This window comes from Citrobacter sp. CRE-46 (assembly GCF_059615875.1).
The window spans coordinates 4,248,908-4,479,593 of sequence record NZ_CM184341.1 but is presented as its reverse complement, the minus strand read 5'-3'; the positions used below and the strand labels follow the sequence as shown (position 1 = coordinate 4,479,593).

The window sequence follows — 230,686 nt, the reverse complement described above, 5'->3', positions numbered from 1 at the left end:
AGTTTGGTCCGCGCATTTACTTCACCCATCTGCGCTCCACGCTGCGTGAAGATAACCCGAAAACCTTCCATGAAGCGGCGCATCTTAACGGCGACGTTGACATGTACGAAGTGGTGAAAGCGATCGTCGAAGAAGAGCAACGTCGTAAAGCTGAGGGCAAAGAGGATCTGATCCCCATGCGACCGGATCACGGTCATCAGATGCTTGACGATCTGAAAAAGAAAACCAACCCCGGTTACTCCGCGATTGGTCGCCTGAAAGGGCTGGCGGAAGTGCGTGGTGTTGAAATGGCTATCCAGCGCGCTTTCTTCAGCCGTTAAAGCAGATTTGCCGGTCACCTGTCTGGCCGGCTTTTTCCTTTTCTCTTCCGTTGGTATTCCAACGGCTTCTGGAGTTCACGATGACAACGACAATTGCCAGTAGCAACCTGCCGGTTGCGCGTCCGGCGTGGGACAGTTCTCGCCTGCAATCCCGTATTGTTCACCTGGGATGCGGTGCTTTTCACCGCGCGCATCAGGCGCTGTACACCCACCATCTCTTAGAAACCACCGACAGCGACTGGGGTATCTGTGAAGTTAACCTGATGCCGGGTAACGACTGCGTACTGATTGAAAACCTGCGCAAGCAGCAACTGCTGTATACCGTGGCGGAAAAGGGCGCGGACAACACCGTGCTGAAAGTGATTGGCTCGATGAAAGAAGCGCTACACCCGGATCTTGACGGTTGCGACGGTATTTTACAGGCCATGGCGCGCCCGCAGACGGCGATTGTCTCGCTGACGGTCACGGAAAAAGGGTACTGCACCGACGCTGCCAGCGGCCAGTTAGATCTCAATAACCCACTGATTAAGCACGATCTGGCGAACCCGACCGCGCCGAAATCGGCGATTGGGTACATCGTACAGGCGTTGCATCTGCGTCGCGAGCAGGGGCTGGCGGCCTTTACCGTGATGTCCTGCGATAACGTGCGTGAAAATGGTCATGTGGCGAAAGTCGCGGTGCTGGGCCTGGCGCAGGCGCGCGACCCGCAGTTAGCGGAGTGGATTGCAGCTAACGCCACCTTCCCATGCACCATGGTAGACCGCATTGTTCCGGCAGCGACGCCAGAAACGTTGCAGGAAATTGCCGACCAGTTGGGCGTTTACGACCCGTGTGCTATCGCCTGTGAGCCGTTCCGTCAGTGGGTGATTGAAGACAACTTCGTCAATGGTCGCCCGGACTGGGATAAAGTCGGCGCGCAGTTCGTTGCCGATGTAGTGCCGTTTGAAATGATGAAATTGCGCATGCTTAACGGCAGCCACTCTTTCCTCGCGTATCTGGGCTATCTTGGCGGGTATGAAACTATCGCCGATACCATGACCAATCCCGCGTATCGCAAAGCGGCGTTTGCGCTGATGATGCAGGAACAGGCGCCGACGCTGGCTATGCCGGAAGGCACCGATCTCAACGCCTATGCGACGCTGCTGATCGAACGTTTTAGCAACCCGTCTCTGCGCCACCGCACCTGGCAGATTGCGATGGATGGCAGCCAGAAACTGCCGCAGCGCCTGCTGGATCCGGTGCGTCTGCACCTGCAAAACGGCAGCGACTGGCGTCACCTGGCGCTTGGCGTCGCGGGCTGGATGCGTTATACCCACGGCGTGGATGAGCAGGGGCAGGCCATTGATGTTGTTGACCCAATGCTGGCTGAATTCCAGCGTATTAACCAACAGTACCAGGGGGCTGAACGTGTGACGGCGCTGCTGGGGCTGAGCGGGATTTTTGGCCATGATTTAGCGGAAAACGCCGACTTTGTTGAGACGGTTATCGCCATGTATCAACAACTGTGCGAGCTGGGCGCGCGTGAGTGTGTTGCCGCGCTAAGCGCTGACGCTTAATTCCCCGAACTATGACGGGTCAATCAAAATACTGATTTGGTTGACCCGTTTTCTGTTTTTGACTTGCCGCAAATGCTATAGTTCGATACCTATTCACCGTATCTGATTACACGCTTCTGACGGACATAACACGATGAAATCGAACACTTCTCAACAAAGACCCTACCAGGAAGTGGGTGCCATGATCCGCGATCTGATTGTCCAGACGCCGTACCAGCCCGGTGAGCGTTTGCCGCCGGAGCGTGAAATTGCTGAGATGCTTAATGTCACTCGCACGGTGGTGCGCGAAGCATTAATCATGCTGGAAATTAAAGGACTGGTGGACGTGCGTCGTGGCGCCGGAATCTACGTGCTCGACAATGCGGATGCGCAGAGTATCGACAGTACGGATGTAAATCACTGCAACGATGCCGGTCCGTTTGAACTGCTGCAGGCGCGCCAGTTGCTGGAAAGCAACATCGCTGAATTTGCCGCGCTGCAGGCCACTCGCGAAGACATCGTCAAAATGCGTCAGGCGTTGCAACTGGAAGAGCGTGAGCTGGCCTCCAGCGAACCGAATGGATCAGAAAGCGGTGACATGCAGTTTCATCTGGCGATTGCGGAAGCCACGCATAACAGCATGCTGGTGGAGTTATTTCGCCAGTCATGGCAGTGGCGTGAGAACAACCCGATGTGGATCCAGCTTCATAGCCACCTCGATGATACTCATTACCGTAAGGAGTGGATGGTCGACCACAAGCAGATCCTGGCGGCGTTAATTAAAAAGGACGCCCGCGCGGCCAAGCTGGCAATGTGGCAGCATCTGGAAAACGTCAAACAACGGCTGTTGGAATTTTCAAATGTCGATGATATCGACTTTGATGGCTATCTGTTCGAGTCCTGGCCGCTGGATAAAGTTAACGCCTGATTTCGCTTCTTCAGCCACACGGACAGCTTCGGTCCGTGTGGTACTTTCCCTCGTGATTATTCCCCTTTTATCGTGCTGAATTGGACATAAAAAATTTTGTCTGGCGCCTCAGCCGGGATTTTTTCGCCGTCTTTACACGACGTAAATTGATTTATATCAATTAAAAACAACTTAATTTTGCATGCGAAAAAATGGGTTATTTACCTTATTTTTACCTTTTCGTGCTTATTTTTAGACAAAACAGGTCAGCATTAAGTGAGAATCAAAGTGATTCCGGCAGTGGTTTGGGTAGAACCGCTTTGCATAACAGTACATAAAAACAAGCAGTTCGCATAAAAGTAGACATTAATAACGGTATGTAACTTATTGGCTGTAATGATGTTTTGATTGAGTGTAATAATTCGTGTCAATGCTTCATGCGTTTTTAATCAAATGAATAAAAATGAATATATGTAAAGTTAAAATTACACATTATTCTATAAACAAGTTATCTTTCACTTGAAATATCGTTCCATTTTACCTCGCTTTATTAACAGTTTTATTACGATTGTGAATGCTTTTTACCGTTGACATGTTTTTACACTGACTGCATATTTCATCGCCATAAGCGTCTTATTGCGTTCAGGAGATGATGACGATGCCTTCTCGAGATTATCCCGATATCCGAAAAGCCAGGGGTACCCGATCTAAAGATATGGTTCTTTTAAGTGCCCGTGTTGATAATTCTCTGTGGGAATATGTCCGAACGCTGGCATTTGAAACGCGAAAAAGTAAACAAGATATTATCGCTGAGGCGTTAATGCTACATCGCTCTATTAACCAGGGCGAGAATCAAGAGTAAACCTGGCTGACCTTATTCCGGATTTTGAATGAAATCTGAGTAGTGAATTATTTATTGCCACTTCATTATTGCCTTTATTGGTGTGTTTTTGATTTCTCCCCTTGGTATTCAGGGGGCTTTTTTATGAGGACTTTCTGCCTTCATAACAAAGTTGATAGCAAAATTCACAATTAAAAGTGAGTAAAAATATGAAAAAGTCAGCAGTGGTATTAGCAGTGATGGCATTAGGCATCACTTCCGCTCATGCAGCGGAAATTTATAATAAAGATGGCAACAAACTTGATTTGTACGGCAAAGTAAAAGCGGTCCACTCCTGGACTGACGGCACCGATGCTGACGGCACCTACGCACGTCTGGGTTTTCGCGGTGAGACTCAAATCAACGATCAACTGACTGGCTATGGTCAGTTTGAAAGTCAGTTTGATGCCGCTAAAGCAGAAGGTTCACAGAATGGTGTTAATACACGTCTGGCGTTTGCTGGTCTGGATTATGGCCATGACGTTAGCTTTGACTACGGTCGTAACTACGGTATCGCTTACGACGTGGGAGCTTACACTGACACTCTTTCAGAGTTCGGCGGTGACTCCTATGAAAATACTGACCGCTTCCTTACTACACGCACTTCTGGCGTTGCAACACTCCGCACCAAAAATCTGTTTGGTGCCGTTGATGGCCTGAGCCTTGGCGCGCAATATCAGGGTCAGGATGATACCGATAAGGATCCAACGAAACAGCATGGCAATGGCTACGGCTTCTCCCTGGGCTACGATAATATCGCCGATTCCGGCGTGTCTGCGATTGCGGCCTACACCACCAGTTCAGTGACTGCTCAGCAGAAACAGAATGGTTGGGATGGCGAAAACGCAGAGTTCTGGGGTGCTGGCCTGAAGTATGATGCTAACGCCATCTACGTAGCGACGATGTATGGTGAGTCTCACAACCTGATTCAGGATGCGGACAAAGCTGAGCACTTTGAAGCGATGGCTGCGTATGTGTTTGATTTTGGTCTGCGTCCGAACGTGGCTTATGTCCATACGCGTGACAACAATAATAATGACCTGACCGAATATGTGGCGCTGGGTACGGACTACTACTTCAACAAAAATATGGTTGCTGATGTAGGTTATAAAATTAACCTGCTTGATGGCGCTGACGGCGACAACCAGGTTGTTGCGGGTCTGACCTATCAGTTCTAATTTGTTGTGATAATATGTAAAAGGCGTCTTTTGTAAGACGCCTTTTTTACATCTGCCTGTTTTTAAAGGAGCAAATTAAGTCGATCAGGATTATTAAAGCGGGCGATTTTTTTAAACCAGAATATATGCGTTTTTGAAGATGGTGTTGATGTTGAATTAACATGTCCATTTTTACGCATTTTAAAGTGAGTTTATAAATTAACGGTTGTGAATTTTAATTTTCCTGGTGGGTATTTTGTTCTTTATTTAGGGTTGCCGAATCGCTGTTTATATCATTGCGTGAGACTGATAATCGCAGCAAAAAACAACGCAACGGCACCACGCAGCGTGGCGTTAATGATGGCCTGAGCGCCGCTTCCCAGTAGATTAATATTGCGCGGCACGCTAAGTTGACGGGCGAGGGGCATCACCAGCGAGGTGGTCCCCTTAAAGATTCGCCAGCGTCAGCAGGGAAGGAATTTGCGACAGCAGATATAACAGCAGCCCAATAGAACCGCCGACCAGCGTGCCGTTGACGCGAATAAACTGCAAATCTTTGCCAATGTTTAGCTCAATTTGCTGTGACATATCGCGCGCATCCCAGCTTTTCACCGTGTCGCTAATGTGGCGCGTCAGGAAGGCGGCGAACTCCGGCGCAACCTTATGCGCGGCCTGCTCCAGATGCCCATTCAATGAAGCGCGCAGGGCGCTGTCGGCAACCAGCGTTTCGCCGAACCACTGCCCGGCATTGGCAATGCGCTGCTTCACGCGAGAATCATCGGCGTTGATATCGGTTTTCAGCCACTGACGCAGGTCTGCCCACAGCTCGCCGAGATAACGGTTGAAGGCTTCGTCTTCTTTCAGATAGCTTTTGAGGCTTTCCGCTCGCACGGCCATTTCCGGATCGTGTTTGAGCTTATCGATGAGCTTAAACGTCGCGCGATCGAAGGCGTGGCGGATCTGATGGGCGCGATCGTGGCTGATGTCATCCAGCAAAGAGTTTACGGCGTCAGAAACCAGTTCGGCGCTGTGCTCGCCCAGCCATTCTGTCGGCAGGATCTTCGCTTTCAGTGGATGTTCGGTCTCCAGCCAGTGCACGATCTGCCGGGCGATAAATGCCCGCGAGCTATCGCGTTGCAGCAGAGCGATCAGTTGGGCGATCAGCGTGTCGAGCAGCACCTGATGGCGATTGTTTTTGGTCATGCTTTCCAGCATCAATGCGCTGGTTTCAGAGAGATCAACCTTATCGATGGCCTTGTGCACTGCCCGCTTGATCAGCCGCTGAATGCGGGCGTCGTCGGTCAGTTCGAGAAAACCGCTCATAATTTGCAGCAGGTGCTGGCCGATACGCCGGGCGTTTTCCGGCTGGCTGAACCAGTTCCCGATCAATAGCGCTGGTTCATGGCGGCGGATCAGCGCGACCAGGGACTGAGTGTCGAGAAATTTTTCCTGCACAAACTGACCGAGATTTTCCCCGATCCGATCCTTATTGCGCGGGATAATCGCCGTATGTTGCGAGATAAAAGGGATCGGCACCCGGCGAAAAAGCGCCACCACGGCAAACCAGTCCGCCAGTGCGCCGACCATCGCCGCTTCGGCGATCGCTTTGATTCCGAGTACCCAGAAGTTAGGCGGCAGAAACAGCGTGATAACGAAAGTGGCGGCGGCAATCAGCAGCAATGAGAGCGCCAGTCGTTTGGCGCGTTTGAGTTCAGCAATTTTATTCATAGGCTTAAGAATAGAGCCAGACGACAGGATCGTGCAAAAAATGTGGTGCGGCCCTCGTTTTTAGGCGACCAGATCTTACTCCGGGATCCAGTTGTCCCAGACAGGTAAGGGACCGAGTTCCGCTACCAGAAAATCGATAAACGATCGTACCTTGGGGTTGCTGTACTTACTGGGAAAATAGAGCGCATACAGAGCATGAGTTTCACAGGTAATCGTGCCGTCGAGCATCAACGGTGTTATTTCTTCTTTTTGAATATGATCGCCAATCAGGTAAGTCGGCAAGTACGCCACGCCCTGATCTTCCAGTACCGACTTCAGTAATACCAGGCTGCTATTGGCCTGGATCGGCATATGCAGTTTGAGCTGATGCAGACGATCCTGTTCATCAGCCACTTTTAGCACTGGCGTGAGACCCGGATACACCAGGCAATCATGGTTGACCAGATCGCTGCGGCGCTGGGGCATGCCTTTTTTGGCAAGGTAGCCGGGTGAGGCGCAGTACGCCCAGCGGACAGGCACCAACTTGCGCATGGCATAGTTCTGCGGCGGCGCGGTAGAAATGCGCAGAGCGATGTCGAAATCCGTTTCGTTCAGATTCACGAAGTTATCGTTGAGATCGATATATAAATTCACATCCGGGAACTGAGTGCGATATTTATCCACCAGGTTCACCAGTCGGGAATAACCAAACGCAATTGAGCAGGTTATACGTAATTCACCCTGTGGACTGTGGTAATAACCGGAAGTGGTATTCAGCGTTTCATCGAATTCTTTCAAAAGCTTATTAGCGCGGTTGAAGAGATATTGCCCGGCGTCGGTCAGGGTAATACTGCGGGTGGTGCGTTTAATTAACGTCGTCCCCAGCGTGTCTTCCATCGCGGCCAGGCTTTTACTGACCGCAGACGGCGAGACATTGAGCTGCGCCGCGGCTTCTGACAGCCCCCCGCAATCGACGATTTTCGTAAAAAATTCCAGATGCTTGAGTGAAATCGGCGTACTCATAGTTTCCTTTAATTCACAAGTGATTTGCAAAAACGGTACGAATAGGCCGTTACATTCGGCTTTTAAACATGCAACTATTGAATCACAGGAAACAACTTACTGGCAAAATGAAAAAATAACAACTTAGGTGAGTTACGTCACAAAATAACAGGAGGCGCAACGGCAACTCATCACATTGTGAATTTAATCTCATTAATTATTATTCTAAAGGTACCGATTATGTGGTCACGACTCGAACCCTACAGATCGTCGATTATTTTATTAGTTGCTCTGGTGATTGGCGGCTTATTAGGTATTTATGCCCCATCGTTGGCAGGTAAACTCCAGCCAATAGGTCAGATATTCTTAAACCTGTTATTTATGATTATTGTGCCGCTGGTGGGGATCAGCGTTATGTCTTCGATCGCCAGTATGACCGACCTGAAAAGGCTGGGACGCATTATGGCGATTATCTTTATTGTTTCGATCGCGATGGCCTTTATTCCGGCGGCCGGGATCGTCGCGCTGGCGCTCTGGTATAACCCGGCGCAGGGCGTCACTATCGATCTCTCGCAGTCCGTGCAGGCGGGCAGCGGCAAGATGGATTTTGTGAGCATGATTACCACCAGCGACTTTATTGGACTGTTTTCTAAGTCCAATATCCTGGCGCTGATCGTGATGGCGATCATTGCGGGTGTGGCGATTGGCCAATCGGATCAGGCTGGGAAACGCATTGCCTCACTGCTGGAAGATGCCAACACGGTGATCATGAAGATCGTCTCAATCATCATGAAGGTTGCGCCGATTGGTCTGGGCTGCTACTTCGCGGCCACCATGGCCAGCCAGGACTCTGCTCTGCTGCTAACCTTTGCCCGCGCCATTGGCCTGTTTATGGTTGCTACGCTGGTCTACTTTGTTTTTGGCTCTATTCTCTATTCGTACATTGGCGGCGGTATTCCGGCGGTGAAAGCCTTTTGGCGTAACGCGATTGAACCCTCTGCAACCGCGCTGGGGACCTGTTCTTCGCTGGGTACGCTCCCGGTGACGCTGCGCGCCGGTAAAGCGATGGGGATCAACCCGGAAATCGTTGATGTCTCCATTCCGCTGCTGGTGAACCTGAATAAAGGCGGCGTGGCGATGATAGCCGCACTGAAAATTGTCTTTATCTATTCCGTGCTGGGTATGGAGTTCACCACCGAAACCTTCTTCCTGACGATGCTGATTGCGGTGCTCTCCGCCATTATCGTCGGCGGCGTACCCGGTGGGGCGTTCCTTGGCGAGATCTTTATCGTCACCACGTTGGGTCTGCCGATGGAAGCGATCCCGATGCTGGTGGTACTGGGCACCATTACCGATGCGCCAGCTACATTGATTAACGTCATCCATGATTTGAACGCGGCACAGATTGTCGAACGGTTCGCTGGAAAAAAGCAGACCAACACTGAAATAAACTCTACTGCTGCGGTGGTATAGGTTTTCACACGGATTAAGAACAGGAGAAGTTATGAAAGACGCTATGAAGCTTGAAACGCATCTGGTCGTTGCTGGTCGCGACAAACGCTATACCCAGGGAGCGGTGAATCCGGTGATCCAACGCGCCTCTTCGCTGGTGTTCGATACCGTGAAGGATAAGAAATTTGCCACCGCCAACCGTGCTAACGGCGAACTGTTTTACGGTCGTCGTGGAACCTATACGCATTTTGCCTTCCAGAAAGCCATGAGTGAGCTGGAAGGCGGTGTCGGCTGCGCGCTGTATCCGTGTGGAGCAGCAGCGGTGACCAATGCGATTCTGGCATTCGTCCAAAGCGGCGATCATATTTTGATGACGGGCGCGGCCTATGAGCCAACTCAGGATTTTTGCAATAAGATCCTGAGTAAATTTAACGTGGAAACAACGTATTACGATCCGTTGATTGGGGCTGGGATCGTTGATCTTCTGCGTCCGGAAACGAAGGTGGTGTTCCTCGAATCACCAAGTTCTATCACGATGGAAGTCCAGGATGTACCGGGAATGGTGAAGGCTATCCGCGCGGTGAATCCGGAGATTGTCATTATGATCGACAATACCTGGGCGGCGGGTGTCCTCTTCAAAGCACTGGATTTCGGGGTGGATATTTCCATTCAGGCAGGAACCAAGTACACCATAGGCCATTCGGATGGCATGCTGGGAACGGCGGTGTCTAACGCCCGCTGTTGGGACCGTTTGCGAGAGAACTCCTATCTGATGGGGCAAACGCTGGATGCCGACACAGCCTACAACGGTAGCCGCGGATTACGTACGCTGGCGGTACGTCTGAAGCAGCATCAGGAGAGCAGTATTCACATTGCTCGCTGGCTGTCGGCAAGGCCGGAAGTGGCGCGGGTGAATCATCCTGCATTAGCGGAATGTCCGGGACACGAGTATTTTCAACGTGACTTTGCCGGAAGTTCAGGCCTGTTTTCGTTTGTGCTTAAAAAGAGACTGACCGACGAGCAGATGGCGAATTTCCTCGATAACTTCTCGCTGTTCCATATGGCCTATTCGTGGGGCGGATTTGAGTCACTCATTCTGGCGAATCAACCGGAAGAGCTGAACAGCATTCGCCCGGCCGGAGAGGTTGATTTCAGCGGCACGCTGGTCAGGGTGCATATTGGTCTGGAAGATGTTGACGATCTGATTGCCGATCTGGAAGCGGGGTTTGCGCGCATCGCGTGAGGTGACAGACTCGCTGCCGGATGGCGTTGATCCTTATCCGGCCTACGTAAGCCAGTAGGCCGGATAAAACGCCTGCATGACATAGGCGGTGACGTTATATTTACAATCAAATTAACTCATAATTAGTCACTTCAGATCATTTTTTATCAATGATAATCTTAATCACGATTTTTATCTTCCCTCCTGGATAGCATAGTTACTGATTTTTAGGGTTACTGGCACAGAGGGGATGATGAGTTATGAAGCTGAAAGATTTATTCACGAGGACACCAACTGAACGCCGCCATTATGGCGTTGCCGTGTTAGTCGGCATCGTTTCTGGCGTACTTTCTGCATTTGTTAAGTGGGGAGCCGAAGTTCCGCTTCCACCCAGGACATTTTCTCTGGGAAGAAATGAGTTTAATCCTCCGTACCTTTTTCTCAGAGACTATTTAGGGATTGACCCCACGCAAACGGTCTATACCTTTTCTGAACATGTGATTAATCCGGTTATGGTCACGCACATCATATTTTCATTAGTGTTTGCAGTCGGATATTGCGTTGCCGCTGAAATTTTTCCAAAAGTTAAACTTTGGCAGGGGGTACTGGCAGGTTTAATCGTGACGGTGGCAGTTCATGGCATCTTCATTCCCGCCCTTCATCTTTCGCCGCCCTTGTCTCAGCTGCCATTTGATGAATATGTGTCGGAAATCATTGGGCATATTTTCTGGTTTTGGGTCATTGAAATGATTCGCCGCGACCTGCGTAATCGGATCACGCATGAACCCGATGCGGAAGTTCCGTTATCTCTCGTCAGATGATTAAAAGTAGATGCACTATGATGGATTGCCCCCAACCGCTAAACACAATATCAGTGTTCACGAATGGGGGCAGTTCGTAGAAGGTTAACTCTCTGCGGCTAATGCGGTGGCCTCATGCTGACGTACGCGCTTCAGTAAGCCTGCCAGCGTGAACACGACGGCAATACCTGCCACCACCGCCAGCAGATGAAACGAAATCCTGCCGCCGTTGAACCATAACCAACGCCCAATTTCGACAGAAACCGCCATCACCGTCAGGATCACCATATTCAACGATGCCGAAACCGTACCCTTCGGTAAGTTGTTGGAAAATAGTGTAAAGCGGAATAACGTTGGGAAGATCATTCCAATGCCAAACGCATACAGGCTGGTCCCCAGTACTGACCACAACCACACGTGCGGCCACAGTAAATTGCCAGCAATCAATACCGCCAGCCCGCTCAACTGAATGGGAACCGCTCGCCAGATAAAGCGTGGCCGGGTCGGATCCTTCACGAAGCGGACGACCACCATATTGGCGACGATCACCGCGCCAAACACCGGCGCCTGCGCCCAGGCAAACTGGGATGTGGTCATGCCGCCAGCATCAATGAGGATCACCGGTGAGACTGCCACCCAACTCATCATCGGGATATAGCTCAACGACAGCGTGGCTGCGCCAAACAGGAACACCCGGTTGCGGAAAACGTCGCGAAAATCACGTAAGACGCTGCGCGCACTGAACGGCACCGCGCCACGCTGGACGGTTTCGGGCATTGCTAACGTGAGTCCAATGAGTGCGATAAGCCCCATGACGGCGATAATGGCAAACAAGATCTTCCAGTGTACAAAATGCATCAGCGCTGCTCCGGAAAGCGGGCCGATAACCGGCGCCACCAGCACAATGGAGGTGATTACCGCCATCAGCTTAATAGCCTTTGTTTGCCCAAATGCCTCCTGCACCGTGACATAGCCGACGGTGGCGATAAAACAGATGCTGGTGCCTTGCACAAAACGGGCGACCAGAAATTGCGTCATCGAGGTGGTGAACAATGTGGCAGCGCAGGCGAGCGTAAAAATTAGCGCTCCCGCAATCAGTACCGGACGGCGGCCAATCCGATCGGAAAGCGGTCCTAACAACCATTGCAGCGCCATACCACCAGCCAGATAGAGACTGACCGCCGCGGGCGCCAGACTGACATCGGCGTTGAAATCGCGTACGACATTAATGATGCCGGGCTGGATCAAGTCCGTCGACAGATAGGCGGCGAAATCATACAAAATCAACGCAATAGGAAAAAATAGCGTCGTAGCGCGTTGGGAGAAAAACGCGAGAATCCGTTGCATAAAACAGCTCCTTGTCGGGAGAAAACCCTCAACGGGAATAACGAAATTCAATACCGTCTTTAAGACGTCAGGCCGATGACAGAATAAAAGCAGACTGCAAATGTACTGAATTTCATGTAATCAAAAACGCTGTCTGCGTGAAGCGCAAACAGGAGAAACGCTCACTAACGCAGGGTCAGAAAGCGTAACGATTACAGGTAACAATCAGCACATCGCACCTCAGGAAGAGTAAGTTGAACGGGTAGCAACCATTTGCAGTGTAATGTGGATTGGATATTAATTAAACGAGTTTATCCGGTTTATTTGCAGAAAATCGCCACGTTTATCAGAGTATGATGTTTTGCAAAAAACGCAGCGCGATGGCACAACCGAAGATGATCAGTACGCCGCCGGCGATACGTTCTACCCACAATATCCCTCTGGTTAAGCGTCGCTGGATCTGCGGTAAACCGATGAACATGACGATCAGCAGATCCCAGAACAGCACCACGCTGGTCATCCATATCCCGCTCATGCTTTGTTGCAGCAACGTCACCGACGGGCCGAGCAGGGCGGTCATTAGCGCCAGATAAAACAACGCATTTTTAGGGTTGAGTAGCGACGAAGCTAACCCCAGCAGCAGCTGTTTGCCAAACCCTGGACAGGTCGACTGGGCGTCTGCTCCGGTCAGAGTTTGTGGGCGGCTGCGTATCAGCAGACTGCCAATCCACAATAAATAGAGTGCGCCCAATAGCTCAATAACTGTAAACAGCAGAGGAAGCTGACGCAGGATCCCCCAACCGATAATCGCCAGCAGGATATACAGCCCATTGCCGATGGCGATCCCCACGCACAGCCCGGCGCTGCCGCGCATCCGGTAACGTACGGCATAGCCGACCAGTAAAAAGAAGTCCGGACCCGGGCTAAGGAGTGCGACAAAATGCGCCAGCGCCAACGCGGGAAACGCAGACGGAAAAAGTTCAGCAAGCAGTGACATAGTGACCTCAGAGAAGGAATCCGAGTTCACCCTACGCCTGATGCCGCGCTAATTATTGTCTGATATTGATCGTCCTAATGCATACTGACGCGGTGTAGCCGCGGTGTAGCGCACAAAGGTGCGATGGAAATGGCTCTGGTCGGCAAACCCGCTCTGGTAGCCGACATCCGCAATTTCGTCCCCGGCACGCAGCCGCTGACGGGCATAGTTAACTCTCAGGATATTCAGATAACTCCCCGGCGTTAGGCCGGTGTCCTGCTTAAAGTTACGGATCAGCGTCTCTTTACGCATGTGGCATTCATAAGCCAGATCGTCCAGCGAGGGGGGCGCAAACAAACAGGACTGCAACCGTTCACGCAGATACGCGCTGGCAGCGCTAAGGTTTTCCGCTTTTACCGATTGCAAGGGCAGCGAGCGCAGCAGTGCCTGCGCGGCATCGGTTATCTGTGTCGTTTGTTGCCGCTGCATGAGCGCCACGAGGCGCAAATAGCGCTGGAATAATTGCGGATCGCGGATAACGGGAGTGCATGGGTAAAGCTGCTGATTGCTGCTCAGCGCAGGCAGATGGGCCAGGCACCACCGGACATCAAGATAGAGCATATGGTAACTGCGAAACCGCCCATTAACGGGGTTACAGCTGTGAGGTGCCAGCGATGGGATCACAATGAGGTCGCCTGAGCTCAGGAGGTATTCTTTGCCATCACACTGGCAGCACGTCTCACCCTCAAGAATCGCTCCAACCGAGAGCTGAGAATGATGATGACGTTTATAGGCTTGATGACTACGCCAGGTGCTGCGCAGCTCCAGCCACGGCAACTGCGCATCACGCCAGAACGATTGTGGAATATCCCGGGTATGCGTCACATCGCGCCCTCCATGAAAGTGATGATTTGTTATAGCACAGGGCGTGCGATGAAAAAGCGGGAATGTGCATTGAGGTCGTGATTCTGCGTGATACGTTCCAGATAAATGCGGACGTTACAAAGGGACGTTTTTATCTCTGAAATCGCCTCGCAAAGAGAGAAAGTTGCAGGTGAGGGGGTGGTTTACCAGCGCTACATTCACGGCATCTTATTCCCAGGTGACGGATCGCCATGAGTAAAGCAACGACTTCTACCCCGCATGATGCGGTCTTTAAAACGTTTTTACGTCATCCAGAGACCGCACGGGATTTTCTGCAAATACATCTTCCTGTTTCACTATGCGAACTTTGTGACCTTCAGACGCTGAAACTCGAGTCCGATAGTTTCATTGAAAAGAATTTACGCGCGTCCTATTCCGACATGCTTTGGTCGGTGAAAACGACGGAAGGGGATGGATATATTTATGTAGTGATCGAACACCAGAGCACACCGGATGCACATATGGCATTCCGGTTGATGCGCTATGCGGTTGCGGCCATGCAGAAACACTTAGATGCCGGACACCAGCAATTGCCGCTGGTGGTGCCGATGCTGTTTTATCACGGCGCTAAAAGTCCATACCCCTGGTCGCTGTGCTGGCTGGACGAATTTGCGAACCCGAAGTTGGCGCGTCAGCTGTATACTGCGGCATTTCCACTGGTGGATATTACAGTCATACCGGATGATGAAATTGTACAGCATCGGCGTATGGCACTGCTGGAGTTAATTCAAAAACACATCCGTCAGCGCGATCTTATGGGGCTTGTTGAACAAATTGTTTCCCTGCTACTTACTGGACTGACTAATGACAGCCAGATAAAGACGCTGTTTAATTATATTTTGCAAACTGGCGATGCACCTCGATTCAGTGAGTTTATTCGTGGGGTCGCTGAACGTTCACCGCAGCATAAGGAGCATTTGATGACGATCGCGGACAGATTGCATGAGGCAGGTTTTCAAAAAGGATGGCTAAAAGGTCTGCAGGAAGGTAAACAAGAAGGTAAACAAGAAGGGCTGATAGAGGGGCAGCGAACTGAGGCGCTCCGTATTGCTTGCACCATGCTGGCAGATGGCATCGATATCAGCACTGTACAAAAAATTACCCGACTTTCCGCTGAGGATATCCAGGGGTTAAGCCACTAGACAGAGGCGAAGCCGGGTATACCGACTTACTCTATCGCCACCTTTACCGCCTCGCCGAGTTTTTGCATGACTTCCCGATGCTTCTCGTCTGGCGGCAACGCACAATTGATGCGTACGCAGTTGCGGTATTTACCGGATGCGGAGAATAGCGAGCCAGGCGCGACCTGGATTTTCAGGCGACAGAGCTGTTTGGCGACGCAGACCATATCGACCTGCTGTGGTAATTCAACCCACAGCATAAAGCCACCTTTCGGCCGGGTGACGCAGATCCCGCAGGGGAAATATTCCCGTACCCAGCAGGTATAGATCTCCATATTCCGCTGGTAGATCTGACGCATACGGCGAACATGACGATGATAATGCCCCTCGCGCACGAAGGTGGCGGCCGCCAGCTGTGTAGCAGGAACGTTAGTGCCGATGACGGCATATTTCATATGCAGAAATTTATCGTGATAACGACCGGGAATAACCCAACCGACGCGCAATCCCGGCGCCACGGATTTGGTAAATGAGCTGCACAGTAGCACCCGACCGTCGCTGTCCCAGGAATGGATTGTGCGCGGACGTGGATATTCTGTAGCCAGCTCTCCGTACACATCATCTTCAAAAATAACAATATCGTGCTGCTGGGCGAGGGCGAGCACAGCGCGTTTACGCGCATCCGGCATAATAAAGCCGAGCGGATTGTTGCAGTTAGGAACCAGGATCACCCCTTTAATCGGCCACTGATCCAGCGCCAGTTCCAGCGCTTCAATGCTGATCCCGGCATCCGGATCGGTCGGGATCTCAATAACTTTGATCCCTAATCCGCGTAGCAGCTGCATTGTGCCGTAGTAGGCGGGAGATTCAACGGCGACAATATCTCCAGGCTGGCAGACCGTTAGCAGCGCCAGCGACATTCCGCTCTGGCTGCCATTAGTGATCACAATATCATCCGCATTGACGATCGAACCGCCGTCCAGCATGAGCCGGGCAATCTGTTGACGCAATTCCCGACAGCCAGGTAATTCATCGTAGCCCAGAACTGCCTTGAGATTATGCTGCGCCACGCGGCTGAGTTCGCGCCACAGTGGCTTCAGGCTGGGTTGATTGATATCGGGCACGCCACTGCTAAAAGGGATTATCGATTTGTCCGCATGACCTGCCAGCATGTCCAGCACCTGATCCCACTGGGTTATCTCGACCGGACGCTGCACCGGACGCGACATCGGCGGCACCGGCGGTTGTGCTTTTTGTGGCGCGACAAAATAACCGGAACGCGGCTGCGGCGTGATCAGCTGTAGTTGTTCCAGCGTCTGATATGCCTGCTGGACGGTACTGATACTGACCCCATGCTCCTGACTCAGGCTACGCACCGAAGGCAATTTTTCGCCATGGCGATACAGCCCCTGCTCAATGCGTTCGGCCAGCAGATTGGCCAGATGTTGGTAACGCGTCATGCTGTATCCCTCATGGGTACCATACAGATAAAAAAACCAGTACAGATTGGCGTAAAAAAAGCGATGCAGAACTCTTTTTAACCAATCTGTATGTTAAATAAAAGTACTTTGTGAGTCTGTATTGTTCAGGCCCAAATCCGTGAAGATAAAGCCTCTGGCAAGGTGGGGAGGTAAAGTATGGAATTTCATGAGAATAAAGCAAAGCAGCCGTTCATTGGGTTTGTTCTGATCTGGCGGGCATATAAAGCATGGCGGCTACGGGCGCAAACGCGGCGCCTGTTGCAACAGATGAGCGATGAGCGGCTGCGTGACGTCGGGCTGCGACGCGATCAGGTGGAGTAATTATTTTCTATCGACAGAGGCTGGGTGTTAGCGCATTCGGCCTCTTTTATATTCACGGTGTTTATCAATTTATGCTTGTTGATAGTCTGTTTCTTGATACTTATCCTGATAAGTATTATTTTCTTCTCAGCGATGAGGAAAAAGAAACATGACTGAAGATGAACTGTTTGCCCGGCGTCCGATGGGGATGCGCATGGCGATGGTGGTACGCCAGTGGCGGGCCATTATTGATGCTGCCATCACCGATACAGGCCTGACGCAATCAAGCTGGACGGTATTGATGCAGCTGTATCAACTGGGAGACAACGTCTCGGTCAGTGAACTGGCCCAGGTGCAGGGCATTGAACTGCCGCCGCTGATGCGCACCCTCACACTACTGGAAAAGCAGGGCTACCTGCTGCGTTCCACATCGCCTTATGACAAACGCATCCGACTGCTGACGCTGACCGCGCAGGGCCGTACAAGGCTTGAAGAACTTAACCGGGTGATTGAGATGTATCAACATCGCGTCACCTGCACCATTCCTGAAGCGGAGCTTGCCGCCTTCAGCGCGACGTTAAATCAAATCGCCTGCAATTTGCGGACAATCCGCGAAGAAGACAATCAACACTAAAAAACTATGATGACCCCAGAACAAAAATTTGCCCGTTGGGTAAGGGTGAGTATTGCCGCTTTCCTGGTAATATTCGCCTGGTTTATCGTTGCTGATATCTGGATCCCGCTGACGCCAGACTCCACGGTGATGCGCGTGGTAACGCCTGTTTCCTCACGCGTTTCCGGCTATGTCTCGCAGGTGCATGTACATAACAATAGCCGGGTGAAAAAGGGCGATTTGCTGTACGAACTGGATCCGACGCCGTTTATCAATAAGGTCGAGGCGGCGCAGATTGCTCTTGAGCAGGCGAAGCTGAGCAACCAACAGCTGGATGCGCAGATCGCCTCTGCGCGTGCCAACCTGCGCATCGCGCAATTCAACGCCCGTAACGATAAGACCACCTTTGACCGCTATCAACGCCTGAGCGCCATGCAGAATGTGTCGCAATCCGATCTCGACAAGGTGCGCACTGCCTGGCAGACCAGCGAGCAGTCGGTGGCGGCGCTCAACGCCAGTATTCAGAACCTGCTTATCCAGCGTGGCGAGCGCGATGACAAGCGCAACGTGACGCTGCAAAAATACCGTAACGCGCTGGAAGAGGCGCAACTGAACCTTGGATGGAGCAAAGTGTATGCCCAGACCGACGGTATAGTGAGTAACCTGCAGCTTAGCCCCGGACTGTACGCCACCGCCGCCACGCCGCTGCTGGCGCTGGTCAGCCACCAGACCGATATCGTGGCCGACTTTCGCGAGAAAAGCCTGCGCCACACTCGCGTGGATACCGAGGCCGCCGTGGTGTTCGACGCCATGCCGGGCAAGGTTTTTTCTGCCCGCGTTACCAGCAGCGATGCCGGTATTCTGGCGGGCCAGGAGCAGGTTAACGGCCAACTGTCGCAACCGGAACAGTCCACCCGTTGGGTGCGTGATGCCCAGCGTATGCGTATTCATGTGGCGCTGAACGAACCGCTCGACACGCCGTTACCGACCGGGGCGCGCGCCACGGTACAGCTGTATAACAGCGAGGGGATGTTCGCCCGCACCTTTGCCGGGGCGCAGATCCACCTCGTTAGCTGGCTGCATTATGTCTATTAACACGCTGGCCCACGTCTTTACGCCGCACGGGAATATTGTCTACACCGCCAATGATTTTCGCCAGACCCTGCGTATCTCCGTTGCCGGGACAATCGCGCTGAGTATCTCAACCTTCTACAACGTGCAGTACGGCGTGTTCTTTGTGGTTTATCCGCTGATGCTGCTGTCGCTGGTGCCGGTATTCAACCGCCATGTGGCAAAACAGTTTGTGTTCAGCGCGGCGGTAAACTGCGTTGAAATGGTGCTGATCGTCGGCTATCTCTCACAGTGGCCGCTGATCATGACGCTGGTGGTGTTCGGCCTGTACGTGATGCGTTTTCGTTTTATGAGCAAAGGGTCACTGTTTCTGCTCGGTTCGATGGGCGTGGTATGCCAGAGCACGATGCTCAATTTTATGAGCTATCCCACCACCAACTGGCATACGCTGATGTTCTCCAATATGGAAGCCTGCGTCATGGCGGTGGCGCTGAGCGCGCTGCTGCATTATCTGATCCCGGACGTGGAACCCCGCCAGCCGCCGCCGCGCATTGAAAAAGATGCCGCCCGGGTGCGCCACGAGTCGCTGCTTTCCGGCACGGTGGCGACGATGATTTTTGTTGTCTTTCAGATCTGTGACTTGAGTGATTCGCTGTCGGCGCTGATGGCGGGCATTTTGATCCTGTTTCCGATGCACTATCGCGGGGCGGTGATTAGCTCGATCTGGCGTGTGGTCGGCGTGGTGCTGGCCTGTCTGTATATTCTGCTGGTGCAGCTGCTTATCTATGATTTCAGTAACCACATGGTGCTGATGATGCCGCTGATTGGCCTCGGGCTGGCGTTCAGCGCCCGCCTGCACGTAATGGAAAAAGTCGGCGCGGGCGTGGGGTTTGCCAGTATCACCACTATCGGCATTATGTTCGGCCAGAACCTGCACCCGGATCAGGACCTGGTATTCAGCGATTTGTACCGCATCACCTCCGTCACCGTCGCGCTGGTGGCAACGCTCACCATAGTATTTCTGGTGCACCGGGTGTTGAACTGCTTTGCTGCGACACGGTTTGTAATTACCGAGTGAGTGGGGAGTAAGTGCCGGATGGCGGCGTAAACGCCTTATCCGGCCTACAGAAGAAGGTTTGTAGGCCCGGTAAGCGCAGCGCCACCGGGCGTTTTTCAGATTACCTGCTGTTTCACCTTTATCTAATTATTCAGAATATGGTTTATTTGTTCGAGAAATAAAAGCATATAAATTATAAATATTCTGAATTTTAATAATTGTGAACTTATGAACAAATTTAATTCTACGATCATTATATTTTAAACGATGTGTCATTATGAATGGATAAGACAGTGAAATTTATTGTTACCTTCTTTCTATTTATGCTTTCTGGTGCTTCCTGCGCTGCAGAGCATACTGCACCTCAGCTTCTGCAGATGATAAATGAAAAAGGAGCAAATGCTGTTGTACACACACTTTATAATGACAATGAATCAGAATGGTGGAACCATATTATTCCTGAAATTAGCAAAGGTAATAATGACTGGTTAACGCTGGCCAGTGCTCTGGAATCCGGAGTAGATGCCAGTACGGCGGAAGATTTGCAGGGGGCGGTATCTGAAGCCATTCCACATAACCCCGCCGGTGTTCTGGCTATTCTCAACGATAAGAGACCATTGCTGACTATTGAGCAGATATGTGCATTTGCCTCTTTCCCTGAGTCAGAAGAAGAAATGAATAAGCTATTTGTTAATTCCATCAGGGAAATGTATAAGGTCAAAACGGCAGAAGGGAAGCGGTGTATTGCGGTTATGATCAATACTGTTGAAAATTCTGTTCCCTTTAATAAAACAATTTAAATGGTGAGATCTGAGTTATCGCTTAAGGTTTGAACAAGCGGCGCGCAGAAGCCGTGAGGCTGATGATAAATCAGTGCCTGATGGCGCTTCGCTTATCAGGCCCACATGAAATATGCGCAACATATTGATATCGCTATATATGTAGGCCGGGTAAGGCGTAGCCGCCACCCGGCACAAACGCGAATCTATACTTTAGCGCCGTCTGGCATCTTAGAAGTTATCCCTGCTTGCGCGGCTTCGCCGAAATCACGTCGATAAACTCCTGCACCTGCTGTTGCTTACGTGCGGACAGCTTGCACACCCGACGCAGCGACTGCAATAACGCGGGCTCTTCCGGCTCTGGCAGCTTTGTCGTCAGCACAATGCAGCCGGGCATCACTCTGACATCGAATTTGCAGCCGGTGGCGAAACCGGCAGCTTCCAGCCACTGGCCTTTCATAATAATTGCCGGAACATGCGTGTAATCCGGATAACGACTCGCATAAGTCACGGTACCCAGACGATTATTTGCCGGGGAGACTTCTGGATCGCACGGATCTGCAATAGAATGGACGGTAGTCATGATGGCTATTCTCCGAGAATAGTGATTGTGATTAGCGAGGCGCTCGTGTTGCAGCACGGGTGCCTTGCGTTAAATAACACCTGTAAATCTACCCAGTAAATAAAAATAAAGCCAGCTAAAAATGGACAATAATAAAGGCGTTACTGGAAATATAAATACGGGAATTAAATTGAAGGGAAATATAAAGTAGGCCGGATAAGCAAAGCGCCATCCGGCAATAACATTAATACAGCGTGTTAATATGATGCTGTTTAAAATTCTCCGCCTGCGCCAGCACGCCCATATATACATCATCATTCGCCACCGGCGGGAACTTGTGTTTGTGCAGCAGCAGGATCAACTCCACCTTCAGTTTCGCCTTGATATCATCACGCTTGCTCCAGTCCGGATACTTCGAGGTGTTATCGACCACCGCCTTCATCTCTTTCGCCAGCGCCAGCATTTTGTCTTCTTCATAGGTGAACTGATATTTATCGCGCATATGCGCCAGAATGTCGTAGAAAGCTTTCTCTTCGATATCAATCCCCATTTCAGCGTAAGTACCCATTTCGGTTTTAATATCGTAGATAATATCGGTCATTTCCTGACTGAAAGTATCGAACTCTTCGCCGTTGAGAACATCATCTTCCCGGCGTTCGTTATATTTATCCATAATCGACTGGAAACGGCGGGTAAAGTTGATCCCCTGAAGCTGGTTGATCTTTTTAAAGTCGCTGATGGCTTTTTCCAGCAGCTTTTGCAACAGCTGAATTTTGGTGGCCGGCAGTTTGATCTTATTAATGCGCGCCAGATAATCGTCGTCGAAAATATCGATCGACTCCGCTTTTTTGTCACCAAGGAAAAACAACTCTTCCACGCCGTCGGCCTTCAGCGCATCGGCAATCATCTCGCGTACGCGGGCGTTCATCTGCGTCACATCAGGCGCGTCGCCTTTAGTGAGCTTGAAGACGATCGAACGTACCGCGAGGTAAAAATGGATACGATCGCGCTCCGCCTGAGATAACGCTTCGCTGCCGCAGCAGACGTCATAGGCCGCTTTCAGCCGCTTCACCAGCCCCATAAAGTGGCGCTCTGTCTTCTGGGTGCGCATGACAAATTCTGCCGCGTAGTTCAGGCAGGCCAGCTGCGCCTGTGGCTCGCCGCTGAAATAAGCGCGGCTGTCGAATTCATGGCACAGCTTCGCCAGCAGATCGAGATGGTTTTTCACCTCAATCACCGACTGCTGAATATCTTCAAAGTTGGTAGCATCGATGCGCGAATACATCGCCAGCGCCTGGTTCATCTGACGCTTAATGCCGATATAGTCGACGACCAGCCCTTTGCTTTTGCCTTCCAGCTTGCGGTTGACGCGGGAGATGGTCTGGATCAGGTTGTGCTTTTGCAGCGGCTTATCGATATAAATGGTGTCCAGTTCCGGCACATCAAAACCGGTCAACCACATGTCCACCACGATGGCGATTTTGAAATTCGACTTCGCGTTTTTGAATTGTTTATCCAGCTCTTTGCGGTACTCTTTACCACCCAGCAGGTGGTACAGTTTCGCGTCATCATCTTTGCCGCGGGTCATCACCATTTTGACCATTTCGGACGGCGGCAGCTCTTTTTGTTCTTGCTCAGTAAGCTCAACCCCATCGGGGGCCTGTTTTACCTCAAACCATGCCGGACGGAAGTCTTTCAAATGACGATAGAAATCCCAGGCAATCTCCCGGCTGGCGCAGACAAACATCGCCTTGCCTTTTACTGTGGAGCCTTCAGCGACACGTTTTTCATAGTGTTTAGCAAAGTCTTCCGCCAGCGCTTTCAGGCGGTCTTCATCACCGAGAATGGCGTTCATGGTGGCGCTGGCTTTTTTGCTCTCGTCGATTTGCCACTCGTTGGTACCGGCGTCAGCGCACTCTGCGTAGTACTTTTCCACCTCTTCCAGCTTACCGGCATCAAGGATGACCTTCGCGGCGCGGCCTTCGTAGACAATGCGTACGGTGATCTCATCCTGCACGGATTCGGTCATGGTGTAGCTGTCGATGATGTTGCCAAAGACTTCCATCGTGGCGTCGATAGGGGTGCCGGTAAAACCAACATAGGTGGCCTGTGGCAGCGAGTCGTGCAGATATTTGGCGAAGCCGTAAGTTTTGCGCACCTTGCCGTTTTCTTTATCGACGATCACTTTCTGATCGAGGTTGACCTGGCTGCGGTGCGCTTCATCGGAAATACAGATGATATTGCTGCGCTCGGAGAGCAGCTCGGTGTCTTCGGTAAATTTATGGATAGTGGTCAGAAAGACGCCACCGCTGTTGCGACCGGCTAGTTTTTCCCGCAGATCGTCGCGGCTGGTGACGGGCACCACGGTGTCGTCGCCAATATAGTTTTTGGCATTGCACATCTGCGCCGAGAGCTGATCGTCCAGATCGGTGCGGTCGGTGATCAGCACGATCGTCGGGCTGGCGAACTCGACGCTTTTCATCAGCAGACGGGTTAAGAACTGCATAGTGTAGCTCTTGCCGCAGCCGGTTGCGCCAAAGTAGGTGCCGCCCTTGCCGTCGCCGAAAGGTTTACGCGCCCGTTCGATGCTGTAGTACAGCTTGCGCGCCGCATAGTACTGCGGGTAGCGGCAGCAAATTTTCACTTCATGTTTGGCTTTATCCGGGAAGCAGATAAAGTTTTTGATCACGTCCAGCAGGCGGACCGGATGAAACAGCCCTTGGATCATCGAGTGCAGGGAAGGGATGCCGTCCTGCTCGCGGTTCTCATTGCCGGTGACTTTGCGCCACGAGTAGAAATACTCATACGGCGCAAACAGGTTACCCATGCGGTTATTGACGCCGTCGCTGATAATGCACAGCGCGTTATAGACAAACAGCTGCGGAATATCGCGGCGATAGCGGGTGCAGAGCTGCTTATACGCATCGCCAATATTGGCTTCCTGCTCGCGCACTGCGCTTTTAAATTCAAGCACCACTAACGGCAGGCCGTTGATATACAGAATGGCATCCGGAATGCGTGGCTGGTTTTCTTTGCCAGTGATGGTCAGCTGATTAACGATTTTTACCCGGTTCAGCGGCTGGGTAAGATGATAACTTGCCGATGTTTCCGCGGCCTGTTGCAGCGGAACCTCTTCGGTATCGAACAGTTCGCGCAGCGCGGCGGGCAGATGCCGGGTGTCGAGCAGTTCGATATAGAGATCTTTCTGCTGGCGATCGTCGCGTTTAAACAGGAAACCGTTGGCCAGCCAGGCGCAGAAGGTTTTATTGCTTTCGTAAAGATCGGAGGCGGGCAGGGTGGTGAACTGCTTAATAAGCCGCTGGATCTCCTCTTCAGTGATGCCGTCGGCCTGATAGCGCGCGGCGAGGTAGTGGCGAAGATCGTCTTCGATAATAACCTGATCGAGGCTGGAACGCGGTACATTATCGCCGATCAGGTGCTGATAGCCCTGATCCTGTAACAGTTCAATTATCGCCTGTTCTAACTTCGCTTCACTGAATGAGAGATGCATATCTCGCTCCGGCCCTGGCTGGTTTTCTGGTAAGGGTTCCTGTAACAGAAGAAAACCTTACCAGAAAGCCCCTGATTTAACAGGGGCAAAATGCATTAAGCGGGTTCGGTTTGGGTTACTAAATCTGGCAGATCCTCCAGGGACAGCTCGCCGGAGATAAGTTTGGGGAGCAGGGTGTCACGGAGGGCGGTTAGATTCTCAGTCTCATTATGGTTTGAATCTATTTTAAACTGGATTGCCTGAATTATATTTGTAAATTTGGCAATGATGGGTTGGGTCGGTGTAACGACCTCAAGACGATAAGCATTGTTTCTGTTCAACCCAGGGACAGCAGCATCGGTATTCATATTTTCTAATCCCAGTGTCTTCAATAGTTGATAGCAGTAAACAAGGGGAAAATATTCTTTTGGTTTTACGAAAAACACCGTATCGATGGGGTAAAAATCTTTGTTTTCCCAATGTAGTGAACCAACAGTACCTTTCCTTCCAACAATAATTCCAGGCCCTTTAACAAGATACTCATTATGGGTTCCATCCACACCACCAGAACCATAAACAGGATAATCACCGTTGGTTCTTTCTGTCTTTTTAAGTGCTTTTCCGTAAGCCAACTCTAAAATATTTTCCAGCCGATTCGTCACCCAACCTTTTGGTGCGTAGGTCAACTCTGTTTCTTCAAATTCAGCCGGGAACAGAGCACGAATGTCTGCCGGAAGTGGTTTGAAATCTGCACTATTGCGTACTTTTTGACGCAGCTCAGCGCGAGATTGCAGCGCTTCCGGGATTGGGTTTCCCGCATCCAGCGCGTTATCAATCACCGGGTCAAAATCCACAAACCAGGATTTGAACAGGGTCTGGGCCATTTGTTCCAGGGTTTGGTTGATTTTTATATTAACGTCAATATGGTCATCAAGAGATTTCAATATTTCTACGATTGATCTTTGTATTTCTAACGGAGGGATATTAATCTCAAATTTAGAACAATCACCGACTCTAATATGGCTAACGACAGATCCAGAACCCTCATGCATTGAAAATTGTTGCTGAAGATCTGGTGATAAAAATGAATACAATAAAAAGTACGGATCAATTTTATTTTTATCCGCTCTATACTGCATGATTCTTTGGCCCAAAAAGATATTCTCGTCAGTTGTTATAATTCCAACCTCTCCAAGAGGAGCTTCACGAGTAAGTAACACATCTCCTTTTTGGGGCTTTGAGCGCCTTGTCCAGGTTTCATAAACTTCTTTTTCTACATAGCGGCATCCATCAAGTGTTACTTTTCCAGCGCGGATATTAGGCGTCCGAATCATCTTATAATCAGTTGGGTATTCCACAACTGGTGCGGTCTTATTCACACAATCTACTATTGAAGTGCAGACATCTGCTACTATTACCCGTTTCCACTTACTCCCCATAACCCAGCGCCTCCAGGTTCTGGCGAATTGCTTTATCCAGTTCTTCCGCCTGCTTCATCTGCGCAAACAACGTCTGCGACAACTCGCGCATTTTGATTTCAAACGCCACGCCGTCATCTTCCTGCTCGGCGGCGCCGACGTAGCGGCCCGGGGTCAGCACATAGTCGTTAGCCTTGATCTCTGCAATAGTCGCGACCTTGCAGAACCCGGCCTGGTCTTCGTACTGCGCCAGCTTGCTGTCGCCGCGTTTCACGCGCTCAGCCAGCTCTTCCGGCGTGCTGCGCCAGGCATGGTAGGTATCGGCGATGGTGGCGATATCGTCCGCCGTCAGCTCTTTGGTGGTGCGGTTGATCATGGTGCCGAGGTTACGCGCATCGATAAACAGCGTTTCGCCCTGACGGTTACGATAGCCTTTGGCCGGATCGGCTGCCTTCGATTTGGTCATAAACCACAGGCACACCGGGATCTGGGTGGTGAAGAACAGCTGGCCGGGCAGGGCAATCATGCAATCGATCAGATCGTTTTCGATCATCTGTGCGCGGATCTCGCCTTCGCCGCTGGTGTTGGAACTCATCGAGCCGTTCGCCAGCACAAAACCGGCGGTGCCATTGGCCGACAGCTTGGAAAGCATATGCAGAATCCAGCCGTAGTTGGCGTTACCGGTCGGCGGCGTACGGTAGCCAGCAAAGCGCGGATCTTTGGTCAGCTCGGCATCGTTGCGCCAGTCTTTCAGGTTAAACGGCGGATTGGCCAGAATATAGTCGGCTTTCAGGTCCGGGTGCTGGTCGCTGAAGAAGGTGTCCGCAGGGCGTTCGCCGAGGTTGGCGGAAAGGCCGCGAATCGCAAGGTTCATCTTCGCCAGCTTGTAGGTCGTCGCCGTCAGTTCCTGACCGTACAGGGCGATATCACGGCTTTTCCCCTGATGACTTTCAACGAACTTCACCGACTGGACAAACATCCCCGCCGAGCCGCAGCACGGGTCATAAATTTTGCCCTGGAACGGTTCGAGCATTTCGGTCAGCAGCGTCACCACGCATTTTGGCGTATAGAACTCGCCGCCGCCTTTGCCTTCGGTGGCGGCAAACTTGCCGAGGAAGTATTCGTACACGCGACCGACCAGGTCTTCTTTCGACAGCGCTTCGACGTCGGTTTCGTGGGCCAGCGTTTCGATGTTATCGATGGTGTCGATAAGCGACGCCAGCTTCTTGGTTTCCAGGTTCTGACGGCTGAAGTAGTTGTCCGGCAGCGCGCCTTTCAGCGACGGGTTGCGCTTCTCAATGGTGGAGAGTGCGGTATCAATACGCACGGCAATATCATCCTGCTTGGCGTGCTGTTTGATGAACGACCAGCGCGCCTCTTCCGGCAGATAAAAGATGTTGTCCTGCTGATAGAAGACTTCCATCTCAAGGAAATCGCCCTGGCCTTCGTCTTTCATTTTCTGACGGCGGGCTTCAAACTTATCGCTGATAAATTTGAGGAACACGAGGCTCAGCACCACGTGCTTGTATTCGGAGGATTCAACGCTGCCGCGAAGCTGGTTCGCGGTATCCCACAATGTGTCTTCAAAGCCTTTCTTTGCTTTGGCTTTTTTGGTTGGTGCTTTGGCCATGATGAACTCGTTCTGGAAAAATTTGGCCGCTATTGTAGCGATAAAAGCGGCCAAATTCGCCCTTTAGTCTATTTCCAGCTCGTCGAATAATTGTAAGTCCACGTCCAGCAACTCCACCGCATTGCTGCGTCGAATCCCAACGTTATTTTCTATCAACATTTCCAGCAGGCGATCGCCGTCAATCAGCGTGATAGGGGCGGCTCCCGGAAACAGCGCCGCTTCCGCGCATTTAGCAGCAAACTTGCCGGTGGTGATCAGCGTGCCGCGAATGGCTTTGTGATAAGGCAGTGCGCCGCGCAGTTGATCGATATACGGGCGGGTAATGGTGTTCTGCATCCGCTTCACCTGCACCACTTCGGTAATGGTGGTGATGCCCACCTGCACCTTACCAATCACATCCACGCCTTTATCGCCAGAGGCTTTGGTGACCTCGACCTCTTCATAGCCCATCGCTTCAAGAAGCTGCGCCACAAGATGCTCGAACTTGTAGGGGTTCATGGTAGAAAGCTGTTCGCGTAGTACCTCTTTTTGCTGCTCGTTGTAGCGTTTTACCGCATCGAGCAGCGCCTTACGCGGGTCCGTCTTTTTGGTTGGCAGCGCTTGTGTCAGCCACTGGCGACCTGTGTCAGTAATGCGGTAGCTCATCCCTTCTCTGGTCGCCAACTGGCGGTCAATCAGGTTATACAGGCGCGAGTAGAGCGTGCTTTTTGCCGAGCGGTCGGAGGCAAATTTAGAATGCTGATGCAAAAACGCCAGCCATTCTGGTAGCAGATCCCCACGGCGCGACATTTCACGACCGGCAAGCAGTTCCAGCAGTTGTATCAGCCCTTCCTGGTCGTCCAGCCAGCGCAGCGTTTCGTCGTCGTCTTGCAGAAAACGTTCGCCGCGAGCGGTCGGTGCCCAGATGTCATCGGCGGTGCTTGCCATCAGATCAAACAGCGGGTAGTTGAGGAACAGGTAGCAGCCGTAGCTGTGGCGTGGGTTCAGAATATGATTGTCGGTTTGCCAGATACGTAGCGCAATTTCGGCATCTTCGCCGCTTAAGCGCTCGTTGATCCATAAATCAGGTTCTGACCAGTCGACCGGGTTTTGCGGGGTACCGGTTTGTTCAAAGATGGCGGTAATCATGCTGCGTACCGATTTCAGGGAATAGCCTGAAATGGCTTTCATCATCGCTTTAACCTGGGCGTAGGTCGGAAAAAGCGGGGTAATCACTTTGTAATTTTTCACGTTGATCCCTTAACGAGTGCAATGACAATAGCTTGCCATACCAGGTGAAAAATTCCATGGGGTGAATCATTTATCGGAATGAAAACGGCCAGTGCCGGATGGCGGCTGCGCCTTATCCGGCCTACAAGGAGCGGGATTTCCAGGCCCGGTCACATCGCGTCACCGGGCAATTCAGCAGGGGATTACTTCTTCAGTCCCGCAAACGCGGCTCTGATCTCATCTTCTGGCAGATTAATACCAATAAACACCAGCAGGCTGTGCGGCGTTTCGTCGCCCCACGGGCGGTCCCAGTCGGCGCTGTACAGGCGCTGGACGCCCTGGAACAGCAGGCGGTTTGGCTCGCCTTCAATCCACAGCATGCCTTTATAGCGCAGCAGCTTCTCGGCGGATTCCAGCAGCAGATTTTTCATTACGCGCGACACGTCGCTGATGTTCACCGGGTAATCCAGTTCGACGACGATCGAGGAAATATCGTTTTGCTTGTCAGCGATAAAGTGGAAGCGCGGTTTGGCGCTGACCACGTTCTCTTCCAGCATAAAACCGTTGGTGTCGAACAGCAGCGAAAGATCGATGTCGCCATGCGTCACGGTGTAAATCGGCGCACGGGCGTTGATGCGCGCCAGGCGCTCACGCAGTTTCTCGCTTTCACCTGCGACGTCGGTTTTGGTCAGCAGGATGCGGTCAGCATAGCCGACCTGCGACTGGGCGATGGTGAACTGGTTCATCTGTTCATCAGCATGCACCGCGTCAACCAGCGCAATCACGCCGTCCAGCAGGTAGCGTTCGCAAATCACTTCATGGGAGAAAAAGGTCTGGATAATCGGGCCGGGGTCGGCCATGCCGGTGCACTCGATCACCAGACGGTCAAAATTGATAGTGCCTTTGTCGAGGTTGTCGAGCAGGTCTAACAAGGCATCTTCCAGCTCACTGGAGCGGGTACAGCAAATGCAGCCGTTGGTCAGGGTCTTAATCTGCGTGGCGCGGTCGCCGATCAGCTGATCGTCCACTGAGACTTCGCCGAATTCATTTTCGATAACGGCAATCTTGTAACCGTGCTGCTCGTTGAGAATATGGCGTAGCAGGGTGGTTTTACCCGCGCCAAGAAAACCGGTGAGTAGGGTAACTGCAATCGGGGTCATTCACTTCTCCTTCTAACAGCAACTGCTTCCGCCGCTACCGTAGCGGGCTTCCTGGCGCTCGCGGAAGAATTCTTCGTAGGTCATGTACGGCTTATCGGGATGGTTGGTCTTCATGTGCTCGACGTAGTTGTCGTAGTCCGGAATGCCAATCAGCATCTTCGCCGCCTGACCGAGATATTTTTTTGCCTGACCTAAAGTACCAAACATAAAACGCCCCGGATATATGTTGAGCTCGTAGATGCAGGCTATTTCACTTGCCTCTTTGACCGCGGGCAGTGCTCGCAATCCTCACGTACTGCGTGTACGCTCCGGTTGCTGCGCGCTGTCCGCAGTCAAACTGACTGCGCCAATTACGCCTGCGGCACTAAGTGATCCCGGCCGGGAGCGCAGTGCGCCACCCGGCTTCAGTTTAGTGGTGTGACGAGGTCTTCACGCCGCCTTCCGGCACCGGTACATACGGCGTCTCTTTATCGGAGCGACCGTTGATGGCGCGGGCTTTCTGCCAGGTACGGAACCCGTAGAAAATGATGCTGTACACCACCACCAGGAACAGAATACTCAGACCTGCGTTGGTGTAGTTGTTGACGACGATATGGTTCATATTGGCAATCTGCTGAGCGGTCAGTTCGCCGCCGTTAGCAATCTTCTCTTTGTACTGATTCGCCATAAAGAAGAAGCCTTCCATCTGCGGGTTGGTGCTGAACAGTTTCAGACCCAGCGCCCAGGTGGTGCAGATCAGCAGCCATACTGCCGGAACCACGGTAACCCAGATGTATTTGGTGCGTTGCATTTTAACCAGCACCACGGTACCGAGAACCAGCGCCACGGCAGCCAGCATCTGGTTAGAGATACCAAACAGCGGCCACAGGCTCTTAACGCCGCCCAGCGGGTCAACCACGCCTTGATACAGCAGGTAACCCCACAGGCCTACGCAGCCTGCAGTACCGATGACACCCGCCACCAGAGAGTCGGTTTTCTTCAGGAACGGGACGAAGTTACCCAGTAAATCCTGCAGCATAAAGCGGCCAGAACGGGTACCGGCATCCAGTGCGGTCAGGATGAACAGTGCTTCAAACAGAATACCGAAGTGGTACCAGAAGCCCATATCAGCCATCGGCAGTACTTTGTGGAACACGTGAGCGATACCCACAGCCAGCGTCGGCGCGCCACCTGCGCGGTTCAGAACGGACGGTTCACCGATGTCTTTCGCGGTCTGCAGGATCTGCTCAGGCGAAATCACGAAGCCCCAGGAGCTGACGGTCGCCGCCGCATGTGCGGTGACATCTTTCAACTGCGCCATAATCAGTGGCGCGTTCTCACCGCTCATTTCATGCAGGTTCGGCATGGTGATGCCAAGGCCCGCAGGCGGGGTGTTCATCGCGAAGTACAGACCCGGTTCGATGATGGAGGCGGCAACCAGCGCCATAATCGCCACGAAGGATTCCATCAGCATTGCGCCATAGCCAATGAAACGCGCGTCGGTTTCACAAGCCAGCAGCTTCGGCGTGGTACCGGAAGCAATCAGCGCGTGGAAGCCAGATACCGCACCACAGGCGATGGTGATGAACAGGAACGGGAACAGTGCGCCTTTCCACAGTGGGCCAGTACCATCAACGTACTGCGTCATCGCCGGCATTTTCAGTTCCGGGTTGAGGATAACAATCCCCACCGCCAGGCCGACGATAACGCCGATTTTCAGGAAGGTCGCCAGATAGTCGCGCGGGGCGAGGATCAGCCATACCGGCAGCAGCGCAGAGATAAACGCGTAACCGATCAGGGTAAAGGTGATGGTGGTGTCTTTAAAGGTCAGCGCCGGGCCCCAGAACGGATCGTGCGCAATCACGCCGCCGAAGTAGATTGAAGCTACCAGCAGCACAATACCAATTACCGACACTTCGCCCACACGGCCTGGGCGCAGGAATCGCATGTAGATCCCCATAAACAGCGCAATCGGTACGGTTGAGCAAACGGTGAAGACACCCCACGGGCTTTCCGCCAGCGCTTTCACCACGATCAGCGCCAGTACCGCCAGGATGATGATCATGATTAAGAAGCAGCCGAACAGAGCAATGGTTCCCGGGATTGGACCCATCTCTTCTTTGATCATCTCGCCCAGAGATGCGCCGTTACGGCGGGAAGAGATAAACAGCACCATGAAGTCCTGTACCGCACCGGCCAGCACGACGCCTGCCAGCAGCCATAGCGTACCGGGCAGGTAGCCCATCTGCGCGGCCAGTACCGGTCCGACCAGCGGACCTGCACCGGCGATAGCGGCAAAGTGGTGCCCAAACAATACGTTACGGTTAGTAGGAACGTAGTTCAGACCATCATTGTTGATGACCGCTGGCGTAGCGCGCGTCGGGTCAAGTTTCATCACTTTCTGGGCGATGTACAGACTGTAGTAACGATAGGCCACCAGATAAACAGAAACTGAGGCCACCACGATCCACAGGGCACTAATGTGCTCACCCCGACGTAATGCCACTACCGAGAGGCAGAATGCACCGATGATTCCGAGAATCACCCAGGGTATGTGCTTGAATATCTTTTTCGTATCCATAGTAAAACCTGGTATCTAATTAATAATTGGCCGAAGCCGCGTGGGTTTGATCTTATGTTTGAGGAGGTAAATTGACTGCTATGTTGGAGGGATCTTGCCAGAGAATTACGCGCGTAAAGTAAGGTAAATAAGTGAGCGGTTGTATGTCAGCTTAAGCGGTCTCAAATGTCAGTGAGCGGTTAGCAATGAGGGTGAATGGGGGAGTTTATGTGATTGAGATCACGGCATTATAGTGTTCGCTTGCCTAAATGCCGTGTTTCCCCACTGACACAGTATCTGACTGAGATACTTAGATGACGATATAACAGTAAGGCGTTTGTTCGATGTCTCTTAACAACACATGTTTCTTACGTGATTTAGTCAGGTAATATTTTTCATCCAGATAGTGGTCAATAAGTTCATCGAGGCGCTCTTTGTCTATGCGGGGTGTTACCCCGAGCGTCCAGAAGCTACGCAGCTCTAATTCTGAACGTTTGATTTTGGCGCTTTTAACCAAATCCGCAATCATATTTCTGACGCAACTTGTCGGATCCTGGTTCTGCTTGAGTTCAAGTGCAATGTAGCTGTCCTGAGTCCAGCCTTTTTTCCGCAACAAGAAATCTGCACGTACAGACAAACGCTGTGGATTTTTCCGCAGATCGCAGGCGAGAGTTTGTTCACGCCACCATTCATGACCCGTCGAAGCCAAAAGATTGGCAAATTCTATCTGCATCCAGACTTCCCAACCGGAGATGTTGTACTGATCGATGATATTAAGTTTTTGGCGAATATCTTCACGTTCAAAAAAGTGGTGCGCGAGGGTGGATAGGTGATCAAAATCGCGATTCAACATACAAGCATCCTTTCCTTAAAAACGGGAATCCTACACCTAAGACGCAATGGAACGAGTAATTTTTTGCGTAATTTGTCATAGGGAACGAAATTTAATGCGGAAACGATAATTATGTAGCAATTGCTGGCACCATAAAGTTTTCTCTTTCCAGGCCGAAAACCAGAGTATCTGTCTAGCGGAAAGAGAAAACATGTTAAAACGAATGAAGATTGTTACCAGCTTACTGCTGGTATTGGCGCTATTTGGCCTTTTACAGCTCGCCTCAGGCGGCTTGTTTTTTAACTCACTGAAGAATGACAAAGAGAACTTTACCGTTCTGCAAACCATTCGCCAGCAGCAGTCTGCGCTGAACGCTACCTGGGTTGAGCTACTGCAAACGCGTAATACCCTGAACCGGGCGGGGATTCGCTACATGATGGATCAGAGCAACATCGGCAGCGGCGCGACCGTTGCAGAACTGATGCAGGTGGCGAGCAATGCCCTGAAGCTGACCGAAAAAAACTGGGCGATTTACGAGTCGCTTCCGCGCGATCCGCGTCAAAGCGAAGCCGCGTTCCAGGAGATCAACCGCACCTATGACATCTATCACGGCGCGCTGGCGGAGCTGATCCAGTTACTGGGTGAAGGCAAGATCAACGCGTTTTTTGATCAGCCGACTCAGAGCTATCAGGACGGTTTTGAGAAGCAGTACATGAGTTACATGCAGCAGAACGATCGCCTGTATGACATCGCGGTTGAGGACAATAACGCTTCCTATAGCCAGGCGATGTGGGTGCTGGTGTGTGTACTGATTACCGTGCTGGCCGCTATCGTTGCGGTGTGGTTTGGTATCAAACTGACGCTGATCTCTCCGATGAACCGCCTGATTGAAAGCATTCGTCATATCGCCAGCGGCGATTTGGTGAAGCGTATTGAGGTGGAAGGTTCCAACGAGATTGGACAGCTGGCGGAAAGCCTGCGTCACATGCAGGGTGAACTGATGAACACCGTGGGTGACGTGCGTAACGGCGCTAACGCGATTTACAGCGGCGCCAGCGAGATTGCGATGGGCAACAACGATCTCTCCTCGCGTACCGAGCAGCAGGCGGCTTCTCTGGAAGAAACGGCGGCCAGCATGGAACAGCTGACGGCGACCGTGAAGCAGAACGCCGAAAACGCGCGTCAGGCCAGCCATCTGGCGCTGAGCGCTTCAGAAACCGCGCAGAAAGGCGGTAAAGTGGTTGATAACGTGGTGCAAACCATGCGCGACATCGCTTCCAGTTCGCAGAAAATCGCCGATATTATCAGCGTTATCGACGGCATTGCCTTCCAGACCAATATTCTGGCGCTCAACGCCGCGGTAGAAGCCGCACGTGCGGGCGAGCAGGGGCGTGGTTTTGCGGTGGTTGCGGGTGAAGTGCGTAACCTGGCACAGCGTAGTGCGCAGGCCGCGCGCGAGATCAAGAGCCTGATTGAAGACTCGGTCAGCCGTGTGGATGTGGGGTCAACGCTGGTGGAAAGCGCTGGTGAAACCATGGATGAGATCGTCAATGCGGTAACCCGCGTGACCGATATCATGGGTGAAATTGCCTCCGCCTCTGATGAGCAGAGCCGCGGTATCGACCAGGTGGGTCTGGCCGTTGCAGAGATGGATCGCGTGACGCAGCAGAACGCCTCGCTGGTGGAAGAATCCGCTGCTGCCGCTGCGGCGCTGGAAGAGCAGGCCAGCCGTCTGACCCAGGCCGTAGCCGTGTTCCGTATTCAGCATGACCAGCAGCGCGCGCGCGACGTTGCCGCCGCTAAACCGGTTTCAACGGTCCAGCCGCGTAAAGCAGCGGTAACTGATGCCGGTGATAACTGGGAAACGTTCTAAGCCTGTGATGCCCGATAAGGCGTAGCCGCCATCGGGCAATCAACGCAGCATCAGGCGCATGGCGCAGCGTCGTTCGTACGTCTGCCCGTGCGCCACCTCTTCAGCTCTTTTTTCGCGCAATTCCGGCGAAAGCGTCTCGTCAGCCAGCATTTCAAAACCCAGCCTCGCATATAGCGGCGCATTCCACGGCACATCGCGGAAAGTGGTCAGCGTCAGTGACGTATAACCTTTCTCGCGAGCCTGCTCGGCAACATAGCCAATCAATCTGCGGCCAATTCCTTTTCCCTGCCACTCCAGATGCAGCGACAGTTCAGCAATAAACAGCGATGACCCCAGCGTTTCGGCTACCAAAAAACCGACCGGATGCTCATCGACCTGCGCCAGCCAGCTCATGCCAGCGGCAGCAAATGCCCGATGCTGAGCAGCCGATATAATCTGGTCGTCAGCAATCCACGCCAGGTCGGGGATGAGTAAAAAACGTTGCCCCGCAGATCGTTCGATGGCGGGAAGAGCGGCAGTTTCTGCCAGAGTCGTGGCGCGCAAGATAATGTTCATACGTGGAGCATAACATGCCCGATAAGCGCGGTGTTATCGGGCATCTGGAGGATTAATCTTTACGCGGATCGCTAATGGGCTGGCGCACCAGGATGATGTAGGCGAGGGCGCCCACCATGGTGACGCAACCGCAGATAATCAGCGCCAGGCGGAAAGAGTTAGTGGTATCCACAATAAAGCCGGTAACGATCGGCGCGAAGGACGCGCAGATAAAACTGGCAAAGTTCTGGATACTGCCTACGGAGGCGGTCATACGTGAGGCGACGGCGACGTGGATCAAGCCCCAGCAGGAGGTTCCGGCGAAGTGGATACAGAACAGCGCCATACCGATCAGTAACACCGCGGCCATTGACGTTGTCGCCTGCGGTACCACGAAGGTGAAGGCTGCAGAGCAGAACATCCCGGCGATAATACAAATCTTCCGGCTCTTAATCGGTGCCATACCGCCTTTCACCAGCCAGTCGGTGACAAAACCGTTAATCAGCATGCCAGCTGCGCCAAACAGGAACGGAATGGCCGCCATTAAGCCGGTGCTTTTTAAATCCAGGTTGTAGGAGGTCTGCAGGTAGCCCGGCAGCCAGGCCAGGTATAACCATGCGGTGTAGTTGATGCCGCTAAAGCCCAGCATCATGCCCCACATGGTACGGTTGCGAAACAGGCTGCGCCATTCGGCAAAGCTCAGCGGATCGCGGCGGGCATTGACGCTGCCGGCGTTCAGGTAAGCCTGTTCTGTGGCGCTCAGATCAATCTGCTCGCGGTTGCGATACAACATGTACCAGCCGATGGCGAGGAAAATGCCCAGCACGCCGATGGTAATAAACATCCAGCGCCAGCCCATAACCAGCATCATTGCAGCCAAAATCGGTGGACTAATGGCGACGCCGATGGTGGAGGCGGCGTTAAATAAACCCATGGGGCGGCCGCGCTCTTTGATGTTAAACCAGTCGTTGATGACTTTTACGCCGCACGGGTTCATGGGCGCTTCGCCGATCCCCATGCCAATACGCACCAGCACAAACTGAGTGAAGCTGTGTACCATCCCGGACAGCGCCTGAAACAGCGACCAGAAGAACATCCCGAGTCCTAACATAATGCGCGGGCCCTTGCGATCCAGCAGCGGGCCGCAGGGCAGTTGTGCAATACCGTAAGCGAGAGAGAAGACCGACAGCAGGACGCCGATTTGCGTGGCGCTCAGCCCCAGTTCTTCCCGAATTGTTAAGTTGGCGACTGATAATGAACTACGGTCGAGGTAATTAATCACCGCAGCAAAAAATAATAAAATCATTGCTGTGGTCTGAATACGTTTAATTCGGCTACTGCGTTGTACCATGCCCTCAGGCGGAACATTAATATCCGCTGATGACGACGTGTCAAACGAAGAACTCGGGTCGAGGGTAATATTATTTTTTTCCACGCCGGACTCCTGAACCTCAATAATTTATTTTCACACAGCAGTGGGCTGTGCAGTATTGAAAAAATACCAGTGATGAATCAATTTACTCATCACCGCTCACAAAAGTTTTTAATGCAGTCGACTTAGCGTGAGCATAGGCAAGAGGTATTTTTCAGGGGTTTATATTTTTATAAAATCGTGCTCCCGGTAATGGTTTGCTGTTTTTTATCGGTACTTAATGCGCGGCAGCGCTACTTTGATTGATGGAGCGGATCATCGATTGTTTGGCTGTATTCAAATGGTTACATAGCGCCAGGGTGGCATCCAGGTCGCTGCGGCAGATCAGCGCGCTGAGGATAGTCATATGCTCATCGATGGCAATGATATTGCGCTGTTTAAGATCGCTTTCATCCCACTGATAGTGGAAGTGGAAAATCACGGAGATGATTTCAAGTGATTGATTAAAAAATATATTGTCGGCAGCAGAGAGCAGTAAAGCATGAAACTCACGGTCTAACTGCGAGAACATACGAAAGCTGCTGCCGATGCTGTCGCGCAGGATGCGATGGCGCTCCAACAGCGTTTTGGCCTGCAGCCAGCGCGGGTCATCATCGGGCAGATTGAGGAAATGCTGTAAAGAATGGGTCTCAAGCATTTCTCTGAGTTCAAACAGCTGTTCCGCATAGGCCTGATCGAACTGCTTCATGCTCCACTGACCGCGTTTTTCGTTTTTAATCAGGTTGTAACGTTCGAATTTTAAAAGATATTCCCGCACAACTACCGGACTGACGCCTGCGGCTCTGGCAAGCTGCAGTTCGGAGAAACTCTCGCCTGCGCGCAACTGGCGCTGGTTGATCATGGTGAAAAAAGCCTGCTCGAAGATCCGGTTTTGCTCGGTCATGGAGGCGGTGGTGCAGGCAAAACCGTCGTCATGGTCAGGTTTACGCACGATGACATAGTGGCTGCCGACCTGCGTCAGTACGCCGCATTCGCTTAAATGGTTCAGCATATGGCGCACGGTGGTGCGACTGATGTTGTACATCTCGGCCAGCGCGCTTTGCGACGGAAGTGGGGAAGGGATATGACCACGCGCCATATCATCGATTATTTGGTTAATCACATTGTGGCGTAAGTTCTGTGAACGGCTCATGGCGTCTCCTTTTTCGCTATTAAAACCCGATTTAAAACATTTTTATGCGCTGAGATTCACAGATTACGTTTCCGCTTTCTCCGGTTTTTTTATTTTCGTCGATATCTGAGGCAACAAAAAAACAGGAGAGCAGAATCATGTCTACGATGAATACGTTGATTTGCCAGGAACCTAAAAAATTAGTCTGGAAAGAGCGTGAAATACCTGTTCCGGGTGAGGGTGAGGCATTAATAAAAATTAAGTCGGTGGGGATTTGTGGCACCGATATTCATGCCTGGGGCGGCAATCAACCTTTTTTCAGCTATCCACGTGTATTAGGCCATGAAATATGTGGGGAAATTGTCGGGCTGGGTAAAAATATACAAAATCTGAAAAATGGCCAGCAGGTGGCGGTTATTCCTTACGTGGCCTGTCAGCAGTGTCCGGCATGCCAGAGCGGGCGCACCAACTGCTGCGAGAATATTTCAGTGATTGGCGTGCACCAGGATGGCGGCTTCAGCGAATACTTGTCCGTGCCGGTGACCAACCTGCTGGATGCGCAGGGCATTGACCCGCAGGCGGCGGCGTTGATTGAGCCTTATGCCATCAGCGCACATGCGGTACGTCGGGCGGCGGTAGCGCCGGGTGAGCAGGTGCTGGTGGTCGGTGCCGGTCCGATTGGTCTGGGCGCGGCGGCGATTGCCAAAGCCGATGGCGCGCAAGTGGTGGTGGCGGATACCAGCCCCGCGCGCCGGGAGCATGTGGTTTCCCGACTGGATCTTCCGGTTATCGATCCGTCTGCTGAAGATTTTGATGCGCAATTGCGCGCTCAGTTTGGCGGCTCGCTGGCGCAAAAGGTCATTGATGCCACGGGGAATCAGCATGCGATGAACAACACGGTGAATTTGATTCGCCATGGCGGCAGCATCGTTTTCGTTGGGCTGTTTAAAGGCGATTTACAGTTCTCCGATCCTGAGTTCCACAAGAAAGAGACCACCATGATGGGCAGTCGCAACGCGACCCCGGAAGATTTTGCCAAGGTGGGCCGCCTGATGTCGGCAGGCAAACTGACCGCCGACATGATGCTCACGCACCGTTACGCGTTTGCCCAACTTGCAGAGATCTACGAGCGGGACGTGATTAACAACCGGGAACTGATTAAAGGCGTGATCACGTTCTGAGAGGATAAGTGTGATGAAAACATTGAATCGACGTGATTTTCCGGGGGCCAGCTACCCAACGCGCGTAATCCAGTTTGGTGAAGGTAATTTTCTGCGGGCGTTTGTCGACTGGCAACTGGATATCCTTAATGAGAAAACGGATCTCAATGCTGGCGTGACCATCGTTCGCCCGATTAATACCGATTTTCCGCCGTCGCTGAATGCTCAGGATGGGTTATATACCACGCTTATTCGTGGGTTGAACGAGCAGGGCGAGGCGGTAAGCGAGGCGCGGCTGATTCGTTCGGTGAATAACGAAATCAACCCGTACAAGGATTTCGCGGCGTATCTGACGCTGGCGCACAATGCGGACATCCGCTTTGTGTTTTCGAACACCACTGAAGCCGGGATTAGCTATCACGCGGCGGACCGTGTGGATGATGCCCCGCCGGTGAGTTTTCCGGCCAAACTGACGCGACTGCTGCTGGAGCGCTTTAACCATTTTGCGGGGGCGGTGGATAAGGGCTGGGTGATTATTCCTTGCGAACTGATCGACTATAACGGCGATGCGCTTAAAACGCTGGTGCTGCAGTATGCGCAGGACTGGCAGCTTCCTGCGGCGTTTGCCGATTGGGTGGAAACGGCGAATACCTTCTGTTCCACGCTGGTTGACCGCATTGTTACCGGCTACCCGCGCGAAGAAGCCGCCGCGCTGGAAGCTACGCTTGGCTATCACGATGCATTTCTCGATACCGCGGAACACTTTTATCTGTTCGTGATTCAGGGACCTGTATGGCTGGCTGAAGAGTTAAAGCTGGCGCAATGCCCTCTGAATATCCGAGTAGTAAACGATATTAAGCCGTACAAGGAACGTAAGGTCGCGATTCTGAACGGCGCGCATACGGCGCTGGTGCCGGTTGCCTGGCTGTGCGGGCTGGATACCGTTGGCGAAGCGATGCAGGATGCCGATGTCCGCCGTTTTGTCGAGCGGGCGATTAGCGAGGAAATTATACCGGTATTGGATCTCGACGCCGATGAACTGCGCGAATTTGCCGGTGCGGTGAGCGGGCGTTTTCAGAACCCCTACATTCGCCATCAGTTACTTTCCATCGCGCTTAACGGCATGACCAAATTCCGCACCCGTATATTGCCGCAGCTGCTGGCGGGCCAGCAAAATGGATGTTGGCCTGTGCGCTTAACCTTCGCTCTGGCCGCGCTGTTGGCGTTTTATCGCGGTGAACGGGCCGGGGAAGGCTATCCATTGCAGGATGACGAGCAGTGGATAAATCTGTATGCCAGCCTGTGGCCGCAAGTTGGCAATGATTTAACGCTGCGGGAACTGGTGAATGCCGTGCTCGGCGAGGCCGCGCACTGGGGTGAAGATTTAACGTTATTGCCAGGTCTTGCTGAGCAGGTGACAGCCAATCTGGAAATGATTCTGGTACAAGGTATGCGTCAGGCGGTGAACTGTCTGGAATAAGGTTGCCATGCAGCGCCCGGAGTGGTGTTGGGCGCTGTTTTTTTATCAGGCAAGATCACAAAACAGGAATAAAGCGGCATCTGGCGCGTCAATGAGGGATTGTTTAGCGGCATCATTATTGCCACGGTAACAATCATGAGAGAGTACGATGCGCAAAGATGCCCTGCTGGCTTTTCTGACTAATCAGACCGATTTTTTCGATCCTGAGCATATCAGCGAAGTCTTTACCGCGCGCTATCTGGCGCAGCGTTTCAACATGCAGCGCAATACCGCCAGCCATTATCTGAACCAGCTGGTTGCACAGGGGATTCTGGTTAAAATCAACACCCGTCCCGTTTATTTCTTGCATAAACAAGCATTTGCTCAGCAATTTTTTGCCCTGTCGTGTAATGAATATGCCAGCGTGGCAGAGCTGTTGGCGCAAGGGGAGGAGGAGGACCAGTCGGGGGATCACTTTTCTCTGCTGATTGGCCACAACGAAAGCCTGAAAAAACCAATAGAGCAACTGAAGACCGCGTTGTTCTACCCTGAAGGCGGGCTGCCGCTGTTGATTACCGGGGAGAGCGGCACGGGGAAGAGCTATCTCGCGCAGTTGATGCATGAGTACGCCATCGCGCAGGAACTGATCGCCCCGGATGCCCCTTTTATCACTTTTAACTGTGCGCAATATGCCAGCAATCCGGAACTGCTCGCCGCGAACCTGTTCGGCTATGTGAAGGGAGCCTTCACCGGAGCGCTGACCGACAAAGCCGGCGCATTTGAGGCGGCGCACGGCGGGATGCTATTTCTCGATGAGGTGCACCGGCTGAACACCGACGGTCAGGAAAAACTGTTCACCTGGCTCGATCGCGGCGAGATCTACCGGGTGGGCGAGACGGCGCAAGGGCATCCGGTGTCCGTCCGGCTGGTGTTTGCCACCACCGAAGAGCTGCATAGTACGTTTCTGACCACTTTCTTACGCAGGATCCCGATCCAGGTCAGTCTGCCGGATCTTCAGCAGCGCAGCCGTCAGGAAAAAGAAGCGTTGATCCTGCTGTTCTTCTGGTCAGAGGCGAAGACTTTATCAGCCACGTTGACGCTTAAGCCTCGCCTGTTGCAAATCCTCAATCAGTATGTCTATCGCGGTAACGTCGGCGAACTGAAAAATGCGGTGAAGTATGCGGTGGCGACCGCATGGGCGAAAAATCCGGGGCGGGAGTCGGTCACCGTGTCGTTGCACGATCTGCCCGATGCCATGCTGACTGCGCTGCCGTCGCTGAATGAGCCGATTACAGAGGAAGAACCGGTCACCGTTACACCGCAGAGCAACCTGCTCTGGCTGCTGCGCGCACGTGATGAAACACAGGGCATGATCCACGACACTCAGTGTCTGGTGCTGGCGCTGTACGAGTCCGTTCGCTGTGCAAAGGAGAGCTGGGCGACGGTACAAAAGCGCATGGGGGATGAGATCGAAACGCTGTTTGATCGGCTAATCTTCAGCGGCGACGATCGTTCCCACTCCCAGCGGTTGTTGCTGATCACCAGTCAGGTAAGAGAGGAGTTCTGGCGGCTGGAAAAACGCTTCAATATGCAGCTCAATGGCAACTGCATTTACGCGCTCAGCCACTATTTGATCCACCGCGCCACGCTGGCTCCCTCGCGTCTGAACAGCGAACAGGTTCGCCAGTTGGATGGCTTTCTCGCCCAAAAATTTCCGCTACTGTATAGCTTCTGCCAGCAGATTCTGGACACGCTCACTCAGAAGCTGGATCTGGAGCCGCGGCGGATCGATGTTTTGCTACTGGTGCTCTGGCTGCATAAGCAAGGGGTAACCAGCCAAAAACAGGTCACTCATGCCGTGATCCTCGCACATGGTTACGCCACTGCCAGCAGTATTGCCAACGTGGCGAACCGGCTGTTAAAAAATAATATTTTTGAGTCGTTCGATATGCCGCTGGATGTCACGCCAGAAGCGATTGCTCAGCAGGTGATGCGTTATCTGGAAAGTCACCCGCTGGCATCAGGATTAATGATCCTCGTGGATATGGGCTCGCTGAAGGCCATACATCAACACTTCGACAAAGCAATCTCAACGCCGGTGACCATCGTCAATAACGTCTCAACCAGCATGGCGCTGTATGTGGGCGAGCGCATTTTACAGGGACATTTTATTGAGGACATTGCCCGCGATATTGCTCAGGATTTACCGGTGGAGCATCAGCTTTATTGGCCGAAAAGCAGCAAACCTAAAGCTATTCTGACTACCTGCGCCACCGGAATTGGCGTGGCGACCAACCTTTGTTCACTGCTGCAGGCCAGTATACCGGAGGCTCTGGGAATTGAAGTGGTGGCCTGCGACTATGCCATGCTGGCGCACAATAAACAGCTGGAACCGGTGTTTAGCCGTTATGACGTGTTGGCGATAGTCGGCACGTTAGATCCGCAAATCCGCAGCCTTCCCTGGATCTCGCTGGATTCCCTGATTTCAGGGGAGGGGAATCAGCAGTTGAGGACGCTGTTTGGCGCGTTAACCACGCCTGAGCAGGTGACGGAAATTAATAATCTCATCCTGAAAAACTTCTCGCTCAGAAGGGTGATCGAGTCAGTCACCATTCTGGATACCGGAAAAGTGATTAATCACGTTGAACAGTTTCTGCTGCGCTATGAGCAACTGGCGGGGCAGATTGTTTCTAACGAGCGCAAGGTTGCGCTGTACGTGCACATCAGTTGTCTGATTGAGCGTTTGATCCGCAATGCGGGGATTACCGCCCACAGCGGGCACCAGTGTCCGGAACACGAGCTGAATATGCTGCGCGAGGCGTTTAGTGTCATTGAGAGTAACTACAGTGTCAAAATCCCCGGCGCAGAGCTTTGCTATATCCATAATATTCTGACCTTCGACACAGAATATATCGAGCAAGATCAACAGTTTTAATCTCTTTATCCCACTCTCATTCTTTTCCCGGCGGCGGGCCACTGTTTCTGGCACGCCGCTTGCTCTGTTAACAGCAGTGGAATCTGTTTTCAGAGGTAAGGATGAAGAGACAGTATATTTTTGCCAGTCACGGCACGCTTGCCAGCGGCGTTTTAAATTCCGTTGAACTGATTTTAGGTAAACGCAATAACGTGCTAACGCTGTGCGCTTATGTTGAAGAAGGTGTGGATTTAAGCCAACAGGTTGATGCGCTGATGGCGCAGATTCCGCAGGACGCTGAGGTGATCGCTCTGACCGATATCTTCGCGGGAAGCGTCAACAATGAGTTCGTGCGCTATTTATCACGCGATCATTTTCACCTGCTGGCCGGAATAAATCTGCCATTGGTGATTGACCTGTTTATGTCGGAAGAGGAGGGCAATGCCGCACAGGTCATTTCCGCCGCGCTGATGAACTCAAAAGAAAATATTCAGTATTGCAATCAGACCATCACCAGCGCCATGCACGGCGATAAAGACTTTTAAGGGGAGGGAGAATCATGATTGTATTTCTTCGCGTGGATCATCGCTTATTACACGGTCAGGTGGCGTTTTCATGGACGCAATATGTTGACGCTGATTGCATCCTTATTGCTAATGACAGCGTACCCAACGATGAATTACGTAAAACGACCATAAAAATGGCTAAGCCACCGGCGGTTAAATTAGTCATTAAAAATATTAACGATGCGATTGAAGCTATTAAGAGCGGCGTTACTGATAAATATAAGCTGTTTATTGTCGTGGAGTCGGTCACCGACGCCTGGCGTCTGGCACGTGAGTTGCCCGAAATAAAAAGCATCAATCTCGGCGGCACCAAAGTCCGTGAGGGAAGCCAGAATATTTCCAAAGCGATCAATCTATTACCGGAAGAAGTGGCCCAACTTCAGGAGCTGGTGGCTGCCGGCGTTGAGGTTGAGATTCGGCTGGTGCCCAACGATCGCAAACAACGCTTTGCCTGAACGGATTACTTCCTGAGGATACATTATGGTAGAGGCACTTTTACTCGGTCTGGTGGCGTTTATCGCGCAGTCTGAATATGCGCTGGGAACCTCGTTGATCTCCAGACCTATCGTGACGGGACTACTGACGGGACTGGTATTGGGGGATATGGAAACTGGTATTGTGATGGGGGCGACGCTTGAACTGGCGTTTATTGGTTCGTTCTCGGTGGGAGCATCGCTGCCGCCGGACGTGGTAACCGGCGGTATTTTGGGCGTTGCTTTTGCGATTAACTCAGGAGCGGGCGCAGAGACCGCATTGTTGCTGGGTCTGCCCATCGCCACGTTGGCGCTTATCGTAAAAAATATCTATAACGGGATGTTCATCCCGCTGCTTTGTCATAAAGCCGATGCGTACGCTGAAGTGGGAAATACCCGCGGTATTGAACGGATGCACTTAATTTCCGGAATTGGGCTTTCGCTGACGTTGGGAATTATTGTCACCGTCTCTTATCTCGCCGGTGTGAATGTGGTGAAAGGTTTTCTCGATGCCATTCCGGAATTTATTAAGCATGGTTTAAGCGTTGCCACCGGGATTATTCCGGCGCTTGGTTTCGCCATGCTGGCACGTTTGTTAATTAACAAAAAAGTAGCCCCTTATTTTTTTCTCGGTTTTGTATTAATGGCGTATTTGAAAATACCGGTCACGGGTATCGCGATTCTCGGCGCGATTGTCGCCGTGGTGATGGTGAATATGCCGAAAATAAATCAATCTCAGACTGCACCCGCACAAGGAGCGCCTCATGACGATGAAGATGATTTCTGAAGACGATCGCCAGCAGGTGGACACCGCAGGAGAAGTGACCGCACGCGATCTCCGCCGTGTTTTCTGGCGCTCCTTCATGATGGAGTTTTCCTGGAACTATGAACGACAGATGAACCTGGCGTTTGCGTATACGCTTATTCCGGTACTGAAAAAGCTCTATACCCGCAAAGAGGATTTGGCGCAGGCGCTGAAACGCCACCTCGCTTTCTTTAATACCACGCCGCATATCGTCACTCTGATCCTTGGGATCACCGTGGCTATGGAGGAGAAAAACAGTCAGCAGAAAGGTATGGATGCGACATCCATTGATAACGTTAAGGCATCGCTGATGGGGCCGTTGGCAGGAATTGGCGACTCCTTTTTCTGGGGAACGCTGCGCCTGATTGCCACCGGTATCGGCACCAGCCTGGCGCTAAAAGGCAATATCCTGGGCCCTATTCTGTTCCTGCTGGTCTTCAATGTGCCGCATATTCTGGTGCGCTGGCTGTTTACACGCTGGGGATATGTGCTGGGCACCGGCGTGCTGCAGAGAATACAGCAAAGCGGCATGATGGAGAGCCTGACTTACGGTGCTTCGATTATTGGCCTGATGGTAGTGGGTGCCATGACGGCGTCGATGATTGATATCACGATCCCCATCACCTTTGGTACGGGTGAGGCGAAAACCCATGTGCAGGACATTATCAACGACATTATGCCCTGCCTGTTACCACTGGTGAGCTTTGCCATCGTTTACTGGCTACTTGGCAAGAAGGTTAAGCCATTAACTATTATTGGCGGTATCGCATTGGTCGGTATTTTGGGTTCCTGGATTGGTCTTTTTTAAGAGGGAAAAATGATGTCACCAACCATGCTGACGTATATCAATGAAGAGTCTGCAACGCTGGTCCGCATCCTGCGCGAATATCGTCAAACGCTGGCCGATATTTCCGACTTTGCGCACCACCGCAAAATAGAACGAATCACGATACTGGCTACCGGTTCGTCATTAAATGCGGCATATTGCGCCCGTTATTTTTTCGAAAAGTTCGCGATAAATATCGATATTAAAGAGCCGTACACCTTTACCCATTATGAGAATCTCGACCCGCAGGCTGACATGGTGATTGCGATTTCACAAAGCGGTAAAAGCGCCTCCACGCTGGATGCCATGCGGAAGGTGCAAGCGCAGGGGATTCCGGTTTTTGCACTGACCTCCGATCGGCAGAGCCCTGTTGGGCTGGCCTGTGACTATCCGCTGGATATTCTTACCGGCATTGAGAAGGTCGGATTTGTTACCCGCGGATTCAGCGCCACCGTGCTTAATTTGCTGCTGGTGGCACTACTGCTGGCCCGCCAGCAACAGCGCCTGGATGAGCGCGAAATGGTGGATTATCTGGCGCAGCTTGAGCGCATCGCGGTGGAGATTCCTGACGCGATCGCGCGCACTGAAGCATTTATTCATACGCATCAAACCATATTGCAACAGGGAAAACGGTTTGTCGCCATCGGCTATGGCGCGCTGGTGGGGGTGGCAAAAGAGTTTGAAACCAAGTTCACCGAGACGGTGCGTGTGCCGTCTGCCGGATTTGAGCTTGAGGCATACATGCATGGGCCTTATCTGGAGGCCAATGCGGAGCACGTGATGTTCTTCTTTGACGACGCTAGCGACGAGCGCTCCCGGGCGCTGCGTGGCTATATGTCGCCGGCGGTGGAGCGAGCCTTTAGGGTGACTCTGGCGGCACAGGCGCAGGATGACGAGACATTGGCTCTTGGTGTGGATGTGGATCATTTTTTATCGCCGCTGTTACTCATTGTGCCGGTACAACTGCTGGCTTTCTATATTGCATCGCTGAAAGGCATCGACCTTTCTGTGCGTATTTTTGACGATTTCGATCGCGTATTAAAAAGTAAAATCTAATTTATCAGGAGAGAAAATATGTTGGGTTTTAATCAGGACGAGTACCTGACGAGTGCTCGTGAGATAATTGCTGCGCGCAAAAAAACAGAACAGGTGGCGGATGATATTCATCAGTCGGGCTTCAGTTCTTTATTTTTTGCCTCCGTAGGGGGCTCATTAGCGCCCATGATGGCCATAAATGAATTCGCCAAAGAATTAACCGGTCTGCCGGTTTATATCGAACAGGCGGCAGAATTAATTCATAAAGGTAATAAACGGCTAAATAAAGATTCGGTGGTAGTGACGCTATCGAAATCAGGCGATACCAAAGAATCGGTCGCTATCGCTGAGTGGTGTAAAGCGCAGGGCATTCGCGTGGTGGCAATTACCAAAAACGCCGACTCACCGCTGGCGCAGGCGGCAACATGGCATATTCCGATGCGCCACAAAAATGGCGTGGAATATGAGTATATGCTGCTGTATTGGCTGTTCTTCAGCGTTCTCTCTCATCATGGTGACTTTGCGGATTACGAGCGGTTTGCCAGCCAGCTGGAGACATTGCCTGAGCACCTGCTGCAGGCGAAGCAGATCTTTGATCCGCAGGCGGACCAGATCGCCAGTCGTTACCATCGCAGTGACTATATGATGTGGGTCGGCGGAGCAGAGATGTGGGGTGAGGTCTATCTGTTCTCGATGTGTATTCTGGAAGAGATGCAGTGGAAACGCACCCGGCCAGTGACCTCAGCGGAGTTCTTTCACGGCGCGCTGGAACTGCTGGAGAAAGATGTACCGCTGCTGCTGGTGAAAGGGGAGGGGAAATGTCGGGCGCTTGATGAACGCGTGGAGCGTTTTGCCGCGCAGATCACCGATAATCTGGTGGTGATCGATCCGGCACATTACCCGATGCCGGGCATCGACGACGCTTTCCGCTGGATAATGGCGCCTTGCCTGGTCTCGACGCTGCTGGTTGATCGCCTCGCGGCGCACTTTGAGCACTATACGGGCCACAGCCTGGACATCCGCCGTTACTACCGCCAGTTTGAGTACTAACAGAAAAGGGAGCAATGCTCCCTTTTTTTACCCCTGAGCTGCCACCACTTTGATTTCCACCATCCCGATCCCCAGCTTGCGCGGCGAGTGGCCGAGAATATTGCCCTCGTTGGTGGCGACCGGATCGGGTGGGATAATCACCAGCGTATCGGCATCCGCCGGGTTTTCAAAATGTAAGGTAGTGGTGCTGATATCATGGCTTAACACCAGCGTCTGTTCCTCATTGCCAACGCGCACGGGTATCGGGCGATTGGCGTTATCGCCATAGGCTTTGGCGGTGATGACCAGATCGAATTTTTTCGGCAATGGCGCTTTGTATTCGATTTTTACCTCTTCACTGAGCTGCGCATTGGACCAGCGTCCCCAGGATTCGGGGCGTGAAATACCACTAAATTGTTTCACCTCTTCCGGCGCGCCCGCCACGTTAAAGACGAAGCTGTCGGCTTTGTAGCGAATATCGTTATCGACAATTTTCAGCGTATCGACGTTTCCTTTGTAGCGCTCCATGTCGATCACCGTGTCTTTAAAGACGGTTTTGCTTTTCCATTTGGCTTTGTCAACGTGCTGCACAATTTGTTGCCCGCCCAGTTGCCCCTGAGAGACGCACCAGTCGGTGGAAAGCGCCAACTCCGGCGCCCACAGCTGCGCCATTTTGTAGCAGCGATCGACCCAGACAAAGTTATCGCGCGGCGCGAAATCCGCCAACTGGAAGCGCAACGGCGCCGAGTATTCGCTTTCTGGTAGTGGTTCGACGCGTTTATCCGATACGCGTAGCAGCAGTGGCAGGCGGAAATGACTGCCGGAGAACGCGATCATGTTCTTGTCCTGGTCAATGGTGAACTCTTTCATCTCCTTCGGGAAATTCCACAGGCGGATGATATCGGGCTTCCACGCCAGCATTTTTTCTTTGATGTTGAGGAATACTTCCGACACGGATTCGCCCGACAAACTGCTGCGGCCAAGGCCGATAAAGTTATCGCCGCCCAGAATATCCAGCACCGTTGCGCCGTTATCCATCGTGTTACGTTTCACCGCCAGCGTATCCTGTTGCGGTTGGTCGCCGCGTAGCACGAAGAACAGGTTGTTGCGGTCCTGCTTGTTCAGATACTTCCAGGCGGTGTTGTTCATTGCCAGATGATCGGAAGAAACCACGATCACGGTATCTTTAAACCACGGGGATGCTTTGATTTTATTAATAAATTCAGCGATGTTTTCCTGACTGCAGCTCACCGCGCTGAAGGACTGATTGGCCTTACCGTCGATGTCATAACGTTTACGGTTACAGCTACGAGAGATAAATCCATCCGGATGATGGGTATCCACGGTCAGGGTAAACAGTGAAAAACGTTGTCCTGAACGCGATAGTTCTTCAAATTTTTTCCATGCTTCGTCCAGCACGGTGTCATCGTAAAAGCCCCAGTCGTTACGATATGCGGGATCCGCCACCACGCTTTTTAACTCTTCTGCGCCGTACAGATGATCAAACCCGTGAGATTTCAGGAACACATCCTTCCCGGCAAAGCGCAGGTTGGCCCCCTGCACAAAGTAGTTTTGGTAGCCGGAGTTTTTCAGGATATCGCCGAGACAGATATTGTTGGGGAAAAAGCTGGAAACCGATGCCGAGGCGTTGCCTTCAAATGGCGCAAATAACGGGATGCCACATTGCGAAGCGACCATGCCAGCGATGGTGTAATCCGTCCCTGGTAGCTGCATGGTGTTGCTGAAATCCATGCCTTCGTTTTTCAACGCGCTGAGCTCCGGGGTCAGATCCGGGAACGCCTCGTTATTAAAGTAGGTGCGTTCGAGACTTTCGCCGTAGATATAAACCAGGTTCAGCTTCGGATGAGGGATGGTTTTCGACGGCTCTTTATAATAGGTCAGGAAATCCGGATCGCCATCGCGCGACTGAGATTTCACCAGTTCAGTTATCTGGTGAAACGCCGGGCTGGCGTCAACGGAGGCCAGCGCCAGCAGCAGGGCCAACAGGCTGTAACCCACGTGATGCGGGTGATGGCGACGGCGGCGAAGGATCCAGCCGAGGGCGACGAAGACGGTCGTCAGCGCCAGCGCAATGCCGACGCCAGGCAGAATATATTTCCCGATACCTGCGCCGGTCAGGCTGTTGGTCAGAGTATAAAGCACCGCGTCGTTGATTCCGTCGCCGGTGAAATAGTCACTGGCATACAGTGTGATATTTAAGACAATAAAAATCCCCAGCACCGTTAACGTGGCGGCAAACCACCAGGTATTGCGACCCGCTTTCCAGGCATAAATCAGCACTGAAGCGAGAAACAGAGTGATGGAGATTAATTCTGACACGGTCGATCCTCAGTAAACCGGGCACATGCCTGGCAGGCTAATCATTTGGTAAGAGAACAATGTAATAGCGTTGTTATATTGCTGCAATTGTAGTGACATTAAATTACGTTGTTATTCAGAATTGGTTTAGATATGCGCGTTTTTGGCGGGTAATTACGGCTTTCGTGATGGCGGTCTGTATCGGCAGGAATAGGGGGATGCCGCGCAGGGGATACGCGGCATTTAATGCCTCAGGAAATGAAGTTCATACCCTGTTTTAACACCAGATCGCAGGCCTTGGTTTTTACCTGCTTCGCCAGCGAGCTATTACCAATCGTGTTCAGGTCCAGCTGTTGGCCATCTTTGGCGTTGAGCAGGCCCTGAATGCCGTCCATGTAATTGGTGTCTTGTTTCTGCTCTGGGGCACTGAGGCCGAGTTTATCCAGCACCTGGTTTTTGACATTTTGCGCGTCGGTGACCGAGGCCAGTTTCTGTTTGGCGCAATAGTCCAGGATCCCGGCGGCGTTATTCATGCTGCTTGAGGTCAGTGACTGATTGCTGCCATTCAGCAGACTGGTCAGGGAGGAGAGCGACGAGCTGCCCTGCGAGCCGGAGCTTTGTTTGCTCAGTTCGCTGGCCGCGCTGGAGAGCGAGTCCTGCCAGGAGGCGGCAAAAACGCTGGTGGAGATGAGCGTACTGGCGGCAAGCGCACAGCACAGCAGACGTTTGGTTGTTTTCATCATTATATGCAACTCGTGTTATGCCTTTTCAGCGCAGTATAGCGCTGGCAGCTTTAGGAGTGGTCCTAATACGTTAATACTCTTTTCCTGTTACCCGGCTACGGTAGCTGTCCCAGTTAAAAATCACCCACAGGCTGTTACCGAGACGCATGCGATCCATCACGCGCTCACCCAGCAGTTTGTTCATTTCATCCATATTGCTGTTGGTTAACATACCGGTCGGGCGTTTTGAGGACGATCGGCGATCGACGATCTGATTGATGATCACTTTTTCATAGCGGGATTCGGTCTGCATGCCGATCTCATCGATCACCAGCAGATCTACATTGCTAAGATCGTTGAGCAACTGTTCTTCGCTGGTTTCACGGTTACTAAAGGTTTCTTTCATCGCCGACATGATATCAGCCACGGTAATGATCAGTACCGACTTACCGCGGAGCAGCAGTTCGTTGCAGATAGCTGCCGCCAGATGGTTTTTGCCGGTGCCGGGTTTGCCCGAGAAAATAAAGCTGGCGATGTTGCCGTCAAACTCATCAACGTACTGGCGGGCTTTGCTCAGGGCGTTCATCTGACCTTCGCATTCCACCCGATAGTTATCGAATGAACAGTTTTGGTGCAGCGGACGGATACCGGAGCGGTTGAATGTGCGCTGCATTTTCATGGCCCGGTTTTCGCGGGCCAGCGCTGCGGCACGAATTTCACCTTGCTCTTTTTGCCATGCCAGTAGCTCTTCGCCCGTTTTAAAGGCAGGCTCGACATTGGGCGGCATCATTTTTTGCAGACGTTTCATCAGATCGCCAACGTTTTTCATCGTTATCCTCTAAAACCTGGTGGAATATGGCTGTCAGGTTCGCTGACACTGTTCACATCGCGCTTTGGCATTCCGCCATTGCTGGCCCGGCCAATCTGGATGCTACGCGCCAGTTTTTGCTGCCACTGAATATGGTGAAAGACTTTGCCTTCGGCCTGCCAGTAGGCGACGAATGAGGCCAGTTCCTCGGCGGTGACCGGTTCTCTTAACGCCAAGCCCCACAGAGCGGCCTGGCGCTGAAAGTCGGCATCGGGCTGCCAGTCAGCGTACATCGCAAATTTCCCCATTGGCACGGCCACGGGCGCAGCTTGCGGCTCTTCATAAAATTGCGCATCCAACGTCACATCGCTTCCTGGACGTGACAGCTTCTCTTCAAGCGCCAACAACTGAGCCAGTCGCGCAGGCGTCAGCGCGTAAAACGCTGGCGCATTGTTGGCGAATACCGCTACGGCGCCACCCGCAGACTTTGCCAGTACCGCGTGGTGATCGTGTAGTAAGGCGTCAATGCTGATGACGTCCGGCGTCAAAATTTTGCAGGGCATAATGTTTCTCAAAACTGAACAACAACCGAGAAGGGACTGCTTTTATAGTAACACAGAGAACCAGGAGAGCAGCAGATGAGGGGGAGATTCCCCCTCTGCGAGGCGCTAAGTAATTACCGCGCTAGACGCGTGGGCGTTTGCGATACAGCCATAAGCCTGGTACGGATAAGCCGATAGAGAGCGCACCAACAATTGATGAAGCTTTCAGGAAATTGGTTAACAGGGTAATCATCAGCGCTTCGCTATAGCCGAAATGGCCAATTTTTACCGCGGAGATCATGGCGGTGTAGGCGGAGATCCCGGGGAACATAGGGATCACAGCCGCAACGGTGAAAACTTTCGGATGCGCCAGATACCAGCGCGACCACTGGATCCCAATGCAGCCAATCAGCAGCGACGCCATAAAGGTTGACCATTCAATATTAAACCCTGCGCTCATCATCACCATTCGTGAACCATGGCCCAGCGCGCCGAGTAACGCACACCAGGGAAGCGCGCGGTGCGGGACGTTAAACACCATGGCAAAGCCCAGAGCCGGGATCGCCGACAGGATCATGTCCTGTATCAGCGCCAGAATGAAATCGATCACGCCCATCCGCGCAGCCCCCATAAGGTCATCGACATAACCACCCCAATGCAGGTTGCCAACGTCAGGAGACTGGCAATGGCCCAGCGAGCCAGCCCGGTATTAATGTGCCCCTTAAACATATCCGCGACAGAGTTGATCAACGGAAAACCCGGAACCAGCAGCAGCACGCTGGCAGCCATGGCGATGGTTGGGGTGTGATTAAAGGTCGGCAGCGTCAGCAACAGGCCGGATATTGTGGTCGCTACAAAGGCAGTGATACAAAAGTTGATTTGCGGATGCAAATGCCGTGACGCCAGAATCTGGCGGATATACATCGCCACCATGCTGGCGAAAAAGGTGATCACCGCGCCGTCCCATCCGCCGTTATTGAGTTTGCAAAAGCAGGCGCAGGACAAACCGACCATCAATGCGACCAGCCATCTTGGATAGCGTAGCGGCTTAATCTGGCTAAAGCGCTTCTCAACGCCTTTTAGATCCAGTAGTTTGTGTTCCGCTAAAATAACGATGTGCTGCACTTCCGTCACGACGTGCATGTTAATGCCGCGATCATGATTTTTTCGGGTCGACGTCAGGCATTGCCCATCTTTAATGGTAGTCAGGACAATCGCGTTGGAGGAGATGGCGCTTTCTACGCTATCCATGCCAAGCGCCAGGCCGAGGCGAGTGGATAACTCGTCAACCAGCGCGCTTTCTGCACCATGCTGGAGTAAAAAAAGCCCACATTGTATACATAACCGTGTAACCGTTCGCTGTGACGACTGCTCTGTTTGCATGGTTCGCTCTGACTGAAAAGGATCTCATTGAATAGTGAATGTCTTCTTTTTATCATGAAGCATGAGCCAGTTAGCTCTGGCAAGATCAATCTTTGTGTTGAAAAAAGACGCAGGTCGTACTCGCTTACATGCCTTACCTGCTAATCAATAAAAACAGTATCACATGATAAGATAGTTTTATTTATCAGGATGGCAAATACGTAAGCAATTCTAATGTTCTATTTTAGTTCTTTTAATTGTACATAGAATGTATTTATGCGTAATTTTGTAATAACGGTTCAATAGTTTGAACGCTATTGGGATTATAGCGCCATTATTTTAATGTTTGAATGAAATCCAAGGATAAACAATTCACCTCGTCTATTGTTTAGGGATTTTCTGTTAATTAATACGTTTAATTTATCAGGGATCTTCTAATAAATGCGAATACGGACTGGTGAATGTGGAGGGGATATGTTGCCAGGACGCTGCAAAAACGCAATTATTATTAGCAAATTACCGATCGTACAAACTGGGCTTAAAGGTGTAATGCAAGAACAGTTTGCTGATTACGAATTGACTTACTGTCGTTCTGTTGAAGAACTGACATTGTTGCAGTTGCGGTGCGCTGACTTGGTGATTGCTGATTTATCAGCAGACTGCAATCATCCTCGCTCAGTTTGCGAACAATTTTATTCTTTATTATCTCAATACCGTGATATTCATTGGGTGTTTCTTGTCTCTCGTGTTTTTTACCCTCTCGCCATCGAACTGCTGATGTGCCCGATCAGTTCACTGTTATCTGATGCTGAGCCGATTGAAAGTTTAGTGAATGTAATTCACGCGGGAAATACCCGAGCTGAGAGGATAAGTAAATCTCTGATTTCCCCTCCCGTAATGCCAGAGTTGGCTGACAATAGCGCCCGCTCAATTGCACTTACTCTCTCGGAGAGGAAAGTGCTGAGACTCCTGGGAAAAGGTTGGGGAATTAACCAGATTGCATCGTTACTTAAGAAAAGTAATAAAACAATCAGCGCCCAAAAGAACAGCGCCATGCGTCGCTTATCAATACATAGCAATGCAGAAATGTACGCATGGATAAATAGTTCTCAAGGATCGCGAGAACTGAATTTACCTTCAGTATATGGGGAGACCACGGAATGGAAAGCAGAAGCATTAAAAGAAACGTCGCACTTGTAGAAAAATGTGCGATGAGTCGCGTGGGTATTGAGAATTTATTTAATACCATGCCGGATGACCAATACGCACTTCATCTCTTTTCGAACCAGCCTGCTTTTAGTCAGGCGATGTTAAAAATGTCATTTTCGGCAGTAATTTTTTCTCTTTCTGCTATCAGAACCGATCGCAGAGCAGGACTCGCCTATCTGACGGAGATGGCGATAAATTTCCCTCGCATCAGGCGTGTGGTGATTGCCGATGACGATGCTGAGGCACGTTTAATTGGCTCTCTGTCACCATTGCCGCTGGATGGGGTCGTTAGCAAAGCCTCTTCGTTAACTGTGCTGCAGGAAGCTTTGTTTACGTCGTTGAATTGCCCTACCCGGACAACCGAAAGCGCGAAAAACCATTGGTTTATCAATCAAAGCCGTGTGCTTAGCCCCACAGAACGAGAAATACTGCGTTTTATGTCAAATGGCTATTCGATGCCGCAGATTGCCGTTCAGCTTGAACGGAATATTAAAACCATTCGGGCGCATAAATTTAACGTAATGTCCAAGCTGGGCGTGAGCTCAGATGCGGGTTTACTGGATGCTGCCGATATCCTGCTGTATCTGCGCGCAGGCGAACCGACACCCATTCTACAAGCGGCGTCGTGACGGCCAACGTAGACGTATTTTGTGTCGGGTTCAGTCACCGGCCCGGGGCGTGAAACATCATTGGCACACATCAACCCAGGTGGCTGAAGTTAGCTCAGCCATCCTTTCCGGCGTGATGCGAACAGCGCTGTGAATGGCCCCTGCCGCAGGCAGCACTTCAGCATAGTGCTTCAGAGAGACATCGCAATAAACCGATATCGGTGTTTCCAGCCCGAAAGGACAAACGCCGCCAACGGGGTGACCCGTCGCATTCACGACCTCATCACTACTCAGCATACGGGCTTTGGCGCCGAATGTGCTCTTTAGCTTTTTATTATCCAGCCGGGCATCGCCTTTGGCGACGACCAGAATGATGTCGTTCTTCACTTTTAGCGAAAGTGTTTTCGCGATCTGACCGGGTTCGACATTATGGGCTTTTGCTGCCAGCTCGACGGTTGCCGTGCTCTGATCTAATTCGATGATCTCAATATCTGGGGCATGTTGCGCCAAAAATTGGCGTACTGATTGCAAACTCATTCTTCTCTCCAAATCGCCTACGGGCAGCTCCATACAGCAGAAAACCGCATGGCGTAATTTGTCATAGGGGCAAGCTCGCTGTAAATATTTTATTGTAACAACATGGCAACATTGGCAGTTTTTCGATCATCTTCACAATCAAAGAAACCGGTTACAGTAACCGGTTGCAGAATGTTGAAATGACGATTAATACTGAAGTTGTCACTTCCTCTGTATCACATAATAAGAGCCATCTATGAAACTTAACTCAAAATGCAGTAGCGCTGGTGTTCTTCCCGGCACGGTTGCGAAAAAGTGTAATGAGCTTTGCGTGGTGGTGTTGATGTCTGCATGGCCGCAAGATTTTGCGCAACGGGAGAGCGGCTATGTCTACTAATCATGCTGTGTTTAATGTGATTTTCCGCTTTGTTGAAAACTACGTCAGCCCTGTCGCCGGACGAATCTCTTCACAACGTCATGTGATGGCAATCCGTGATGGGTTTATTTCGGCTATGCCCTTTATGATCGTCGGTTCATTTCTGCTGGTTTTCGCCTACCCGCCATTTTCTCCTGATACCACATGGGGATTTGCCCGTGCATGGCTGGATATGGCAAAACAGTTTGAAGGCCAGATCCTCACACCGTTTGATATGACGATGGGGATCATGTCGGTCTACATCTGTGCGGCTATCGCTTATAACCTGGGTAAGCACTATGTGAAGTCGCATCAGTTAGATCCGTTTATGTGCGCAATGCTGTCCATCATGGCTTTTTTACTTATTGCCGCCCCGAAAACCAAAGGCGCGATGCCCGTCGATAGCCTGGGTGGGACGGGGATTTTCACTGCTATCCTCGTGGCGATTTACTGTGTGGAAATGATGCGTTTCCTGAAGGCGCACAACATCGGCATCCGTTTACCCGATCAGGTGCCGCCAATGATCAAAAACTCCTTCGATCTGCTGATTCCGGTGCTGGTGGTGGTGCTAACGCTGTACCCTCTGAGCCTGGTGATACAGTCGCAGTTTGACATGCTAATTCCGCAGGCCATTATGGCTATCTTTAAACCACTGGTATCCGCTGCTGATTCTCTCCCGGCGATACTACTGGCCGTGCTGATTGGTCATCTACTGTGGTTTGCTGGGATCCATGGTGCGGCGATTGTGTCGGGGATGCTGCAAATGTTCTGGCTAACCAATCTCGGAATGAATCAGTCGGCGCTGGCACAGGGCGCACCTTTGCCACATATCTTTATGGAAGCATTCTGGACGTTTTTCATCGTGGTTGGTGGGTCCGGCGCGACGATGGGGTTAGTGATTTGCTATCTGCGCAGCCGTTCGGCACATTTACGTTCGATTGGGCGTTTGAGCGTGGTCCCCAGCATTTTTAATATTAACGAACCGGTGATTTTCGGTACGCCGATTGTCATGAATCCCGTGTTCTTTATCCCGTTTCTGCTGGCCCCGATGGTGAATGCAGTGCTGGCCTGGGCGGCGATGAAGCTGGATTTAATTGGACGGGTGATTTCCGTCGTTCCCTGGACGGCCCCGGCACCGGTTGGCGCGGCATGGGCGTTAGGCTGGGATTATCGCGCGGCCATCCTGGTCGTCCTGCTGGCGTTGGTGTCGGCGATCATCTATTTCCCATTCTTTAAGGTCTATGAAAAGCAGCTATTGGCGCAGGAAAAAGAAGAAGCACAGCGTATAGAAGAGGAAAACCAGCAGGTTGCATAAATTGTTGACGAGGGGCTACGGCTCCTCGCTTACTTCAGCGTACAGTCACCGCATTGCTGAACGTCGGGCAGGCGGTAACGCTGGCAGCAGGTTCTGCGCACCAGTAATCCTTCGCGTGGAACAACGGTACGCCACAACGGATTATCCTGACCGCAGGAGAGTTGTTTCTCAAAAAAGCAGGTTTGCCGCAGTGAGTTCAGCAGCTCTTCACCTAACAATGGCTTCATTTCCGTTAAATACCAGTGAATTAAATATCCAGTATTGCTCCAGATAAGCCTGGCGTTGATCTCGCCTGTTGCTTCCAGCGCCTGCACAACCGGCGTTAGTGCCGAGAGAATCAGCGTTTCCATGCGTTGTTGAGGCGACAGGGCTGTAGTCTGGTGATCCTGGTGGACGTCAATCCAGAAGCAGGCTGCACGGCCCGTTTCGTGAAACTCAACGCGCATGTGTTCAGGTGAGACGTCAATGGCCTCTTTTTGCGTTAGCAGGGCTACCATGAGTGGGGGCATCATCAGCCCGATATACCATTGCGCCCAGAGAGAAATCAGCGGCTTATTTTCGCGTGTCAGCGTGGGCTGGTTGCGATAGATATGGTCTGAATAAACGGCCAACAGCGAACTGAGCGTCGCTGGTTGCGTCCATTCATGTAGCGTCATCGCGCCCGGTACGGGGATTTCGTCAAGACGAATAAAGTCCAGCAGGTGCTCACGAGTTTGGGCTATCGTTTCGCGTACAGCAGCAGCCAGCGAGGGCATCTTTGCTGGAAGGTGGCTACGCCAGATGACATCTTCAACGATCGGTGCGGAACGATAAGCCATGGCAATATAAGGATGTTAATCGAAATGATAATGATTGCTAATCCTATGGTTGACGATGAACGATGGCAAGATCTTTGTCGCGATGACGGATGCCACCGCACAGATAGCTCAGAGTGAAGGGCGGTTTACCCTCAGCTCATCGCTGACCAGCGTGTTGTTACGCCCAAGATTTTTCGCCTCGTACAGGGCTTTATCCGCTCTGGCGATAGCGGCCTCAATATCCTGCTCTACCAGCGGCGCAATGCCGATACTGATGGTCACGTTGGTTGCCACGTTTTCGTTAAACATGTGGGGGATTTTAAGGTCGTACACTTTCTGACGAATACGCTCGGCGGCAGCCTGTGCCTGCTGCGGATCGATCGCGGTCAGCAAAACCATGAATTCTTCGCCGCCGAATCGCGCCACCACATCCCGGGATCGTACGGAATCACGAATGGCGGCTGAGACGCGGATCAGCGCCTGGTCGCCCATCATATGCCCGTAATGATCGTTATAGGCTTTGAAGTGGTCGATATCCAATAACAGCACGTAGTGTTTCGAGTTGCTCAGCGCCAACAGCGTATCGAGTCTGTGTTGCAGTCCCCGGCGGTTATACAAACCGGTAAGCGGGTCAAGCATGCTGAGTCCGTTGAGCGTTTCCCGTTCCTCAAGCAGTTTGTACATCAACTGCTGGGCGAAACCATCGTAGCGCTTTTGTATCACATGTTGGATGGCGATCCCGGCCATCGGTAACGCCATAAAATAGAAAATTCGTAAACTATGCTCGTTGCCGCTAAGCCATAAACAGACGGCGACGGAGGGGAGAGAATGAAGCGTAAACGCGATGATATTATTGGCGAAAGCAATAGATCCAATAAACAGCACGCTGAGCAGTGCGATTAACAGAAAATAATAGTCATTATGACCGAGTGTGGAATATTTCTGAAAAATATGGAATGCCCATAACAAGCCAAAGATTATTGAAATAAAAGGGAGATTAATTTTTTTATCCGTGTATTTCCCATGCCATATAAGCAGCAGCGTACTGGTGATCAGTATCAGCAGAGCCGGTACAGATAAGGCTTTGACGGCAAAAAGTGGGAAAAAAAGCGTAAACAGCGCGGAGACTGCGTTGAGAAGCAGAAACAAACGCAAAGAGAGTTGATATTTTTTAGTGCGCAGAGTTCGCCAGGATTGTACTGTCATAGTAAATATTGTTAGTTATCTGTAATATACGAAGATGTGTTGGTAAATAAAACAAATAACGAACGGGGTATCATTCGCTGAGGTCTTTATTTTTAGTTGAAGCGTTAACCGGCGAGCAATTTATCACCTTAGATTATTCATGTCATCAATCGTTAAGTAAAACTCATATAATTGATAGTGCCTCCCAGCTGACAAATGAGAAAACATATCATATGATATTGGTTATCATTATCAATGTCGTAGGTGGAACCATGTTGCAACATACGCTGGGCAGTGGATGGGGAGTTCTGCTGCCGGGGATACTCATTGCCGGGATGGCATTTACCGACCTGTCGGTCAATGTATGGAAGGTAATGATTGTATTAGGATTACTATTGACTTCGCTCATGCTATACCACAAGCGCTTACGGCATTTTATTCTGTTACCTTCATGTGCAGCGCTGATTGGCGGCATTGTGCTGGTAATGATGAACTGGAATCAGGGATAAGCAAAACAGGGGAAAAAGAGAAGGAAATAAGATAATTGGTGCGAGGGGGGGGACTCGAACCCCCACATCCTAAGGACACTAACACCTGAAGCTAGCGCGTCTACCAATTCCGCCACCTTCGCACAGTCATCTTATTTTTTTGATATCGCCTCGTTGGTGCGAGGGGGGGGACTTGAACCCCCACGTCCGAAAGGACACTAACACCTGAAGCTAGCGCGTCTACCAATTCCGCCACCTTCGCCCAGTGCGAGCAATATCAACGTGGATTATGGTGCGAGGGGGGGGACTTGAACCCCCACGTCCGAAAGGACACTAACACCTGAAGCTAGCGCGTCTACCAATTCCGCCACCTTCGCATACCATCGACACTCAAAAAGTATCGTTACCACGGAGGCGAATTCTAGAGATTTTATGCAGGGCGTCAACAGTTAATTATCGAACTTAACGTGATTGCCGAAAAAAAAGGCGTTTCTACGGTTTTTGGCGTTTTATCCAGGCCGGATAAGCAATAGCGCTATCCGGCGTTGCTCAGTGTCACGTCTGGCGGCAGCGTAAATGCCTGATCCAGCCTTGATCAGTTAGGCTTTTTTCGCCTGACGCGTCATGATGGTGCGATAGACCTTGAAGCGTCCGGTCTGTGCGATAACTTCATGGAATCCGAATACCTCATCCAGCACCTTCGGATAGGGCAGGAAGGCGTTCGCCACGATACGCAGTTCACCGCCGCTGTTGAGATGACGCACCGCGCCGCGAATCAGCGTTTGCGCGGCATCGAGGCTGGTCTGCATCCCATCATGGAACGGTGGGTTGGAGATGATCATATCAAAGCGGCCCGTCACGTCAGAAAAAACGTTGCTGGCGATCACATCACCTTCAATACCGTTGGCGGCAAGCGTGGCGCGGCTGGCTTCAACAGCGGCCGCACTTACATCACACAGGGTTAAGCGGACTTTGGGCGAATGGCTGGCTAAAGCGACGGAGAGTACGCCCGCGCCACAACCGACATCCAGAACTTTACCTTTGGTATGCGGCGTCAGTGTGGAGAGCAGCAATTGGCTGCCAACATCCAGGCCGTCACGGCTGAATACGCCCGGCAGCGTTTTGATGGTCAGATTATCAATCTGATATTCATCCCAGTATTTTTCTGCATCAAAGACCGGCTGTTTTTCCAGACGACCGTGGTACAGGCCACAGCGACGCGCGCTGTCGACTTTATTCAGCGGTGCGTATTCGGCCAGCATCTGCTCTGCGCTACGTACGCCGCTGCGGTTCTCACCCACAACAAAAACATCGCTGCCCACCGGTAACAGCGACAAAATGTTCATCAGCTGGAACTGCGCTTCCGGCTTATTCTTCGGCCAGTAGTAGATTAGCGTATCGCTATCGGCAACGTCATCGGCCTTAGCGACGAGGCTGAAACGGACGTTGTCACCCATCTGGCGGTTCAGCACCTGCCAGTGGTGAAGTTGTTGAGTGTGCGCACGGCTGGCGGCGCTTTCGAAGTGGGCAGGCAGATCATCCTGCAAATCACCGGCAAACAGAATACGGCTTTGTTCGAAATCATCACTGTGGCGCAGCAAGACTTCACTTGCCGGGGTAAAAGCAGACATGGAGTGCTCCTTAAATTGTACAGCCGGGGATTATAGTTGTTTGATGGCACGGATTCGACAAATTTGCTATATTTGCGCCCCTGATAGACAGGAGTGTTTCGCTATGACATCCCGACGAGACTGGCAGTTACAGCAACTGGGCATTACGCAGTGGTCGCTGCGTCGTCCTGGCGCACTGCAGGGCGAAATCGCGATCTCCATTCCTGCGCATATCCGTTTAGTGATGGTTGCTGCACAGCTACCCGCGCTAACCGAACCGTTAATGAGCGATATTTTACGCGCAATAACCGTCAGCCCGGATCAGGTTTTACAATTGACGCCTGACCGTGTCGCCATGCTGCCGCAGGGCAGTCGCTGTAATAGTTGGCGGCTGGGAACCGAAGAGCCGCTGCTGCTGGAAGGCGCTCAGGTCGAGAGTCCTGCGTTTAATGAATTACGGGAAAACCCAGCGGCCCGCGCCGCGTTATGGCAACAAATCTGCGCATATGAACACGATTTCTTCCCTCGAACCGACTGATTTACCTGCAGCATTTCAGATTGAAAAACGCGCCCACGCTTTTCCGTGGAGTGAAAAAACATTTGCCAGCAACCAGGGCGATCGCTACCTCAATTTTCAGTTGAGGGTTGACGACGTGATGGCCGCCTTTGCGATTACGCAGGTGGTACTGGATGAAGCTACGCTGTTCAATATCGCCGTCGATCCTGACTTTCAGCGCCAGGGCCTGGGGCGCGAGCTACTGGAGCACCTGATCGATGAGCTGGAAAAGCGCGGCATTTTGACGCTGTGGCTGGAAGTGCGCGCCTCAAATGCTGCCGCTATCGCGCTGTATGAAAGCCTGGGCTTTAACGAGGCGACGATCAGGCGCAATTATTATCCGACGGCCGATGGTCATGAAGACGCCATTATCATGGCATTGCCAATCAGCATGTAAGACAAGGTGTAATAATGAAGAAGTGGGACTGGATTTTCTTTGATGCCGACGAAACGCTGTTTACGTTTGACTCGTTTACCGGCTTACAGCGGATGTTTCTCGACTATAGCATTACCTTTACCGCTGAAGATTTTCAGGACTACCAGGCCGTGAATAAACCGCTATGGGTGGATTATCAAAACGGCGCGATTACGTCATTACAATTGCAGCATGCCCGTTTCCAGAGCTGGGCTGAACGCCTGAAGGTCGAACCAGGCCAGCTTAATGACGCATTTATCAATGCGATGGCTGAGATCTGCTCGCCGTTGCCAGGGGCGGTCTCTCTGCTCAATGCGATTCGTGATAAAACGAAAATTGGCATCATTACTAACGGCTTTACGGCGTTGCAGCAAATCCGCCTTGAGCGGACGGGGCTGCGCGACTATTTCGATCTGCTGGTGATTTCTGAGCAGGTTGGGGTGGCAAAACCCGATCCCCGTATTTTTGACCATGCCCTGGAGCAGGCGGGCAATCCTGACCGTTCCCGCGTGCTGATGGTGGGCGATACCGCAGAGTCCGATATTCTTGGCGGCATTAACGCCGGGCTATCCACCTGCTGGCTAAATACGCACCATCGCGAGCAGCCAGCTGGCATTCAGCCGACCTGGACGGTCGCGTCATTAAGCGAACTGGAGCAGCTCCTGTGTAAACACTGATTGCCTCCCCCCCGTTGATGGGTAAAATAGCCGCAATTTTTCGTATTCAACTTGCACGGCCCGTTGCCGTGCTTACCTAAGAAGATTTGACTATGACGTTGTCTCCTTATTTGCAAGAGGTGGCCAAACGCCGCACTTTTGCCATTATTTCTCACCCGGATGCCGGTAAAACGACCATTACTGAAAAGGTGCTGTTATTCGGACAGGCGATTCAGACCGCAGGTACGGTAAAAGGCCGTGGCTCCAGCCAGCATGCGAAATCTGACTGGATGGAGATGGAAAAGCAGCGTGGTATCTCCATTACCACCTCTGTAATGCAGTTTCCGTATCACGACTGCCTGGTGAATCTGCTGGACACCCCGGGGCACGAAGACTTCTCCGAAGATACTTATCGTACCCTGACGGCGGTAGACTGCTGTCTGATGGTTATCGACGCCGCGAAAGGCGTTGAGGATCGTACCCGCAAGCTGATGGAAGTTACCCGTCTGCGCGATACGCCGATCCTGACTTTTATGAACAAACTCGACCGTGACATCCGTGACCCGATGGAGCTGCTGGATGAAGTCGAGAACGAGCTGAAAATCGGCTGTGCGCCGATCACCTGGCCGATTGGCTGCGGGAAGCTGTTCAAGGGCGTTTATCATCTTTATAAAGACGAAACTTACCTGTACCAGACGGGTAAAGGCCACACCATTCAGGAAGTGCGTATTGTTAAGGGGCTGAATAACCCGGAACTCGATGCCGCCGTAGGTGAAGATCTGGCGCAGCAGCTGCGCGACGAGCTGGAGCTGGTGCAGGGCGCGTCTAACGAGTTCGACCATGATCTGTTCCTCGCGGGCGAAATCACCCCGGTCTTCTTCGGTACCGCGCTGGGTAACTTCGGCGTTGACCATATGCTGGACGGCTTAGTGGAGTGGGCGCCTGCGCCGATGCCGCGTAAAACTGATACCCGCACCGTGGAAGCCTCAGAAGAGAAGTTCACCGGCTTCGTGTTTAAAATCCAGGCCAACATGGATCCGAAACACCGTGACCGCGTGGCGTTCATGCGCGTGGTTTCCGGTAAGTACGAGAAAGGCATGAAAATGCGTCAGGTACGCATTGGTAAAGACGTGGTGATCTCCGATGCGTTGACCTTTATGGCCGGTGACCGTTCTCATGTGGAAGAAGCGTATCCGGGCGATATTCTCGGTCTGCACAACCATGGCACTATTCAGATCGGCGATACCTTCACCCAGGGTGAAATGATGAAGTTCACTGGTATTCCGAACTTCGCGCCGGAGCTGTTCCGTCGTATTCGCCTGAAAGATCCTTTGAAGCAGAAACAACTGCTGAAAGGGCTGGTTCAGCTGTCGGAAGAGGGTGCGGTGCAGGTCTTCCGTCCAATTGCTAATAACGATCTGATCGTGGGCGCTGTTGGTGTGCTGCAGTTCGACGTGGTGGTTTCGCGTCTGAAGAGCGAGTACAACGTTGAAGCGATTTATGAGTCTGTCAACGTGGCGACCGCGCGCTGGGTAGAATGTTCTGACGTGAAAAAATTCGAAGAATTTAAGCGTAAAAACGAAGTGCAGCTGGCGCTGGATGGCGGCGATAACCTCACCTATATCGCACCGACCATGGTTAACCTGAATCTCACCCAGGAACGTTACCCTGACGTTCAGTTCCGCAAAACGCGCGAACACTAATCGCCTTCCGGGGCACGGTATTCGCCGTGCCCTGCAACTTTCCCTGTCTTTTAAATCCCTTGCGGAATGTTCTTAAAACCTCTCGTTTTTCTGTTGTTTGCCTGTTTTTTAGTCAATCCGGACTGCGATCACGAAATCCTGAACTATATTTAACAATGTGATGACATAAATATCGGCGTTAAATGCTTTTTAGGCTGCCTGTTGCAGCTTCTATTGCTGATATTTATTCCACTTACAAGATTAGTTGCTGGTTAACGCCGTTTTACGGCAGACCATCGCTTTTAGCAAAACATACAGGAATACATCGATGACAATGACAGGACTTAAGATTTCTAAAACGCTGCTGGCCGTGATGCTGACCTCCGCTGTTGCAACGGGTTCTGCTTTTGCAGAAAACGCCACGACGGATAAAGCGCAATCTGGTGTCGAAAGTGCGGGGCAGAAAGTCGATAGCTCTATGAACAAAGTCGGTAATTTCATGGATGACAGCACTATCACAGCAAAAGTAAAAGCTGCGCTGGTGGATCACGAAAGCATCAAGAGCACCGATATTTCTGTGAAAACAGACCAGAAAGTGGTGACGTTAAGCGGGTTTGTTGAAAGCCAGGCACAGGCTGAAGAAGCCGTGAAAGTGGCCAAAGGCGTTGAGGGCGTAACCTCAGTGAGCGACAAACTACACGTACGCGACAGCAAAAGCACATCCGTAAAAGGCTATGCGGGCGACACGGCAACCACCAGCGAAGTTAAAGCAAAACTGCTGGCTGATGACATTGTCCCTTCCCGTAAAGTGAAAGTAGAGACCACTGATGGAGTGGTTCAACTTTCCGGCACCGTTGACTCAAAAGCACAAAGCGATCGTGCTGAGAGCATCGCCAAAGCCGTTGATGGCGTGAAAAGCGTCAAAAACGACCTTAAAACTCAGTAATTCGACTTAATTCGTCCTCCTGACGTTTGTCGGGAGGCGTGTTGTGCACCACACTAAAAATATCGCCGATGAGCAGCCTGAGCGCTCATAACAAGCGGTGACATTAACTATGGTAAAGGAGAAGCGTATGTTTCGATGGGGCATCATATTTCTGGTTATCGCGTTAATTGCCGCCGCACTGGGTTTTGGTGGACTGGCTGGTACCGCTGCAGGCGCAGCGAAAATTGTTTTCGTGGTGGGGATCATTCTGTTTCTGGTCAGCCTGTTTACAGGGCGTAAACGACCCTAGTCAGTAAACCGTAAAGATAACTTGCTACCAAGCCAGTCCAGTGGACTGGCTTTTACGGTTTTAGCGTCAGGCAATTTGCGTTACTTTGTTGTTCCAGTACAAAAACAACAGGAAGGCAGAGGTGGGGCAGAGAATACCCGTCACGCTCGGTAATATTGCGCCGTTATCGTTACGTCCGTTTCAACCAGGCAGTATAGCGCTGGTGTGTGAGGGTGGGGGACAAAGAGGAATCTTTACCGCTGGCGTACTGGATGAGTTCATGCGTGCGCAGTTTAATCCCTTTGACCTTTACTACGGGACGTCCGCCGGGGCGCAAAACCTTTCAGCCTATCTGTGTAACCAGCCCGGTTACGGTCGTAAAGTCATTATGCGTTACACCACCCGCCGTGAGTTTTTTGACCCGGTGCGCTTTGTGCGCGGGGGAAACTTAATCGATCTCGACTGGCTGGTGGATTCGACCGCATCCCAAATGCCGCTGGCGATGGATAACGCCGAGCGCCTGTTTGCCTCAGGGAAAGCGTTTTATATGTGCGCCTGCCGGGGTGATGATTATACGCCTGGTTATTTTTCGCCAAACCGGCAAAACTGGCTCGATCTCATTCGCGCCTCCAGCGCTATTCCGGGATTCTACCGCACTGGCGTTGCGCTGGACGGTGTGAACTATCTGGACGGGGGAGTCAGCGATGCCATACCCGTACAGGAAGCGGCGAAGCATGGCGCAAAAACGCTGGTGGTGATCCGCACTGTGCCTTCGCAAATGTACTACACCCCGCAGTGGTTCAAACGTATGGAGCGCTGGCTGGGCGAAAGCAGTCTGCAACCGTTGCTGAATTTGGTCCAGCACCATGAAACCAGCTATCGCGCGATCCAGAGCTTTATTGAAAAGCCGCCGGGTAAGCTGAGAATCTTTGAGATCTATCCGCCTAAACCGCTCCACAGCATGGCGCTGGGGAGCCGTATTCCGGCGCTGCGAGAAGACTATAAGACCGGGCGTTTGTGTGGTCGTTACTTCCTTGCCACCGTCGGCAAGTTGTTGGCGAAAAACGCGCCATTGCCTCGTCAGACGCCGAAGATTGTCGTGCCGGGACCGGTGGTGGTTCCTCCCGCACCGGTGGCCAACGATGCCCACGCGCCCGTGGTGACCAATGCGCCTCAGGCTAACGATACAACGTTTGATAGCGAGGATCTGGCGTGAGTTTTCGTTTCATTGATACACATTGTCACTTTGATTTCCCGCCGTTTACCGATGATGAGCCCGCCAGCATTCAACGTGCCGCGGCGGTCGGTGTGAATTGCATCATTGTTCCGGCGACGCAGGCGGCAAACTTTTCCCGCGTACTGGCGTTAGCGGAAAAGTATCCGCCGTTGTTTGCTGCTTTGGGTCTGCATCCGATTGTTATTGAACAACACGGCGATGACAGTCTGGACCAACTGCAGCAGGCGCTGGATACGCGCCCGCAAAAGCTGGTAGCCGTAGGCGAGATTGGACTGGACCTTTATCGGGACGATCCGCAATTTGATAAACAAGAACGGGTGCTGGACGCGCAGCTTAAACTGGCGAAGCGTTACGAACTGCCGGTGATCCTGCATTCGCGACGGACTCATGACAAGCTGGCGATGCATCTGAAACGCCATGCTCTGCCACGAACCGGCGTGGTGCATGGTTTTTCCGGGAGTTTGCAGCAGGCGCAACGCTTTGTGCAACTGGGGTACAAAATTGGCGTTGGCGGCACCATTACCTATCCACGCGCCAGTAAAACCCGTGAGGTGATGGCGCAACTGCCGCTGGAATCACTCCTGCTGGAAACCGACGCGCCGGACATGCCGCTCAATGGTTTTCAGGGGCAGCCCAATCGCCCCGAGCAGGCCCTCAGAGTGTTTGAGACATTATGCGAACTGCGTCAAGAGCCTGCGGACGTGATAGCAGATGCGCTGTATCGCAATACGACCGCGTTGTTTAATGTGTGATTGTTGGGCGCCGGATGGCGGCTGTGCCTTATCCGGCCTACCTATGATGTCGTCGCATCCGGTAATCACAGATACAGCGCCGGGAAAATCAGGTTATCCACCCCACGCTCGCGCAATCCTGCCGCCAGTTGCTCCACATCCTCTGGCGTTGCGCTCGGCCAGTCTTTTGCTTCGCCATACACCCCATGCGCATGAAAGGCATTCAGTCGCACTGGTACCTCGCCTGACTGCTTAATGAACGCCGCCAGCGCATCAATATGCTGCAAATAATCCACCCGATCGGGGATCACTAACAGGCGTAGCTCAGCAAGCTTTCCCTGCCTTGACAGAAAGGTAATGCTTTGTTTAATCAGCGTATTATCTCGACCGGTAAGCTGGCGATGGCACGTGCTATCCCAGGCTTTTAAATCGAGCATTACCCCGTCGCACACCGGCAATAGTTTTTGCCAGCCGGTTTCGCTCAGCATGCCGTTGCTGTCGACCATGCAGGTCAGATGTTGCAGCAGAGGATCGCTTTTGAGCGCGGTAAACAGCGCCACAATAAACGGCAACTGGGTAGTCGCTTCGCCACCGCTGACCGTAATTCCCTCAATAAACAGGGCTGCCTTGCGAATATGCTGCAGCACCTGATCAACGCTCATGGTTTGCGCCATCGGCGTCGCCTGCTGCGGGCACAGGCGCAGGCAGGTGTCGCACTGCTGACACACATCGGACTGCCACCATACTTTTCCTGCACTCAGGCTTAGCGCTTCATGCGGGCAATGCAGCACACATTCTCCGCAGTCGTTGCAGCGCCCCATCGTCCATGGATTGTGGCAGTTCTTACAGCGCAGATTACACCCTTGCAGGAACAGAGCCAGGCGGCTGCCCGGCCCGTCGACGCAGGAGAAAGGGATCAGTTTACTTACTGAAGCGCATCTGCTGTTCATGGCTTATCACACGAGGTTGTCGTTCCAGAATGCGTGTATTGCGTGCGGCCTCTTCACCAAGCCAGGTGGTGTTAGTGCGAGATCCTTCGGCACGATATTTTTCCAGATCCGACAGGCGCACCATATAGCCCGTGACGCGGACCAGATCGTTGCCGCTCACGTTGGCGGTGAATTCACGCATTCCGGCTTTAAACGCGCCGAGGCACAGTTGCACCAGCGCCTGTGGATTACGCTTGATGGTTTCATCCAGCGTCAGGATATCGCTGATCCCGGCGTGATAATATGCGTGATGCGGCGCGACGGTTTGCAGATGGGTGATCGGGTCAGGTTCATCACCATAAGGCAGACGCGCGCCGGGCGTGGTGCCGATGTCAGAACTGATCCCCGACTGTGCATGCAGCATCGCGCGCTGCTGCCAGCCATACTTCACCGGCGTGCGTTCGACAAACTCCGCCAGTTGGGCGCTAATGCGATACCCGAGCTGATTGGCGAACGCATCTTTCCCGTAGCGGGCGCTTTGTCCTGCCTTTTCGCACAGCAGGTTTACCGCTTCCGCCAGACCATACATCCCGAACATCGGCACAAAACGTTCGGGATCAATCAACCCTTCCTGCACGAGGAAGCTATTCTCAAAGAAATGTGATTTCGTGTAGAGGAATTCACATCGTGAATCAATGATGGCGATTTGCTGCTGGCAGTAGTGCGGTAGGGTGCGTGTAAAGAAGTCATCGACAGAGGTGCTGCGCTCTGCGATGGCTTTCAGATTGAGCCTGACCAGCGTGCTGCCGCCCCCGGCGAGCGGTAAAGAGTTGTAACAACTCACGACGCCATACTGACCTTTTGTGAAAATTTTATCATTTGCGGGGCCGTTGGATATGTGCGGCTTACTGCACTCGCAGATATTTTGCGCCACGTTGAGCAGCAGATCATCAGGGGTAATTTGCGGATCATAAATGAATGTCAGATTCGGTGAAACCTGCTTTAACTCTGCATCTGCACGTAAAATTGCGCGGGTGATTGGCGTATCGGCAGGGCCGATATTGGCATGCATAAACGCGTCTGGCAGGGTTCTGTCGAGATAACGCCAGAAACGTTTTATTCGAATATCGATCTCTTCTTGTGTTAGAATTCTAACATATGGTTGCAACAGAGCGTCGAGCTGACCGAGGTAGACCGGCATCGAGGTCACTGACGGAACGTGGTGATACAGGATGGTGAGCAAGGACAGCGCATCATCAAGGTCGCTGGCGCCTTCAAGCTCCAGCCATGAGGAACCGTTGGCCAAAAAACGCGCGTAATCAGGCAGCACATAGCGCGGTTTGAACGGGGCATGACCTTCGTACATATCGCAGATCACCCCGTCATCCAGCGCCTGGCGGGCCTCAGCGGACAGTGGCGGATAAGGCAGCGCGTTTTCAGCCTCCAGCGCCAAAAAGTGGCGTTTCTGCTCAGGGCTGAGCGTCGGGCTGGTCACGATTTGTTGGCACCGCTGTTGCAGCGCGAATTCGCTTGAAGTGGGCATCGTTGGTTCCTTTATGTGCCGAAGGTATAGCGCCATTGTAGAAAGCTATGCCGCCGCAACCTTTGATCCGGATGCGTCTGATGCCACCGCACCTGTGGTGTAAAGGTGAATTATTTGAAGCAGATCTCATTAGAGTAATGCAAATCTGTATGTGGTTTTCATTAACTGTGATGTATATCGAAGTGTAATCGCGAGCGGATGTTAGAATACTAACAAACTCGCAAGGTGAAATTTTATACGGCGATGCCGTTGGAGAATGTTATGACCGATTTAACAGCAAGCAGCCTGCGTGCACTGAAACTGATGGATCTGACCACCCTGAATGACGACGACACCAATGAAAAAGTGATCGCGCTGTGTCATCAGGCGAAGACCCCGGTTGGCAATACGGCAGCAATTTGCATCTATCCACGTTTCATTCCTGTTGCGCGTAAGACCCTGAAAGAGCAGGGCACACCGGATATCCGTATTGCCACCGTCACCAACTTCCCGCACGGCAATGACGACATTGAGATCGCGCTGGCTGAAACCCGCGCGGCGATTGCCTACGGTGCTGACGAAGTTGATGTGGTGTTCCCGTATCGTGCGCTGATCGCGGGTAATGAGCAGATTGGTTTTGATCTGGTTAAAGCCTGTAAAGATGCATGTGCGGCAGCAAATGTGCTGCTGAAAGTGATCATCGAAACTGGTGAGCTGAAAGAAGAAGCCCTGATTCGCAAAGCGTCTGAAATTTCTATCAAAGCGGGTGCTGATTTCATCAAAACGTCTACCGGTAAAGTACCGGTCAATGCGACGCCGGAAAGCGCACGCATCATGATGGAAGTGATCCGTGATATGGGCGTTTCTAAAACCGTTGGTTTCAAACCCGCTGGCGGCGTGCGTACTGCAGAAGATGCACAGCAGTTCCTGGCGATTGCTGACGAACTGTTTGGGGCTGACTGGGCAGATTCCCGCCATTACCGTTTTGGCGCATCCAGCCTGCTGGCGAGCCTGCTCAAAGCGCTGGGTCACGGCGACGGTAAGAGCGCAAGCAGCTACTAAGTTTGAATTGCCCATCGTAGGCCGGATAAGGCGTAAGCCGCCATCCGGCATCAATACGACTAGCCGGGGAGCGCACTGCTTACCCGGCCCATAATCGGGAGGTTACCGTGTTTCTCGCACAAGAAATTATTCGTAAAAAACGTGATGGTCATGCGCTGAGCGATGAAGAAATTCGTTTCTTTATCAATGGGATTCGCGACAACACTATCTCTGAGGGGCAAATCGCCGCCCTGGCGATGACCATTTTCTTCCACGATATGACAATGCCTGAGCGAGTTTCGCTGACCATGGCAATGCGTGATTCAGGAACCGTGCTGGACTGGAAAAGCCTGCAACTGAACGGCCCGATTGTGGATAAACACTCTACCGGCGGCGTGGGCGACGTAACGTCGCTGATGTTAGGCCCGATGGTGGCTGCCTGTGGCGGCTATATTCCCATGATTTCCGGGCGCGGCCTGGGTCATACCGGCGGTACGCTCGATAAACTGGAAGCGATTCCTGGGTTTGATATCTTCCCGGACGACGCGCGTTTCCGTGAAATTATTAAAGATGTGGGTGTGGCGATTATTGGGCAAACCAGCTCGCTCGCACCGGCGGATAAACGTTTTTATGCCACCCGCGATATTACCGCGACGGTGGATTCCATCCCGCTGATTACCGGCTCTATCCTGGCGAAAAAGCTGGCGGAAGGGCTGGATGCGTTGGTGATGGATGTGAAAGTAGGCAGCGGCGCGTTTATGCCGACCTATGAACTTTCTGAAGCCCTTGCCGAAGCAATTGTCGGCGTGGCGAACGGGGCGGGTGTACGTACCACCGCGCTGTTAACTGATATGAACCAGGTGCTGGCTTCCAGCGCAGGTAACGCGGTAGAAGTCCGCGAGGCTGTCCAGTTCCTGACAGGTGAATACCGTAATCCACGTTTGTTAGATGTCACCATGGCGCTGTGCGTGGAAATGCTGATCTCCGGCAATCTGGCGAAAGATGACGCCGAAGCCCGTGCGAAATTGCAGGCGGTGCTGGACAACGGTAAAGCGGCGGAAATTTTTGGCCGTATGGTTGCGGCGCAGAAAGGCCCGACCGACTTCGTCGAAAACTATGCGAAGTATCTGCCGACGGCAATGCTCAGCAAAGCGGTATATGCTGATACTGAGGGTTTTGTCAGCGCGATGGATACCCGCGCGTTGGGTATGGCAGTCGTTTCCATGGGCGGTGGACGCCGTCAGGCATCGGATACCATCGATTACAGCGTCGGCTTTAGCGACATGGCCCGTTTGGGCGACAGCGTAGACGGACAGCGTCCGCTGGCAGTGATCCACGCGAAAGATGAAGCCAGTTGGCAGGAAGCGGCGAAAGCGGTCAAAGCGGCAATTAGCCTTGACAATAAAGCGCCAGAAATTACACCGACAGTCTATCGTCGTATAACCGAATAACTGTATACTGATCTGATCGCTTTTTTGCGGCGCAGATGTATGGAGAACAAGATGAAACGTGCATTTATTATGGTGCTGGACTCCTTTGGTATTGGTGCGACTGAAGATGCGGATCGCTTTGGCGACGTAGGCTCAGACACTATGGGACACATTGCAGAAGCCTGTGCGAAAGGTGAGGCTGACAATGGTCGCAAAGGCCCACTGAATCTGCCTAACCTGACCCGTCTGGGCCTGGTGAAGGCTCACGAAGGTTCTACCGGTAAAATTGCTGCTGGTATGGACGGTAATGCGGAAGTCATTGGCGCATACGCATGGGCGCATGAACTCTCTTCCGGGAAAGATACGCCGTCTGGCCACTGGGAAATCGCCGGAGTGCCGGTTCTGTTTGACTGGGGTTACTTCAGCGACCACGAAAACAGCTTCCCGCAGGAACTGCTGGATAAGCTGGTAAAACGTGCCAACCTGCCGGGTTACCTCGGTAACTGCCACTCTTCCGGTACCGTGATTCTGGATCAACTGGGCGAAGAACATATGAAAACCGGGAAGCCGATTTTCTATACCTCCGCTGACTCCGTGTTCCAGATTGCCTGTCATGAAGAGACCTTTGGCCTGGATAAACTCTACGAGCTGTGCGAAATCGCGCGTGAAGAGCTGACCGAGGGCGGTTACAACATCGGTCGTGTTATCGCGCGTCCGTTTATCGGTGATAAAGCCGGTAACTTCCAGCGTACCGGTAACCGTCATGACCTGGCCGTTGAGCCGCCAGCGCCGACCGTGCTGCAGAAACTGGTTGACGAGAAAAAAGGTCATGTTGTCTCTGTCGGTAAGATCGCGGATATTTACGCCAACTGCGGTATCACCAAAAAAGTGAAAGCGACCGGCCTGGATGCGCTGTTCGACGCCACGATTAAAGAGATGAAAGAAGCGGGTGACGAGACCATTGTCTTCACTAACTTCGTGGACTTCGACTCTTCCTGGGGTCACCGCCGCGACATCGCGGGCTATGCCGCTGGTCTGGAACTGTTTGACCGCCGTCTGCCGGAGCTGATGGAGCTGGTGGGTGAAGATGACATTCTGATCCTCACCGCCGACCACGGCTGCGACCCGAGCTGGACCGGTACCGACCATACCCGTGAGCACATTCCGGTGCTGATCTACGGTCCGAAAGTGAAACCGGGCTCTTTAGGTCACCGTGAAACCTTCGCGGATATCGGACAGACGCTGGCGAGCTACTTCGGTACGTCGCCAATGGACTACGGTAAAAACATGCTGTAATGCCCGTTGCCGGATGGCGCTACGCTTATCCGGCCTACCAGGAATCGTTTGTAGGCCGGATAAGGCGCAGCCGCCATCCGGCAAAAACAACAATGTAAAAGGAACTGAAGATGGCAACTCCACATATTAATGCAGAAATGGGTGATTTCGCTGACGTCGTATTGATGCCGGGCGACCCGCTGCGTGCGAAGCACATTGCTGAAACTTTCCTCGAAGATGTTCGTGAAGTGAACAACGTTCGCGGCATGTTAGGTTTCACCGGTACTTACAAAGGCCGTAAGATTTCTGTTATGGGCCACGGTATGGGTATCCCATCCTGCTCCATCTACACCAAAGAGCTGATCACCGATTTCGGCGTGAAGAAAATCATTCGCGTCGGCTCCTGCGGTGCTGTGCGTATGGACGTCAAACTGCGCGACGTGGTGATCGGTATGGGCGCCTGCACCGACTCCAAAGTGAACCGTATCCGTTTTAAAGATCATGACTTTGCGGCTATCGCTGACTTTGACATGGTACGTAACGCGGTTGATGCGGCAAAAGCGCTGGGCGTTGACGCGCGCGTAGGCAACCTGTTCTCCGCTGACCTGTTCTACTCTCCGGACGGCGAAATGTTCGACGTGATGGAAAAATACGGCGTACTGGGCGTGGAAATGGAAGCGGCGGGCATCTACGGCGTTGCTGCTGAGTTTGGTGCGAAAGCGCTGACCATCTGCACCGTGTCCGACCATATTCGTACCCACGAGCAGACCACGGCCGCTGAGCGTCAGACGACCTTCAACGACATGATCAAAATCGCGCTGGAATCTGTTCTGCTGGGCGATAAAGAGTAAGACTGTATGATGCCCGGTGGCGCTGCGCTTACCGGGCCTCGCGATCGTAGGCCGGATAAGGCGTAGCCGCCATCCGGCTTTTTTTATTAACGCACCGCTCCGGCAATCCACGCCGACAGTTCTCGTAGTTCTTTTTCTTGCTCCGGGAAATCAACCAGCAGCGCCTCGCACTCCTGTTGCAGCATATCCGCGCGATACAAACACCCTTGCAACCGCCCCGCCAGCGCTTCCAGTGGCGCGGGATTGAGGCTGTCGGTAAAGACCTGTGCACGGGTGATATGACCTTTTTCGACGTCGAAATGTAGCTCGACGCCGCCCCAGGTGAAACGCTCGTCCAGCAAATGTGAGAATGCCGGCGCCTGGCCGAAATTCCACTCCCAACTGCTCTGGCGTGCAAAGGTTTCGGCAAAATTCGGCAGATCCGGCGTTTTATCCGGGGATATTACTTCTGCTTCGACGCGCTCGCCGTAATGGGCGAAAAAGGCGTCCGTGACCGCCTGGCAGACCTGTTCATGGGTGATGCCCGGTAATAGCTCGGTAAGATTGGCCACGCGGGAGCGAACGGAGGTAATCCCTTTCGCCGCGAGTTTCTTTTTATCCGGATTCAGATAGTTCGCCAGGCGGCTGAGGTCTGCATTCAGCAGCAGCGTACCGTGATGGAAGCCGCGATCTTTGGTTTCGCGATAGGCTGAACCAGAGACTTTGCGATCGCCGTCCGGCGTTTTCACCACCAGATCGTTGCGTCCCGAAGCATCGGCCATAACGCCCAATGAATTCAGTGCATTGAGTACGATAGCGGTAGAGATAGTTTTGTCGTATTCCGGTTTGCCGGCCATAAAGGTAAAGCAGGTATTGCCTAAATCATGGAACACCGCGCCGCCGCCGCTGCTGCGACGGGCAAGCCGCACGTTATCCTCTTCCATACGGCGGGTATTACACTCTTTCCATGGGTTTTGCGCCCGGCCAATCACCACCGTATCGGCGTTACGCCATAAGAACAGAACGCGTTGCGTAGCGGGCATCTGGCGAAATATGCACTCTTCAACCGCCAGGTTAAACCACGGATCGTAAGAGTCTGAGATAAGCAGACGCAGGGTAGTCATAGCGATTTCCTTTTCTTAATCATCTTTATCTTCTTCCTGCACCGGTTTGTTGGCGGTAAGCAGGAACGGCGATTGTTGCCAGCGGGTGCGCTTACCTTGCAGTAAGGTGCGGGTCAGCACCACGCCAATCGCCAGTGACAGGAGCAGCATAAGGCGTAGAATGTTGGTGGTGTTATCCACCTGTTTGGCCTCGGTGGCGAGCGTGTGGGTATCCAGCGTCAGGCGCAGATAGCCCAGTGGACCATTTTTGCCTTGAATGGGTTCGACAATCTGCTGGTTAAAATAGCCCCCGGCTTTTTTACCGTCCAGCGCCAGTCGGTCACGAACGTTGACGCTCTCACCGGTACGAGTAATCAGGTCTCCCTGTTCATCGTACACGCCCGCATCCAGAATACGGCTGCTTTCCGTCAGTTGCGTGAGCACTGCTTTAATGCGCTTTTCATCCGGCGTTTCGGTATGCATCAGCGGCGCGACGTTTAATGCGACCTGACGTGCCAACGTACGGGCTAGCTCTTCCAGTTGCGGATTACGTTGTTGCTGGTGGCTTTGACTAAACCAGGATGCGCCCTGCATCAGGGCGACGAGCAGCGCCAGGCAGGACAATACAATCACTGCACGATGTAGTCGGAATTTCAGTTTTGTGCGAGCCATATTCCACCTGCTGAAAATTTGAGACTTAATGTTGCCAGAAGCGCTGGTTACAGGGTAGCCTCATGCGTTATTTTCCCCTGGATGATTCCGACCCGAACGATTTTACAGGAGCTTTAATGCCTAACATTACCTGGTGCGATCTACCTGAAGATGTCTCTCTGTGGCCAGGTCTGCCCCTCTCTTTAAGTGGCGATGAAGTCATGCCGCTGGATTACCACGCGGGCCGTAGTGGCTGGTTGCTGTATGGTCGCGGGCTGGATAAACAACGTCTCACGCAATACCAGAGCAAACTGGGCGCGGCGATGGTGATCGTGGCCGCCTGGTGCGTTGAGGATTATCAGGTGATTCGCCTGGCGGGTTCGTTAACGCCGCGTGCGGCAAAACTGGCGCATGATGCCAAACTGGATGTTGCGCCACTCGGCAAGATTCCACATCTGCGTACGCCGGGTTTGCTGGTGATGGATATGGATTCAACGGCGATCCAGATCGAGTGCATTGATGAAATCGCGAAGCTGGCCGGCACCGGCGAGATGGTTGCCGAAGTCACTGAACGTGCGATGCGCGGTGAGCTGGACTTTACCGCCAGCCTGCGCAGCCGTGTGGCAACGCTGAAAGGCGCGGATGCCAATATTTTGCATCAGGTACGTGAAAATTTACCGCTGATGCCTGGTCTGACTCAACTGGTGTTGAAGCTGGAAACGCTGGGCTGGAAAGTGGCTATCGCCTCCGGCGGGTTTACTTTCTTTGCGGATTATCTGCGTAATAAGTTACGTCTGACGGCGGCTGTAGCAAACGAGTTGGAGATCATGGACGGGAAATTTACCGGCAATGTGATCGGCGATATCGTCGATGCGCAATACAAAGCCAATACGTTGACCCGTCTGGCGCAAGAGTATGAGATCCCGATGGCGCAGACGGTGGCGATCGGCGACGGCGCGAACGATCTGCCGATGATTAAAACCGCAGGGTTGGGCATTGCGTATCATGCCAAACCCAAAGTGAATGAAAAGACAGAGATTACTATCCGTCACGCCGATCTGATGGGGGTGTTCTGCATTCTCTCCGGCAGTATGAACCAGAAATAGTGTTGATGCCGGATAAGCGTCAGCGCCATCCGGCAAAAGCGTTAACGAAAGAGGTAAAACGTGGCAAAAGCTCCAAAACGCGCCTTTGTTTGTAATGAATGCGGGGCCGATTACCCGCGCTGGCAGGGGCAATGCAGCGCCTGTCAGGCCTGGAACACCATTACCGAGGTGCGCCTTGCCGCGTCGCCGACGGTGGCGCGTAACGAGCGGCTCAGCGGCTATGCCGGGAATGCGGGTGTCGCAAAAGTGCAGAAGCTGTCTGACATCAGCCTTGAGGAATTGCCGCGTTTTTCCACCGGATTTAAAGAGTTTGACCGCGTGCTGGGCGGTGGGGTGGTACCTGGCAGCGCTATTCTGATTGGCGGTAACCCTGGCGCGGGCAAATCGACGTTGCTGCTGCAAACGCTGTGCAAGCTCGCCGAGCAGATGAAAACGCTGTACGTCACCGGCGAAGAATCGCTACAGCAGGTGGCGATGCGCGCGCATCGGCTTGGCCTGCCGACGGCGAATCTGAACATGCTGTCGGAAACCAGCATCGAACAAATTTGCCTGATTGCCGAAGAAGAACAGCCGAAGCTGATGGTGATCGACTCCATTCAGGTGATGCACATGGCGGATATTCAGTCTTCGCCGGGCAGCGTGGCGCAGGTGCGCGAAACGGCCGCTTACCTGACGCGCTTTGCCAAAACGCGCGGCGTGGCGATTGTGATGGTAGGTCATGTGACGAAAGACGGATCGCTGGCCGGGCCAAAAGTGCTGGAGCACTGTATCGACTGCTCGGTGCTGCTCGACGGCGATGCCGACTCCCGTTTCCGTACCCTGCGTAGCCATAAAAACCGCTTTGGCGCGGTGAATGAGCTGGGCGTCTTTGCCATGACCGAGCAGGGCCTGCGTGAAGTCAGCAATCCTTCCGCTATCTTTTTAAGCCGTGGCGATGAAGTTACTTCCGGTAGTTCGGTGATGGTGGTCTGGGAAGGTACGCGTCCGCTGCTGGTAGAGATTCAGGCGCTGGTCGATCACTCAATGATGGCGAACCCGCGTCGCGTGGCGGTCGGTCTGGAACAGAACCGTCTGGCGATTCTGCTGGCGGTGCTGCATCGTCACGGCGGCTTGCAGATGGCGGATCAGGATGTGTTCGTCAACGTGGTCGGTGGTGTCAAAGTCACCGAAACCAGCGCCGATCTGGCGCTGCTGATGGCAATGGTCTCCAGCTTACGTGACAGACCGCTACCGCAGGATTTAGTGGTCTTTGGCGAAGTGGGACTGGCGGGCGAGATTCGCCCGGTGCCGAGCGGCCAGGAACGTATTTCTGAAGCGGCGAAGCATGGCTTCCGTCGGGCGATTGTGCCTGCCGCCAACGTCCCGAAAAAAGTGCCGGAAGGGATGCAGGTTTTTGGCGTTAAAAAGCTTGCAGATGCGTTAAGCGTGTTTGACGACTTATAATCCTCTGTATGCAGTGATGTTGTATAATTTGCCGGATGGCGACGCAATGCGTCTTATCCGGCCTACGGATTGATGTTGTAGGCCTGATAAGCGAAGCGCCATCAGGCAGTGTTACGCGATTTTTCCAGCAGGAGGCTCTTGTGTCATCGTTCGACTATCTCAAAACCGCCATAAAGCAAAAGGGCTGTACCCTGCAACAGGTGGCGGATGCCAGTGGCATGACCAAGGGATATTTAAGCCAACTGCTGAATGCCAAAATCAAAAGCCCCAGCGCGCAAAAGCTGGAGGCGTTGCACCGTTTTCTCGGGCTGGAATTTCCCCGCCAGCAGAAAAATATCGGTGTGGTATTCGGTAAGTTTTATCCGCTGCACACCGGCCACATCTATCTGATCCAGCGTGCCTGTAGTCAGGTCGATGAGCTGCATATCATCATGGGTTATGACGATACGCGCGATCGCAGCCTGTTTGAAGACAGCGCCATGTCGCAACAGCCGACGGTGCCTGATCGTTTACGTTGGCTGCTGCAAACATTTAAATATCAGAAAAATATCCGAATTCATGCCTTCAACGAAGAGGGCATGGAACCGTATCCGCACGGTTGGGACGTGTGGAGCAACGGCATCAAAACGTTTATGCAGGAGAAGGGGATCCAGCCAAACTGGATCTACACCTCTGAAGAGTCAGATGCCCCGCAGTATCTGAAACATTTGGGGATCGAAACGGTGCTGGTGGATCCGAAACGGACGTTTATGAGCATCAGTGGCGGGCAAATCCGCGAAAACCCGTTTCGCTATTGGGAGTATATTCCCACCGAAGTGAAGCCGTTTTTCGTGCGCACCGTGGCGATCCTTGGCGGGGAGTCGAGCGGAAAATCCACGCTGGTGAACAAGCTCGCCAATATCTTTAACACCACCAGTGCGTGGGAATACGGGCGTGATTACGTCTTCTCCCATTTGGGCGGCGACGAGATGGCGTTGCAATATTCCGACTACGATAAGATTGCCCTCGGACAAGCGCAATACATTGATTTTGCTGTCAAGTATGCCAATAAAGTGGCGTTTATCGATACCGATTTCGTGACCACTCAGGCATTCTGTAAAAAGTACGAAGGGCGTGAACACCCGTTTGTGCAGGCGTTGATTGATGAGTACCGTTTTGACCTGGTGATCCTGCTGGAAAACAATACCCCATGGGTGGCGGATGGTTTGCGTAGCCTTGGCAGCTCGGTTGACCGAAAAGCGTTTCAGTCGCTGCTGGTCGAGATGCTGCAGGAAAACAATATCGATTTCGTGCACGTTCAGGAACCTGACTACGATGGTCGATTCCTGCGCTGCGTGGAGCTGGTGAAAGAGTTGATGGGCGAGCAGAGATAGGTTAAATGCCGGATAGCGCCGCGCTTATCCGGCCTGGAAGTTGCATTAACCTCGTAGACCGGATACGGCGCTTAACGGTAATTACTTAGAAATACGCTTGTACTTGATACGCTTCGGCTCCAGAGCATCGGCGCCCAGCGTGCGTTTCTTATACTCTTCGTATTCGGTAAAGTTACCTTCGAAGAACTCAACCTTACCTTCATCCTGGTAGTCCAGAATGTGGGTGGCGATACGGTCGAGGAACCAACGGTCGTGCGAGATAACCATCGCGCAGCCCGGGAACTCCAGCAGGGCGTTTTCCAGCGCGCGCAGGGTTTCGATATCCAGGTCGTTGGTCGGTTCATCGAGCAGCAGCATGTTGCCGCCAACCTGCAGCAGCTTCGCCAGGTGCAGACGACCGCGCTCACCGCCGGACAGTTCGCCCACGCGTTTACCCTGATCCACGCCTTTGAAGTTAAAGCGGCCTACGTAGGCGCGGCTTGGCATTTCGGTGTTGCCGATCTTCATGATATCCAGCCCGCCGGAAACTTCTTCCCACACGGTTTTGCTGTTATCCATTGCGTCACGGAACTGGTCAACGGAGGCCAGCTTCACGGTTTCGCCCAGCGTGATGGTGCCGCTGTCAGGCTGTTCCTGACCGGACATCATGCGGAACAGGGTTGATTTACCCGCGCCGTTCGGACCGATGATGCCGACGATAGCGCCTTTCGGTACCGAGAAGCTCAGATCGTCGATCAGCACGCGATCGCCGTAGGATTTACGCAGATTGCTGACCTCAACGACTTTATCGCCCAGACGAGGTCCAGGTGGAATAAACAGTTCGTTGGTTTCGTTACGCTTCTGGTATTCGGTGTTATTCAGCTCTTCAAAGCGCGCCAGACGGGCTTTGCCCTTAGACTGGCGGCCTTTCGCGCCCTGACGCACCCACTCCAGCTCTTTCTCGATAGATTTACGACGAGCGGCTTCCTGAGAAGCTTCCTGCGCCAGACGCTGATCTTTCTGCTCCAGCCAGGAGGAGTAGTTGCCTTCCCATGGAATACCTTCGCCGCGGTCCAGCTCCAGAATCCAACCCGCAACATTGTCGAGGAAGTAACGGTCGTGGGTAATCGCCACGACGGTACCCTCGAAGTCGTGCAGGAAGCGTTCCAGCCAGGCGACGGATTCGGCATCCAGGTGGTTGGTTGGTTCGTCGAGCAGCAGCATGTCTGGTTTTTCCAGCAGCAGGCGGCACAGCGCGACGCGGCGGCGTTCACCACCGGAAAGGTTCTCGATTTTGGCATCCCAGTCCGGCAGACGCAGGGCGTCAGCGGCACGCTCGAGCTGCACGTTCAGGTTATGGCCGTCGTGCGCCTGAATAATCTCTTCAAACTTGCCCTGCTGCGCGGCCAGTTTATCGAAGTCGGCGTCCGGTTCTGCGTACTTGGCATACACTTCATCCAGGCCTTTCAGGGCGTTAACGACTTCGGCCACCGCTTCTTCAACAGACTCACGGACGGTGTGTTCCGGGTTCAGTTTTGGTTCCTGCGGCAGGTAGCCGATTTTAATGCCCGGCTGTGGGCGAGCTTCGCCTTCGATTTCGGTATCAATGCCGGCCATGATGCGCAGCAGGGTAGATTTACCCGCGCCGTTCAGACCGAGTACACCGATTTTGGCGCCAGGGAAGAAGCTCAGTGAGATGTTTTTAAGAATATGACGTTTCGGCGGAACGACTTTGCCGACACGATGCATGGTATAAACGAATTGAGCCACGTGGACTTCGCCTCTTTTATAGTGATGAATAGAGTTATCAAAAGCGAAGTGTAGCCTTTTTCATTGCCCAATCCCAGCCAGCAGATCTCACTCGCAACAAAAGTAAAAAAGTGTCCGTGACGTGGCGCATTCTGCAATGTCTGGTTAGCATGAATGAATTAAGCGGCATGATGCTGCACAGACGTAACATGACAAGAGGAAGAGCTTGTGGACAAAGCCAAACAATTTACCTGGCGCCTGCTGGCGGCCAGCGTATGTCTGCTGACGGTCAGTCAAGTGGCGCGAGCCTATTCCCTGGATGAGCAGCGCAATCGCTATGCGCAAATTAAGCAGGCCTGGGACAACCGACAGATGGATGTCGTGGAGCAGATGATGCCCGGCCTGAAGAACTATCCTCTGTATCCCTATCTGGAATATCGTCAGATTACTGACGATCTGATGAATCAGCCGACCATTACCGTCACCAATTTTGTGCGCGCCAACCCGACGCTGCCCCCGGCGCGTACTCTGCAATCGCGTTTTGTGAATGAACTGGCGCGACGGGAAGACTGGCGTGGACTGCTGGCGTTTAGCCCGGAAAAACCGGGTACCACGGAAGCGCAATGTAACTATTACTTCGCGAAATGGAGTACCGGACAAACCGAAGAGGCCTGGCGGGGCGCGAAAGAGCTGTGGCTGACCGGGAAAAGTCAGCCGAACGCCTGTGACAAATTATTCGGCGTGTGGCGCGCCTCAGGCACTCAGGATCCGCTGGCTTATCTGGAGCGTATTCGTCTGGCGATGAAAGCGGGCAATACGGGGCTGGTCACCGCGCTGGCCGGGCAAATGCCTGGGGAGTACCAGACGATTGCGTCGGCAATCATCGCGCTGGCTAACGATCCAAACACCGTAATGACCTTTGCGCGCACCACTGGCGCAACGGATTTCACCAGGCAGATGGCGGCGGTGGCTTTTGCCAGCGTGGCGCGTCAGGATGTCGAAAACGCCCGCCTGATGATCCCCTCTTTGGTGCAGGCGCAGCAGTTAAATGACGAGCAGACTCAGGAGCTGCGCGACATCGTCGCCTGGCGTCTGATGGGCAATGACGTCACCGACGAGCAGGCGAAATGGCGTGATGATGCGATTATGCGCTCAAATTCCACCTCGCTTGTGGAGCGTCGCGTGCGGATGGCGCTGGGAACTGGCGATCGTCGCGGCCTGAATACCTGGCTGGCGCGTCTGCCGATGGACGCTAAAGAAAAAGATGAGTGGCGCTACTGGCAAGCGGATCTGCTGCTGGAGCGCGGGCGCGAGGCGGAAGCGAAAGAGATCCTGCATCAACTCATGCAACAGCGCGGTTTCTACCCGATGGTGGCGGCGCAACGCCTCGGCGAAGAGTACGAGCTGAAGGTGGATAAAGCCCCAGCGAACGTTGACTCTGCGCTGACTCAGGGACCGGAAATGGCGCGCGTACGCGAGCTGATGTACTGGAATCTGGACAATACTGCGCGCAGTGAATGGGCAAATCTGGTCACCAGCCGCACCAAGTCCGAGCAGGCGCAGCTGGCGCGCTACGCGTTTAACAATCATTGGTGGGATCTGAGCGTACAGGCGACGATCGCCGGTAAACTGTGGGATCATCTGGAAGAGCGCTTCCCGCTGGCCTATAAAGATCTGTTTACCCGCTATACCAATGGGAAAGATATTCCGCCAAGTTATGCGATGGCGATCGCGCGTCAGGAAAGCGCCTGGAACCCGAAAGTGAAATCGCCGGTTGGCGCCAGTGGGCTGATGCAGATTATGCCGGGCACCGCAACGCACACGGTGAAAATGTTCTCGATTCCGGGTTACAGTAGTCCGAGTCAACTGCTGGATCCTGATACCAACATCAACATTGGCACCAGCTATTTGCAGTATGTTTATCAGCAATTTGGCAATAATCGCATCTTTGCATCGGCGGCCTATAACGCCGGACCGGGGCGTGTGCGCACCTGGCTGGGCAATAGCGCAGGTCGGATCGATGCCGTGGCGTTTGTCGAAAGCATTCCGTTCTCAGAGACGCGTGGTTATGTGAAGAACGTGCTGGCTTACGATGCGTACTATCGTTATTTCCTTGGCGATAAACCGGAGCTGATGAGCGACGCAGAATGGCAACGTCGTTACTGATCGCATCGGTTGTGTTATGCTATCGTACTCGTTAGAGAGTACAAAAGGGGGAGGCAAGTACGCTTCCCCCACAACGATGGCGATATCTTATGACTCAGCAATCACCCTATTCAGCAGAGATGGCAGAACAGCGTCACCAGGAGTGGTTACGTTTTGTCGACTTACTTAAACACGCCTATGAGCAAGATTTACATCTGCCGCTACTCAATTTGATGTTGACGCCGGATGAGCGCGAAGCATTGGGCACGCGCGTGCGTATCATTGAAGAGCTGTTGCGCGGCGAGATGAGCCAGCGCGAGCTGAAAAATGAGCTTGGGGCGGGCATCGCCACCATTACGCGCGGTTCAAACAGCCTGAAATCCGCGCCGGTGGATCTGCGCCAGTGGCTGGAGCAGGTACTGCTCGGGAAAAATTGATCCGCCGGATGCGGCTTTGCCTTATCCGGCCTACGATTGAACATCCGGCACAATGCTATAAATACACCGCGTTATGAAACGGACTAAGCGCCAGAATGACCGCCTGATGGTAAACGCTTGAGCGCGTCAGCTTACCCGCGGTAAATACGCCAATCGCGCCCTCTTTACGACCAATCTCATCAATGCCTGTGTACTGCGACATCACCGGGCCAAGCGCTTCTCCCTGGCGGACTCTGTCGAGAATAACGGCGGGCAGCGGCAGCGTGGCCGATCGCGCTTCACCGCGCTGAACGCCGTTATCAATTACCACCCAACTGAAGGTGGCGTCATCGTCAATTCCAGCTTCGATGGCTACCCAGAAATCAGCTTGTGGATGCAGGCGGCGCGCATTATCCACGCGATTTCGTGCGCCAGTGCGCGTTTCCTGGCTTCCAAAAGGCTGTTCCGGTACGCCGCTCTCGACGGCGACGGGTTCGATATGGCAGGATCCTTCCCCGAAAATCTCTTCAAATGCCCGGAGAATTGCCTGAATTTTGGCAGGATTGGTGGTAGCAGAGATAACCTTGTGCATAATAAAGCTCAGTTTGAAAATTCATCGCATCGCAGTATAACGGAAAAAAAGCATGTTACAGGTATACCTTGTTCGCCATGGTGAAACGCAGTGGAACGCCGAGCGACGTATTCAAGGCCAGTCAGACAGCCCACTGACCGCTAAAGGTGAGCAGCAGGCCATGCAGGTTGGTGAACGCGCCCGCTCATTGGGTATTACGCATGTCATCAGTAGTGATTTAGGTCGTACACGACGCACAGCAGAAATCATCGCTCAGGCTTGTGGTTGTGATATCACTTATGACTCCCGGCTGCGTGAACTGAATATGGGCGTGCTGGAAAAACGTCATATCGACACGCTGACGGCTGAAGAAGAGGGCTGGCGTCGTCAGTTGGTGAACGGTACGGTTGATGGGCGTATTCCGGAAGGGGAATCGATGCAGGAGCTGAGCGATCGCGTCAACGCGGCGCTGGCAGCCTGCCTGGACCTTCCGCAGGGGAGCCGCCCACTGTTGGTGAGCCACGGGATCGCGCTGGGCTGCCTGGTGAGTACGATTCTGGGATTGCCGGCATGGGCCGAACGTCGCCTGCGTCTGCGCAATTGCTCTATTTCCCGCGTTGATTACCAGGAAAGTTTATGGCTTGCGCCGGGATGGGTGGTTGAAACGGCAGGGGACATCTCACATCTGGACGCCCCTGCGTTGGATGAGCTGCAGCGTTAGCGGCGAATCGGTATCAGGAATTCGCAGCGCAGGTTGATCGGGCGATCTCCCGCTTTGGCATCTTCTGCCGGGTAGTATCGCTCGATATCCTGCCCTTTACGGCGGGTCAGGTTTAGCATCGGCATGCAGGTGCCGTATACCGTCAGGATAAACTCCTGTACGCCAGTCCCCAGCCCTTCATAGGTAAACATCACGTACTCGCCGCCCTGCAGCAGGATAGGCTGCGCCGACGGTACATAGCCATTGGCTTGTTCCGGCGTCAGTGCCGTGGTGTAAAACACTTCCTGTTCGTCGTCCTTTTCAATGCTCGGACGCGTTTCGTTCAGCCCGTACAGCACCGGCGGGATTGAAGGCGCATGGCCAAGGAAGTCGCGCCAGAACTGAATACGCATTTCATGACGGAAATCTGAAATCTGTTCCAGCGAGCAGGAATAGCTTTGCGTGGTGCCCAGCAGTTGCGTATCTTCCAGCGTCACAAACTCGTGCGCAGGCATAGCAAATTCACCGAGTCGCATTGGCGGGCGAATACCAAAAGCGCTCCATTCCGGCGAGCGGCGATACAGCGCTGGCGTCTGAGAAAACTGTTTCTTGAACGCGCGGGTAAAGGTTTGTTGAGAGTCGAAGCGGTATTGCAGGGCAATATCCAAAATAGGGCGCGCAGTCAGGCGAAGCGCCACTGCGGATTTCGATAAACGACGGGCGCGGATATAGGCGCCAATAGCATGGCCCGTCACGTCCTTAAACATTCTCTGCAGGTGCCACTTGGAATAGCCTGCTTTTGCCGCCACATTGTCAAGCGACAAAGGCTGATCCAGATGACCTTCCAGCCAGATTAATAGGTCGCGAATAATGCCAGCCTGATCCATAAAATATCCTCATCCTTTCAACAACGAGTACCTGACGTCAGGTATGAGGATAATAGCATTTTTTGTTGTTTTAGCATTCAGTGTTTTTTTTGCTCATAAATGCTTTTTTTGGACATTCGAAAGCGTGATTATTGTAATCCTGTGATCTGTATACGTTTTATCTTAGAATGTCGAATAATTACCCAGAGTAACTTTTAAGAATGGTAACAATATGAAATATAAGAGCTTAGCCATTTCCTCAATTTTGCTGATGTTGGCGCAAGTCGCCCATGCGGAGCAGATTGGATCTGTCGATACGGTGTTCAAAATGTTTGGGCCGGACCATAAAATTGTGGTCGAGGCGTTTGACGATCCGGATGTGACCAATGTGACCTGCTACGTGAGTCGTGCCAAGACCGGCGGCATCAAAGGTGGGTTGGGGCTGGCTGAAGATACCTCTGATGCCGCCATCTCCTGCCAGCAGGTAGGACCGGTGGAACTGAGCGACAGAATCAAGAACGGTAAAGCACAAGGCGAAGTGGTGTTTAAAAAAAGGACCTCGCTGGTGTTTAAGTCCTTACAGGTCGTACGTTTTTATGACGCAAAACGTAATGCGCTGGCCTATCTGGCCTATTCAGATAAAGTGGTTGATGGATCGCCCAAAAATGCCATCAGCGCTGTGCCCATTATGCCGTGGCGGCAATAACAAGGAAGCAAAATGCAACAGCCGTTGATCTGGTTGGTTGAGGATGAGCAGGGCATCGCGGATACGCTTATTTACATGCTGCAGCAGGAAGGCTTTCGCGTAGAAGCGTTTGAGCGCGGGCTGCCGGTGCTGGAAAATGCGCGCCAGAGATGCCCCGATGCGATAATTCTGGACGTCGGCCTGCCGGATATCAGTGGTTTTGAGCTGTGTCGACGCCTGCTGGAACGTCATCCGGCGCTGCCGATCCTCTTTCTCACCGCGCGCAGCGATGAAGTGGACCGCCTGCTGGGGCTGGAGATCGGCGCGGATGATTATGTTGCCAAACCCTTCTCGCCGCGCGAGGTGTGCGCCCGCGTACGTACACTGCTGCGGCGGGTGCAAAAATTCGCCTCTCCTTCCACAACGACGCGCTGCGGGGATTTTGAGCTTAATGAGCTGGCCGCGCAGATTACCTGGTTCGGTATACCGTTAACTCTGACGCGCTATGAATTCCTGTTGCTGAAAACACTGCTGATGTCGCCGGGGCGCATTTACTCTCGCCAGCAATTGATGGATTTAGTCTGGGCCGATGCGCAGGACACCTTCGACAGAACGGTCGATACCCACATCAAAACGCTGCGAGCCAAACTACGGGCGATCAACCCTGATATCTCGCCCATTAATACGCATCGCGGTATGGGATACAGCCTGAGGAGCGTCTGATGCGCATTGGTATGCGTTTGCTGCTCGGCTATTTCCTGATTGTCGCCGTTGCCGCCTGGTTCGTGTTGTCGATCTTTGTGCAGGAAATTAAGCCTGGCGTCCGCCGGGCGACTGAAGGCACATTGATTGATACCGCCACGTTGCTGGCTGCGCTGGCGCGTGATGATTTACTCTCTGACGCGCCCGCCAACGGTAAGCTGGCGCAGGCATTTTCCCAACTGCATAACCGCCCATTCCGTGCCAATATCAGCGGCATTAACAAAGTGCGTAATGAATACCATGTCTATATGACGGACGCGCAGGGTAAGGTGCTGTTTGATTCCGCTAACCAAGTGGTCGGCCAGGACTACTCCCGTTGGAATGACGTGTGGTTAACGTTGCGTGGGCAGTATGGCGCCCGCAGTACGTTGCAGAATCCGAACGATCCGGAAAGTTCGGTAATGTACGTTGCCGCGCCGATCGTTGACGGCGGGCGTATTATCGGGGTGCTTAGCGTTGGCAAACCCAATGCGGCGATGGCGCCGGTGATTAAACGCAGTGAACGGCGGATGCTGTGGGCCAGCGCGGTATTGCTGGGGATCGCCTTAGTGATTGGCGCGGGGATGGTATGGTGGATCAACCGTTCTATTGCCCGACTGGCGCGCTATGCCGATTCCGTTACTGAGAATCGCCCCGTCCCACTACCTGATTTAGGCAGCAGCGAGCTACGTAAACTGGCGCAGGCGCTGGAAAGTATGCGTCTGAAGCTGGAGGGCAAGAATTATATTGAGCAGTACGTTTATGCGTTAACGCATGAACTCAAAAGTCCTCTGGCGGCCATTCGCGGCGCGGCGGAAATTTTGCGCGAAGGCCCGCCGCCGAACGTGGTGGCGCGTTTTACCGATAATATTCTGGTACAAAATGCGCGCATGCAGGCGCTGGTTGAAACCTTGTTACGCCAGGCGCGCCTGGAGAATCGCCAGGACATTACGTTGACGCCGGTGGCGGTAGATGCGCTGTTTGCCCAGCTCAAAGAGGCCCGGAGCGTGCAACTGGCGGCAAAAAACATCACGCTGACCATTATGCCTTCATCGCTTAGCGTTGATGCCGATCCCGCGCTGCTGGAGCAGGCATTGGGGAATTTGCTCGACAACGCTATCGACTTTACGCCGCAGGACGGAACGATTGTGCTCAGCGCGCATCAGCATCAGCATGAGGATCAGGTCACGTTGCAGGTTACCGACAGCGGCAGCGGGATCCCTGACTTTGCGTTGCCGCGTATTTTTGAACGCTTCTACTCGCTGCCCCGTGAAAATGGGCTTAAGAGCAGCGGATTGGGACTGGCGTTTGTCAGTGAGGTTGCGCGACTGCATGCAGGCTCGGTGACCTTACGCAATCGACCGGAAGGTGGGGCACAGGCTTCGTTTACGCTTCACCGTCACTTCACATAACTTCAAATTCCCCGCACATAGCTGTTCTACCTTGCTGGTATTGCAAAGGAGAACGCTATGTTGAAATCACCCCTGTTCTGGAAAATCGTCACCTTAGGTGGCGCCATGCTGTTGCTGTTAATTCCCCTGACAATGGTCAGGCAGATAATCGTTGAGCGATCGGACTATCGCCATGACGTTGAAGATGCAATCCGCCAGAGCACCAGCGGACCGCAAAAGATGGTCGGCCCGTTGATTGCCGTTCCGGTGACGGAACTTTATACCGAGCTGGAAGAGGGTAAAGAGGTCCAGCGTAAGCGCAGCTATATCCATTTCTGGTTACCGGAATCGTTGGTCGTCGAGGGAAGCCAAAACGTTGAAGCGCGTAAAATTGGTATTTATGAAGGCCAGGTCTGGCATAACGATTTGGCGGTGAAAGCCGAGTTTAACGCTGAACGTTTGAGTGATTTAAACCATCCTAATGTCAGTATCGGCAAACCGTTCATAGTGGTGGGCGTGGGGGATGCGCGTGGGATCGGCGTGGTGAAAGCCCCCCTGGTCAACGGCACGTCGCTGGCCGTGGAGCCAGGAACAGGTCTGGCGGGTCGTGCTCAGGGGATCCATATTCCGCTACCCAACGCGAGCTGGACGGCGCAAAATCTCAGCATGGCGCTGTCGCTTAATTTGAGCGGAACCGGCGACTTCTCCGTCGTTCCGGTTGGCCGTAACAGTGAAATGACCTTAACCAGCAATTGGCCGCATCCCAACTTTCTTGGGGATTTTCTTCCGGCTAAGCGCGAAATCAGTGAGTCTGGATTCAATGCCCAGTGGCAAAGCAGCTGGTTTGCTAATAACCTCGGCGAACGCTTTGATGGTGAAAAGATTGGCTGGGAGGGAATGCCTGCATTTAGCGTCGCTGTCGCCACCCCTGCGGATCAGTATCAATTGACGGACAGGGCGACAAAATATGCCATTTTGCTGATTGTGCTGACCTTTATGTCTTTCTTTGTGCTTGAAAGCATGACCAGCCTTCGACTGCACCCGATGCAGTACCTGCTGGTGGGGTTATCGCTGGTGATGTTTTATCTGTTGCTGCTGGCGTTGTCAGAACACATTGGTTTTACCGCCGCGTGGATTACGGCAAGCCTTGTGGGCGCATTGATGAACGGTGTATATCTGCAGGCGATATTACAGGGTTGGCGCAAGAGTATTTTGTTCACCGTAGCGCTGCTGGGGCTGGATGGCGTGATGTGGGTGTTGCTCCGTTCGCAGGACAGTTCTTTACTGCTTGGCACCAGCGTGCTGTTATTCGCGCTGTGTGGCGTGATGTTCCTGACGCGTCATCTTGACTGGCACTCGCTGGCGCAGCCAAAACCAATGTCGAAAGCGCTTCCTGAGCCGCAACCCGATGAGAGTGATGAATTACGTATATGGAAATAGCGGAGCGGTGAAATGAAAAACGGCGCATAAAGCGCCGTTTTTGTACGTGTGAGGATCGAATTAATCCTGCAGGTCGCCGCAGAAACGGTAGCCTTCACCGTGGATGGTAGCGATGATTTCTGGCGTATCCGGCGTTGATTCGAAATGTTTACGAATGCGGCGGATAGTCACGTCAACGGTACGGTCATGTGGCTTCAGTTCGCGACCGGTCATTTTTTTCAGCAGTTCTGCGCGAGACTGGATTTTGCCAGGATTCTCACAGAAGTGAAGCATGGCGCGGAATTCGCTGCGTGGCAGTTTATACTGCTCGCCATCAGGACCAATCAGAGAGCGGCTGTTGATGTCCAGCTCCCAGCCATTGAACTTGTAGCTCTCGACGCTACGGCGTTCTTCGCTGACGGTACCCAGATTCATGGTACGCGACAGCAGGTTACGAGCACGGATAGTCAGTTCGCGCGGGTTAAACGGTTTGGTGATGTAATCGTCGGCGCCGATTTCGAGGCCGAGAATTTTATCGACTTCGTTATCACGGCCCGTCAGGAACATCAGCGCAACGTTAGCTTGTTCGCGGAGTTCGCGCGCTAACAGGAGACCATTTTTCCCAGGCAGATTGATATCCATAATCACAAGGTTGATGTCATATTCAGAGAGAATCTGATGCATTTCCGCGCCATCTGTCGCTTCGAATACATCATAGCCTTCTGCTTCGAAAATGCTTTTCAACGTGTTGCGTGTTACTAACTCGTCTTCAACGATAAGAATGTGCGGGGTCTGCATGTTTGCTACCTAAATTGCCAACTAAATCGAAACAGGAAGTACAAAAGTCCCTGACCTGCCTGATGCATGCCGTAAATTAACATGATCGGCGTAACATGACTAAAGTACGTAATTGCGTTCTTGATGCACTTTCCATCAACGTCAACAACATCATTAGCTTGGTCGTGGGTAGTTTCCCTCTGGACCCGACAGTGTCAAAAACGGCTGTCATCCTAACCATTTTAACAGCAACATAACAGGCTAAGACGTACCGGACACCCAATAAAACTACGCTTCGTTGACATATATCAAGTTCAATTGTAGCACGTTAACAGTTTGATGAAATCAACGCATCCAAATGTTTGCTTTCATCACAAAATTGCAATATTACAACTAGTTGCACGAGCTAATTAATAAATGTAATGAATCCAACCAATGCTATCCATTTTAAATTAAATTATCATGGATAAACAGCAGGATATGCAACTTTTGTTAACATAAAAAGCAATAGTACAGGTTGGAAATAGTTTAGCATTTTTTATTGGATGCGAAATCCTTTTTCAGTGATTTCTGTTAAAAATATGTAAATTCGCGCTGCGTAATATGTTGATGTGCGTCACATTATTACCTGCCGACTGGCCAAAAGAGTATCGAAATGCGTTTAACAATTATTCTGGTTGCCCCTGCCAGAGCGGAAAATATTGGTGCGGCTGCCCGCGCGATGAAGACCATGGGATTCACTCAATTGCGGATCGTGGACAGCGAGGCCCACCTGGAGCCTGCAACGCGATGGGTCGCACATGGATCGGGCGATATTATTGATAATATTAGCGTTTTTCCAACGCTAGCCGAAGCGTTGCACGACGTTGATTTTACCGTGGCGACCACGGCGCGCAGTCGGGCGAAGTTTCATTATTACGCCACGCCGGTCGAACTCGTTCCTCTGTTGCAGGAAAAATCCGCGTGGATGGATCACGCCGCGCTGGTGTTTGGGCGCGAAGATTCCGGGCTGACCAACGAAGAATTAGCACTGGCGGATGTCCTTACTGGGGTACCCATGGTGGCTGACTACCCTTCACTCAATCTGGGACAGGCGGTGATGGTGTATTGCTATCAATTAGCAGGTTTAATACAACAACCGGCCAAAAATAATGAGGTAGCGGATGAACTTCAGTTGCAGGCATTGCGTGCGCGCGTTTTACGTTTATTAGCCACGCTGAACGTTTCTGACGACATCAAACTCACCGACTGGCTGCAACAGCGAATGGGCTTATTAGGGCAGCGAGACACGGCAATGCTGCACCGTTTTTTACATGATATAGAAAAAAACATAACAAAATAAAATGCTGGTTAATGTTTTATCATTGGCGTTTTGTTTTGGTTTCAAGTGGGTCGGACATGCTGTATTGGTTGAAAGTAAAAGGGCAAGCAGTGGCTCATGAACAAGTTTCGGAATGTGATCAATTTAAAAATTTATTGACTTAGGTCAGCAGATACTTTAACCCTAAAAGAATACAAGACAGACAGATAATAATTACAGAGCACACAACATCATGAAACGCATCAGCATCACCATTACCACAACCATCACCATTACCACAGGTAACGGTGCGGGCTGACGCGTACAGGAAACACAAGAAAAAGCCCGCACCTAAACAGTGCGGGCTTTTTTTTCGACCAAAGGCAATGAGGTAAACCATGCGAGTGTTGAAGTTCGGCGGTACATCAGTGGCAAATGCAGAGCGATTTCTGCGGGTTGCCGACATTCTGGAAAGCAATGCCAGACAGGGGCAGGTCGCGACCGTTCTCTCTGCCCCCGCCAAAATTACCAACCATCTGGTGGCGATGATTGAAAAGACCATCGGTGGTCAGGATGCTTTAGCCAACATCAGCGATGCCGAACGCATTTTCTCAGAGCTTTTAGCTGGTCTTGCCGCCGCGCAGGCGGGTTTCCCGCTGGCTCCGCTCAAAGCCTTGGTTGAACAAGAATTTGCTCAGATTAAGCACGTCCTGCACGGTATCAGCCTGTTGGGGCAGTGCCCGGACAGCATCAATGCCGCGCTTATCTGCCGTGGCGAAAAAATGTCGATCGCCATCATGGCCGGCCTGCTGGAAGCGCGCGGGCACAACGTGACGGTCATCGACCCGGTTGAGAAACTGCTGGCGGTTGGCCATTATCTCGAATCTACTGTTGATATCGCCGAGTCTACGCGCCGCATTGCCGCCAGCCGTATTCCAGCGGACCATATGATTCTGATGGCCGGATTTACCGCCGGGAATGAAAAAGGTGAGTTAGTGGTGCTGGGGCGTAATGGCTCTGACTACTCCGCCGCCGTACTGGCCGCCTGTTTGCGTGCGGACTGTTGCGAGATCTGGACCGATGTCGACGGCGTATATACCTGCGATCCGCGTCAGGTACCCGATGCCCGACTGCTGAAGTCGATGTCTTATCAGGAAGCGATGGAGCTTTCTTACTTCGGCGCTAAAGTACTACATCCGCGCACCATTACCCCTATTGCCCAGTTCCAGATCCCGTGCCTGATTAAAAATACCGGCAATCCGCAAGCGCCCGGTACGCTGATCGGTGCCAGCAGTGATGACGACGACTTGCCGGTAAAAGGCATTTCTAACCTCAATAACATGGCGATGTTTAGCGTCTCCGGCCCTGGAATGAAAGGTATGGTAGGCATGGCGGCGCGCGTTTTCGCCGCGATGTCGCGTGCAGGCATCTCGGTGGTGCTGATCACGCAATCCTCTTCTGAATACAGCATCAGCTTCTGTGTCCCGCAGGGCGACTGCGCGCGTGCGCAGCGCGCGATGCAGGATGAATTCTATCTCGAGCTGAAAGAAGGTCTGCTGGAGCCGCTGGCGGTGACTGAGCGTCTGGCTATCATCTCGGTGGTTGGCGATGGTATGCGCACGTTGCGCGGCATCTCGGCGAAATTCTTTGCCGCGCTGGCTCGCGCGAACATCAATATCGTGGCCATCGCCCAGGGGTCTTCTGAGCGTTCTATTTCGGTGGTGGTAAACAACGACGACGCCACCACCGGCGTACGCGTGACCCATCAGATGCTGTTCAACACCGACCAGGTGATTGAAGTGTTTGTGATTGGCGTCGGTGGGGTGGGCGGTGCGCTGCTGGAGCAGCTTAAACGTCAGCAAACCTGGCTGAAAAACAAGCATATCGATTTGCGCGTGTGCGGCGTGGCGAACTCGAAGGCACTGCTGACCAACGTCCACGGTCTGAATCTGGAAAACTGGCAGTCTGAGCTGGAGTGTGCGAAAGAGCCTTTCAACCTTGGGCGTTTAATTCGTCTGGTGAAAGAATATCATCTGCTCAATCCGGTGATTGTCGACTGTACCTCAAGCCAGGCGGTGGCGGATCAGTATGCCGACTTCCTGCGCGAAGGTTTCCATGTGGTCACCCCGAACAAAAAGGCCAATACGTCGTCGATGGATTACTACCATCAACTGCGTTTTGCTGCGGCGAAATCGCGACGTAAATTCCTGTACGACACCAACGTGGGCGCGGGCTTGCCGGTTATTGAAAACCTGCAAAACCTGCTCAGCGCAGGCGATGAACTGCAACGATTCTCCGGCATCCTTTCCGGTTCGCTGTCGTTTATTTTTGGCAAGCTGGATGAAGGCATGAGCTTCTCGCAGGCGACCACTATGGCGCGTGAGCTGGGCTATACCGAGCCCGATCCGCGTGATGATCTTTCCGGTACAGATGTGGCGCGTAAGCTGCTGATCCTGGCCCGTGAAACCGGCCGTGAGCTGGAGCTGTCTGACATTGTCATTGAACCGGTCCTGCCAACAGAATTTGATGATTCCGGTGATGTTCCCGCGTTTATGGCGAAGTTGTCGCAACTGGATGACGCCTTTGCCGCGCGCGTGGCGAAAGCTCGTGATGAGGGGAAAGTATTGCGCTATGTTGGCAATATTGAAGAGGACGGTGTCTGTCGCGTGAAAATTGATGCAGTAGACGGCAACGATCCGCTGTTCAAAGTGAAAAACGGTGAAAACGCGCTGGCGTTCTATAGCCATTACTATCAGCCGTTACCGTTGGTGCTGCGCGGATACGGCGCAGGTAATGACGTAACGGCGGCGGGCGTATTTGCCGACCTGCTACGTACCCTTTCATGGAAGTTAGGAGTCTGACATGGTAAGAGTTTATGCCCCGGCTTCCAGCGCCAATATGAGCGTCGGATTTGATGTGCTCGGGGCGGCGGTAACCCCCGTAGACGGTTCGCTATTGGGTGATGTGGTCTCTGTTGAGCCAGCCGACCAGTTCAGTCTGAATAATCTTGGGCGCTTTGCTGACAAACTGCCTTCTGAGCCGCGAGAAAATATCGTCTATCAGTGCTGGGAGCGATTCTGTCAGGAGCTGGGTAAAACCGTTCCGGTGGCAATGACGCTGGAAAAAAATATGCCGATTGGCTCCGGGTTAGGTTCCAGCGCCTGTTCCGTTGTGGCGGCGTTAGTCGCCATGAACGAGCACTGTGGGAAACCGCTCAACGACACGCGCCTGTTGGCGATCATGGGAGAGCTGGAAGGACGTATCTCCGGCAGTATTCATTACGATAATGTTGCCCCGTGCTTTTTGGGCGGTATGCAGTTAATGATCGAAGAAAACGGCATTATCAGCCAGCAGGTGCCAGGCTTTGATGAGTGGCTGTGGGTACTGGCGTATCCGGGGATTAAAGTGTCGACGGCGGAAGCGCGGGCCATTTTACCTGCGCAGTATCGCCGTCAGGACTGCATCGCCCACGGGCGGCATCTGGCAGGGTTTATCCATGCCTGCTATTCCCGTCAGCCTCTTCTGGCCGCGAAGCTGATGAAAGATGTCATCGCTGAGCCGTATCGTACCCGCTTGCTGCCAGGCTTCAGCCAGGCGCGTCAGGCGGTAGCGGAAATCGGCGCGTTGGCCAGCGGGATCTCCGGGTCAGGGCCGACGCTGTTCGCCTTGTGCGATAAGCCGGATACGGCGCAGCGTGTCGCAGACTGGCTGGCTAAACATTATCTGCAAAATCAGGAAGGCTTTGTTCATATTTGCCGGTTGGACACGGCAGGCGCACGGGTACTGGGATAATCAATGAAACTCTATAATCTGAAAGATCATAACGAACAGGTCAGCTTTGCGCAGGCCGTCACGCAAGGGCTTGGCAAGAATCAGGGGTTGTTTTTTCCGCACGATCTGCCGGAATTCAATCTGACAGAAGTGGATGAGATGCTGAACCAGGACTTCGTTAGCCGCAGCGCTAAGATCCTTTCCGCATTTATTGGCGACGAGATCTCGCAGGAGATCCTGGAAGAGCGCGTACGCGCGGCGTTTGCGTTCCCGGCGCCGGTTGCTCAGGTTGCAGCGGACATTGGCTGTCTGGAGCTGTTCCACGGTCCTACACTGGCATTTAAAGATTTTGGCGGGCGCTTTATGGCGCAGATGCTGACGCACATCAGCGGCGACAAACCGGTAACGATTCTGACGGCGACCTCCGGCGATACCGGTGCTGCCGTGGCGCATGCGTTTTATGGTCTGCCGAACGTTCGCGTGGTGATCCTCTACCCGAGCGGCAAGATCAGCCCATTACAGGAAAAACTGTTCTGTACGCTGGGCGGTAACATTGAAACCGTCGCTATTGATGGTGATTTTGATGCTTGCCAGGCGTTGGTGAAACAGGCGTTTGATGACGAAGAACTGAAGGTGGCGCTGGGGCTGAACTCGGCTAACTCAATCAATATCAGCCGTCTGCTGGCGCAAATCTGTTACTACTTTGAAGCTGTGGCTCAACTGCCGCAAGAAGCGCGCAACCAGCTGGTTATTTCCGTTCCCAGCGGCAACTTTGGCGATCTGACCGCCGGACTGCTGGCGAAATCGCTGGGCTTGCCGGTGAAGCGCTTTATTGCGGCGACCAACGTCAACGATACGGTTCCACGCTTCCTTGCAGAAGGCGAGTGGGCGCCGAAGGCGACGCAGGCGACGTTATCCAACGCGATGGATGTCAGCCAGCCGAACAACTGGCCGCGTGTGGAAGAACTGTTCCGCCGTAAAATCTGGCGTCTGAATGAGCTGGGGTATGCCGCCGTTGACGATGCTACCACTCAGGATACGATGCGCGAGCTGCATGAAATGGGGTACACCTCAGAACCGCATGCGGCGGTGGCTTACCGTGCGCTGCGTGACCAGTTGAATCCTGGCGAGTATGGCTTGTTCCTCGGCACCGCGCATCCGGCGAAGTTTAAGGAAAGCGTTGAAGAGATTCTTGAGCTTACGCTGGCTCTGCCAAAAGAGCTGGCGGAGCGCGCTGATTTGCCGCTGCTCTCTCATCACCTGCCTGCTGATTTTGCTGCGCTGCGTAAGCTGATGATGACCCGCGGTTAACGGTAGTGCCCGCTGGCGTTGTGCTTAGCGGGCCTGCAAAACCTGTAGGCCGGATAAGGCGTTAGCCGCCATCCGGCATGTACACTACTGCTCGTGGCGTTTAAACACCAGTTCGCCATTCCCTGACGCTTCTTCATCAAAGAAATAGCCTTCACTGGTAAATGCCGTCAGTTGCTCTGGCTGAGTTAAGCGATTTTCAATGATGTAGCGGCTCATCAGGCCACGCGCTTTTTTGGCATAAAAGCTGATGACTTTGAACTTACCGTTCTTCTCATCGAGGAAGACTGGTTTGATAAGTTCGGCGTTCAGTTTTTTCGGCTTCACGGATTTAAAATATTCATCTGATGCGAGGTTAATCACCACGCTGTCGCCTTGTGCTTCCAGCGCTTCGTTAAGTTTGTCGGTGATGGTATCGCCCCAGAACTGGTAAAGATCTTTCCCCTTTGGATTGGCCAGACGAATGCCCATCTCCAGACGGTAAGGCTGCATCAAATCCAGCGGACGCAACACGCCGTACAGCCCGGACAACATGCGTAAATGCTGCTGAGCGAAGTCAAAATCCGCTTCGCTGAAGGTTTCAGCCTGCAGCCCGGTATAAACGTCGCCTTTAAACGCCAGAATAGCCTGACGCGCATTCTCCGGTGTGAAATCGGGCTGCCAGTCATGGAAACGGGTGGCGTTCAGATCCGCCAGCTTGTCGCTAATTCCCATCAGCTTGCCAATCTGCGGCGCGGAGAGTTGTCGCGCCACGTGAATAAGCTGCTGCGAGTGATCCAGCAGTTCGGGCAGCGTGTGGCGTGTGGTTGCCAGCGGACTTTGGTAGTCGAGCGTTTTTGCAGGTGAAATCAGAATCAGCATATCCAGTCCTTGCAGGAAATTTACTGCGACTTTAGCAAAAAAATGGACAGAATTGATCGATGGTTGCGATTGCCGCGTTAATCACGCGGCGTTTCATCCCAGCTTTCGGGCGCAAGCTGCTGCCTGATATCAGGATAACGGCGCGGATCAAATTCCGGGCGCACCCCGAGTTTACGCTGGCGCAGATAGTCGCTGGCGAGGGTATGGACAACCGGTGAGAGCAGTAAAATCGCCGTCAGGTTAGTGATGGCCATACAGGCCATGATGATGTCAGCAAGTTGCCAGAGCAGCGGGAAGCTGAGTAATGTGCCGCCGACAACGGTGCTCACGGTCGCGATACGTAATAGCCAAATTACCCGGATATTGTCCAGCTTCAGGAAAATAAGGTTGTTTTCCGCGTAGATGTAGTTGGCGACGATAGAGCTAAAGGCAAACAGGATCACAATAAAGGCGACGAATCCGGCACCCCATTCACCCGTCAGCGAGACCATCGCTCTCTGCAGCAACTGGATGCCTTCAATGGGGATAGAACTGGTGCCATTACCCGCCAGCAGAACGATCATCGCACTGGCCGTACAAAGAATCAGCGTATCGCCTAAAACACCGATCATTTGCACAATGCCTTGTGCCGCAGGATGCGGAGGCCATGACGCAGCCGAGGCGGCGGCGTTCGGGGTTGAGCCCATTCCGGCCTCATTCGAGAACATACCGCGTTGAAAGCCGCTGGCAATGGCCTGGCTTAGCGTATACCCGGCGGCGCCGGCGGCGGCTTCCTGCCAGCCAAAGGCACTTTTAACGATGGTTATGATAATGTCGGGAAGCTGAGCGAAATGCCAAAGGCAGATGACGAGGCTACAACCGACCCACAACAGAGCCATCACCGGAACAAACCATTGCATCAGACGGGCAACGCCTTTAATACCGCCGACGATGACCAGTAATGATGTGATAGCCAGGGCGATACCGGAGAAGAGGGGAGGGATATCGAAAGCAAAAGCAAGTGCGCGCGAGACCGAGTTTGCCTGCACGCTGTTAAAAATCAGTCCATATGCGATGAGTAAAAAGATGGCAAAAAGCACGCCCATCCAGCGCATACCCAGTCCACGCGCCATATACCACGCAGGACCGCCGCGAAACTGTCCCTTGCTGTCGCGTTCTTTATACAGTTGCGCAAGTGAGCATTCGGCAAACGAGGTTGCCATCCCAATGACTGCCGAGACCCACATCCAGAAAACGGCTCCCGCGCCGCCTGCGGCGATTGCCAACGCCACGCCCGCCAGATTTCCGCTGCCGATCCGCGCGGCAAGACTGGTGCATAAAGCCTGAAAGGAAGTTAAACCGCCCGGTTGCGGGCTGATGCTGTTTTTAAGACTTCTGCCAAACTGGCGAATGTAGCGAAACTGGATGAACCCCGTACGCCAGGTGAACCAACATCCTGCGCCAAGCAGGAGGTAGATCATTACCGAGCCCCAGAGTATTTCATTAATAAATGCGAAAAAATCAGGCATTAACATCCCTCTTGTTGATGCCGGTAAGCGCGAATAATCCCATGTAAGCGCTACCAATTATCGACCAGTATATACCTTCTAAGTAGATTGATTACGGGAGTTTATCATAACAACAGGTATATCCCTTAATTGCGCATCTCAGGCTTTGAGCTGCGTAATCAGGGCTGAGCGGCAGGTCGGACAATACAGGCGGTTGCGCTGAGAGTGCGTCGTGCTATCATCAGGGAAGATCGGTTACATCCCCCTAACAAGCTGTTTAAAGAGAATCACTATCATGACGGACAAATTGACCTCCCTTCGTCAGTTCACCACAGTAGTGGCCGACACCGGAGACATCGCGGCAATGAAGCTGTATCAGCCTCAGGATGCCACAACTAACCCTTCTCTCATTCTTAACGCAGCGCAGATCCCGGAATATCGCAAGCTGATTGATGACGCTGTAGCTTGGGCTAAGCAGCAGAGCAACGACCGCGCGCAGCAGGTCGTCGACGCGACCGACAAACTGGCGGTAAACATTGGTCTGGAGATCCTGAAACTGGTCCCGGGTCGCATTTCCACAGAAGTTGACGCTCGCCTGTCCTACGACACCGACGCATCCATCGCGAAAGCAAAACGTCTGATTAAACTGTACAACGATGCTGGCATCAGCAACGATCGCATTCTGATCAAACTGGCTTCAACCTGGCAGGGCATTCGTGCCGCTGAGCAGCTGGAAAAAGAAGGCATCAACTGTAACCTGACTCTGCTGTTCTCTTTCGCGCAGGCGCGCGCTTGTGCAGAAGCTGGCGTATACCTGATTTCTCCGTTCGTTGGTCGTATTCTTGACTGGTACAAAGCCAACACCGACAAGAAAGAGTATGCACCGGCAGAAGATCCGGGCGTGGTTTCCGTAACGGAAATCTACGAGTACTACAAACAGCACGGTTACGAAACCGTAGTTATGGGCGCGAGCTTCCGTAACATCGGTGAAATCATCGAGCTGGCGGGCTGCGATCGTCTGACGATTGCACCGGCGCTGCTGAAAGAGCTGGCGGAAAGCGAAGGCGCTATCGAACGTAAACTGTCCTTCTCTGGCGAAGTGAAAGCGCGTCCTGCACGTATCACTGAAGCTGAGTTCCTGTGGCAGCACAACCAGGATCCAATGGCTGTAGACAAACTGGCGGACGGTATCCGTAAGTTTGCTGTAGACCAGGGCAAACTGGAAAAAATGATCGGCGATCTGCTGTAATCATTTCGGCGTGGCCCTGACAGGGGTCACGCTACCTCTTCTGAAACCTGTCTGTCCTTCCTTTCGCAGTGTATCATTCTGTTTAACGAGACTGTTTAAACGGAATAATCATGAATACTTTACGCATTGGCCTGGTGTCCATTTCTGATCGTGCTTCCAGCGGCGTTTACCAGGATAAAGGTATCCCGGCCCTTGAAGAGTGGCTGGCATCAGCCCTAACAACCCCTTTTGAGCTGCAAACACGGCTGATCCCGGATGAACAGGCGATCATCGAACAAACCTTATGCGAGCTGGTTGATGAAATGAGCTGTCATCTGGTACTGACGACCGGCGGAACGGGGCCGGCACGTCGCGACGTAACGCCAGACGCTACGCTGGCCGTAGCCGACCGCCAGATGCCTGGTTTTGGTGAGCAAATGCGCCAGATAAGTCTGCACTTTGTGCCAACCGCAATCCTTTCCCGTCAGGTTGGCGTGATTCGCAAACAGGCGCTGATCCTGAATCTGCCTGGGCAGCCGAAATCGATCAAAGAAACGCTGGAAGGCGTGAAAGATGCCGATGGTAAGGTCATCGTGCCAGGCATTTTTGCAAGTGTACCGTATTGTATACAGCTGTTAGATGGACCTTATGTCGAGACTGCACCGGCAGTAGTAGCATCTTTTCGCCCTAAAAGCGCGATCCGCGATACAAATGCCTGAAAGTAGCCTGGTCGTGATATAAGTAACAATGAAGGTGGAGTATTGAATTGTTTACGATATAGTAATTTTTGATTTACATATATCGACAGACATATTCAATTACTCCACTGACTCATGGTTTGCTATGTCACAACACACTCGACCCCTGAATCGCCAGGATTATAAAACCCTTACGCTTGCTGCCCTCGGCGGGGCGCTTGAGTTTTATGATTTCATTATATTCGTCTTCTTTGCCGCGGTTGTTGGCGAACTTTTCTTCCCGGCCGATATCCCTGAATGGCTACGACAGGTTCAAACCTTCGGCATTTTTGCCGCCGGATACCTGGCGCGTCCATTGGGCGGCATCATTATGGCGCATTTTGGCGACCTGGTCGGACGCAAGAAAATGTTTACCCTGAGCATTTTGTTGATGGCGATACCGACGCTGGTGATTGGCTTGTTGCCTACCTATGCCTCAATGGGGATCCTCGCGCCGTTACTGTTATTACTGATGCGCATTTTGCAGGGGGCAGCCATTGGGGGCGAAGTGCCGGGGGCGTGGGTGTTCGTGGCGGAACACGTACCGGAGCGTCGCATCGGTATCGCCTGCGGCACGCTGACTGCCGGACTTACTGTGGGGATTCTGTTGGGGTCGGTTGTTGCAACGCTGGTGAACACCAGCCTGACGCAGCAAGCGGTGCATGACTACGGCTGGCGTATTCCTTTCCTGCTGGGCGGCGTGTTTGGGCTGGTGGCGATGTATCTGCGCCGCTGGCTGCAGGAAACGCCCATCTTCCTCGAAATGCAGCAGCGTAAGGCGTTGGCGCAAGAGCTACCGGTAAAGTCGGTGGTGAGCAAACATAAAAAAGCGGTGGTCATTTCCATGCTGCTGACCTGGCTGTTATCGGCTGGGATCGTGGTGGTGATCCTGATGTCGCCAGTCTGGCTGCAGAAACAGTATGGCTTTGCGCCAGCATTGACATTACAAGCCAACAGTGTCGCGACCATTATGCTGTGCGTCGGTTGTCTGCTGGCCGGGTTTATTGTCGACCGGGTTGGCGCCAGCAAAACCTTTATTGTCGGTAGCCTGTTGCTGGCCTGTTCGAGCTGGTTTTTCTATCATCTGACCGGTAGCCATCCTCAGCATTTGTTCTTGTTGTATGGGCTGGTGGGCTTGTGCGTTGGCGTGGTGGGGGCTGTGCCTTATGTCATGGTACGAGCGTTTCCAGCGGAAGTCCGCTTTACCGGTATCTCGTTTTCTTACAACGTTTCGTACGCCATTTTTGGTGGTCTGACGCCAATCGCTGTGACGATGTTAATGAGCGTGTCGCCAATGGCTCCAGCCTGGTATGTACTGGCGTTATCGCTGGTGGGGTTAGGGCTGGGGATTTGGCTGCGACAGGATATTTATCATCGCGATACCAGCGTGCAGGGAGAGTTACAGCGCTTGTAAGGAATATCCCCCCGTCCGGGGGGATAGCGTCAGATTAGTGCGCTTCACCAATCGGCAGGATGGTACGGCCAAACTGTTCGTTCAGCACTTCGCCCATCGCCAGGTAAATGGCGCTTGCACCACACACTAAGCCAACCCAGCCAGCAACATGGATGATCGCTTCGTTACCTGCAATGTTGCCCACGGCCAGTAGCGCGAACAGCACCGTCAGGCTCAGGAAGACAAACTGCAGCGCACGCGCAGCTTTCAGCGTGCCGAAGAACATGAACAGTGTGAACACGCCCCACAGACCCAGGTATACGCCCAGGAACTGGCCGTTGGTTGCATCCGCCAGGCCCATTTTCGGCATGATCAGGATCGCAACCAGCGTCAGCCAGAACGAGCCGTAGGAGGTAAAGGCGGTTAAACCGAAGGTGTTGCCTTTTTTATATTCCAGCAGCCCGGCAAAAATTTGCGCGATACCGCCGTAGAAAATGCCCATCGCCAGAATAATAACGTCAAAGGCGAAGAAACCCGCGTTATGCAGGTTAAGCAGAATGGTGGTCATGCCAAAGCCCATCAGGCCCAGCGGTGCCGGATTAGCCAACTTAGTGTTGCCCATAATTCCTCAAAATCATCATTGATTGAATGGTGAAATAGTTTCCCCGAATAACGATCACTGTCTTCGGGGCGCGGCATGATAATCAGGGGAAAGCGGACTGTCTATGATCTAACAAAGGGAAAATGAATTATTTTCCCTGTGATGGACATCACGCTTGTGTGTTGTTGATCATTCTTCGCAGACAGGCGATTTGTAGCACCGCCGGAATCGTCACGCGATAGGCGCTGCCGCTCACCGCTTTAACCCCGTTTAAAGCCGCGCCGACCGGGCCGCCAAGCCCTGCGCCGCGTAGCAATCCATGCCCGATGACGCTAACTGCGGCATGGGTACGCAGGATCTGCGTGAGCTGACCGGAGAGCAAATGAGCAACGCCAGTCGCCAGATGGCGATCCTTCATTAATAGCGGCAGTAACTCTTCCAGTTCAGAGACTTTTGCCTCAACGGCCTGCAAAAATTCCTGCTTATGGTCCGCATCCATTTTTTGCCAGGCATTCCGTAGAAAGTGTTCCAGCAAATACTGTTCAATTTCATACGTGGGCATCGCTTTGTCGGCTTTAAGCTTCAGGCGCTTCGAAACATCCAGCAAAATCGCCCGATACAGCTTTCCATGGCCACGAAGTTTATTGGCAATGCTGTCGCCACCATAATGCTGAAGTTCGCCGGCGATCAGTTGCCAGTTGCGGCGGTGCTGTTCCGGGTGTCCTTCCATCGATTTAAATAATTCGTTGTGGCTCAGAGCGCTCGACAGACGGGCTTTCCCTTTTTCATTATGCGTTAACAGGCGAGTAATCGTGGCGAGTTGTTCCTCACTGCAATGCTGCAGAAAGTCGAGGTCGTCGTCATGCAAATACGTGACATTCATGTTTTCTATGGCTTCTGAATAAAAGGGCGTAGTTAGTCGTCGCCGATGACTTTAAGCGTCGCCATGTCAGAGGAGTTTACCGACTGGCCTGAAAAAGTGATTTTGGATACGCAGCGTTTATTGTCGTTGTCGCTATTAATATTGATCCAATTAGTGGTTTGTCCCTCTTTAATGGATGACGGGACGTTCAGGCTTTGGCTGGAGGTGCGCGCAGCTTTGAAGTAAACGGATGCGCCGTTAAGGTTAATATCGCCTCGATCGGCGGTGAGTTGAATACGCTTCACCAGCCGACAAACGGGAATTTTGAGCGTGAGATCGTTAGTTGCGTTGCGGGGCATAGCAATCATCCCCAGAACTTTATGATCGTTAGCGTGAGCGGCGCTGCTCGACACCAGGCCCATAAGCAGGGTGGCGGAAAGGGTTAAAACGGATTTCATGAAATTTCTCTTTGACGGCTGCAAAAGTGCGTGACTTCGCGCTAGTTTACCGCCGACACAAAAACGATTCATTCACGTAATCTTTTCTTTTTATTACAATTTTTATGTGAATAACAGCGCTTTATTAATTGGTTTTATGAATTAATTTTGATTGGCGATTATTCATTTTTTGTAGTTTTGTGCCTTTTTTCGGCAAATTTATTGCTTCTGCGCTAAAAAAATTTTTCATGCCCCCCTTGATGAAGTGGGTTACGACCCCACTTAGTAGTCAACCGCAGTGGTGAGTCTGAAAAAAAACGATTCAGGGTAGTTGAAACCGCACGTTTCGCCCTTATTACAGATTCACAACCACATGATGACCGAATTTTTAGTGGAGACGTTTAGATGGGTAAAATTATTGGTATCGACCTGGGTACTACCAACTCTTGTGTAGCGATTATGGATGGCACTACTGCACGTGTGCTGGAGAACGCCGAGGGCGATCGCACCACGCCTTCTATCATTGCTTATACCCAGGATGGTGAAACTCTGGTTGGTCAGCCGGCTAAACGTCAGGCAGTGACAAACCCGCAAAACACCCTGTTTGCGATTAAACGCCTGATTGGCCGCCGCTTCCAGGACGAAGAAGTACAGCGTGATGAAGCCATCATGCCGTACAAAATCATCGGTGCTGACAACGGTGATGCCTGGATTGACGTAAAAGGTCAGAAAATGGCACCGCCGCAGATCTCTGCAGAAGTGCTGAAGAAAATGAAGAAAACGGCTGAAGATTACCTGGGTGAACCGGTAACTGAAGCGGTTATCACCGTACCTGCATACTTTAACGATGCTCAGCGTCAGGCAACCAAAGACGCCGGCCGTATCGCAGGTCTGGAAGTAAAACGTATCATCAACGAACCAACCGCAGCTGCACTGGCTTACGGTCTGGATAAAGAAGTCGGCAACCGTACTATCGCGGTTTATGACCTCGGTGGTGGTACTTTCGATATCTCTATTATCGAAATCGACGAAGTTGACGGCGAAAAAACCTTCGAAGTTCTGGCAACCAACGGTGATACCCACCTGGGTGGTGAAGACTTCGACAGCCGTATGATCAACTACCTGGTTGACGAGTTTAAGAAAGATCAGGGTATCGACCTGCGTAATGACCCGCTGGCGATGCAGCGTCTGAAAGAAGCTGCTGAGAAAGCGAAGATCGAGCTGTCTTCCGCTCAGCAGACCGACGTGAACCTGCCGTACATCACTGCAGACGCGACTGGTCCGAAACACATGAACATCAAAGTGACCCGTGCGAAACTGGAAAGCCTGGTTGAAGACCTGGTTAACCGTTCTATCGAGCCGCTGAAAGTTGCTCTGCAGGACGCTGGCCTGTCTGTTTCTGATATCAACGACGTTATTCTCGTTGGTGGTCAGACGCGTATGCCGATGGTGCAGAAGAAAGTTGCTGAATTCTTCGGTAAAGAGCCGCGTAAAGACGTTAACCCGGACGAAGCCGTGGCAATCGGTGCTGCCGTTCAGGGTGGTGTATTGACGGGTGATGTGAAAGACGTACTGCTGCTGGACGTTACCCCGCTGTCTCTGGGTATCGAAACCATGGGCGGCGTGATGACGCCACTGATCGCGAAAAATACCACCATCCCGACCAAGCACAGCCAGGTGTTCTCTACCGCTGAAGACAACCAGTCTGCGGTAACCATCCATGTGCTGCAGGGTGAACGTAAACGTGCTGCCGATAACAAAGATCTGGGTCAGTTTAACCTGGATGGTATCAGCCCGGCTCCGCGCGGTATGCCGCAGATCGAAGTTACCTTCGATATCGATGCCGACGGTATCCTGCACGTTTCCGCGAAAGACAAAAACAGCGGTAAAGAGCAGAAGATCACCATCAAGGCTTCTTCTGGTCTGAACGAAGAAGAAATTCAGAAAATGGTTCGCGAAGCAGAAGCGAACGCAGAATCTGACCGTAAGTTCGAAGAGCTGGTTCAGACTCGTAACCAGGGCGACCATCTGCTGCACAGCACTCGTAAGCAGGTTGAAGAAGCAGGCGACAAGCTGCCGGCTGACGACAAAACTGCCATTGAGTCTGCACTGACCGCGCTGGAAACGTCTCTGAAAGGCGAAGACAAAGCGGATATCGAAGCGAAAATGCAGGCGCTGGCTCAGGTTTCCCAGAAACTGATGGAAATCGCGCAGCAGCAGCACGCACAGCAGCAGGCTGGTGCAGCAGGCGCTGATGCTTCTGCAAACAATGCGAAAGATGACGACGTTGTCGACGCTGAGTTTGAAGAAGTGAAAGACAAAAAATAATCGCCCTGATGCAGGGTAGTTAATCGGCACGGGCGTAGAGGTTTCCTCTTCGCCCGTGCTTGTATGTTAAGGGGCTTAAAAAAACCAATGGCAAAGCAAGACTATTACGAGATTTTAGGCGTTTCCAAATCAGCGGAAGAGCGTGAAATCAAAAAGGCCTACAAGCGCCTGGCCATGAAATATCACCCGGATCGCAACCAGGGTGATAAAGAGGCTGAAGCCAAGTTTAAAGAGATCAAAGAAGCGTACGAGATCCTGACCGATGCGCAAAAACGCGCGGCTTACGATCAGTACGGTCATGCCGCGTTTGAGCAAGGCGGCATGGGCGGCGGCGGCGGCGGTTTTGGCGGCGGGGCTGACTTCAGCGATATCTTTGGTGACGTGTTTGGCGATATCTTTGGCGGCGGTCGTGGTCGTCAGCGCGCCTCACGTGGTGCTGATTTACGTTACAACATGGATCTCACTCTGGAAGAAGCCGTGCGTGGCGTCACCAAAGAGATCCGTATTCCGACGCTGGAAGAGTGTGACGTCTGCCATGGCAGCGGCGCGAAGTCAGGTACTCAGCCGCAAACCTGTCCAACCTGTCACGGTTCCGGCCAGGTGCAGATGCGCCAGGGCTTTTTTGCCGTACAGCAGACCTGTCCACATTGTCAGGGTCGCGGTACGCTGATCAAAGATCCGTGCAACAAATGTCACGGTCATGGTCGCGTTGAGAAAAGCAAAACGCTGTCCGTCAAAATCCCGGCAGGCGTTGATACCGGCGACCGTATTCGTTTAGCAGGTGAAGGTGAAGCCGGTGAGCATGGCGCGCCAGCAGGCGATTTATACGTTCAGGTGCAGGTAAAACAGCACCCAATTTTTGAGCGTGAAGGCAATAACCTGTACTGCGAAGTACCGATTAACTTTGCGATGGCAGCGCTGGGCGGCGAGATTGAAGTCCCGACGCTGGACGGTCGCGTGAAGTTGAAGATTCCGGGCGAGACGCAGACCGGCAAACTGTTCCGCATGCGTGGAAAGGGCGTCAAGTCTGTACGCGGTGGCGCTCAGGGCGATCTGCTGTGTCGTGTCGTTGTTGAAACCCCTGTGGGTCTGAACGACAAGCAGAAGCAGTTGCTGAAAGACCTGCAGGACAGTTTTGGCGGCCCGACCGGCGAGCAAAACAGCCCGCGCTCCAAAAGCTTCTTCGACGGCGTGAAGAAGTTCTTTGACGATTTGACCCGCTGATTCTCTCGACTCAATATTTGATAAAAAGCCTGGGACTGAAAAGTTTCAGGCTTTTTTATTTCTGTTTTCCGTTCGGAAAATCTTTTTTAATTTCAGTCTATTTGTTCGTAAAAACCGATCTATCTATCATGAATAATCTAATTTTAACGAGCTTTTTGAGGGTGTAAGATAGTATTTACGAAGTATTCACCCAATAGAGAGAATAAAAGTGAAACATCTGCATCGTTTTTTTAGTAGTGACGCCTCGGGGGGCATCATCCTGATCATCGCAGCCGTCATCGCTATGTTGATGGCAAATATCGGGGTCACCAGTGGATGGTACCATGCCTTTCTGGAAACGCCCGTTCAACTGCGGGTTGGCGCGCTTGAGATCAACAAAAATATGCTGCTGTGGATCAACGACGCGTTGATGGCGGTGTTCTTCTTGTTGATTGGTCTGGAGGTAAAGCGCGAGTTAATGCAAGGCTCGCTGGCCAGTCTGCGTCAGGCGGCATTTCCGATCATTGCCGCTATCGGGGGGATGATTGTCCCGGCGCTGCTGTATCTGGCATTCAACTATGCTGACCCTATTACCCGTGAAGGGTGGGCGATCCCGGCTGCAACGGATATCGCTTTTGCATTAGGCGTGCTGGCACTGTTGGGCAGTCGTGTTCCATTGGCGCTGAAAATCTTCCTCATGGCGCTGGCGATTATCGATGATCTTGGCGCTATCGTGATCATCGCGCTGTTCTACACCAGCGATCTCTCGCTGCTGTCGCTGGGCGTTGCCGCGTGCGCCATTCTCGTCCTGGCGGCCTTGAATCTGTGTGGCGTGAGACGTACCGGGATTTATATTCTGGTGGGCGTGGTGCTGTGGACGGCAGTCCTGAAGTCCGGTGTGCATGCGACGCTGGCGGGCGTGATCGTCGGTTTCTTCATTCCGTTAAAGGAAAAACACGGACGTTCACCGGCAAAGCGTCTGGAGCATGTTTTGCATCCGTGGGTGGCATACCTGATCCTGCCGCTGTTTGCCTTCGCTAACGCGGGTGTTTCACTGCAGGGTGTCACCATTGATGGGCTGACCTCCGTATTACCGCTGGGGATTATTGCAGGTCTGTTGATCGGTAAACCGCTGGGTATCAGCCTGTTTTGCTGGCTGGCGTTACGCTTAAAGCTGGCGCAATTACCTGAAGGAACGAATTTCCAGCAGATCATGGCGGTCGGGATTCTGTGCGGTATTGGCTTTACGATGTCGATTTTCATCGCCAGCCTGGCGTTTGGTAATGTCGATCCTGAGCTGATTAACTGGGCGAAACTGGGGATCCTGATTGGCTCCTTGCTGTCGGCGGTAATTGGTTACTGCTGGTTACGCACCCGGTTAAACGCATCCGCCTGACAGGATAACCCTTTCGTGACAATTTTCAGGGAGAGAGTATGTCTCATATAAATTACAACCACCTGTATTACTTTTGGCATGTCTATAAAGAAGGTTCGGTGGTTGGTGCAGCAGAAGCGCTTTATCTGACACCGCAGACCATTACCGGGCAGATCAAAGCGCTTGAAGAACGTTTACAAGGAAAGTTGTTCAAGCGGAAGGGGCGTGGGCTGGAGCCAAGCGAGTTAGGCGAGTTAGTCTTTCGTTATGCGGATAAAATGTTCACGTTAAGCCAGGAAATGCTGGATATCGTGAACTACCGCAAAGAGTCTAACTTGCTGTTTGATGTCGGCGTGGCGGATGCGCTATCCAAACAGCTGGTCAGCCGTGTGTTGAATGCCGCGGTGGTGGAAGATGAACAAATCCATCTGCGCTGTTTTGAATCAACGCACGAGATGCTGCTGGATCAACTCAGTCAGCATAAGCTGGATATGATTATCTCTGACTGTCCGATTGATTCTACGCAACAGGAAGGGTTGTTCTCGGTGCGCATAGGCGAATGCGGCGTAAGTTTTTGGTGCACCCAGCCTTTGCCTGAGAAGCCGTTTCCGGCCTGTCTGGAAGAGCGCCGATTGCTGATCCCTGGACGTCGTTCGATGCTCGGTCGTAAGCTGTTGAACTGGATTAACTCACAAGGCTTGAATGTTGAAATCCTCGGCGAATTTGATGACGCAGCGCTGATGAAAGCTTTTGGTGCAACGCATAACGCTATTTTCGTTGCCCCGACGCTCTATTCGAACAACTTCTATGCCGACGATTCAATTGTGGAGATTGGGCGCGTGGAGAATGTGATGGAGGAATATCACGCTATATTTGCGGAAAGAATGATCCAGCATCCGGCGGTGCAGCGTATTTGTAATGCGGACTACTCGGCGCTCTTTACGCCAATGAACAAATGACAGCCATAAAAAAACCCGCTTGCGCGGGTTTTTTCACAAAGCGACAACAAGCAGGCGATTAAGCCAGTTTGTTGATCTGTGCAGTCAGGTTTGCTTTATGACGTGCAGCTTTGTTTTTGTGGATCAGACCTTTAGCAGCCTGACGGTCCACGAGTGGTTGCATTTCGTTAAATGCTTTCAGTGCAGTAGCTTTGTCGCCAGCTTCGATAGCTGCGTATACTTTCTTGATGAAAGTACGCATCATAGAGCGACGGCTAGCGTTGTGCTTGCGGGCCTTTTCAGACTGAACGGCGCGCTTCTTAGCTGATTTGATATTAGCCAAGGTCCAACTCCCAAATGTGTTCTATATGGACAATTCAAAGGCCGAGGAATATGCCCTTTTAGCCTTCTTTTGTCAATGGATTTGTGCAAATAAGCGCCGTTTAAATTGCAGCACTCGTTGCGTAGTGATGGCGCAGGATTCTACCAGCTTGCGTGGCGTGAATACAGCTTTTCCACGAGAAAAATTGCATTGGATTGCCCGTTAAGGTCTGCAATTTGTTTCATAACAATGAAAACCATCCTCTTTCTGTTTCGGAGAAACAATCGCCGGTTAACCTTGACCGCGGTACAGGGTATACTTTCACGATTTTCACTGTTTTGAGCCAGACATGAAGCTGATACGAGGCATACATAATCTCAGTCAGGCCCCGCATGGGTGTGTGCTGACTATTGGTAATTTCGACGGCGTGCACCGTGGCCACCGTGCGTTGCTGCAGGGCTTACGGGAAGAAGGGCGCAAACGCAATTTGCCGGTGATGGTGATGATTTTCGAGCCACAGCCATTAGAGCTGTTTGCAACGGACAAATCACCTGCGCGCCTTACTCGCCTGCGAGAAAAACTGCGTTATCTGGCGGAGTGTGGCGTAGATTACGTATTGTGCGTGCGTTTTGATAGGCGCTTCGCGGCATTAACGGCGCAGACATTTATCAGCGATCTGCTGGTTAAGCGCCTTGGTGTACAATTTCTTGCCGTGGGTGATGATTTCCGCTTTGGCGCTAGCCGTGCGGGCGATTTCTTGTTATTACAGGAAGCGGGCGCTGAGTATGGTTTTGATATCACCAGTACCCAAACCTTCTGTGAAGGCGGTGTTCGTATCAGCAGCACCGCGGTACGTCAGGCGCTGGCTGAAGATAACCTGCAGTTGGCCGAAAGCCTGCTTGGGCACCCTTTTACCATCTCAGGACGGGTGGTGCATGGTGACGAGTTAGGACGCACCATTGGCTTTCCGACGGCAAACTTACCGCTTCGTCGCCAGGTTTCTCCGGTGAAAGGGGTTTATGCGGTTGAAGTGATGGGGCTGGGTGACAAACCTTTTCCCGGTGTTGCCAACATCGGCACCCGCCCGACGGTAGCCGGCGTACGTCAGCAGTTGGAAGTGCATCTACTGGACGTTGTAATGGACCTCTATGGTCGCCATATAGATGTAGTGCTGCGTAAAAAAATTCGCAGCGAGCAGCGATTTGCTTCGCTGGATGAACTAAAAGCGCAGATTGCGCGTGATGAGTTGACTGCCCGCGATTTTTTTGGGCTAACAAAACCGGCTTAATGCCTATACGAGTTTTAAATACGGAACCGAGAATCTGATGAGTGACTATAAATCAACCCTGAATTTGCCGGAAACAGGGTTCCCGATGCGCGGCGATCTCGCCAAGCGTGAACCGGGAATGCTGGCGCGTTGGACTGATGATGACCTGTACGGCATCATTCGTGCGGCCAAAAAAGGCAAAAAAACCTTCATTCTGCATGATGGCCCTCCTTATGCGAATGGCAGCATTCATATTGGTCACTCGGTTAACAAGATTCTGAAAGACATTATCGTGAAGTCCAAAGGACTCACGGGCTATGACTCGCCTTACGTTCCGGGCTGGGACTGCCACGGTCTGCCGATCGAGTTGAAAGTAGAGCAGGAATATGGCAAACCGGGCGAGAAGTTCACCGCCGCTGAGTTCCGCGCTAAATGCCGTGAATACGCTGCTACACAGGTTGACGGTCAGCGTAAAGACTTTATCCGTCTTGGCGTGCTGGGCGACTGGTCGCATCCGTACCTGACCATGGACTTTAAAACCGAAGCCAACATCATTCGCGCGCTGGGTAAAATCATCGGCAACGGTCACCTGCATAAGGGTGCGAAGCCGGTGCACTGGTGCGTTGACTGCCGTTCCGCGCTGGCGGAAGCGGAAGTTGAGTATTATGACAAAACCTCCCCGTCCATCGACGTGGCGTTCCACGCCGCCGATCAGGACGCGGTGAAAGCGAAATTTGCCGTTTCTGACGTTAACGGCCCGATCTCGCTGGTTATCTGGACCACCACCCCGTGGACGTTGCCGGCGAACCGCGCGATCTCCCTGGCGCCTGATTTTGACTATGCGCTGGTGCAGATCGACGGCCAGGCCGTGATTCTGGCGAAAGATCTGGTTGAAAGCGTCATGCAGCGCATTGGCGCGGCCGACTACACCATTCTGGGCACCGTTAAAGGCGCAGAGCTGGAACTGTTGCGCTTTACCCACCCGTTTATGGGTTTTGACGTACCGGCGATTCTGGGCGATCACGTCACGCTGGATGCGGGTACCGGGGCGGTACATACCGCGCCTGGCCACGGCCCGGACGACTATGTCATCGGTCAAAAATACGGTCTGGAAGTGGCGAACCCGGTGGGTCCGGACGGCGCTTATCTGGCGGGCACCTACCCGACCCTGGACGGTGTGAACGTCTTTAAAGCCAACGATATTGTTGTCGCTCTGCTGAGCGAAAAAGGCGCGTTGCTGCACGTCGAGAAGATGCAGCATAGCTATCCGTGCTGCTGGCGCCACAAAACGCCGATCATCTTCCGGGCGACCCCGCAGTGGTTCGTGAGCATGGATCAGAAAGGCCTGCGCGCGCAGTCCCTGAAAGAGATCAAAGGCGTGCAGTGGATCCCTGACTGGGGCCAGGCGCGTATCGAATCCATGGTTGCCAACCGTCCTGACTGGTGTATCTCCCGTCAGCGTACGTGGGGTGTGCCGATGTCTCTGTTCGTTCACAAAGACACCGAAGAGTTGCATCCGCGCGCTATCGAACTGATGGAAGAAGTGGCTAAACGCGTTGAAATTGACGGCATCCAGGCGTGGTGGGATCTCGATCCGAAAGATATCCTCGGCGACGAAGCTGACCAATATGTCAAAGTCCCGGATACGCTGGACGTTTGGTTTGACTCTGGTTCCACCCACTCATCTGTCGTAGACGTGCGTCCTGAATTTGCCGGTCACGCAGCGGATATGTATCTGGAAGGCTCTGACCAGCACCGTGGCTGGTTCATGTCATCTCTGATGATCTCCACCGCGATGAAAGGCAAAGCGCCGTATCGCCAGGTACTGACTCACGGTTTCACCGTGGATGGTCAGGGCCGTAAGATGTCCAAGTCTATCGGTAACACCGTTTCTCCGCAGGACGTGATGAACAAACTCGGCGCGGATATTTTGCGTCTGTGGGTGGCGTCTACCGACTACACCGGTGAAATGGCGGTTTCTGACGAAATTCTGAAACGTGCTGCCGACAGCTATCGTCGTATCCGTAACACCGCGCGCTTCCTGCTGGCGAACCTGAACGGGTTCGATCCGGTAAAAGACATGGTGAAACCGGAAGAGATGGTGGTGCTGGACAGGTGGGCGGTAGGTTGTGCGCAAGCGGCCCAGGAAGAGATCCTGAAAGCTTACGAAGCCTATGACTTCCACGAAGTAGTGCAGCGCCTGATGCGTTTCTGCTCCGTAGAAATGGGTTCGTTCTACCTCGACATCATCAAAGACCGCCAGTACACCGCGAAAGCGGAAAGCCGGGCGCGTCGTAGCTGCCAGACTGCGCTGTTCCATATCGCAGAAGCGCTGGTTCGCTGGATGGCGCCGATCATGTCCTTCACCGCGGATGAAATCTGGGGTTACCTGCCGGGCGATCGTGAAAAATACGTCTTTACCGGTGAATGGTACGAAGGCCTGTTTGGCTTAGGTGAAACCGAAGCGATGAACGATACCTTCTGGGACGAGCTGCTGAAAGTACGCGGCGAAGTGAACAAGGTCATCGAGCAGGCGCGTGCGGATAAGAAAGTCGGTGGTTCTCTGGAAGCGGCAGTCACCCTGTACGCTGAACCCGAACTGGCGGCGAAATTGACCGCGCTCGGCGAAGAGTTGCGCTTTGTGCTGCTGACCTCTGGTGCGAGCGTTGCGGAGTTTGCCGAGGCGCCAGCTGATGCTCAGCAGAGCGAATTGCTCAAAGGTCTGAAAATCGTACTGAGCAAAGCCGAAGGTGAGAAGTGCCCGCGCTGCTGGCATTACACTACCGACGTCGGCCAGGTGGCGGAACATGCAGATATCTGCGGACGCTGTGTCAGCAACATCGCCGGTGATGGCGAACAACGTAAGTTTGCCTGATGAGTAAGCCTCTTTGTTCAACAGGGCTACGCTGGCTGTGGCTGGTGGTAGTCGTGCTGATTATCGATTTAGGCAGCAAGTACCTGATCCTCCAGAATTTTGCTCTGGGGGATACGGTATCGCTGTTCCCGTCGCTTAATCTGCACTACGCGCGAAACTATGGCGCGGCGTTTAGCTTCTTAGCCGACAGCGGCGGCTGGCAACGTTGGTTTTTTGCCGGTATCGCTATTGGTATCTGCGTCATCCTGATGGTGATGATGTATCGCTCGAAGGCGACGCAGAAGCTGACCAACATCGCGTATGCGTTAATCATTGGCGGTGCGCTGGGCAATCTGTTCGATCGCCTGTGGCATGGCTTCGTGGTTGATATGATTGACTTTTACGTTGGCGACTGGCATTTCGCGACATTCAACCTGGCTGATACGGCAATCTGTATCGGCGCGGCATTGATTGTTCTCGAAGGCTTCTTACCGTCGAAAGAGAAAAAAGCCGCATAAAAAAATGCCGGATGGCGCTATGCTAATCCGGCTTACAATCTATCGCGAACCTTGTAGGCCCGGTAAGCGTAGCGCCACCGGGCAAACAGGCGGCAGCAATTTTAAAGAGCAACCTGCATGTCTAAATCAGTACAGAGTAACAGTGCGGTGCTGGTGCACTTCACCCTTAAGCTCGACGATGGCTCCACCGCAGAGTCAACCCGCAATAACGGCAAGCCTGCGCTGTTTCGCCTGGGCGATGGTTCTCTGTCTGAAGGACTGGAACAACACCTGCTGGGGCTAAAAGAGGGTGATAAAACCACTTTTTCCCTGGAGCCGGATGCCGCCTTTGGCGTGCCAAGCCCGGACTTGATTCAGTATTTCTCGCGTCGGGAATTTATGGACGCGGGCGAGCCAGAAATTGGCGCTATCATGCTCTTTACCGCAATGGACGGCAGTGAGATGCCTGGCGTGATTCGTGAAATCAACGGTGACTCTATCACGGTTGATTTCAACCATCCGCTGGCCGGGCATACCGTTCATTTTGATATTGAAGTGCTGGAAGTCGAACCAGTACTGGAGGCGTAAAATGCAGATCCTGTTGGCTAACCCGCGCGGTTTTTGCGCTGGCGTAGACCGCGCTATCAGCATTGTAGAAAACGCGCTGGCTATTTATGGCGCGCCGATTTATGTCCGTCATGAGGTGGTGCATAACCGCTATGTGGTGGATAGCCTGCGCGAGCGCGGCGCAATTTTTATTGAGCAAATCAGTGAAGTGCCTGACGGCGCGATCCTGATCTTCTCCGCCCACGGTGTCTCTCAGGCGGTACGTAACGAAGCCAAAGGTCGTGATCTCACGGTTTTCGACGCCACCTGTCCGTTAGTCACCAAAGTGCATATGGAAGTGGCGCGCGCCAGCCGTCGCGGTGAAGAGTCAATTCTGATTGGTCACGCCGGACACCCGGAAGTCGAAGGCACGATGGGCCAGTACAGTAACCCACAGGGGGGGATGTATCTGGTTGAATCACCGGAAGATGTACTGAAACTGACCGTGAAGAATGAAGGTAAATTGTCCTTCATGACACAGACCACGCTTTCCGTTGACGACACTTCTGACGTGATTGATGCGCTGCGCCAACGGTTCCCGAAAATTGTCGGGCCGCGCAAAGACGATATCTGTTATGCCACCACCAACCGTCAGGAAGCGGTTCGCGCGCTGGCGGAACAGGCTGATGTGGTGCTGGTGGTCGGCTCGAAAAACTCCTCTAACTCTAACCGTCTGGCTGAACTGGCCCAGCGAATGGGGAAAGCGGCGTATTTGATTGACGATGCGACCGACATCCAGGAAGCGTGGGTAAAAGACGCTAAGTGCGTAGGCGTGACGGCCGGAGCCTCGGCGCCGGATATCCTGGTGCAAAACGTGATCGCTCGCCTGCAGGAACTTGGCGGTGGAGAGGCTATCCCACTGGAAGGCCGTGAAGAAAATATTGTTTTCGAAGTGCCTAAAGAGCTGCGTGTGGATGTTCGTGAAGTAGAGTAAGTCTTTCACGATACGATTATGAGAAGATGCCAGACTTAACGTCTGGCATTTTTTATGGAGAAACCATGCGCTTACCGATCATTCTTGATACCGATCCCGGCATTGATGATGCCGCCGCTATTGCCGCCGCGCTGTTTGCCCCTGAGCTGGATCTGCAACTCATGACCACGGTAGCAGGCAATGTTTCGGTGGAAAAAACCACCCGTAATGCGTTGCAGTTGCTGCATTTCTGGAATGCGGATATTCCGCTGGCGCAAGGGGCATCAATGCCGCTGGTGCGGCCGCTGCGTGACGCCGCTTCCGTGCACGGCGAGTCCGGTATGGAAGGGTATGAATTTGTCGAACACGACCGACAGGCGATGGCAAAACCCGCCTTCCAGGCTATTCGTGACGCGCTGATGCATGCCCCGCAGCCCGTGACGCTGGTAGCGATTGGTCCGCTGACCAACGTTGCGCTGCTGCTGACCCATTATCCTGAATGCATATTCAATATTCACCGTCTGGTGATGATGGGCGGTTCAGCCGGGCGCGGGAACTTTACGCCAAATGCCGAGTTTAATATTGCTATCGATCCTGAGGCCGCCGCGAAAGTTTTTCAGAGTGGGCTGGAGATCGTGATGTGTGGGCTGGATGTCACTAATCAGGCCATGCTGACGCCGGAGTATCTGGCGACGCTTCCCGCGCTCAATAAGACCGGCAGCATGCTGCACGCACTATTTAGCCATTACCGCAGCGGCAGTATGAATACAGGACTGCGGATGCATGATCTGTGCGCGATTGCCTGGCTGGTGCGCCCGGAACTCTTTACCCTGCAGCCGTGCTTCGTGGCGGTGGAAACTCAGGGGGAATATACCTCGGGTACCACGGTGGTGGATATTGAAGGACGTTTGGGGCATCCGGCAAATGCCCAGGTTGCACTGGATCTTGACGTTGAGGGGTTCCAGCAGTGGGTGGCAGAGGTGCTGGCGCTGGCGCCATAATCAGGTGTTGTGTAGCGGTACCTTTTCGCCGAGATAATCAATCATCGCCCGCATTCTGGCGGGCATATGTTGATTGCGCGTCCATAGCAGCCACAGTTCCCCGCTGTAGTCGCTGATAAATTCCCATTCCGGCAGTACCTGGACAATCTCGCCATTGGAGAGTGCCGCGCGGGCGGTGAACAGCGGCAGGCTGCCGATTCCGAGGTTATTTTTCACCGCATCCAGACGTACGCCGGTATGGTTGGCGGCGTAGCGACCATGAGTCTGAATGGTCTCCACACGTTCACCGCGGCGAAACTTCCAGCGTGAATCCGCAGGTGTCTCGCCAAGGCTGATACAGCTATGCTCGCGCAGTGCCTGCGGGTGCTCGGGCGTACCATGCTTGCGTAAATACTCGGGGGTAGCGCATATGACATGGCTGACCGGCATCAGTGGTTTCCCATACAGGCCCGGGGAGGGCGACTGACTGATGCGCAGCGCAAGGTCGACGCCGTCGTCGATTAAATCCATATAACGGTCTTCCAGCCGAAGGCGGACGTCCACCTGTGGGTAGCGCGTAAAGAATTCGGCCATCAGTGGATGAATGACAAATCGCCCCACCGCTTTGGGCACGCTGAGGGTCAGTTGCCCTTGCGCAATAGTTTGTCGGCTGCTGCCTGAGTCGACAGCCATTTGCGCCGCATGCAGCATTTCCTGCGCGTGCGCATACACTATTTTGCCCGTTTCGCTAAGCGCCAGCTTGCGTGTCGTACGGTGCAGCAGTTTGCTGCCCAGCGCCTTCTCGAGGCGTGATGCGCTGCGGCTAATAGCGGAAGGCGTAGCACCTGAGACTTTGGCGGCGGCAGAGAAGCTCCCCTGGTCGATAATCAACACAAAGGTGGCAAGGTCAGGAAGAAGGTTAGGGTTCATTTGTGCATACCAGGCAAAGATGCATTGAACCGGCGCAGGATTATCGCCGTCAGTAAAGTGAATATACTCTTCCTATCAAGAGGAGAGCAATCATGACCGAACGTCTTTATTACACCTGTGATAACACCGAAGGCCAGGCCACGGTGATGAGCTGTACAGCGCGAGCGGAAGGAGGCTATGCGGTGGTGCTGGACGGCACGCTATTTCACCCACAGGGCGGTGGGCAACCCGCGGATGCTGGCTGGATTGATGAGATCCCCGTCGAGACGGTGATCGTGAGTGATGACGATGTGCTACATATCGTGGCGACACCGATTGCGCCTGGCGTAATCAGCCTGAGAGTTGATGCGACACAGCGTCAGCTGCATGCGCGGCTGCACTCTGCGGGGCACCTTATCGGGCTGGCGGGTACAGAGTACGGATGGCAACCGGTAAAAGCGCACCACTGGCCTGGCGAAGGGCGGATTACGTTTTCCGCAAAAGGCAGCAGTACGCTGCCGGACGGCGCCTCACTGCTGGCGAAAATCAACGCCTGGCAGGCGGAGGATCTTCCTCGCCGGGTGACATCCGACGGCGGTTTGCGCGAAGTCGGGTTCGGTGAGCTGCCCGCTTACCCTTGCGGCGGTACGCATGTTGCGCGTTTATCCGACATTGGGCAGGTGACGATTACTCAGGTGAAGATGAAAAAAGGGCAGATGATCGTCACCTACACGCTCGTGCCATAAAACCGCACTCGCGAAAATATCTACGCAGATTGGCTGGTTTCTGCTCGGTTTTCCATCGTTTTCCCATCACTTTGCGCCATACTGAGTAAGTTTGACTTCTTTCCAGTGCTCCAGCAATGATTCATCCTGCGGGATGAATCATGTCTTTTACTGATATTCCCCTCTGTTTATCATTAAATTCTAATTATGGGTGTTTTCAGCTAGCGGCCTCCGGGCGTGCTGGTTACTCTGAAAACGATTTACGCAAAATTAACAAAAGAGAATAGCTATGCATGATGCACAAATCCGCGTTGCCATCGCGGGAGCCGGAGGACGCATGGGGCGTCAGTTGATTCAGGCCACACTTGGCATGGATGGCGTACAGCTTGGCGCGGCGCTGGAGCGCGAAGGCTCTTCCTTACTGGGAAGCGATGCCGGAGAGTTAGCGGGAGCCGGGAAAACGGGCGTTACCGTACAAAGCAGCCTTGAGGCGGTGAAAGATGATTTCGATGTTTTCATCGATTTCACGCGACCGGAAGGTACGCTGACGCATCTGGCGTTTTGCCACCAGCACGGTAAGGGAATGGTGATTGGTACCACCGGATTCGATGATGCCGGTAAACAGGCTATTCGCGATGCCGCGCAGGAGATTGCTATCGTCTTCGCTGCGAATTTTAGCGTCGGCGTTAACGTCATGCTGAAACTGCTTGAGAAAGCAGCAAAAGTGATGGGGGACTATACCGATATTGAGATTATCGAAGCGCATCACCGCCACAAAGTGGATGCCCCATCGGGGACCGCGCTGGCGATGGGTGAGGCGATCGCCGGGGCGTTGGATAAAGATCTGAAAGACTGCGCTGTCTACTCGCGCGAAGGTTATACCGGCGAGCGTGTGCCGGGCACTATTGGTTTTGCGACCGTACGCGCCGGTGACATTGTCGGCGAACATACCGCGATGTTTGCCGATATTGGCGAGCGTATTGAAATCACCCATAAAGCGTCCAGCCGCATGACTTTTGCCAATGGCGCAGTGCGATCGGCGGTTTGGCTGAAATCTAAGTCAAATGGTCTTTTTGATATGAAAGATGTACTTGATTTACGCAGTTTATAGATTTTATTACCCTTCGTGATGTGGTTATGGTAATCGTAATTATTTGATTACATGGGGCAATATTTTATTGCCCTTTAATTTTTTGGATTTTGGTTTTGTTTTTTATCTAAGTCGATGTTTATATATGTTTTTATGCTTCATTCTGTTATATGAATGTAAATTTTGACCAAGTGGTCCACTTTTTTCTCTCGCTGCTCCCGTTTTTACACTCTTTATCTACCGCAAGCGTTTTCCACCCTGAGTTAGCTGATCTTTTTGCCTGTTAAATCGAGTGATTTATCCCAGTGGCGTAAAATAATAATAAAAATTGCCCTTTTGGGTAGACTTTTACGTGGGCTATCTCTAGAATGCCGCCGTTTGCCAGAAATCCATAGGTAAGCAAATTTGCATTGATTCATGAGGTGTTAATGAATTAATATGCAAATAAAGTGAGTGAATATTCTCTGGAGGGTGTTTTGATTAAGTCAGCGCTATTGGTTCTGGAAGACGGAACCCAGTTTCACGGTCGGGCCATAGGGGCAACAGGTTCGGCGGTTGGGGAAGTCGTTTTCAATACTTCAATGACCGGTTATCAAGAAATCCTCACTGATCCTTCCTATTCCCGCCAAATCGTCACTCTTACTTATCCTCATATCGGTAATGTCGGCACCAATGAAGCCGATGCAGAATCTTCTCAGGTACATGCGCAAGGCCTGGTCATCCGCGACCTGCCGCTGATTGCCAGCAACTACCGCAACACCGAAGACCTCTCTTCTTACCTCAAGCGCCATAATATTGTGGCGATTGCCGATATCGATACCCGTAAGCTGACGCGACTGCTGCGCGAGAAGGGCGCTCAGAACGGCTGCATCATTGCAGGCGATAATCTGGATGCTGCGCTGGCCTTAGAAAAAGCCAAAGCGTTCCCGGGCTTAAATGGGATGGATCTGGCAAAAGAAGTGACCACCGCTGAATCCTACAGCTGGACTCAGGGTAGCTGGACGCTTTCGGGTGACCTGCCGGAAGCGAAGTCTGCAGAAGAGCTGCCGTTCCACGTGGTGGCCTACGATTTTGGCGCCAAGCGCAACATTCTGCGTATGCTGGTGGATCGCGGCTGCCGCCTGACGGTGGTACCGGCGAAAACCTCCGCGGAAGATGTTCTGAAGATGAATCCGGACGGTATCTTCCTGTCTAACGGCCCAGGTGACCCGGCCCCGTGCGACTACGCCATCGAAGCCATTGAGAAATTCCTCCAGACCGATATTCCGGTATTTGGCATCTGCCTCGGCCATCAACTGTTGGCGCTGGCGAGCGGTGCGAAGACCATCAAGATGAAGTTTGGTCACCACGGTGGTAACCACCCGGTGAAAGACATGGATAAGAATGTGGTGATGATTACCGCGCAGAACCACGGCTTTGCGGTGGATGAAGCTTCGCTGCCAGCCAACCTGCGCGTGACCCACAAGTCCCTGTTCGACGGTACCCTGCAAGGGATTCACCGTACCGATAAACCGGCGTTCAGCTTCCAGGGCCACCCGGAGGCGAGCCCAGGCCCGCATGATGCGGCGCCGCTGTTCGACCACTTTATCGAGCTTATTGAACAATACCGTCAGTCCGCGAAATAATCAGGAGTAATAAAAGCCATGCCAAAACGTACAGACATAAAAAGTATCCTGATTCTGGGCGCGGGCCCGATTGTTATCGGTCAGGCGTGTGAGTTTGACTACTCCGGCGCCCAGGCGTGTAAAGCGCTGCGCGAAGAGGGTTACCGCGTTATTCTGGTGAACTCTAACCCGGCAACCATTATGACCGACCCGGAAATGGCCGATGCGACCTACATCGAGCCGATCAACTGGGAAGTGGTACGCAAAATCATCGAAAAAGAGCGTCCGGATGCGGTTCTGCCAACCATGGGCGGCCAGACCGCGCTGAACTGCGCGCTGGAGCTGGAGCGTCAGGGCGTGCTGGAAGAGTTCGGCGTGACCATGATTGGTGCGACCGCTGATGCGATTGATAAAGCAGAAGACCGCCGTCGTTTCGACGTGGCGATGAAGAAAATCGGCCTCGACACCGCGCGTTCCGGTATCGCGCACACCATGGAAGAAGCGCTGGCGGTTGCCGCTGACGTGGGCTTCCCGTGCATCATCCGTCCATCTTTCACCATGGGCGGCACCGGCGGCGGTATCGCCTACAACCGTGAAGAGTTTGAAGAAATCTGCGAACGCGGCCTGGACCTCTCGCCAACCAACGAGCTGCTGATTGATGAATCGCTGATCGGCTGGAAAGAGTACGAGATGGAAGTGGTGCGTGATAAAAACGACAACTGCATCATCGTCTGCTCTATCGAAAACTTCGATGCGATGGGTATTCACACCGGTGACTCGATCACTGTTGCTCCGGCGCAGACCCTGACCGACAAAGAATACCAAATCATGCGTAACGCCTCGATGGCGGTACTGCGTGAAATCGGCGTAGAAACCGGCGGTTCCAACGTTCAGTTCTCGGTGAACCCGAAAGATGGTCGTCTGATCGTTATCGAAATGAACCCGCGCGTCTCCCGCTCTTCGGCGCTGGCTTCCAAAGCCACCGGCTTCCCGATTGCCAAAGTGGCGGCCAAACTGGCGGTGGGTTACACCCTCGACGAACTGATGAACGACATCACCGGTGGCCGTACTCCGGCCTCCTTCGAGCCGTCTATCGACTACGTTGTCACCAAGATTCCTCGCTTCAACTTCGAGAAATTCGCCGGTGCGAATGACCGTCTGACTACGCAGATGAAATCCGTCGGCGAAGTGATGGCGATTGGCCGCACGCAGCAGGAATCTCTGCAGAAAGCGCTGCGCGGCCTGGAAGTGGGCGCCACCGGTTTCGACCCGAAAGTGAGCCTCGACGACCCGGAAGCGCTGACCAAAATCCGTCGCGAGCTGAAAGACGCGGGCGCCGAGCGCATCTGGTATATCGCCGATGCCTTCCGCGCGGGCCTCTCCGTCGACGGCGTGTTCAACCTGACCAACATCGACCGCTGGTTCCTGGTACAGATTGAAGAGCTGGTACGTCTGGAAGAAAAAGTGGCGGAAGTGGGCATCAACGGCCTCGACGCTGACTTCCTGCGTCACCTGAAGCGCAAAGGCTTCGCCGATGCGCGTCTGGCAAAACTGGCGGGTGTGCGCGAAGCGGAAATCCGCAAGCTGCGCGACCAGTACAACCTGCACCCGGTCTACAAGCGCGTGGATACCTGCGCGGCGGAATTCGCCACCGATACCGCCTACATGTACTCTACCTATGAAGAAGAGTGCGAATCTAACCCATCCGTCGACCGCGACAAAATCATGGTCCTCGGCGGCGGTCCGAACCGTATCGGCCAGGGTATCGAATTTGACTACTGCTGCGTCCATGCCTCGCTGGCGCTGCGCGAAGACGGTTACGAGACCATCATGGTCAACTGTAACCCGGAAACTGTCTCTACCGACTACGACACCTCCGACCGTCTGTACTTCGAGCCGGTAACGCTGGAGGACGTACTGGAAATCGTGCGCATCGAGAAGCCGAAAGGCGTCATCGTGCAGTACGGCGGCCAGACCCCGCTGAAACTGGCGCGTGAACTGGAAGCCGCAGGCGTACCGGTTATCGGCACCAGCCCGGACGCCATCGACCGCGCGGAAGACCGTGAACGCTTCCAGCACGCGGTTGACCGTCTGAAGCTGAAACAGCCAGCCAACGCCACCGTGACCGCCATTGAACAAGCGGTTGAGAAGGCGAAAGAAATTGGCTACCCGCTGGTGGTGCGCCCGTCCTACGTACTGGGCGGCCGCGCGATGGAAATCGTCTACGACGAAGCCGACTTGCGTCGCTACTTCCAGACCGCGGTTAGCGTCTCCAACGACGCGCCGGTGCTGCTGGACCGCTTCCTCGACGATGCCATCGAAGTGGACGTTGACGCCATCTGCGACGGCGAAATGGTGCTGATTGGCGGCATCATGGAGCACATCGAGCAGGCGGGCGTACACTCCGGCGACTCCGCCTGTTCTCTGCCTGCCTACACGCTGAGCAAGGAAATTCAGGATGTGATGCGCCAGCAGGTGCAGAAGCTGGCCTTCGAACTGCAGGTGCGCGGCCTGATGAACGTGCAGTTTGCGGTGAAAGACAACGAAGTCTACCTGATTGAAGTCAACCCGCGTGCGGCGCGTACCGTACCGTTCGTCTCCAAAGCCACCGGCGTACCGCTGGCGAAAGTGGCGGCGCGCGTGATGGCCGGCAAATCGCTGACCGAGCAGGGCGTGACCAAAGAAATTATCCCGCCGTACTACTCGGTGAAAGAAGTGGTGCTGCCGTTCAACAAATTCCCGGGCGTTGACCCGCTGTTAGGGCCAGAAATGCGCTCTACCGGGGAAGTGATGGGCGTGGGCCGTACCTTCGCGGAAGCGTTCGCCAAGGCACAGCTGGGCAGTAACTCCACGATGAAGAAACAGGGCCGTGCGCTGCTCTCGGTTCGCGAAGGCGACAAAGAGCGCGTGGTGGACCTGGCCGCTAAGCTGCTAAAACAGGGCTTCGAGCTGGATGCGACTCACGGTACCGCGATTGTGCTGGGTGAAGCCGGTATCAACCCGCGTCTGGTGAATAAGGTGCATGAAGGTCGTCCGCACATTCAGGACCGTATCAAGAATGGCGAATACACCTACATTATCAACACCACCGCAGGTCGTCAGGCGATTGAAGACTCCAAGCTGATTCGCCGCAGCGCCTTGCAGTACAAAGTGCATTACGACACTACCCTGAACGGCGGTTTCGCAACGGCCATGGCGCTGAATGCGGATGCCACCGAGAAGGTGACCTCGGTGCAGGAAATGCACGCGCAGATCAATAAATAATAAACAGAAGGTTCGGTGATATTTGCGTTAATCGGATCTGCAATATAAATTTGAAACGGTTCCTGAGAAGGAGCCGTTTTTTTTACCCTATCAGGTCATTCCTGGAGATGTCCGTTTCCTTAACCACATTTTCAATGTAATAAGCACGATATTGCTCACACTAATCAACATTCAAGTCGCATACTATCTTTATATCCACAATTTTAATATGGCTTAGTTTTTATTAATTTGGACAGGCCGTAGCCAGATTTTTAATTTGTGAAATGGTGTGCTTATGTGTGAAAAATATGTTGAAAGACCGCTTTATTTGTTAATTGCTGACTGGATGATGGCAGAGGACCGATGGATCACTGCCAAGGAGATTTCCCGTCAATTTGATATTGAACACTGCAAAGCAATTAATACGCTCTCCTATATTCTGTCAGAAGTTGGGGAAATTGTTTGTGAAGTGAAGATGATCCCTAACCAGATTGCAGGACGAGGCTGTCAGTGCCAGCGTCTGGTGAAAGTCGTGAGTATTGATTCTCATCTCTATCGCCGATTGAATCATAATTTGCAGGAAAGAAAAGTGAGTGTGGCGAAAGCGCCGCGACTGTCTGCCGTTCCCCCAACAGAGCTCAACCGTGAGCAGAAATGGCAGATGATGCTGTCAAAAAGTATGCGTCGCTAATGGTTAGTTTGCCTGATGGCAGCGTTAACGGGGATTGACGCGTAGGCCGGATAAGCGTCAGCGCATCCGGCATCAATTATTGGGCTGATTTTGGCTTCACGTCCGTCGTGCCTTTCAGGCGCGGCCGGTTTTTTTCGACCTGGGTTAACGGCTTCGTTTCAGATAGCCCCGTTCGACAGCGGACCGCAAGATCCTGATATTCTTTGGTGTTGAGGCGTTTCCAGTGCAGCTCCTGGTCTGTGACCTGGCGTAGTACTCGTGCAGGTGAACCCACCAGCAGTTGCCTTGCCTCACCCTGAAATCCGGCTTTGACGAAACTCATGGCGGCGACGATGCTCTCTTCGCCAATCACTGCGCCGTCCATAATCACGCTGTTCATACCGACCAGGGCGTCCCGGCCCACCACGCAGCCATGCAAAATAGCGCCGTGGCCGATATGAGCGTTCTCATGCACGATGGTATCGGTATCGCAGTAGCCATGCATAATGCAGCCATCCTGCAGATTAGATCCTGCCTTAAGGATCAGGCGCCCATAATCCCCACGCAATGACGCGAGTGGGCCAATATAAACACCAGCACCCACGATGACATCGCCAATCAGCACGGCGCTGGGATGGACAAACGCGTCCGGGTGTACCACCGGGATCAGTCCTTCAAAGGCGTAATAGCTCATGGTTGTACCTCGGTTTTTTTGCCGGACGACGGCGTAAACACCTTATCCGGCATAGTCACATTAACGACCTTTCCACACCGGATCGCGTTTTTCGGCAAATGCCTGCGGTCCTTCGAGCGCATCTTCCGAATGCAGTACCGACGGATAATGCTTCAGTACGCCGCTGCGGATGTAGCGGTAGCCTTCTTCTACCGGCATTTCGCTGGTCGCACGATAAATCTCTTTCAGCGCCGCGATTGCCAGCGGGGCGCTATTAACCAGTTGTTGCGCCAGTTCGCGCGCGCTATCCATCAGTTCGCTCTGGCTAACAACGCGGTTCACGATCCCCCAACGCAGCGCTTCTTCGGCGCTCATTCGTCTACCGGTCATCACCATTTCGTTGACGATAGCCGGTGGCAACAGCTTAGGCAGGCGCAAAACGCCGCCGCTGTCAGGCACGATGCCGAGCTTGGCTTCCGGTAGCGCGAAGCTGGCGTTTTCCGCGCAGACAATAAAGTCCGCTGCCAGCGCCAGCTCAAAACCGCCGCCAAACGCATAGCCGTTTACCGCGGCGATGACCGGCTTATCCAGATCAAATATTTCGGTTAAACCGGCAAAGCCGCCGGGACCAAAATCGGCATCCGGCGCTTCACCTTCCGCTGCCGCTTTTAAGTCCCAGCCAGCAGAAAAGAATTTCTCCCCGCCGCCAGTAATGATTGCTACGCGTAATTCCGGATCGTCACGGAAATTAAGAAAAGCCTGGCCCATTGCAAAGCTGGTTTTGGCGTCAATGGCATTGGCTTTAGGTCGGTCGAGGGTAATTTCCAGGATCGGGCCATTACGGGTCAGATGTAATGATTCACTCATGGTTCATCTCCAGATAAATAGTTTCCCGGCGGGAGGGATTCCTGCCGGAAGGTTTATTTCAGATTTTTTTTGATTATTTTTCCTGAGCAGTTGCGCGGCAGGTCGGTTCTGATCTCCATAAAAGAGGGAACCTTGAATTTCGCCATATTGTTTTCGCAGAAGCTGAAAAACTCGGCTTCGCTTAATGTTTCGCCTTCATTAAGGACAATAAACGCTTTAATGGCTTCATCACGGATCGCGTCTTTAATACCAACAACCACAATGTCCTGAATTTTCGGATGTGCAGAAATAATATTTTCCAGCTCGACGCAGGAGACATTTTCCCCGCCGCGTTTAATCATGTTGCAGCGTCTGTCGACAAAATAGAAATAGCCATCCTCATCCTGGTAACCCGAATCACCGGTATGTAACCAGCCCTCTGGTTCCAGCGCCCTGGCGGTTGCTTCCGGCTGCATGTAATACTCTTTGAAGATGGTCTTGCCGGGGACGCCTTTAATACAGATTTCGCCAATTTCTCCGGCGGGCAGCGGACGATTTTGATCGTCGCGAATTTCAGCTTCATAGCTAAATCCCACGCGACCAATGGAAGGCCAGCGTCGTTTGTCTCCGGGACGGTCGCCAATAATTCCGACAATGGTTTCAGTCATACCATAAGAGGTCAGCAGCCTGACGCCAAAGCGTTCGATAAAGGCGTCTTTTTCCTGCGCGGATAGATTGAGATAGAACATCACTTCGCGCAGATGATGCTGCCTGTCCGTTGGCGCGGCGGGCTGGACCATCAGCGTGCGGATCATCATCGGGATGCACTCGGTCACCGTCGCCTGATATTTACGTACCTGATCCCAGAATGCCCGGGCGCTGTACTTCTCCAGGAGCACAAAGGTGCTGCCGGCGGAAAAGGCCGGCATTGCGGCGGTACACTGACAGTCGATATGAAAAGCGGGCATCACCGTCATGTATACGTCATCATCGCGCAGGGCGATTTGCCAGGCAGAGTAATAGCCCGCAAAGCGCAGGTTATAATGGGTAATCACCACCCCTTTTGGACGCGAGGTGGTACCGGAGGTAAACAGAATTTCCGCCGTATCGTCAGTGGATAACGCAGGCGTATAGCACAGGGTGGTCGACTGACGAGCCTGCAGTTGGGTAAAGTGGCTCACGCCATCGTCAGCCGGAAGCTGCTCGCCAATCAGACAGATATGATTAAGCGGAGTGCTATTTTCCTGGCGTATTTCACGGTACATAGGATAAAACTGGGCGCTGGTAACCAGCAGGCTCACCTGGCTGTTTTGCAGGATCCAGGCACTTTCTTCGCCCAGTAAGCGAGCATTAATCGGCACCATAATGGCGCCGATTTTTGCCAGTCCAAACCAGCAAAAGATGAATTCCGGACAGTTATCCAGATGCAGTGCGACCCTATCGCCCTTGCGGATCCCTAAGGAATGAAAAAGGTTCGCCGTGCGGTTAATCTCTTCATTGAGCGAGGCATAGCTAAATTGCCGAACGATTCCTTCACAGGATTCGAAAATTAACGCCGTTTTATTTCCGTACACCCCGGCCAGGTCGTCCCACATCTGACGTAAGTTTTGTCCGCCAACGATATCCATATTGCTTTATCCACTGAAATCAGGCGTGAGCGCTAACCCACGAGCGGGTTAGCGCGTCGCGTTTATTCCTCAACCCTGGCCAGGCCTTTGCCGACCAGCTCATTTATGTCTGCTTCGCTATAACCAATGTTTTTCAGAATGGCGGCGGTATCCATGCCGTGTGATGGCATGCCACGCCAGATTTTCCCCGGGTTGTTTTTAAATTTCGGCATGATGTTCGGTCCTTTGCAGGTGCGGCCGTCCATTGTTTGCCACTGAGTAATGGATTCGCGGGCAACGTACTGCGGATTGCCTTCCAGTTCCGGAATGGTTAGCACCTTCGCACAGGCGATATTCAGTTCAGCAAAGCGCGCCTGGACTTCGGCGATGGTATGTGCTGCCAGCCAGGCGTCCAGTTTCTCTTCGACGAGCGGGCCGTAAGGGCATTCCACGCGATGGATTAGCTGCGTGCCTTCCGGAACTTCCGGCGTACCGAGAATGTGGGCCAGGCCGATATCTTTAAAACACTCGTTGATTTGCGTGATGCCGACCAACTCCATGACGATGTAACCATCGGCGCATTTATACAGGCCGCAACCGGCGTAGTAGGGATCTTTCCCTTTCGTCATACGTGGACAGATTTCGCCGCCGTTGAAGTAGTCCATCATGAAGTACTGACCCATGCGCAGCATCACTTCGTACATGGCGATATCGATGCTTTCACCTTTACCCGTTTCGCGCACTTTGTGCAGGGCCGCCAGCGCCGCTGTCGTTGCGGTCATCCCGGAGAAGTAATCTGCGGTATACGGGAAGGCTGGCATCGGTTGGTCAACGTCGCCGTTTTGGATCAGATAACCACTGAACGCCTGCGCGATGGTGTTATACGCCGGAAGATTGGTGTACTCCTCCGTACCAAACTGGCCAAAACCGGAAAGGTGGGCAATGACCAGTTTCGGGTTATGTTCCCACAGCACTTCATCAGTAATACCGCGGCGTGCAAAGGCCGGGCCTTTACTGGCTTCAATGAAAATATCGGTGGTTTCCATCAGTTTCAGAAACGCTTCCCGACCTTCATCTTTGAAAATATTGAGCGACAGGGCGTGCAGGTTGCGGCGTGAGAGCTGCGGGTAGTTAGGCTGTACGCGGATGGTATCGGCCCATGCGACGTTTTCAATCCAGATAACCTCGGCGCCCCATTCGGCGAACATCTGTCCGGCGAATGGACCGGCGATTTCGATCCCTGAAAAAACAACGCGTACTCCAGCAAGAGGGCCAAAGGTTGGCATTGGTAAATGATTCATAATTTTTCTCCTGGCATTTATGGGGGCCACGTAGGCCGGATGGCGACGCGAGCGTCTTATCAGGCCTACAGGTTGCGCCGTTCTATCGGTATTGCTTGAGTACCGCACGGCCTAACGTCAGGATCTGCATTTCATCAGAACCACCAGAAACGCGGTCAACACGCAGGTCACGCCAGAAACGCGTGATGCGGTGGTTGCCCGCGATACCAACACCTCCCAGTACCTGCATGGCGGTGTCTACCACTTCAAACGCGGCGTTGGCGCAGAAGTATTTGCACATTGCCGCGTCGCCGGAGGTAATAGTGCCGTTATCTGCTTTCCACGCGGCTTCCAGCAGCATGTTTTTCATGGAGTTCAGTTTGATCGCCATATGCGCAAACTTCTCCTGAATCAGCTGGAAACGGCCAATAGTTTCACCAAACTGCACGCGCTGATTAGCGTAACGCGCGGCATCTTCAAAAGCGCACATTGCGGTGCCGTAGTTGGTCAGCGCGACGAGGAAGCGCTCATGGTCAAACTCTTCTTTCACGCGGTTGAAGCCGTTACCTTCCCGACCGAACATGTCTTTTTCGTCCAGTTCAACGTCGTCAAAGGTGATTTCACAGCAGCTATCCATGCGCAGACCGAGTTTCTCCAGTTTGTTGACCTTGATACCCGCTTTGCTCATGTCGACAAACCATTCGGTGTAAACAGGCTTATCCGGCGATGCACCGTCTCGCGCCATGACCACGATGTACGGGGTATAGGCGCTACTGGTGATAAAGCACTTACTGCCATTAAGATAAACCTTACCATTTTTGCGTGTATAAGTGGTTTTCAGACTGCCGACATCCGATCCCGCTCCCGGTTCGGTGATAGCAGAGTTCCACATCTGCTTACCGGTACCCTGGAACGCCATGATTTTATCAATTTGCTCCTGAGTCCCTTCACGCAGGAAAGTGTTAAAACCTCCCGGCAATTGGTACAACACGTAAGTTGGTGCGCCAAGACGTCCCAGCTCCATCCAGACGGCGGCGACGGTAACAAAACCCGCTTCCAGACCGCCATGTTCTTCCGGGATCAGCAGGCTATCAATGCCCATATCCGCCAGCGCTTTTACAAAACGCTCAGGGTAGACGCTGTCACGATCGCACTCGGCAAAATAAGCTTCCCAGTTCTCACTGGCCATCAGTTCACGAATACCGGCGACAAACAGTTCCTGCTCGTCATTTAAGTTGAAATCCATCTTTCAGCCTCTTGATCAATTAGGTTAATAAGAATTACTTGTCTTTCCAGTGCACTTTGGCGTCTTTAATAAAGGACAGCGTCACCATAATGTTGACGAAGAACAGCGGGCATCCTCCGGCGATAATTGCGGTCTGAATCGGCTTCAACCCCCCCAGTGCCAGCAGAACGATACCGATGATGCCGACCAGCACCGACCAGCCGATACGCACTAACAGAGGCGGTTCTTCACCATCGCGAACTTCGCGACAGGTGGACATCGCCAGGGTGTAAGAGCAGGCGTTAATCAGCGTTACGGTGGCGATAAAGCAGAGGATAAAGAAACCCCACATGGTGGCGGTGCTGAGCGGTAAGGCGGCCCAGGTTTCGATAATGGCGCGCGCCACGCCGTGTTGTTCAATCAACTGCGGAATGTTGAGGATGTTTTTATCCATCAGCAGCAGCGTGTTGCTGCCAAGGACAGTCCACAGGATCCAGGTAGACGCGGTCAGGCCCAGTACCATCCCGAAGCACAGTTCGCGTACGGTGCGACCACGAGAAATACGGGCCAGGAAGATACTCATCTGGATGGCGTAAATTACCCACCACGCCCAGTAGAAAACGGTCCAGCCCTGCGGGAAGCCGCCTTTACCAATGGCATCGGTATAGAACAGCATCCGTGGCAGATGCATCAGCAACATCCCGACGGAGTCGGTGAAGTAGTTCATGATGAAGCTGGCACCGCTGACGATAAACACCCAGCCGAGCATCAGGAAGCTCAGATAACTACGTACGTCACTGGCGATCTTGACCCCTTTTTGCAGGCCACAGGCCACGCAAATGGCGTTCAGAATGATCCAGCAGGTAATGATGATGGCGTCGAGTTGCAGCGTATGTGGAATACCGAACAGGTACTGCATACACTCGGTGACCAGCGGGGTAGCCAGACCGAGGCTGGTGCCCATTGCGAAGATCAGCGCCACCAGGTAGAAGTTATCAACGATGGTACCGAACAACCCTTTCGCATGTTTCTCACCGACGAGCGGTACCAGCGTGGAGCTGGGACGGATGACATCCATCTTACGTACAAAGAAGAAGTAGGCAAAGGCTACAGAAAGGAAGCTATAGGTTGCCCACGGCAGCGGCCCCCAGTGGAACAGGCTGTACGCCAGACCTATCTCTTTCGCGCCCGTGGAATTTGGTTCCAGGCCGAACGGCGGGGTGGAGATATAGTAGTAGATCTCAATAGAGCCCCAGAACAGCACCGCAGCGGATGTACAGGACGCGAACATCATAAAAATCCAGCTGGCGGTGCTAAACTCCGGTTTTTCGTCACCTAATCTCTTTTTGGCATAGGGGCCAAAAACCAGCCAGAACCAGCCGAATAGCATGATGACCATATACCATTCAAATGCCCATCCCCAGACGTTGGTGACATAACTGAATACCGCATTAATAACGACGTTAGCGGCATCAAGATCTCTTACTGTTAGCCAGCAAAGTATTCCGACAATTATTAATGGCGGAAAAAAAACCTTCGGTTCAATTCCCGATTTTCTCTTTTCATTTTTCATAAGTGAATTCCAGTGTGAAAACGAAATTTATTTAGCGTGCCCGTTTTTGAACGTTTGTTTATTTATTATTAATGGTTTGTTGATAACTTATTAACCTCTGGGACACCTCAACGAGTAACTCATAATGGGTATTCATTTCGCGTGATTCTGTTACTTGTGTCACACTTTTTTGTGCTGGTTATTTTGTCTTGAAATATCTGTTTTTTGATTGTAAATCATATATTTGACATTGGTTTTTTAACTTTTTTAAGTGTCTGGCGTTCAATATTGTTGAACCAGCAAGCAATATTGAAAATTTTCATATTTGACGTGTTTCTTTCAATATTGGTGAGGCATGTAACACTATTGAAAGTTACGAATTTCAATGTGTGACATTTTCAATATTGGTGATTAAGGTTTTATTTCCGAATTAAAGAGCGTGATATCTGTATTTAACACCGCCGATATAAATACGTTTCCTTCATGATTTCTGGAGATGCAATGAAGATAATTACTTGCTACAAATGCGTACCTGATGAACAGGATATTGCGATTAATAATGCTGATGGTTCACTCGATTTCAGCAAAGCGGATGGCAAAATCAGCCAATATGATCTGAATGCAATTGAAGCTGCTTGCCAGTTAAAACAGCAGGTGGGAGACGCTCAGGTTGTCGCCATGAGCGTTGGCGGCAAAGCGCTGACTAATGCAAAAGGGCGCAAAGATGTCCTTTCTCGTGGCCCTGATGAACTGATTGTGGTGATTGACGATCAATTTGAGCAGGCGCTGCCGCAACACACCGCTACCGCGCTGGCCGCCGCGGCGCAAAAATCAGGTTTCGATCTGCTTATTTGCGGCGACGGTTCTTCCGATCTTTATGCTCAGCAGGTTGGTTTGCTGGTGGGTGAAGCGCTGAACGTTCCGGCGATTAACGGCGTGAGTAAGATCCTCTCTCTTACTGACAGTACGCTGACGGTAGAACGCGAACTGGAAGATGAAGTTGAAACGCTGAGCATCCCGCTCCCGGCGGTGATCGCGGTTTCCACCGACATCAACACTCCACAAATCCCTTCGATGAAAGCCATTCTTGGCGCGGCGAAAAAACCGGTTCAGGTCTGGTCGCCTGCGGATATCGGGCTGAACAGCGTACCCGCGTATTCCGTACAACAGGTTGCCGCACCGAAGCAGCGCGAGCGTCAGCGTGTGGTGATTGAAGGTGACGGTGAAGAACAAATCGCCGCGTTTGTCGAGAATCTGCGCAAAATCATTTAATTATCAGGGGATGTTATGAACAAATTTTCCAGTGTCTGGGTATTCAGCGATACCCCTTCTCGTCTGCCCGAACTGATGAGTGGCGCGCAGGCTGTAGGTGAAAAAGTTAACGCGTTCGTACTGAACGAAGCGGATAGCGCGACAGCATGTCATTTGGGCGCGGATCATGTCTGGCTGCTCAGCGGCAAACCAGAAGACCGCATGATCGAAGACTACGCTGATGTGATGGCTGAGACTGTTCGTCAGCATAGCGAGGGCGGCGCGGTACTGCTGCCGAATACGCGCCGGGGCAAACTGTTGGCGGCAAAGCTGGGCTTTCGCTTGTCGGCTGCGGTTTCCAACGACGCCAGCGAAGTCGCCCTGCAGGATGGAAAAGCGGCGGTTAAGCATATGGTCTACGGCGGTCTGGCGATAGGGGCAGAAACCATTGCTTCGCCGTTTGCCGTGATCACGCTCAGCAGCGGAACGTTTGACGCACAAGACCCGGACACTTCTCGCAGCGGTGAGATGCACACCGTGCAGTGGCAGGCTCCGGCCAATGCTGTGACCCGCACCGCAACCCAGGCACGTCAGAGCAACAGCGTCGATCTCGATAAAGCGCGTCTGGTGGTCAGTGTGGGACGCGGTATAGGCAGCAAAGAGAATATCTCGCTGGCCGAAGCGCTGTGCCAGACGATTGGCGCTGAGCTGGCCTGTTCTCGCCCGGTAGCGGAAAACGAGAAGTGGATGGAGCACGAGCGCTACGTCGGTATCTCCAACCTGATGCTCAAGCCTGAACTGTATCTGGCGGTGGGGATCTCCGGGCAGATCCAACACATGGTCGGCGCCAACGGCGCGCAGACGATTTTCGCCATCAATAAAGATAAAAATGCGCCGATCTTCCAGTATGCGGATTTTGGCATCGTTGGCGATGCGCTGAAGATCCTGCCTGCGCTGACGGCTGCCTTAGCGCGATAAATCATTTCGGGCAGGATGCGAAGGTATCCTGCCGCTGACAGGAGTACGTATGTCCGAAGATATCTTTGATGCCATCATCGTGGGTGCAGGTCTGGCCGGTTCGGTTGCGGCGCTGGTGCTTGCTCGCGAAGGTGCACAGGTGCTGGTTATCGAGCGCGGCAATTCTGCTGGCGCGAAGAATGTCACCGGTGGGCGTCTGTATGCGCATAGCCTGGAACGCATCATTCCCGGCTTTGCGGATCTGGCCCCCATTGAACGCATGATTACCCACGAAAAACTCGCCTTTATGACCGACAACGGGGCGATGACTATCGACTACTGCAATGGTGAAGAGGCCGCCGCGTCGCAGGTTTCTTATTCCGTCTTGCGCAGTAAATTTGACGCCTGGCTGATGGAGCAGGCCGAAGAGGCGGGGGCGCAACTGATCACCGGTATTCGCGTCGATAACGTCGTTCAGCGCGAGGGTAAAGTCGTGGGCGTGGAAGCCGATGGCGATATTCTGGAAGCCAAAGTCGTGATCCTCGCCGATGGGGTGAATTCTCTGCTGGCTGAAAAGCTGGGCATGGCCAAGCGTGTTGAGGCATCACATGTTGCCGTCGGCGTGAAGGAACTGATCGAATTACCGAAGTCGGTGATTGAAGATCGTTTCCAGCTACAGGGCAACGAAGGCGCCGCCTGTCTGTTTGCCGGGGCGCCAACCGATGGTCTGATGGGCGGTGGCTTTCTGTATACGAATGAAACAACCCTTTCTCTGGGGCTGGTCTGCGGTCTTCATCATCTGAAAGACGCGAAAAAATCGGTCCCGCAAATGCTGGAAGATTTCAAACAGCATCCGGCAGTTGCTCCGCTGATCGCTGGTGGCAAGCTGGTGGAATATGCTGCACACGTTGTACCCGAGGCGGGAATGAATATGCAGCCTGAACTGGTGGGCGATGGCGTACTGATTGCCGGAGACGCTGCCGGTATGTGTATGAACCTCGGCTTTACCATCCGTGGTATGGATCTCGCCATATCCGCAGGCGAAGCGGCGGCGAAGACGGTGCTTTCGGCGATGAAGCGCGACGATTTTAGCAAGCAGTCGCTGGGTGAATACCGTCAGCATCTGGACGAAGGTCCGATGCGCGATATGCGCATGTATCAGAAACTGCCGGCTTTTCTTGATAATCCCCGCATGTTTACCGCTTATCCCGAAATGGCGGTCAGTATCGCGCGCGACCTGTTCACCGTGGATGGCTCCGCTCCGGTGCCAATGCGTAAAAAAATCCTGCGCCATGCGAAGAAAGTGGGCTTCATCAACCTGATGAAAGATGGCCTGAAAGGAGTGACCGTATTATGACATCTCCCGTCAATGTGGACGTCAAACTGGGCGTCAATAAGTTCAATGTGGATGAAGATAGCCCACACATCATTCTCAAAGCCGATCCTGATAAACAGGCGCTGGAGGTGCTGATTAAGGCCTGTCCGGCGGGACTGTATAAAAAGCAGGACGACGGTAGCGTTCGTTTTGATTACGCCGGGTGCCTGGAGTGCGGAACGTGCCGGATCCTCGGCCTTGATACGGCGCTGGAAAAATGGGAATACCCACGCGGGACGTTTGGCGTGGAGTTCCGCTACGGCTAATAAGTACGAGGTTGTGTACCCGTAGGCCGGATAAGATGCGGTAGCATCGCCATCCGGCAATCATGTGGTGCCAATGCCGGATGGCGGCGTAAACGCCTTATCCGGCCTACAGATGACGCTTTGCCCGTGTTGAAACAGGACATCACCATGCAGCAGCCCAGGAACTTTGATGACATCAAATTTACCTCTATTCACCGCAGGATAATGCTATGGGGAAGCGGTGGGCCGTTTCTGGATGGTTATGTGCTGGTAATGATTGGCGTGGCGCTGGAACAACTCACGCCAGCATTGAAACTGGATGCTCAGTGGATTGGCTTGCTGGGTGCGGGCACGCTGGCCGGACTGTTTGTTGGTACGTCGTTGTTTGGCTACATTTCTGATAAGGTCGGGCGGCGAAAAATGTTTATTATCGATATCATCGCCATTGGCGTGATATCGGCAGCGACCATGTTCGTTACCTCGCCCATTGAACTCCTGGTGATGCGTGTGCTGATCGGCATTGTGATTGGCGCCGATTACCCGATCGCCACCTCGATGATTACCGAATTTTCCAATACCCGCCAGCGTGCCTTCTCTATCGGTTTTATCGCGGCTATGTGGTATGTCGGCGCAACCTGTGCCGATCTGGTCGGTTACTGTTTGTATGATGTTGAGGGCGGATGGCGCTGGATGCTAGGTAGCGCGGTGATCCCCTGTATTTTGATCCTGATTGGACGCTTCGACCTGCCTGAATCGCCGCGCTGGCTGCTGCGTAAGGGGCGGGTGAAAGAGTGCGAGGCGATGATGATCAAGCTGTTCGGCGAACCGGTGGTGTTCGACGAAGAAGCGCCGCAGGAGACGCGTTTTCTCCAGCTGTTTAATCGTCGTCATTTCCCGTTTGTGCTGTTTGTTGCCGCCATCTGGACCTGTCAGGTGATCCCGATGTTCGCCATCTATACCTTTGGCCCGCAGATTGTTGGGCTACTGGGACTGGGTGCCGGGAAAAGCGCCGCGTTGGGCAACGTGGTGATTAGCTTGTGCTTTATGCTGGGGTGTATTCCGCCGATGTTTTGGCTCAATAGCGCGGGGCGGCGACCGCTGTTGATTGGCAGCTTTATTATGATGACGCTGGCGCTGGCCGTACTGGGGTTAATTCCTGATATGGGGGCGTGGCTGGTGGTGCTGGCCTTTGCCGTATACGCATTTTTCTCTGGTGGTCCGGGGAATCTGCAGTGGCTATATCCCAACGAACTGTTTCCTACCGATATTCGCGCGTCTGCCGTCGGGGTGATTATGTCGTTAAGCCGCATCGGGACCATTGTTTCCACCTGGGCGCTACCGGTGTTCATTAGCAAATACGGCATCAGTAATGTCATGCTGATGGGGGCCGGGATTTCGCTGATTGGCCTGCTCGTGTCCATTGCTTTTGCACCAGAAACACGCGGCCTGACGTTGTCTCAAACCAGTCAGATGACGATTCGCAGTAAGCCCGTGACCAGGGCAGGTTATTAGGAGTGTTCTGTATTTTCCCTGTAACTCAGTCAGTTAGCCTACAGTTAATCTATATTTCACTGAAAACGACTGAAAAGCAGGGAGAACACCATGCAAAAACATATCCTGATCACCTCTATTTTTACTGCAGCAGCTCTGTTTACCGTCGCCGGTTGTTCCTCAAACCAGGCGGTGAAAACCACCGATGGCAAAACCATCGTTACCGACGGCAAACCGCAAGTGGATGATGATACTGGCCTGGTGTCGTATAAAAATGCGCAAACAGGTAAGACGGAGCAGATTAACCGCGACCAGGTTAAAGATATGAGTGAGCTGGACAACTAACTCAGATTTTTCCATTTATCTACTCAATAATATTGACTGTTAGCCTGTGGATTAACTGACTAAACTCACTGTTATTACAATAATGCAGTGACACAGGCTAATCATGATTCTCATCATTTATGCGCATCCCTATCCGCAGCATTCGCATGCGAATAAGCGGATGCTTGATCAGGCAAGGACGCTGGAGGGCGTGGAGATCCGCTCGCTCTACCAGCTCTACCCCGATTTCAATATCGATATTGCCGCTGAACAGGATGCGTTGGCACGCGCTGATTTAATTATCTGGCAGCATCCTATGCAGTGGTATAGCACGCCTCCGTTACTCAAATTGTGGATGGATAAAGTCCTCTCTCACGGCTGGGCCTATGGCCATGGCGGAACAGCGCTGCACGGTAAACATCTGCTGTGGGCTGTGACGACCGGCGGCGGTGAAAACCACTTTGATATCGGCTCCCATCCTGGCTTTGATGTACTTTCTCAGCCCCTACAGGCAACGGCTTTATATTGCGGCCTCAAATGGCTGCCGCCGTTTGCGATGCACTGTACGTTTATTTGTGATGATGAAACGCTGCAGGCGCAGGCGCGCCACTATAAACAGCGTCTGCTGGAGTGGCAGGAGGTGCATCATGGATAGTCATACGCTGATACAGGCGCTGATTTACCTCGGTTCGGCGGCGCTGATTGTCCCCATCGCCGTACGGCTGGGCTTAGGGTCAGTTCTGGGCTATCTCATCGCCGGGTGCATCATCGGTCCTTGGGGCTTGAGGCTGGTGACAGATGCCGAATCAATCCTCCATTTTGCCGAGATCGGCGTGGTGCTGATGTTGTTTGTCATCGGCCTGGAACTGGATCCGCAACGTTTGTGGAAGCTGCGAGCCTCGGTGTTTGGCGGTGGTGCATTACAAATGGTGGTTTGCGGGGGGCTGATCGGTCTGTTCTGTATGTTCCTCGGCCTGCGCTGGCAGGTAGCGGAACTGATCGGCATGACGCTGGCGCTTTCCTCAACGGCCATCGCTATGCAGGCGATGAATGAACGTAACCTGATGGTGTCGCAACTCGGACGCAGTACATTTGCCGTGCTGCTGTTCCAGGATATCGCCGCTATTCCACTGGTCGCGATGATCCCATTACTCGCGGCGAGCGGCGCATCGACAACGCTTGGGGCATTTGCGCTCTCTGCGCTTAAGGTGGCGGGGGCACTGGTGCTGGTGGTGCTGTTAGGTCGCTATGTGACGCGTCCCGCCTTACGTTTTGTTGCCCGTTCAGGCCTGCGGGAAGTGTTTAGCGCCGTCGCGCTGTTCCTCGTTTTTGGCTTCGGTCTGCTATTAGAAGAGGTCGGGCTGTCGATGGCGATGGGGGCGTTCCTGGCCGGTGTGCTGCTGGCCAGTTCTGAGTATCGCCACGCGCTGGAAAGCGATATTGAACCGTTCAAAGGACTGTTGCTGGGACTGTTCTTCATCGGCGTGGGGATGTCTATCGATTTTGGCACGCTGGTAGATAACCCATTACGCATCGTTATTCTGCTGGTCGGTTTCCTGGTTATCAAAACCGTCATGCTGTGGCTGATAGCGAAACCGTTGCAGGTGCCGAATAAGCAACGTCGCTGGTTTGCCGTATTATTAGGGCAGGGCAGTGAATTTGCCTTCGTGGTGTTTGGCGCGGCGCAAATGGCAGACGTGCTTGATCCTGATTGGGCGAAATCGCTGACCCTGGCTGTCGCGTTGTCGATGGCGGCGACGCCGATTTTACTGGTGATTTTGACACGACTGGAAAAATCAGCGACCGGTGAAGAGCGGGAAGCGGATGAAATCGACGAAGAACAACCGCGAGTGATCATCGCCGGGTTTGGGCGATTTGGTCAGATTACCGGGCGTTTGCTGTTGTCGAGCGGCGTCAAAATGGTGGTTCTTGATCATGACCCGGACCATATCGAAACGCTACGTAAATTCGGCATGAAGGTTTTCTATGGCGATGCGACCCGGATGGATCTGCTGGAGTCTGCAGGGGCGGCTAAAGCTGAAGTCATTATTAACGCCATTGACGATCCGCAAACCAGCCTGCAATTAACCGAAATGGTGAAGGAGCATTTCCCTCATCTGCACATTATTGCCCGCGCGCGCGATGTGGATCATTACATTCGCCTGCGCCAGGCAGGGGTGGAAATGCCGGAACGTGAAACCTTTGAAGGCGCGCTGAAGACCGGGCGTCTGGCGCTGGAAGGTCTTGGGCTTGGTCGCTATGAAGCGCGTGAGCGGGCCGACGTATTCCGCCGCTTCAATATGCTCATGGTTGAGGAGATGGTGAAAGGGGAAAATGACGCGATTTCCCGCGCAGCGGTTTATAAACGCACCAGCGCAATGCTGAGTGAAATTATTGCGGAAGATCGCCAACACTTATCGTTAATTCAACGCCATGGTTGGCAAGGCACGGATGAAGGTAAACATACGGGCGACGTCGCCGATGAGCCGGAAGTGAAACCGTCAGCATAGAGTAAAAAATGTGATGTTCTGCAAACTTTACTGCTAATTGGCTGTTTTTGAACTACTGTAATGCTGGCGTACCACCTTAAATAGGTCGGTTCGCCAGCAGAACGGAAAATTTTCATGCTCATCCTCTTTCCGCCAGTCGACGAAAGATTGCGCTTTCCGTATAGTGGCGACAATTTTTTTGTATCCGGGAAACATTCAATGATCAGTCTGATTGCGGCGTTAGCGGTAGATCGCGTCATCGGTATGGAAAACGCCATGCCATGGAACCTACCTGCCGATCTCGCCTGGTTTAAACGTAATACCTTAAACAAGCCGGTTGTCATGGGACGCCATACCTGGGAATCCATCGGGCGACCGTTGCCAGGGCGTAAAAATATTGTCATCAGCAGCAAGCCAGGCACCGACGATCGCGTGCAGTGGGTGAAGTCTGTTGATGAAGCAATAGCGGCCTGCGGCGATGAACCTGAAATTATGGTGATTGGCGGTGGACGCGTGTATGAGCAGTTCCTGCCGAAAGCGCAAAAACTGTATCTGACACACATTGATGCGGAAGTTGAAGGGGATACGCATTTCCCGGACTACGAACCGGACGACTGGGAATCGGTGTTTAGCGAATTTCACGATGCCGACGCACAAAACTCCCACAGCTACTGCTTCGAGATTCTGGAACGTCGTTAATACCGTAAGCGCCGGATGGCGGCGAAACGCCTTATCATCCAGCTAATGTAGGCCGGATAAGGTGCGAGCACCGCATCCGGCAAACGACTATCAGGCGTTGACCGCCTCGCCGGGATCCAGATTCAGATGGCGATTTGATGGCTGTACAAAGTACCGTTTGTCTTCCCAGCGCAGACAGGTGAGGTCTCCTCCCCAGCAACATCCCGTATCCAGCGCGTAGATACCTTCAGGCGTGCCTTTCCCCTCCAGCGATGCCCAGTGCCCGAAAGCAATGCTATAGGCTTCACTGACCGGTCCAGGAATGGCAAACCAGGGCTTCAGTGGGGCTGGCGCATCTTCTGGCGACTCTTTGCTGTACATATCCAACTGACCGTTGGGGAAGCAGTAGCGCATGCGGGTAAATGCGTTGGTAATAAAACGCAGGCGCGCCAGTCCCGTGAGTTCCGGTGTCCAGTTGTTTGGCATGTCGCCATACATGGCGTCGAGGAAGAAGGGATATGAGTCGCTCGACAATACGGCTTCAACATCGCGGGCGCAATTCCTCGCTGTCTGCAGATCCCATTGTGGGGTAATACCGGCATGCGCCATCACCAGCTTCTTCTCTTCATCAATCTGCAAGAGCGGCTGGCGGCGTAACCAATTAAGCAACTCATCCGCGTCCGGTGCTTCGAGCAGCGGTGTGAGCCGGTCTTTCGGTTTGTTACGACTGATACCGGCAAATACGGCCAGCAGGTGCAAATCGTGATTGCCAAGGACTAACCGCACGCTATCTCCCAGCGATTTCACGTAGCGTAAAACGTCCAGAGAGCCCGGCCCACGCGCGACCAGATCGCCAGTGAGCCATAGGGTGTCTTGTTCGGGGTTGAAGTCTACCTGGTGCAGCAAGGCGATCAGTTCATCGTAACAACCGTGAACGTCGCCAATAAGGTATGTCGCCATAGTTATTGTTTTAGTGAATGAGTGTTGGAACGGCGAGCCGAAACACGGGAATGTCGATGGTAAAGGCGATGCCTTGTTCATCGATCATTTCGTAATGACCCTGCATGGTGCCCAGCGGTGTTTCAATTACCGCTCCGCTGGTGTACTGATACTCTTCTCCAGGTGCGATGTGGGGCTGAACGCCAACCACACCTTCGCCCTGAACTTCGGTTTCGCGGCCATGACCATTAGTGATCAACCAATAACGCCCCAACAGCTGCACAGGCGCTCGCCCCAAATTGCGGATAGTCACGGTATAAGCAAAAACGTAACGTTCATCATCAGGTGAGGATTGCGCCTCAATGTAGACGCTTTGTACCTGAATGCACACTCGGGGCGAATTGATCATCTTTAACTCTCCTTCGATGGCGCGTTTTCTGACAGATAGTTAGCCATCCGGCAGTATTGCGCGACAGAGATATTTTCCGCTCGCATCGCCGGATCAATACCCAGCTCGGTCAGGACCTCAACGCTAAACAGGTTGCCGAGGCTGTTACGTACCGTTTTACGGCGCTGATTAAACGCTTCGGTGGTAATACGGCTCAGCACGCGGACATCTTTAACCGGATACGGCATCGTCGCATGAGGAACCAGACGCACAACGGCGGAATCGACTTTAGGCGCAGGCGTGAATGCGGATGGCGGTACTTCGAGTACCGGGATCACATTGCAATAATATTGCGCCATGACGCTTAATCGACCATACGCTTTACTGTTTGGCCCTGCAACCAGACGATTGACCACCTCTTTTTGCAACATGAAATGCATGTCGGCAATGGCATCAGTATAGGTAAAAAGATGGAACATCAGCGGCGTGGAGATGTTGTACGGCAGGTTGCCGAAAACGCGCAGCGGCTGGCCCATCGTTTGTGCGAGTTCGCCGAAGTTCATCGTCATGGCATCTTGCTGATAAATCGTCAGCTTTGGCCCTAAAAACGGGTGAGTTTGCAGGCGCGCGGCAAGGTCCCGGTCCAGTTCAATGACCGTGAGCTTGTCCAGACGTTCGCCTACTGGCTCGGTCAATGCTGCCAGGCCCGGGCCGATTTCGACCATTGCCTGACCCTTCTGCGGATTGATAGCAGAGACAATACTTTCGATCACAAACTGATCGTTAAGGAAGTTTTGCCCGAAACGTTTACGGGCTAAGTGGCCCTGATGGACTCGATTATTCATTAGTATTAACAATCATTTTGATGGCGAGATTAAGCGCCGTAATAAAACTGCCGACATCTGCTTGCCCACGACCCGCAAGTTCAAGCGCGGTGCCGTGATCGACAGATGTGCGAATAAAGGGCAGGCCCAGCGTGATATTCACCCCGCGACCAAATCCCTGGTATTTTAGCACGGGGAGGCCCTGATCGTGGTACATTGCCAATACGGCATCCGCGTGGTCGAGATATTTGGGCTGAAACAGCGTATCTGCTGGCAGTGGGCCGTTTAGTTTCATCCCCTGCGTACGCAGTGCATCGAGGACCGGAATGATGGTGTCTATCTCTTCCGTCCCCATATGACCGCCTTCACCAGCATGCGGGTTAAGACCGCACACCAGAATATGCGGATCGGCAATGCCGAACCTGGTGCGCAAATCATGATGCAGAATGCCGATCACTTCCTGCAACAGGGCAGGCGTAATGGCGTCGGCAACGGCTCTGAGCGGCAAATGCGTGGTGGCCAGAGCAACGCGCAGCTCCTCCGTCGCCAGCATCATCACCACTTTTTTCGCCTGCGATCGCTCTTCAAAAAACTCAGTATGTCCGGTAAACGGCACGCCAGCGTCATTGATTACGCCCTTGTGGACCGGACCGGTAATCAGCGCCGCAAATTCACCTTGCAGACAACCATCACAGGCGCGAGCCAGCGTATCCACGACATATTGCCCATTTTCTACCGCCAACTGACCTGCGACTACAGGCGCTCGTAGCGCAATCGGTAACAGCGTCAACGTACCTGCTGATTGCGGTCTGGCTGGGGTATCAGAAGAGTAGGGGAGGAGTGAAAGCGGTAAACCGAGCATCGCTGCCCGGTCACTGAGAAGAGCGGCATCCGCACAGACGACGAGTTCTACGGGCCACTCACGCTGTGCGAGCTGAACCACGAGGTCTGGGCCAATCCCGGCGGGTTCGCCGGGAGTGATGACAACGCGTTGAATACGAGTCATTAGTTGCTCAGAATTTTAACGTATGCGCTGGCGCGCTGTTCCTGCATCCAGGTCGCTGCTTCTTCCGAGAATTTACGGTTCATCAGCATACGGTAGGCACGGTCTTTCTGCGCTGCGTCAGTTTTATCGACATTACGCGTGTCCAGCAGTTCGATCAGATGCCAACCGAAAGAGGAATGCACCGGGGCGCTCATCTGGCCTTTGTTAAGTTTGGTCAGCGCATCGCGGAAAGCAGGATCGAAAATATCCGCTGCAGCCCAGCCCAGATCGCCGCCCTGGTTGGCAGAACCGGGATCCTGAGAAAACTCTTTTGCTGCTGCCGCGAAGGTGGTTTTACCACTCTTAATATCTGCCGCGATTTGTTCCAGCTTCAGACGCGCTTGTTGATCGGTCATGATCGGCGATGGCTTCAGCAGAATATGGCGGGCGTGCACTTCAGTCACGGAGATGCTCTGGCTTTGACCTCGCATGTCGTTGACTTTCAGGATGTGGAAACCCACGCCTGAACGAATAGGGCCGATGATATCGCCTTTCTTCGCGGTGCTTAACGCCTGAGCAAAGATGCCCGGCAGTTCCTGAATACGTCCCCAACCCATCTGGCCGCCTTTCAGCGCCTGCTGATCGGCGGAGTAAGTGATGGCCAGTTTGCCGAAATCGCTACCGTTACGCGCTTCATCAACAACAGAGCGTGCCTGGCTTTCAGCCGCGTTTACCTGCTCTGACGTTGGGTTTTCCGGTAATGGGATCAGAATGTGGCTCAGGTTCAGCTCGGTGCTGGCATCGTTTTGGTTGCCAACCTGCTGCGCCAGAGCATCCACTTCCTGCGGCAGAATGGTGACGCGACGGCGAACTTCGTTGTTACGCACTTCGGAGATGGTCATCTCTTTGCGGATCTGGCTCCGATAGGTCGAATAGCTTAAACCATCCTGTGCCAGACGGCTGCGCATCTGATCCAGCGTCATGTTGTTCTGCTTGGCGATGTTGGCGATAGCCTGATCCAACTGCTCGTCAGAAATTTTCACACCCATCTTCTGACCCATCTGCAGGATGATTTGATCCATGATCAAACGTTCCAGGATCTGATGACGCAGCGTGGCGTCGTCTGGTAACTGCTGACCAGCCTGACCCGCATTAAGTTTTACTGACTGCATTAAGCCATCGACGTCGCTTTCCAGAACGACGCCGTTATTGACGACGGCTGCGACTTTATCGACTACCTGTGGGGCAGCGAAACTGGTATTCGCGATCATGGCGATACCGAGAAGCAGCGTTTTCCAGTTCTTCATACTTTTTCCATTTCAATTAACCGCAATGCGGATTACGTGTAAATTAATCAGATCATAAAGAGCTTTGATACGGCAAAATGTTCGAACGCAACATTTGGTTGGTGCCGAGACCGTAGTTGGAGCTCAGGCCGCGGAGTTCGATATTAAAGCCGATCGTGTTGTCATAAATTGCATGTTGCTGGGTGTTATCCCAACCGTTCAGCTTACGTTCGTAGCCGAAGCGAATGGCGTAACAGCAGGAGTTGTACTGTAAGCCCAGCATGGAGTCTGCTTCTTTGTTCACGTTGGTATCGAAGTAGTAAGCACCGACAATCGACCAGCGATCGGCGATCGGGAAGCTTGCCACTGCGCCCACCTGCGAAATCCCGTTCTTATACTGATCGGCCGTCGAGTAGTAAGAAGGCAGGGTTGCCTGGATATACTCTGAACTGGCATAACGGTAGTTCAACTGCAGCATACGGTTTTCGTCGCGGCGGTATTCGATACTGCTGCTGCTGGTGGCGATGCTATCCAGACGCGTGTCGTACTGGATCCCACTACGCAAACCCCAGCGATCGGAGATGCGCCAGTAGGTGTCTCCCGCCCAGACCAGCGAACCCGTTTTGTCGTCATTCTCCCATTTAATGTTGTCATCGCCAGTGCGAGACTCAGTGAAATAGTAGATTTGACCCACAGAAATATTAAAACGTTCAACGGCCGCGTCATCATAAACGCGAGATGTGACCCCGGTCGTTACCTGGTTAGCGGAAGCAATACGGTCCAGACCGCCATAAGTACGGTCGCGGAACAGGCCGCTGTAGTCAGATTGCAGCAGGGATGAGTCATAGTTATAGATATGGCTTTGGTCGCGATACGGGACGTACAGGTACTGGGCGCGCGGCTCCAGCGTCTGGGTATAGCCCGGCGCCAGCATTTGCATGTCACGCTCAAATACCAGCTTGCCGTCAACTTTAAACTGCGGCATGACGCGGTTGGCGGAATCATCCAGCTTGGTGGCGTTATTGGTGTTGTACCAATCCAAGTTGGTCTGTTGATAGTGCGTTGCCAGCAGTTTCGCTTCGGTATTGATACTACCCCAGTTATTCGACAACGGCAGATTGATGGTCGGTTCAAGGTGAACACGCGTAGCTTCCGGCATGTTGTCATTGGTGTTCACGAAATGGACCGCCTGGCCATAAATACGGGTATCAAACGGACCGACGTCATTCTGGTAATAGTTGACGTCTAACTGCGGCTGCGCAGAGTAACTGTTACTGTTTGCGGAATCGAAGACCTGGAACTGCTTGGTCGAAACCGTGGCGTCAAAGTTCTGTACCGCATAGCCGACGCTGAATTTCTGCGTGGCGTAGCCGTCGGTACTGGAGCCGTATTTGTTATCAAAATCATTAAAGTAACTGGTGTCGCTGACCTTGGTGTAGTCGATGTTGAAACGCCACACCTGGTCCATGACGCCTGAGTGCTGCCAGTAGAACAGCCAGCGGCGCGAATTGTCATCCTTCGGATGCTCATCTTCGTACACTTTATCGGAGTTCAGATAGTCGAACTCCATCAGGCCTGCGCCCGCCTGGGTGAGGTAGCGGAATTCGTTCTCCCACATGATGCCGCCACGACGGTGCATATAATGCGGCGTGATGGTGGCGTCCATATTGGGCGCAATGTTCCAGTAGTACGGGAGATAGAACTCAAAATAGTTATTAGTAGAGTATTTTGCGTTCGGGATCAGGAAACCGGAACGGCGCTTATCGCCGACGGGCAACTGTAAATAGGGGCTGTAAAAGACCGGAACCGGACCCAGTTTAAACCGGGCGTTCCAGATTTCCGCGACCTGTTCTTCACGATCGTGGATGACTTCGCTACCGACGACGCTCCAGGTATCGGAACCGGGCAGACAGGAGGTAAAGCTACCGTTTTCCAGAATAGTATAACGGTTTTCCCCACGCTGTTTCATCAGGTCGGCTTTCCCGCGTCCCTGACGACCTACCATCTGGTAATCCCCCTCCCAGATGTTGGTATCTTTGGTATTCAGATTAGACCAGCCCTTCGGTCCCTTCAGAATCACCTGATTGTCATCGTAGTGGACATTACCCAACGCATCGACGGTTCGTACTGGCTCCGGCTGACCTTCTGCCTGCTTCTGGTGAAGCTGAACTTCGTCGGCCTGCAGGCGGCTATTACCCTGCGCTATATCCACGTTGCCGGTAAACACCGCGTCATCCGGGTAATTCCCTTTCGCATTGTCGGCATTAATGGTGACGGGTAATTCATTGGTTTCGCCCTTCACCAGAGGACGGTTATAGCTCGGCACGCCCAGCATACACTGTGAGGCGAGATCGGCTGCCAGGCCCTGTTGGCTATAAAGGGCGCTGGCAATCATGGTGGCCAGAAGAGTGGGAATACGTTTTTTCATACGTTGTATTTATTGTTCCATCATCGGTAGCGTCGCGCGTGACAAACGGTCACAGCCTAACTTATCTCATCTTCACTGCGCTAGTGTTAATCCTGCCCATTTAGGCATCCGTGGTGTTAGGCACGGCATTGAATGACAGGTATGATAATGCAAATTATAGGCGATGTCCCACAATTGACCGCAGCCGTAAAACGGTAAAAGCAGCTTATATTGTGGGACATAGCCTGGCTGAGAGCACAAAGATTTGGGGAGTCTATGCAGTATTGGGGAAAGATAATTGGTGTAGCCGTGGCTTTAATGATGGGCGGCGGCTTCTGGGGTGTGGTTCTGGGCCTGTTAGTTGGCCACATGTTCGACAAAGCCCGCATGCGCAAAATGGCGTGGTTTGCCAACCAACGTGAACGCCAGGCGCTTTTTTTTGCCACCACTTTTGAGGTGATGGGACATCTGACCAAATCCAAAGGTCGCGTCACGGAAGCCGATATTCATATCGCCAGCCAGTTGATGGATCGGATGAATTTGCACGGTGATTCCCGTACTGCCGCGCAACACGCCTTCCGGGTGGGAAAATCAGACAATTACCCGTTACGTGAAAAGATGCGTCAGTTCCGCAGCGTCTGTTTTGGTCGATTCGATCTGATCCGCATGTTTCTGGAGATTCAGATCCAGGCGGCATTTGCCGACGGGTCATTGCACCCTAACGAGCGTGAAGTACTGTATGTGATTGCTGAAGAGTTGGGGATTTCGCGTACCCAGTTTGATCAGTTTCTGCGCATGATGCAGGGCGGGGCACAGTTCGGCGGCGGATATCAGCAGCAGTCCGGCGGTGGCGGCTGGCAGCAAGCGCAACGAGGCCCGACGCTGGAAGACGCCTGTAATGTTCTCGGTGTAAAAACAACCGACGATGCGACCACCATTAAGCGCGCTTATCGTAAACTAATGAGCGAACACCATCCGGACAAACTGGTGGCGAAAGGTTTACCGCCAGAAATGATGGAGATGGCCAAGCAGAAGGCGCAGGAAATTCAGAAGGCGTACGAGCTGATTAAAGAGCAGAAAGGATTTAAGTAAAGTGAATTGCCGGATGCGGCTTGCGCCTTATCCGGCCTACGTTAATGAATGTAGGCCGGGCAAGCGAAGCGCCCCCGGCATCAATTGGCTCTGCGTTTAAAAATCCGCCGGGACTTTAAACGTCATGCTGTTGCCGTATGCGGGATGGGTGATGGTTAACATCTCTGCGTGCAGCAGCAGGCGTGGCGCTAACGCCAGGGCTTCTGGCGGAGCGTAGAGGCGGTCGCCGAGGATCGGATGCCCTAATGCCAGCATATGCACACGCAACTGGTGGGAGCGTCCGGTTATGGGTTTGAGCACCACCCGGGCGGTGTTATCCGCCGCGAATTCGACCACTTCATACTCGGTCTGCGCGGATTTCCCGGTCTCATAACACACTTTCTGCTTTGGTCGGTTCGGCCAGTCGCAAATCAGCGGTAAATCAACCAGTCCCTCGGCAGGCGCCGGATGTCCCCATACGCGTGCGACATACTGCTTTTTCGGTTCGCGCTCGCGAAACTGGCGTTTGAGTTCACGCTCTGCCGCTTTAGTTAGCGCGACTACAATCACGCCGCTGGTTGCCATATCCAGACGATGTACGGATTCAGCCTGTGGGTAGTCGCGTTGAATACGCGTCATCACGCTGTCTTTGTGCTCATCCAGACGACCCGGCACGGACAACAAGCCGCTCGGCTTGTTGACCACCATAATGTGCTCATCCTGATACAGGATAACCAGCCAGGGTTCCTGCGGCGGATTGTAGTTTTCCATCCCCATGTATGGCTCCGTTACTGGTGCGTCACGACGATCAGACGCAGGGCATCCAGACGCCAGCCCGCCTGCTCCAGGCTTTCCAACACCTGCTGGCGGTTGCTTTCAATGGCGCTCAGTTCGTCATCACGGATGTTCGGGTTAACGGCACGTAGGGCTTCCAGACGCGACAGTTCTGCTGTCAGCTTCTCATCCGCTTCTTTGCGCGCCGCGTCGATCAGCGCACGGGCGGATTTTTCCACCTGCGCCTCACCCAACTGCAGGATGGCATGAACATCCTGCTGCACGGCGTTGACCAGTTTGCTGCCGGTGTGGCGGTTAACGGCGCTGAGCTGACGGTTAAAGGTTTCGAATTCAACCTGCGCGGCAAGGTTATTGCCGTTTTTATCCAGCAGCATGCGTACCGGCGTTGGCGGCAGGAAGCGGTTCAACTGCAGCTGTTTCGGCGCTTGCGCCTCTACAACGTAGACCAGTTCAACCAGCAGAGTACCGACCGGTAACGCTTTGTTTTTCAATAAAGAAATAGTACTGCTTCCGGTGTCGCCGGACAGGATCAGATCCAGACCATTGCGGATCAGCGGATGCTCCCAGGTAATAAACTGCGCGTCTTCACGCGACAGGGCGACATCACGTTCAAACGTAATGGTGCAGCCATCTTCCGGCAGGCCAGGGAAATCAGGTACCAGCATATGATCGGACGGCGTCAGCACGATTAAATTGTCGCCGCGGTCATCCTGATTAATACCGACGATATCAAACAGGTTCATGGCAAAGGCGATCAGGCTGGTGTCGTCATCCTGCTCTTCAATACTTTCGGTAAGTTGCTGAGCTTTTTCACCGCCATTGGAGTGAATTTCCAGCAGGCGATCGCGGCCTTGCTCCAGTTGGGCTTTCAGCGCCTCGTGCTGCTCACGGCAGGTTTTGATCAAGTCATCAAAGCCATCGGTATTTTCCGGCTCAGCCAGGAAGCCAATCAGATTGTTGTATACCGTGTCATAGATTGTACGTCCGGTTGGGCAAGTGTGTTCGAACGCATCCAGACCTTCGTGGTACCAGCGCACCAGTACGGATTGCGCGGTTTTTTCCAGGAACGGTACGTGGATCTGAATATCATGAGCCTGGCCGATACGGTCCAGACGACCAATACGCTGTTCCAGCAGGTCCGGGTTGAACGGTAGGTCGAACATCACCAGGTTGCTGGCGAACTGGAAGTTACGCCCTTCTGAGCCGATTTCAGAACACAGCATCACCTGGGCGCCGCTATCTTCTTCGCTAAACCAGGCCGCCGCGCGGTCACGTTCAATAATCGACATTCCTTCATGGAACACGGCGGCGCGGATCCCTTCGCGTTCGCGCAGGACCTGCTCCAGTTGCAGCGCGGTGGTCGCTTTCGCGCAGATAACCAGCACTTTTTGCGAACGGTGGCTGGTCAGGTAGCCCATCAGCCATTCCACGCGCGGATCAAAGTTCCACCAGGTGCCGGTGTCGCCTTCGAATTCCTGATAAATCTGTTCCGGGTAGAGCATGTCGCGAGCCCGGTCTTCCGCACTCTTACGCGCGCCCATAATGCCGGAGACTTTTATCGCGGTCTGGTATTGGGTCGGCAACGGTAATTTGATGGTATGCAGTTCGCGTTTCGGGAAGCCTTTCACACCGTTACGGGTGTTACGGAACAGCACACGGCTGGTGCCATGGCGGTCCATCAGCATCGAAACCAGTTCCTGACGCGCGCTCTGGGCGTCTTCGCTGTCGCTGTTTGCTGCTTGCAATAATGGCTCAATATCCTGCTCGCCAATCATGTCGCCTAACATGTTCAGCTCATCGTTACTCAGCTTATTGCCAGCCAGTAGCATGGCGACGGCATCAGCGACCGGACGGTAATTTTTTTGCTCTTCAACAAACTGGGCGAAATCGTGGAAACGGCTTGGATCCAGCAGGCGCAGACGTGCAAAGTGGCTTTCCATACCCAGTTGTTCTGGCGTAGCGGTCAGCAGCAGGATACCCGGTACGCGCTCAGCCAGCTGTTCAATGGCCATATATTCGCGGCTGGGCGCATCTTCGCTCCACACCAGGTGATGGGCTTCGTCGACAATCAGCAGATCCCATTCGGCGTCACACAGGTGCTCCAGACGCTGTTTACTGCGACGGGCAAAGTCCAGCGAACAGATAACTAACTGTTCGGTTTCAAATGGGTTGTAGGCGTCGTGTTGCGCTTCTGCATAACGCTCATCATCGAACAGCGCAAAACGCAGGTTGAAACGGCGCAGCATTTCGACCAGCCACTGGTGCTGTAGCGTCTCCGGGACGATGATCAGTACGCGTTCAGCGGCGCCGGAAAGCAGTTGCTGATGCAGGATCATCCCGGCCTCAATGGTTTTACCTAAACCCACTTCGTCAGCCAGCAAAACGCGCGGGGCGTGACGACGACCAACATCATGAGCAATGTTGAGCTGGTGGGGGATCAGGCTGGTACGTTGGCCGCGCAAACCACTCCATGGCATACGGTACTGTTCGCTCTGAAATTTACGCGCGCGATAGCGCAGCGCAAAGCGGTCCATACGGTCAATCTGACCGGCAAACAGGCGATCCTGCGGTTTGCTGAATACCAGTTTACTGTCGAGCAGCACTTCACGCAGCGTTACACCGGTTTCTTCGGTATCAAGGCGGGTTCCGATATAGGCAAGCAGGCCGTTTTCTTCTTTTACTTCATCGACATGCAGTTGCCAGCCTTCATGGCTCGTTATCGTATCGCCAGGATTGAACATCACGCGGGTCACGGGAGAATCACTGCGCGCATACAGACGGTTTTCGCCCGTCGATGAGAAAAGTAAAGTGACGGTTCGCGCATCCATGGCGACAACAGTACCAAGTCCCAGTTCGCTTTCTGTATCGCTGATCCAGCGTTGACCAAGTGTAAAAGGCATATATGTTCGGCTCTATATCTTTAATTGCAGGCAATACTCGTCATTTTCCGGGCTAACCCGGTTTTTGAGAGCATACGACCCCGCTACCAGGCTAATAAATCAGTGGTAGTGGTGTTAAATGGGTCCAGGAATGGAAAGGGCGCTATGGTACTGGATGGCGGCGGTTTCGTCACGCGTCAAAATAACCCCAGTTGCCCTGTGAGTAGTGTAGCAAAGTTATCATCGATAAAGGGAAGTATTCCCTCGGCAACCGGTTGTATCTGACGGGTCAGATAGTGCTCATAATCGAGAGCAGATTGCTGATAATCCACAGGTTCAGGGCCGTTTACTGTCCAGACATATTTAATGGTGCCACGGTTTTGGTACTGTGGCGCGCGACCTCGTTTTATATTCTGTTCATCAGCCAGTCGTGCCGCGCGGACGTGTGGCGGAACATTACGCTGGTATTCACTTAACGGGCGGCGCAGGCGTTTGCGGTACACCAGTTGTGCATCCAGTTCACCTGCCATCAGACGGTCGATGGTCTCGCGGACAAACTCCTGATACGGCTCGTTACGAAAAATTCGCAGGTACAGCTCCTGCTGGAATTGTTGCGCCAGCGGTGTCCAGTCGGTGCGAACCGTTTCCAGTCCCTTAAACACCATGCGTTGTTCAGCCCCTTCCTGAATCATCCCGGCGTAACGCTTTTTACTACCGGTATCCGCACCGCGAATAGTCGGCATCAGAAAGCGACAAAAGTGGGTTTCAAACTCCAGCTCCAGCGCGCTGGTCAGATTTTGTTGTTTTAGCGATTGCGCCCACCACGAGTTGACATGGCTCACCAGCTCCCGGCCAATCCGGGCGGCATCATCTTCTGAGTGCGCCTTTTTAAGCCAGACAAAGGTCGAGTCGGTATCACCATAGATAACGTCGTAACCCTGAGCCTCAATTAACGCTTTGGTCTGGCGCATGATCGCATGGCCGCGCATCGTGATTGATGAGGCCAGTCTCGGGTCGAAAAAGCGACAGGCGGTAGTACCCAGTACGCCGTAAAACGCATTCATGATAATTTTCAGCGCCTGCGAGAGCGGTTTATTCCCGTGGCGTTTTGCTTCTTCACGCCCGTGCCAGATCTGAGTAACGATCTCCGGCAGGCAGTGTTTTTCGCGTGAGAACCAGGCGTCAAGAAAACCTTCGGTGCTGTGCTCCCGATCCGGGTGCGCCATCCCTTCGATAAGCCCCACCGGATCGATCAAAAATGTACGAATAATTGAGGGGTACAGGCTTTTGTAATCCAGCACCAGAACGGAGTCGTACAATCCCGGGCGCGAGTCCATCACATAGCCGCCGGGGCTGGCGTGCGCGGGAACTTCTCCCAGATTTGGCGCCACGTAACCCGCCCGGTGCATGCGCGGAAGGTAGAGGTGGCCGAAGGCGGCAACCGAACCACCGTGACGGTCGACCGGCAGACCGTTGACCGTTGAGCGCTCCAGCAGAAAAGGCATGATCTCGGTTTTATGAAAAATGCGCGTGACCAGCTCACAGTCTTTGAGATTGTAGGTGGCGAGCGCGGGTTTATCCTGGGCAAACCGACGGTCAATTTCGTCCATTCGGTCCCACGGGTTATCAATCGATTTTCCTTCGCCCAGCAATTCTTGCGACACCGTTTCCAGCGAGAATGACGAGAAATTCCAGAATGCGGATTTGAGCGCTTCAATGCCGTCAATGATCAGTCGACCTTTGGCCTGCGCGAAGAACACGCCGTTTTTGAAGCCATGCTCGCGCCACTCCAGTTCGCTATTATCACGACCAAAACGCAGGGGGATGCGATAACGTTCGGCATGCTTTTGCAGGACGCGTAAATCGAATTGCACCACATTCCAGCCAATGATGACATCGGGATCATGACGGGCAATCCAGTCGTTGAGCTTTTCCAGCAACTGCGGTCGGCTAGCCACGTACTCAAGTTCAAAATCCAGCGCCGAGGCATCGCCGTTTGCCGGGCCGAGCATGTAGACAATACGCTGCCCGCAGCCTTCAAGACCGATGCAGTAGAGTTCACCATGCCGCGTGGTTTCGATATCCAGCGATACCCATTTTAGCGGCGGTCGATAGTCCGGGTTTGGCTTCAGGCGGGCATTAATCAGCGTGCCGTTATGTTTGTCGCCTTCGACCCAGATCGGGGACGTGATAAAGCGCTCCATCAGATATCGCTCTGGCGGGCGTACGTCAGCCTCATAAACGGTGATGTCGTTTTCGCGCAGGAGTTTTTCCAGCCGCATAAGCTGGCGGTGGGAGCGGCAATACAGACCCGAAACGGGCTGGCGGTGGAAATCTTGTAGCTGAAGCGGCGTCAAGCGATAGCCGTTCTCTGTACGTAATAATGATGTAACGCGCGGAACCTGACTGCCAGGTATAAACGCGACGGATTCCTGAGGCGCGAGCGTGACCAGCAGCGGCCCGTCGTCTGTCGCCAGCCAGAATGAGACCTCAGTTCCCTGCGGGGTGTCCCGCCAGTGCCGGGTTAAAATAAAGCCTGCCTGCGCCACGCTGTGTATCCATTAAAAAACCAAGCATGATTATAGCCTGGATTGCACGATTGTACTGTTATTTTGTACAGTTGTAAGATAAAAGTCGCGGTAAGATGCAGTCGCAGTGACAGTAAAATTCTTTTCGGGTACAAATTTTCAGTGTCGAACTATTTAATTTATGAATACAGTTTCTGGTTATACTTCCGTAAATTATTTGATTAGTCTGTTTTGATTATTTATTTAAATTACTACTTTTTGATTATGTGTTTTCCATAAATTGATAGTCTGCTTCAGGAGTTTTTTCACATTTTCAGAATAGTGCTCAACCCATTCTGCTACTTACCCCTCGGTTCAGAAAAAATTACACTTTTTTTAATTTGTTTTTATTCATGGTTAGTGTAACTATTTTAATCGAAGCATTCGGGTTGTCAGGTTGAATATAATATATATTATTGGATTACTATTGTCTGGATAAAAATAGATTTTCGGTACGATTTCGTCGGGAATATCTCTCTGCATAATTTGATTTTTATCTCCTGATGTAATTTTTATTCATCTGGCGGCTCGGGTGTTTTATATCAATAGCTTGGGTGTGTTGTGAAATGGAGAGGTGTTATGAATGTTTATACTCAGGCGTTACAGGTAGGATATGACCACTATTTATTTGTTAATACTCAGCTATGTAACCCGACTATTAAGTCGGTAAGTCAATACATTGAGTATAGAACATGGTCAGGTCAAATCTGGCGCTCTGAGATTATTGATCGTGGGAATGCCTTCTTTCACTGGCAAGGACAGGACAGAATAAATGGGCATCGTGATACGGTTATTAATTATCTGTTGAACGGCCAACGCTGGCAGTCAACAATTGCAGATTATATTTTCTTTCATTCTCTGGATGGCGAAGAGGCGCTGGGACATTATGATAATGTGATTAAATACGTTTGTGCTAATAATTGTGTGTATCGAAGTACGTTTGCGGAATATATAACTCAATAATAAGAAGGCGCGTCATTGTTTCCGGACGCGCCTGGCGTCATTTCACTGACCGTAATAGGCTTTTGCGCCATGTTTACGCAGGTAGTGTTTATCCAGCAGGGTTTGTTGCATATCCGGCAACTGCGGCGCGAGTTGGCGGCAGAATATCCCCATATAGGCGACTTCTTCCAGCACGATGGCGTTATGCACCGCATCTTCGGCATTTTTTCCCCAGGCGAACGGACCGTGAGAGTGCACCAGTACGCCTGGCATCTGCGCTGCGTCAATCCCTTTTTTCTCAAAGGTTTCGACGATCACATTCCCGGTTTCCCACTCGTATTCCCCGTTAATCTCGCTGTCGGTCATTTTACGTGTGCAGGGAATGGCGCCGTAGAAATAGTCCGCATGGGTGGTACCCGTGGCCGGGATCGACTGACCCGCCTGCGCCCAGATTGTCGCGTGGCGCGAGTGGGTATGAACAATGCCGCCAATGGTCGGGAATGCCTGATATAACAAACGGTGCGTTGGGGTATCGGAGGAGGGCTTTTTCGTGCCTTCAACGACTTCCCCGGTGGCGATACTGACAACAACCATATCGTCTGCGGTCATGACGCTGTAATCGACACCGGAAGGTTTAATCACAAACACGCCGCGTTCGCGATCGACGGCGCTAACGTTACCCCAGGTCAGCGTCACCAGGTTGTGCTTGGGCAGTGCCAGATTCGCTTCCAGTACCTGACGTTTAAGATCTTCTAGCATGTAAACTCCTGAATGCCGGATGGCGTTTCGCTTATCCGGCCTACGGTGATTTATAGGCCCGGTAAATGAAATGCCACCGGGCAATCCGTTTCACCAATTAACGTTTGAACCCGTAATACACTTCGTTCCAGCGCAGCGCGTCCTTAAAGGCCGGCAGACGGGTCTCGTTATCGATCACTGCGATCTCGATATCGTGCATTTCAGCGAACTGGCGCATATCGTTCAGATCCAGCGCATGGCTGAAGACGGTGTGGTGCGCGCCGCCGGCAAGGATCCAGGCCTCAGATGCGGTTGGTAGATCCGGCTGGGCCTTCCACAATGCGTTAGCCACCGGCAGTTTCGGCAGGTCGTGCGGCGTTTGCACCGTGTCGATGCAGTTAACCAGCAGGCGATAACGATCGCCGAGATCGATCAGGCTGGCGACCACTGCCGGGCCGGTTTTGGTGTTGAAGATCAGACGGGCAGGATCGTCTTTACCGCCAATGCCGAGGTGCTGAACGTCGAGGATCGGTTTCTCTTCCACAGCGATTGACGGGCACACTTCCAGCATGTGTGAGCCGAGCACCAGATCGTTGCCTTTCTCGAAGTGGTAGGTGTAATCCTCCATAAATGAGGTGCCGCCCTGCAGACCGGTTGACATCACCTTCATGATGCGAAGCAGAGCGGCGGTTTTCCAGTCGCCTTCGCCCGCAAAGCCGTAGCCTTGCTGCATCAGACGCTGTACGGCCAGACCCGGAAGTTGTTTCAGGCCGTGCAAATCTTCAAATGTCGTCGTGAAGGCGTGGAATCCGCCCTGCTCAAGGAAGCGCTTCATTCCCAGTTCAATTCGGGCGGCTTCCAGTACGTTCTGACGTTTCTCACCATGGACTTGTGTGGCCGCCGTCATGGTGTAGGTGCTTTCATACTCGTCGATCAGCGCGTTGATTTCGCCGTCACTAATTGCGTTCACTACCTGCACCAGGTCGCCCACGGCCCAGGTATTTACCGAGAAGCCGAATTTGATCTGTGCGGCAACCTTATCGCCGTCAGTGACCGCCACTTCGCGCATGTTGTCGCCAAAACGGCAGACTTTCAGATGGCGGGTATCCTGTTTGGACACCGCCTGACGCATCCAGGAGCCAATACGCTCGTGCGCCTGCTTATCCTGCCAATGGCCGGTGACCACGGCGTGCTGCTGACGCATACGCGCACCGATGAAGCCGAATTCGCGACCGCCGTGTGCGGTCTGGTTCAGGTTCATAAAGTCCATATCAATGCTGTCCCACGGCAGGGCGGCGTTGAATTGGGTGTGGAACTGCATCAGCGGCTTATTGAGGATAGTCAGACCGTTAATCCACATTTTGGCTGGAGAGAAGGTGTGCAGCCAGACCACCAGACCTGCGCAGCGATCGTCATAGTTGGCATCACGACAGATAGCGGTAATTTCGTCAGGTGAAGTACCCAGCGGTTTTAACACCAGTTTGCAGGGCAAGTTAGCTTCCGTATTCAGTGCGTTAACAACGTGCTCGGCATGTTGGGTTACCTGACGCAGGGTTTCCGGGCCATACAAGTGCTGGCTACCAATCACAAACCACACTTCATAGTTATTAAAAATTGTCATTGTCGTGTCCTTAATGAGTCAGGGTTGCCAGGTCTACCGGGGCTTGTTGCGCCGGAGCGGCAGTCGGAAGGTATTGTTGTTCAGCGCTTACCGCCCACTGCTGGTAGCGGCGGTAAAGTTGTTCAAAACGTTGAGCCTGTTCTGGGCGAGGTTGCATCGTCTTTTCTACTGCGCTCGCCATGTGTTGCTGGGCGGCTGGAATGTCTGCATGGACCTGCGCGGCAACGGCGGCGAAGATAGCCGCACCGAGCGCGCAGCACTGGTCTGAAGCGACAATCTGCAGCGGACGGTTTAGCACGTCGCAGCAGGCCTGCATGATGACCGGGTTTTTACGCGCGATACCGCCGAGCGCCATGACGTTGTTAACCGCAATGCCTTGTTCGGTGAAGCATTCCATGATGACGCGCGCGCCAAAGGCCGTGGCGGCAATCAGACCGCCGAACAGCGCTGGCGCATCAGTTGCCAGATTCAGGTCGGTAATGACGCCTTTCAGACGCTGGTTGGCATTCGGCGTACGACGACCATTAAACCAGTCGAGCACCACCGGCAGGTGATCCAGCGACGGATTTTTCGCCCAGGCTTCGGTGAGCGCTGGCAGTAGCTGTTTTTGGCTGGCTTTAATCTGGGTTTTCAGTTCCGGGTGCTGCGCAGCAAGCTGTTCCAGCGGCCAGCTCAACACGCGGCTAAACCAGGCATAGATGTCGCCGAAAGCAGATTGCCCCGCTTCCAGACCGATAAAATGCGGCACCACGCTGCCATCAACCTGCCCGCAAATGCCTTTCACCGCGCGTTCGCCAACGCTGTGTTTATCGGCAATCAGAATGTCGCAGGTAGACGTGCCGATGACTTTCACCAGCGTATTGGGCTGTGCGCCTGCGCCGACCGCGCCCATATGGCAGTCAAAAGCGCCGCCTGAAATCACCACGCTTTCCGGTAGACCCAGGCGCTGCGCCCACTCGGCACACAGAGTGCCAACCGGCAGGTCCGCCGTGAAGGTATCGCTAAACATTGGGTATTGCAGATGGCGGTTGAGGATGGGGTCGAGTTCGTCAAAGAAACTGGCTGGCGGCAGCCCCCCCCAGCTTTCATGCCACAGGGATTTATGCCCGGCGCTGCAGCGACCGCGACGAATATCCTGGGGGCGCACAGTATTGGAGAGCAGGGCCGGAACCCAGTCACACAGCTCAATCCATGAGACCGCCGCCTCGGCGACCGCGTGGTCCTGGCGAGTCACGTGCAGGATTTTTGCCCAGAACCATTCGCTGGAATAAATACCGCCAATATAGCGGGAGTAATCGATCTTGCCTGGCGTGTGGCACAGGCGAGTAATTTCTTCGGCTTCTTCTACCGCAGTGTGATCTTTCCACAGAACAAACATCGCATTCGGGTTTTCCGCAAACTCCGGGCGCAGCGCCAGTACGTTGCCGTCGGCATCGATAGGCGCCGGGGTTGAGCCGGTACTGTCAACGCCAATCCCGACCACTTCTGCGCGTTGTTCCGCGCTCAGTTCGGCGAGTACGGTTTTCAGCGCCGCTTCCATGGATTCAATGTAGTCGCGCGGATGATGGCGAAACTGGTTGTTTGGGCCGTCGCAAAACTGCCCTTCCTGCCAACGTGGGTACCACTCAACGCTGGTGGCGATTTCTTCACCAGTGGCACATTCCACCGCCAAAGCGCGTACCGAATCACTACCAAAATCGAGGCCAATTGCAATCGCCATCGTCTTACTCCATCCAAAAATACGGGTATGGATAAACAGTAGTGACCAGGGATAAAAACCGTCAGGCAGGATTCGCTAATCTTATGGACTAAAATGCTGTGGCATCACAAAGTGTGACGCCGTGCAAATAATCAATGTGGACATTTCTGCCGTAGTTATAGACACTTTTGTTAGCCGATTTTGACGTTGGCGTGGTACATGTTTTTTACAAATTGCTTTTCACAAGCGGGGTTGATGGTCCATTACCGCAAACAACTGTGGCCCGCCGGGACGACGGCGATGATGTCTGGCGTAATATGGACAAATTGTTTCTTAGCAGAACCCAGGGAGTATTGAAATTATGGCTGAAACGCAAAACGATCCCCTCCTGCCGGGCTATTCGTTTAACGCACATTTGGTGGCTGGATTGACCCCCATTGAGGCGAACGGATACCTGGATTTTTTTATCGACAGGCCGCTGGGGATGAAAGGCTATATCCTCAATCTCACTATTCGTGGGGAAGGGGTCATTAATAATCAGGGCAAGCAGTTTGTCTGTCGACCTGGCGATATTTTGCTTTTTCCGCCTGGCGAAATTCACCACTACGGACGCCATCCTGACGCCAGCGAGTGGTATCACCAGTGGGTCTACTTCCGGCCACGCGCTTACTGGCAGGAGTGGCTGGCCTGGCCGGCCATTTTTGCCCAGACCGGTTTCTTTCGCCCTGATGAAGCGCATCAACCGCATTTCAACGAACTGTTTGGGCAGATCATCAATGCCGGGCAGGGAGAGGGACGCTATTCCGAACTGCTGGCGATTAATTTGCTGGAGCAATTGTTACTCCGACGTATGGAAGCCATTAATGAGTCGCTGCACCCGCCAATGGACAACCGCGTTCGTGATGCCTGTCAGTACATTAGCGATCATCTGGCGGACAGCAATTTTGATATTGCCAGCGTCGCACAGCATGTCTGCCTGTCGCCTTCCCGTTTGTCACACCTGTTCCGCCAGCAATTGGGCATCAGCGTATTAAGCTGGCGTGAGGATCAGCGAATCAGTCAGGCGAAGCTACTGCTGAGTACCACACGAATGCCTATCGCCACGGTGGGTCGCAACGTCGGCTTTGATGACCAGCTCTATTTCTCTCGCGTTTTCAAAAAATGTACCGGCGCCAGTCCGAGCGAGTTCCGTGCTGGATGTGAATAAAAAGTGAATGATGTGTCCTGAAAGTTGTCATAACTGGCAATCTATTCAGACAATTGATGGCTTGACGAAGTTGAGAAGGGTTATCAAAATCCCTGCTTCGTAAATCTGACGGACACATTATGCAAGCATTGCTGGAACACTTTATCCTCCAGTCCGCCCTGTACTCTCTGATCGCCGTACTTTTGGTGGCCTTTTTGGAGTCTCTGGCGCTGGTTGGTCTGATTCTGCCTGGCACCGTGATGATGGCGGGGCTGGGGGCGCTGATTGGCAGTGGCGAACTGAATTTCTGGCATGCCTGGCTTGCGGGCATCGTCGGTTGCCTGTTGGGGGATTGGATCTCCTTTTGGTTGGGCTGGCGCTTTAAAAAGCCGCTGCACCGTTGGTCGTTCATGAAAAAGAACAAGGCGCTGCTGGATAAAACCGAGCATGCGCTGCATCAGCACAGCATGTTTACCATTCTGGTGGGCCGTTTTGTCGGCCCAACGCGTCCGCTGGTGCCGATGGTGGCGGGTATGCTGGATCTGCCTGTCGCAAAATTTATAGTCCCCAATATTATTGGCTGCGTGCTGTGGCCGCCGTTCTATTTCCTGCCGGGTATTTTGGCGGGCGCGGCAATCGATATTCCTTCCGATATGCAGAGCGGAGATTTCAAATGGCTGCTGCTGGCGACGGCGTTGCTGCTGTGGGTTGGAGGCTGGTTATGCTGGCGGCTGTGGCGCAGCGGCAAAGCGGCAGTCGATCGTTTAACTGCGTATTTCCCCCGCAGCCGTTTACTGTATCTGGCGCCGTTGACGCTCGGGATCGGCGTGGTCGCGCTGGTGGCGCTGTTGCGTCACCCGCTGATGCCGGTATATATCGATATTCTGCGCAAAGTTGTGGGTTACTAACGATTCCCTTGCCGGATGACGGCTTCGCCTTATCCGGCCTACGAAATATGAGGCTTGATGCCTAACAGCGCTGAGGCGCTGACTTGACCGCTTAGTAGCTCGTCTGTTTTGCCTTGCCACGCAATGCGTCCGTCGGCGACCACGATTGACCGGGGCGCAATTCGCGCCGCATCTTCGACGCTGTGGGAAACCATCAGCAGCGTAAGCTGCTTATCACGGCAGACCTCGGCGACCAGGGTTAACATCTCCTGACGCAGCGCGGGATCGAGCGCAGAGAACGGTTCATCGAGCAGCAAAATGGGTTGCTCCCGCACCAGACAACGCGCCAGCGCCACACGTTGTCGCTGCCCGCCGGAAAGCTCACCGGGGAGTCGCTCCAGCAGTGAATCGAGCCCCATTTGCCGGGCGATGTGGCGCATTTTTTCCCGCTGCGATGCGTTCAGTTTTAATCCCGGATCAAGACCCAGACCGATGTTTTGCCACACGCTCAGATGGCTGAACAGATTGTTTTCCTGAAACAGCATGGAGACGGGACGACGCGAAGGAGGCGTTGCGGTGTGATCTTCACCTTCAATCATCATTGTGCCGCTGGCAGGCGCAAGAAAGCCGGCAATCAGATTCAATAGCGTACTTTTCCCGGCGCCGCTGGGCCCGAGTATTGCGACCTTCTCACCGCGCGAGACTGACAGCGTAAAGCGCATGGGCAAATGGTGGTAAAGCCATGTGATATCAATCAGTTTTAACATTTCTACGGGGCAATTTCTCAATAACGGTAAACAGCGTAAAACACAGGATCAGCAGCAAGAGCGCCGTAACCGCGCCATCCTGACTGCGATAAGATCCAATCTGCTGATATAGATAAAACGGCAAGGTGCGGAAATCCTCATTGCCAAATAACGCCACCACGCCAAAATCGCCAATCGACAGTACGCAGGCAAAAGCCATCGCCTGCGCCAGCGGACGTTTCAGTGCCCGCAGTTCAACCACTTTCAGCCGCGACCATCCCTCAATTCCCAACGACTGGCACAACATACTGTAGCGTGCGGTCACGTCACGCATTGGGTTTTCCAGTACCTTCAGCGCGTAAGGGATCGCCATCAGCGCGTTGGTGAAAATCACAATGCCGTCGGCGGATTCGGGGAGACCAACGGTGTTATTGAGCAGCAGAAAGAAGCCGGTTGCCAACACGATGCCCGGCATGGCGAGGATCATCATGCCGCTAAGCTCCAGCACCTGGCCTGCCAGCACCTGCTGTCGGGCGCGCAGTTCGCGACTGCTCCATAACAGCATCATGGTGAGTATCACGCACAATGCCCCTGCCGCCAGCGCGATGCGCAGTGAAGTTCCCAACGCCTGCCACAGAACCGGCTGCATAAGCACATCCAGAAGCTGGCGGTTAAGACCATCGACAATCACTGCCAACAGCGGCGGCAGCAACAGCAACAGGGCCAGGAAAATCAGCAAGGAGTCTGCCAGACGGCTGTGCAGACGATCGTCGGGATCGCGCCAGTCCTGAACCAGCGTGGTGCCGGGCGCAATAGCGCGGCTCAGGCGTTGACTGAGGAGCACCAGCGCTAAACAACACAGCATCTGGATCAACGCCAGCATAGCGGCACGGGCGGGATCGTAATCGAAATTCAGCGCCTGATAGATAGCCAGCTCAATGGTGGTGGCCTGCGGCCCGCCACCCAGCGACAAAACGGTGGCGAAGCTGGCGAAGCACAGCATAAAGATGAGCGCGGCGACGGGAAGGATCTGACGGCGTAACCATGGCCATTCGACAAAGCGGAAGAAATGCCAGCCGCGGATACCCAACTGAGCGGCTAACTGTCGCTGTTCACCGGGAATATTTTCCAGCGACTGCAACAGCAGACGGCTGGCCATCGGCAGATTGAAAAAAACGTGCGCCAGCAGAATACCCTGCAAACCGTACGGCGAAAACGTCCACTCCAGCCCGAATATCTGCCAGAGTGAGGCTAACCAGCCCTGACGGCCATACACGCTGAGAATGCCAAAGACCGCGACCAACACCGGCAGGATTAACGTCATCGCGCACAGGCGTAGCAGCGCCAGACGTCCGGGGAAACGGCGGCGATAAAGTGCTCTGGCAAGGAAAATTGCCGGGACAACCGACAACACTGCGGATAAAAAAGCCTGCCAGAAAGAAAAACGCACCACGTGCCACAGGTAGTCGTCTCGCCACAGCGAGAGCCATTCTCCTTGTGGGGCGTTAAACCATAGCGCCAGAAACGCGGCCAGGGCTACTGCGACCATCAGCGTGGCGGCAGAAAGCCCTGGAAGCAGCCAGCCGGGAATTAACGGCTGACGGCGCGTTGCCATTCGCTAATCCATGTCTGACGCTGAGCCGCAACCTGCTGCGGGGTAAATTCCAGCGCGGTGGCCGGTTTCTTCAGTTGCTCAAATCCTGATGGGAGAGCAACCTGCGTCACCGGATACATCCAGTTGCCGGTCGGAATGGCATTCTGGAATGCCGGAGAAACCATAAACTTGAGGAACGTCTCAGCCAGTTCCGGCTGCTTGCTGGCCGCGGTGCGGGCGGCGACTTCCACCTGCAAATAGTGACCTTCACTAAAGTTGGCGGCGGCGTAGTTATCTTTTTTCTCGTCAATGATGTGATAGGCCGGAGAGGTGGTGTAGCTCAGTACCAGATCGCTTTCACCTTTCAGGAACAGGCCGTAGGCTTCGCTCCAGCCCTTGGTGACGGTGACGGTTTTGGCTGCCAGTTTCTGCCACGCCTCCGGTGCTTTGTCGCCATAGACTTTTTGCATCCATAACAGCAGGCCCAGCCCTGGCGTGCTGGTGCGCGGGTCCTGATAAATGACGCGCCATTTCTGATCGCTTTCGACCAGCTCTTTCAGGCTCTTTGGCGGATTTTTCAGCTTGTTTTTATCATAGACAAAAGCGAAGTAGCCGTAATCAAACGGAACAAAGGTGTCATTTTTCCAGCCGCCGGGTACGTCAACGGCGTCGTTTGCGACATTGCTCTTGGCGAACAGTTTGGTTTGCGTGGCGGCTTCCAGCAGGTTGTTATCCAGTCCCAGCACGACGTCGGCTTTGCTGTTTTTTCCTTCCATGCGCAGGCGGTTAAGCAGCGAGACGCCATCTTCCAACGCGACCAGCTTCAGTTCGCAGTTGCAGTCAGCTTCAAAGGCTTTTTTGATTGTCGGGCCAGGCCCCCAGTCCGCAGCGAACGAATCGTAGGTATAGACGGTCAGCACCGGTTTGGCGAAGGCAGGCGCTGCGCACAGCAGTAAAAGCGGAAGACATTTTTTAAACACTTTGCACCTCAAGAGTTGGGTGGCAAAGGACTTGAGATAAGCCTCAAATCCCTTCGCCGGCATTATCCGGATCAGGTTCGACGGGTATCTCTCAGCCCATACACTTCATCATTCACGCTGCCTCTGTGTTGGCTGCGCTCGCTCACCCCAGTCACATAGTTATCTATGCTCCTGGGGATTCACTCGCTTGCCGCCTTGAGGCATCATGAATGATTTTGTGTATGTTTTTTATTTAGCACCCCGTTGAGAACGGCGTTAGTGTAGTGATTTTGTTGCCGGGCAGCAATTAAGAGCTGGCTCTTAGGGATCCGGCGGCGCAAACCATGCCGATTTAAAATCAAACCAGCCGAGGGTATTCATGCGTAGCCCGCGCATACTGCGCTGGCCCTGAATGATCAGCCAGTGGTGGATCAACGGCACAATAGCCTTTGTGGCGAGCAGCTGTTGGCACCATGCCGCCAGGCTCATTTCACCGGTTCGCCAGCGGGCCGCATCGTTTTCCCAGTCGCGCGAGATACAGTTTTGCAGCAGCGGGACTTCGCACAAATGAGCGAACAGCGAGAAATCCAGCGGTAGGGTAAAGTTGGCGCTGTTGAGCCAGATATCACTGACTATTTCACCTGCATGCCACTGATCGTAGTCGATCTCCTGAATGTTTAGCTGTACCTGATGCTGCGCCAGCAACGTTTTCATGATCTGCGCGATAATCCGATGTTCGATGTGATCGCGATAGTAAGTGAGCGTTAGCGTTTCCAGCCCGGCCGGTTTTTCACCATGCCCGGGTTTGGCGTGGTGCCAGCGGGGGAGTAACCCATAGGCGGGAAACCACAGTCTCTGGTACTGTTCGTCGGCGTGACAGATTAAATTGGTTGGCGAGAGAACCCGGCTTGCCCACTCGCGAACCTCCTGATTAGCACCACGATGGGTGCGTGTATCAAACAGCAGGTAGTAGCAGCCTTCTTCCAGTCGACTTTCAATCGCCTTTTCATCCTCCGTGGGACCTTTTAGCGTCAACCCGCCGCCCGGCTCTTCGCCGATGTCAGGTAATACCCAAACGTTAACTTCATCGATCAGCGCCCGGTAGCCGAAGTAATCATCAAATGCGCGAATTTTCAGTTGGTTATTAGTATTGCGCATCACGGCATATGGGCCTGTGCCAATCGGATGGCTGGAAAAGTTATTTAGCGTTTCCCATTCTCGCGGCAGGATCATGGCGGGGACTTGCCCCAGTAGCCAGGGAAGCCAGCGGTCCGGTTGGGCAAGATGGATATCCAGCGTCCAGGCGGTGGGCGAGACGATTTGCGTAATGTGCGAATACAGCGGCAGCGCGTTGATGCGCTGTAGCGAAGTAATGACATCCTCCATTTCCAGCTCACGGCCATGATGAAAATGGATCCCCGGGCGCAGGAAGAATCGCCAGTGTAAAGGCGAAATCTGCTGCCAATGATGCGCAATGTCGGCTTCCAGTTCCCCATTTTCCTCATTTACCAGAATTAAGGAACTGAAGATTTGTCGGGCAATATGGGTTTCGGAGCGGCGTAACGCCGTGCCGGGGAGCAGATTGCGCATAGGGCGATAATAGAGGACGCGCATGATGTGCCGCCCCTGGCGAAAACTGCGTCCCAGGTGGGAAACCAACATTTGTCTGACGGCCGTTTTATCACCGACCAGTTGCACCAGTTGATCGATACGATCCTGTTCCAGCAGGTCTTCTGCCCGCTGCTGCTGGAGCGCCAGCCCGGTATAGAGAAATGTCAGGCGCGAGCGTTTACCCCGCCCAACTTCGGCTTCCCACGTTAACCAGCCGCGATCCTGCATGGTATTAAGCAGGGTGCGCATATGACGGCGCGAGCAGCTCAGCAGCTCCGCCAGTTCGTTTAGCGTCGTGTCTTGCGTTTTGCCGTCACAGCATTGCCACAGACGGATGAACTGTTGTTGCAAACGACCAGAAGACATAAAAGGGGAACTCCTGCGGAAAACTCAGCAATTTTATTATCCCTATATTAAGCCAATAATAGATTCCGATGAAGCGATGAGACAACGAAGGGGTCATCTATGCGTCAGTTCTGGTTGAAGTACTTTACTGCGACGGAAAAATCGTCCTGGTTGGCTTGCCTGAGCGCACCGCAGCGCTTAAAGATGCTTGAAGAACTGATGCAGTGGGAGGTGACAGCCTGACCTCCGAATTGCGAGTTGCAGACATCATGTGTGACTGAGTATTGGTGTTAATCGCCGCGCCAGCAGGTATTATCTGCTGGCTTTTTTCGTTTCAGCTGCGCTTAAAAGGAAAGATATGCTCTGGATTATGACCATGGGACGGCGCCTTAACGGCGTTTACGCGGCATTTATGCTGGTCGCTTTTATGATGGGTGTGGCCGGGGCGTTGCAGGCACCCACGCTGAGCCTGTTTCTGAGCCGTGAAGTCGGGGCGCAGCCATTTTGGGTCGGGCTGTTTTATACCGTCAACGCTATTGCCGGGATCGGGGTCAGCCTTGGTCTGGCGAAACGATCCGATAGTCAGGGCGATCGGCGAAAACTGATCATGTTCTGTTGTCTGATGGCAATCGGCAACGCGCTGCTGTTTGCCTTTAATCGCCACTATCTCACGCTGATCACCTGCGGTGTGCTGCTGGCTTCGCTGGCAAATACCGCCATGCCGCAGCTGTTTGCGCTGGCGCGGGAATATGCCGATAGCTCGGCGCGTGAAGTGGTGATGTTTAGCTCGGTGATGCGTGCGCAGCTTTCGTTGGCGTGGGTGATAGGGCCGCCGCTGGCTTTTATGCTGGCGCTGAATTACGGTTTCACGGCGATGTTTTCCATTGCCGCAGGCATTTTTGCCATCAGCCTGGTGCTGATCGCGCTGATACTGCCATCTGTGGCTCGGGTGGAGCAACCTGTCGATGTGCCGCTGGAACAGGCCAGCGGTTGGCAGGACAAAAATGTACGCATGCTGTTTATTGCCTCCACGCTGATGTGGACCTGCAATACCATGTACATCATCGATATGCCGCTGTGGATTAGCCTTGAGCTGGGCTTGCCGGACAAGCTGGCCGGGATCCTGATGGGCACCGCGGCCGGGCTGGAAATTCCGGCGATGATTCTGGCGGGCTACTACGTGAAACGCTTTGGTAAGCGGCGCATGATGATCGCGGCCGTGGCGGCGGGCGTACTGTTTTATCTTGGTCTGATCTTCTTTCACAGCCGCACGGCGCTGCTGGTCCTGCAGCTGTTTAACGCGGTATTTATCGGCATTATCGCTGGGATAGGAATGCTGTGGTTTCAGGATCTGATGCCGGGGCGCGCGGGATCGGCGACCACATTGTTTACTAACAGTATTTCAACGGGCGTGATTCTGGCGGGAGTGATTCAAGGAGCGGTGGCGCAAAGCTACGGGCATTTTGCCGTTTACTGGGTGATTGCGGCGATTTCGGTGGTCACGCTGGTGATGACCGGGCGGGTGAAGGACGTTTGATTTATAAAGTGCCGGATGGCGGCGTAACGGCCTGATCCGGCACAACAATGACTAGCGCATAAACGCGGGCTGCCTGTCTTCGTATTCGGTGATGGCGGCTTCGTGCTGCAGCGTCAGCCCGATGCTGTCCAGACCGTTCAGCATGCAGTGGCGGCGGAAGTCATCGATCTTAAAGCTGTAGGACTTATCGCCCGCTTTGACGACCTGCGCCACCAGATCCACTTCAAATGTAATCCCCGGATTGGCTTTCACCAAGGTAAACATTTCATCGACCTGCGCGTCGTTCAGGGTTACCGGCAGCAGTTGGTTGTTGAAACTGTTGCCGTAGAAGATGTCGGCGAAGCTTGGCGCGATCACTACTTTAAAGCCGTAGTCGGTCAGCGCCCACGGCGCATGTTCACGTGAAGAGCCGCAGCCAAAGTTTTCCCGCGCCAGCAGAATCGACGCGCCTTTATATTCCGGAAAGTTCAGCACAAACTCTGGATTTGGCTGTTGACCCTTTTCGTCCAGGAAACGCCAGTCGTTAAACAGATGGGCGCCAAAACCGGTGCGTGTGACCTTCTGCAAAAACTGTTTCGGGATAATTGCATCGGTATCGACGTTGGCGGCATCCAGTGGGACAACCAGGCCGGTATGCTGGGTAAATTTCTCTGCCATGGTAGTTTCCTTATTTGATGCTGCGAATGTCGGCGAAGTGGCCGGTAACGGCGGCGGCGGCGGCCATCGCCGGGCTGACTAAATGCGTGCGGCCACCGCGGCCCTGACGACCTTCAAAGTTACGGTTGCTGGTGGATGCGCAGCGCTCGCCTGGGTTCAGGCGGTCATTATTCATGGCCAGGCACATGGAACAGCCCGGTAAGCGCCATTCAAATCCTGCTTCGATAAAGATCTTGTCCAGACCTTCCGCTTCCGCCTGCGCTTTCACCGGACCAGAACCCGGCACCACCAGTGCCTGTACGCCCGGCGCGACTTTGCGCCCTTTGGCGATTTCCGCCGCGGCGCGTAAATCTTCAATGCGCGAGTTGGTGCAGGAACCGATAAAGACTTTATCGATAGCCACTTCTGTTAACGGAATGCCAGGTTTCAGCCCCATATACGCCAGCGCTTTTTCCGCCGATGCGCGCTCAACGGGATCGGTAAATGATGCCGGATCGGGAATATAATCGTTCACCGAGATCACCTGACCCGGATTCGTTCCCCAGGTGACCTGCGGCGCGATCTCTTCTGCTTGCAGAGTGACGACGGTATCAAACGTTGCGCCGTCGTCGGTTTGCAGCGTTTTCCAGTACTCAACCGCGTGGGCAAAATCCTCGCCTTTCGGCGCATGTAAACGCCCTTGCACATAGTTAAAGGTGGTTTCATCCGGTGCGACCAGACCCGCTTTGGCCCCCATTTCAATGGCCATGTTACACAGGGTCATACGGCCTTCCATGCTCAGCTCACGGATGGCTTCGCCGCAAAATTCAACCACATGCCCGGTACCGCCCGCGCTACCGGTTTTACCGATAATCGCCAGCACGATATCTTTCGCCGTGATGCCCGGCGCGGCTTTGCCGTTGACTTCAATCTTCATGGTTTTGGCGCGACCCTGTTTCAGGGTTTGCGTTGCCAGCACATGTTCAACTTCTGAAGTGCCAATACCGAACGCCAGCGCGCCGAATGCGCCGTGGGTGGCGGTGTGGGAGTCGCCACAGACGATGGTCATTCCCGGCAAGGTCACGCCTTGCTCAGGCCCCATCACGTGGACAATACCCTGATACGGGTGATTCAGGTCGTACAGTTCAACGCCAAATTCATTGCAGTTTTTGATCAGTTCCTGCATCTGAATACGCGCCATTTCGCCGGAGGCGTTAATGTCTTTGGTTTGCGTTGAGACGTTGTGGTCCATGGTGGCGAAGGTTTTACCCGGCTGGCGCACCTGACGGCCATGCGCGCGCAGACCATCAAACGCCTGCGGGGAGGTGACTTCATGCACCAGATGGCGGTCGATATACAGCAGCGGGGTTTCGTTTTGCGCCTCAAAGACTACGTGCGCATCAAATAATTTTTCGTATAACGTTTTGGCCATGATTACACCCCTTCTGCGACGTAACGGGCAATGATGTCGCCCATTTCATCGGTACCGACTGCGGCAGCGCCACGGGCCAAATCACCAGTGCGAATGCCTTCTTCTAATGCGCGGTTAATGGCGCTCTCAATTGCGGTTGCCGCATCGTTGGCATCCAGGCTGTAGCGCAGCAGCAGCGCCAGCGACAGGATCTGGGCGATAGGGTTAGCAATGTTTTTCCCGGCGATATCCGGGGCGGAGCCGCCAGCAGGCTCGTACAGACCAAAACCCTGCTCGTTCAGGCTGGCGGATGGCAACATCCCCATTGAACCGGTGATCATGGCGCACTCGTCAGACAGAATGTCGCCAAACAGGTTGGAGCACAGCAGGACGTCGAACTGGGAAGGATCTTTGATCAACTGCATTGTCGCGTTGTCGATGTACATATGCGCCAGTTCAACGTCCGGGTATTCATTGGCAATTTCATTGACGATTTCACGCCACAGAATAGAGGTTTGCAGCACGTTAGCTTTATCAATCGACGTGACTTTACGGCGACGCTGGCGAGCTGACTCAAACGCGATACGGGCAATACGTTCGATCTCGAAACGGTGATATACCTCGGTATCAAATGCTTTTTCATGTTGCCCGCTGCCTTCGCGGCCTTTTGGCTGACCGAAGTAGATCCCGCCGGTCAGTTCACGCACGCACAGGATGTCGAAACCGTTAGCGGCGATATCGGCGCGCAGAGGACAAAACGCTTCCAGCCCCTGGTACAGCTTTGCCGGACGCAGGTTGCTGAATAATTTGAAGTGCTTACGCAATGGCAGCAGCGCACCGCGTTCAGGCTGCTGGTTTGGCGGCAGGTTTTCCCATTTCGGACCGCCAACGGAGCCAAACAGAATGGCGTCAGCTTGCTCACAGCCTTCAACCGTAGCCGGCGGCAGCGGCTGACCGTGGTTATCAATGGCGGCGCCACCCACGTCGTAGTGGCTGGTGGTAATGCGCATGTTAAAACGGTGGCGAATTGCGTCCAGTACTTTCAAGGCTTGCGCCATCACTTCCGGGCCAATACCGTCACCCGGCAAAACAGCAATATGGTAATTCTTCGACATCACACGGTTTCCTTGTTGTTCTCGTTGTTCTGAGCTTTGCGTTGCAATTCTTTTTCGACTTCTTCGGCGCGCCAGATATTGTTCAGCACATGGACCATCGCTTTGGCGGAAGACTCGACAATATCCGTTGCCAGACCGACGCCGTGGAAGCGGCGACCGTTATAGTTGGCGACGATATCCACCTGACCCAGCGCATCTTTACCGTGCCCTTTGGCGGTCAGGCTGTATTTCACCAGTTCGACGTTGTATTCCGTCACGCGGTTGATGGCCTGATAAATGGCATCAACCGGGCCGTTACCGTTCGCCGCTTCGGCTTTGACGTCTTCACCGCAGGCCAGCTTGACGGAGGCAGTAGCAATGTCATTTGAGCCGGATTGCACGCTGAAGTAATCCAGACGGAAATGTTCTGGCTCTTCCTGCTGTTTGTTAATAAAGGCCAGCGCTTCCAGGTCGTAATCAAATACCTGACCTTTTTTATCCGCCAGCTTCAGGAAAGCGTCGTACAGGTTGTCCAGATTATATTCACTCTCTTTATAGCCCATCTCATCCATGCGGTGTTTCACCGCGGCGCGTCCGGAACGGGAGGTCAGGTTCAACTGTACCTGATTCAGGCCGATGGATTCAGGCGTCATGATTTCGTAGTTTTCACGATTTTTCAGTACGCCGTCCTGATGAATGCCGGAGGAGTGAGCAAAGGCGCCGCTACCGACAATCGCTTTGTTAGCCGGAATGGGCATGTTACAGATTTGGCTCACTAACTGGCTGGTACGCCAGATCTCCTGATGATTAATGCGGGTCTGTACGTTCAGGATATCTTTGCGCACTTTGATCGCCATGATCACTTCTTCCAGGGAGCAGTTACCAGCGCGTTCGCCTATACCGTTCATCGCGCCTTCCACCTGGCGCGCTCCGGCGTGAACGGCAGCCAGCGCGTTGCCGACGCCCAGGCCTAAATCATCATGGGTGTGTACGGAGATGATGGCTTTATCGATATTCGGTACGCGTTCGTACAGACCGGAAATGATTGCGCCAAATTCGAAAGGCATGGTGTAGCCGACGGTATCGGGAATATTGATGGTTTTGGCACCGGCGTTAATGGCGGCTTCTACTACGCGAGCCAGGTCTGCGATAGGGGTACGGCCAGCATCTTCGCAGGAGAATTCCACGTCATCCGTGTAATTACGCGCACGCTTAACCATATAGATAGCCCGCTCGATCACCTCATCCAGCGTACTGCGCAATTTGGTCGCGATGTGCATCGGCGAGGTGGCGATAAACGTATGAATGCGGAAAGCTTCAGCGACCTTCAGGGATTCAGCTGCAACATCAATATCTTTTTCAACGCAACGGGCTAAGGCGCAAACGCGGCTGTTTTTAACCTGACGAGCGATGGTTTGAACCGACTCAAAGTCACCTGGTGAAGAGACTGGGAAACCCACTTCCATCACGTCAACGCCCATACGCTCAAGGGCCAGCGCAATCTGCAGTTTTTCTTTCACACTCAGGCTTGCCTGTAACGCCTGTTCTCCATCGCGTAAGGTGGTATCGAAAATAATGACTTGCTGGCTCATGGTTTAGGTCCTTGGTCTTTAGGGCGCCTTGCTTCGAGCATAAAAAAACCCGCGCAACGGCGCGGGTTTCTGTCTTAACTGGAGCTGACTTAATGCTGAATGTCGTCCACCAGTCTACCGCGCAACGAAGATGCGTTTAGTAGTAGTAGACCGTTGAAACGAGCAATGTAAGTCATCAATTAAGCTCCAGGCGAATGCGATATGCTTTTAGTGGTACTGGATATGAACTCCGATGTCAACCCCATCCCTTGTAAATGCCCCTGTAGCAGATAAAAGTTTAGGCAAAACTTAAGCGAATTGTGCTGAATTTGTTGGCGTATATAAAATTAATCTGCTGATGCTTGTACATAATTTTCATGGTTTGACATATTTAAGCATATTTATTCGCATTTATTGTAACGGTTCGTTGAAGTCGATGGCGCGATTAAGATTTTATATCTTTATGATTTGTCTGTTTTTATAGCAATACTGAATAGATCGGGGCACAGCGGAAGGACATGATTGATAAATTAATGTTAACTTTTAATGTATTAATAATATAAACATTTAATTAAAACTTAAATATACATTCATGATGTGTATGATTGTATATTCGCCACGCTTATGGTTATATTGTTTTTGAAATTTAAACATATGAATCATCGTGCAGTGACCTCTGCCACACTGCGCTCGCATTGCTGTTTTGTTCATTTAGGTTTGTACCTTTATGTTTTCCTAATTTTAATGTTTTTCCTTTTTCTTATTTTATATGCATGGTAAATCATATTAGCGGAGGTTATTTCTTTACTCCGTCTGGGAAAAGGGAGTTTAGAGTGACAGTGGAGTTAACTATGCCAGAAGTAAAAATAATAGATAAACCCAATCTTTTAGAGCCAGGAAAACCGCAACTTCGCATGGTTGACCTTAATCTTTTAACCGTTTTTGATGCGGTGATGCAGGAACAGAATATTACCCGCGCTGCGCATACCCTGGGGATGTCGCAACCAGCGGTCAGTAATGCGGTAGCGCGCCTCAAAGTCATGTTTAATGATGAGCTTTTTGTTCGTTATGGTCGGGGGATCCAGCCGACAGCAAGAGCTTTCCAGCTATTTGGTTCCATTCGTCAGGCATTGCAATTAGTGCAAAACGAACTGCCTGGATCGGGTTTTGAACCAGCCAGCAGTGAACGTGTTTTCAATCTCTGCGTATGCAGCCCATTAGATAATATCCTGACATCGTTGATTTATAATCGGGTTGAACAGGTCGCGCCAAACATTAATGTCATATTTAAATCTTCACTTAATCAAAATACCGAGCATCAGCTGCGTTATCAGGAAACAGAGTTTGTTATTAGCTATGAAGAATTCCGTCGTCCAGAATTCTCAAGTATTCCGTTATTCAATGATGAAATGGTATTAGTGGTAAGCAAAAAGCATCCGCGCATTAGTGGTCCATTATTGGAAAACGATGTTTATAATGAGCAACACGCGGTGGTTTCGCTGGATCGCTTCGCATCTTTCAGTCAGCCGTGGTATGACACGCCGGATAAACAATCCTGCGTCGCTTACCAGGGCATGGCATTAATTAGCGTTCTTAATATTGTGTCGCAAACGCATCTGGTCGCTATTGCGCCACGTTGGTTGGCAGAAGAGTTCGCTGATTCTTTAGAACTTCAGATATTACCTTTACCTTTAAAATTGAACAGCCGTACATGTTATCTTTCCTGGCATGAAGCTGCAGGCCGGGATAAAGGACATCAATGGATGGAAGAGCTGTTAGTCTCCATCTGTAAGCAATAGCATTCAGCAGAACAAGCCGGATAATGCTTCTGGTTTGTTCTGCTTTTTTATTTATATGTAAAATTTTATGCTGAAATCCACTTTCCAGGATTAGCTAACAGTGTAAAAAAATAGAGTAATAGCTGTAAGTCCCCCTTTTTAAGCGATTATTTATCATATCATTTACTTATCCTGGTTTAATTCTCCATTAAATCGACGCTTTCCTCCGTTTTATTCTTATTTGCTCTGAGGCTACCCCAGCGGAGTCAATTGCCATGCGTCATCGTCAGCGGTTAATGTGTTGTTAAACCGTTATTCATTATAAGAGTGAGGCAAGCCATGGAGATGTTGTCTGGAGCCGAGATGGTCGTCCGATCGCTCATCGATCAGGGTGTAAAGCAGGTATTCGGTTATCCCGGGGGGGCCGTCCTCGATATTTATGATGCGTTGCATACGGTCGGTGGTATTGATCATGTGCTGGTTCGTCATGAGCAGGCCGCGGTACACATGGCTGATGGCCTGGCGCGCGCCACGGGGGAGGTGGGCGTCGTATTAGTCACTTCAGGACCAGGCGCTACCAACGCGATTACCGGGATTGCAACGGCTTACATGGATTCCATTCCGCTGGTGATCCTCTCCGGGCAGGTCGCAACGTCGCTGATTGGCTACGATGCCTTCCAGGAGTGCGACATGGTGGGCATATCCCGCCCGGTGGTGAAACACAGCTTTCTGGTCAAACAAACAGAAGACATCCCACAGGTGCTAAAAAAAGCCTTCTGGTTGGCGGCAAGCGGTCGTCCGGGGCCTGTCGTGGTCGATTTGCCGAAGGATATTCTGAATCCCGCCAGGAAACTGCCTTACAGCTGGCCGGAGTCGGTGAGTATGCGTTCGTATAATCCGACGACTACCGGACATAAAGGGCAGATAAAACGCGCTCTGCAGACGTTAGTCGCGGCTAAAAAACCGGTTGTGTACGTGGGTGGTGGCGCCGTTAATGCCGCCTGCCATGAGCAGTTGGGCCAGATCGCTGAAGCTCTTAACCTGCCTGTTGTTTCCTCGCTGATGGGGTTAGGCGCGTTTCCGGCAACACATCGCCAGGCGTTGGGAATGCTGGGCATGCATGGAACTTACGAAGCAAACATGACCATGCATCATTCCGATGTGATCTTTGCCGTCGGCGTGCGTTTTGACGATCGAACAACCAATAATCTGGCAAAATATTGTCCAAATGCGACCGTGCTGCATATCGACATCGATCCGACCTCTATTTCGAAAACCGTCACTGCGGATATTCCGATTGTCGGCGATGCTCGTCTGGTACTTGATCAGATGCTCGAACTGCTGGAGCAGGAGAAATCTCAGCAGCCGCTGGATGATAACCGTGACTGGTGGCAACAGATTGAACACTGGCGCGCCCGTCAGTGCCTGAAATATGACACGCAAAGTGAAAGCATTAAGCCACAGGCGGTGATTGAAACCATCTGGCGTCTGACGAAAGGGGATGCGTATGTGACTTCTGACGTGGGTCAGCATCAGATGTTTGCCGCACTCTACTACCCGTTCGATAAACCACGCCGTTGGATTAACTCTGGCGGCCTCGGCACCATGGGATTTGGTTTACCTGCGGCGCTAGGCGTAAAAATGGCATTGCCTGAGGAAACGGTGGTGTGCGTGACCGGGGATGGCAGCATTCAGATGAACATCCAGGAACTGTCGACGGCGCTGCAGTACGAGCTGCCGGTACTGGTGCTCAACCTGAACAACCGCTATCTCGGCATGGTCAAACAATGGCAGGACATGATCTACTCTGGACGTCATTCACAATCTTATATGCAGTCGCTGCCCGATTTTGTGCGCCTTGCCGAGGCTTATGGGCATATTGGTATCCAGATTAACCATCCTGAAGAACTGGAAAGCAAACTGAGTGAAGCGCTGGAGCATGTGCGCAACCGTCGTCTGGTGTTTGTCGATGTCACCGTTGATGGCAGCGAGCATGTCTACCCGATGCAGATTCGTGGGGGCGGTATGGATGAAATGTGGTTAAGCAAAACGGAGAGGACCTGATTATGCGCCGGATATTATCGGTATTGCTGGAAAATGAGTCGGGTGCCTTGTCGCGTGTGATAGGCCTTTTCGCCCAGCGTGGATACAATATTGAAAGCCTGACCGTCGCGCCCACTGACGATCCAACCTTATCGCGAATGACGATTCAAACGGTAGGGGATGAGAAAGTCCTGGAGCAGATCGAAAAGCAGCTACACAAACTGGTGGATGTTCTGCGCGTGAGCGAACTGGGGCAGGGCGCCCATGTTGAACGCGAGATCATGTTGGTGAAAATCCAGGCCAGCGGCTATGGTCGGGAGGAGGTGAAACGCAACACGGAGATTTTCCGCGGGCAAATCATCGACGTCACGCCGTCCATCTACACCGTACAGTTGGCGGGCACCAGTGATAAGCTGGATGCGTTCCTGGCAACATTACGTGAAGTCGCCAAAATTGTAGAGGTAGCCCGTTCTGGCGTGGTGGGGCTTTCTCGCGGCGATAAAATCATGCGCTAATAGTCGACTGTAGGCCTGATAAGCACAGCGCCATCAGGCATCATCGCGGAGGCCATGCCGGATGACGGCGTAAACGCCTTATCCGGCATGGAGGGTTTTCGCTGATGCTATCTGTTGCGCTTTTTTTGCGAAATCAGCAGTAACCAGAGACAAAAGCGGTTGCCGCAGTCATTATTCTGCGCTTAGATGTTAAGAAACTTAACCCATGCCATCACAAAGGTTATGGTTTGTACATTTTACGCAAGGGGCAATTGTGAAACTGGATGAAATCGCTCGGTTGGCCGGCGTTTCGCGAACGACTGCAAGCTACGTTATTAATGGCAAAGCAAAGCAATATCGCGTAAGCGACAAAACGGTTGAAAAAGTCATGGCGGTGGTGCGTGAGCATAATTACCACCCGAATGCCGTGGCGGCCGGGCTGCGTGCTGGACGCACACGCTCTATCGGGCTGGTGATCCCGGATCTTGAGAACACAAGCTATACCCGGATTGCAAACTATCTGGAGCGCCAGGCGCGTCAGCGCGGGTATCAACTGTTGATTGCCTGCTCTGAAGATCAGCCTGATAACGAAATGCGCTGTATTGAGCATCTTTTACAACGCCAGGTTGATGCCATCATTGTGTCGACTTCCTTGCCGCCAGAACATCCGTTCTATCAGCGCTGGGCAAACAGTTCATTCCCGATTGTGGCGCTGGACCGTGCGCTGGATCGCGAACATTTCACCAGCGTCGTGGGCGCGGACCAGGATGATGCGGAAATGCTGGCGCAGGAGTTACGTAAATTCCCTGCAGAAACCGTACTTTATCTGGGCGCGCTGCCTGAATTATCCGTCAGCTTCCTGCGTGAGCAGGGCTTCCGTACCGCGTGGAAAGACGATCCGCGTGACGTTCATTTCCTTTACGCCAACAGCTATGAGCGGGAAGCGGCCGCGCAGCTCTTTGATAAATGGCTGGAAACGCATCCCATGCCTCAGGCGCTTTTTACCACGTCGTTTGCTCTGTTGCAGGGGGTGATGGATGTGACCCTGCGTCGCGATGGGCAGTTGCCGTCTGATTTGGCGATAGCGACTTTTGGCGATCACGAACTGCTCGACTTCCTGCAGTGTCCGGTGCTCGCGGTGGCGCAACGCCATCGCGATGTAGCTGAACGTGTGCTGGAGATTGTGCTGGCAAGTCTGGATGAGCCGCGTAAACCCAAACCTGGGTTAACGCGTATACGGCGTAATCTGTACCGTCGCGGTATTCTGAGCCGTAACTAAGTTGCCTCATTTGGTGACGTCAACGGGATAAGCCTCTGACGTCATCAAATATTCTATTCTCAGAAATAACCTCATTATAATTAAGAATATTCTTTAGAATTATCTGAAATTGATTCTTGAATTATGCCGAATTAAAAATGCAACTCTCCATTTTTGGGTTATTGAAGCGTAAAGATGCGTTACGGTTGTATTATTTTGTTACATGCTTGTAGGGATTTGCCGAATTAACAAACACTTTGCTGCCCTATGCCGACAACCTCACGCTTACCTCGCTCCTGCACGGCATACAGACTGATTAACTGGTACTGTTATCTCGCTGCATATTGTCCTAAAATGCCGCTCGCGTCGCAAACTGACACTTTATATTTTCTTTTGATGATATTCGGTTGTTTTAAACAATCATGAGTTGTTGGATTTTTTTCTTACAAATATTCATGACGTTAATTTGCTTCGTTTGCTGTACGGAATTTGTTCAACGCTGATATTAGCTGTAAACAATGTGTTTTTTGCTCCGCTTAGCGCCGTGACTTGCTTGACAAGGTTTTCCTCCGCTCCGTAAACTCCTTTAAGTGGGATTTTGTGGGATAAAGTGGTAATCGGGGGTGAGACTGGCATGTTCCGGGGAGCAACGTTAGTTAATCTCGACAGTAAAGGGCGCTTATCGGTGCCCACCCGTTATCGGGATCAACTGCTCGAGTGCGCTACCGGTCAAATGGTTTGCACCATTGACATCCATCACCCGTGCCTGCTGCTGTACCCCCTGCCTGAATGGGAAATTATCGAGCAGAAGTTATCGCGTCTGTCGAGCATGAATCCAGTTGAGCGTCGCGTACAGCGCCTGTTGTTGGGGCATGCCAGCGAATGTCAGATGGATAGCGCTGGCCGATTATTGATAGCGCCGATTCTGCGGCAACACGCGGGGCTAACGAAAGAAGTGATGCTGGTTGGGCAGTTCAATAAGTTTGAGCTGTGGGATGAAACGGCCTGGTATCAACAGGTCAAGGAAGATATCGACGCTGAGCAGTCTGTTACCGGCGCGCTGTCGGAACGATTGCAGGATTTGTCTCTATAAAATGATGGAAAATTATAAACATACAACGGTGTTGCTGGATGAGGCCGTCAACGGCCTGAATATTCGTCCAGACGGCATCTACATTGACGGGACATTTGGTCGCGGTGGTCATTCACGTCTGATCCTTTCCCAGCTTGGCGAAGAGGGACGTTTACTGGCTATCGATCGCGATCCGCAGGCTATTGCCGTTGCACAGACGATTACCGATCCCCGTTTCTCCATCGTTCATGGACCATTCTCTGCGCTGGCTGACTATGTCGCCGAGCGCGGACTTACCGGTAAGATCGACGGGATTCTTCTCGATCTTGGCGTTTCTTCCCCGCAGCTTGATGATGCGGAGCGCGGTTTCTCGTTTATGCGTGACGGTCCGTTGGATATGCGTATGGATCCAACACGCGGTCAGTCCGCAGCCGAATGGCTGCAAACCGCCGATGAAGCGGACATTGCCTGGGTGATTAAAACCTTTGGCGAGGAGCGCTTTGGTAAACGCATTGCTCGCGCCATCGTCGAGCGCAATCGCATCGAACCGATGACCCGCACCAAAGAGCTGGCGGAAGTGATTGCGGCGGCAATGCCGGTGAAAGACAAATTCAAACATCCCGCGACCCGTACCTTCCAGGCGGTGCGCATCTGGGTGAACAGTGAACTGGAGGAGATAGAGCAGGCGCTAAAAAGCTCGCTCAGCGTGCTGGCACCAGGTGGTCGCCTTTCGATTATCAGTTTCCATTCGCTTGAAGACCGTATTGTGAAACGCTTTATGCGCGAACAAAGCCGTGGTCCTCAGGTTCCGGCTGGAATACCGATGACGGAAGCGCAGATTAAAAAGCTGGGTGGCCGTGAGTTAAGAGCACTAGGCAAGATGATGCCGGGTGAAGAAGAGGTAGCTGAAAATCCTCGTGCCCGTAGTTCAGTTCTGCGTATTGCAGAGAGGACGAACGCATGATCAGCAGAGTGACAGAAGCCCTTAGCAAAGTTAAAGGATCGATAGGAAGCAACGAGCGCCATGCCTTGCCTGGCGTGATCGGTGACGATCTTTTGCGGTATGGGAAGCTGCCACTCTGCCTGTTCATTTGCATTATTTTGACGGCGGTTACCGTCGTGACAACAGCCCACCATACGCGGTTACTGACCGCGCAGCGTGAGCAGTTGGTTCTGGAGCGAGATGCGTTGGATATCGAATGGCGCAACTTGATCCTTGAGGAGAACGCGCTCGGCGACCATAGCCGTGTTGAACGGATCGCAACGGAAAAGCTGCAAATGCAGCATGTTGATCCCTCACAAGAAAATATTGTAGTACAAAAATAAGGATAAACGCGACGCATGAAAGCAGCGGCAAAAACGCACAAACCAAAACGCCAGGAAGAACAAGCCAACTTTGTCAGTTGGCGTTTTGCGTTACTGTGCGGCTGTATTTTGCTGGCACTGGGTTTCCTGCTGGGACGCGTCGCCTGGCTGCAAATCATCGCGCCGGATATGCTGGTACGTCAGGGCGACATGCGCTCCCTGCGCGTACAGGAAGTCTCTACATCGCGCGGGATGATTACCGACCGTTCGGGCCGTCCGCTGGCGGTGAGTGTTCCGGTGAAGGCGATTTGGGCCGACCCAAAAGAGGTGCATGACGCAGGCGGCGTGAGCGTTGGTGAACGCTGGAGAGCGCTGTCGACCGCGCTTAATCTCCCGCTCGACCAGCTGGCTTCCCGTATTAACGCCAACCCGAAAGGGCGCTTTATCTATCTGGCGCGTCAGGTTAACCCTGACATGGCCGACTACATCAAAAAACTCAAGCTGCCAGGTATTCACCTGCGTGAAGAATCCCGTCGTTACTATCCTTCCGGAGAAGTGACTGCTCACCTCATTGGCTTTACTAACGTTGATAGCCAGGGGATTGAAGGCGTTGAGAAGAGCTTCGATAAGTGGCTCACCGGACAGCCGGGCGAACGTATCGTACGTAAAGACCGCTATGGCCGCGTAATTGAAGATATCTCCTCTACCGACAGCCAGGCGGCGCACAACCTTGCGCTGAGCATTGATGAGCGTTTACAGGCGCTGGTCTACCGTGAACTGAATAATGCCGTCGCGTTCAACAAAGCGGAATCCGGCAGCGCCGTGCTGGTGGATGTCAACACCGGTGAAGTGCTGGCGATGGCAAACAGCCCGTCCTACAACCCCAATAATCTCTCCGGTACGCAAAAAGATGTCATGCGTAACCGTACCATTACCGACGTGTTTGAACCGGGTTCTACCGTCAAACCAATGGTGGTAATGACGGCGCTGCAGCGTGGAGTGGTACGCGAAAATACCGTACTCAATACGATTCCTTACCGAATTAATGGTCACGAAATCAAAGACGTGGCGCGTTATAGCGAATTGACCCTTACCGGGGTTTTGCAGAAGTCGAGTAACGTCGGTGTTTCTAAGCTGGCGTTAGCGATGCCGTCCTCAGCGTTAGTAGATACTTACTCACGTTTTGGGCTGGGAAAAGCGACCAATTTGGGGTTGGTCGGAGAACGCAGTGGCTTATATCCTCAAAAACAACGGTGGTCTGACATAGAGAGGGCCACCTTCTCTTTCGGCTATGGGCTAATGGTAACCCCGTTACAGTTAGCGCGAGTCTATGCAACGATCGGCAGCTATGGCGTTTATCGCCCGCTGTCGATTACCAAAGTTGACCCTCCTGTTCCGGGCGAGCGTATTTTCCCGGAAGCGACCGTTCGTACCGTGGTGCACATGATGGAAAGCGTAGCGCTGCCCGGAGGCGGCGGCGTGAAGGCGGCGATTAAAGGCTATCGCATCGCCATCAAAACCGGTACGGCGAAAAAAGTAGGGCCGGATGGTCGCTACATCAACAAATACATTGCTTATACCGCAGGCGTTGCGCCTGCGAGTCAGCCGCGCTTCGCGCTGGTTGTTGTTATCAACGATCCGCAGGCGGGTAAATACTACGGTGGCGCCGTTTCCGCGCCGGTCTTCGGTGCCATCATGGGCGGCGTACTACGCACCATGAACATCGAACCGGATGCGCTGGCAACGGGCGATAAAAGTGAATTTGTGAATAATCAAGGCGAGGCAACAGGTGGCAGATCGTAATTTGCGCGACCTTCTTGCTCCATGGGTGCCGGGTGCACCGGAGCGAGCACTGCGGGAGATGACGCTCGACAGCCGTGTGGCTGCATCGGGCGATCTCTTTGTCGCAGTATTGGGTCATCAGGCGGACGGGCGTCGGTATATCCCGCAGGCGATAGCGCAAGGTGTGGCTGCCATTATTGCAGAAGCAAAAGATGAAGCGACTGATGGTGAAATCCGTGAAATGCACGGCGTTCCGGTTATCTATCTCAGCCAGCTTAATGAGCGTTTATCTGCACTGGCGGGCCGTTTTTACCACGAGCCTTCTGAAAAAATGCGTCTGGTTGGCGTGACCGGGACTAACGGTAAAACGACCACTACTCAATTGCTGGCGCAGTGGAGCCAACTGCTGGGTGAAACCAGCGCGGTGATGGGAACCGTTGGCAATGGTCTGTTGGGCAAAGTGATCCCGACGGAAAATACCACCGGTTCAGCCGTTGATGTCCAGCATGTGCTGGCGGGGCTGGTTGCACAGGGCGCCACGGTTGGCGCAATGGAAGTCTCTTCCCACGGTCTGGTTCAGCATCGCGTCGCGGCGCTGAAGTTTGCCGCATCAGTGTTTACTAACTTAAGCCGTGACCATCTCGACTACCACGGTGACATGGAACATTACGAAGCCGCGAAATGGTTGCTGTACTCCACGCACCATTGCGGTCAGGCCATCGTCAATGCGGATGATGAGGTCGGTCGTCGCTGGCTGGCCAAACTTCCGGATGCGGTGGCCGTTTCGATGGAAGACCACATCAACCCGAACTGTCATGGTCGTTGGTTAAAAGCCGTTGAGGTGAAGTATCACGACAGCGGGGCAACGATTCGCTTTACCTCCTCATGGGGGGAGGGCGAAATTGAAAGCCGCCTGATGGGCGCGTTTAACGTCAGCAATCTGCTGCTGGCGCTGGCAACGCTGCTGGCGCTGGGGTATCCGTTAGCTGATTTACTAAAAACAGCGACACAATTGCAACCGGTTTGCGGGCGCATGGAAGTATTCAGCGCGCCGGGCAAAACCACCGTGGTGGTTGATTATGCCCATACGCCGGATGCGCTGGAAAAAGCGCTGCAGGCGGCGCGTCTGCACTGTACCGGCAAACTGTGGTGCGTCTTTGGCTGCGGTGGCGATCGTGACAAAGGCAAACGTCCGCTGATGGGCGCGATTGCCGAACAATTTGCTGATGTGGTCGTGGTGACTGATGACAACCCGCGTACCGAAGAGCCGCGCGCCATCATCAACGACATTCTGGCGGGGATGCTGGATGCCGGACAGGCGAAGGTGATGGAAGGTCGCGCCGAAGCAGTGACTAACGCCATCATGCAGGCGAAAGAAAACGACGTGGTGCTGGTGGCCGGGAAAGGGCACGAAGACTACCAGATCGTTGGTTCACAGCGTCTCGACTATTCTGACCGCGTCACGGCAGCGCGTCTGTTGGGGGTGATCGCATGATTAGCGTAACGCTCAGCCAACTGGCGGAGATCCTCCGTGGCGAACTAAAAGGGGGCGACCTGACCCTCGATGCAGTGACAACCGATACGCGTAAAGTGACGCCGGGCTGCCTGTTTGTGGCGCTTAAAGGCGAACGCTTTGATGCCCACGATTTTGCTGACAAGGCGAAAGATGGGGGAGCAGGCGCGCTGTTAGTCAGCCGTCCACTCAATATTGATTTACCGCAGGTTATTGTAAAAGACACCCGTCTGGCGTTCGGCGAACTGGCAGCGTGGGTTCGCGCCCAGGTTCCGGCGCGCGTGGTCGCGCTAACCGGCTCATCCGGCAAAACGTCTGTTAAAGAGATGACGGCATCCATTCTGAGCCAGTGTGGCAACACCCTATACACCGCGGGCAATCTGAACAACGACATCGGTGTACCGATGACGTTGCTGCGCTTAAACAACGATTACGACTATGCCGTGATCGAGCTCGGCGCCAATCATCAGGGCGAAATCGCCTGGACCGTTGGCCTGACGCGTCCGGAAGCGGCGCTGGTGAACAATCTTGCTGCCGCGCATCTGGAGGGTTTCGGCTCTCTGGCGGGCGTTGCGAAGGCTAAAGGTGAGATTTTTGGCGGTCTGTCAGCGAATGGCATCGCCATCATGAACGCTGATAACAACGACTGGCTGAACTGGCAGAGCATCATTGGCGATCGCAAAGTCTGGCGCTTCTCCCCGAATGCGGCCAACAGCGATTTTTCGGCGGCTAACGTTCACGTGACCTCGCACGGTACGGAGTTTTCGCTGCGCACGCCAACCGGAAGCATTGATGTTCTGCTGCCGTTGCCGGGTCGTCACAACATTGCCAACGCCCTGGCGGCGGCTGCGCTCTCTATGGCGGTAGGCGCGACGCCTGAGGCGATCAAAGCGGGCCTGAAGGATCTGCAAGCGGTACCGGGGCGTCTGTTCCCGATTCAACTGGCAGAAAATCAGCTGCTGCTGGACGACTCCTACAATGCTAACGTCGGCTCGATGACCGCAGCGGTACAGGTGCTGTCCGAAATGCCGGGCTACCGCGTGCTGGTGGTGGGCGATATGGCAGAGCTTGGCGCGGAAAGCGAAGCATGTCACGTACAGGTAGGTGTTGCTGCGAAAAACGCGGGCATCGACCGTGTACTGAGTACAGGGAAACTGAGTCAGGCAATTAGCGACGCCAGCGGCGTTGGCGAGCATTTTGCGGATAAAACCGCGCTGGTCGCGCATCTCAAGGCGCTGATTGCGGAACATCAGATCATGACGATTTTAGTGAAGGGTTCACGTAGTGCCGCCATGGAAGAGGTAGTACGCGCATTACAGGAGAATGGGACATGTTAGTTTGGCTGGCCGAACATTTGGTCAAATATTATTCCGGCTTTAACGTCTTTTCCTATCTGACGTTTCGCGCCATCGTCAGCCTGCTGACCGCGCTGTTCATCTCTTTGTGGATGGGCCCGCGCATGATCGCCCGCCTGCAAAAAATGTCCTTTGGACAGGTCGTACGTAACGACGGCCCGGAATCACACTTTAGTAAACGCGGTACGCCGACCATGGGCGGGATCATGATCCTCACCGCGATTGTTATCTCCGTGCTCCTGTGGGCATACCCGTCGAACCCATACGTCTGGTGCGTGCTGGTGGTATTGGTCGGTTACGGGATTATTGGTTTTGTCGATGACTACCGCAAAGTGGTACGCAAAGACACTAAAGGTCTGATCGCGCGCTGGAAATATTTTTGGATGTCGGTGATTGCGCTGGGCGTAGCCTTTGCGCTGTACCTGGCGGGGAAAGATACCCCGGCGACCGAACTGGTCGTGCCGTTCTTTAAAGACGTGATGCCGCAACTGGGACTGTTCTACGTCCTGCTGGCGTACTTCGTCATTGTGGGTACCGGTAACGCGGTCAATCTCACCGATGGTCTGGATGGCCTGGCGATTATGCCGACCGTGTTCGTGGCTGCGGGTTTTGCGCTGGTGGCATGGGCGACCGGGAACATGAACTTCGCTAACTATCTTCACATTCCGTATTTACGCCATGCCGGCGAACTGGTGATCGTCTGTACGGCGATTGTCGGCGCGGGGTTAGGCTTCCTGTGGTTTAACACCTATCCGGCGCAGGTCTTTATGGGCGACGTCGGATCGCTGGCGCTGGGCGGCGCGCTGGGCATTATTGCCGTGCTGCTGCGTCAGGAGTTCCTGCTGGTGATCATGGGCGGCGTATTTGTCGTAGAAACGCTGTCGGTCATTCTGCAGGTCGGTTCCTTTAAGCTGCGCGGACAGCGCATCTTCCGTATGGCGCCGATTCACCACCACTATGAACTGAAAGGCTGGCCGGAACCGCGCGTGATTGTGCGCTTCTGGATTATTTCGCTGATGCTGGTGCTGATTGGCCTGGCAACGCTGAAGGTACGTTAATCATGGCTGATTACCAGGGTAAAAAAGTCGTCATTATCGGTCTGGGTTTGACCGGGCTGTCCTGCGTGGATTTCTTCCTGGCGCGTGGCGTGACGCCGCGCGTGATGGATACCCGCGCGACGCCGCCGGGCCTGGATAAATTACCGGAAGCGGTTGAGCGTCATGTTGGCAGCCTGAATGATGACTGGCTGCTGGACGCCGATCTCATCGTCGCCAGCCCTGGTATTGCCCTGGCGCACCCTTCACTGAGCGCCGCCGCCGATGCGGGGATTGAAATTGTCGGGGACATCGAGCTGTTCTGTCGCGAAGCACAGGCGCCGATCGTCGCGATCACCGGCTCTAACGGTAAGAGCACGGTTACCACGCTGGTTGGCGAAATGGCAAAAGCAGCAGGCATTAACGTCGGCGTAGGCGGTAACATTGGCCTGCCAGCACTGATGTTACTGGACGCCGAGCGTGAGCTATATGTGCTTGAGCTATCCAGCTTCCAGCTTGAAACGACCTCCAGCTTACAGGCCGTAGCCGCCACCATTTTGAATGTCACCGAAGATCATATGGACAGGTATCCGTTTGGCTTGCAGCAGTATCGTGCGGCCAAATTGCGCGTTTATGAGAATGCGAAAGTCTGCGTGGTCAATGCGGATGATGCGCTGACCATGCCGGTTCGTGGCGCAGATGAGCGTTGTGTGAGCTTCGGTGTCAACATGGGGGACTATCACCTTAATCGTCAGCAGGGCGAAACCTGGCTGCGGGTGAAGGGTGAAAAAGTTCTCAACGTGAAAGAGATGACGCTTAGCGGCCAGCATAACTATACCAACGCTCTGGCAGCGCTGGCGCTGGCTGATGCTGCGGGTCTGCCGCGGGCGTCAAGCCTGAAAGCGCTGACCACCTTTACCGGACTGGCGCATCGTTTCCAGTTGGTACTGAATCATAACGGTGTGCGTTGGATCAACGATTCAAAAGCGACCAACGTCGGCAGTACCGAAGCAGCGCTCAATGGCCTGCATGTTGACGGTACGCTGCACCTGCTGCTGGGCGGCGACGGGAAATCCGCTGACTTTATGCCGCTGCAACGTTACCTCACCGGCGACAACATCCGTCTGTACTGCTTTGGCCGTGATGGCGCGCAGCTTGCGGCACTGCGACCTGAGGTTGCCGAACAAACCGAAACCATGGAGCAGGCAATGCGTCTGCTCGCGCCGCGCGTGAAGCCGGGTGATATGGTGCTGCTGTCGCCAGCGTGTGCCAGCCTCGATCAGTTCAAGAACTTTGAGCAACGCGGTGACGTCTTTACGCGTCTGGCGAAGGAGTTGGGTTGATGCGTTTATCTCTCCCTCGCCTGAGAATGCCGCGCTTACCGGGACTGGGTGTCCTGGCGTGGATCTTCGCGGCACTCAAAGGCTGGGTGATGGCTTCGCGCGATAAAGACGCGGACAGCCTGATCATGTATGACCGCATGCTGCTGTGGCTGACCTTTGGTCTGGCGGCAATTGGTTTCATCATGGTGACATCGGCATCAATGCCGGTAGGACAACGTCTGGCGGGCGACCCCTTCCTGTTTGCTAAACGTGACGCGCTGTACATCTTCCTGGCATTCTGTTTGGCGATGGTCACGCTGCGTTTGCCGATGGCGTTCTGGCAGAAGTACAGCACCACGATGCTCATCGCCTCGATCATCATGCTGCTGATCGTGTTGGTGGTGGGGAGCTCCGTTAACGGGGCATCGCGCTGGATTGCTCTGGGGCCGCTGCGTATTCAGCCTGCGGAATTTACCAAGCTGTCGCTGTTCTGTTATCTCGCCAATTACCTGGTACGCAAGGTGGATGAAGTGCGAAACAACCTGCGCGGCTTCCTGAAACCGATGGGCGTGATCCTGGTGCTGGCCGTATTACTGCTGGCGCAGCCTGACCTCGGTACGGTAGTAGTGCTGTTTGTCACCACGCTGGCGATGCTGTTTCTTGCCGGGGCTAAATTGTGGCAGTTCATTGCGATTATCGGCATGGGGATATCGGCGGTCGTGCTGCTGATCCTTGCCGAACCGTATCGTATTCGTCGCGTAACCTCTTTCTGGAATCCATGGGAAGATCCGTTCGGCAGCGGATACCAGTTGACGCAATCGCTAATGGCGTTTGGCCGTGGTGAGGTTTGGGGGCAAGGGTTAGGCAACTCAGTCCAAAAACTGGAGTATTTACCGGAAGCGCACACCGACTTCATCTTCGCCATCATTGGGGAAGAACTGGGTTATATCGGTGTGGTATTGGCACTTTTAATGGTATTCTTCGTCGCTTTTCGCGCGATGTCGATTGGCCGTAAAGCGCTGGAAATTGACCACCGTTTTTCAGGCTTTTTAGCCTGCTCCATCGGGATCTGGTTTAGCTTCCAGGCGTTAGTAAACGTCGGCGCGGCGGCAGGTATGCTGCCAACCAAAGGCCTGACGCTGCCGCTTATTAGTTATGGTGGTTCCAGTTTGTTGATAATGTCGACGGCCATCATGTTTTTGTTACGTATTGATTATGAAACGCGTCTGGAAAAAGCCCAGGCGTTTACACGAGGTGCACGATGAGTGGTCAACCGAAGCGGTTAATGGTGATGGCAGGCGGTACCGGCGGGCATGTGTTCCCGGGACTGGCGGTCGCGCACCATTTAATGGCCCAGGGCTGGCAGGTTCGTTGGCTGGGCACCGCCGATCGTATGGAAGCGGACTTAGTGCCGAAGCATGGCATTGAAATTGACTTTATTCGCATCTCCGGTCTGCGTGGCAAAGGCGTTAACGCACTGCTTGCTGCACCCGTGCGTATTTTTAACGCCTGGCGTCAGGCGCGCGCCATCATGAAGCAATTCAAGCCTGATGTAGTGCTCGGTATGGGCGGCTACGTGTCAGGTCCTGGCGGCTTGGCCGCATGGTCATTAGGTATTCCGGTCGTACTGCATGAGCAGAACGGCATTGCGGGATTAACCAATAAATGGCTGGCAAAGATTGCAACGAAGGTTATGCAGGCTTTCCCCGGTGCTTTCCCGAATGCGGAAGTGGTCGGGAACCCGGTACGCACAGACGTGCTGGCGCTGCCATTACCCGAAGCGCGTCTGGCTGGACGTGAAGGCCCGGTTCGTGTGCTGGTGGTCGGTGGTTCTCAGGGCGCGCGCGTTCTCAACCAGACGATGCCGCAGGTTGCCGCAAAGCTTGGCGAGGCGGTGACTATCTGGCACCAGAGCGGTAAAGGTGCGCAACAAACCGTTGAACACGCTTATGCCGAGGTCGGACAACCGCAGCATAAGGTCACTGAGTTTATTGATGATATGGCCGCCGCTTATGCATGGGCGGATGTTGTAGTGTGCCGTTCCGGCGCGCTGACGGTGAGTGAGATTGCCGCCGCAGGCTTACCTGCGCTGTTTGTGCCGTTCCAGCACAAAGACAGACAGCAGTACTGGAATGCGTTGCCGCTGGAAAAAGCGGGCGCCGCCAAAATTTTAGAGCAACCACAGTTTACTGTGGATGCCGTCGCCAGCACCCTTGCCGGGTGGTCGCGAGAAACTTTATTAACCATGGCAGAACGTGCGCGCGCCGCATCCATACCGGATGCCACCGAACGCGTTGCAAATGAAGTGAGCCGGGCTGCCCGGGCGTAATTGTGGTGATGCCTTTTGCATCGCATGAACTAAGAAGTTAATGGCTAAAGAATGAATACACAACAACTGGCAAAACTGCGTTCCATCGTGCCCGAAATGCGTCGCGTTCGGCACATTCACTTTGTCGGCATCGGTGGTGCTGGTATGGGCGGTATTGCCGAAGTTTTGGCCAATGAAGGTTATCAGATCAGCGGTTCTGACTTAGCGCCAAATCCGGTGACGCAGCAGTTGACGAATCTCGGCGCCACGATTTTCTTCAACCATCGTCCGGAAAACGTACGCGATGCGAGCGTGGTGGTGGTCTCCAGCGCCATTTCTGCGGATAACCCTGAAATTGTTGCGGCGCATGAAGCGCGCATTCCGGTGATCCGTCGCGCTGAAATGCTGGCGGAGTTAATGCGTTTTCGTCACGGCATCGCCATTGCCGGGACGCATGGTAAAACCACGACCACGGCGATGGTCTCCAGTATTTACGCGGAAGCGGGGCTGGATCCGACCTTTGTTAACGGTGGTCTGGTGAAGGCCGCAGGCGTTCATGCACGTCTGGGTCATAGCCGTTATTTGATTGCCGAAGCGGACGAGAGCGATGCGTCGTTCCTGCATTTGCAGCCGATGGTGGCGATTGTCACCAATATCGAAGCCGACCATATGGATACCTACCATGGCGACTTCGAAAATTTAAAGCAGACGTTTATTAATTTCCTGCATAACTTGCCGTTTTATGGTCGTGCGGTGATGTGCGTTGACGATCCGGTGATCCGCGAACTGCTACCGCGAGTTGGCCGTCAAACCACAACCTATGGTTTCAGTGATGATGCCGATGTACGCGTTGAAGATTACCAGCAGATCGGCCCGCAGGGACATTTCACCCTGGTGCGTCAGGGGATGGCCGAACTACGCGTAACGTTGAACGCGCCGGGCCGTCACAATGCGCTGAACGCGGCTGCCGCGGTAGCGGTCGCAACGGAAGAAGGTATTGAAGACGACGCGATCCTGCGCGCGCTGGAAAGTTTCCAGGGGACCGGACGCCGTTTTGACTTCCTCGGCGAATTCCCGCTTGAGCCGGTTAACGGTAAAGCCGGGACCGCGATGCTGGTTGATGATTACGGCCATCACCCAACGGAAGTGGATGCCACGATTAAAGCCGCGCGCGCGGGCTGGCCGGACAAAAATCTGGTGATGCTGTTCCAGCCGCATCGGTATACGCGTACGCGCGATTTGTACGATGACTTTGCCAACGTGCTGACTCAGGTTGATGCGCTGTTGATGCTGGATGTATACGCCGCGGGCGAAGCCGCCATTCCAGGCGCTGACAGCCGCTCGCTGTGCCGTACTATTCGTGGTCGCGGTAAGATCGATCCTATTCTGGTATCCGATCCGGCCCAGGTGGCTGAAATGTTGGCACCGGTATTAACCGGCAACGATCTGATTTTGGTGCAAGGCGCTGGAAATATCGGCAAAATTGCGCGTTCCTTAGCTGAAATCAAACTGAAGCCGCAAAATCCGGAGGAAGAACAACATGGCTGATAAAATCGCGGTCCTGTCAGGGGGCACTTCCGCAGAACGAGAAGTGTCGCTGAACTCTGGCGCGGCTGTGCTCGCCGGGTTGCGTGAAGGCGGCGTGGATGCCCATCCGGTTGACCCCAAAGAGGTTGATGTCACTCTTCTGAAATCAATGGGTTTTCAGAAGGTGTTTATTGCGCTGCACGGCCGTGGCGGTGAAGATGGCACGTTGCAGGGCATGCTGGAGCAAATTGGCCTGCCTTATACCGGCAGCGGCGTCATGGCTTCCGCGATTTCGATGGACAAACTGCGCAGCAAGCTGCTGTGGCAGGGCGCAGGTTTACCCGTCGCGCCATGGGTTGCGTTGACCCGCACTGAGTTCGAAAAAGGTCTTAGCGATGAGGTAGTTGCAAAAATTTCTGCGTTAGGTTTGCCGCTGATTGTGAAGCCAAGCCGTGAAGGTTCCAGCGTAGGGATGTCAAAAGTTGAAGAAGAAAATGCTTTGCAGGGTGCATTAGCATTGGCTTTTCAGCATGATGAAGAAGTACTGATTGAAAAATGGCTCAGTGGCCCGGAATTTACCGTTGCGATACTCGGCGAAGAAATTTTACCGTCAATACGTATCCAACCCGCGGGAACCTTCTATGATTATGAGGCGAAGTATCTCTCTGATGAGACACAATATTTCTGCCCTGCAGGTCTGGAAGTCGAGCAAGAGGCCCAATTACAGGATTTAGTCCTGAAAGCGTGGACCGCCTTAGGCTGTAAAGGTTGGGGGCGCATTGACGTCATGCTGGACAGCGATGGCCAGTTTTATCTGCTGGAAGCCAATACCTCTCCGGGTATGACCAGCCACAGCCTGGTGCCGATGGCGGCGCGTCAGGCGGGTCTGAGCTTCTCGCAGTTGGTGGTAAGAATTCTGGAGTTGGCGGACTGATATGTCGCAGGCTGCGCTGAACACGCGAAACGGTGATGAAGAAGAAGTAAACTCCTCACGCCGCAATAATGGAACGCGTCTTGCAGGAATACTGTTCCTGCTGACAGTGCTGTGCACCGTGTTTGTCAGCGGCTGGGTCGTGTTGGGATGGATGGAAGATGCGCAGCGTTTGCCGTTGTCAAAACTGGTGTTAACCGGCGAACGGCATTACACGCGCAATGATGATATCCGTCAGTCCATTCTGGCGCTGGGCGCGCCGGGAACCTTTATGACCCAGGATGTGAACATCATCCAGAGTCAGATTGAACGCCTCCCGTGGATTAAACAGGCGAGCGTCAGAAAGCAATGGCCTGATGAATTGAAGATTCATCTGGTTGAATATGTGCCAGTTGCGCGTTGGAATGACCAGCACATGGTGGATGCTGAAGGCAATACGTTCAGCGTCCCATCCGGTCGGGCCAATAAGCAGGTATTACCCATGTTGTACGGACCGGAAGGTAGCGCAAGTGAAGTGCTGCAAGGGTTCCGCGATATGGGGCAGGTGCTGGCTAAGGATAGATTCACCCTGAAGGAAGCGGCGATGACCGCGCGTCGTTCCTGGCAGTTGACGCTGAATAACGATATTAAGCTCAATCTGGGCAGGGGCGATACGATAAAACGTTTGGCTCGCTTTGTGGAACTCTACCCGGTTTTACAGCAGCAGGCGCAAACCGATGGCAAACGGATTAGCTACGTTGATTTGCGTTATGACTCAGGAGCGGCAGTAGGCTGGGTTCCCTTGCCTCCTGAGGAATCTAATCAGCAACAGAATCAGGCACAGGCAGAACAACAATGATCAAGGCGACGGACAGAAAACTGGTAGTTGGACTGGAGATTGGCACCGCGAAGGTAGCCGCTTTAGTAGGGGAAGTTCTGCCCGACGGTATGGTCAATATCATTGGCGTGGGCAGTTGCCCATCGCGAGGTATGGATAAAGGCGGGGTGAATGACCTTGAGTCTGTGGTGAAATGCGTACAGCGCGCCATTGACCAGGCTGAGCTGATGGCAGATTGCCAGATATCCTCGGTGTATCTGGCGCTTTCCGGCAAACACATTAGCTGTCAGAATGAAATTGGTATGGTGCCCATTTCCGAAGAGGAAGTGACGCAGGAAGATGTGGAAAACGTCGTACATACGGCAAAATCCGTACGCGTGCGCGATGAACATCGTGTTCTGCACGTTATTCCGCAGGAATACGCCATTGACTACCAGGAAGGTATCAAAAATCCGGTAGGTCTTTCCGGCGTACGTATGCAGGCAAAAGTGCATCTTATTACCTGCCACAACGACATGGCGAAGAATATTGTCAAAGCCGTTGAACGTTGTGGTCTGAAAGTTGACCAACTGATTTTCGCCGGACTGGCAGCCAGTTATTCCGTGTTGACGGAAGATGAACGTGAACTGGGTGTCTGCGTGGTAGATATTGGTGGTGGTACAATGGATATCGCCGTTTATACTGGCGGGGCGTTGCGCCATACCAAAGTGATCCCTTATGCAGGGAATGTGGTGACCAGCGATATCGCGTATGCCTTTGGTACGCCGCCGAGCGATGCTGAAGCCATCAAAGTACGTCATGGCTGCGCGCTGGGCTCCATCGTCGGTAAAGACGAGAGCGTTGAGGTGCCAAGCGTGGGCGGTCGTCCGCCGCGTAGCCTGCAGCGTCAGACTTTGGCAGAGGTCATTGAGCCGCGTTATACCGAGCTGCTCAACCTGGTCAACGAAGAAATTTTGCAATTACAAGAACAGCTTCGCCAGCAGGGGGTGAAACATCATCTGGCGGCGGGGATTGTGTTAACCGGTGGCGCAGCGCAAATTGAAGGTCTTGCAGCCTGCGCACAGCGCGTGTTCCATACGCAAGTCCGTATTGGCGCACCGCTGAATATTACCGGTCTGACGGATTATGCCCAGGAGCCGTATTATTCAACGGCGGTGGGGCTGCTTCACTACGGGAAAGAGTCCCATTTGAGTGGTGAGGCTGAAGTTGAAAAACGCGTAACGGCGTCAGTTGGCTCGTGGATTAAACGACTCAATAGCTGGCTGAGAAAAGAGTTTTAATTTTTAAAGAGACCGACGCACATTAAAGGTCTCAGGCGACAGGCACAACGGAGAGAGAAACTATGTTTGAACCTATGGAACTAACCAATGACGCGGTGATTAAAGTCATCGGCGTCGGCGGCGGCGGCGGTAATGCCGTTGAACACATGGTGCGCGAGCGCATCGAAGGTGTTGAATTCTTTGCGGTGAATACCGACGCTCAGGCGTTGCGTAAAACGGCGGTTGGACAGACCATTCAGATTGGTAGCGGCATCACCAAAGGTCTGGGCGCGGGTGCAAACCCGGAAGTCGGTCGTAATGCGGCAGACGAAGATCGTGAAGCTCTGCGTGCAGCGCTTGACGGTGCAGACATGGTGTTTATCGCAGCAGGAATGGGCGGCGGTACCGGAACCGGTGCTGCGCCAGTGGTTGCTGAAGTGGCAAAAGATTTAGGTATCCTGACCGTTGCTGTCGTGACTAAGCCTTTCAACTTTGAAGGCAAGAAGCGTATGGCATTCGCGGAGCAGGGTATCACCGAACTGTCCAAACACGTGGACTCTCTGATCACTATCCCGAACGACAAACTGCTGAAAGTGCTGGGCCGTGGTATCTCCCTGCTGGATGCGTTTGGCGCAGCGAACGACGTGCTGAAAGGCGCAGTCCAGGGTATCGCTGAACTGATTACGCGTCCGGGCCTGATGAACGTCGACTTTGCAGACGTGCGCACCGTGATGTCCGAAATGGGCTACGCGATGATGGGCTCCGGCGTGGCAAGCGGTGAAGACCGTGCGGAAGAAGCGGCTGAAATGGCTATCTCTTCTCCGCTGCTGGAAGATATCGATCTGTCCGGCGCGCGCGGCGTGCTGGTCAACATTACTGCGGGCTTCGACCTGCGTCTGGATGAATTCGAAACCGTCGGTAACACCATCCGTGCCTTTGCATCGGACAACGCGACCGTGGTTATCGGTACCTCTCTGGACCCGGATATGAACGACGAACTGCGCGTGACCGTTGTTGCGACTGGAATTGGTATGGACAAGCGTCCTGAAATCACTCTGGTAACCAACAAGCAGGTCCAGCAGCCGGTAATGGATCGTTACCAGCAGCACGGTATGGCGCCGTTGACGCAAGAGCAAAAACCGGTTGCGAAAGTGGTTAACGACAATACGCCGCAAACCACCAAAGAGCCGGATTATCTGGATATCCCTGCGTTCCTGCGTAAGCAAGCTGATTAAGAATTAGCTGGAATTTGGGAATTGTGGCTCTTTGTGCTAAACTGGCCCACCGAATGTATAGTACACTTCGGTTGGATAGGTAATTTGGCGAGATTATACGATGATCAAACAAAGGACTCTTAAACGTATCGTTCAGGCGACTGGCGTCGGTTTGCATACCGGCAAAAAAGTCACCCTGACATTACGCCCTGCGCCGGCCAACACCGGGGTCATCTATCGTCGCACCGACTTGAATCCTCCGGTAGATTTCCCGGCCGATGCCAAATCTGTGCGTGATACCATGCTCTGTACGTGTCTGGTCAACGAGCATGATGTACGGATTTCAACCGTTGAGCACCTTAACGCTGCTCTGGCGGGCTTAGGTATCGATAACATCGTTATTGAAGTTAATGCCCCGGAAATCCCGATTATGGATGGCAGTGCCGCTCCGTTCGTTTATCTGCTGCTTGATGCGGGTATTGAAGAACTGAGCAGCGCCAAAAAATTTGTTCGCATCAAAGAGACCGTTCGTGTCGAAGATGGCGATAAGTGGGCTGAGTTTAAGCCGTATAATGGTTTCACGTTGGATTTCACCATCGACTTTAACCATCCGGCAATCGACTCCAGCACGCAGCGCTACGCGATGAATTTCTCTGCGGATGCGTTCATGCGCCAGATCAGCCGCGCGCGTACTTTCGGCTTCATGCGTGATATCGAATATCTGCAGTCCCGCGGCCTGTGCCTGGGCGGCAGCTTCGATTGTGCCATCGTTGTTGACGATTATCGCGTATTGAACGAAGACGGCCTGCGTTTTGAAGACGAATTCGTTCGTCACAAAATGCTCGACGCGATTGGTGACTTGTTCATGTGTGGTCACAACATTATTGGTGCATTCACCGCGTATAAATCCGGTCATGCATTGAATAACAAACTGTTGCAGGCGGTCCTGGCGAAACAGGAAGCTTGGGAATATGTGACCTTCCAGGACGATGCAGAACTGCCGCTGGCGTTCAAAGCACCTTCGACCGTACTGGCATAACGACATACGCTGTCGCATAAATTCGACTGGTTAATCTGGCACTCTCTCCGGCCAGGTGAACCAGTCGTTTTTTTATTTTCCGATTGCAAACCACCTTCCCTGAAGCGACTTTCTCCCCACCGGCAGAGTAAAATAGCGTTCGATCGCTGCTTTCTTAAGCATATTTACCCGCGACTTGCGTCATTACTGCTGTGGTGCGAACGCATTAATGGTAATATTTGTGCGCAAAAAATGGTTTTGCATATGTAACCCCAAACGCAGGGTATATCAGGTGGCAATAACGTGAGTGGAATACTGACGCGCTGGCGACAGTTAGGCAGACGGTACTTCTGGCCGCATCTCCTGTTGGGGATGGTCGCGGCTAGTTTTGGCCTGCCCGCGCTCGGTAATGCTGCTGAACCTAATACCCCCGCGAAGGCGACCGCCAGCAATCACGATCAAGGCGCTAAAGTTAACTTTAACCAGCTTGCTTTGCTGGAAGCGACCAATCGCCGCCCGAATTTTACCGTCGACTACTGGCATCAGCATGCTATTCGTACGGTTATTCGCCATCTTTCTTTTGCTATGGCTCCTCAGGCGCTGCCCGTTGCCGAAGAGCCGTTGCCAATCCAGGCGCACCATCTTGCGTTATTGAATACGCTCAGCGCGATGCTGACGCAAGAAGGCAGACCGCCAGCGACCGTGAGTCGCGTGACATACTCCCACTTTACCTCTCAGGCCGCGTTTAGCGTTCCGGTCTGGATCAGCCAGCTGCAGGGCATCCGCGCTGGCCCTCAACGCCTCAGCTAAAAAAGAACCTTCCAACTTATAATTTTTGACTCCGCACCGCGGGGCGTTTGAGATTTTATTATGCTAATCAAATTATTAACAAAAGTATTCGGTAGCCGTAACGAACGTACGCTGCGTCGTATGCGTAAAGTGGTCAATGTCATCAACGCCATGGAACCGGAGATGGAAAAACTCTCCGATGATGAGCTGAAAGCAAAGACCGCGGAATTCCGCGCCCGTTTGGAAAAAGGCGCCAGCGTTGAGAGCCTGATCCCGGAAGCGTTCGCGGTGGTTCGCGAAGCGAGTAAGCGTGTGTTCGGCATGCGCCACTTCGACGTTCAGCTGCTGGGCGGTATGGTGCTTAACGATCGCTGCATCGCGGAAATGCGTACCGGTGAAGGTAAAACCCTGACCGCAACGCTGCCGGCGTACCTGAACGCGTTAAGCGGGAAAGGCGTACACGTGGTTACTGTGAACGACTACCTGGCCCAGCGTGACGCCGAAAATAACCGCCCGCTGTTTGAATTCCTCGGCATGACTGTCGGTATCAACATGTCTGGCCTGCCAGCGCCAGCTAAGCGTGAAGCTTATAATGCCGATATTACCTACGGCACCAACAACGAATACGGCTTTGACTACCTGCGTGACAACATGGCGTTTAGCCCGGAAGAGCGTGTTCAGCGTAAACTGCACTATGCGCTGGTCGATGAAGTCGACTCCATCTTGATCGATGAAGCGCGTACGCCGCTGATCATTTCCGGTCCGGCTGAAGACAGCTCGGAAATGTATAAAAAAGTGAACAAAATCATTCCGCACCTGATCCGTCAGGAGAAGGAAGATTCCGACACTTTCCAGGGTGAAGGCCACTTCTCCGTTGATGAGAAAGCGCGCCAGGTTAACCTGACCGAACGGGGTCTGGTGCTGATTGAAGAACTGTTGGTGAACGAAGGCATTATGGATGAGGGCGAGTCGCTGTACTCTCCGGGCAACATTATGCTGATGCACCACGTGACTGCCGCACTGCGCGCGCACGTGCTGTTTACCCGTGACGTCGACTACATCGTGAAAGATGGCGAAGTTATCATCGTCGACGAACACACTGGTCGTACGATGCAGGGGCGTCGCTGGTCCGATGGCCTGCACCAGGCTGTTGAAGCGAAAGAAGGCGTGGAGATCCAGAACGAAAACCAGACGCTGGCATCCATTACCTTCCAGAACTACTTCCGTTTGTACGAAAAACTGGCCGGTATGACCGGTACTGCAGATACTGAAGCGTTTGAATTCAGCTCCATCTACAAACTGGATACCGTGGTCGTTCCGACCAACCGTCCGATGATCCGTAAGGATTTACCGGATCTGGTGTACATGACCGAAGCGGAAAAAATTCAGGCGATTATTGAAGATATTAAAGAGCGTACCGCAAATGGCCAGCCGGTGCTGGTGGGTACTATCTCCATTGAAAAATCGGAAGTGGTCTCTAACGAGCTGACCAAAGCAGGCATTAAGCACAACGTGCTGAACGCCAAGTTCCACGCCAGCGAAGCGGATATCGTCGCCCAGGCGGGTTATCCGTCAGCCGTCACTATTGCGACAAACATGGCGGGTCGTGGTACCGATATCGTGCTGGGTGGTAGCTGGCAGGCGGAAGTTGCCGAGCTGCAAGACCCAACTCCGGAACAGATCGCCCAGATCAAAGCTGATTGGCAGGTTCGTCATGACGCGGTGTTAGCGGCCGGCGGTTTACATATTATCGGTACTGAGCGTCATGAATCTCGTCGTATCGATAACCAGCTGCGTGGTCGTTCCGGTCGTCAGGGTGATGCGGGTTCGTCTCGTTTCTATCTGTCGATGGAAGATGCGCTGATGCGTATTTTTGCCTCTGACCGCGTGTCCGGCATGATGCGTAAACTGGGTATGAAGCCGGGTGAAGCGATTGAACACCCATGGGTGACGAAAGCGATTGCAAACGCGCAGCGTAAAGTGGAAAGCCGCAACTTCGACATTCGTAAGCAACTGCTGGAATATGATGACGTTGCTAACGATCAGCGCCGCGCAATCTACACCCAGCGTAACGAACTGCTGGATGTCTCTGACGTTAGCGAAACCATTAACAGCATCCGCGAAGACGTCTTCAAAGCGACGATTGATGCCTATATTCCGCCGCAGTCTCTGGAAGAGATGTGGGATATTCCGGGTCTGCAGGAGCGCCTGAAAAACGACTTTGATCTGGATATGCCGATTTCAGAGTGGCTGGATAAAGAACCTGAGCTGCACGAAGAAACGCTGCGCGAACGTATTCTGGCAAACGCGGTAGAAGTTTATCAGCGTAAAGAAGACGTTGTGGGCGCAGAGATGATGCGTCACTTCGAAAAAGGCGTGATGCTGCAAACGCTCGACTCGCTGTGGAAAGAGCACCTGGCGGCGATGGATTACCTGCGTCAGGGTATCCACCTGCGTGGTTACGCGCAAAAAGATCCGAAGCAGGAATACAAGCGTGAATCCTTCTCTATGTTTGCATCAATGCTGGAATCACTGAAGTATGAAGTGATCAGCACCCTGAGCAAAGTTCAGGTACGTATGCCTGAAGAAGTCGAAGCGATGGAGCAGCAGCGTCGTGAAGAAGCTGAGCGTTTAGCGCAGATGCAGCAGTTGAGCCATAAAGGCGACGATGCCGCCGCAGCAGAAGAGATGGCAGCACAAACCGGCGAGCGTAAAGTGGGTCGTAACGATCCGTGCCCTTGCGGTTCCGGCAAAAAATACAAACAGTGCCATGGCCGTCTGAGCTAAGAAAATAACTTATTGAAAAGGCGCAGACTTCTGCGCCTTTTTTATGGACGATGAAAATGAAAAAATTGCAGATCGCCGTCGGGATTATTCGTAACCAGCACAATGAAATTTTTATCACCCAGCGTGCGGCGGATGCCCATATGGCAAATAAGCTGGAATTCCCCGGCGGGAAAATTGAAGCGGGTGAAACGCCAGAGCAGGCGCTGATTCGCGAACTACAGGAAGAAGTTGGGATCACACCGACTCAGAATTCACTGTTCGAAAAGCTGGAGTATCAGTTTCCGGACCGGCACATTACGCTGTGGTTCTGGCTGGTGGAAAGCTGGGAAGGCGAACCGTGGGGAAAAGAGGGGCAACCGGCGCAGTGGATTGCGCAAGATGCTCTGAATGTGGAGGACTTCCCGCCCGCGAATGCCCCGGTAATTGAAAAGCTGATTGCGGGCTAAGGGTGTTCGTAGGCCTGATAAGCGCAGCGCCATCAGGCAAAACAACATGCAACGCCGGATGCGGCGTTGCTTTATCCCGTTTTAGCAGAATTATTTCTGCTCTTCACTCCAGTCGTCGCTTTCCGACAGATCGCCAGAGCTTGGGATACGTTTCTCTTCTGCGGCCCACTCACCCAGATCGATTAACTGGCAGCGTTTGCTGCAGAATGGGCGAAACGGACTGACTTCAGCCCACACCACGGGTTTACCGCAGGTTGGGCAGTTGACGATGGTTTGTTCAGACATGTTGACTCCTTAACAGCACGCCAGATCAAAATCGAGACGCTCAGGCACCTGGCCATTCTCGCTATCCAGCGGCATAAAACGAATGGCAAAACGGCTCTTATGACCAGAAATTTGCGGATAAAGCTGCGAATCCAGCGGCAGCTGCAAGCGCAGCAAATCGGCATCTTCGCCGTTGTCCTGGTAAAAACCATTCAGGCTGGTTTGTTTACGAAACGGCGCCGAGTTACGAATTAAATCCAGCACCAGCGACAACGCCTGGTTGAGTGGATTCAGGCTGGCAAGCCAGGTTTCAACCTGCGCGTCGCGTTGCGGCTGTGGTAAATGTAACCAGATATGCAGGGTGGGGAGATCGAAACTGCAGCATCCGCCAGGAATGCTTAAACGCTGACGCACGAGGCCAATCAGGCGATCTTCACGCAGCGTTTGTCCAATGCGTGGGGCCGAAATCAGAATGCTGCCCGCGCTTTTTAACTGTTGGCGCAATGCGTCGATTCTGCTTTGATCGACGCCGGGAACTTCAACCCAGGCCTGGAGTTTACGCTGTTGTCGTTCAAGTTCTTTCAGGAGTTCGGTGCGAACTTCACCGCGTTCAAAGACATCCAGTAAATCGCCGATATTACGGAAAAAATGCAGTGCGCCTGCATGGTCTGCAATAGGTAAATTAACGGAGAGCTGTTGGATCAAAAACTCTATGCGCAGCCATGTACGCATCTTCTCATTGAGAGGGTGTTCAAAAAGGACCTGGGTGTGCATTACGGTTTTTCCTGTGAGACAAACTGCAACGCGCATTGCAAATAGAGCGCGTGCAGGCGGGCGACATCCGAGGCGATGGCTTCCGGTGCGCCATTATTATCAATAACATCGTCTGCCACGGCCAGACGCGCTTCACGCGTAGCCTGGGCAGCAAGAATTTGTTCAACATGCTCGCGCGTCACATCATCACGCTGCATTGTTCGTCTGAGCTGGGTCTCGGGGGTGACATCCACCACCAGCACGCGGTTGGCTTTTTTATACAGCGCATTCTCTACCAGCAATGGGACAACCCATAACAGATAGGGCGAGGTCGCTTGATCAAACTGACGCTGTGTTTCCTGCTGAATAAGCGGATGGAGCAGTGCATTTAGCCAGCTTTTTTCCTCAGGATTAGAAAAAATACGTTCGCGTAAAATGCGTCGCTGTAGCGAACCGTCCGCGGCTATCACGTCGGAACCAAAATGTTCTTCAATCGCCATGAGGGCAGGCGTACCTGGTTCAACCACCTGACGCGCAATGATATCTGCATCAATCACGTTTATTCCGAGGTCAGCGAACGCATTTGCAACGGTGCTTTTACCACTGCCAATGCCGCCGGTTAAGGCTACTGTATACCTCATAGATGCAGATCCTGGAGTTTAAGTTTGATTATCAAACAGTTAAAAGTTAAGCGCGCGAAGGCGAGGCTGCTGCAGGATTAACCTACTATTCGCCAGGTAAATTTATGGGATTGTAGCGTAAAAAAAGAGAATTTCGCAGTCTTGCGCGGCATTGATTAGTGCGTATGATAGCGTCACTGGAGTTGTGAGTTTCGATTTTTCGCCATTAACCCCAGGAATCCGCACATGCGTATCGAAGAAGATCTGAAGTTAGGTTTCAAAGACGTTCTTATCCGCCCTAAGCGTTCTACTCTCAAAAGCCGTTCCGATGTTGAGCTGGAACGTCAATTTACCTTTAAGCATTCAGGTCAGACCTGGTCCGGCGTACCGATTATCGCTGCGAACATGGACACTGTCGGGACATTTGCCATGGCAAAGGCGCTGGCATCCTTCGACATCCTGACCGCTGTGCACAAACACTATTCTGTTGAAGACTGGTCTGCCTTTATCGCGGATAGCTCTGCCGATATCCTCAAGCATGTGATGGTTTCCACCGGCACGTCTGACGCAGATTTCGAAAAAACCAAACAGATTCTGGCGCTCAACCCGGCGCTGAACTTTATCTGCATTGATGTGGCAAATGGCTACTCTGAGCATTTTGTTCAGTTTGTGTCAAAAGCGCGTGAAGCATGGCCGACGAAAACGATCTGTGCGGGCAATGTGGTTACCGGCGAAATGTGTGAAGAGCTGATACTGTCCGGTGCGGACATTGTCAAAGTCGGTATTGGGCCTGGTTCTGTATGTACCACGCGTGTAAAAACCGGCGTTGGCTATCCGCAGCTCTCTGCAGTGATTGAATGTGCCGATGCAGCCCACGGTCTGGGCGGTATGATTGTCAGCGACGGCGGCTGCACAATGCCGGGCGACGTGGCAAAAGCATTCGGCGGCGGTGCGGACTTCGTTATGCTCGGCGGCATGCTGGCCGGTCATGAAGAAAGTGGCGGCAAAATTGTTGAAGAGAACGGTGAGAAATTCATGCTGTTCTACGGTATGAGCTCTGAATCTGCCATGACGCGTCACGTAGGTGGTGTTGCACAGTACCGCGCTGCAGAAGGTAAAACTGTTAAGCTGCCGCTGCGTGGTCCGGTTGATAATACCGCTCGCGATATCCTCGGTGGCCTGCGTTCAGCTTGTACTTATGTAGGCGCCTCCCGTCTGAAAGAGCTAACCAAACGTACAACGTTTATTCGTGTACAGGAACAAGAAAACCGCGTTTTCAATAGCCTGTAACATGATGAAGCTGGCGTGTGGTAATGCGCCAGCTTTATCCTACGCCGCTCATTGCATCTCCCAAATGGAAAATCGGTAAATACATCGCGACAACCAGCGTACCGATGATCAAACCCGTAATGACCAGTAACGCGGGCTCAAGTAGCGCAGCCAGATTTTCCGCCTGAGACAGCGTTTTCTCCCCGTGATGGTGGGCGAGATTACGCAGCATTGCATCCAGCGAGCCGGATGCTTCCCCCGTTCTTACCAGCTGTATACATAATGGACTGAATTCGCCGCAATTTTTCAGCGCCAACCAGACAGGTTTCCCGGCGCTGATATCGTGATGAACCTGCGCTAAACGTTGAGACCAGAAAGGGCTGGCAAGCGTTTCACTAACGCTCTCAAGACCCTGTAAAAAGGGAATGCCAGCGTTTTGTGTTAACGCCAGAACGGTAAAGATCTGCGTGAGTTTTTGCCCTCTGACCATTGCTCCTGTAACAGGGAGCCCAAGCAACCATTTCTGACTCAGAATGCGCCAATACGGTTTCTGTTTGATCACGTGATATGTCATAACCGAGAGCATCGTGAATGCTACCGCCAGCCACCCCCATTGGCTGCTGTAGTGGTCGATGGCAATCATCCCCCGAGTGAGCGCTGGTAGTGGGGTGTTAAACGTTTGGTAGATGGCGGCAAACTCAGGGAGCACAAACTGCAGCATCGCAAATACCACTATTACCGCCATCGTGATGATGATTATCGGATAGCGCAGGGCTTTTTTAACTTTATCAGCGAGTTGCTGCTGGTTTTTTTGCTGTCTGGCGAGTTCAAAACAGCAGTCATCCAACTTACCTGTAAGCTCTCCGGTACGAATCATCGCCTGATAAAGTGGCGGAAAAACGTGTTGCCATGTTGCGAGTGAGGTGGAGAGGGAAATGCCCTGCTCCATATCGTGAGCCAGCGTGCGCAGGAGCGCCTGCCACTGGCTGCTGGGATGCTGTTCAGCCAGCAGGGTTAGCGCTGCCGAGAGTGTTAGCCCTGCTTTCAGTAAGGTTGCCAACTGATGTATGGTTTCGGCGCTTCTTTCACGGCTCCAGTGAGAGTTTTTGACACGGATACGTTTAATACGTAACGGCGTGATATGCCGCTGCTCCAGCGCTTGTATCAGCGAGAGTCGGGTATCAGCCCATAATACTCCTTCCGACGGCTCACCTTCGTTGTTAATGCCTTGCCAGCGCCAAAGCTGTTTAGCTGACATGCGGCATGCCCAGTACGCGAATAAGTTCTTCATATGTCGTTAAGCCTTGTTCGACAGCCTGACAGCCATTCTCGAAAAGCGTACGCCCTGATAGCTGAGCATCTGACTCGACCCCGTCTGCGGATGTGCCACTGGCGATGCTCTGGCGTAATGCAGGTGTCACCGGGAGCACTTCAAACAATGCGGTACGACCATAAAAGCCGTGATAACAATGTTCGCAACCAGGCGCATGCCAACGTGGCAGTGGCATGGGCCAGATTGCTTGGGGGAGCGTAATGGATGTATCCAGGCGTTGTCGGCAATGGGGGCATAGCTTTCTGACCAGGCGCTGGGCAATGACGAGCGTCAGTGCGGAGGCGATCATCCAGCGCGCAACCCCCATTTGCTGCAGGCGTACCAGCGTTTCACTGGTGGAATTAGTATGCAGTGTTGACAGAACCAGATGACCGGTTTGTGCCGCCTTAAGCGCTATTTCAGCCGTTTCGCCATCGCGGATTTCGCCGACCATAATGATGTCGGGATCCTGGCGCAGCAGAGCGCGCAATACGCCCTGAAAAGTAAGACCTGCGCGTGGATGAATTTGTGTCTGGTTAAGGCCTGCGATGGGGATCTCTACCGGATCCTCTACGCTACAAAGATTCACCTCTGATGTATTTCGGGTTTGTAGCGCGCTGTACAGGGTGACCGTTTTACCACTCCCGGTAGGCCCGGTAACCAGAATCAGCCCTTGAGGCTGCTGCAACGCTTGCGAAAATGCTGCCAGCTGCGCGTCCTGCATGCCCAGCGCGGTGATATCCAGTGTCTGATCGACCTGATGAAGTAGCCGTAGTACAACCTTTTCACCCCAGCGACAGGGCAGGGTGGAGATACGAAACGAGATGGGTTGTCCTGAAATCTCAATGGTAAATTGTCCGTCTTGTGGCAGCCGGTGCTCAGCAATATCCAGGCTGCCTAATACTTTTAATCTTGCGGTGATAGCGATGCCCATCTCAGTTGTGACTTCCGGCAAAGCGTGTAATACGCCATCCACGCGTAATCTGATCTGATAGCGATGTTCCGCTGGTTCAAAGTGAATATCAGAAGCCCGTTGTGCCAGGGCGGATTGAAACGTCTGATTCAGCAACCCAGCTGCGGTGGCGCTGCTTTCAGACACTACGACCGGTAACATTTTCTGTGGCGTATGCGTGTGGCCTTCCATTTGCTGGCGCGTCCAGCAAACAATGTCGATACGTCGGGTGGTGGCAAAATGCAGGGCGTCCAGCAGTTCATGGGACGGTGCATCCACCACGGCGATGTGCACTACTTCATTGTCTGCATCGAGTAATATTCCCTGATAACGCTGGCATAGCGCCGTGAGTTGCGTGGTATTCATCTCTTTTCCTTAGTACGTGTCGAAGCGGAAAACGTCTTCGCAAGCCTGTTGTAGTGCGCTGTCATTTGGAATGGCGCAGTTACGGTTCCAGCCGGTAATACCGTTGGCATTGTCCCAACCCGGCGTCATCGTGATACTTAGCCCATTCAGGCTTTCCTGGCCTGTGAGGCTGACAACGCCTTTTTCAACCCTCATGCCTGAGACATAACGGGTGGTTGTGGGGGAGGGAATGCCATTGGTCCCGGCATCGCAAGTCTCTGTTCCACCATGCTCCAGCGCACAGAGCTCGACCGCAGTGCGATAGGGGACAAAGGTTTGCAGCATGTCTGTCAGGGCGGCTTTGCGTAGATAGTTTTGATAAGCCGGAATGCCGATGGCGCTAAGAATGGCAATGATGCCAATGACCACCATCAGTTCGATAAGCGTGAAGCCTCGTTGTTTATCCATTGTTGATTCGCTCCTGGAGTTAGCTGGCGCTACTTTGGCAAATCGAACGGATCTTAGGCGAGAGACAAAAAACAGAACGGGAAAGCGGGTTCAGAGGATTTTTACGAAATTACAGGATCAGACAACGTATTTGCGAAGGGGCTCGAAGAAACTGCCTGATGACGGCGTAAATGCCTTATCCGGCTGGGGGAGGCCCGATAAGCGAAGCGCCATCGGGCCTTGCAATGAGCAATTAACGAAAACGCATGGAGAGATCGAGCGCGCGGACGTGCTTGGTCAGTGCGCCAACGGAGATAAAGTCCACACCGGTTTCGGCAAATTCGCGCAGCGTTTCATGGGTGACGTTACCCGAGACTTCCAGACGCGCCTGGCCGTTGGTGCGTTTTACCGCTTCGCGCATTTGCTCAGTTTCGAAGTTATCGAGCATGATGATGTCCGCCCCGGCTTTCAGTGCGTCGTCCAGTTCTTCCAGGCTTTCAACTTCAACTTCAACAGGCACATCCGGATGCAACCAGAAGGCTTTTTCAACGGCCTTACGTACCGAACCAGAAGCAATAATGTGGTTTTCTTTAATCAGGAAGGCGTCAGAAAGCCCCAGGCGATGATTCGCGCCGCCGCCGCATAACACGGCATATTTCAGAGCGGTACGCAGTCCTGGCAGCGTTTTACGTGTATCCAGTAGTTGGGTTTTTGTCCCCGCCAGCAGATCGACGTATTTACGCACCTCGCTCGCCACGCCCGAAAGCGTCTGTACAAAATTAAGCGCGGTACGTTCGCCGGTCAGCAGTACACGGGAGGGGCCGTCCAGCTCAAACAGCGGTTGATTAGCCTTAATGCTGTCGCCATCTTCGACATGCCAGGTGATGTTGACATCATCGCCAGCCAATTGAATAAAGACCTCTTCCACCCAACGTTTCCCGCAAAAAACGCCATTTTCTCGGGTAATCACGGTGGCGTGGGAACGCATATCTTCGGGTAAAAGCTGTGCGGTGATATCGTTATTGGCATCAACTTCTCCGCCTAAATCTTCGCGCAGTGCCTGAGCTACAGCGGCAGGGATATCCAGATTTATGCGTTCCAACAGCGCGTCACGTCGGTAGTCAGGGTTATAGCGGCGAGGCGGCATGATAAAACTCCAAATTGCTAACGAATCATAAGGTAGAAACATGCTACCCTGAACCTGGTATGAGCACCACCAATAAGGAGATTCTGCATGTTGTTAGACGAGGGCTGGCTGGCAGAGGCGCGACGCGTTCCCTCTCCTCATTACGATTGCCGCCCGGATGACGAAACCCCTTCTCTGCTGGTGGTGCATAATATCAGTCTGCCGCCCGGCGAGTTTGGCGGCCCGTGGATAGACGCGTTATTTACCGGCACGATTGATCCCAAGGCCCATCCTTTTTTTGCTGAGATCGCCCATTTGCGCGTCTCAGCCCATTGTTTGATCCGCCGTGATGGTGAGATTGTGCAGTACGTCCCTTTTGATAAACGCGCCTGGCATGCGGGCGTGTCAAATTATCAGGGGCGTGAGCGCTGTAATGATTTTTCAATTGGTATTGAGCTGGAAGGAACGGATACGCTGGCCTATACCGATGCACAGTATAAGCAACTGGCCGCCGTGACGAATGCACTGATTACGCGTTATCCGGCCATTGCCAACAATATGACTGGACACTGTAATATTGCCCCCGAACGTAAGACCGATCCCGGGCCGTCTTTTGACTGGGCAAAATTTCGCGCCCTGGTCACCCCCTCGTCGCACAAGGAGATGACATGACGTTGTTTACAACATTACTGGTGTTGATTGTTGAACGCCTGTTTAAGCTGGGTGAGCACTGGCAGCTTGATCATCGGGTGGAAGCTTTTTTCCGCAGAATTAAGCACTTCTCGATGATGCGTACGGCGGGCATGACCCTGATTGCAATGGGACTGACATTCCTGCTGCTGCGCGCGGTTCATGGGCTGCTGTTTAATGTTCCGTTGCTGGTGGCGTGGATCTTAATTGGCTTGCTGTGCATCGGCGCAGGCAAGGCGCGTCTCCACTATCATGCCTATTTGCAGGCGGCCGCTCGCGATGACGCACATGCTCGTGAGGCGATGGCCAGCGAGCTGACGCTTATACATGGGGTTCCGCCGGATTGCGATGAGCGAGAGTTCTTGCGCGAGCTGCAGAACGCGTTGTTATGGAACAACTTCCGCTTTTATCTGGCGCCGTTATTCTGGTTGATTGTCGGTGGTCCTTGGGGACCGGTGACGCTGGTTGGTTATGCCTTTTTACGCGCCTGGCAGTCCTGGCTGGCGCGCTATCAGACGCCGCATCAGCGTCTGCAATCGGGTATTGATGCGATCCTGCATGTGCTGGACTGGATCCCGGTTCGTTTGGCTGGCGTAGTCTATGCGTTGCTGGGACACGGCGAGAAAGCGTTGCCGGCCTGGTTTGCCTCACTGGCGGATCTGCATACTTCGCAATATCAGGTGTTAACGCGTCTGGCGCAGTTCTCTTTGGCGCGTGAACCGCATACTGATAAAGTCGAAACGCCAAAAGCGGCTGTTTCAATGGCGAAGAAGACCTCTTTTGTGGTGGTGGTGATTATCGCGTTGCTCACCATTTATGGCACATTAGTGTAGCGTTGTGCCGGATGGCGCTAACGCTTATCCGGCCTGGAATGGAAAACGTGTAGGCCCGGTAAGCATTAGCGCCACCGGGCAGTGCAACGGCTTAGATCGTATCAGCAGGCGGGATGCCAAAATCGGGCATCCCGTTTTCGTCCCAGCGCACCAGTTTCAGACGTGTATGGCGGTTTGGATCGTACAACGGATCGCCTTCAATCTCAGTGTAATTTCTCGCGTGGTACACCAGTACATCTTCACCATCCGGCGTTTGCGTAAAACTGTTGTGTCCCGGTCCATACTGGCGATTTTCATAGCTGGTGGTAAAGACCGGGCGCGGTGATTTATGCCAGTTCTGCGGGGTGAGCGGATCGTCGTTGAGGCCAATCCACAGTAACCCCATACAGTAATTCTCATCGGTGGCGCTGGCCGAATAGCTGATAAACAGCTTGTCGCCATGCACCATGACTGCCGGACCCTCGTTGACCCAGAAACCCCGGCATTCCCAGTCATACTCAGGATGGCTGAGCATGACCGGCTCGCCTTTAATCGTCCATGGGTTTTCCAGCTCTGCGAGATAAATATTGGAATTTCCGGCGATATTTGGCGATTTCTGTGCCCACAAATACCACTGTTTCCCCTGATGATTAAAGGTGGTGGCGTCCAGGGCGAAGGTATCAAACTGCGTTTTAATCTGGCCTTTCTCTATCCACTTGCCGGTCAGCGGATCGGCGTCTGCGCACTCCAGGGCAAACATGCGGTGCTGGAACATCCCCAGCTTATCAAGCGCCTGAGTATGGGTAGCGGCAAAATAGATGTACCACTTGCCTGCCAGATGATGAAGTTCCGGCGCCCAGATGAGTTGGCTCATAGGACCACTTTCCGGCTTACGCCAGACGACAACGGGAGTGGCGGAGCGCAATCCCTCCAGAGAGTCGGCCCGACGAATCTCCAGTCGGTCATATTCTGGCACTGACGCAATGAAATAGTAGTGGCTACCGTCGCGTAAGATAAACGGATCGGCGCGTTGTTCGATAAAGGGATTTGGCCACTGTTTCATTAGGCTTTCCTTAAGGGTTCAGTCGTTTTTATATCGTGGTATTCATTGAGTTCACGGTAGTTGGTACGGCGTTTTTCCAGATCGGTCTGGATTTGCTGCATAAACTCGCGGTCAACTTTTAGCAGGCGAACCACGCCTGCGGTAATCAGATAACCTACGCCAGGTATGATGGTGAACAGCAGCATAATACCGTTAATGGCGGAGTCGCTTTGCGCTTTCGCCCCTGCGTCGTAGCCGTACCAGGAGAGCAGGAAGCCTACCATCGCCCCGGCAATTGCCAGGCCCAGCTTGAGGAAAAACAGGTTACCGGAGAAACTGATCCCGGTGATGCGCTTACCGGTTTTCCACTCGCCGTAGTCATCGACATCCGCCATCAACGACCAGTGCAGCGGGGAAGGGATCTGATGCAGGACGTTGAGCAGGAAGTAGAGCACCATAATCATCATGGTGGCTTTCGGGTCGAAGAAATAAAATGCAGCGGAGAAAATCGCCAGGATGATGTTGGTCCAGAAGAACACCTTCAGTTTGCACCAGCGATCGGTTAATACCTTCGCCAGCATGCTGCCGATCATCATGCCGACGACGCCGAGGCTGATAAACAACGTGGCGAACTGCGTGCTTTGTTGCATAACCCACGTAACGTAGTACATGGTGGCGGCCATGCGAATAAAGCCCGGGCAGACGTTGCACAGGGTTAACAGCAGGATTTTTACCCACTGGTCGTTCTTCCACACGTCTTTCAGGTCGGCTTTTAAATCGTCGTTAGTCTGCACGGCGGGGCGAACGCGTTCACGGACTGATGCAAAGCAAAACAGGAACATACACATGCCGATGAAGGCGAGTACCGCCATCGCCATCTGATACCCTTTAGCTTTGTCTTCCCCGCCAAACCAGTCGGCCATTGGCAGCAGGGTAAGGGAGAGCAGTAGGGTTGCGATTCCTACCAATACAAAGCGATATGACTGGCAGGCGACGCGTTCCTTGGGATCGTTGGTGATAACGCTGCCGAGCGAGCAGTAGGGAATGTTGATCGCCGTATAGGTAATAGAGAGCAGGAAGTAGGTGACGAAGGCATAGATAACCTTGCTGTTATACGTCCACTCAGGGGTGGTAAACATAAGCACGCTGAATAATGCGTAAGGGAAAGCCATCCACAAAAGCCATGGACGAAATCGACCATATTTACTGCGTGTGCGGTCGGCCATCGCGCCCATTATAGGGTCGGTAACGGCATCGATAACGCGTACTGAGAGCAGTAATACGCCGACCAGGGCAGGTGCAAGACCAAAAATATCTGTGTAAAAATAGTTAACAAACAACATGATGGCGCCAAAGATGATGTTGCATCCGGCGTCGCCCATTCCATAGCCGATCTTTTCTTTCACCGTGAGCTTACTGGTTTCCATCAACTGCACTCCATTAATGAGATATGGAGAGAATTATTGTCTGGTACCGGTGTTTTTACGTTGCAGGATAACGCCGCTGATATGGACGAAACAGTCGTGAATGGGAAAGTGTGAGGCAGGTAACAACCCCCACCCGGTCCAGGTGGGGGAGGGAAGTTTAATGCGCTTTAACCGCGCGGGCCGTTTTCTGCTTGCACAGATAGCCGATGCCAAGAATACCAATCCATACCGGGATTAAGTACACCGAGATCGCCATGCCCGGCGTCATCAGCATAATCACCAGCACTGCGGCCATGAACAGCAGGCATACCCAGTTACCCAGCGGGTAGAACAGCGCAGGGAAGCGGGTGGTTACGCCCTGCTGCTGTTTGGCTTTGCGGAACTTCATGTGCGCCAGGCTGATCATCGCCCAGTTGATCACCAGGGCGGAAACCACCAATGCCATCAGTAGGCCAAAGGCGGATTCCGGCGCCAGATAGTTGATCAGCACGCACAGAGCCGTTACCAGCGCGGAGACCAGAATAGTGTTCACCGGTACGCCGCGTTTGTCGACGTTCATCAGCGCTTTCGGCGCATTACCCTGCTGCGCCAGACCGAACAGCATACGACTGTTGCAGTATACGCAGCTGTTATAGACAGAAAGGGCGGCGGTCAACACCACGATGTTCAGCGCATTGGCAACAAAGGTGTCGCCCAGCTCGTGGAAAATAAGGACAAACGGGCTGGTATCAGCGGTGACGCGCGTCCACGGCATCAGGGAAAGCAGAACCGCCAGCGAACCGACATAGAAAATCAGGATACGGTAGATAACCTGGTTAGTCGCTTTGGGAATGCTTTGCTCCGGGTTATCGGCTTCTGCCGCGGTGATGCCGACCAGTTCCAGCCCACCAAAGGAGAACATGATAATCGCCATCATCATCACCAGACCGGTGAAGCCGTGCGGCAGGAATCCCCCCTGGCTCCACAAGTTGCTGACGGTGGCCTGTGGGCCACCGTTGCCGCTAAACAGCAGCCAGCCGCCGAACAGGATCATGGCGACTACGGCGATGACTTTAATAATGGCAAACCAGAACTCCATCTCGCCAAACACCTTCACGTTGGTCAGGTTGATGGCGTTGATCAGCACGAAGAAGGCCGCCGCAGAAACCCAGGTTGGGATCTCCGGATACCAGAACTGAATGTATTTACCTACGGCAGTTAGCTCTGCCATGGCAACCAAAACGTACAGTACCCAATAGTTCCAGCCGGAAGAGAAACCCGCGAAACCGCCCCAGTATTTATAGGCAAAGTGGCTAAAGGAGCCTGCAACCGGCTCTTCAACGACCATTTCACCGAGCTGGCGCATGATCAAAAAGGCGATAAAGCCGGCAATAGCGTAACCCAGGATAATCCCCGGTCCTGCAGACTGGATAACGGATGCGCTACCGAGGAATAACCCGGTACCAATCGCGCCACCCAGCGCGATTAGCTGTATATGGCGGTTTTTAAGGCCGCGCTTGAGCTGATCGCCATGCGGTTGACTTTCCATCATTAAACCTCGTGTGTGGTTTTACTCTTCATAATTTCGAGTACTTATTTTTTGAACTACGCAGCAATGCGTGTGTAAGTTTGCAATTCCGTTTGTTGTATTAATTTGTTTACAGATGCCAATAAAGAAATGTTACCTTAATACTTTTGTCTTGATCAGAATAATGGTATGCGGGCGCGAATGCACCTGCTTTATGCGAGGGTGTTGACGAGTTGAATAAAAAGAAACCATTTGTAAATGCGAGTTTAACTACCACAAAATTTCCATTATGAATTTTTATTCATAAATTTTGCTTATAAACTCGATGATTAAGTGGGTGAATCGGTTCAGATAATATATTTTTTCGTTTAAATTAGGTTAAAACTACCCCGTGGTGGGTAAATTTAACATTTGTGCATAGTTACATGTTTGAAACGTTATTTCTGTAATGTTGTTAAAATGTGCCTCCTTTACTGATTTCAATCAAAACCTGTATGGACAGAAGGTGAATACTTTGTTACTTTAGCGTCAAGAACATGAAATTGGTAAGACCAATTGACTCCGGGCAAATGGCTTAAGACAGGAAATCATGGCCTACAGCAAAATCCGCCAACCAAAACTCTCCGATGTGATTGAGCAGCAGCTGGAGTTTTTAATTCTTGAGGGGACACTTCGCCCCGGAGAAAAACTCCCACCGGAACGCGAGCTGGCAAAACAGTTCGACGTCTCCCGCCCCTCCTTACGCGAGGCGATCCAACGCCTTGAAGCGAAGGGGTTACTGCTTCGTCGTCAGGGCGGCGGCACTTTTGTACAGAGCAGCCTGTGGCAAAGCTTTAGCGACCCACTGGTAGAGCTGCTCTCTGACCATCCTGAATCCCAGTTTGACCTGCTTGAGACGCGCCATGCGTTGGAAGGTATTGCAGCCTATTACGCTGCACTGCGCAGCACGGATGAAGACAAAACGCGTATCCGTGAACTCCACCATGCGATCGAGCTTGCGCAACAGTCCGGCGATCTGGACGGCGAATCCGATGCGGTACTCCAGTATCAAATTGCTGTCACCGAAGCCGCACACAATGTGGTGCTGCTCCATCTGCTAAGGTGTATGGAGCCGATGCTGGCCCAGAACGTTCGGCAAAACTTCGAATTGCTGTATGCGCGTCGCGAGATGCTGCCGCTGGTAAGCAGTCATCGTACCCGTATCTTTGAAGCAATCATCGCCGGGAAGCCTGAAGAGGCGCGTGAAGCGTCTCACCGTCACCTGGCGTTTATCGAAGAGATTTTACTGGACAGAAGCCGTGAGGAAAGCCGTCGAGAACGCGCCTTACGCCGTCTGGAGCAACGAAAGAATTAGTGATTTTTCTGGCAGAACGTTAACCAGAAGATGTTGTAAATCAAGCGCGAACTAAAAGCGCGGCAACTAAACGCAGAACCTGTCTTATTACGCTCTCTGGCGAGAACGTAATGGGACAGGTTCCAGATAACTCAACGTATTAGATAGATAAGGAATACCCCCATGTCAGAACGTTTCCCAAATGACGTGGATCCGATCGAAACTCGCGACTGGCTACAGGCGATCGAATCGGTCATCCGTGAAGAAGGTGTTGAGCGTGCTCAGTATCTGATCGACCAACTGCTTTCAGAAGCGCGCAAAGGCGGCGTGAAAGTAGCGGCAGGTGCAGGGGCCAGCAATTATGTCAACACTATTGCCGTTGAAGATGAGCCGGAATACCCGGGTAATCTGGATCTGGAACGTCGTATCCGTTCTGCTATCCGCTGGAACGCCATCATGACCGTACTGCGCGCGTCTAAAAAGGACCTTGAGCTGGGTGGCCACATGGCATCCTTCCAGTCCTCCGCAACGGTATATGATGTTTGCTTCAACCACTTCTTCCGTGCACGCAACGAGCAGGATGGCGGCGACCTGGTATACTTCCAGGGTCACATCTCTCCGGGTATCTACGCACGCGCATTCCTGGAAGGTCGTCTGACCGAAGAGCAGATGAACAACTTCCGCCAGGAAGTTCACGGCAAAGGCCTGTCTTCCTACCCGCACCCGAAACTGATGCCAGAATTCTGGCAGTTCCCGACCGTCTCTATGGGTCTGGGTCCAATCGGTGCTATCTACCAGGCTAAATTCCTGAAATATCTGGAACACCGTGGCCTGAAAGATACCTCTAAACAAACAGTTTACGCTTTCCTCGGCGACGGCGAGATGGATGAGCCAGAATCTAAAGGTGCGATCACTATCGCGACCCGTGAAAAACTGGACAACCTGGTCTTTGTTATCAACTGTAACCTGCAGCGTCTTGACGGCCCGGTCACCGGTAACGGCAAGATTGTTAACGAACTGGAAGGCATCTTTGCAGGTGCTGGCTGGAACGTTATCAAAGTCATGTGGGGCGGTCGTTGGGATGAGCTGCTGCGTAAAGACACCAGCGGTAAACTGATCCAACTGATGAACGAAACCGTTGACGGCGACTACCAGACCTTCAAATCCAAAGATGGCGCATACGTACGTGAGCACTTCTTCGGTAAATACCCGGAAACCGCAGCTCTGGTTGCTGACTGGACCGATGAGCAGATTTGGGCTCTGAACCGTGGTGGTCACGATCCGAAGAAAGTCTACGCTGCACTGAAAAAAGCGCAGGAAACCAAAGGCAAAGCAACTGTAATCCTCGCCCATACCATTAAAGGTTACGGCATGGGTGACACCGCCGAAGGTAAAAACATCGCTCACCAGGTTAAGAAAATGAACATGGACGGCGTGCGTTATATCCGCGACCGTTTCAACGTTCCAGTGACCGATGAGCAGGTTGAAAACCTGTCTTACATCACCTTCCCGGAAGGTTCTGAAGAGCACACTTATCTGCACGCCCAGCGTCAGAAACTGCACGGCTACCTGCCTGCTCGTCAGCCGAACTTCACCGAGAAGCTGGAACTGCCGGCTCTGGAAGACTTCGGTGCGCTGCTGGAAGAGCAGAACAAAGAAATCTCCACCACTATCGCGTTCGTTCGTGCCCTGAACGTGATGCTGAAGAACAAGTCGATCAAAGATCGTCTGGTTCCGATCATCGCTGACGAAGCGCGTACTTTCGGTATGGAAGGTCTGTTCCGTCAGATCGGTATCTACAGCCCGAACGGCCAGCAGTACACCCCGCAGGACCGTGAGCAGGTTGCTTACTATAAAGAAGACGAGAAAGGTCAGATCCTGCAGGAAGGTATCAACGAACTGGGTGCCGGCGCATCCTGGCTGGCTGCTGCGACTTCTTACAGCACCAACGATCTGCCGATGATTCCGTTCTACATCTACTACTCCATGTTCGGGTTCCAGCGTATCGGCGACCTGTGCTGGCAGGCAGGCGACCAGCAGGCTCGCGGCTTCCTGATTGGTGGTACTTCCGGTCGTACTACGCTGAACGGCGAAGGTCTGCAGCACGAAGATGGTCACAGCCATATTCAGTCTCTGACTATCCCGAACTGTATCTCTTACGATCCGTCTTACGCGTACGAAGTTGCGGTCATCATGCACGATGGTCTGGAGCGTATGTACGGTGAGAAACAAGAGAACGTTTACTACTACATCACCACCCTGAACGAAAACTACCACATGCCGGCAATGCCAGCAGGCGCCGAGGAAGGTATCCGTAAAGGTATCTACAAACTCGAAACCCTCGAAGGTAAGAAAGGTAAAGTTCAGCTGCTGGGCTCCGGTTCTATCCTGCGTCACGTGCGTGAAGCTGCTCAGATCCTGGCGAACGACTACGGTGTGGGTTCTGACGTGTACAGCGTAACCTCCTTCACTGAACTGGCGCGTGATGGCCAGGATTGTGAGCGCTGGAACATGCTGCACCCGATGGAAACGCCGCGCGTTCCGTACATCGCTCAGGTAATGAACGACGCACCGGCAGTAGCATCTACTGACTATATGAAACTGTTTGCCGAACAGGTTCGTACTTATGTACCGGCTGATGATTACCGCGTACTGGGTACTGACGGCTTCGGTCGCTCTGACAGCCGTGAAAACCTGCGTCACCACTTCGAAGTTGATGCTTCCTACGTGGTTGTAGCGGCCCTGGGCGAACTGGCTAAACGTGGCGAAATCGATAAGAAAGTGGTTGCTGACGCAATCACCAAATTCAACATCGATGCAGATAAAGTTAACCCGCGTCTGGCGTAAGAGGTAAAAGAATAATGGCTATCGAAATCAATGTACCGGACATCGGGGCTGATGAAGTTGAAATCACCGAGATCCTGGTCAAAGTGGGCGACAAAGTTGAAGCTGAACAGTCGCTGATCACCGTAGAAGGCGACAAAGCCTCTATGGAAGTTCCGTCTCCTCAGGCTGGTATCGTTAAAGAGATCAAAGTCTCTGTTGGCGATAAAACTGAGACCGGCAAACTGATCATGATTTTCGATTCCGCCGACGGTGCAGCTGCTGCTGCACCTGCTCCGGCAGAAGAGAAGAAAGAAGCGGCTCCGGCAGCAGCACCTGCTGCGGCAGCGGCGAAAGAAGTACACGTACCGGACATCGGCGGCGACGAAGTCGAAGTGACCGAAGTGATGGTTAAAGTGGGCGACACCGTTGCGGCTGAGCAGTCTCTGATCACCGTTGAAGGCGACAAAGCCTCTATGGAAGTTCCGGCGCCGTTCGCAGGCACCGTGAAAGAGATCAAAATCAGCACTGGCGACAAAGTGTCTACCGGCTCCCTGATTATGATCTTTGAAGTAGCAGGCGAAGCTGGTGCGGCTGCCCCGGCGAAAGCTGAAGCGGCTCCAGCAGCAGCTCCGGCTCCGGCAGCCTCTGGCTCGAAAGAAGTGAACGTGCCGGACATCGGTGGTGATGAAGTTGAAGTCACTGAAGTGATGGTTAAAGTGGGCGATAAAATTGCCGCTGAACAATCACTGATCACCGTTGAAGGCGACAAAGCGTCAATGGAAGTTCCGGCGCCGTTCGCGGGCACCGTGAAAGAAATCAAAATCAGCACCGGCGACAAAGTGAAAACCGGTTCTCTGATTATGGTCTTCGAAGTTGAAGGCGCAGCGCCTGCGGCCGCTCCGGCTAAACAAGAAGCGGCGGCTCCGGCTCCTGCGGCGAAAGCTGAGAAGCCAGCAGCTCCAGCTGCAAAAGCGGAAGGTAAATCTGACTTCGCTGAAAACGACGCTTACGTCCACGCGACTCCGCTGATTCGTCGCCTGGCGCGCGAGTTTGGTGTGAACCTGGCGAAAGTGAAAGGTACCGGTCGTAAAGGTCGTATCCTGCGTGAAGACGTTCAGGCTTACGTGAAAGACGCGGTTAAACGCGCCGAGTCTGCACCGGCAGCATCTGCTGGCGGCGGTATCCCGGGCATGCTGCCCTGGCCGAAAGTGGACTTCAGCAAGTTTGGTGAAATCGAAGAAGTGGAACTGGGCCGTATCCAGAAAATTTCTGGGGCGAACCTGAGCCGTAACTGGGTGATGATCCCGCACGTTACGCACTTTGATAAGACCGATATCACCGATCTGGAAGCGTTCCGTAAACAGCAGAACGCCGAAGCTGAAAAACGTAAACTGGACGTGAAATTCACCCCAGTGGTCTTCATCATGAAAGCCGTTGCCGCCGCTCTGGAACAGATGCCGCGCTTCAACAGCTCTCTGTCCGAAGATGGTCAGCGTCTGACCCTGAAGAAATACATCAACATCGGTGTTGCGGTTGATACGCCGAATGGTCTGGTTGTTCCGGTCTTCAAAGACGTGAACAAGAAGAGCATTACCGAGCTGTCTCGCGAACTGACCACCATCTCCAAGAAAGCGCGTGATGGCAAGCTGACTGCTGGCGAAATGCAGGGCGGTTGCTTCACCATCTCCAGCATCGGTGGCCTGGGTACTACCCACTTCGCGCCGATTGTTAACGCGCCGGAAGTGGCGATCCTCGGTGTCTCCAAGTCCGCAATGGAGCCAGTGTGGAACGGTAAAGAGTTTATGCCGCGTCTGATGATGCCGATTTCGCTCTCCTTTGACCACCGCGTAATCGACGGTGCGGATGGTGCGCGCTTTATCACCATCATCAACAACATGCTGTCTGACATTCGCCGCCTGGTGATGTAAGCGAAAAAGCCGGCCCGACGGCCGGCTTTTTTCTGGTAATCTCATGAAGTCAGTGAGGTTATTGTGCGAAAGACAAATCGGTTGCCGTTTGTTGTTTCAAAATTGTTAACAATTTTGTAAAATACGGGCGGATAGAACGACCCGGTGGACGACGGGTATAAATTAAGAGGTCATGATGAGCACTGAAATCAAAACTCAGGTCGTGGTACTTGGGGCAGGCCCTGCAGGTTACTCTGCTGCCTTCCGTTGCGCAGATTTAGGTCTGGAGACCGTCATCGTAGAACGTTACAGCACCCTCGGCGGTGTTTGTCTGAACGTCGGCTGTATCCCTTCTAAAGCGCTGCTGCACGTAGCTAAAGTTATCGAAGAAGCCAAAGCGTTGGCTGAACACGGTATCGTTTTTGGCGAGCCGAAAACCGATATCGACAAGATTCGTACCTGGAAAGAAAAAGTTATCACTCAACTGACCGGCGGTCTGGCTGGTATGGCTAAAGGCCGTAAAGTGAAAGTGGTTAACGGTCTGGGTAAATTTACCGGGGCGAACACCCTGGAAGTTGAAGGCGAAAACGGCAAAACCGTGATCAACTTCGACAACGCGATCATCGCGGCGGGTTCCCGTCCGATCGAACTGCCGTTCATTCCGCATGAAGATCCGCGCGTGTGGGACTCCACTGACGCGCTGGAACTGAAAACGGTTCCTAAGCGCCTGCTGGTTATGGGCGGCGGTATCATCGGTCTGGAAATGGGTACCGTGTACCATGCGCTGGGTTCAGAGATCGACGTAGTTGAAATGTTCGATCAGGTTATCCCGGCTGCCGATAAAGACGTGGTTAAAGTCTTCACCAAGCGCATCAGCAAGAAATTCAACCTGATGCTGGAAACCAAAGTGACCGCCGTTGAAGCGAAAGAAGACGGTATCTACGTTTCCATGGAAGGTAAAAAAGCGCCTGCTGAAGCACAGCGTTACGATGCCGTGCTGGTGGCTATCGGTCGTGTACCGAACGGCAAAAACCTCGATGCGGGCAAAGCTGGCGTGGAAGTTGACGACCGTGGCTTCATCCGCGTTGACAAACAGCTGCGCACCAACGTGCCGCACATCTTTGCTATCGGCGATATCGTCGGTCAGCCGATGCTGGCGCATAAAGGTGTTCACGAAGGTCATGTTGCCGCTGAAGTTATCGCCGGTAAGAAACACTACTTCGATCCGAAAGTTATCCCATCCATCGCGTACACTGAACCAGAAGTTGCATGGGTTGGCCTGACTGAGAAAGAAGCGAAAGAAAAAGGCATCAGCTACGAAACCGCCACCTTCCCGTGGGCTGCTTCTGGCCGTGCTATCGCTTCTGACTGCGCAGACGGTATGACCAAACTGATTTTCGACAAAGAATCTCACCGTGTGATCGGTGGAGCGATTGTCGGTACCAACGGCGGCGAGCTGCTGGGTGAAATCGGTCTGGCGATCGAAATGGGTTGTGACGCTGAAGACATCGCGCTGACCATCCACGCGCACCCGACGCTGCACGAGTCCGTCGGTCTGGCTGCCGAAGTGTTCGAAGGTAGCATCACCGACCTGCCGAATCCGAAAGCGAAGAAAAAGTAATTTTTCCAAAATGATAAAAAGCGGCTGAATGGCCGCTTTTTTTTATGTGTTTGTTACAAAATGGTGTCAAAATTTGGCAAAAATTAAGGTGAATAGCCGAATTGCCAGAAAATGTTTTTTCCCGTACTGCACGATACGCCCGAACCGCATGAAATCGGCATTCCAAATCAACTTCCTGTTTCACAAGAAATAAATTACCTTATCTTGTCATTAGATGAAACTAATAACCCTCTAAACTAATAGCGTGATAACAAATTGAGAGGGGAAATGATGAAACGTTTTTTAAAAGCAGCAGTAATGACTACCGTGTTTATTTCCGGCATGGCGCTGGCGCAGGATGCCGTCATCCCATGGGCTACCAACAGCGGTGGTACCGAAAGCACGCATATTGCGGCAATGGGACAAAATTTGAATGCGCAGCATCAGCAGATTAGCCAGACACAGGAAGGTGTATGGGCAACAAACTCTGGCAGCATTCGGGCTGATGAAGTAGCACTTACCAGCACTAAGCCAGCGTTTAAAGGTTATCCTGAATTAATGCCGCATCAGAATTAACTCTCCCGCTCACGTCAGACACATCTTCGCTGACGTGAGCGTCTGGGCAATGACGCCAATCCCAAACTACCAGTTCTGGTAGTCATCTTATTGATATTTCCGCTAAAAAAAATTGCGCAACTGCCGATACTTTTTTCGCCATTGTGTGGCTACTGGCCGCGCGGTTAAGAGGCTCTGGACTCTTTATTACACGAAAAAAGGAAAAAACATGTCTTTAAAAAAAATCGCGGTTGTTGGCATGGTTGTCGCGACAATGACCCTGACCGGGTGTGGCGCCATGACCACCGCCGTTAAAAAACGTAATCTTGAAGTGAAAACGCAGATGAGTGAGACCATCTGGCTGGAGCCTTCCAGCGAGAAGACCGTCTACATTCAGGTGAAAAACACTTCCGATAAAGACATGAGCAATCTGCAAACCCTGCTGGCAAATGACCTGTCGGCTAAGGGCTATAAAGTGACCAGTTCGCCGGATAACGCTTACTACTGGGTGCAGGCGAACGTACTGAAAGCGGACAAAATGGATCTGCGCGAAGCTCAGGGCTTCCTCAAGACCGGTTATGAAGGGGCGGCGATGGGGGCAGCTTTAGGCGCGGGGATTACCGCTTATAACAGCAACTCCTCCGGCGCGGCGCTGGGCGTTGGCCTGGCTGCGGGACTGATCGGTATGGCTGCGGATGCGATGGTGGAGGACGTAAACTACACCATGGTCACTGACCTGCAAATCTCCGAGCGCAGCAAAGCGAAAGTGACAACGGATAACGTTGCCGCGCTGCGTCAGGGGACGTCCGGCATCAAGCTGCAAACCAGCACTGCGCAAGGCGATCGCGCAAAATACCAGACTCGTGTTGTTTCAAATGCGAATAAGGTAAACCTGAAGTTCGAAGAAGCGAAGCCGGTTCTGGAAGCGCAACTGGCGAAATCTGTCGCTAACATCCTGTAATTTGTTGCGAGTTGCCGGGGGGGCTACGCTTACCCGGCAACTCATCCTTCGACTCTGGGGATTCAGGGCGCGACAGGCTGCCAGGTTTTATCCAGGTGGTAGGCGGTTAACGCCTGTGCTTTTTGCTGCGACTCCTCGCCAAGATCCGCCTGATAGACCTTGTCATCACCGTTAACCATAAAGCTCATCACGCCAGTATGATCGTAGCTAACGGGCCAGGCAACCATCGCAAAGCCGCTGGTTTTGTCGGGAAGAATACGGAAATGATAACCGTGATAGCCTGTACCGGGTTCCTGCGGACTGAAGGCTGGTCCAAGCGGGCTTGGCGCTTCACCGGGTGAAACGGGCCAGTACAGACCATCTTTTTTCCCTTCAGAGCTGACAATCTTTTGTGCGTATGTCTGGTTCATCGCAAAGTAGCTTTGCTGAGCATCGACGTAGGCATGTAACGCCTCGATGGCAGCGAGTTCGTTGCGCCCAATCTCACGGGTCAGGATCTCTTCGGCCGCTTCCTTAATATCAAATTGCCAGCCAGAGGTGGTTTTAACCACCGGGATCGGCAGTTGCCAGTCGCTGTCTCCGACAACCAGATGCGCGGTATTACCGTCGACAACGGTGTTATGGCGAACCTTCCAGTCGCGCAGGAAGCGATCAACCGCATCAGGATCGACGCCTTCCGGCGGCAGAAACTCGCGCCAGTTTTCCCCGAGCAGGTTGTTCATCGCACTTTCATTTTGCTCACTAATAGCGTTTGCCAGCGCATTGGTGGCCTGGTCTGGCGTGCTGAAGGATTGCTGCGCCATCGCGGTGGCCGAAACCATGAACAACACCATTCCACTGAGTAGTTTATTTTTCATGTCGGTTCCCTTAACGATGACGGAATTCACGGTGTTCAGCACGACCGCCGGATAGCTGGCGAGATGGCTGGTTGCGGGCGAACTGCCTGCTTTAGGCCCCTCGCTGCTGCTGCGCCTGCCAGCTGGCGGAGCGACTGTCATTGCCGCTCAGCGCATTGGCGCGCGGCTGGCTGGTCCGTTGTAGAAAATTATGTTGCTGTATATTGCGTTGCTGCGCCGGTTGCGTGATCCGTTTCTCCTGGCGCTGGGCGGCAGCCTGGCGATTTTCACGCTGCTGAGTGTTTGCCCGTTGCGCCGTTTGCGGTTTGGTATCGTAACCGCGGTAGTTATTACGCTGAGAAATTTGCTTCAGTTGTTGACTGGATGCCTGACGCTGGGCGTCTCTCGTGCCCGTACGCGCCGTTTGCGGGAAAGTTTTCCCCGTTGATTTTTCCATCTGGCTCAGGGCTGCCTGACGCTGGCTATCACGGTTGATCGGTCGTTGCTGGGTTGAGCTTAAGCCCGTTGCCGTATTAGTGGAGTGAAAGCGGTTATTGAGCTGGCTATTAGGATACGGCACACCCTCGCGATAGGCCGGGTTGTGCTGCCAGTTACGGTTGGCGTCCGTTAGCCGTTGTCCGCTGATTTTATTGAAGTTATCAACGTTGATATTGATGTTGTTATCGCCGTTGCGGTTATACCCGCCATGGTTATCCCAGTCATCGTGATGATGGTGGTCCCAGTCATCGTCATCATCCCAGTCGATGTTGCTGAAGATGGCATAGGTTGTGGCGACACCGAGGCTGAAGCCTAAACCGTTCACGAAGCTGTTGCCAAACTGCTCGCCGGGCGTTGGCGGCAGATAGGTTGGCGGATAGGCGGTATTGGGCCAGGTGCCGTAAACCGTGTTCGGGTTATAGGTGGGGACGTACACCACCTGTGGATCGGCGGATTCAATTTTGATAATCGTTGGGCTTGCCGTGGCGGTCGTGGTAGTAGAACTGGTTGTTGACTCGCTGGTGACGGTTTTAGCCGGTGCCGCTTTTGTCACAGTAGTGACGGTCTGTTGCGGTGTCGATTGCAACGCCCCGGTTTGTTGCGCCAGCGCGCGCAGGCGTTGTACGGAGTCCATGACGTCTTTCGGTTGCGCGAGGAAAGCGTCACCCAGGCTTTGTACCCACGGTGGATTTTCACCCATCAGTGACATCAACTGTGGAAAGGCAACCAGCGATTTCACGCTGGGATCCCAGGGTTGACCAGCAACGGCCTGAATGGCGGCATCGCCCTGCATTTTGGGATTATCTTTTGACCACTGCGCGGCCTGGATGACGTTAGCCGGATAGGTTGAGGCCATCAAAATTTGTGACAGTAGTGAATCCGGATAGAGCGCGATAGGTGCCACCCACTGATCGATTTGCGCAGCCGAGTATGTCGGCGCGGCAGCAGGCGCAGGTTGGTCAACGGGAGCAGGGGCCGCTACGGGAGCTGGTGCCGGCGTTGAAGGTTGTTGTGCGACGGGGGCCGGCGCAGCGGGCTCCGTTACGCGACTTTTAACGAACATCACGCCAGAGGCGGCAAACAACCCGGCACTGCACAGAAGAACAAGCAGATGTGGCTTAAATGGCAACTTCATAAAATGACTCCAACGAGACAAGCGCTGTGCCGTGAGGCGTTCCTGTTGCCGCGAGTATCATGCACCCGTGTTTGACAGTTTTGACTTTTATTGGGGATTCAGCCGGCAGGTCTGGAAAAAGAGTGTGAGTATTTATTACACAATTATATCTGACGGCTAAAAAAACGCTGGAAAATTCAGCGCGTCACGCTTGAAAATCAACCGCTTTACGGCGCTCTTTATCCCTCTGAAATGCGTCCCGCCTCGCCGCTACACCATTCTTAACGATTCAGCCAATTTTTTATGTTGCTTTTTTGTAAACAGATTAACACTTAAAGAAAATCCTGTTATTGTGCCTTATGCGGTACCGGGCATTTACCCTACTAACTACTGTCTCACAGGAGCGTGAAGAGAATCGCCCATCAACAAAAGCGCCGCATTATGACAATGAGAGCGAGGAGATATCGTCGTGCTAGAAGAATACCGTAAGCACGTAGCTGAGCGTGCTGCCCAGGGGATTGTGCCCAAACCTTTAGACGCAACCCAAATGGCCGCACTTGTCGAGCTGCTGAAGACCCCGCCTGTGGGCGAAGAAGAATTCCTGTTAGACCTGTTGATCAACCGCGTTCCTCCTGGCGTAGATGAAGCCGCATATGTTAAAGCCGGTTTTCTCGCTGCTGTCGCGAAAGGCGACACCACCTCCCCACTGGTCACGCCAGAAAAAGCCATTGAACTGCTGGGCACCATGCAGGGTGGTTACAACATTCATTCGCTGATCGATGCGCTGGACGACGCAAAACTGGCACCGATTGCTGCCAAAGCGCTCTCTTCAACGCTGCTGATGTTCGATAACTTCTACGATGTAGAAGAAAAAGCCAAAGCGGGCAACGAATATGCGAAGCAGGTAATGCAGTCCTGGGCTGATGCCGAATGGTTCCTGAATCGTCCTCAGCTTGCTGAAAAAATCACCGTTACCGTCTTTAAAGTGACGGGTGAAACCAA

General features: G+C 53.0%; 205 protein-coding genes, 3 tRNA genes, 2 pseudogenes and 1 other annotated feature (2 of these 211 cut by a window edge). Of the genes and pseudogenes, 124 read left to right on the top strand and 86 right to left on the bottom strand.

Features of this window, described 5'->3' with window-relative positions:
• The 5 genes from uxuA to AC534G_RS21775 all read left to right on the top strand — a co-directional run.
• Window positions 1–320, top strand: the 3' portion of a protein-coding gene (gene uxuA / locus AC534G_RS21795; protein ID WP_110496114.1) for a mannonate dehydratase. The gene continues 865 nt to the left of window position 1, outside the view; 320 of the gene's 1,185 nt are visible here — the last part of the coding sequence; its start codon lies beyond the left edge, outside the window; it ends in the stop codon at window positions 318–320.
• Window positions 321–400: 80 nt separating this feature from the next.
• Window positions 401–1,876 carry a fructuronate reductase gene (locus tag AC534G_RS21790; RefSeq protein ID WP_085048377.1) on the top strand — a complete coding sequence of 492 codons (1,476 nt, stop codon included), beginning with the start codon at window positions 401–403 and terminating at the stop codon, window positions 1,874–1,876.
• Between the two features lie 133 nt (window positions 1,877–2,009).
• Window positions 2,010–2,783, top strand: a complete 774-nt coding sequence (gene uxuR, locus AC534G_RS21785) for a Uxu operon transcriptional regulator (RefSeq protein WP_038636895.1) — start codon at window positions 2,010–2,012, stop codon at window positions 2,781–2,783.
• A 637-nt stretch (window positions 2,784–3,420) separates the two neighbouring features.
• The gene (locus AC534G_RS21780; protein WP_042312608.1) at window positions 3,421–3,624 is read left to right on the top strand and encodes a hypothetical protein; all 204 of its coding nucleotides are present in this window, start codon (window positions 3,421–3,423) and stop codon (window positions 3,622–3,624) included.
• Window positions 3,625–3,812: 188 nt separating this feature from the next.
• Window positions 3,813–4,820 (top strand): porin, encoded by a 1,008-nt coding sequence (locus tag AC534G_RS21775; RefSeq protein ID WP_069324131.1) that lies wholly within the window; start codon window positions 3,813–3,815, stop codon window positions 4,818–4,820.
• Between the two features lie 272 nt (window positions 4,821–5,092).
• Here the strand turns inward: AC534G_RS21775 and AC534G_RS21770 are convergent.
• The 3 genes and pseudogenes from AC534G_RS21770 to AC534G_RS21760 all read right to left on the bottom strand — a co-directional run.
• A pseudogene (locus tag AC534G_RS21770) lies at window positions 5,093–5,251 on the bottom strand (MFS transporter); the annotation flags it as partial.
• On the bottom strand, window positions 5,247–6,527 hold the full coding sequence (locus AC534G_RS21765) for a DUF445 domain-containing protein (RefSeq protein ID WP_110496113.1): 1,281 nt from the start codon (window positions 6,525–6,527) through the stop codon (window positions 5,247–5,249). The gene AC534G_RS21765 and the pseudogene AC534G_RS21770, both read right to left, overlap by 5 nt.
• 75 nt (window positions 6,528–6,602) lie before the next feature.
• Window positions 6,603–7,529, bottom strand: coding sequence for a LysR family transcriptional regulator (locus AC534G_RS21760; RefSeq protein ID WP_110496112.1), 927 nt, complete (start codon window positions 7,527–7,529; stop codon window positions 6,603–6,605).
• 219 nt (window positions 7,530–7,748) lie between these two features.
• On the opposite strand from AC534G_RS21760, the gene AC534G_RS21755 reads away from it, so the two are divergent.
• From AC534G_RS21755 to AC534G_RS21745, 3 genes are all read left to right on the top strand, one after another.
• On the top strand, window positions 7,749–8,981 hold the full coding sequence (locus AC534G_RS21755) for a dicarboxylate/amino acid:cation symporter (protein WP_038636908.1): 1,233 nt from the start codon (window positions 7,749–7,751) through the stop codon (window positions 8,979–8,981).
• 31 nt (window positions 8,982–9,012) lie between these two features.
• Window positions 9,013–10,203: a cystathionine beta-lyase gene (gene metC, locus AC534G_RS21750; protein ID WP_038636913.1), complete on the top strand. Its 1,191-nt coding sequence runs from the start codon at window positions 9,013–9,015 to the stop codon at window positions 10,201–10,203.
• Window positions 10,204–10,442: 239 nt separating this feature from the next.
• Entirely contained in the window at window positions 10,443–11,003 is a 561-nt protein-coding gene (locus AC534G_RS21745) for a YagU family protein (RefSeq protein WP_038636914.1), read from the top strand.
• 84 nt (window positions 11,004–11,087) lie between these two features.
• Here AC534G_RS21745 and mdtM read toward each other — a convergent pair whose 3' ends face one another.
• The 3 genes from mdtM to AC534G_RS21730 all read right to left on the bottom strand — a co-directional run bounded on the left by mdtM (window position 11,088) and on the right by AC534G_RS21730 (window position 14,169).
• The gene (gene mdtM / locus AC534G_RS21740) at window positions 11,088–12,329 is read right to left on the bottom strand and encodes a multidrug efflux MFS transporter MdtM (RefSeq protein WP_038636916.1); all 1,242 of its coding nucleotides are present in this window, start codon (window positions 12,327–12,329) and stop codon (window positions 11,088–11,090) included.
• A 325-nt stretch (window positions 12,330–12,654) separates the two neighbouring features.
• Window positions 12,655–13,305, bottom strand: a complete 651-nt coding sequence (locus AC534G_RS21735; RefSeq protein ID WP_110496111.1) for a LysE family translocator — start codon at window positions 13,303–13,305, stop codon at window positions 12,655–12,657.
• A 48-nt stretch (window positions 13,306–13,353) separates the two neighbouring features.
• Entirely contained in the window at window positions 13,354–14,169 is an 816-nt protein-coding gene (locus tag AC534G_RS21730; RefSeq protein ID WP_110496110.1) for an AraC family transcriptional regulator, read from the bottom strand.
• A 230-nt stretch (window positions 14,170–14,399) separates the two neighbouring features.
• On the opposite strand from AC534G_RS21730, the gene AC534G_RS21725 reads away from it, so the two are divergent.
• Window positions 14,400–15,350: an Rpn family recombination-promoting nuclease/putative transposase gene (locus AC534G_RS21725; protein WP_199981148.1), complete on the top strand. Its 951-nt coding sequence runs from the start codon at window positions 14,400–14,402 to the stop codon at window positions 15,348–15,350.
• Window positions 15,351–15,376: 26 nt separating this feature from the next.
• Here the strand turns inward: AC534G_RS21725 and AC534G_RS21720 are convergent, their stop codons facing one another.
• Window positions 15,377–16,789: an aminotransferase-like domain-containing protein gene (locus AC534G_RS21720; protein ID WP_069324124.1), complete on the bottom strand. Its 1,413-nt coding sequence runs from the start codon at window positions 16,787–16,789 to the stop codon at window positions 15,377–15,379.
• 177 nt (window positions 16,790–16,966) lie between these two features.
• Between AC534G_RS21720 and AC534G_RS21715 the strand changes: the two genes are divergently transcribed.
• The 5 genes from AC534G_RS21715 to AC534G_RS21695 all read left to right on the top strand — a co-directional run bounded on the left by AC534G_RS21715 (window position 16,967) and on the right by AC534G_RS21695 (window position 20,651).
• Entirely contained in the window at window positions 16,967–17,131 is a 165-nt protein-coding gene (locus AC534G_RS21715) for a DUF1127 domain-containing protein (protein WP_003019180.1), read from the top strand.
• Between the two features lie 148 nt (window positions 17,132–17,279).
• Window positions 17,280–17,744 carry a MarR family winged helix-turn-helix transcriptional regulator gene (locus tag AC534G_RS21710; RefSeq protein ID WP_038636927.1) on the top strand — a complete coding sequence of 155 codons (465 nt, stop codon included), beginning with the start codon at window positions 17,280–17,282 and terminating at the stop codon, window positions 17,742–17,744.
• A 6-nt stretch (window positions 17,745–17,750) separates the two neighbouring features.
• A complete protein-coding gene (locus tag AC534G_RS21705) occupies window positions 17,751–18,818 on the top strand; it encodes an HlyD family secretion protein (protein WP_110496109.1) in 1,068 nt (355 codons plus the stop codon).
• Window positions 18,808–19,872 (top strand): DUF2955 domain-containing protein, encoded by a 1,065-nt coding sequence (locus AC534G_RS21700; protein ID WP_110496108.1) that lies wholly within the window; start codon window positions 18,808–18,810, stop codon window positions 19,870–19,872. Before AC534G_RS21705 ends, AC534G_RS21700 begins: the two co-directional genes overlap by 11 nt.
• 272 nt (window positions 19,873–20,144) lie before the next feature.
• Window positions 20,145–20,651, top strand: a complete 507-nt coding sequence (locus tag AC534G_RS21695) for a hypothetical protein (protein ID WP_110496107.1) — start codon at window positions 20,145–20,147, stop codon at window positions 20,649–20,651.
• A gap of 217 nt (window positions 20,652–20,868) precedes the next feature.
• Here AC534G_RS21695 and symE read toward each other — a convergent pair whose 3' ends face one another.
• The 9 genes from symE to AC534G_RS21650 all read right to left on the bottom strand — a co-directional run bounded on the left by symE (window position 20,869) and on the right by AC534G_RS21650 (window position 33,491).
• Window positions 20,869–21,213, bottom strand: coding sequence for an endoribonuclease SymE (symE, locus tag AC534G_RS21690; protein WP_069324118.1), 345 nt, complete (start codon window positions 21,211–21,213; stop codon window positions 20,869–20,871).
• A 223-nt stretch (window positions 21,214–21,436) separates the two neighbouring features.
• On the bottom strand, window positions 21,437–24,703 hold the full coding sequence (locus AC534G_RS21685; RefSeq protein ID WP_496594464.1) for a type I restriction endonuclease subunit R: 3,267 nt from the start codon (window positions 24,701–24,703) through the stop codon (window positions 21,437–21,439).
• A 95-nt stretch (window positions 24,704–24,798) separates the two neighbouring features.
• On the bottom strand, window positions 24,799–26,061 hold the full coding sequence (locus AC534G_RS21680) for a restriction endonuclease subunit S (RefSeq protein ID WP_369708762.1): 1,263 nt from the start codon (window positions 26,059–26,061) through the stop codon (window positions 24,799–24,801).
• A gap of 49 nt (window positions 26,062–26,110) precedes the next feature.
• Complete coding sequence (locus AC534G_RS21675) at window positions 26,111–27,730, bottom strand: type I restriction-modification system subunit M (protein ID WP_110498763.1); 1,620 nt, start codon at window positions 27,728–27,730, stop codon at window positions 26,111–26,113.
• Between the two features lie 63 nt (window positions 27,731–27,793).
• Entirely contained in the window at window positions 27,794–28,960 is a 1,167-nt protein-coding gene (locus tag AC534G_RS21670; RefSeq protein ID WP_110496104.1) for a restriction endonuclease, read from the bottom strand.
• 182 nt (window positions 28,961–29,142) lie between these two features.
• Window positions 29,143–30,099: a GTPase gene (yjiA, locus tag AC534G_RS21665; protein WP_110496103.1), complete on the bottom strand. Its 957-nt coding sequence runs from the start codon at window positions 30,097–30,099 to the stop codon at window positions 29,143–29,145.
• 12 nt (window positions 30,100–30,111) lie between these two features.
• Window positions 30,112–30,306: a YbdD/YjiX family protein gene (locus AC534G_RS21660; protein WP_003830038.1), complete on the bottom strand. Its 195-nt coding sequence runs from the start codon at window positions 30,304–30,306 to the stop codon at window positions 30,112–30,114.
• A gap of 202 nt (window positions 30,307–30,508) precedes the next feature.
• Window positions 30,509–32,659 (bottom strand): pyruvate/proton symporter BtsT, encoded by a 2,151-nt coding sequence (gene btsT, locus AC534G_RS21655; protein ID WP_038636946.1) that lies wholly within the window; start codon window positions 32,657–32,659, stop codon window positions 30,509–30,511.
• Window positions 32,660–32,948: 289 nt separating this feature from the next.
• The gene (locus tag AC534G_RS21650; protein ID WP_069324113.1) at window positions 32,949–33,491 is read right to left on the bottom strand and encodes a hypothetical protein; all 543 of its coding nucleotides are present in this window, start codon (window positions 33,489–33,491) and stop codon (window positions 32,949–32,951) included.
• 190 nt (window positions 33,492–33,681) lie between these two features.
• Between AC534G_RS21650 and tsr the strand changes: the two genes are divergently transcribed.
• A complete protein-coding gene (gene tsr, locus AC534G_RS21645; protein ID WP_038636951.1) occupies window positions 33,682–35,343 on the top strand; it encodes a methyl-accepting chemotaxis protein in 1,662 nt (553 codons plus the stop codon).
• A 39-nt stretch (window positions 35,344–35,382) separates the two neighbouring features.
• On the opposite strand, the gene AC534G_RS21640 is transcribed toward tsr, so the two are convergent.
• The 3 genes from AC534G_RS21640 to AC534G_RS21630 all read right to left on the bottom strand — a co-directional run bounded on the left by AC534G_RS21640 (window position 35,383) and on the right by AC534G_RS21630 (window position 38,441).
• Window positions 35,383–35,898, bottom strand: coding sequence for a GNAT family N-acetyltransferase (locus AC534G_RS21640; RefSeq protein ID WP_085048366.1), 516 nt, complete (start codon window positions 35,896–35,898; stop codon window positions 35,383–35,385).
• A gap of 52 nt (window positions 35,899–35,950) precedes the next feature.
• Entirely contained in the window at window positions 35,951–37,312 is a 1,362-nt protein-coding gene (locus tag AC534G_RS21635; RefSeq protein ID WP_087857417.1) for an MFS transporter, read from the bottom strand.
• A 214-nt stretch (window positions 37,313–37,526) separates the two neighbouring features.
• On the bottom strand, window positions 37,527–38,441 hold the full coding sequence (locus AC534G_RS21630) for a GntR family transcriptional regulator (RefSeq protein WP_110496101.1): 915 nt from the start codon (window positions 38,439–38,441) through the stop codon (window positions 37,527–37,529).
• A 137-nt stretch (window positions 38,442–38,578) separates the two neighbouring features.
• On the opposite strand from AC534G_RS21630, the gene AC534G_RS21625 reads away from it, so the two are divergent.
• From AC534G_RS21625 to AC534G_RS21585, 9 genes are all read left to right on the top strand, one after another.
• Window positions 38,579–39,601 carry a zinc-binding alcohol dehydrogenase family protein gene (locus AC534G_RS21625; protein ID WP_069324110.1) on the top strand — a complete coding sequence of 341 codons (1,023 nt, stop codon included), beginning with the start codon at window positions 38,579–38,581 and terminating at the stop codon, window positions 39,599–39,601.
• A 13-nt stretch (window positions 39,602–39,614) separates the two neighbouring features.
• The gene (locus AC534G_RS21620; protein ID WP_110496100.1) at window positions 39,615–41,060 is read left to right on the top strand and encodes a tagaturonate reductase; all 1,446 of its coding nucleotides are present in this window, start codon (window positions 39,615–39,617) and stop codon (window positions 41,058–41,060) included.
• A gap of 148 nt (window positions 41,061–41,208) precedes the next feature.
• Window positions 41,209–43,974: a sigma-54-dependent transcriptional regulator gene (locus AC534G_RS21615; protein WP_110496099.1), complete on the top strand. Its 2,766-nt coding sequence runs from the start codon at window positions 41,209–41,211 to the stop codon at window positions 43,972–43,974.
• A gap of 101 nt (window positions 43,975–44,075) precedes the next feature.
• Entirely contained in the window at window positions 44,076–44,498 is a 423-nt protein-coding gene (locus AC534G_RS21610) for a PTS sugar transporter subunit IIA (RefSeq protein WP_038636967.1), read from the top strand.
• A 14-nt stretch (window positions 44,499–44,512) separates the two neighbouring features.
• The gene (locus tag AC534G_RS21605; protein ID WP_038636968.1) at window positions 44,513–44,974 is read left to right on the top strand and encodes a PTS sugar transporter subunit IIB; all 462 of its coding nucleotides are present in this window, start codon (window positions 44,513–44,515) and stop codon (window positions 44,972–44,974) included.
• Between the two features lie 25 nt (window positions 44,975–44,999).
• On the top strand, window positions 45,000–45,779 hold the full coding sequence (locus AC534G_RS21600) for a PTS mannose/fructose/sorbose/N-acetylgalactosamine transporter subunit IIC (RefSeq protein ID WP_006686564.1): 780 nt from the start codon (window positions 45,000–45,002) through the stop codon (window positions 45,777–45,779).
• Window positions 45,757–46,605, top strand: coding sequence for a PTS system mannose/fructose/sorbose family transporter subunit IID (locus AC534G_RS21595; RefSeq protein WP_038636969.1), 849 nt, complete (start codon window positions 45,757–45,759; stop codon window positions 46,603–46,605). Before AC534G_RS21600 ends, AC534G_RS21595 begins: the two co-directional genes overlap by 23 nt.
• A gap of 12 nt (window positions 46,606–46,617) precedes the next feature.
• Window positions 46,618–47,679, top strand: a complete 1,062-nt coding sequence (locus AC534G_RS21590; protein ID WP_110496098.1) for an SIS domain-containing protein — start codon at window positions 46,618–46,620, stop codon at window positions 47,677–47,679.
• 18 nt (window positions 47,680–47,697) lie between these two features.
• Window positions 47,698–48,708 carry an SIS domain-containing protein gene (locus AC534G_RS21585; RefSeq protein ID WP_110496097.1) on the top strand — a complete coding sequence of 337 codons (1,011 nt, stop codon included), beginning with the start codon at window positions 47,698–47,700 and terminating at the stop codon, window positions 48,706–48,708.
• 27 nt (window positions 48,709–48,735) lie between these two features.
• Here the strand turns inward: AC534G_RS21585 and opgB are convergent, their stop codons facing one another.
• The 6 genes from opgB to AC534G_RS21555 all read right to left on the bottom strand — a co-directional run bounded on the left by opgB (window position 48,736) and on the right by AC534G_RS21555 (window position 54,461).
• The gene (gene opgB, locus AC534G_RS21580) at window positions 48,736–51,027 is read right to left on the bottom strand and encodes a phosphatidylglycerol--membrane-oligosaccharide glycerophosphotransferase (RefSeq protein ID WP_110496096.1); all 2,292 of its coding nucleotides are present in this window, start codon (window positions 51,025–51,027) and stop codon (window positions 48,736–48,738) included.
• 230 nt (window positions 51,028–51,257) lie between these two features.
• Window positions 51,258–51,749 (bottom strand): YjjA family protein, encoded by a 492-nt coding sequence (locus AC534G_RS21575; RefSeq protein ID WP_038636977.1) that lies wholly within the window; start codon window positions 51,747–51,749, stop codon window positions 51,258–51,260.
• Between the two features lie 70 nt (window positions 51,750–51,819).
• Window positions 51,820–52,557 carry a replicative helicase loader DnaC gene (dnaC, locus tag AC534G_RS21570; RefSeq protein ID WP_038636979.1) on the bottom strand — a complete coding sequence of 246 codons (738 nt, stop codon included), beginning with the start codon at window positions 52,555–52,557 and terminating at the stop codon, window positions 51,820–51,822.
• Window positions 52,558–52,559: 2 nt separating this feature from the next.
• The gene (dnaT, locus tag AC534G_RS21565; RefSeq protein ID WP_110496095.1) at window positions 52,560–53,099 is read right to left on the bottom strand and encodes a primosomal protein DnaT; all 540 of its coding nucleotides are present in this window, start codon (window positions 53,097–53,099) and stop codon (window positions 52,560–52,562) included.
• Between the two features lie 121 nt (window positions 53,100–53,220).
• Window positions 53,221–53,694: a threonine/serine exporter gene (locus tag AC534G_RS21560; protein WP_038636981.1), complete on the bottom strand. Its 474-nt coding sequence runs from the start codon at window positions 53,692–53,694 to the stop codon at window positions 53,221–53,223.
• Window positions 53,685–54,461 (bottom strand): threonine/serine exporter family protein, encoded by a 777-nt coding sequence (locus AC534G_RS21555; protein WP_038636983.1) that lies wholly within the window; start codon window positions 54,459–54,461, stop codon window positions 53,685–53,687. The genes AC534G_RS21560 and AC534G_RS21555 overlap by 10 nt, the downstream gene beginning before the upstream one ends.
• A gap of 453 nt (window positions 54,462–54,914) precedes the next feature.
• Between AC534G_RS21555 and AC534G_RS21550 the strand changes: the two genes are divergently transcribed.
• Both AC534G_RS21550 and bglJ read left to right on the top strand, forming a co-directional pair.
• On the top strand, window positions 54,915–55,640 hold the full coding sequence (locus tag AC534G_RS21550) for a helix-turn-helix transcriptional regulator (protein ID WP_038636985.1): 726 nt from the start codon (window positions 54,915–54,917) through the stop codon (window positions 55,638–55,640).
• On the top strand, window positions 55,601–56,278 hold the full coding sequence (bglJ, locus tag AC534G_RS21545; protein ID WP_110496094.1) for a DNA-binding transcriptional activator BglJ: 678 nt from the start codon (window positions 55,601–55,603) through the stop codon (window positions 56,276–56,278). Before AC534G_RS21550 ends, bglJ begins: the two co-directional genes overlap by 40 nt.
• A gap of 57 nt (window positions 56,279–56,335) precedes the next feature.
• Here bglJ and AC534G_RS21540 read toward each other — a convergent pair whose 3' ends face one another.
• Window positions 56,336–56,794 carry a YbaK/EbsC family protein gene (locus AC534G_RS21540; RefSeq protein WP_038636987.1) on the bottom strand — a complete coding sequence of 153 codons (459 nt, stop codon included), beginning with the start codon at window positions 56,792–56,794 and terminating at the stop codon, window positions 56,336–56,338.
• Window positions 56,795–57,029: 235 nt separating this feature from the next.
• Between AC534G_RS21540 and AC534G_RS21535 the strand changes: the two genes are divergently transcribed.
• Complete coding sequence (locus tag AC534G_RS21535) at window positions 57,030–57,170, top strand: hypothetical protein (protein ID WP_199981149.1); 141 nt, start codon at window positions 57,030–57,032, stop codon at window positions 57,168–57,170.
• Window positions 57,160–58,503 carry a PTS sugar transporter subunit IIC gene (locus AC534G_RS21530; protein WP_032940335.1) on the top strand — a complete coding sequence of 448 codons (1,344 nt, stop codon included), beginning with the start codon at window positions 57,160–57,162 and terminating at the stop codon, window positions 58,501–58,503. The genes AC534G_RS21535 and AC534G_RS21530 overlap by 11 nt, the downstream gene beginning before the upstream one ends.
• A 29-nt stretch (window positions 58,504–58,532) precedes the next feature.
• Here AC534G_RS21530 and fhuF read toward each other — a convergent pair whose 3' ends face one another.
• Together fhuF and AC534G_RS21520 are read right to left on the bottom strand one after the other, a co-directional pair.
• A complete protein-coding gene (fhuF, locus tag AC534G_RS21525; protein ID WP_038636988.1) occupies window positions 58,533–59,321 on the bottom strand; it encodes a siderophore-iron reductase FhuF in 789 nt (262 codons plus the stop codon).
• A gap of 108 nt (window positions 59,322–59,429) precedes the next feature.
• On the bottom strand, window positions 59,430–60,506 hold the full coding sequence (locus AC534G_RS21520; RefSeq protein ID WP_110496093.1) for a GGDEF domain-containing protein: 1,077 nt from the start codon (window positions 60,504–60,506) through the stop codon (window positions 59,430–59,432).
• A gap of 251 nt (window positions 60,507–60,757) precedes the next feature.
• On the opposite strand from AC534G_RS21520, the gene AC534G_RS21515 reads away from it, so the two are divergent.
• On the top strand, window positions 60,758–60,994 hold the full coding sequence (locus tag AC534G_RS21515) for a DUF1435 domain-containing protein (protein WP_110498761.1): 237 nt from the start codon (window positions 60,758–60,760) through the stop codon (window positions 60,992–60,994).
• Between the two features lie 36 nt (window positions 60,995–61,030).
• On the opposite strand, the gene AC534G_RS21510 is transcribed toward AC534G_RS21515, so the two are convergent.
• The 4 genes from AC534G_RS21510 to rsmC all read right to left on the bottom strand — a co-directional run bounded on the left by AC534G_RS21510 (window position 61,031) and on the right by rsmC (window position 62,604).
• Window positions 61,031–61,116 (bottom strand) — tRNA-Leu (locus AC534G_RS21510).
• 32 nt (window positions 61,117–61,148) lie between these two features.
• Window positions 61,149–61,235 (bottom strand) — tRNA-Leu (locus AC534G_RS21505).
• Between the two features lie 28 nt (window positions 61,236–61,263).
• Window positions 61,264–61,350: transfer RNA gene (locus AC534G_RS21500), tRNA-Leu, on the bottom strand.
• 222 nt (window positions 61,351–61,572) lie between these two features.
• The gene (gene rsmC / locus AC534G_RS21495; protein WP_069324104.1) at window positions 61,573–62,604 is read right to left on the bottom strand and encodes a 16S rRNA (guanine(1207)-N(2))-methyltransferase RsmC; all 1,032 of its coding nucleotides are present in this window, start codon (window positions 62,602–62,604) and stop codon (window positions 61,573–61,575) included.
• A 103-nt stretch (window positions 62,605–62,707) separates the two neighbouring features.
• Between rsmC and holD the strand changes: the two genes are divergently transcribed.
• The 8 genes from holD (at window position 62,708) to AC534G_RS21455 (ending at window position 69,095) form a co-directional block, all read left to right on the top strand.
• Window positions 62,708–63,121: a DNA polymerase III subunit psi gene (holD, locus tag AC534G_RS21490; protein ID WP_038636992.1), complete on the top strand. Its 414-nt coding sequence runs from the start codon at window positions 62,708–62,710 to the stop codon at window positions 63,119–63,121.
• Window positions 63,090–63,536 (top strand): ribosomal protein S18-alanine N-acetyltransferase, encoded by a 447-nt coding sequence (gene rimI, locus AC534G_RS21485; protein WP_038636994.1) that lies wholly within the window; start codon window positions 63,090–63,092, stop codon window positions 63,534–63,536. The genes holD and rimI overlap by 32 nt, the downstream gene beginning before the upstream one ends.
• Window positions 63,537–63,550: 14 nt before the next feature.
• Window positions 63,551–64,231 (top strand): pyrimidine 5'-nucleotidase, encoded by a 681-nt coding sequence (gene yjjG / locus AC534G_RS21480; RefSeq protein WP_008786125.1) that lies wholly within the window; start codon window positions 63,551–63,553, stop codon window positions 64,229–64,231.
• Window positions 64,232–64,323: 92 nt separating this feature from the next.
• Window positions 64,324–65,913, top strand: coding sequence for a peptide chain release factor 3 (gene prfC, locus AC534G_RS21475; RefSeq protein ID WP_006686587.1), 1,590 nt, complete (start codon window positions 64,324–64,326; stop codon window positions 65,911–65,913).
• A 307-nt stretch (window positions 65,914–66,220) separates the two neighbouring features.
• Complete coding sequence (osmY, locus tag AC534G_RS21470; RefSeq protein WP_038636996.1) at window positions 66,221–66,838, top strand: molecular chaperone OsmY; 618 nt, start codon at window positions 66,221–66,223, stop codon at window positions 66,836–66,838.
• 127 nt (window positions 66,839–66,965) lie between these two features.
• Complete coding sequence (locus AC534G_RS21465) at window positions 66,966–67,127, top strand: DUF1328 domain-containing protein (protein ID WP_003019081.1); 162 nt, start codon at window positions 66,966–66,968, stop codon at window positions 67,125–67,127.
• Between the two features lie 121 nt (window positions 67,128–67,248).
• Window positions 67,249–68,322 carry a patatin-like phospholipase family protein gene (locus AC534G_RS21460; protein WP_110496091.1) on the top strand — a complete coding sequence of 358 codons (1,074 nt, stop codon included), beginning with the start codon at window positions 67,249–67,251 and terminating at the stop codon, window positions 68,320–68,322.
• The gene (locus AC534G_RS21455; protein ID WP_110496090.1) at window positions 68,319–69,095 is read left to right on the top strand and encodes a metal-dependent hydrolase; all 777 of its coding nucleotides are present in this window, start codon (window positions 68,319–68,321) and stop codon (window positions 69,093–69,095) included. Before AC534G_RS21460 ends, AC534G_RS21455 begins: the two co-directional genes overlap by 4 nt.
• A 65-nt stretch (window positions 69,096–69,160) precedes the next feature.
• Here AC534G_RS21455 and AC534G_RS21450 read toward each other — a convergent pair whose 3' ends face one another.
• Both AC534G_RS21450 and AC534G_RS21445 read right to left on the bottom strand, forming a co-directional pair.
• The gene (locus tag AC534G_RS21450; RefSeq protein ID WP_085048355.1) at window positions 69,161–70,024 is read right to left on the bottom strand and encodes a YjjW family glycine radical enzyme activase; all 864 of its coding nucleotides are present in this window, start codon (window positions 70,022–70,024) and stop codon (window positions 69,161–69,163) included.
• Entirely contained in the window at window positions 69,996–71,546 is a 1,551-nt protein-coding gene (locus AC534G_RS21445; protein WP_110496089.1) for a YjjI family glycine radical enzyme, read from the bottom strand. The genes AC534G_RS21450 and AC534G_RS21445 overlap by 29 nt, the downstream gene beginning before the upstream one ends.
• Window positions 71,547–71,807: 261 nt before the next feature.
• On the opposite strand from AC534G_RS21445, the gene deoC reads away from it, so the two are divergent.
• The 4 genes from deoC (at window position 71,808) to deoD (ending at window position 76,122) form a co-directional block, all read left to right on the top strand.
• Window positions 71,808–72,587: a deoxyribose-phosphate aldolase gene (gene deoC / locus AC534G_RS21440; RefSeq protein ID WP_165406788.1), complete on the top strand. Its 780-nt coding sequence runs from the start codon at window positions 71,808–71,810 to the stop codon at window positions 72,585–72,587.
• Window positions 72,588–72,694: 107 nt separating this feature from the next.
• Entirely contained in the window at window positions 72,695–74,017 is a 1,323-nt protein-coding gene (gene deoA / locus AC534G_RS21435; protein ID WP_069324099.1) for a thymidine phosphorylase, read from the top strand.
• Window positions 74,018–74,068: 51 nt separating this feature from the next.
• Window positions 74,069–75,292 (top strand): phosphopentomutase, encoded by a 1,224-nt coding sequence (gene deoB, locus AC534G_RS21430; RefSeq protein WP_042312511.1) that lies wholly within the window; start codon window positions 74,069–74,071, stop codon window positions 75,290–75,292.
• 110 nt (window positions 75,293–75,402) lie between these two features.
• The gene (gene deoD, locus AC534G_RS21425; protein ID WP_000224864.1) at window positions 75,403–76,122 is read left to right on the top strand and encodes a purine-nucleoside phosphorylase; all 720 of its coding nucleotides are present in this window, start codon (window positions 75,403–75,405) and stop codon (window positions 76,120–76,122) included.
• Between the two features lie 86 nt (window positions 76,123–76,208).
• Here the strand turns inward: deoD and lplA are convergent, their stop codons facing one another.
• Window positions 76,209–77,225 carry a lipoate--protein ligase gene (lplA, locus tag AC534G_RS21420; RefSeq protein ID WP_038637010.1) on the bottom strand — a complete coding sequence of 339 codons (1,017 nt, stop codon included), beginning with the start codon at window positions 77,223–77,225 and terminating at the stop codon, window positions 76,209–76,211.
• 15 nt (window positions 77,226–77,240) lie between these two features.
• Window positions 77,241–77,876 carry a YtjB family periplasmic protein gene (locus AC534G_RS21415; protein ID WP_038637011.1) on the bottom strand — a complete coding sequence of 212 codons (636 nt, stop codon included), beginning with the start codon at window positions 77,874–77,876 and terminating at the stop codon, window positions 77,241–77,243.
• 116 nt (window positions 77,877–77,992) lie between these two features.
• Here AC534G_RS21415 and serB point away from each other — a divergent pair, with 116 nt between their 5' ends.
• The 3 genes from serB (at window position 77,993) to nadR (ending at window position 81,777) form a co-directional block, all read left to right on the top strand.
• Entirely contained in the window at window positions 77,993–78,961 is a 969-nt protein-coding gene (gene serB / locus AC534G_RS21410; RefSeq protein WP_038637014.1) for a phosphoserine phosphatase, read from the top strand.
• Between the two features lie 60 nt (window positions 78,962–79,021).
• Window positions 79,022–80,404: a DNA repair protein RadA gene (radA, locus tag AC534G_RS21405; RefSeq protein ID WP_069324098.1), complete on the top strand. Its 1,383-nt coding sequence runs from the start codon at window positions 79,022–79,024 to the stop codon at window positions 80,402–80,404.
• Window positions 80,405–80,544: 140 nt separating this feature from the next.
• Window positions 80,545–81,777: a multifunctional transcriptional regulator/nicotinamide-nucleotide adenylyltransferase/ribosylnicotinamide kinase NadR gene (gene nadR, locus AC534G_RS21400; RefSeq protein ID WP_038637017.1), complete on the top strand. Its 1,233-nt coding sequence runs from the start codon at window positions 80,545–80,547 to the stop codon at window positions 81,775–81,777.
• Window positions 81,778–81,858: 81 nt separating this feature from the next.
• Here nadR and ettA read toward each other — a convergent pair whose 3' ends face one another.
• Window positions 81,859–83,526: an energy-dependent translational throttle protein EttA gene (gene ettA / locus AC534G_RS21395; protein ID WP_038637020.1), complete on the bottom strand. Its 1,668-nt coding sequence runs from the start codon at window positions 83,524–83,526 to the stop codon at window positions 81,859–81,861.
• Window positions 83,527–83,733: 207 nt separating this feature from the next.
• Here ettA and sltY point away from each other — a divergent pair, with 207 nt between their 5' ends.
• Window positions 83,734–85,671: a murein transglycosylase gene (sltY, locus tag AC534G_RS21390; RefSeq protein ID WP_110496087.1), complete on the top strand. Its 1,938-nt coding sequence runs from the start codon at window positions 83,734–83,736 to the stop codon at window positions 85,669–85,671.
• 89 nt (window positions 85,672–85,760) lie between these two features.
• On the top strand, window positions 85,761–86,087 hold the full coding sequence (gene trpR, locus AC534G_RS21385; protein WP_003837292.1) for a trp operon repressor: 327 nt from the start codon (window positions 85,761–85,763) through the stop codon (window positions 86,085–86,087).
• Window positions 86,088–86,142: 55 nt separating this feature from the next.
• Here the strand turns inward: trpR and yjjX are convergent, their stop codons facing one another.
• Window positions 86,143–86,658 (bottom strand): inosine/xanthosine triphosphatase, encoded by a 516-nt coding sequence (gene yjjX, locus AC534G_RS21380; protein WP_038637026.1) that lies wholly within the window; start codon window positions 86,656–86,658, stop codon window positions 86,143–86,145.
• A 52-nt stretch (window positions 86,659–86,710) separates the two neighbouring features.
• Between yjjX and gpmB the strand changes: the two genes are divergently transcribed.
• Entirely contained in the window at window positions 86,711–87,358 is a 648-nt protein-coding gene (gene gpmB, locus AC534G_RS21375; protein WP_069324097.1) for a 2,3-diphosphoglycerate-dependent phosphoglycerate mutase GpmB, read from the top strand.
• Here the strand turns inward: gpmB and robA are convergent.
• Window positions 87,355–88,224 (bottom strand): MDR efflux pump AcrAB transcriptional activator RobA, encoded by an 870-nt coding sequence (robA, locus tag AC534G_RS21370; protein ID WP_038637031.1) that lies wholly within the window; start codon window positions 88,222–88,224, stop codon window positions 87,355–87,357. The genes gpmB and robA overlap by 4 nt on opposite strands.
• Before the next feature lie 211 nt (window positions 88,225–88,435).
• Here robA and creA point away from each other — a divergent pair, with 211 nt between their 5' ends.
• From creA to creD, 4 genes are read left to right on the top strand one after another with little or no spacing between them, the layout of a single operon-like run.
• On the top strand, window positions 88,436–88,909 hold the full coding sequence (gene creA, locus AC534G_RS21365) for a protein CreA (protein WP_038637033.1): 474 nt from the start codon (window positions 88,436–88,438) through the stop codon (window positions 88,907–88,909).
• Between the two features lie 12 nt (window positions 88,910–88,921).
• On the top strand, window positions 88,922–89,611 hold the full coding sequence (gene creB / locus AC534G_RS21360) for a two-component system response regulator CreB (protein ID WP_085048350.1): 690 nt from the start codon (window positions 88,922–88,924) through the stop codon (window positions 89,609–89,611).
• Window positions 89,611–91,041 (top strand): two-component system sensor histidine kinase CreC, encoded by a 1,431-nt coding sequence (gene creC / locus AC534G_RS21355; protein WP_110496086.1) that lies wholly within the window; start codon window positions 89,611–89,613, stop codon window positions 91,039–91,041. The genes creB and creC overlap by 1 nt, the downstream gene beginning before the upstream one ends.
• Window positions 91,042–91,098: 57 nt before the next feature.
• Window positions 91,099–92,460 carry a cell envelope integrity protein CreD gene (gene creD / locus AC534G_RS21350; protein WP_110496085.1) on the top strand — a complete coding sequence of 454 codons (1,362 nt, stop codon included), beginning with the start codon at window positions 91,099–91,101 and terminating at the stop codon, window positions 92,458–92,460.
• A gap of 60 nt (window positions 92,461–92,520) precedes the next feature.
• Here the strand turns inward: creD and arcA are convergent, their stop codons facing one another.
• The gene (arcA, locus tag AC534G_RS21345; protein WP_001194359.1) at window positions 92,521–93,237 is read right to left on the bottom strand and encodes a two-component system response regulator ArcA; all 717 of its coding nucleotides are present in this window, start codon (window positions 93,235–93,237) and stop codon (window positions 92,521–92,523) included.
• A 95-nt stretch (window positions 93,238–93,332) separates the two neighbouring features.
• Here arcA and yjjY point away from each other — a divergent pair, with 95 nt between their 5' ends.
• The 6 genes from yjjY (at window position 93,333) to thrC (ending at window position 99,598) form a co-directional block, all read left to right on the top strand.
• Window positions 93,333–93,473, top strand: a complete 141-nt coding sequence (gene yjjY, locus AC534G_RS21340) for a YjjY family protein (protein WP_042998021.1) — start codon at window positions 93,333–93,335, stop codon at window positions 93,471–93,473.
• A gap of 398 nt (window positions 93,474–93,871) precedes the next feature.
• Window positions 93,872–94,558 carry a tRNA/rRNA methyltransferase gene (locus tag AC534G_RS21335; protein WP_038637042.1) on the top strand — a complete coding sequence of 229 codons (687 nt, stop codon included), beginning with the start codon at window positions 93,872–93,874 and terminating at the stop codon, window positions 94,556–94,558.
• A 206-nt stretch (window positions 94,559–94,764) separates the two neighbouring features.
• Window positions 94,765–94,891 (top strand) — a sequence feature (Thr leader region).
• Window positions 94,770–94,835 (top strand): thr operon leader peptide, encoded by a 66-nt coding sequence (gene thrL, locus AC534G_RS21330; RefSeq protein WP_032337689.1) that lies wholly within the window; start codon window positions 94,770–94,772, stop codon window positions 94,833–94,835. It overlaps the preceding feature by 66 nt.
• A 23-nt stretch (window positions 94,892–94,914) precedes the next feature.
• On the top strand, window positions 94,915–97,377 hold the full coding sequence (thrA, locus tag AC534G_RS21325) for a bifunctional aspartate kinase/homoserine dehydrogenase I (protein ID WP_069324093.1): 2,463 nt from the start codon (window positions 94,915–94,917) through the stop codon (window positions 97,375–97,377).
• Window position 97,378: 1 nt separating this feature from the next.
• Window positions 97,379–98,308: a homoserine kinase gene (thrB, locus tag AC534G_RS21320; RefSeq protein WP_038637046.1), complete on the top strand. Its 930-nt coding sequence runs from the start codon at window positions 97,379–97,381 to the stop codon at window positions 98,306–98,308.
• Window positions 98,309–98,311: 3 nt separating this feature from the next.
• On the top strand, window positions 98,312–99,598 hold the full coding sequence (thrC, locus tag AC534G_RS21315) for a threonine synthase (RefSeq protein ID WP_038637048.1): 1,287 nt from the start codon (window positions 98,312–98,314) through the stop codon (window positions 99,596–99,598).
• 84 nt (window positions 99,599–99,682) lie between these two features.
• Here the strand turns inward: thrC and yaaA are convergent, their stop codons facing one another.
• Together yaaA and AC534G_RS21305 are read right to left on the bottom strand one after the other, a co-directional pair.
• Complete coding sequence (gene yaaA / locus AC534G_RS21310; protein WP_085048345.1) at window positions 99,683–100,456, bottom strand: peroxide stress protein YaaA; 774 nt, start codon at window positions 100,454–100,456, stop codon at window positions 99,683–99,685.
• A gap of 77 nt (window positions 100,457–100,533) precedes the next feature.
• Window positions 100,534–101,964 carry an alanine/glycine:cation symporter family protein gene (locus AC534G_RS21305; RefSeq protein WP_110496084.1) on the bottom strand — a complete coding sequence of 477 codons (1,431 nt, stop codon included), beginning with the start codon at window positions 101,962–101,964 and terminating at the stop codon, window positions 100,534–100,536.
• Between the two features lie 274 nt (window positions 101,965–102,238).
• Here AC534G_RS21305 and tal point away from each other — a divergent pair, with 274 nt between their 5' ends.
• The 3 genes from tal to AC534G_RS21290 all read left to right on the top strand — a co-directional run bounded on the left by tal (window position 102,239) and on the right by AC534G_RS21290 (window position 105,322).
• Window positions 102,239–103,192, top strand: coding sequence for a transaldolase (gene tal, locus AC534G_RS21300; protein ID WP_005124064.1), 954 nt, complete (start codon window positions 102,239–102,241; stop codon window positions 103,190–103,192).
• Between the two features lie 110 nt (window positions 103,193–103,302).
• Window positions 103,303–103,890 carry a molybdopterin adenylyltransferase gene (gene mog / locus AC534G_RS21295; protein ID WP_003018973.1) on the top strand — a complete coding sequence of 196 codons (588 nt, stop codon included), beginning with the start codon at window positions 103,303–103,305 and terminating at the stop codon, window positions 103,888–103,890.
• 124 nt (window positions 103,891–104,014) lie between these two features.
• Window positions 104,015–105,322, top strand: coding sequence for an MFS transporter (locus AC534G_RS21290; RefSeq protein ID WP_110496083.1), 1,308 nt, complete (start codon window positions 104,015–104,017; stop codon window positions 105,320–105,322).
• Between the two features lie 34 nt (window positions 105,323–105,356).
• On the opposite strand, the gene satP is transcribed toward AC534G_RS21290, so the two are convergent.
• The 3 genes from satP to AC534G_RS21275 form a co-directional block, all read right to left on the bottom strand.
• Window positions 105,357–105,923, bottom strand: coding sequence for an acetate uptake transporter (satP, locus tag AC534G_RS21285; protein ID WP_006686623.1), 567 nt, complete (start codon window positions 105,921–105,923; stop codon window positions 105,357–105,359).
• Between the two features lie 148 nt (window positions 105,924–106,071).
• Window positions 106,072–106,785, bottom strand: a complete 714-nt coding sequence (gene msyB, locus AC534G_RS21280) for an acidic protein MsyB (protein WP_110496082.1) — start codon at window positions 106,783–106,785, stop codon at window positions 106,072–106,074.
• A gap of 32 nt (window positions 106,786–106,817) precedes the next feature.
• The gene (locus AC534G_RS21275; protein WP_110496081.1) at window positions 106,818–107,222 is read right to left on the bottom strand and encodes a DUF2541 family protein; all 405 of its coding nucleotides are present in this window, start codon (window positions 107,220–107,222) and stop codon (window positions 106,818–106,820) included.
• Between the two features lie 384 nt (window positions 107,223–107,606).
• Between AC534G_RS21275 and dnaK the strand changes: the two genes are divergently transcribed.
• From dnaK to nhaR, 4 genes are all read left to right on the top strand, one after another.
• Entirely contained in the window at window positions 107,607–109,529 is a 1,923-nt protein-coding gene (gene dnaK, locus AC534G_RS21270; protein WP_038637064.1) for a molecular chaperone DnaK, read from the top strand.
• A gap of 87 nt (window positions 109,530–109,616) precedes the next feature.
• Entirely contained in the window at window positions 109,617–110,753 is a 1,137-nt protein-coding gene (gene dnaJ / locus AC534G_RS21265; RefSeq protein ID WP_110496080.1) for a molecular chaperone DnaJ, read from the top strand.
• Between the two features lie 208 nt (window positions 110,754–110,961).
• Window positions 110,962–112,128, top strand: coding sequence for a Na+/H+ antiporter NhaA (gene nhaA, locus AC534G_RS21260; RefSeq protein ID WP_038637066.1), 1,167 nt, complete (start codon window positions 110,962–110,964; stop codon window positions 112,126–112,128).
• Between the two features lie 38 nt (window positions 112,129–112,166).
• On the top strand, window positions 112,167–113,066 hold the full coding sequence (gene nhaR / locus AC534G_RS21255) for a transcriptional activator NhaR (protein WP_038637068.1): 900 nt from the start codon (window positions 112,167–112,169) through the stop codon (window positions 113,064–113,066).
• A gap of 58 nt (window positions 113,067–113,124) precedes the next feature.
• Here nhaR and rpsT read toward each other — a convergent pair whose 3' ends face one another.
• On the bottom strand, window positions 113,125–113,388 hold the full coding sequence (gene rpsT, locus AC534G_RS21250) for a 30S ribosomal protein S20 (protein ID WP_038637070.1): 264 nt from the start codon (window positions 113,386–113,388) through the stop codon (window positions 113,125–113,127).
• A gap of 105 nt (window positions 113,389–113,493) precedes the next feature.
• Here rpsT and AC534G_RS21245 point away from each other — a divergent pair, with 105 nt between their 5' ends.
• The 7 genes from AC534G_RS21245 (at window position 113,494) to rihC (ending at window position 120,505) form a co-directional block, all read left to right on the top strand.
• On the top strand, window positions 113,494–113,709 hold the full coding sequence (locus AC534G_RS21245) for a DUF2575 family protein (RefSeq protein WP_071888087.1): 216 nt from the start codon (window positions 113,494–113,496) through the stop codon (window positions 113,707–113,709).
• 7 nt (window positions 113,710–113,716) lie between these two features.
• Window positions 113,717–114,655: a bifunctional riboflavin kinase/FAD synthetase gene (gene ribF / locus AC534G_RS21240; protein WP_038637072.1), complete on the top strand. Its 939-nt coding sequence runs from the start codon at window positions 113,717–113,719 to the stop codon at window positions 114,653–114,655.
• Between the two features lie 37 nt (window positions 114,656–114,692).
• Entirely contained in the window at window positions 114,693–117,509 is a 2,817-nt protein-coding gene (gene ileS, locus AC534G_RS21235; protein ID WP_038637074.1) for an isoleucine--tRNA ligase, read from the top strand.
• Window positions 117,509–118,006, top strand: coding sequence for a signal peptidase II (gene lspA, locus AC534G_RS21230; RefSeq protein ID WP_069324085.1), 498 nt, complete (start codon window positions 117,509–117,511; stop codon window positions 118,004–118,006). The genes ileS and lspA overlap by 1 nt, the downstream gene beginning before the upstream one ends.
• A gap of 117 nt (window positions 118,007–118,123) precedes the next feature.
• A complete protein-coding gene (gene fkpB, locus AC534G_RS21225) occupies window positions 118,124–118,573 on the top strand; it encodes an FKBP-type peptidyl-prolyl cis-trans isomerase (RefSeq protein ID WP_038637078.1) in 450 nt (149 codons plus the stop codon).
• Window position 118,574: 1 nt separating this feature from the next.
• Window positions 118,575–119,525 (top strand): 4-hydroxy-3-methylbut-2-enyl diphosphate reductase, encoded by a 951-nt coding sequence (ispH, locus tag AC534G_RS21220; protein ID WP_038637079.1) that lies wholly within the window; start codon window positions 118,575–118,577, stop codon window positions 119,523–119,525.
• Window positions 119,526–119,590: 65 nt separating this feature from the next.
• Window positions 119,591–120,505 (top strand): ribonucleoside hydrolase RihC, encoded by a 915-nt coding sequence (rihC, locus tag AC534G_RS21215; RefSeq protein ID WP_110496079.1) that lies wholly within the window; start codon window positions 119,591–119,593, stop codon window positions 120,503–120,505.
• On the opposite strand, the gene AC534G_RS21210 is transcribed toward rihC, so the two are convergent.
• Complete coding sequence (locus AC534G_RS21210) at window positions 120,506–121,414, bottom strand: LysR family transcriptional regulator (RefSeq protein WP_069324084.1); 909 nt, start codon at window positions 121,412–121,414, stop codon at window positions 120,506–120,508.
• 92 nt (window positions 121,415–121,506) lie between these two features.
• Between AC534G_RS21210 and AC534G_RS21205 the strand changes: the two genes are divergently transcribed.
• The 5 genes from AC534G_RS21205 to caiF all read left to right on the top strand — a co-directional run bounded on the left by AC534G_RS21205 (window position 121,507) and on the right by caiF (window position 128,746).
• The gene (locus AC534G_RS21205; protein WP_110496078.1) at window positions 121,507–122,139 is read left to right on the top strand and encodes an alanyl-tRNA editing protein; all 633 of its coding nucleotides are present in this window, start codon (window positions 121,507–121,509) and stop codon (window positions 122,137–122,139) included.
• A 268-nt stretch (window positions 122,140–122,407) separates the two neighbouring features.
• A complete protein-coding gene (gene dapB / locus AC534G_RS21200) occupies window positions 122,408–123,229 on the top strand; it encodes a 4-hydroxy-tetrahydrodipicolinate reductase (protein ID WP_199981153.1) in 822 nt (273 codons plus the stop codon).
• A gap of 455 nt (window positions 123,230–123,684) precedes the next feature.
• Complete coding sequence (gene carA / locus AC534G_RS21195) at window positions 123,685–124,833, top strand: glutamine-hydrolyzing carbamoyl-phosphate synthase small subunit (RefSeq protein WP_110496077.1); 1,149 nt, start codon at window positions 123,685–123,687, stop codon at window positions 124,831–124,833.
• 18 nt (window positions 124,834–124,851) lie between these two features.
• Window positions 124,852–128,076 (top strand): carbamoyl-phosphate synthase large subunit, encoded by a 3,225-nt coding sequence (carB, locus tag AC534G_RS21190; RefSeq protein ID WP_038637091.1) that lies wholly within the window; start codon window positions 124,852–124,854, stop codon window positions 128,074–128,076.
• Window positions 128,077–128,350: 274 nt separating this feature from the next.
• Window positions 128,351–128,746, top strand: a complete 396-nt coding sequence (gene caiF, locus AC534G_RS21185; protein ID WP_038637093.1) for a carnitine metabolism transcriptional regulator CaiF — start codon at window positions 128,351–128,353, stop codon at window positions 128,744–128,746.
• 76 nt (window positions 128,747–128,822) lie between these two features.
• Here the strand turns inward: caiF and caiE are convergent, their stop codons facing one another.
• From caiE to caiT, 6 genes are all read right to left on the bottom strand, one after another.
• Entirely contained in the window at window positions 128,823–129,419 is a 597-nt protein-coding gene (caiE, locus tag AC534G_RS21180; protein WP_110496076.1) for a carnitine operon protein CaiE, read from the bottom strand.
• 60 nt (window positions 129,420–129,479) lie between these two features.
• Window positions 129,480–130,265 (bottom strand): crotonobetainyl-CoA hydratase, encoded by a 786-nt coding sequence (caiD, locus tag AC534G_RS21175; RefSeq protein ID WP_038637097.1) that lies wholly within the window; start codon window positions 130,263–130,265, stop codon window positions 129,480–129,482.
• A gap of 53 nt (window positions 130,266–130,318) precedes the next feature.
• On the bottom strand, window positions 130,319–131,872 hold the full coding sequence (gene caiC, locus AC534G_RS21170) for a crotonobetaine/carnitine-CoA ligase (RefSeq protein ID WP_038637099.1): 1,554 nt from the start codon (window positions 131,870–131,872) through the stop codon (window positions 130,319–130,321).
• Between the two features lie 62 nt (window positions 131,873–131,934).
• Window positions 131,935–133,152: an L-carnitine CoA-transferase gene (caiB, locus tag AC534G_RS21165; protein WP_038637101.1), complete on the bottom strand. Its 1,218-nt coding sequence runs from the start codon at window positions 133,150–133,152 to the stop codon at window positions 131,935–131,937.
• Between the two features lie 82 nt (window positions 133,153–133,234).
• Window positions 133,235–134,377, bottom strand: a complete 1,143-nt coding sequence (gene caiA, locus AC534G_RS21160; protein WP_003018898.1) for a crotonobetainyl-CoA dehydrogenase — start codon at window positions 134,375–134,377, stop codon at window positions 133,235–133,237.
• A gap of 34 nt (window positions 134,378–134,411) precedes the next feature.
• A complete protein-coding gene (gene caiT, locus AC534G_RS21155; protein ID WP_038637104.1) occupies window positions 134,412–135,929 on the bottom strand; it encodes an L-carnitine/gamma-butyrobetaine antiporter in 1,518 nt (505 codons plus the stop codon).
• A gap of 480 nt (window positions 135,930–136,409) precedes the next feature.
• Here caiT and AC534G_RS21150 point away from each other — a divergent pair, with 480 nt between their 5' ends.
• The 9 genes from AC534G_RS21150 (at window position 136,410) to folA (ending at window position 144,739) form a co-directional block, all read left to right on the top strand.
• The gene (locus AC534G_RS21150) at window positions 136,410–137,180 is read left to right on the top strand and encodes an electron transfer flavoprotein FixA (RefSeq protein ID WP_110498760.1); all 771 of its coding nucleotides are present in this window, start codon (window positions 136,410–136,412) and stop codon (window positions 137,178–137,180) included.
• A 15-nt stretch (window positions 137,181–137,195) separates the two neighbouring features.
• A complete protein-coding gene (locus AC534G_RS21145; RefSeq protein ID WP_085048329.1) occupies window positions 137,196–138,137 on the top strand; it encodes an electron transfer flavoprotein subunit alpha/FixB family protein in 942 nt (313 codons plus the stop codon).
• 49 nt (window positions 138,138–138,186) lie between these two features.
• On the top strand, window positions 138,187–139,473 hold the full coding sequence (locus AC534G_RS21140; protein ID WP_087857647.1) for an FAD-dependent oxidoreductase: 1,287 nt from the start codon (window positions 138,187–138,189) through the stop codon (window positions 139,471–139,473).
• The gene (fixX, locus tag AC534G_RS21135) at window positions 139,470–139,757 is read left to right on the top strand and encodes a ferredoxin-like protein FixX (RefSeq protein WP_000203731.1); all 288 of its coding nucleotides are present in this window, start codon (window positions 139,470–139,472) and stop codon (window positions 139,755–139,757) included. The genes AC534G_RS21140 and fixX overlap by 4 nt, the downstream gene beginning before the upstream one ends.
• A gap of 147 nt (window positions 139,758–139,904) precedes the next feature.
• A complete protein-coding gene (locus tag AC534G_RS21130; protein WP_069324075.1) occupies window positions 139,905–141,248 on the top strand; it encodes an MFS transporter in 1,344 nt (447 codons plus the stop codon).
• A 90-nt stretch (window positions 141,249–141,338) separates the two neighbouring features.
• Window positions 141,339–141,572: a YgdI/YgdR family lipoprotein gene (locus AC534G_RS21125; protein ID WP_003018880.1), complete on the top strand. Its 234-nt coding sequence runs from the start codon at window positions 141,339–141,341 to the stop codon at window positions 141,570–141,572.
• Between the two features lie 103 nt (window positions 141,573–141,675).
• Window positions 141,676–142,206 carry a glutathione-regulated potassium-efflux system oxidoreductase KefF gene (gene kefF, locus AC534G_RS21120; RefSeq protein WP_038637110.1) on the top strand — a complete coding sequence of 177 codons (531 nt, stop codon included), beginning with the start codon at window positions 141,676–141,678 and terminating at the stop codon, window positions 142,204–142,206.
• The gene (gene kefC / locus AC534G_RS21115; protein ID WP_110498759.1) at window positions 142,199–144,061 is read left to right on the top strand and encodes a glutathione-regulated potassium-efflux system protein KefC; all 1,863 of its coding nucleotides are present in this window, start codon (window positions 142,199–142,201) and stop codon (window positions 144,059–144,061) included. The genes kefF and kefC overlap by 8 nt, the downstream gene beginning before the upstream one ends.
• A 198-nt stretch (window positions 144,062–144,259) precedes the next feature.
• Window positions 144,260–144,739: a type 3 dihydrofolate reductase gene (gene folA / locus AC534G_RS21110; protein WP_003018873.1), complete on the top strand. Its 480-nt coding sequence runs from the start codon at window positions 144,260–144,262 to the stop codon at window positions 144,737–144,739.
• A gap of 90 nt (window positions 144,740–144,829) precedes the next feature.
• Here the strand turns inward: folA and apaH are convergent, their stop codons facing one another.
• The 6 genes from apaH to lptD are packed head-to-tail and all read right to left on the bottom strand — an operon-like array spanning window position 144,830 to window position 151,568.
• Complete coding sequence (gene apaH, locus AC534G_RS21105; protein WP_038637114.1) at window positions 144,830–145,678, bottom strand: bis(5'-nucleosyl)-tetraphosphatase (symmetrical) ApaH; 849 nt, start codon at window positions 145,676–145,678, stop codon at window positions 144,830–144,832.
• 10 nt (window positions 145,679–145,688) lie between these two features.
• Window positions 145,689–146,066 carry a Co2+/Mg2+ efflux facilitator ApaG/CorD gene (gene apaG, locus AC534G_RS21100; protein ID WP_038637116.1) on the bottom strand — a complete coding sequence of 126 codons (378 nt, stop codon included), beginning with the start codon at window positions 146,064–146,066 and terminating at the stop codon, window positions 145,689–145,691.
• A 2-nt stretch (window positions 146,067–146,068) separates the two neighbouring features.
• The gene (gene rsmA / locus AC534G_RS21095) at window positions 146,069–146,890 is read right to left on the bottom strand and encodes a 16S rRNA (adenine(1518)-N(6)/adenine(1519)-N(6))-dimethyltransferase RsmA (RefSeq protein ID WP_005124503.1); all 822 of its coding nucleotides are present in this window, start codon (window positions 146,888–146,890) and stop codon (window positions 146,069–146,071) included.
• Window positions 146,883–147,875 carry a 4-hydroxythreonine-4-phosphate dehydrogenase PdxA gene (gene pdxA / locus AC534G_RS21090; RefSeq protein WP_110498758.1) on the bottom strand — a complete coding sequence of 331 codons (993 nt, stop codon included), beginning with the start codon at window positions 147,873–147,875 and terminating at the stop codon, window positions 146,883–146,885. Before pdxA ends, rsmA begins: the two co-directional genes overlap by 8 nt.
• Window positions 147,875–149,161, bottom strand: a complete 1,287-nt coding sequence (surA, locus tag AC534G_RS21085; RefSeq protein WP_038637121.1) for a peptidylprolyl isomerase SurA — start codon at window positions 149,159–149,161, stop codon at window positions 147,875–147,877. Before surA ends, pdxA begins: the two co-directional genes overlap by 1 nt.
• 52 nt (window positions 149,162–149,213) lie before the next feature.
• A complete protein-coding gene (lptD, locus tag AC534G_RS21080) occupies window positions 149,214–151,568 on the bottom strand; it encodes an LPS assembly protein LptD (RefSeq protein WP_110498757.1) in 2,355 nt (784 codons plus the stop codon).
• Between the two features lie 255 nt (window positions 151,569–151,823).
• Here lptD and djlA point away from each other — a divergent pair, with 255 nt between their 5' ends.
• The gene (djlA, locus tag AC534G_RS21075; protein WP_003845702.1) at window positions 151,824–152,639 is read left to right on the top strand and encodes a co-chaperone DjlA; all 816 of its coding nucleotides are present in this window, start codon (window positions 151,824–151,826) and stop codon (window positions 152,637–152,639) included.
• Between the two features lie 96 nt (window positions 152,640–152,735).
• Here djlA and rluA read toward each other — a convergent pair whose 3' ends face one another.
• The 3 genes from rluA to polB form a co-directional block, all read right to left on the bottom strand.
• Window positions 152,736–153,395: a bifunctional tRNA pseudouridine(32) synthase/23S rRNA pseudouridine(746) synthase RluA gene (rluA, locus tag AC534G_RS21070; protein ID WP_110498756.1), complete on the bottom strand. Its 660-nt coding sequence runs from the start codon at window positions 153,393–153,395 to the stop codon at window positions 152,736–152,738.
• Window positions 153,396–153,406: 11 nt separating this feature from the next.
• Window positions 153,407–156,313 carry an RNA polymerase-associated protein RapA gene (gene rapA, locus AC534G_RS21065; RefSeq protein ID WP_038637132.1) on the bottom strand — a complete coding sequence of 969 codons (2,907 nt, stop codon included), beginning with the start codon at window positions 156,311–156,313 and terminating at the stop codon, window positions 153,407–153,409.
• 176 nt (window positions 156,314–156,489) lie between these two features.
• The gene (gene polB, locus AC534G_RS21060; protein ID WP_199952530.1) at window positions 156,490–158,841 is read right to left on the bottom strand and encodes a DNA polymerase II; all 2,352 of its coding nucleotides are present in this window, start codon (window positions 158,839–158,841) and stop codon (window positions 156,490–156,492) included.
• Window positions 158,842–159,438: 597 nt separating this feature from the next.
• On the opposite strand from polB, the gene AC534G_RS21055 reads away from it, so the two are divergent.
• Complete coding sequence (locus AC534G_RS21055; RefSeq protein ID WP_069324070.1) at window positions 159,439–159,822, top strand: DUF4751 family protein; 384 nt, start codon at window positions 159,439–159,441, stop codon at window positions 159,820–159,822.
• Between the two features lie 42 nt (window positions 159,823–159,864).
• Here the strand turns inward: AC534G_RS21055 and araD are convergent, their stop codons facing one another.
• From araD to araB, 3 genes are all read right to left on the bottom strand, one after another.
• Complete coding sequence (gene araD / locus AC534G_RS21050) at window positions 159,865–160,560, bottom strand: L-ribulose-5-phosphate 4-epimerase (protein WP_069324069.1); 696 nt, start codon at window positions 160,558–160,560, stop codon at window positions 159,865–159,867.
• Window positions 160,561–160,657: 97 nt separating this feature from the next.
• Entirely contained in the window at window positions 160,658–162,160 is a 1,503-nt protein-coding gene (gene araA, locus AC534G_RS21045; RefSeq protein WP_069324068.1) for an L-arabinose isomerase, read from the bottom strand.
• 10 nt (window positions 162,161–162,170) lie between these two features.
• Entirely contained in the window at window positions 162,171–163,880 is a 1,710-nt protein-coding gene (gene araB / locus AC534G_RS21040) for a ribulokinase (RefSeq protein ID WP_199983110.1), read from the bottom strand.
• A 340-nt stretch (window positions 163,881–164,220) separates the two neighbouring features.
• Between araB and araC the strand changes: the two genes are divergently transcribed.
• Window positions 164,221–165,066: an arabinose operon transcriptional regulator AraC gene (gene araC, locus AC534G_RS21035; protein WP_006686679.1), complete on the top strand. Its 846-nt coding sequence runs from the start codon at window positions 164,221–164,223 to the stop codon at window positions 165,064–165,066.
• Window positions 165,067–165,185: 119 nt separating this feature from the next.
• The gene (locus AC534G_RS21030) at window positions 165,186–165,953 is read left to right on the top strand and encodes a DedA family protein (RefSeq protein WP_038637157.1); all 768 of its coding nucleotides are present in this window, start codon (window positions 165,186–165,188) and stop codon (window positions 165,951–165,953) included.
• A 38-nt stretch (window positions 165,954–165,991) separates the two neighbouring features.
• Here the strand turns inward: AC534G_RS21030 and thiQ are convergent, their stop codons facing one another.
• The 4 genes from thiQ to sgrR form a co-directional block, all read right to left on the bottom strand.
• On the bottom strand, window positions 165,992–166,699 hold the full coding sequence (gene thiQ / locus AC534G_RS21025) for a thiamine ABC transporter ATP-binding protein ThiQ (protein ID WP_110498752.1): 708 nt from the start codon (window positions 166,697–166,699) through the stop codon (window positions 165,992–165,994).
• A complete protein-coding gene (gene thiP / locus AC534G_RS21020; protein WP_110498751.1) occupies window positions 166,683–168,293 on the bottom strand; it encodes a thiamine/thiamine pyrophosphate ABC transporter permease ThiP in 1,611 nt (536 codons plus the stop codon). The genes thiQ and thiP overlap by 17 nt, the downstream gene beginning before the upstream one ends.
• On the bottom strand, window positions 168,269–169,252 hold the full coding sequence (gene thiB / locus AC534G_RS21015) for a thiamine ABC transporter substrate binding subunit (protein ID WP_110498750.1): 984 nt from the start codon (window positions 169,250–169,252) through the stop codon (window positions 168,269–168,271). Before thiB ends, thiP begins: the two co-directional genes overlap by 25 nt.
• Before the next feature lie 300 nt (window positions 169,253–169,552).
• On the bottom strand, window positions 169,553–171,208 hold the full coding sequence (gene sgrR / locus AC534G_RS21010; RefSeq protein ID WP_038637166.1) for an HTH-type transcriptional regulator SgrR: 1,656 nt from the start codon (window positions 171,206–171,208) through the stop codon (window positions 169,553–169,555).
• A gap of 99 nt (window positions 171,209–171,307) precedes the next feature.
• On the opposite strand from sgrR, the gene sgrT reads away from it, so the two are divergent.
• Both sgrT and AC534G_RS21000 read left to right on the top strand, forming a co-directional pair.
• Entirely contained in the window at window positions 171,308–171,430 is a 123-nt protein-coding gene (gene sgrT / locus AC534G_RS21005) for a glucose uptake inhibitor SgrT (RefSeq protein ID WP_016151681.1), read from the top strand.
• Between the two features lie 115 nt (window positions 171,431–171,545).
• The gene (locus AC534G_RS21000; protein WP_085048318.1) at window positions 171,546–172,724 is read left to right on the top strand and encodes a sugar efflux transporter; all 1,179 of its coding nucleotides are present in this window, start codon (window positions 171,546–171,548) and stop codon (window positions 172,722–172,724) included.
• Between the two features lie 51 nt (window positions 172,725–172,775).
• On the opposite strand, the gene leuD is transcribed toward AC534G_RS21000, so the two are convergent.
• The 5 genes from leuD to leuL all read right to left on the bottom strand — a co-directional run bounded on the left by leuD (window position 172,776) and on the right by leuL (window position 177,633).
• Entirely contained in the window at window positions 172,776–173,381 is a 606-nt protein-coding gene (gene leuD, locus AC534G_RS20995) for a 3-isopropylmalate dehydratase small subunit (protein ID WP_110498749.1), read from the bottom strand.
• A 10-nt stretch (window positions 173,382–173,391) separates the two neighbouring features.
• Window positions 173,392–174,792: a 3-isopropylmalate dehydratase large subunit gene (gene leuC / locus AC534G_RS20990; protein ID WP_110498748.1), complete on the bottom strand. Its 1,401-nt coding sequence runs from the start codon at window positions 174,790–174,792 to the stop codon at window positions 173,392–173,394.
• 2 nt (window positions 174,793–174,794) lie between these two features.
• On the bottom strand, window positions 174,795–175,886 hold the full coding sequence (gene leuB, locus AC534G_RS20985) for a 3-isopropylmalate dehydrogenase (protein ID WP_006686687.1): 1,092 nt from the start codon (window positions 175,884–175,886) through the stop codon (window positions 174,795–174,797).
• The gene (gene leuA, locus AC534G_RS20980) at window positions 175,886–177,457 is read right to left on the bottom strand and encodes a 2-isopropylmalate synthase (protein ID WP_038637181.1); all 1,572 of its coding nucleotides are present in this window, start codon (window positions 177,455–177,457) and stop codon (window positions 175,886–175,888) included. The genes leuB and leuA overlap by 1 nt, the downstream gene beginning before the upstream one ends.
• A gap of 89 nt (window positions 177,458–177,546) precedes the next feature.
• The gene (gene leuL / locus AC534G_RS20975; RefSeq protein ID WP_048998978.1) at window positions 177,547–177,633 is read right to left on the bottom strand and encodes a leu operon leader peptide; all 87 of its coding nucleotides are present in this window, start codon (window positions 177,631–177,633) and stop codon (window positions 177,547–177,549) included.
• 654 nt (window positions 177,634–178,287) lie between these two features.
• Between leuL and leuO the strand changes: the two genes are divergently transcribed.
• The 23 genes from leuO (at window position 178,288) to mutT (ending at window position 205,488) form a co-directional block, all read left to right on the top strand.
• Entirely contained in the window at window positions 178,288–179,235 is a 948-nt protein-coding gene (leuO, locus tag AC534G_RS20970; RefSeq protein ID WP_038637183.1) for a transcriptional regulator LeuO, read from the top strand.
• Between the two features lie 318 nt (window positions 179,236–179,553).
• On the top strand, window positions 179,554–181,278 hold the full coding sequence (gene ilvI, locus AC534G_RS20965; protein WP_110498747.1) for an acetolactate synthase 3 large subunit: 1,725 nt from the start codon (window positions 179,554–179,556) through the stop codon (window positions 181,276–181,278).
• Window positions 181,279–181,280: 2 nt separating this feature from the next.
• The gene (ilvN, locus tag AC534G_RS20960) at window positions 181,281–181,772 is read left to right on the top strand and encodes an acetolactate synthase small subunit (protein ID WP_003829566.1); all 492 of its coding nucleotides are present in this window, start codon (window positions 181,281–181,283) and stop codon (window positions 181,770–181,772) included.
• Between the two features lie 253 nt (window positions 181,773–182,025).
• Window positions 182,026–183,030 carry a catabolite repressor/activator gene (gene cra, locus AC534G_RS20955; protein WP_038637189.1) on the top strand — a complete coding sequence of 335 codons (1,005 nt, stop codon included), beginning with the start codon at window positions 182,026–182,028 and terminating at the stop codon, window positions 183,028–183,030.
• Between the two features lie 613 nt (window positions 183,031–183,643).
• A complete protein-coding gene (gene mraZ / locus AC534G_RS20950) occupies window positions 183,644–184,102 on the top strand; it encodes a division/cell wall cluster transcriptional repressor MraZ (RefSeq protein ID WP_110498746.1) in 459 nt (152 codons plus the stop codon).
• Between the two features lies 1 nt (window position 184,103).
• Window positions 184,104–185,045 (top strand): 16S rRNA (cytosine(1402)-N(4))-methyltransferase RsmH, encoded by a 942-nt coding sequence (gene rsmH / locus AC534G_RS20945; protein ID WP_042312345.1) that lies wholly within the window; start codon window positions 184,104–184,106, stop codon window positions 185,043–185,045.
• Window positions 185,042–185,407, top strand: a complete 366-nt coding sequence (ftsL, locus tag AC534G_RS20940) for a cell division protein FtsL (RefSeq protein WP_006686695.1) — start codon at window positions 185,042–185,044, stop codon at window positions 185,405–185,407. Before rsmH ends, ftsL begins: the two co-directional genes overlap by 4 nt.
• 15 nt (window positions 185,408–185,422) lie before the next feature.
• On the top strand, window positions 185,423–187,189 hold the full coding sequence (ftsI, locus tag AC534G_RS20935; RefSeq protein ID WP_038637202.1) for a peptidoglycan glycosyltransferase FtsI: 1,767 nt from the start codon (window positions 185,423–185,425) through the stop codon (window positions 187,187–187,189).
• Window positions 187,176–188,663, top strand: coding sequence for a UDP-N-acetylmuramoyl-L-alanyl-D-glutamate--2,6-diaminopimelate ligase (gene murE / locus AC534G_RS20930; RefSeq protein ID WP_038637205.1), 1,488 nt, complete (start codon window positions 187,176–187,178; stop codon window positions 188,661–188,663). The genes ftsI and murE overlap by 14 nt, the downstream gene beginning before the upstream one ends.
• Window positions 188,660–190,018 (top strand): UDP-N-acetylmuramoyl-tripeptide--D-alanyl-D-alanine ligase, encoded by a 1,359-nt coding sequence (murF, locus tag AC534G_RS20925; RefSeq protein WP_110498745.1) that lies wholly within the window; start codon window positions 188,660–188,662, stop codon window positions 190,016–190,018. The genes murE and murF overlap by 4 nt, the downstream gene beginning before the upstream one ends.
• Window positions 190,012–191,094, top strand: coding sequence for a phospho-N-acetylmuramoyl-pentapeptide-transferase (gene mraY, locus AC534G_RS20920; RefSeq protein ID WP_016151694.1), 1,083 nt, complete (start codon window positions 190,012–190,014; stop codon window positions 191,092–191,094). The genes murF and mraY overlap by 7 nt, the downstream gene beginning before the upstream one ends.
• A 2-nt stretch (window positions 191,095–191,096) precedes the next feature.
• Window positions 191,097–192,413 carry a UDP-N-acetylmuramoyl-L-alanine--D-glutamate ligase gene (gene murD / locus AC534G_RS20915; protein WP_110498744.1) on the top strand — a complete coding sequence of 439 codons (1,317 nt, stop codon included), beginning with the start codon at window positions 191,097–191,099 and terminating at the stop codon, window positions 192,411–192,413.
• Window positions 192,413–193,657, top strand: a complete 1,245-nt coding sequence (gene ftsW, locus AC534G_RS20910; RefSeq protein WP_038637214.1) for a cell division protein FtsW — start codon at window positions 192,413–192,415, stop codon at window positions 193,655–193,657. Before murD ends, ftsW begins: the two co-directional genes overlap by 1 nt.
• The gene (murG, locus tag AC534G_RS20905) at window positions 193,654–194,721 is read left to right on the top strand and encodes an undecaprenyldiphospho-muramoylpentapeptide beta-N-acetylglucosaminyltransferase (protein WP_038637216.1); all 1,068 of its coding nucleotides are present in this window, start codon (window positions 193,654–193,656) and stop codon (window positions 194,719–194,721) included. Before ftsW ends, murG begins: the two co-directional genes overlap by 4 nt.
• Window positions 194,722–194,772: 51 nt before the next feature.
• Window positions 194,773–196,248, top strand: a complete 1,476-nt coding sequence (gene murC, locus AC534G_RS20900) for a UDP-N-acetylmuramate--L-alanine ligase (protein WP_085048311.1) — start codon at window positions 194,773–194,775, stop codon at window positions 196,246–196,248.
• On the top strand, window positions 196,241–197,161 hold the full coding sequence (locus AC534G_RS20895; protein ID WP_110498743.1) for a D-alanine--D-alanine ligase: 921 nt from the start codon (window positions 196,241–196,243) through the stop codon (window positions 197,159–197,161). Before murC ends, AC534G_RS20895 begins: the two co-directional genes overlap by 8 nt.
• A gap of 1 nt (window position 197,162) precedes the next feature.
• Window positions 197,163–197,996, top strand: a complete 834-nt coding sequence (gene ftsQ, locus AC534G_RS20890; RefSeq protein ID WP_069324054.1) for a cell division protein FtsQ — start codon at window positions 197,163–197,165, stop codon at window positions 197,994–197,996.
• Window positions 197,993–199,255, top strand: coding sequence for a cell division protein FtsA (gene ftsA, locus AC534G_RS20885; RefSeq protein ID WP_003018755.1), 1,263 nt, complete (start codon window positions 197,993–197,995; stop codon window positions 199,253–199,255). Before ftsQ ends, ftsA begins: the two co-directional genes overlap by 4 nt.
• Window positions 199,256–199,317: 62 nt before the next feature.
• Window positions 199,318–200,469 carry a cell division protein FtsZ gene (ftsZ, locus tag AC534G_RS20880; RefSeq protein ID WP_003018753.1) on the top strand — a complete coding sequence of 384 codons (1,152 nt, stop codon included), beginning with the start codon at window positions 199,318–199,320 and terminating at the stop codon, window positions 200,467–200,469.
• A 100-nt stretch (window positions 200,470–200,569) separates the two neighbouring features.
• Window positions 200,570–201,487 (top strand): UDP-3-O-acyl-N-acetylglucosamine deacetylase, encoded by a 918-nt coding sequence (gene lpxC / locus AC534G_RS20875; protein WP_006686706.1) that lies wholly within the window; start codon window positions 200,570–200,572, stop codon window positions 201,485–201,487.
• Between the two features lie 282 nt (window positions 201,488–201,769).
• Complete coding sequence (gene secM, locus AC534G_RS20870; protein ID WP_038637228.1) at window positions 201,770–202,276, top strand: secA translation cis-regulator SecM; 507 nt, start codon at window positions 201,770–201,772, stop codon at window positions 202,274–202,276.
• Window positions 202,277–202,336: 60 nt separating this feature from the next.
• Window positions 202,337–205,042: a preprotein translocase subunit SecA gene (gene secA / locus AC534G_RS20865; RefSeq protein WP_069324052.1), complete on the top strand. Its 2,706-nt coding sequence runs from the start codon at window positions 202,337–202,339 to the stop codon at window positions 205,040–205,042.
• Between the two features lie 56 nt (window positions 205,043–205,098).
• On the top strand, window positions 205,099–205,488 hold the full coding sequence (gene mutT, locus AC534G_RS20860) for an 8-oxo-dGTP diphosphatase MutT (protein ID WP_038642991.1): 390 nt from the start codon (window positions 205,099–205,101) through the stop codon (window positions 205,486–205,488).
• Between the two features lie 90 nt (window positions 205,489–205,578).
• On the opposite strand, the gene yacG is transcribed toward mutT, so the two are convergent.
• Genes yacG through coaE form a run of 3 tightly spaced genes read right to left on the bottom strand, consistent with a single transcriptional unit; the run spans window position 205,579 to window position 207,146 of the window.
• On the bottom strand, window positions 205,579–205,773 hold the full coding sequence (gene yacG, locus AC534G_RS20855) for a DNA gyrase inhibitor YacG (RefSeq protein ID WP_003018740.1): 195 nt from the start codon (window positions 205,771–205,773) through the stop codon (window positions 205,579–205,581).
• Window positions 205,774–205,782: 9 nt separating this feature from the next.
• Window positions 205,783–206,526 carry a cell division protein ZapD gene (gene zapD / locus AC534G_RS20850; RefSeq protein WP_038637234.1) on the bottom strand — a complete coding sequence of 248 codons (744 nt, stop codon included), beginning with the start codon at window positions 206,524–206,526 and terminating at the stop codon, window positions 205,783–205,785.
• Window positions 206,526–207,146 carry a dephospho-CoA kinase gene (gene coaE, locus AC534G_RS20845; RefSeq protein ID WP_110498742.1) on the bottom strand — a complete coding sequence of 207 codons (621 nt, stop codon included), beginning with the start codon at window positions 207,144–207,146 and terminating at the stop codon, window positions 206,526–206,528. The genes zapD and coaE overlap by 1 nt, the downstream gene beginning before the upstream one ends.
• Window positions 207,147–207,371: 225 nt before the next feature.
• Here coaE and AC534G_RS20840 point away from each other — a divergent pair, with 225 nt between their 5' ends.
• On the top strand, window positions 207,372–208,415 hold the full coding sequence (locus AC534G_RS20840; protein ID WP_038637240.1) for a GMP reductase: 1,044 nt from the start codon (window positions 207,372–207,374) through the stop codon (window positions 208,413–208,415).
• 34 nt (window positions 208,416–208,449) lie between these two features.
• Here AC534G_RS20840 and hofC read toward each other — a convergent pair whose 3' ends face one another.
• From hofC to nadC, 4 genes are all read right to left on the bottom strand, one after another.
• Window positions 208,450–209,652, bottom strand: a complete 1,203-nt coding sequence (gene hofC / locus AC534G_RS20835) for a protein transport protein HofC (RefSeq protein WP_110498741.1) — start codon at window positions 209,650–209,652, stop codon at window positions 208,450–208,452.
• The gene (gene gspE, locus AC534G_RS20830) at window positions 209,642–211,024 is read right to left on the bottom strand and encodes a type II secretion system protein GspE (protein WP_110498740.1); all 1,383 of its coding nucleotides are present in this window, start codon (window positions 211,022–211,024) and stop codon (window positions 209,642–209,644) included. Before gspE ends, hofC begins: the two co-directional genes overlap by 11 nt.
• A 9-nt stretch (window positions 211,025–211,033) precedes the next feature.
• Entirely contained in the window at window positions 211,034–211,471 is a 438-nt protein-coding gene (gene ppdD / locus AC534G_RS20825; RefSeq protein ID WP_038637249.1) for a prepilin peptidase-dependent pilin, read from the bottom strand.
• Window positions 211,472–211,703: 232 nt separating this feature from the next.
• The gene (gene nadC / locus AC534G_RS20820) at window positions 211,704–212,597 is read right to left on the bottom strand and encodes a carboxylating nicotinate-nucleotide diphosphorylase (protein ID WP_085048304.1); all 894 of its coding nucleotides are present in this window, start codon (window positions 212,595–212,597) and stop codon (window positions 211,704–211,706) included.
• A gap of 87 nt (window positions 212,598–212,684) precedes the next feature.
• Here nadC and ampD point away from each other — a divergent pair, with 87 nt between their 5' ends.
• Together ampD and ampE are read left to right on the top strand one after the other, a co-directional pair.
• On the top strand, window positions 212,685–213,248 hold the full coding sequence (ampD, locus tag AC534G_RS20815; protein WP_038637254.1) for a 1,6-anhydro-N-acetylmuramyl-L-alanine amidase AmpD: 564 nt from the start codon (window positions 212,685–212,687) through the stop codon (window positions 213,246–213,248).
• Window positions 213,245–214,099: a beta-lactamase regulator AmpE gene (gene ampE / locus AC534G_RS20810; RefSeq protein WP_038637257.1), complete on the top strand. Its 855-nt coding sequence runs from the start codon at window positions 213,245–213,247 to the stop codon at window positions 214,097–214,099. Before ampD ends, ampE begins: the two co-directional genes overlap by 4 nt.
• Window positions 214,100–214,190: 91 nt before the next feature.
• Here ampE and AC534G_RS20805 read toward each other — a convergent pair whose 3' ends face one another.
• The 3 genes from AC534G_RS20805 to aroP all read right to left on the bottom strand — a co-directional run bounded on the left by AC534G_RS20805 (window position 214,191) and on the right by aroP (window position 218,078).
• Window positions 214,191–215,141, bottom strand: a complete 951-nt coding sequence (locus AC534G_RS20805) for a glycoside hydrolase family 43 protein (protein ID WP_110498739.1) — start codon at window positions 215,139–215,141, stop codon at window positions 214,191–214,193.
• Complete coding sequence (locus tag AC534G_RS20800) at window positions 215,141–216,547, bottom strand: glycoside-pentoside-hexuronide (GPH):cation symporter (protein ID WP_110498738.1); 1,407 nt, start codon at window positions 216,545–216,547, stop codon at window positions 215,141–215,143. The genes AC534G_RS20805 and AC534G_RS20800 overlap by 1 nt, the downstream gene beginning before the upstream one ends.
• A gap of 157 nt (window positions 216,548–216,704) precedes the next feature.
• On the bottom strand, window positions 216,705–218,078 hold the full coding sequence (aroP, locus tag AC534G_RS20795; protein ID WP_087857667.1) for an aromatic amino acid transporter AroP: 1,374 nt from the start codon (window positions 218,076–218,078) through the stop codon (window positions 216,705–216,707).
• A 565-nt stretch (window positions 218,079–218,643) separates the two neighbouring features.
• On the opposite strand from aroP, the gene pdhR reads away from it, so the two are divergent.
• The 6 genes from pdhR (at window position 218,644) to traT (ending at window position 227,236) form a co-directional block, all read left to right on the top strand.
• On the top strand, window positions 218,644–219,408 hold the full coding sequence (gene pdhR / locus AC534G_RS20790; protein WP_003018699.1) for a pyruvate dehydrogenase complex transcriptional repressor PdhR: 765 nt from the start codon (window positions 218,644–218,646) through the stop codon (window positions 219,406–219,408).
• A gap of 162 nt (window positions 219,409–219,570) precedes the next feature.
• On the top strand, window positions 219,571–222,234 hold the full coding sequence (gene aceE / locus AC534G_RS20785) for a pyruvate dehydrogenase (acetyl-transferring), homodimeric type (protein ID WP_038637266.1): 2,664 nt from the start codon (window positions 219,571–219,573) through the stop codon (window positions 222,232–222,234).
• A 14-nt stretch (window positions 222,235–222,248) separates the two neighbouring features.
• Complete coding sequence (gene aceF, locus AC534G_RS20780) at window positions 222,249–224,141, top strand: pyruvate dehydrogenase complex dihydrolipoyllysine-residue acetyltransferase (protein ID WP_038637268.1); 1,893 nt, start codon at window positions 222,249–222,251, stop codon at window positions 224,139–224,141.
• A 175-nt stretch (window positions 224,142–224,316) separates the two neighbouring features.
• Window positions 224,317–225,741 carry a dihydrolipoyl dehydrogenase gene (lpdA, locus tag AC534G_RS20775; RefSeq protein ID WP_003018686.1) on the top strand — a complete coding sequence of 475 codons (1,425 nt, stop codon included), beginning with the start codon at window positions 224,317–224,319 and terminating at the stop codon, window positions 225,739–225,741.
• A gap of 270 nt (window positions 225,742–226,011) precedes the next feature.
• Window positions 226,012–226,296 (top strand): hypothetical protein, encoded by a 285-nt coding sequence (locus AC534G_RS20770; RefSeq protein ID WP_060855471.1) that lies wholly within the window; start codon window positions 226,012–226,014, stop codon window positions 226,294–226,296.
• Between the two features lie 208 nt (window positions 226,297–226,504).
• Entirely contained in the window at window positions 226,505–227,236 is a 732-nt protein-coding gene (gene traT, locus AC534G_RS20765; protein ID WP_038637274.1) for a conjugal transfer complement resistance protein TraT, read from the top strand.
• Window positions 227,237–227,298: 62 nt separating this feature from the next.
• Here the strand turns inward: traT and AC534G_RS20760 are convergent, their stop codons facing one another.
• Together AC534G_RS20760 and AC534G_RS20755 are read right to left on the bottom strand one after the other, a co-directional pair.
• The gene (locus tag AC534G_RS20760) at window positions 227,299–228,093 is read right to left on the bottom strand and encodes a DUF2950 family protein (RefSeq protein WP_038637277.1); all 795 of its coding nucleotides are present in this window, start codon (window positions 228,091–228,093) and stop codon (window positions 227,299–227,301) included.
• A gap of 10 nt (window positions 228,094–228,103) precedes the next feature.
• Window positions 228,104–229,705: pseudogene (locus AC534G_RS20755) on the bottom strand (DUF3300 domain-containing protein).
• Between the two features lie 448 nt (window positions 229,706–230,153).
• Here AC534G_RS20755 and acnB point away from each other — a divergent pair.
• Window positions 230,154–230,686: the 5' end (the start) of a bifunctional aconitate hydratase 2/2-methylisocitrate dehydratase gene (acnB, locus tag AC534G_RS20750; protein WP_110498736.1), read on the top strand. The gene runs 2,065 nt beyond the window's last position; 533 of the gene's 2,598 nt are visible here — the first part of the coding sequence; its start codon is at window positions 230,154–230,156; the stop codon falls past the right edge of the window.

Excerpts from the sequence above, each read along its gene's own strand:
- ftsW (WP_038637214.1), top strand. The coding sequence starts at position 192,413 with ATGCGTTTATCTCTCCCTCGCCTGAGAATGCCGCGCTTACCGGGACTG.
- ftsA (WP_003018755.1), top strand. The coding sequence starts at position 197,993 with ATGATCAAGGCGACGGACAGAAAACTGGTAGTTGGACTGGAGATTGGC.
- symE (WP_069324118.1), bottom strand. The coding sequence starts at position 21,213 with ATGACTACCGTCCATTCTATTGCAGATCCGTGCGATCCAGAAGTCTCC.
- yjjX (WP_038637026.1), bottom strand. The coding sequence starts at position 86,658 with ATGCACAAGGTTATCTCTGCTACCACCAATCCTGCCAAAATTCAGGCA.
- fhuF (WP_038636988.1), bottom strand. The coding sequence starts at position 59,321 with ATGGCTTATCGTTCCGCACCGATCGTTGAAGATGTCATCTGGCGTAGC.
- mutT (WP_038642991.1), top strand. The coding sequence starts at position 205,099 with ATGAAAAAATTGCAGATCGCCGTCGGGATTATTCGTAACCAGCACAAT.
- ampD (WP_038637254.1), top strand. The coding sequence starts at position 212,685 with ATGTTGTTAGACGAGGGCTGGCTGGCAGAGGCGCGACGCGTTCCCTCT.
- AC534G_RS21630 (WP_110496101.1), bottom strand. The coding sequence starts at position 38,441 with ATGAGCCGTTCACAGAACTTACGCCACAATGTGATTAACCAAATAATC.
- pdhR (WP_003018699.1), top strand. The coding sequence starts at position 218,644 with ATGGCCTACAGCAAAATCCGCCAACCAAAACTCTCCGATGTGATTGAG.
- AC534G_RS21685 (WP_496594464.1), bottom strand. The coding sequence starts at position 24,703 with ATGCATCTCTCATTCAGTGAAGCGAAGTTAGAACAGGCGATAATTGAA.
- AC534G_RS20770 (WP_060855471.1), top strand. The coding sequence starts at position 226,012 with ATGAAACGTTTTTTAAAAGCAGCAGTAATGACTACCGTGTTTATTTCC.
- thrC (WP_038637048.1), top strand. The coding sequence starts at position 98,312 with ATGAAACTCTATAATCTGAAAGATCATAACGAACAGGTCAGCTTTGCG.
- AC534G_RS21145 (WP_085048329.1), top strand. The coding sequence starts at position 137,196 with ATGAACAAATTTTCCAGTGTCTGGGTATTCAGCGATACCCCTTCTCGT.
- yjjG (WP_008786125.1), top strand. The coding sequence starts at position 63,551 with ATGAAGAAGTGGGACTGGATTTTCTTTGATGCCGACGAAACGCTGTTT.
- mraZ (WP_110498746.1), top strand. The coding sequence starts at position 183,644 with ATGTTCCGGGGAGCAACGTTAGTTAATCTCGACAGTAAAGGGCGCTTA.
- AC534G_RS21755 (WP_038636908.1), top strand. The coding sequence starts at position 7,749 with ATGTGGTCACGACTCGAACCCTACAGATCGTCGATTATTTTATTAGTT.
- murD (WP_110498744.1), top strand. The coding sequence starts at position 191,097 with ATGGCTGATTACCAGGGTAAAAAAGTCGTCATTATCGGTCTGGGTTTG.
- AC534G_RS21130 (WP_069324075.1), top strand. The coding sequence starts at position 139,905 with ATGCAGCAGCCCAGGAACTTTGATGACATCAAATTTACCTCTATTCAC.
- AC534G_RS21640 (WP_085048366.1), bottom strand. The coding sequence starts at position 35,898 with ATGAACATTATCTTGCGCGCCACGACTCTGGCAGAAACTGCCGCTCTT.
- thrB (WP_038637046.1), top strand. The coding sequence starts at position 97,379 with ATGGTAAGAGTTTATGCCCCGGCTTCCAGCGCCAATATGAGCGTCGGA.
- gspE (WP_110498740.1), bottom strand. The coding sequence starts at position 211,024 with ATGAATACCACGCAACTCACGGCGCTATGCCAGCGTTATCAGGGAATA.
- mdtM (WP_038636916.1), bottom strand. The coding sequence starts at position 12,329 with ATGCAACGGATTCTCGCGTTTTTCTCCCAACGCGCTACGACGCTATTT.
- lptD (WP_110498757.1), bottom strand. The coding sequence starts at position 151,568 with ATGAAAAAACGTATTCCCACTCTTCTGGCCACCATGATTGCCAGCGCC.
- AC534G_RS21790 (WP_085048377.1), top strand. The coding sequence starts at position 401 with ATGACAACGACAATTGCCAGTAGCAACCTGCCGGTTGCGCGTCCGGCG.
- AC534G_RS21760 (WP_110496112.1), bottom strand. The coding sequence starts at position 7,529 with ATGAGTACGCCGATTTCACTCAAGCATCTGGAATTTTTTACGAAAATC.
- creC (WP_110496086.1), top strand. The coding sequence starts at position 89,611 with ATGCGCATTGGTATGCGTTTGCTGCTCGGCTATTTCCTGATTGTCGCC.
- AC534G_RS21585 (WP_110496097.1), top strand. The coding sequence starts at position 47,698 with ATGTTGGGTTTTAATCAGGACGAGTACCTGACGAGTGCTCGTGAGATA.
- AC534G_RS21780 (WP_042312608.1), top strand. The coding sequence starts at position 3,421 with ATGCCTTCTCGAGATTATCCCGATATCCGAAAAGCCAGGGGTACCCGA.
- thrA (WP_069324093.1), top strand. The coding sequence starts at position 94,915 with ATGCGAGTGTTGAAGTTCGGCGGTACATCAGTGGCAAATGCAGAGCGA.
- dnaC (WP_038636979.1), bottom strand. The coding sequence starts at position 52,557 with ATGAAAAACGTTGGCGATCTGATGAAACGTCTGCAAAAAATGATGCCG.
- ilvN (WP_003829566.1), top strand. The coding sequence starts at position 181,281 with ATGCGCCGGATATTATCGGTATTGCTGGAAAATGAGTCGGGTGCCTTG.
- AC534G_RS20895 (WP_110498743.1), top strand. The coding sequence starts at position 196,241 with ATGGCTGATAAAATCGCGGTCCTGTCAGGGGGCACTTCCGCAGAACGA.
- AC534G_RS21540 (WP_038636987.1), bottom strand. The coding sequence starts at position 56,794 with ATGAGTTTGCAATCAGTACGCCAATTTTTGGCGCAACATGCCCCAGAT.
- caiF (WP_038637093.1), top strand. The coding sequence starts at position 128,351 with ATGTGTGAAAAATATGTTGAAAGACCGCTTTATTTGTTAATTGCTGAC.
- ilvI (WP_110498747.1), top strand. The coding sequence starts at position 179,554 with ATGGAGATGTTGTCTGGAGCCGAGATGGTCGTCCGATCGCTCATCGAT.
- deoC (WP_165406788.1), top strand. The coding sequence starts at position 71,808 with ATGACCGATTTAACAGCAAGCAGCCTGCGTGCACTGAAACTGATGGAT.
- ileS (WP_038637074.1), top strand. The coding sequence starts at position 114,693 with ATGAGTGACTATAAATCAACCCTGAATTTGCCGGAAACAGGGTTCCCG.
- yjiA (WP_110496103.1), bottom strand. The coding sequence starts at position 30,099 with ATGACCCCGATTGCAGTTACCCTACTCACCGGTTTTCTTGGCGCGGGT.
- AC534G_RS21205 (WP_110496078.1), top strand. The coding sequence starts at position 121,507 with ATGACCGAACGTCTTTATTACACCTGTGATAACACCGAAGGCCAGGCC.
- robA (WP_038637031.1), bottom strand. The coding sequence starts at position 88,224 with ATGGATCAGGCTGGCATTATTCGCGACCTATTAATCTGGCTGGAAGGT.
- murC (WP_085048311.1), top strand. The coding sequence starts at position 194,773 with ATGAATACACAACAACTGGCAAAACTGCGTTCCATCGTGCCCGAAATG.
- tsr (WP_038636951.1), top strand. The coding sequence starts at position 33,682 with ATGTTAAAACGAATGAAGATTGTTACCAGCTTACTGCTGGTATTGGCG.
- aceE (WP_038637266.1), top strand. The coding sequence starts at position 219,571 with ATGTCAGAACGTTTCCCAAATGACGTGGATCCGATCGAAACTCGCGAC.
- trpR (WP_003837292.1), top strand. The coding sequence starts at position 85,761 with ATGACTCAGCAATCACCCTATTCAGCAGAGATGGCAGAACAGCGTCAC.
- AC534G_RS21275 (WP_110496081.1), bottom strand. The coding sequence starts at position 107,222 with ATGAAATCCGTTTTAACCCTTTCCGCCACCCTGCTTATGGGCCTGGTG.
- mraY (WP_016151694.1), top strand. The coding sequence starts at position 190,012 with ATGTTAGTTTGGCTGGCCGAACATTTGGTCAAATATTATTCCGGCTTT.
- leuA (WP_038637181.1), bottom strand. The coding sequence starts at position 177,457 with ATGAGCCAGCAAGTCATTATTTTCGATACCACCTTACGCGATGGAGAA.
- fixX (WP_000203731.1), top strand. The coding sequence starts at position 139,470 with ATGACATCTCCCGTCAATGTGGACGTCAAACTGGGCGTCAATAAGTTC.
- caiE (WP_110496076.1), bottom strand. The coding sequence starts at position 129,419 with ATGAGCTATTACGCCTTTGAAGGACTGATCCCGGTGGTACACCCGGAC.
- AC534G_RS21290 (WP_110496083.1), top strand. The coding sequence starts at position 104,015 with ATGTCACAACACACTCGACCCCTGAATCGCCAGGATTATAAAACCCTT.
- gpmB (WP_069324097.1), top strand. The coding sequence starts at position 86,711 with ATGTTACAGGTATACCTTGTTCGCCATGGTGAAACGCAGTGGAACGCC.
- caiB (WP_038637101.1), bottom strand. The coding sequence starts at position 133,152 with ATGAATCATTTACCAATGCCAACCTTTGGCCCTCTTGCTGGAGTACGC.
- kefC (WP_110498759.1), top strand. The coding sequence starts at position 142,199 with ATGGATAGTCATACGCTGATACAGGCGCTGATTTACCTCGGTTCGGCG.
- AC534G_RS21610 (WP_038636967.1), top strand. The coding sequence starts at position 44,076 with ATGAAGAGACAGTATATTTTTGCCAGTCACGGCACGCTTGCCAGCGGC.
- creA (WP_038637033.1), top strand. The coding sequence starts at position 88,436 with ATGAAATATAAGAGCTTAGCCATTTCCTCAATTTTGCTGATGTTGGCG.
- satP (WP_006686623.1), bottom strand. The coding sequence starts at position 105,923 with ATGGGCAACACTAAGTTGGCTAATCCGGCACCGCTGGGCCTGATGGGC.
- AC534G_RS21765 (WP_110496113.1), bottom strand. The coding sequence starts at position 6,527 with ATGAATAAAATTGCTGAACTCAAACGCGCCAAACGACTGGCGCTCTCA.
- caiD (WP_038637097.1), bottom strand. The coding sequence starts at position 130,265 with ATGAGTGAATCATTACATCTGACCCGTAATGGCCCGATCCTGGAAATT.
- AC534G_RS21735 (WP_110496111.1), bottom strand. The coding sequence starts at position 13,305 with ATGTCACTGCTTGCTGAACTTTTTCCGTCTGCGTTTCCCGCGTTGGCG.
- AC534G_RS21125 (WP_003018880.1), top strand. The coding sequence starts at position 141,339 with ATGCAAAAACATATCCTGATCACCTCTATTTTTACTGCAGCAGCTCTG.
- AC534G_RS21415 (WP_038637011.1), bottom strand. The coding sequence starts at position 77,876 with ATGGCTCGCACAAAACTGAAATTCCGACTACATCGTGCAGTGATTGTA.
- AC534G_RS21590 (WP_110496098.1), top strand. The coding sequence starts at position 46,618 with ATGTCACCAACCATGCTGACGTATATCAATGAAGAGTCTGCAACGCTG.
- AC534G_RS21660 (WP_003830038.1), bottom strand. The coding sequence starts at position 30,306 with ATGTTTGGTACTTTAGGTCAGGCAAAAAAATATCTCGGTCAGGCGGCG.
- holD (WP_038636992.1), top strand. The coding sequence starts at position 62,708 with ATGACATCCCGACGAGACTGGCAGTTACAGCAACTGGGCATTACGCAG.
- leuL (WP_048998978.1), bottom strand. The coding sequence starts at position 177,633 with ATGACTTACATTGCTCGTTTCAACGGTCTACTACTACTAAACGCATCT.
- yaaA (WP_085048345.1), bottom strand. The coding sequence starts at position 100,456 with ATGCTGATTCTGATTTCACCTGCAAAAACGCTCGACTACCAAAGTCCG.
- dnaJ (WP_110496080.1), top strand. The coding sequence starts at position 109,617 with ATGGCAAAGCAAGACTATTACGAGATTTTAGGCGTTTCCAAATCAGCG.
- thiQ (WP_110498752.1), bottom strand. The coding sequence starts at position 166,699 with ATGTTAAAACTGATTGATATCACATGGCTTTACCACCATTTGCCCATG.
- btsT (WP_038636946.1), bottom strand. The coding sequence starts at position 32,659 with ATGGATACGAAAAAGATATTCAAGCACATACCCTGGGTGATTCTCGGA.
- AC534G_RS21650 (WP_069324113.1), bottom strand. The coding sequence starts at position 33,491 with ATGTTGAATCGCGATTTTGATCACCTATCCACCCTCGCGCACCACTTT.
- rsmC (WP_069324104.1), bottom strand. The coding sequence starts at position 62,604 with ATGTCTGCTTTTACCCCGGCAAGTGAAGTCTTGCTGCGCCACAGTGAT.
- folA (WP_003018873.1), top strand. The coding sequence starts at position 144,260 with ATGATCAGTCTGATTGCGGCGTTAGCGGTAGATCGCGTCATCGGTATG.
- araC (WP_006686679.1), top strand. The coding sequence starts at position 164,221 with ATGGCTGAAACGCAAAACGATCCCCTCCTGCCGGGCTATTCGTTTAAC.
- leuD (WP_110498749.1), bottom strand. The coding sequence starts at position 173,381 with ATGGCAGAGAAATTTACCCAGCATACCGGCCTGGTTGTCCCACTGGAT.
- apaG (WP_038637116.1), bottom strand. The coding sequence starts at position 146,066 with ATGATCAATTCGCCCCGAGTGTGCATTCAGGTACAAAGCGTCTACATT.
- dnaK (WP_038637064.1), top strand. The coding sequence starts at position 107,607 with ATGGGTAAAATTATTGGTATCGACCTGGGTACTACCAACTCTTGTGTA.
- ftsQ (WP_069324054.1), top strand. The coding sequence starts at position 197,163 with ATGTCGCAGGCTGCGCTGAACACGCGAAACGGTGATGAAGAAGAAGTA.
- rsmH (WP_042312345.1), top strand. The coding sequence starts at position 184,104 with ATGATGGAAAATTATAAACATACAACGGTGTTGCTGGATGAGGCCGTC.
- tal (WP_005124064.1), top strand. The coding sequence starts at position 102,239 with ATGACGGACAAATTGACCTCCCTTCGTCAGTTCACCACAGTAGTGGCC.
- leuO (WP_038637183.1), top strand. The coding sequence starts at position 178,288 with ATGCCAGAAGTAAAAATAATAGATAAACCCAATCTTTTAGAGCCAGGA.
- dapB (WP_199981153.1), top strand. The coding sequence starts at position 122,408 with ATGCATGATGCACAAATCCGCGTTGCCATCGCGGGAGCCGGAGGACGC.
- AC534G_RS21335 (WP_038637042.1), top strand. The coding sequence starts at position 93,872 with ATGCGTTTAACAATTATTCTGGTTGCCCCTGCCAGAGCGGAAAATATT.
- sgrR (WP_038637166.1), bottom strand. The coding sequence starts at position 171,208 with ATGTCTTCTGGTCGTTTGCAACAACAGTTCATCCGTCTGTGGCAATGC.
- AC534G_RS21515 (WP_110498761.1), top strand. The coding sequence starts at position 60,758 with ATGTTGCAACATACGCTGGGCAGTGGATGGGGAGTTCTGCTGCCGGGG.
- murF (WP_110498745.1), top strand. The coding sequence starts at position 188,660 with ATGATTAGCGTAACGCTCAGCCAACTGGCGGAGATCCTCCGTGGCGAA.
- AC534G_RS21465 (WP_003019081.1), top strand. The coding sequence starts at position 66,966 with ATGTTTCGATGGGGCATCATATTTCTGGTTATCGCGTTAATTGCCGCC.
- AC534G_RS20800 (WP_110498738.1), bottom strand. The coding sequence starts at position 216,547 with ATGGAAACCAGTAAGCTCACGGTGAAAGAAAAGATCGGCTATGGAATG.
- AC534G_RS21560 (WP_038636981.1), bottom strand. The coding sequence starts at position 53,694 with ATGGGCGTGATCGATTTCATTCTGGCGCTGATACAGGACATGATCCTG.
- ftsI (WP_038637202.1), top strand. The coding sequence starts at position 185,423 with ATGAAAGCAGCGGCAAAAACGCACAAACCAAAACGCCAGGAAGAACAA.
- aceF (WP_038637268.1), top strand. The coding sequence starts at position 222,249 with ATGGCTATCGAAATCAATGTACCGGACATCGGGGCTGATGAAGTTGAA.
- lspA (WP_069324085.1), top strand. The coding sequence starts at position 117,509 with ATGAGTAAGCCTCTTTGTTCAACAGGGCTACGCTGGCTGTGGCTGGTG.
- arcA (WP_001194359.1), bottom strand. The coding sequence starts at position 93,237 with ATGCAGACCCCGCACATTCTTATCGTTGAAGACGAGTTAGTAACACGC.
- murG (WP_038637216.1), top strand. The coding sequence starts at position 193,654 with ATGAGTGGTCAACCGAAGCGGTTAATGGTGATGGCAGGCGGTACCGGC.
- yacG (WP_003018740.1), bottom strand. The coding sequence starts at position 205,773 with ATGTCTGAACAAACCATCGTCAACTGCCCAACCTGCGGTAAACCCGTG.
- prfC (WP_006686587.1), top strand. The coding sequence starts at position 64,324 with ATGACGTTGTCTCCTTATTTGCAAGAGGTGGCCAAACGCCGCACTTTT.
- carB (WP_038637091.1), top strand. The coding sequence starts at position 124,852 with ATGCCAAAACGTACAGACATAAAAAGTATCCTGATTCTGGGCGCGGGC.
- ppdD (WP_038637249.1), bottom strand. The coding sequence starts at position 211,471 with ATGGATAAACAACGAGGCTTCACGCTTATCGAACTGATGGTGGTCATT.
- rimI (WP_038636994.1), top strand. The coding sequence starts at position 63,090 with ATGAACACGATTTCTTCCCTCGAACCGACTGATTTACCTGCAGCATTT.
- caiC (WP_038637099.1), bottom strand. The coding sequence starts at position 131,872 with ATGGATATCGTTGGCGGACAAAACTTACGTCAGATGTGGGACGACCTG.
- AC534G_RS21710 (WP_038636927.1), top strand. The coding sequence starts at position 17,280 with ATGACTGAAGATGAACTGTTTGCCCGGCGTCCGATGGGGATGCGCATG.
- araB (WP_199983110.1), bottom strand. The coding sequence starts at position 163,880 with ATGGCGATTGCAATTGGCCTCGATTTTGGTAGTGATTCGGTACGCGCT.
- yjjY (WP_042998021.1), top strand. The coding sequence starts at position 93,333 with ATGACTAAAGTACGTAATTGCGTTCTTGATGCACTTTCCATCAACGTC.
- creD (WP_110496085.1), top strand. The coding sequence starts at position 91,099 with ATGTTGAAATCACCCCTGTTCTGGAAAATCGTCACCTTAGGTGGCGCC.
- AC534G_RS21715 (WP_003019180.1), top strand. The coding sequence starts at position 16,967 with ATGGAATTTCATGAGAATAAAGCAAAGCAGCCGTTCATTGGGTTTGTT.
- secA (WP_069324052.1), top strand. The coding sequence starts at position 202,337 with ATGCTAATCAAATTATTAACAAAAGTATTCGGTAGCCGTAACGAACGT.
- AC534G_RS21520 (WP_110496093.1), bottom strand. The coding sequence starts at position 60,506 with ATGACAGTACAATCCTGGCGAACTCTGCGCACTAAAAAATATCAACTC.
- araA (WP_069324068.1), bottom strand. The coding sequence starts at position 162,160 with ATGACAATTTTTAATAACTATGAAGTGTGGTTTGTGATTGGTAGCCAG.
- mog (WP_003018973.1), top strand. The coding sequence starts at position 103,303 with ATGAATACTTTACGCATTGGCCTGGTGTCCATTTCTGATCGTGCTTCC.
- ampE (WP_038637257.1), top strand. The coding sequence starts at position 213,245 with ATGACGTTGTTTACAACATTACTGGTGTTGATTGTTGAACGCCTGTTT.
- AC534G_RS21555 (WP_038636983.1), bottom strand. The coding sequence starts at position 54,461 with ATGCAAACAGAGCAGTCGTCACAGCGAACGGTTACACGGTTATGTATA.
- AC534G_RS21745 (WP_038636914.1), top strand. The coding sequence starts at position 10,443 with ATGAAGCTGAAAGATTTATTCACGAGGACACCAACTGAACGCCGCCAT.
- rluA (WP_110498756.1), bottom strand. The coding sequence starts at position 153,395 with ATGGGGATGGAAAACTACAATCCGCCGCAGGAACCCTGGCTGGTTATC.
- AC534G_RS21445 (WP_110496089.1), bottom strand. The coding sequence starts at position 71,546 with ATGCCCACTTCAAGCGAATTCGCGCTGCAACAGCGGTGCCAACAAATC.
- thiP (WP_110498751.1), bottom strand. The coding sequence starts at position 168,293 with ATGGCAACGCGCCGTCAGCCGTTAATTCCCGGCTGGCTGCTTCCAGGG.
- AC534G_RS21620 (WP_110496100.1), top strand. The coding sequence starts at position 39,615 with ATGAAAACATTGAATCGACGTGATTTTCCGGGGGCCAGCTACCCAACG.
- bglJ (WP_110496094.1), top strand. The coding sequence starts at position 55,601 with ATGGAAAGCAGAAGCATTAAAAGAAACGTCGCACTTGTAGAAAAATGT.
- AC534G_RS21625 (WP_069324110.1), top strand. The coding sequence starts at position 38,579 with ATGTCTACGATGAATACGTTGATTTGCCAGGAACCTAAAAAATTAGTC.
- araD (WP_069324069.1), bottom strand. The coding sequence starts at position 160,560 with ATGCTAGAAGATCTTAAACGTCAGGTACTGGAAGCGAATCTGGCACTG.
- AC534G_RS21595 (WP_038636969.1), top strand. The coding sequence starts at position 45,757 with ATGACGATGAAGATGATTTCTGAAGACGATCGCCAGCAGGTGGACACC.
- dnaT (WP_110496095.1), bottom strand. The coding sequence starts at position 53,099 with ATGCCCTGCAAAATTTTGACGCCGGACGTCATCAGCATTGACGCCTTA.
- lplA (WP_038637010.1), bottom strand. The coding sequence starts at position 77,225 with ATGACTACCCTGCGTCTGCTTATCTCAGACTCTTACGATCCGTGGTTT.
- caiA (WP_003018898.1), bottom strand. The coding sequence starts at position 134,377 with ATGGATTTCAACTTAAATGACGAGCAGGAACTGTTTGTCGCCGGTATT.
- AC534G_RS21030 (WP_038637157.1), top strand. The coding sequence starts at position 165,186 with ATGCAAGCATTGCTGGAACACTTTATCCTCCAGTCCGCCCTGTACTCT.
- creB (WP_085048350.1), top strand. The coding sequence starts at position 88,922 with ATGCAACAGCCGTTGATCTGGTTGGTTGAGGATGAGCAGGGCATCGCG.
- nadC (WP_085048304.1), bottom strand. The coding sequence starts at position 212,597 with ATGCCGCCTCGCCGCTATAACCCTGACTACCGACGTGACGCGCTGTTG.
- msyB (WP_110496082.1), bottom strand. The coding sequence starts at position 106,785 with ATGAATGTCACGTATTTGCATGACGACGACCTCGACTTTCTGCAGCAT.
- AC534G_RS20840 (WP_038637240.1), top strand. The coding sequence starts at position 207,372 with ATGCGTATCGAAGAAGATCTGAAGTTAGGTTTCAAAGACGTTCTTATC.
- AC534G_RS21210 (WP_069324084.1), bottom strand. The coding sequence starts at position 121,414 with ATGAACCCTAACCTTCTTCCTGACCTTGCCACCTTTGTGTTGATTATC.
- coaE (WP_110498742.1), bottom strand. The coding sequence starts at position 207,146 with ATGAGGTATACAGTAGCCTTAACCGGCGGCATTGGCAGTGGTAAAAGC.
- AC534G_RS21140 (WP_087857647.1), top strand. The coding sequence starts at position 138,187 with ATGTCCGAAGATATCTTTGATGCCATCATCGTGGGTGCAGGTCTGGCC.
- pdxA (WP_110498758.1), bottom strand. The coding sequence starts at position 147,875 with ATGACTCGTATTCAACGCGTTGTCATCACTCCCGGCGAACCCGCCGGG.
- hofC (WP_110498741.1), bottom strand. The coding sequence starts at position 209,652 with ATGTCAGCTAAACAGCTTTGGCGCTGGCAAGGCATTAACAACGAAGGT.
- aroP (WP_087857667.1), bottom strand. The coding sequence starts at position 218,078 with ATGATGGAAAGTCAACCGCATGGCGATCAGCTCAAGCGCGGCCTTAAA.
- deoB (WP_042312511.1), top strand. The coding sequence starts at position 74,069 with ATGAAACGTGCATTTATTATGGTGCTGGACTCCTTTGGTATTGGTGCG.
- metC (WP_038636913.1), top strand. The coding sequence starts at position 9,013 with ATGAAAGACGCTATGAAGCTTGAAACGCATCTGGTCGTTGCTGGTCGC.
- AC534G_RS21725 (WP_199981148.1), top strand. The coding sequence starts at position 14,400 with ATGAGTAAAGCAACGACTTCTACCCCGCATGATGCGGTCTTTAAAACG.
- lpxC (WP_006686706.1), top strand. The coding sequence starts at position 200,570 with ATGATCAAACAAAGGACTCTTAAACGTATCGTTCAGGCGACTGGCGTC.
- surA (WP_038637121.1), bottom strand. The coding sequence starts at position 149,161 with ATGAAGAACTGGAAAACGCTGCTTCTCGGTATCGCCATGATCGCGAAT.
- ribF (WP_038637072.1), top strand. The coding sequence starts at position 113,717 with ATGAAGCTGATACGAGGCATACATAATCTCAGTCAGGCCCCGCATGGG.
- deoD (WP_000224864.1), top strand. The coding sequence starts at position 75,403 with ATGGCAACTCCACATATTAATGCAGAAATGGGTGATTTCGCTGACGTC.
- AC534G_RS20760 (WP_038637277.1), bottom strand. The coding sequence starts at position 228,093 with ATGAAAAATAAACTACTCAGTGGAATGGTGTTGTTCATGGTTTCGGCC.
- AC534G_RS21305 (WP_110496084.1), bottom strand. The coding sequence starts at position 101,964 with ATGCCTGATTTTTTCGCATTTATTAATGAAATACTCTGGGGCTCGGTA.
- lpdA (WP_003018686.1), top strand. The coding sequence starts at position 224,317 with ATGAGCACTGAAATCAAAACTCAGGTCGTGGTACTTGGGGCAGGCCCT.
- AC534G_RS21615 (WP_110496099.1), top strand. The coding sequence starts at position 41,209 with ATGCGCAAAGATGCCCTGCTGGCTTTTCTGACTAATCAGACCGATTTT.
- AC534G_RS21720 (WP_069324124.1), bottom strand. The coding sequence starts at position 16,789 with ATGACGCGTTACCAACATCTGGCCAATCTGCTGGCCGAACGCATTGAG.
- leuB (WP_006686687.1), bottom strand. The coding sequence starts at position 175,886 with ATGTCGAAGAATTACCATATTGCTGTTTTGCCGGGTGACGGTATTGGC.
- AC534G_RS21450 (WP_085048355.1), bottom strand. The coding sequence starts at position 70,024 with ATGAACAGCAGATGCGCTTCAGTAAGTAAACTGATCCCTTTCTCCTGC.
- ftsL (WP_006686695.1), top strand. The coding sequence starts at position 185,042 with ATGATCAGCAGAGTGACAGAAGCCCTTAGCAAAGTTAAAGGATCGATA.
- rsmA (WP_005124503.1), bottom strand. The coding sequence starts at position 146,890 with ATGAATAATCGAGTCCATCAGGGCCACTTAGCCCGTAAACGTTTCGGG.
- rapA (WP_038637132.1), bottom strand. The coding sequence starts at position 156,313 with ATGCCTTTTACACTTGGTCAACGCTGGATCAGCGATACAGAAAGCGAA.
- ispH (WP_038637079.1), top strand. The coding sequence starts at position 118,575 with ATGCAGATCCTGTTGGCTAACCCGCGCGGTTTTTGCGCTGGCGTAGAC.
- AC534G_RS21150 (WP_110498760.1), top strand. The coding sequence starts at position 136,410 with ATGAAGATAATTACTTGCTACAAATGCGTACCTGATGAACAGGATATT.
- AC534G_RS21605 (WP_038636968.1), top strand. The coding sequence starts at position 44,513 with ATGATTGTATTTCTTCGCGTGGATCATCGCTTATTACACGGTCAGGTG.
- rihC (WP_110496079.1), top strand. The coding sequence starts at position 119,591 with ATGCGCTTACCGATCATTCTTGATACCGATCCCGGCATTGATGATGCC.
- AC534G_RS21550 (WP_038636985.1), top strand. The coding sequence starts at position 54,915 with ATGTTGCCAGGACGCTGCAAAAACGCAATTATTATTAGCAAATTACCG.
- AC534G_RS21700 (WP_110496108.1), top strand. The coding sequence starts at position 18,808 with ATGTCTATTAACACGCTGGCCCACGTCTTTACGCCGCACGGGAATATT.
- zapD (WP_038637234.1), bottom strand. The coding sequence starts at position 206,526 with ATGCACACCCAGGTCCTTTTTGAACACCCTCTCAATGAGAAGATGCGT.
- AC534G_RS20805 (WP_110498739.1), bottom strand. The coding sequence starts at position 215,141 with ATGAAACAGTGGCCAAATCCCTTTATCGAACAACGCGCCGATCCGTTT.
- AC534G_RS21775 (WP_069324131.1), top strand. The coding sequence starts at position 3,813 with ATGAAAAAGTCAGCAGTGGTATTAGCAGTGATGGCATTAGGCATCACT.
- serB (WP_038637014.1), top strand. The coding sequence starts at position 77,993 with ATGCCTAACATTACCTGGTGCGATCTACCTGAAGATGTCTCTCTGTGG.
- uxuR (WP_038636895.1), top strand. The coding sequence starts at position 2,010 with ATGAAATCGAACACTTCTCAACAAAGACCCTACCAGGAAGTGGGTGCC.
- AC534G_RS21600 (WP_006686564.1), top strand. The coding sequence starts at position 45,000 with ATGGTAGAGGCACTTTTACTCGGTCTGGTGGCGTTTATCGCGCAGTCT.
- nhaR (WP_038637068.1), top strand. The coding sequence starts at position 112,167 with ATGTCTCATATAAATTACAACCACCTGTATTACTTTTGGCATGTCTAT.
- AC534G_RS21055 (WP_069324070.1), top strand. The coding sequence starts at position 159,439 with ATGAATGTTTATACTCAGGCGTTACAGGTAGGATATGACCACTATTTA.
- AC534G_RS21000 (WP_085048318.1), top strand. The coding sequence starts at position 171,546 with ATGCTCTGGATTATGACCATGGGACGGCGCCTTAACGGCGTTTACGCG.
- AC534G_RS21535 (WP_199981149.1), top strand. The coding sequence starts at position 57,030 with ATGAAACTTAACTCAAAATGCAGTAGCGCTGGTGTTCTTCCCGGCACG.
- djlA (WP_003845702.1), top strand. The coding sequence starts at position 151,824 with ATGCAGTATTGGGGAAAGATAATTGGTGTAGCCGTGGCTTTAATGATG.
- AC534G_RS21530 (WP_032940335.1), top strand. The coding sequence starts at position 57,160 with ATGTCTACTAATCATGCTGTGTTTAATGTGATTTTCCGCTTTGTTGAA.
- apaH (WP_038637114.1), bottom strand. The coding sequence starts at position 145,678 with ATGGCGACATACCTTATTGGCGACGTTCACGGTTGTTACGATGAACTG.
- sgrT (WP_016151681.1), top strand. The coding sequence starts at position 171,308 with ATGCGTCAGTTCTGGTTGAAGTACTTTACTGCGACGGAAAAATCGTCC.
- AC534G_RS21705 (WP_110496109.1), top strand. The coding sequence starts at position 17,751 with ATGATGACCCCAGAACAAAAATTTGCCCGTTGGGTAAGGGTGAGTATT.
- leuC (WP_110498748.1), bottom strand. The coding sequence starts at position 174,792 with ATGGCCAAAACGTTATACGAAAAATTATTTGATGCGCACGTAGTCTTT.
- traT (WP_038637274.1), top strand. The coding sequence starts at position 226,505 with ATGTCTTTAAAAAAAATCGCGGTTGTTGGCATGGTTGTCGCGACAATG.
- fkpB (WP_038637078.1), top strand. The coding sequence starts at position 118,124 with ATGTCTAAATCAGTACAGAGTAACAGTGCGGTGCTGGTGCACTTCACC.
- ftsZ (WP_003018753.1), top strand. The coding sequence starts at position 199,318 with ATGTTTGAACCTATGGAACTAACCAATGACGCGGTGATTAAAGTCATC.
- AC534G_RS21575 (WP_038636977.1), bottom strand. The coding sequence starts at position 51,749 with ATGATGAAAACAACCAAACGTCTGCTGTGCTGTGCGCTTGCCGCCAGT.
- osmY (WP_038636996.1), top strand. The coding sequence starts at position 66,221 with ATGACAATGACAGGACTTAAGATTTCTAAAACGCTGCTGGCCGTGATG.
- caiT (WP_038637104.1), bottom strand. The coding sequence starts at position 135,929 with ATGAAAAATGAAAAGAGAAAATCGGGAATTGAACCGAAGGTTTTTTTT.
- AC534G_RS21675 (WP_110498763.1), bottom strand. The coding sequence starts at position 27,730 with ATGGCCAAAGCACCAACCAAAAAAGCCAAAGCAAAGAAAGGCTTTGAA.
- kefF (WP_038637110.1), top strand. The coding sequence starts at position 141,676 with ATGATTCTCATCATTTATGCGCATCCCTATCCGCAGCATTCGCATGCG.